This is a genomic window from Nitrospirillum amazonense (assembly GCF_007828035.1).
In the GTDB taxonomy this organism is placed as follows: Bacteria; Pseudomonadota; Alphaproteobacteria; order Azospirillales; family Azospirillaceae; genus Nitrospirillum; species Nitrospirillum amazonense.
In genome coordinates, this window is sequence record NZ_VITV01000001.1 from 170,081 (window position 1) to 396,866 (window position 226,786).

202 protein-coding genes, 5 tRNA genes, 1 pseudogene and 1 riboswitch (1 of these 209 only partly in view) are annotated in these 226,786 nt (G+C 67.2%); of the genes and pseudogenes, 79 read left to right on the plus strand and 129 right to left on the minus strand.

The window, feature by feature from the left end; genetic code table 11:
• Window positions 1-83: 83 nt before the first annotated feature.
• Complete coding sequence (locus tag FBZ87_RS00735; protein ID WP_040849967.1) at window positions 84-293, plus strand: cold-shock protein; 210 nt, start codon at window positions 84-86, stop codon at window positions 291-293.
• Between the two features lie 194 nt (window positions 294-487).
• Window positions 488-1,066, plus strand: coding sequence for a MarR family winged helix-turn-helix transcriptional regulator (locus FBZ87_RS00740; protein ID WP_157999595.1), 579 nt, complete (start codon window positions 488-490; stop codon window positions 1,064-1,066).
• A gap of 91 nt (window positions 1,067-1,157) precedes the next feature.
• On the opposite strand, the gene FBZ87_RS29015 is transcribed toward FBZ87_RS00740, so the two are convergent.
• On the minus strand, window positions 1,158-2,828 hold the full coding sequence (locus tag FBZ87_RS29015) for a tetratricopeptide repeat-containing glycosyltransferase family protein (protein WP_186454497.1): 1,671 nt from the start codon (window positions 2,826-2,828) through the stop codon (window positions 1,158-1,160).
• Window positions 2,829-3,283: 455 nt separating this feature from the next.
• On the opposite strand from FBZ87_RS29015, the gene FBZ87_RS00750 reads away from it, so the two are divergent.
• From FBZ87_RS00750 to FBZ87_RS00845, 20 genes are all read left to right on the plus strand, one after another.
• A complete protein-coding gene (locus FBZ87_RS00750) occupies window positions 3,284-3,949 on the plus strand; it encodes a flagellar hook assembly protein FlgD (protein WP_145608379.1) in 666 nt (221 codons plus the stop codon).
• Between the two features lie 64 nt (window positions 3,950-4,013).
• Window positions 4,014-5,285 carry a flagellar hook protein FlgE gene (flgE, locus tag FBZ87_RS00755; RefSeq protein ID WP_145608380.1) on the plus strand — a complete coding sequence of 424 codons (1,272 nt, stop codon included), beginning with the start codon at window positions 4,014-4,016 and terminating at the stop codon, window positions 5,283-5,285.
• A 12-nt stretch (window positions 5,286-5,297) separates the two neighbouring features.
• On the plus strand, window positions 5,298-5,660 hold the full coding sequence (locus FBZ87_RS00760; protein WP_145608382.1) for a hypothetical protein: 363 nt from the start codon (window positions 5,298-5,300) through the stop codon (window positions 5,658-5,660).
• The gene (locus tag FBZ87_RS00765; protein ID WP_145608383.1) at window positions 5,657-6,184 is read left to right on the plus strand and encodes a hypothetical protein; all 528 of its coding nucleotides are present in this window, start codon (window positions 5,657-5,659) and stop codon (window positions 6,182-6,184) included. Before FBZ87_RS00760 ends, FBZ87_RS00765 begins: the two co-directional genes overlap by 4 nt.
• 14 nt (window positions 6,185-6,198) lie before the next feature.
• Window positions 6,199-7,935, plus strand: coding sequence for a flagellar hook-associated protein FlgK (gene flgK, locus FBZ87_RS00770; RefSeq protein ID WP_145608385.1), 1,737 nt, complete (start codon window positions 6,199-6,201; stop codon window positions 7,933-7,935).
• Window positions 7,936-7,945: 10 nt separating this feature from the next.
• Entirely contained in the window at window positions 7,946-8,860 is a 915-nt protein-coding gene (locus FBZ87_RS00775) for a flagellin (protein WP_186454498.1), read from the plus strand.
• Between the two features lie 141 nt (window positions 8,861-9,001).
• Complete coding sequence (locus FBZ87_RS00780) at window positions 9,002-9,829, plus strand: flagellin (RefSeq protein WP_004273368.1); 828 nt, start codon at window positions 9,002-9,004, stop codon at window positions 9,827-9,829.
• A 73-nt stretch (window positions 9,830-9,902) separates the two neighbouring features.
• Window positions 9,903-11,612, plus strand: a complete 1,710-nt coding sequence (fliD, locus tag FBZ87_RS00785) for a flagellar filament capping protein FliD (protein WP_145608388.1) — start codon at window positions 9,903-9,905, stop codon at window positions 11,610-11,612.
• Between the two features lie 81 nt (window positions 11,613-11,693).
• Window positions 11,694-12,074: a flagellar export chaperone FliS gene (locus FBZ87_RS00790; RefSeq protein WP_145608390.1), complete on the plus strand. Its 381-nt coding sequence runs from the start codon at window positions 11,694-11,696 to the stop codon at window positions 12,072-12,074.
• A gap of 216 nt (window positions 12,075-12,290) precedes the next feature.
• Window positions 12,291-12,986, plus strand: a complete 696-nt coding sequence (locus FBZ87_RS00795; protein ID WP_186454499.1) for a sigma-70 family RNA polymerase sigma factor — start codon at window positions 12,291-12,293, stop codon at window positions 12,984-12,986.
• The gene (locus tag FBZ87_RS00800; RefSeq protein WP_186454500.1) at window positions 12,976-13,386 is read left to right on the plus strand and encodes a hypothetical protein; all 411 of its coding nucleotides are present in this window, start codon (window positions 12,976-12,978) and stop codon (window positions 13,384-13,386) included. The genes FBZ87_RS00795 and FBZ87_RS00800 overlap by 11 nt, the downstream gene beginning before the upstream one ends.
• 366 nt (window positions 13,387-13,752) lie before the next feature.
• Complete coding sequence (locus FBZ87_RS00805) at window positions 13,753-15,054, plus strand: Xaa-Pro dipeptidase (RefSeq protein WP_145608395.1); 1,302 nt, start codon at window positions 13,753-13,755, stop codon at window positions 15,052-15,054.
• 201 nt (window positions 15,055-15,255) lie between these two features.
• Window positions 15,256-15,687 carry a protein tyrosine phosphatase family protein gene (locus FBZ87_RS00810; RefSeq protein WP_211106799.1) on the plus strand — a complete coding sequence of 144 codons (432 nt, stop codon included), beginning with the start codon at window positions 15,256-15,258 and terminating at the stop codon, window positions 15,685-15,687.
• 49 nt (window positions 15,688-15,736) lie between these two features.
• Window positions 15,737-16,045, plus strand: a complete 309-nt coding sequence (locus tag FBZ87_RS00815; RefSeq protein WP_145608397.1) for a hypothetical protein — start codon at window positions 15,737-15,739, stop codon at window positions 16,043-16,045.
• A gap of 168 nt (window positions 16,046-16,213) precedes the next feature.
• Window positions 16,214-17,428 carry a molybdopterin-dependent oxidoreductase gene (locus FBZ87_RS00820; protein ID WP_145608398.1) on the plus strand — a complete coding sequence of 405 codons (1,215 nt, stop codon included), beginning with the start codon at window positions 16,214-16,216 and terminating at the stop codon, window positions 17,426-17,428.
• A gap of 16 nt (window positions 17,429-17,444) precedes the next feature.
• Window positions 17,445-17,780, plus strand: a complete 336-nt coding sequence (locus FBZ87_RS00825) for a cytochrome c (protein WP_145608400.1) — start codon at window positions 17,445-17,447, stop codon at window positions 17,778-17,780.
• 101 nt (window positions 17,781-17,881) lie between these two features.
• The gene (locus FBZ87_RS00830) at window positions 17,882-19,210 is read left to right on the plus strand and encodes a lysozyme inhibitor LprI family protein (RefSeq protein WP_145608402.1); all 1,329 of its coding nucleotides are present in this window, start codon (window positions 17,882-17,884) and stop codon (window positions 19,208-19,210) included.
• Window positions 19,211-19,291: 81 nt separating this feature from the next.
• Complete coding sequence (locus FBZ87_RS00835) at window positions 19,292-20,650, plus strand: lysozyme inhibitor LprI family protein (protein WP_246134172.1); 1,359 nt, start codon at window positions 19,292-19,294, stop codon at window positions 20,648-20,650.
• Between the two features lie 98 nt (window positions 20,651-20,748).
• Window positions 20,749-20,859: riboswitch (TPP riboswitch) on the plus strand.
• Between the two features lie 168 nt (window positions 20,860-21,027).
• Complete coding sequence (gene thiC, locus FBZ87_RS00840) at window positions 21,028-22,896, plus strand: phosphomethylpyrimidine synthase ThiC (RefSeq protein WP_246134173.1); 1,869 nt, start codon at window positions 21,028-21,030, stop codon at window positions 22,894-22,896.
• A gap of 149 nt (window positions 22,897-23,045) precedes the next feature.
• Window positions 23,046-23,690, plus strand: a complete 645-nt coding sequence (locus tag FBZ87_RS00845; protein WP_145608406.1) for a glutathione S-transferase family protein — start codon at window positions 23,046-23,048, stop codon at window positions 23,688-23,690.
• Window positions 23,691-23,720: 30 nt separating this feature from the next.
• Here the strand turns inward: FBZ87_RS00845 and FBZ87_RS00850 are convergent, their stop codons facing one another.
• Window positions 23,721-24,422: a TetR/AcrR family transcriptional regulator C-terminal domain-containing protein gene (locus tag FBZ87_RS00850; RefSeq protein WP_145608408.1), complete on the minus strand. Its 702-nt coding sequence runs from the start codon at window positions 24,420-24,422 to the stop codon at window positions 23,721-23,723.
• A gap of 80 nt (window positions 24,423-24,502) precedes the next feature.
• Between FBZ87_RS00850 and FBZ87_RS00855 the strand changes: the two genes are divergently transcribed.
• Window positions 24,503-25,651 (plus strand): FAD-dependent oxidoreductase, encoded by a 1,149-nt coding sequence (locus tag FBZ87_RS00855; protein ID WP_145608410.1) that lies wholly within the window; start codon window positions 24,503-24,505, stop codon window positions 25,649-25,651.
• Here FBZ87_RS00855 and FBZ87_RS00860 read toward each other — a convergent pair.
• The 3 genes from FBZ87_RS00860 to FBZ87_RS00870 are packed head-to-tail and all read right to left on the minus strand — an operon-like array spanning window position 25,637 to window position 29,811.
• A complete protein-coding gene (locus tag FBZ87_RS00860) occupies window positions 25,637-26,788 on the minus strand; it encodes a glycoside hydrolase family 99-like domain-containing protein (protein ID WP_145608412.1) in 1,152 nt (383 codons plus the stop codon). The two genes, FBZ87_RS00855 and FBZ87_RS00860, sit on opposite strands and share 15 nt — an antisense overlap.
• Window positions 26,785-28,266: a glycosyltransferase family 9 protein gene (locus FBZ87_RS00865; protein WP_145608414.1), complete on the minus strand. Its 1,482-nt coding sequence runs from the start codon at window positions 28,264-28,266 to the stop codon at window positions 26,785-26,787. Before FBZ87_RS00865 ends, FBZ87_RS00860 begins: the two co-directional genes overlap by 4 nt.
• Before the next feature lie 15 nt (window positions 28,267-28,281).
• Window positions 28,282-29,811, minus strand: a complete 1,530-nt coding sequence (locus FBZ87_RS00870; protein ID WP_145608416.1) for a glycosyltransferase family 9 protein — start codon at window positions 29,809-29,811, stop codon at window positions 28,282-28,284.
• 204 nt (window positions 29,812-30,015) lie between these two features.
• Here FBZ87_RS00870 and FBZ87_RS00875 point away from each other — a divergent pair, with 204 nt between their 5' ends.
• Window positions 30,016-31,902 carry a tetratricopeptide repeat protein gene (locus tag FBZ87_RS00875; RefSeq protein WP_186454501.1) on the plus strand — a complete coding sequence of 629 codons (1,887 nt, stop codon included), beginning with the start codon at window positions 30,016-30,018 and terminating at the stop codon, window positions 31,900-31,902.
• A 139-nt stretch (window positions 31,903-32,041) separates the two neighbouring features.
• Here FBZ87_RS00875 and FBZ87_RS00880 read toward each other — a convergent pair whose 3' ends face one another.
• On the minus strand, window positions 32,042-32,548 hold the full coding sequence (locus FBZ87_RS00880; RefSeq protein ID WP_145608419.1) for a TIGR00645 family protein: 507 nt from the start codon (window positions 32,546-32,548) through the stop codon (window positions 32,042-32,044).
• Window positions 32,549-32,662: 114 nt separating this feature from the next.
• Complete coding sequence (locus FBZ87_RS00885) at window positions 32,663-33,448, minus strand: EF-hand domain-containing protein (protein WP_186454502.1); 786 nt, start codon at window positions 33,446-33,448, stop codon at window positions 32,663-32,665.
• Window positions 33,449-33,885: 437 nt separating this feature from the next.
• Between FBZ87_RS00885 and FBZ87_RS00890 the strand changes: the two genes are divergently transcribed.
• On the plus strand, window positions 33,886-34,818 hold the full coding sequence (locus FBZ87_RS00890) for an MlaA family lipoprotein (RefSeq protein ID WP_246134174.1): 933 nt from the start codon (window positions 33,886-33,888) through the stop codon (window positions 34,816-34,818).
• 205 nt (window positions 34,819-35,023) lie between these two features.
• Entirely contained in the window at window positions 35,024-35,584 is a 561-nt protein-coding gene (locus tag FBZ87_RS00895; protein WP_145608422.1) for a MarR family winged helix-turn-helix transcriptional regulator, read from the plus strand.
• A 20-nt stretch (window positions 35,585-35,604) separates the two neighbouring features.
• Here FBZ87_RS00895 and FBZ87_RS00900 read toward each other — a convergent pair whose 3' ends face one another.
• Window positions 35,605-36,924: an acetyl-CoA hydrolase/transferase family protein gene (locus FBZ87_RS00900; protein ID WP_145608424.1), complete on the minus strand. Its 1,320-nt coding sequence runs from the start codon at window positions 36,922-36,924 to the stop codon at window positions 35,605-35,607.
• A gap of 359 nt (window positions 36,925-37,283) precedes the next feature.
• On the opposite strand from FBZ87_RS00900, the gene FBZ87_RS00905 reads away from it, so the two are divergent.
• Window positions 37,284-37,865, plus strand: a complete 582-nt coding sequence (locus tag FBZ87_RS00905) for a hypothetical protein (protein WP_145608426.1) — start codon at window positions 37,284-37,286, stop codon at window positions 37,863-37,865.
• A 249-nt stretch (window positions 37,866-38,114) separates the two neighbouring features.
• Here FBZ87_RS00905 and dnaE read toward each other — a convergent pair whose 3' ends face one another.
• From dnaE to FBZ87_RS00935, 6 genes are all read right to left on the minus strand, one after another.
• A complete protein-coding gene (gene dnaE / locus FBZ87_RS00910) occupies window positions 38,115-41,609 on the minus strand; it encodes a DNA polymerase III subunit alpha (RefSeq protein WP_145608428.1) in 3,495 nt (1,164 codons plus the stop codon).
• Between the two features lie 175 nt (window positions 41,610-41,784).
• On the minus strand, window positions 41,785-43,347 hold the full coding sequence (ahpF, locus tag FBZ87_RS00915; protein ID WP_145608430.1) for an alkyl hydroperoxide reductase subunit F: 1,563 nt from the start codon (window positions 43,345-43,347) through the stop codon (window positions 41,785-41,787).
• Between the two features lie 257 nt (window positions 43,348-43,604).
• A complete protein-coding gene (gene ahpC / locus FBZ87_RS00920) occupies window positions 43,605-44,168 on the minus strand; it encodes an alkyl hydroperoxide reductase subunit C (RefSeq protein ID WP_145608432.1) in 564 nt (187 codons plus the stop codon).
• A 319-nt stretch (window positions 44,169-44,487) separates the two neighbouring features.
• A complete protein-coding gene (locus tag FBZ87_RS00925) occupies window positions 44,488-45,012 on the minus strand; it encodes a DUF2059 domain-containing protein (protein ID WP_145608434.1) in 525 nt (174 codons plus the stop codon).
• Between the two features lie 132 nt (window positions 45,013-45,144).
• A complete protein-coding gene (locus FBZ87_RS00930; RefSeq protein ID WP_211106800.1) occupies window positions 45,145-45,675 on the minus strand; it encodes a DUF2059 domain-containing protein in 531 nt (176 codons plus the stop codon).
• 163 nt (window positions 45,676-45,838) lie between these two features.
• Window positions 45,839-46,846, minus strand: a complete 1,008-nt coding sequence (locus FBZ87_RS00935) for a sulfate ABC transporter substrate-binding protein (protein WP_211106801.1) — start codon at window positions 46,844-46,846, stop codon at window positions 45,839-45,841.
• Between the two features lie 538 nt (window positions 46,847-47,384).
• Here FBZ87_RS00935 and cysG point away from each other — a divergent pair.
• Genes cysG through FBZ87_RS00960 form a run of 5 tightly spaced genes read left to right on the plus strand, consistent with a single transcriptional unit; the run spans window position 47,385 to window position 52,173 of the window.
• On the plus strand, window positions 47,385-48,869 hold the full coding sequence (gene cysG / locus FBZ87_RS00940) for a siroheme synthase CysG (protein WP_145608436.1): 1,485 nt from the start codon (window positions 47,385-47,387) through the stop codon (window positions 48,867-48,869).
• 13 nt (window positions 48,870-48,882) lie between these two features.
• Window positions 48,883-49,185, plus strand: a complete 303-nt coding sequence (locus tag FBZ87_RS00945; protein ID WP_145608438.1) for a DUF2849 domain-containing protein — start codon at window positions 48,883-48,885, stop codon at window positions 49,183-49,185.
• Between the two features lie 24 nt (window positions 49,186-49,209).
• Window positions 49,210-50,961: a nitrite/sulfite reductase gene (locus tag FBZ87_RS00950; protein WP_425465721.1), complete on the plus strand. Its 1,752-nt coding sequence runs from the start codon at window positions 49,210-49,212 to the stop codon at window positions 50,959-50,961.
• Window positions 50,948-51,460 (plus strand): DUF934 domain-containing protein, encoded by a 513-nt coding sequence (locus FBZ87_RS00955; RefSeq protein ID WP_145608440.1) that lies wholly within the window; start codon window positions 50,948-50,950, stop codon window positions 51,458-51,460. The genes FBZ87_RS00950 and FBZ87_RS00955 overlap by 14 nt, the downstream gene beginning before the upstream one ends.
• Complete coding sequence (locus FBZ87_RS00960; RefSeq protein ID WP_145608442.1) at window positions 51,457-52,173, plus strand: phosphoadenylyl-sulfate reductase; 717 nt, start codon at window positions 51,457-51,459, stop codon at window positions 52,171-52,173. Before FBZ87_RS00955 ends, FBZ87_RS00960 begins: the two co-directional genes overlap by 4 nt.
• A gap of 7 nt (window positions 52,174-52,180) precedes the next feature.
• Here the strand turns inward: FBZ87_RS00960 and FBZ87_RS00965 are convergent, their stop codons facing one another.
• Window positions 52,181-53,359 (minus strand): hypothetical protein, encoded by a 1,179-nt coding sequence (locus tag FBZ87_RS00965; protein WP_145608444.1) that lies wholly within the window; start codon window positions 53,357-53,359, stop codon window positions 52,181-52,183.
• Window positions 53,360-53,567: 208 nt separating this feature from the next.
• On the opposite strand from FBZ87_RS00965, the gene sugE reads away from it, so the two are divergent.
• Window positions 53,568-53,885 (plus strand): quaternary ammonium compound efflux SMR transporter SugE, encoded by a 318-nt coding sequence (gene sugE / locus FBZ87_RS00970; protein WP_145608446.1) that lies wholly within the window; start codon window positions 53,568-53,570, stop codon window positions 53,883-53,885.
• 3 nt (window positions 53,886-53,888) lie between these two features.
• On the opposite strand, the gene FBZ87_RS00975 is transcribed toward sugE, so the two are convergent.
• The 4 genes from FBZ87_RS00975 to FBZ87_RS00990 all read right to left on the minus strand — a co-directional run bounded on the left by FBZ87_RS00975 (window position 53,889) and on the right by FBZ87_RS00990 (window position 62,960).
• Entirely contained in the window at window positions 53,889-55,103 is a 1,215-nt protein-coding gene (locus tag FBZ87_RS00975; RefSeq protein ID WP_246134175.1) for an NRAMP family divalent metal transporter, read from the minus strand.
• Between the two features lie 262 nt (window positions 55,104-55,365).
• Window positions 55,366-58,341 carry a patatin-like phospholipase family protein gene (locus FBZ87_RS00980; protein ID WP_145608448.1) on the minus strand — a complete coding sequence of 992 codons (2,976 nt, stop codon included), beginning with the start codon at window positions 58,339-58,341 and terminating at the stop codon, window positions 55,366-55,368.
• A gap of 20 nt (window positions 58,342-58,361) precedes the next feature.
• Window positions 58,362-60,338, minus strand: coding sequence for a GMC family oxidoreductase (locus FBZ87_RS00985; RefSeq protein WP_145608450.1), 1,977 nt, complete (start codon window positions 60,336-60,338; stop codon window positions 58,362-58,364).
• Window positions 60,339-60,428: 90 nt separating this feature from the next.
• Window positions 60,429-62,960, minus strand: a complete 2,532-nt coding sequence (locus FBZ87_RS00990; protein WP_145608451.1) for a cytochrome c family protein — start codon at window positions 62,958-62,960, stop codon at window positions 60,429-60,431.
• 283 nt (window positions 62,961-63,243) lie between these two features.
• Between FBZ87_RS00990 and FBZ87_RS00995 the strand changes: the two genes are divergently transcribed.
• From FBZ87_RS00995 to FBZ87_RS01035, 9 genes are all read left to right on the plus strand, one after another.
• Entirely contained in the window at window positions 63,244-64,434 is a 1,191-nt protein-coding gene (locus FBZ87_RS00995) for a DUF4331 domain-containing protein (RefSeq protein ID WP_145608453.1), read from the plus strand.
• Window positions 64,434-65,249 (plus strand): DUF4198 domain-containing protein, encoded by an 816-nt coding sequence (locus tag FBZ87_RS01000; RefSeq protein ID WP_145608455.1) that lies wholly within the window; start codon window positions 64,434-64,436, stop codon window positions 65,247-65,249. The genes FBZ87_RS00995 and FBZ87_RS01000 overlap by 1 nt, the downstream gene beginning before the upstream one ends.
• Entirely contained in the window at window positions 65,246-66,355 is a 1,110-nt protein-coding gene (locus tag FBZ87_RS29545) for a HupE/UreJ family protein (protein WP_246134176.1), read from the plus strand. The genes FBZ87_RS01000 and FBZ87_RS29545 overlap by 4 nt, the downstream gene beginning before the upstream one ends.
• Window positions 66,356-66,492: 137 nt before the next feature.
• Window positions 66,493-67,335: a transcriptional regulator HexR gene (gene hexR / locus FBZ87_RS01010; protein WP_088873663.1), complete on the plus strand. Its 843-nt coding sequence runs from the start codon at window positions 66,493-66,495 to the stop codon at window positions 67,333-67,335.
• A gap of 2 nt (window positions 67,336-67,337) precedes the next feature.
• Window positions 67,338-68,036: a YbhB/YbcL family Raf kinase inhibitor-like protein gene (locus FBZ87_RS01015; RefSeq protein ID WP_145608457.1), complete on the plus strand. Its 699-nt coding sequence runs from the start codon at window positions 67,338-67,340 to the stop codon at window positions 68,034-68,036.
• 76 nt (window positions 68,037-68,112) lie between these two features.
• The gene (gene mobA / locus FBZ87_RS01020; protein WP_246134177.1) at window positions 68,113-68,760 is read left to right on the plus strand and encodes a molybdenum cofactor guanylyltransferase MobA; all 648 of its coding nucleotides are present in this window, start codon (window positions 68,113-68,115) and stop codon (window positions 68,758-68,760) included.
• A gap of 82 nt (window positions 68,761-68,842) precedes the next feature.
• Window positions 68,843-69,886: a M4 family metallopeptidase gene (locus FBZ87_RS01025; protein WP_211106803.1), complete on the plus strand. Its 1,044-nt coding sequence runs from the start codon at window positions 68,843-68,845 to the stop codon at window positions 69,884-69,886.
• Window positions 69,883-70,239 carry a protealysin inhibitor emfourin gene (locus tag FBZ87_RS01030; RefSeq protein ID WP_145608461.1) on the plus strand — a complete coding sequence of 119 codons (357 nt, stop codon included), beginning with the start codon at window positions 69,883-69,885 and terminating at the stop codon, window positions 70,237-70,239. Before FBZ87_RS01025 ends, FBZ87_RS01030 begins: the two co-directional genes overlap by 4 nt.
• Before the next feature lie 127 nt (window positions 70,240-70,366).
• Window positions 70,367-71,635 (plus strand): hypothetical protein, encoded by a 1,269-nt coding sequence (locus FBZ87_RS01035; RefSeq protein WP_145608463.1) that lies wholly within the window; start codon window positions 70,367-70,369, stop codon window positions 71,633-71,635.
• 173 nt (window positions 71,636-71,808) lie between these two features.
• Here the strand turns inward: FBZ87_RS01035 and FBZ87_RS01040 are convergent, their stop codons facing one another.
• The 6 genes from FBZ87_RS01040 to FBZ87_RS01065 all read right to left on the minus strand — a co-directional run bounded on the left by FBZ87_RS01040 (window position 71,809) and on the right by FBZ87_RS01065 (window position 79,274).
• Window positions 71,809-72,903, minus strand: coding sequence for an alpha/beta hydrolase (locus FBZ87_RS01040; protein WP_145608465.1), 1,095 nt, complete (start codon window positions 72,901-72,903; stop codon window positions 71,809-71,811).
• Window positions 72,904-72,979: 76 nt separating this feature from the next.
• Window positions 72,980-74,230, minus strand: coding sequence for a molybdopterin molybdotransferase MoeA (locus tag FBZ87_RS01045; RefSeq protein WP_186454504.1), 1,251 nt, complete (start codon window positions 74,228-74,230; stop codon window positions 72,980-72,982).
• A gap of 16 nt (window positions 74,231-74,246) precedes the next feature.
• Window positions 74,247-74,780, minus strand: coding sequence for a molybdopterin-guanine dinucleotide biosynthesis protein B (gene mobB / locus FBZ87_RS01050; protein ID WP_145608468.1), 534 nt, complete (start codon window positions 74,778-74,780; stop codon window positions 74,247-74,249).
• 99 nt (window positions 74,781-74,879) lie between these two features.
• On the minus strand, window positions 74,880-76,562 hold the full coding sequence (locus tag FBZ87_RS01055) for a hypothetical protein (protein ID WP_145608470.1): 1,683 nt from the start codon (window positions 76,560-76,562) through the stop codon (window positions 74,880-74,882).
• A 95-nt stretch (window positions 76,563-76,657) separates the two neighbouring features.
• On the minus strand, window positions 76,658-77,698 hold the full coding sequence (locus FBZ87_RS01060) for a glycosyltransferase family 2 protein (protein WP_246134178.1): 1,041 nt from the start codon (window positions 77,696-77,698) through the stop codon (window positions 76,658-76,660).
• An 811-nt stretch (window positions 77,699-78,509) separates the two neighbouring features.
• Entirely contained in the window at window positions 78,510-79,274 is a 765-nt protein-coding gene (locus FBZ87_RS01065) for an RluA family pseudouridine synthase (RefSeq protein WP_246134179.1), read from the minus strand.
• Window positions 79,275-79,500: 226 nt separating this feature from the next.
• Between FBZ87_RS01065 and FBZ87_RS01070 the strand changes: the two genes are divergently transcribed.
• The 4 genes from FBZ87_RS01070 to FBZ87_RS01085 all read left to right on the plus strand — a co-directional run bounded on the left by FBZ87_RS01070 (window position 79,501) and on the right by FBZ87_RS01085 (window position 84,125).
• Window positions 79,501-80,286, plus strand: a complete 786-nt coding sequence (locus FBZ87_RS01070) for a DUF2076 domain-containing protein (protein ID WP_145608474.1) — start codon at window positions 79,501-79,503, stop codon at window positions 80,284-80,286.
• A gap of 144 nt (window positions 80,287-80,430) precedes the next feature.
• A complete protein-coding gene (locus FBZ87_RS01075; protein WP_145608476.1) occupies window positions 80,431-81,927 on the plus strand; it encodes a Do family serine endopeptidase in 1,497 nt (498 codons plus the stop codon).
• 105 nt (window positions 81,928-82,032) lie between these two features.
• The gene (locus tag FBZ87_RS01080) at window positions 82,033-82,707 is read left to right on the plus strand and encodes a response regulator transcription factor (RefSeq protein ID WP_145608478.1); all 675 of its coding nucleotides are present in this window, start codon (window positions 82,033-82,035) and stop codon (window positions 82,705-82,707) included.
• Complete coding sequence (locus tag FBZ87_RS01085) at window positions 82,692-84,125, plus strand: sensor histidine kinase (protein ID WP_246134180.1); 1,434 nt, start codon at window positions 82,692-82,694, stop codon at window positions 84,123-84,125. Before FBZ87_RS01080 ends, FBZ87_RS01085 begins: the two co-directional genes overlap by 16 nt.
• Window positions 84,126-84,152: 27 nt before the next feature.
• Here FBZ87_RS01085 and FBZ87_RS01090 read toward each other — a convergent pair whose 3' ends face one another.
• Window positions 84,153-86,864: a glycoside hydrolase family 38 N-terminal domain-containing protein gene (locus FBZ87_RS01090; RefSeq protein WP_145608480.1), complete on the minus strand. Its 2,712-nt coding sequence runs from the start codon at window positions 86,862-86,864 to the stop codon at window positions 84,153-84,155.
• 190 nt (window positions 86,865-87,054) lie between these two features.
• Here FBZ87_RS01090 and FBZ87_RS01095 point away from each other — a divergent pair, with 190 nt between their 5' ends.
• Window positions 87,055-87,666, plus strand: a complete 612-nt coding sequence (locus FBZ87_RS01095) for a class I SAM-dependent methyltransferase (protein ID WP_145608482.1) — start codon at window positions 87,055-87,057, stop codon at window positions 87,664-87,666.
• Between the two features lie 10 nt (window positions 87,667-87,676).
• Here FBZ87_RS01095 and tcuC read toward each other — a convergent pair whose 3' ends face one another.
• The 8 genes from tcuC to proS form a co-directional block, all read right to left on the minus strand.
• Window positions 87,677-88,969, minus strand: a complete 1,293-nt coding sequence (tcuC, locus tag FBZ87_RS01100; RefSeq protein ID WP_145608483.1) for an MFS transporter — start codon at window positions 88,967-88,969, stop codon at window positions 87,677-87,679.
• Window positions 88,970-89,193: 224 nt separating this feature from the next.
• On the minus strand, window positions 89,194-90,123 hold the full coding sequence (locus tag FBZ87_RS01105; RefSeq protein WP_186454505.1) for an aspartyl protease family protein: 930 nt from the start codon (window positions 90,121-90,123) through the stop codon (window positions 89,194-89,196).
• A 163-nt stretch (window positions 90,124-90,286) separates the two neighbouring features.
• Window positions 90,287-91,246: a retropepsin-like aspartic protease gene (locus FBZ87_RS01110; RefSeq protein ID WP_145608486.1), complete on the minus strand. Its 960-nt coding sequence runs from the start codon at window positions 91,244-91,246 to the stop codon at window positions 90,287-90,289.
• Between the two features lie 37 nt (window positions 91,247-91,283).
• Window positions 91,284-92,276, minus strand: a complete 993-nt coding sequence (locus FBZ87_RS01115; RefSeq protein ID WP_211106804.1) for a pepsin/retropepsin-like aspartic protease family protein — start codon at window positions 92,274-92,276, stop codon at window positions 91,284-91,286.
• A gap of 148 nt (window positions 92,277-92,424) precedes the next feature.
• Window positions 92,425-93,339 carry a DNA-3-methyladenine glycosylase family protein gene (locus FBZ87_RS01120; protein WP_145608489.1) on the minus strand — a complete coding sequence of 305 codons (915 nt, stop codon included), beginning with the start codon at window positions 93,337-93,339 and terminating at the stop codon, window positions 92,425-92,427.
• A complete protein-coding gene (locus FBZ87_RS01125; RefSeq protein WP_246134181.1) occupies window positions 93,336-94,073 on the minus strand; it encodes an ABC transporter ATP-binding protein in 738 nt (245 codons plus the stop codon). The genes FBZ87_RS01120 and FBZ87_RS01125 overlap by 4 nt, the downstream gene beginning before the upstream one ends.
• Entirely contained in the window at window positions 94,066-95,346 is a 1,281-nt protein-coding gene (locus tag FBZ87_RS01130; RefSeq protein WP_145608490.1) for a lipoprotein-releasing ABC transporter permease subunit, read from the minus strand. The genes FBZ87_RS01125 and FBZ87_RS01130 overlap by 8 nt, the downstream gene beginning before the upstream one ends.
• A 118-nt stretch (window positions 95,347-95,464) precedes the next feature.
• The gene (gene proS / locus FBZ87_RS01135; protein ID WP_004273351.1) at window positions 95,465-96,781 is read right to left on the minus strand and encodes a proline--tRNA ligase; all 1,317 of its coding nucleotides are present in this window, start codon (window positions 96,779-96,781) and stop codon (window positions 95,465-95,467) included.
• A gap of 451 nt (window positions 96,782-97,232) precedes the next feature.
• Here proS and FBZ87_RS29995 point away from each other — a divergent pair, with 451 nt between their 5' ends.
• Window positions 97,233-98,924 (plus strand): methyl-accepting chemotaxis protein, encoded by a 1,692-nt coding sequence (locus tag FBZ87_RS29995; RefSeq protein WP_145608491.1) that lies wholly within the window; start codon window positions 97,233-97,235, stop codon window positions 98,922-98,924.
• Window positions 98,925-99,009: 85 nt separating this feature from the next.
• Here the strand turns inward: FBZ87_RS29995 and FBZ87_RS01145 are convergent, their stop codons facing one another.
• From FBZ87_RS01145 to FBZ87_RS01155, 3 genes are all read right to left on the minus strand, one after another.
• Window positions 99,010-100,827 carry a DUF885 domain-containing protein gene (locus tag FBZ87_RS01145; RefSeq protein WP_145608493.1) on the minus strand — a complete coding sequence of 606 codons (1,818 nt, stop codon included), beginning with the start codon at window positions 100,825-100,827 and terminating at the stop codon, window positions 99,010-99,012.
• 135 nt (window positions 100,828-100,962) lie between these two features.
• Complete coding sequence (locus tag FBZ87_RS01150) at window positions 100,963-101,508, minus strand: hemerythrin domain-containing protein (protein ID WP_186454506.1); 546 nt, start codon at window positions 101,506-101,508, stop codon at window positions 100,963-100,965.
• A gap of 86 nt (window positions 101,509-101,594) precedes the next feature.
• Complete coding sequence (locus FBZ87_RS01155) at window positions 101,595-102,065, minus strand: hypothetical protein (protein WP_145608495.1); 471 nt, start codon at window positions 102,063-102,065, stop codon at window positions 101,595-101,597.
• Window positions 102,066-102,140: 75 nt separating this feature from the next.
• On the opposite strand from FBZ87_RS01155, the gene FBZ87_RS01160 reads away from it, so the two are divergent.
• Complete coding sequence (locus FBZ87_RS01160) at window positions 102,141-103,433, plus strand: NCS2 family permease (RefSeq protein WP_277908345.1); 1,293 nt, start codon at window positions 102,141-102,143, stop codon at window positions 103,431-103,433.
• Window positions 103,434-104,186: 753 nt separating this feature from the next.
• The gene (locus tag FBZ87_RS01165) at window positions 104,187-105,086 is read left to right on the plus strand and encodes a LysR family transcriptional regulator (RefSeq protein ID WP_145608498.1); all 900 of its coding nucleotides are present in this window, start codon (window positions 104,187-104,189) and stop codon (window positions 105,084-105,086) included.
• On the opposite strand, the gene FBZ87_RS01170 is transcribed toward FBZ87_RS01165, so the two are convergent.
• Window positions 105,087-105,644, minus strand: a complete 558-nt coding sequence (locus tag FBZ87_RS01170) for a DNA-3-methyladenine glycosylase I (RefSeq protein WP_145608500.1) — start codon at window positions 105,642-105,644, stop codon at window positions 105,087-105,089.
• 79 nt (window positions 105,645-105,723) lie between these two features.
• Here FBZ87_RS01170 and FBZ87_RS01175 point away from each other — a divergent pair, with 79 nt between their 5' ends.
• From FBZ87_RS01175 to FBZ87_RS01185, 3 genes are all read left to right on the plus strand, one after another.
• A complete protein-coding gene (locus tag FBZ87_RS01175; RefSeq protein ID WP_145608502.1) occupies window positions 105,724-106,920 on the plus strand; it encodes an iron-containing alcohol dehydrogenase in 1,197 nt (398 codons plus the stop codon).
• 29 nt (window positions 106,921-106,949) lie between these two features.
• Window positions 106,950-107,288: a hypothetical protein gene (locus FBZ87_RS01180; protein ID WP_145608504.1), complete on the plus strand. Its 339-nt coding sequence runs from the start codon at window positions 106,950-106,952 to the stop codon at window positions 107,286-107,288.
• Between the two features lie 266 nt (window positions 107,289-107,554).
• Window positions 107,555-107,899 (plus strand): YXWGXW repeat-containing protein, encoded by a 345-nt coding sequence (locus tag FBZ87_RS01185; protein ID WP_211106805.1) that lies wholly within the window; start codon window positions 107,555-107,557, stop codon window positions 107,897-107,899.
• A gap of 111 nt (window positions 107,900-108,010) precedes the next feature.
• Here the strand turns inward: FBZ87_RS01185 and FBZ87_RS01190 are convergent, their stop codons facing one another.
• From FBZ87_RS01190 to FBZ87_RS01340, 32 genes are all read right to left on the minus strand, one after another.
• Window positions 108,011-108,544 carry a hypothetical protein gene (locus FBZ87_RS01190; protein ID WP_145608507.1) on the minus strand — a complete coding sequence of 178 codons (534 nt, stop codon included), beginning with the start codon at window positions 108,542-108,544 and terminating at the stop codon, window positions 108,011-108,013.
• Window positions 108,544-109,050, minus strand: coding sequence for a hypothetical protein (locus tag FBZ87_RS01195; protein WP_145608509.1), 507 nt, complete (start codon window positions 109,048-109,050; stop codon window positions 108,544-108,546). The genes FBZ87_RS01190 and FBZ87_RS01195 overlap by 1 nt, the downstream gene beginning before the upstream one ends.
• 61 nt (window positions 109,051-109,111) lie before the next feature.
• Window positions 109,112-109,375 carry a DUF1467 family protein gene (locus FBZ87_RS01200; RefSeq protein ID WP_040846278.1) on the minus strand — a complete coding sequence of 88 codons (264 nt, stop codon included), beginning with the start codon at window positions 109,373-109,375 and terminating at the stop codon, window positions 109,112-109,114.
• A 96-nt stretch (window positions 109,376-109,471) separates the two neighbouring features.
• On the minus strand, window positions 109,472-111,136 hold the full coding sequence (locus tag FBZ87_RS01205) for a ribonuclease J (RefSeq protein WP_186454507.1): 1,665 nt from the start codon (window positions 111,134-111,136) through the stop codon (window positions 109,472-109,474).
• 44 nt (window positions 111,137-111,180) lie between these two features.
• A complete protein-coding gene (locus FBZ87_RS01210) occupies window positions 111,181-111,972 on the minus strand; it encodes a type III pantothenate kinase (RefSeq protein WP_145608512.1) in 792 nt (263 codons plus the stop codon).
• A 17-nt stretch (window positions 111,973-111,989) separates the two neighbouring features.
• Window positions 111,990-112,712: a biotin--[acetyl-CoA-carboxylase] ligase gene (locus tag FBZ87_RS01215; RefSeq protein ID WP_246134182.1), complete on the minus strand. Its 723-nt coding sequence runs from the start codon at window positions 112,710-112,712 to the stop codon at window positions 111,990-111,992.
• A gap of 62 nt (window positions 112,713-112,774) precedes the next feature.
• Window positions 112,775-114,214: an NADH-quinone oxidoreductase subunit NuoN gene (gene nuoN / locus FBZ87_RS01220; protein WP_145608514.1), complete on the minus strand. Its 1,440-nt coding sequence runs from the start codon at window positions 114,212-114,214 to the stop codon at window positions 112,775-112,777.
• Window positions 114,215-114,232: 18 nt separating this feature from the next.
• A complete protein-coding gene (locus FBZ87_RS01225) occupies window positions 114,233-115,918 on the minus strand; it encodes an NADH-quinone oxidoreductase subunit M (RefSeq protein ID WP_145608516.1) in 1,686 nt (561 codons plus the stop codon).
• Window positions 115,919-115,937: 19 nt separating this feature from the next.
• A complete protein-coding gene (gene nuoL, locus FBZ87_RS01230; RefSeq protein ID WP_145608518.1) occupies window positions 115,938-117,899 on the minus strand; it encodes an NADH-quinone oxidoreductase subunit L in 1,962 nt (653 codons plus the stop codon).
• Window positions 117,900-117,904: 5 nt separating this feature from the next.
• Window positions 117,905-118,213: an NADH-quinone oxidoreductase subunit NuoK gene (nuoK, locus tag FBZ87_RS01235; protein ID WP_044559312.1), complete on the minus strand. Its 309-nt coding sequence runs from the start codon at window positions 118,211-118,213 to the stop codon at window positions 117,905-117,907.
• 15 nt (window positions 118,214-118,228) lie between these two features.
• Window positions 118,229-118,837 (minus strand): NADH-quinone oxidoreductase subunit J, encoded by a 609-nt coding sequence (locus FBZ87_RS01240; RefSeq protein WP_145608520.1) that lies wholly within the window; start codon window positions 118,835-118,837, stop codon window positions 118,229-118,231.
• A 167-nt stretch (window positions 118,838-119,004) separates the two neighbouring features.
• A complete protein-coding gene (gene nuoI / locus FBZ87_RS01245; protein ID WP_040846283.1) occupies window positions 119,005-119,493 on the minus strand; it encodes an NADH-quinone oxidoreductase subunit NuoI in 489 nt (162 codons plus the stop codon).
• A gap of 90 nt (window positions 119,494-119,583) precedes the next feature.
• Window positions 119,584-120,603, minus strand: coding sequence for an NADH-quinone oxidoreductase subunit NuoH (gene nuoH / locus FBZ87_RS01250; RefSeq protein WP_145608522.1), 1,020 nt, complete (start codon window positions 120,601-120,603; stop codon window positions 119,584-119,586).
• A complete protein-coding gene (gene nuoG / locus FBZ87_RS01255; protein WP_145608524.1) occupies window positions 120,596-122,662 on the minus strand; it encodes an NADH-quinone oxidoreductase subunit NuoG in 2,067 nt (688 codons plus the stop codon). The genes nuoH and nuoG overlap by 8 nt, the downstream gene beginning before the upstream one ends.
• 20 nt (window positions 122,663-122,682) lie before the next feature.
• Entirely contained in the window at window positions 122,683-123,963 is a 1,281-nt protein-coding gene (nuoF, locus tag FBZ87_RS01260; protein WP_145608526.1) for an NADH-quinone oxidoreductase subunit NuoF, read from the minus strand.
• A 5-nt stretch (window positions 123,964-123,968) separates the two neighbouring features.
• Window positions 123,969-124,601 (minus strand): NADH-quinone oxidoreductase subunit NuoE, encoded by a 633-nt coding sequence (gene nuoE, locus FBZ87_RS01265; protein WP_145608528.1) that lies wholly within the window; start codon window positions 124,599-124,601, stop codon window positions 123,969-123,971.
• Window positions 124,598-125,791, minus strand: coding sequence for an NADH-quinone oxidoreductase subunit D (locus tag FBZ87_RS01270; RefSeq protein WP_145608530.1), 1,194 nt, complete (start codon window positions 125,789-125,791; stop codon window positions 124,598-124,600). Before FBZ87_RS01270 ends, nuoE begins: the two co-directional genes overlap by 4 nt.
• 8 nt (window positions 125,792-125,799) lie before the next feature.
• Entirely contained in the window at window positions 125,800-126,447 is a 648-nt protein-coding gene (locus tag FBZ87_RS01275; RefSeq protein ID WP_145608531.1) for an NADH-quinone oxidoreductase subunit C, read from the minus strand.
• Window positions 126,448-126,468: 21 nt separating this feature from the next.
• Complete coding sequence (locus FBZ87_RS01280; RefSeq protein WP_040849827.1) at window positions 126,469-127,041, minus strand: NuoB/complex I 20 kDa subunit family protein; 573 nt, start codon at window positions 127,039-127,041, stop codon at window positions 126,469-126,471.
• A 79-nt stretch (window positions 127,042-127,120) separates the two neighbouring features.
• On the minus strand, window positions 127,121-127,489 hold the full coding sequence (locus tag FBZ87_RS01285) for an NADH-quinone oxidoreductase subunit A (RefSeq protein WP_040849814.1): 369 nt from the start codon (window positions 127,487-127,489) through the stop codon (window positions 127,121-127,123).
• A gap of 446 nt (window positions 127,490-127,935) precedes the next feature.
• A tRNA-Asp gene (locus tag FBZ87_RS01290) sits at window positions 127,936-128,012 on the minus strand.
• 175 nt (window positions 128,013-128,187) lie between these two features.
• Entirely contained in the window at window positions 128,188-128,412 is a 225-nt protein-coding gene (locus FBZ87_RS01295) for a hypothetical protein (protein ID WP_145608533.1), read from the minus strand.
• Between the two features lie 188 nt (window positions 128,413-128,600).
• Entirely contained in the window at window positions 128,601-130,286 is a 1,686-nt protein-coding gene (locus tag FBZ87_RS01300; protein ID WP_145608534.1) for a Na+/H+ antiporter, read from the minus strand.
• 64 nt (window positions 130,287-130,350) lie between these two features.
• Window positions 130,351-130,509: a hypothetical protein gene (locus FBZ87_RS29020; RefSeq protein WP_186454508.1), complete on the minus strand. Its 159-nt coding sequence runs from the start codon at window positions 130,507-130,509 to the stop codon at window positions 130,351-130,353.
• Between the two features lie 53 nt (window positions 130,510-130,562).
• Window positions 130,563-131,414 carry a hypothetical protein gene (locus tag FBZ87_RS01305; protein WP_145608536.1) on the minus strand — a complete coding sequence of 284 codons (852 nt, stop codon included), beginning with the start codon at window positions 131,412-131,414 and terminating at the stop codon, window positions 130,563-130,565.
• Between the two features lie 325 nt (window positions 131,415-131,739).
• A tRNA-Val gene (locus FBZ87_RS01310) sits at window positions 131,740-131,814 on the minus strand.
• A 321-nt stretch (window positions 131,815-132,135) separates the two neighbouring features.
• Complete coding sequence (locus FBZ87_RS01315) at window positions 132,136-132,408, minus strand: HU family DNA-binding protein (protein WP_004274300.1); 273 nt, start codon at window positions 132,406-132,408, stop codon at window positions 132,136-132,138.
• A gap of 160 nt (window positions 132,409-132,568) precedes the next feature.
• Entirely contained in the window at window positions 132,569-134,977 is a 2,409-nt protein-coding gene (gene lon / locus FBZ87_RS01320) for an endopeptidase La (RefSeq protein WP_145608538.1), read from the minus strand.
• A 360-nt stretch (window positions 134,978-135,337) separates the two neighbouring features.
• Window positions 135,338-136,603: an ATP-dependent Clp protease ATP-binding subunit ClpX gene (gene clpX / locus FBZ87_RS01325; protein WP_040849805.1), complete on the minus strand. Its 1,266-nt coding sequence runs from the start codon at window positions 136,601-136,603 to the stop codon at window positions 135,338-135,340.
• 265 nt (window positions 136,604-136,868) lie between these two features.
• A complete protein-coding gene (gene clpP, locus FBZ87_RS01330; protein ID WP_145608540.1) occupies window positions 136,869-137,504 on the minus strand; it encodes an ATP-dependent Clp endopeptidase proteolytic subunit ClpP in 636 nt (211 codons plus the stop codon).
• Window positions 137,505-137,635: 131 nt separating this feature from the next.
• Window positions 137,636-138,973: a trigger factor gene (gene tig, locus FBZ87_RS01335; RefSeq protein ID WP_145608542.1), complete on the minus strand. Its 1,338-nt coding sequence runs from the start codon at window positions 138,971-138,973 to the stop codon at window positions 137,636-137,638.
• 108 nt (window positions 138,974-139,081) lie between these two features.
• Window positions 139,082-139,166: transfer RNA gene (locus FBZ87_RS01340), tRNA-Leu, on the minus strand.
• Between the two features lie 363 nt (window positions 139,167-139,529).
• Here FBZ87_RS01340 and FBZ87_RS01345 point away from each other — a divergent pair.
• Complete coding sequence (locus FBZ87_RS01345; protein ID WP_145608544.1) at window positions 139,530-140,231, plus strand: GNAT family N-acetyltransferase; 702 nt, start codon at window positions 139,530-139,532, stop codon at window positions 140,229-140,231.
• Window positions 140,232-140,307: 76 nt separating this feature from the next.
• On the opposite strand, the gene FBZ87_RS01350 is transcribed toward FBZ87_RS01345, so the two are convergent.
• From FBZ87_RS01350 to FBZ87_RS01365, 4 genes are all read right to left on the minus strand, one after another.
• On the minus strand, window positions 140,308-142,656 hold the full coding sequence (locus FBZ87_RS01350; RefSeq protein ID WP_211106806.1) for a transketolase: 2,349 nt from the start codon (window positions 142,654-142,656) through the stop codon (window positions 140,308-140,310).
• 161 nt (window positions 142,657-142,817) lie between these two features.
• On the minus strand, window positions 142,818-144,638 hold the full coding sequence (locus tag FBZ87_RS01355; RefSeq protein WP_211106807.1) for a hybrid sensor histidine kinase/response regulator: 1,821 nt from the start codon (window positions 144,636-144,638) through the stop codon (window positions 142,818-142,820).
• 467 nt (window positions 144,639-145,105) lie between these two features.
• Window positions 145,106-145,357, minus strand: a complete 252-nt coding sequence (locus tag FBZ87_RS01360) for a hypothetical protein (RefSeq protein ID WP_138918590.1) — start codon at window positions 145,355-145,357, stop codon at window positions 145,106-145,108.
• Between the two features lie 486 nt (window positions 145,358-145,843).
• Window positions 145,844-147,415, minus strand: a complete 1,572-nt coding sequence (locus FBZ87_RS01365; RefSeq protein ID WP_145608548.1) for an NAD(P)H-hydrate dehydratase — start codon at window positions 147,413-147,415, stop codon at window positions 145,844-145,846.
• Between the two features lie 125 nt (window positions 147,416-147,540).
• Here FBZ87_RS01365 and FBZ87_RS01370 point away from each other — a divergent pair, with 125 nt between their 5' ends.
• The gene (locus FBZ87_RS01370; RefSeq protein ID WP_211106808.1) at window positions 147,541-148,197 is read left to right on the plus strand and encodes a glycine-rich domain-containing protein; all 657 of its coding nucleotides are present in this window, start codon (window positions 147,541-147,543) and stop codon (window positions 148,195-148,197) included.
• An 18-nt stretch (window positions 148,198-148,215) separates the two neighbouring features.
• Here the strand turns inward: FBZ87_RS01370 and FBZ87_RS01375 are convergent, their stop codons facing one another.
• Both FBZ87_RS01375 and FBZ87_RS01380 read right to left on the minus strand, forming a co-directional pair.
• Window positions 148,216-148,581 carry an MmcQ/YjbR family DNA-binding protein gene (locus FBZ87_RS01375; RefSeq protein WP_145608552.1) on the minus strand — a complete coding sequence of 122 codons (366 nt, stop codon included), beginning with the start codon at window positions 148,579-148,581 and terminating at the stop codon, window positions 148,216-148,218.
• 124 nt (window positions 148,582-148,705) lie between these two features.
• Window positions 148,706-148,781 (minus strand) — tRNA-His (locus FBZ87_RS01380).
• A gap of 486 nt (window positions 148,782-149,267) precedes the next feature.
• Here FBZ87_RS01380 and FBZ87_RS01385 point away from each other — a divergent pair.
• The 4 genes from FBZ87_RS01385 to FBZ87_RS01400 all read left to right on the plus strand — a co-directional run bounded on the left by FBZ87_RS01385 (window position 149,268) and on the right by FBZ87_RS01400 (window position 155,603).
• A complete protein-coding gene (locus FBZ87_RS01385; protein WP_004274165.1) occupies window positions 149,268-149,606 on the plus strand; it encodes a P-II family nitrogen regulator in 339 nt (112 codons plus the stop codon).
• Between the two features lie 236 nt (window positions 149,607-149,842).
• Entirely contained in the window at window positions 149,843-151,252 is a 1,410-nt protein-coding gene (glnA, locus tag FBZ87_RS01390) for a type I glutamate--ammonia ligase (RefSeq protein ID WP_145608554.1), read from the plus strand.
• A 344-nt stretch (window positions 151,253-151,596) separates the two neighbouring features.
• Window positions 151,597-153,357, plus strand: a complete 1,761-nt coding sequence (locus FBZ87_RS30185) for an ATP-binding protein (protein ID WP_186454509.1) — start codon at window positions 151,597-151,599, stop codon at window positions 153,355-153,357.
• Window positions 153,357-155,603 (plus strand): EAL domain-containing response regulator, encoded by a 2,247-nt coding sequence (locus FBZ87_RS01400; RefSeq protein WP_145608557.1) that lies wholly within the window; start codon window positions 153,357-153,359, stop codon window positions 155,601-155,603. Before FBZ87_RS30185 ends, FBZ87_RS01400 begins: the two co-directional genes overlap by 1 nt.
• Here FBZ87_RS01400 and FBZ87_RS01405 read toward each other — a convergent pair.
• Window positions 155,593-155,973 carry an MmcQ/YjbR family DNA-binding protein gene (locus FBZ87_RS01405; RefSeq protein WP_145608559.1) on the minus strand — a complete coding sequence of 127 codons (381 nt, stop codon included), beginning with the start codon at window positions 155,971-155,973 and terminating at the stop codon, window positions 155,593-155,595. The two genes, FBZ87_RS01400 and FBZ87_RS01405, sit on opposite strands and share 11 nt — an antisense overlap.
• Window positions 155,974-156,064: 91 nt before the next feature.
• Here FBZ87_RS01405 and FBZ87_RS01410 point away from each other — a divergent pair, with 91 nt between their 5' ends.
• The gene (locus FBZ87_RS01410; RefSeq protein WP_145608561.1) at window positions 156,065-156,607 is read left to right on the plus strand and encodes a GNAT family N-acetyltransferase; all 543 of its coding nucleotides are present in this window, start codon (window positions 156,065-156,067) and stop codon (window positions 156,605-156,607) included.
• On the opposite strand, the gene pdxR is transcribed toward FBZ87_RS01410, so the two are convergent.
• Complete coding sequence (pdxR, locus tag FBZ87_RS01415) at window positions 156,604-158,028, minus strand: MocR-like pyridoxine biosynthesis transcription factor PdxR (RefSeq protein ID WP_145608563.1); 1,425 nt, start codon at window positions 158,026-158,028, stop codon at window positions 156,604-156,606. The genes FBZ87_RS01410 and pdxR overlap by 4 nt on opposite strands.
• A gap of 129 nt (window positions 158,029-158,157) precedes the next feature.
• Here pdxR and FBZ87_RS01420 point away from each other — a divergent pair, with 129 nt between their 5' ends.
• On the plus strand, window positions 158,158-158,796 hold the full coding sequence (locus FBZ87_RS01420) for an FMN-binding negative transcriptional regulator (protein ID WP_145608565.1): 639 nt from the start codon (window positions 158,158-158,160) through the stop codon (window positions 158,794-158,796).
• Between the two features lie 107 nt (window positions 158,797-158,903).
• Here FBZ87_RS01420 and FBZ87_RS01425 read toward each other — a convergent pair whose 3' ends face one another.
• The gene (locus FBZ87_RS01425) at window positions 158,904-159,818 is read right to left on the minus strand and encodes a protein phosphatase CheZ (RefSeq protein WP_145608567.1); all 915 of its coding nucleotides are present in this window, start codon (window positions 159,816-159,818) and stop codon (window positions 158,904-158,906) included.
• 389 nt (window positions 159,819-160,207) lie between these two features.
• On the opposite strand from FBZ87_RS01425, the gene FBZ87_RS01430 reads away from it, so the two are divergent.
• Window positions 160,208-160,492 (plus strand): hypothetical protein, encoded by a 285-nt coding sequence (locus FBZ87_RS01430; RefSeq protein WP_145608569.1) that lies wholly within the window; start codon window positions 160,208-160,210, stop codon window positions 160,490-160,492.
• 13 nt (window positions 160,493-160,505) lie between these two features.
• Window positions 160,506-161,459 carry a DUF1028 domain-containing protein gene (locus tag FBZ87_RS01435; RefSeq protein WP_211106809.1) on the plus strand — a complete coding sequence of 318 codons (954 nt, stop codon included), beginning with the start codon at window positions 160,506-160,508 and terminating at the stop codon, window positions 161,457-161,459.
• On the opposite strand, the gene FBZ87_RS01440 is transcribed toward FBZ87_RS01435, so the two are convergent.
• Both FBZ87_RS01440 and FBZ87_RS01445 read right to left on the minus strand, forming a co-directional pair.
• The gene (locus FBZ87_RS01440; RefSeq protein WP_145608574.1) at window positions 161,434-162,240 is read right to left on the minus strand and encodes an enoyl-CoA hydratase-related protein; all 807 of its coding nucleotides are present in this window, start codon (window positions 162,238-162,240) and stop codon (window positions 161,434-161,436) included. The genes FBZ87_RS01435 and FBZ87_RS01440 overlap by 26 nt on opposite strands.
• Window positions 162,241-162,307: 67 nt before the next feature.
• Entirely contained in the window at window positions 162,308-163,156 is an 849-nt protein-coding gene (locus tag FBZ87_RS01445; protein WP_145608576.1) for a hypothetical protein, read from the minus strand.
• A 480-nt stretch (window positions 163,157-163,636) separates the two neighbouring features.
• Between FBZ87_RS01445 and FBZ87_RS01450 the strand changes: the two genes are divergently transcribed.
• From FBZ87_RS01450 to FBZ87_RS01465, 4 genes are all read left to right on the plus strand, one after another.
• Window positions 163,637-164,287: an RNA polymerase sigma factor gene (locus FBZ87_RS01450; RefSeq protein WP_145608578.1), complete on the plus strand. Its 651-nt coding sequence runs from the start codon at window positions 163,637-163,639 to the stop codon at window positions 164,285-164,287.
• On the plus strand, window positions 164,284-164,805 hold the full coding sequence (locus FBZ87_RS01455; protein WP_145608580.1) for a hypothetical protein: 522 nt from the start codon (window positions 164,284-164,286) through the stop codon (window positions 164,803-164,805). The genes FBZ87_RS01450 and FBZ87_RS01455 overlap by 4 nt, the downstream gene beginning before the upstream one ends.
• A 50-nt stretch (window positions 164,806-164,855) precedes the next feature.
• Window positions 164,856-165,314, plus strand: coding sequence for a periplasmic heavy metal sensor (locus FBZ87_RS01460; RefSeq protein ID WP_145608582.1), 459 nt, complete (start codon window positions 164,856-164,858; stop codon window positions 165,312-165,314).
• Window positions 165,315-165,419: 105 nt separating this feature from the next.
• A complete protein-coding gene (locus tag FBZ87_RS01465; protein ID WP_145608584.1) occupies window positions 165,420-166,610 on the plus strand; it encodes a beta/alpha barrel domain-containing protein in 1,191 nt (396 codons plus the stop codon).
• A gap of 84 nt (window positions 166,611-166,694) precedes the next feature.
• On the opposite strand, the gene FBZ87_RS01470 is transcribed toward FBZ87_RS01465, so the two are convergent.
• From FBZ87_RS01470 to FBZ87_RS01520, 11 genes are all read right to left on the minus strand, one after another.
• A complete protein-coding gene (locus FBZ87_RS01470; protein WP_145608586.1) occupies window positions 166,695-167,114 on the minus strand; it encodes a 3TM-type holin in 420 nt (139 codons plus the stop codon).
• A gap of 23 nt (window positions 167,115-167,137) precedes the next feature.
• Window positions 167,138-167,554 (minus strand): glycoside hydrolase family protein, encoded by a 417-nt coding sequence (locus tag FBZ87_RS01475; RefSeq protein WP_145608588.1) that lies wholly within the window; start codon window positions 167,552-167,554, stop codon window positions 167,138-167,140.
• A 46-nt stretch (window positions 167,555-167,600) separates the two neighbouring features.
• Entirely contained in the window at window positions 167,601-167,996 is a 396-nt protein-coding gene (locus FBZ87_RS01480; protein ID WP_145608589.1) for a hypothetical protein, read from the minus strand.
• A 67-nt stretch (window positions 167,997-168,063) separates the two neighbouring features.
• Window positions 168,064-168,858: a hypothetical protein gene (locus FBZ87_RS01485; RefSeq protein ID WP_145608591.1), complete on the minus strand. Its 795-nt coding sequence runs from the start codon at window positions 168,856-168,858 to the stop codon at window positions 168,064-168,066.
• A 14-nt stretch (window positions 168,859-168,872) separates the two neighbouring features.
• The gene (locus tag FBZ87_RS01490) at window positions 168,873-171,788 is read right to left on the minus strand and encodes a LamG domain-containing protein (RefSeq protein ID WP_145608593.1); all 2,916 of its coding nucleotides are present in this window, start codon (window positions 171,786-171,788) and stop codon (window positions 168,873-168,875) included.
• A gap of 9 nt (window positions 171,789-171,797) precedes the next feature.
• A complete protein-coding gene (locus tag FBZ87_RS01495; RefSeq protein WP_145608595.1) occupies window positions 171,798-172,343 on the minus strand; it encodes a hypothetical protein in 546 nt (181 codons plus the stop codon).
• 7 nt (window positions 172,344-172,350) lie between these two features.
• A complete protein-coding gene (locus FBZ87_RS29455) occupies window positions 172,351-172,794 on the minus strand; it encodes a phage tail assembly chaperone (protein WP_211106810.1) in 444 nt (147 codons plus the stop codon).
• Window positions 172,791-177,977 carry a phage tail protein gene (locus tag FBZ87_RS01505; protein WP_145608597.1) on the minus strand — a complete coding sequence of 1,729 codons (5,187 nt, stop codon included), beginning with the start codon at window positions 177,975-177,977 and terminating at the stop codon, window positions 172,791-172,793. Before FBZ87_RS01505 ends, FBZ87_RS29455 begins: the two co-directional genes overlap by 4 nt.
• 4 nt (window positions 177,978-177,981) lie before the next feature.
• Window positions 177,982-178,446, minus strand: a complete 465-nt coding sequence (locus tag FBZ87_RS01510) for a C40 family peptidase (protein ID WP_145608598.1) — start codon at window positions 178,444-178,446, stop codon at window positions 177,982-177,984.
• Between the two features lie 21 nt (window positions 178,447-178,467).
• A complete protein-coding gene (locus FBZ87_RS01515; RefSeq protein WP_145608600.1) occupies window positions 178,468-179,385 on the minus strand; it encodes a DUF2163 domain-containing protein in 918 nt (305 codons plus the stop codon).
• A gap of 4 nt (window positions 179,386-179,389) precedes the next feature.
• Complete coding sequence (locus FBZ87_RS01520; RefSeq protein WP_145608602.1) at window positions 179,390-179,977, minus strand: DUF2460 domain-containing protein; 588 nt, start codon at window positions 179,975-179,977, stop codon at window positions 179,390-179,392.
• A 244-nt stretch (window positions 179,978-180,221) separates the two neighbouring features.
• Between FBZ87_RS01520 and FBZ87_RS01525 the strand changes: the two are divergent.
• A pseudogene (locus FBZ87_RS01525) lies at window positions 180,222-181,259 on the plus strand (integrase core domain-containing protein).
• Window positions 181,260-182,110: 851 nt separating this feature from the next.
• Here the strand turns inward: FBZ87_RS01525 and FBZ87_RS01530 are convergent.
• The 25 genes from FBZ87_RS01530 to FBZ87_RS29025 all read right to left on the minus strand — a co-directional run bounded on the left by FBZ87_RS01530 (window position 182,111) and on the right by FBZ87_RS29025 (window position 203,457).
• Window positions 182,111-182,830 carry a hypothetical protein gene (locus tag FBZ87_RS01530; protein ID WP_145608604.1) on the minus strand — a complete coding sequence of 240 codons (720 nt, stop codon included), beginning with the start codon at window positions 182,828-182,830 and terminating at the stop codon, window positions 182,111-182,113.
• A gap of 220 nt (window positions 182,831-183,050) precedes the next feature.
• Window positions 183,051-185,732 (minus strand): hypothetical protein, encoded by a 2,682-nt coding sequence (locus FBZ87_RS01535; protein ID WP_145608607.1) that lies wholly within the window; start codon window positions 185,730-185,732, stop codon window positions 183,051-183,053.
• 129 nt (window positions 185,733-185,861) lie between these two features.
• Window positions 185,862-186,374, minus strand: a complete 513-nt coding sequence (locus FBZ87_RS01540; protein ID WP_145608609.1) for a hypothetical protein — start codon at window positions 186,372-186,374, stop codon at window positions 185,862-185,864.
• A 69-nt stretch (window positions 186,375-186,443) separates the two neighbouring features.
• Window positions 186,444-186,653 (minus strand): hypothetical protein, encoded by a 210-nt coding sequence (locus FBZ87_RS01545; RefSeq protein ID WP_145608611.1) that lies wholly within the window; start codon window positions 186,651-186,653, stop codon window positions 186,444-186,446.
• An 11-nt stretch (window positions 186,654-186,664) separates the two neighbouring features.
• A complete protein-coding gene (locus tag FBZ87_RS01550) occupies window positions 186,665-186,991 on the minus strand; it encodes a hypothetical protein (protein ID WP_145608613.1) in 327 nt (108 codons plus the stop codon).
• 4 nt (window positions 186,992-186,995) lie between these two features.
• Complete coding sequence (locus FBZ87_RS01555) at window positions 186,996-187,733, minus strand: hypothetical protein (RefSeq protein ID WP_145608615.1); 738 nt, start codon at window positions 187,731-187,733, stop codon at window positions 186,996-186,998.
• A gap of 3 nt (window positions 187,734-187,736) precedes the next feature.
• The gene (locus FBZ87_RS01560) at window positions 187,737-187,958 is read right to left on the minus strand and encodes a hypothetical protein (RefSeq protein WP_145608617.1); all 222 of its coding nucleotides are present in this window, start codon (window positions 187,956-187,958) and stop codon (window positions 187,737-187,739) included.
• 21 nt (window positions 187,959-187,979) lie between these two features.
• Window positions 187,980-188,402: a hypothetical protein gene (locus FBZ87_RS01565; RefSeq protein ID WP_145608619.1), complete on the minus strand. Its 423-nt coding sequence runs from the start codon at window positions 188,400-188,402 to the stop codon at window positions 187,980-187,982.
• A gap of 14 nt (window positions 188,403-188,416) precedes the next feature.
• On the minus strand, window positions 188,417-188,923 hold the full coding sequence (locus FBZ87_RS01570) for a hypothetical protein (RefSeq protein ID WP_145608621.1): 507 nt from the start codon (window positions 188,921-188,923) through the stop codon (window positions 188,417-188,419).
• Window positions 188,920-189,504 (minus strand): hypothetical protein, encoded by a 585-nt coding sequence (locus FBZ87_RS01575; protein ID WP_145608623.1) that lies wholly within the window; start codon window positions 189,502-189,504, stop codon window positions 188,920-188,922. Before FBZ87_RS01575 ends, FBZ87_RS01570 begins: the two co-directional genes overlap by 4 nt.
• Window positions 189,505-189,561: 57 nt before the next feature.
• Window positions 189,562-191,079, minus strand: a complete 1,518-nt coding sequence (locus FBZ87_RS01580) for a hypothetical protein (RefSeq protein WP_145608625.1) — start codon at window positions 191,077-191,079, stop codon at window positions 189,562-189,564.
• A gap of 102 nt (window positions 191,080-191,181) precedes the next feature.
• Window positions 191,182-192,117 (minus strand): HK97 family phage prohead protease, encoded by a 936-nt coding sequence (locus FBZ87_RS01585; protein WP_145608626.1) that lies wholly within the window; start codon window positions 192,115-192,117, stop codon window positions 191,182-191,184.
• Between the two features lie 4 nt (window positions 192,118-192,121).
• On the minus strand, window positions 192,122-193,564 hold the full coding sequence (locus FBZ87_RS01590; protein ID WP_145608628.1) for a phage portal protein: 1,443 nt from the start codon (window positions 193,562-193,564) through the stop codon (window positions 192,122-192,124).
• Between the two features lie 139 nt (window positions 193,565-193,703).
• Complete coding sequence (locus FBZ87_RS01595) at window positions 193,704-194,084, minus strand: hypothetical protein (RefSeq protein ID WP_145608630.1); 381 nt, start codon at window positions 194,082-194,084, stop codon at window positions 193,704-193,706.
• A gap of 215 nt (window positions 194,085-194,299) precedes the next feature.
• Window positions 194,300-194,698 (minus strand): hypothetical protein, encoded by a 399-nt coding sequence (locus FBZ87_RS01600; protein ID WP_145608632.1) that lies wholly within the window; start codon window positions 194,696-194,698, stop codon window positions 194,300-194,302.
• A 20-nt stretch (window positions 194,699-194,718) separates the two neighbouring features.
• Window positions 194,719-195,744 (minus strand): hypothetical protein, encoded by a 1,026-nt coding sequence (locus FBZ87_RS01605; protein ID WP_145608633.1) that lies wholly within the window; start codon window positions 195,742-195,744, stop codon window positions 194,719-194,721.
• Window positions 195,745-195,755: 11 nt separating this feature from the next.
• Window positions 195,756-197,342, minus strand: coding sequence for a terminase family protein (locus FBZ87_RS01610; RefSeq protein ID WP_145608635.1), 1,587 nt, complete (start codon window positions 197,340-197,342; stop codon window positions 195,756-195,758).
• Window positions 197,260-197,820: a helix-turn-helix domain-containing protein gene (locus FBZ87_RS01615; protein WP_145608637.1), complete on the minus strand. Its 561-nt coding sequence runs from the start codon at window positions 197,818-197,820 to the stop codon at window positions 197,260-197,262. The genes FBZ87_RS01610 and FBZ87_RS01615 overlap by 83 nt, the downstream gene beginning before the upstream one ends.
• A gap of 351 nt (window positions 197,821-198,171) precedes the next feature.
• Complete coding sequence (locus FBZ87_RS01620) at window positions 198,172-198,612, minus strand: PepSY domain-containing protein (protein ID WP_145608639.1); 441 nt, start codon at window positions 198,610-198,612, stop codon at window positions 198,172-198,174.
• Window positions 198,613-198,615: 3 nt separating this feature from the next.
• Window positions 198,616-199,680 carry a glucosaminidase domain-containing protein gene (locus FBZ87_RS01625; protein ID WP_145608640.1) on the minus strand — a complete coding sequence of 355 codons (1,065 nt, stop codon included), beginning with the start codon at window positions 199,678-199,680 and terminating at the stop codon, window positions 198,616-198,618.
• A 342-nt stretch (window positions 199,681-200,022) separates the two neighbouring features.
• Window positions 200,023-200,601, minus strand: coding sequence for a hypothetical protein (locus FBZ87_RS01630; RefSeq protein ID WP_145608641.1), 579 nt, complete (start codon window positions 200,599-200,601; stop codon window positions 200,023-200,025).
• Window positions 200,598-201,299 carry a hypothetical protein gene (locus tag FBZ87_RS01635; protein ID WP_145608642.1) on the minus strand — a complete coding sequence of 234 codons (702 nt, stop codon included), beginning with the start codon at window positions 201,297-201,299 and terminating at the stop codon, window positions 200,598-200,600. The genes FBZ87_RS01630 and FBZ87_RS01635 overlap by 4 nt, the downstream gene beginning before the upstream one ends.
• Window positions 201,289-202,539 (minus strand): hypothetical protein, encoded by a 1,251-nt coding sequence (locus FBZ87_RS01640; RefSeq protein ID WP_145608643.1) that lies wholly within the window; start codon window positions 202,537-202,539, stop codon window positions 201,289-201,291. The genes FBZ87_RS01635 and FBZ87_RS01640 overlap by 11 nt, the downstream gene beginning before the upstream one ends.
• A 22-nt stretch (window positions 202,540-202,561) precedes the next feature.
• Window positions 202,562-203,188, minus strand: a complete 627-nt coding sequence (locus FBZ87_RS01645) for a hypothetical protein (protein ID WP_145608644.1) — start codon at window positions 203,186-203,188, stop codon at window positions 202,562-202,564.
• Window positions 203,185-203,457, minus strand: coding sequence for a hypothetical protein (locus tag FBZ87_RS29025; protein WP_186454510.1), 273 nt, complete (start codon window positions 203,455-203,457; stop codon window positions 203,185-203,187). Before FBZ87_RS29025 ends, FBZ87_RS01645 begins: the two co-directional genes overlap by 4 nt.
• A 145-nt stretch (window positions 203,458-203,602) precedes the next feature.
• On the opposite strand from FBZ87_RS29025, the gene FBZ87_RS29030 reads away from it, so the two are divergent.
• The gene (locus FBZ87_RS29030) at window positions 203,603-204,076 is read left to right on the plus strand and encodes a helix-turn-helix domain-containing protein (protein WP_186454511.1); all 474 of its coding nucleotides are present in this window, start codon (window positions 203,603-203,605) and stop codon (window positions 204,074-204,076) included.
• 32 nt (window positions 204,077-204,108) lie between these two features.
• Here the strand turns inward: FBZ87_RS29030 and FBZ87_RS01655 are convergent, their stop codons facing one another.
• Window positions 204,109-204,513: a hypothetical protein gene (locus tag FBZ87_RS01655; protein WP_145608646.1), complete on the minus strand. Its 405-nt coding sequence runs from the start codon at window positions 204,511-204,513 to the stop codon at window positions 204,109-204,111.
• Window positions 204,514-205,015: 502 nt separating this feature from the next.
• Here FBZ87_RS01655 and FBZ87_RS01660 point away from each other — a divergent pair.
• A complete protein-coding gene (locus tag FBZ87_RS01660; RefSeq protein ID WP_145608647.1) occupies window positions 205,016-205,555 on the plus strand; it encodes a hypothetical protein in 540 nt (179 codons plus the stop codon).
• An 18-nt stretch (window positions 205,556-205,573) separates the two neighbouring features.
• Here FBZ87_RS01660 and FBZ87_RS01665 read toward each other — a convergent pair whose 3' ends face one another.
• From FBZ87_RS01665 to FBZ87_RS01675, 3 genes are all read right to left on the minus strand, one after another.
• On the minus strand, window positions 205,574-205,837 hold the full coding sequence (locus tag FBZ87_RS01665) for a hypothetical protein (protein WP_145608648.1): 264 nt from the start codon (window positions 205,835-205,837) through the stop codon (window positions 205,574-205,576).
• A gap of 200 nt (window positions 205,838-206,037) precedes the next feature.
• Window positions 206,038-206,991 (minus strand): NIPSNAP family protein, encoded by a 954-nt coding sequence (locus tag FBZ87_RS01670; protein WP_145608649.1) that lies wholly within the window; start codon window positions 206,989-206,991, stop codon window positions 206,038-206,040.
• Between the two features lie 75 nt (window positions 206,992-207,066).
• Window positions 207,067-207,708, minus strand: coding sequence for a hypothetical protein (locus tag FBZ87_RS01675; protein WP_145608650.1), 642 nt, complete (start codon window positions 207,706-207,708; stop codon window positions 207,067-207,069).
• A 108-nt stretch (window positions 207,709-207,816) separates the two neighbouring features.
• On the opposite strand from FBZ87_RS01675, the gene FBZ87_RS01680 reads away from it, so the two are divergent.
• Window positions 207,817-208,821 carry a helix-turn-helix transcriptional regulator gene (locus FBZ87_RS01680; protein WP_145608651.1) on the plus strand — a complete coding sequence of 335 codons (1,005 nt, stop codon included), beginning with the start codon at window positions 207,817-207,819 and terminating at the stop codon, window positions 208,819-208,821.
• A 57-nt stretch (window positions 208,822-208,878) separates the two neighbouring features.
• Here the strand turns inward: FBZ87_RS01680 and FBZ87_RS01685 are convergent, their stop codons facing one another.
• From FBZ87_RS01685 to FBZ87_RS01695, 3 genes are all read right to left on the minus strand, one after another.
• Window positions 208,879-211,287 (minus strand): TonB-dependent receptor, encoded by a 2,409-nt coding sequence (locus FBZ87_RS01685; protein WP_145608652.1) that lies wholly within the window; start codon window positions 211,285-211,287, stop codon window positions 208,879-208,881.
• A 312-nt stretch (window positions 211,288-211,599) separates the two neighbouring features.
• Window positions 211,600-213,006 (minus strand): DUF2252 domain-containing protein, encoded by a 1,407-nt coding sequence (locus FBZ87_RS01690; protein WP_145608653.1) that lies wholly within the window; start codon window positions 213,004-213,006, stop codon window positions 211,600-211,602.
• Window positions 213,007-213,254: 248 nt separating this feature from the next.
• A tRNA-Thr gene (locus tag FBZ87_RS01695) sits at window positions 213,255-213,329 on the minus strand.
• 223 nt (window positions 213,330-213,552) lie between these two features.
• Here FBZ87_RS01695 and FBZ87_RS29035 point away from each other — a divergent pair.
• From FBZ87_RS29035 to gcvA, 4 genes are all read left to right on the plus strand, one after another.
• A complete protein-coding gene (locus FBZ87_RS29035; protein WP_186454512.1) occupies window positions 213,553-213,708 on the plus strand; it encodes a hypothetical protein in 156 nt (51 codons plus the stop codon).
• A gap of 169 nt (window positions 213,709-213,877) precedes the next feature.
• Complete coding sequence (dcd, locus tag FBZ87_RS01700) at window positions 213,878-214,432, plus strand: dCTP deaminase (protein WP_088873773.1); 555 nt, start codon at window positions 213,878-213,880, stop codon at window positions 214,430-214,432.
• 143 nt (window positions 214,433-214,575) lie between these two features.
• Window positions 214,576-215,859 carry a UDP-N-acetylglucosamine 1-carboxyvinyltransferase gene (murA, locus tag FBZ87_RS01705; protein WP_145608654.1) on the plus strand — a complete coding sequence of 428 codons (1,284 nt, stop codon included), beginning with the start codon at window positions 214,576-214,578 and terminating at the stop codon, window positions 215,857-215,859.
• An 81-nt stretch (window positions 215,860-215,940) separates the two neighbouring features.
• Window positions 215,941-216,846 (plus strand): transcriptional regulator GcvA, encoded by a 906-nt coding sequence (gene gcvA, locus FBZ87_RS01710; protein ID WP_145608655.1) that lies wholly within the window; start codon window positions 215,941-215,943, stop codon window positions 216,844-216,846.
• Window positions 216,847-217,010: 164 nt separating this feature from the next.
• On the opposite strand, the gene FBZ87_RS01715 is transcribed toward gcvA, so the two are convergent.
• From FBZ87_RS01715 to FBZ87_RS01735, 5 genes are all read right to left on the minus strand, one after another.
• A complete protein-coding gene (locus tag FBZ87_RS01715) occupies window positions 217,011-217,808 on the minus strand; it encodes a crotonase/enoyl-CoA hydratase family protein (protein ID WP_145608656.1) in 798 nt (265 codons plus the stop codon).
• A 106-nt stretch (window positions 217,809-217,914) separates the two neighbouring features.
• Window positions 217,915-218,763 (minus strand): substrate-binding periplasmic protein, encoded by an 849-nt coding sequence (locus FBZ87_RS01720; protein WP_186454513.1) that lies wholly within the window; start codon window positions 218,761-218,763, stop codon window positions 217,915-217,917.
• 68 nt (window positions 218,764-218,831) lie between these two features.
• Window positions 218,832-221,954: a ligand-binding sensor domain-containing diguanylate cyclase gene (locus tag FBZ87_RS01725; protein WP_211106811.1), complete on the minus strand. Its 3,123-nt coding sequence runs from the start codon at window positions 221,952-221,954 to the stop codon at window positions 218,832-218,834.
• Between the two features lie 201 nt (window positions 221,955-222,155).
• Window positions 222,156-222,713 (minus strand): FKBP-type peptidyl-prolyl cis-trans isomerase, encoded by a 558-nt coding sequence (locus FBZ87_RS01730; RefSeq protein ID WP_145608659.1) that lies wholly within the window; start codon window positions 222,711-222,713, stop codon window positions 222,156-222,158.
• A gap of 145 nt (window positions 222,714-222,858) precedes the next feature.
• A complete protein-coding gene (locus tag FBZ87_RS01735; RefSeq protein WP_145608660.1) occupies window positions 222,859-223,542 on the minus strand; it encodes a hypothetical protein in 684 nt (227 codons plus the stop codon).
• Between the two features lie 162 nt (window positions 223,543-223,704).
• Between FBZ87_RS01735 and FBZ87_RS01740 the strand changes: the two genes are divergently transcribed.
• From FBZ87_RS01740 to FBZ87_RS01755, 4 genes are all read left to right on the plus strand, one after another.
• The gene (locus tag FBZ87_RS01740; RefSeq protein ID WP_186454514.1) at window positions 223,705-224,973 is read left to right on the plus strand and encodes a glycosyltransferase; all 1,269 of its coding nucleotides are present in this window, start codon (window positions 223,705-223,707) and stop codon (window positions 224,971-224,973) included.
• Window positions 224,974-225,256: 283 nt separating this feature from the next.
• Window positions 225,257-225,640, plus strand: coding sequence for a response regulator (locus FBZ87_RS01745; RefSeq protein WP_004271341.1), 384 nt, complete (start codon window positions 225,257-225,259; stop codon window positions 225,638-225,640).
• Window positions 225,640-226,515, plus strand: a complete 876-nt coding sequence (locus FBZ87_RS01750) for a protein phosphatase CheZ (protein WP_145608662.1) — start codon at window positions 225,640-225,642, stop codon at window positions 226,513-226,515. Before FBZ87_RS01745 ends, FBZ87_RS01750 begins: the two co-directional genes overlap by 1 nt.
• A gap of 218 nt (window positions 226,516-226,733) precedes the next feature.
• Window positions 226,734-226,786, plus strand: the start of a protein-coding gene (locus tag FBZ87_RS01755) for a substrate-binding periplasmic protein (RefSeq protein WP_145608663.1). Its footprint extends 691 nt past the window's final position; only the first 53 of its 744 coding nucleotides appear in the window; its start codon is at window positions 226,734-226,736; its stop codon lies beyond the right edge, outside the window.

A 226,786-nucleotide genomic window follows, 5' to 3' on the forward strand; every position in this document is an offset into this window, starting at 1 on the left:
TCCCGTCATGATTTGATGCCCGCCGTCGCATACCCGCGGCCGGGCGACATTTGGACCGGGAACTACCCGTCTAAGGAGACACCATGTCTATCGGCACCGTTAAGTGGTTCAACAGCACCAAGGGTTACGGCTTCATTCAGCCGGAGGATGGCACCGCCGACGTGTTCGTGCACATCAGCGCCGTCGAACAGGCGGGCCTGCGCTCGCTGAACGAGGGCCAGAAGGTCAGCTTCGACCTGCAGCACGACCCCCGCAAGGGGAAGTCGGCCGCCGGTAACCTGCGCACGCTGTGATCCCCGGGGGGACCTTCGGGCTCCCCTGTCACGGTTGGTTTGAGAACGGGCGGCCGCCCCCGGGATGGCCGCCCGTTTCGTTTTGAACCCCTCCCTTCGGATAAGGCGGCGCGTGATTGATCCTGGTCAATGCCGGGGTGGGTCGGAGGGATCATGGTGGGGGCGTGAAAACAGTTATGTGGGGGTTCCATTCCATGCCCGACGCCCTTGCCCATTTCCGCGCCGAAGACGCTATCGCGCTGTGCGTCATCGACGTGGCCAACGCCCTGGTCCGCCACAGCGAGCCCCTGCTGGAAGAGGCCGGACTGACGGCGCCGCAGTGGACCGTGCTGATGAACGTGGCGGGTGACCGCAACTTCAACGACGGCCCCACCCAGCCGGCCAACGACCCGCATGCCGACGCCTACGCCGGCGCCGACCTGGGCCGCGCGGGCTGCATCTTCTCGTCCGAGATCGCCGCCGCCCGCGGCCTGTCCCGTCCGCACATCAGCGCCACGGTGACGGAGCTGCTGCGCAAGGGCCTGATCCGGCAGGAGGACGATCCCAGCGACCGCCGCCGGAAACTCTTGTCCGCCACGCCGGAAGGCTTGGCCGTGCTGCGCCGGCTGCAGCCGCTGCGCCAGTCGGTGAACGATCTGCTGCTGGCCGACCTGGATAGCCACCAGCGCCGCACCCTGCTGGAGGCCCTGCGCATCATCCGCGACCGGTCCCGCCGGGCGGAGCATGTGCGCCCCTACGCCGACCGGCCGCACGCCCTGCGCCACGCCTCCTGAGCACGCGCCGCCAAAACACGCCCCCGCCGATGGCCGGGGCGTGTTTTGATGTGGCCTCATGCGGCGGGCGCCGCCATCCGGCGGTCGCGTCCTAAAGCGGCCCGAAAGTCATGCCGCTGGCCACCTGGTTTGCCATGTCGCGGATCACATCCCGCCGGTCGCGCACGCCGGTGCGGAAGACGCGCATGCTGGGAAACCAGGGCCGCGCGCCCGTGCCCAGGCAGGTCACGTCCAGTTCCCCCGCCAGGCGCCAGACCGGCACCCCCAGGGCGCCGGCAAGCTCACCCGTGGCGGTGGGCGCGGTAATCACCAGGTCGAGGCAGGAGAGCAGGGCGGCCAGCCCCTCCAGGTCGTCGCGCTGGTCCAGGTCCGGAAAATGGCGCGGCGCCAGGGCGCCCAGGGCCGCCCGCTCCGCTTCCGTGTCGCCATACATCAGTGTGAGGACGGCAACCCCCGGCAGGGCCAGCAGGGGCGTCCAGTCCGCCAGATCCGACTGCCGTCCGGCGCGGCTTTCGATCGCCAGGCCGCTGCGCCAGCACAGGCCCACCTTCAGGGTGCGCGGCCCATCCCCATCCAGGTCCGCCAGGCGCCGCCGCCAGCGGGCCACCAGATCATCCCGCGCCCGCAGGTAGCCCGCCGGCCCCGTGAAATCGGCCAGGCGCCCACGCAGCAGGCCGGGCAGGGAGCCCGCCGCCGCCTGGGCCACGGCCCGGCCTTCCGCCGGATCGGGCGCCGCCCCCTCCCGCGCCTCCGCCACCACCTGGGCGCCGGGAAAGGCCCGGCCGAATAGGCCCGCCAGGCGGGGATCGCAGCGCACCACCGCCGATCCGGCCGCCGCGATGGCGGCGGCATAGCAGGTCGCGAACATCAGCTCATCCCCCAGGCCCTGTTCCCGCCAGATCAGCAGGGAGCCGTCCAGCCGCTGGCCCCGCCAGGCCGGCAGGGCGGGAGCGGCACGGAAGCGCTGCGGCTCCGCCGCCAGGCGGGCGTCGTAGCCTACCCATCCGGCGGCCAGATCCCCCCGTGCCAGGTCCAGGTTGGCCCGGCCGAACACCAGGCGGGCATCGGTGGGATGGGCGCGCACGCCGGCGGCCCAGGCCTCGGCGGCACCCCTGAGGTCGCCCAGCGCCTGCAAGGCCGCAGCCTGGGTGTACAGCGCCTCCGCCTGCGCCGGCTCGGCCGCCAGGGCCCGGCGGCTGGCGGCCAGCGCCAGGCCGGGGCGGCCCTGGGCCATGAGGATGGACGCCAGGTTGACATGGCCGTTGACCAGGCCGGGGTCCAGGGCCAGTGCGGCGCGGGCGGCATCCTCCGCCTCCGCCAGCCGGTCCAGCGCGCGCAGCACTGCCGCCAGGTTGCTGTGGCATACGGCGTCCCCGGGCGACAGGCGCAGGGCCATGCGCAGCACAGGTTCCGCCTGGGGCACGCGGCCCAGGCGGCGCAGCGCCACGCCCCACAGGGTGAACAGGCCCAGGTCCGCCGCCTCATCCGGGCGCGCCGTGGCGGCGGCCAAGGCCAGCACGGGCTCCGCCTCTGCCGGCCGGTCCAGCGCCAGCAACACGCGGCCGGCCAGCGCCAGCCAGCCGGGCGTGCGCGCGCCCGCCGCCAACGCCGGACGGCACAGCACCCAGGCCGCGTCCGCCCGCCCCGCCGCCAGCAGGGACGCCGCCGCGGCCAGGGACGGGTCGCCCCCCGCCGCCTCACCCGTCGGAGGGGTGCCGCCGCCCCGCTCATCGCGGCGCGGTCGTGTCAGGTTTTCAGGCATGCCGCCCCTCATCATTCATGCCCTTTCCCCTCACGCGCGGCGGCGGGCAAACCGTCGCCGCATCTGGAAACCGGGCGGCCCCGGCACCGATGGGCAAAATCTGCCGGGCGCCCCAGCGAAGGCCGGGCCCGGAAACCCCAGGATTCCCGCCATTTTTGCGAATGTCCGCCGTGAGGACGACAGGCACGCTAGGAAGAAACTGCCGATCGGCAATACATGACCAGTAAAATTCTGCCTACTTAAATACTCAATGTCCTCGCATCCGAGATTAACCAAACGCATTGAAAGCATATAAGCCGAGCGAGGACTTCGTGGCCCGGAACTTTTTTTTGGAACCGTCAAAAAAAATGCGCCCGCTTCTGTGAAGGCCGGCGTTGAACCGATCGAAAGCCAATTCCGGCCCGAGGTCCCATTCCAGGATCCGGGGAAGCGGCGGAGGACGGAGAGGTCGGATCATGACGACGGTCAGCAGCACCAGTTCCAGCAGCAGCACCAGCACAACGAGCACCACCGCCTCCTCCTCGTCCACCAGCTCGCTGGGCGACTTCACCACCATGCTGACCCTGCTGCTGAAAGAGCTGCAGACGCAGGACCCGACCAGTCCCATGGACACCAGCACCTTCACGACCCAGCTGGTGCAGATGTCCAGCCTGGAGGCGCAGCAGGCGTCCAACACCCTGCTGGAAGGCATCAGCAGCTCGCTCAGCAGCTTCACCGGCAGCTATCCGGCCTATAGCTACCTGGGCCAGACGGTATCCACCGACAGCGACGAGGCGCCCTTGCAGGATGGCTCCGCCATCTGGAGCTACACCCTGCCGTCCGACGCCGACAGCGTCAGCTACACGGTCAGCGACAGCAGCGGCAACGTCGTCTACTCCGGCACCGGCAGCACCAGCGCCGGCACCAACTACATCACCTGGAAGGGCACCGAGACGGATGGCGGCACCGCCACCTCGGGCACCTACACCCTGTCCATCACCGCCACCACCGATAACGCCGCCAGCAGCGTCAGCGCCTACGGCGTCGGCAAGGTCACGGGCGTCGACACCTCCACCGGCACGGCCAAGCTGACGCTGGGAAGTTACGAGATCGCCATGGACGACGTGACGTCAATCCTCTGATCCACAACGACTTTCCCAGCTTCCGGCCGCACCGCCGCCCGCCCGCCCGCAAGGAAACACGGCAATGAGCATCTTCAGCGCCCTGAACACCGCCACCTCGGCCCTGTACGCCCAGTCCAAGGCGTTCACCTCCATCTCCAGCAACATCTCCAACTCGTCCAGCACGGGCTACAAGGCGACCGACACCTCGTTCACCGCCCTGCTGACCGACAGCCAGACCAGCTCCGCCGACTATGGCGGGGTCATCGCCGGCACGACGCAGACGGTCAGCAGCCAGGGCGACATCACCTCTACCGATGTCACCACCAACCTGGCGCTGGATGGCGACGGCATGTTCGTGGTGAACGACGGCAGCAGCACCCAGGCCTACTACACCCGCGACGGCAGCTTCAGCGAGGACAACAGCGGCTATCTGGTGAACACCGAAGGCTTCTACCTGGAAGGCTGGGCCACGGACGACAGCGGCAACATCCTGGCCACCAACCGCAGCGACACGGCCAGCCTGGAAAAGATCAACCTGGACGACATCTCCGGTTCGCCCAAGGCGACGACCAAGGTGACCAGCAGCCTGAACCTGCCTTCCGACGCCACGGTGGGCAGCAGCTACACCACCGATACCGAGGTGTACGACAGCCTGGGCAACAGCAGCACGGTCACCATGACCTGGACCAAGACCGGCACCAACACCTGGGAGCTGGATGCCTCAAACCCGGTGTCGGCCACCGACGGGTCCACGGTCACCGGTACCACCAGCGGCACGCCCGTCAGCCTGGTGTTCAACAGCGACGGCTCGCTGGCCTCGCCCACCACCGACATCCAGCTGGGCATCACGGGGTGGAGCAGCGGCGCCACCGACAGCACCATCACCCTGGACTATGGCGAGAACGGCGGCAGCGGGTCCATCACCCAGTACGCCAGCGGGTCCTCCACCCCCAGCGTCACCACCACCGGCACGCCCAAGCAGGACGGCTACGCCAAGGGCACGCTGACCAGCGTGGACATCAACACCGACGGCAGCGTCGTCGCCAATTTCGACAACGGCCAGTCCAAGACGGTCTACAAGATCCCGGTGGCCACTTTCGCCAACGCCGACGGCCTGACGGCCGTATCCGGCCAGACCTACGCCCAATCCACGGCGTCGGGCACCTACTCCCTGAAGGAGGCGGGCAGCGACGGCGCCGGCACCATCGAGTCCAAGTCGCTGGAAAGCTCCAACGTCGACGTGTCGGACGAGCTGAGCCGCATGATCTACGCGCAGCAGGCCTACTCGGCCGCCGCCAAGGTGGTCTCCACCGCGCAGGACATGATGGACACCCTGCTCCAAGCCAAGCGGTAAGGGGACGGCGCCATGAACCCGTACGTCCCCCTCCTCGCCCAGTCGATCCAGCAGCCGGCGGCCGACGGCCCCGCCCCCGGCTCTTCCACCTTCGATCCCACGCGCCTGGACCGCCTGCTGCGCGAGGGCAAGCGGCTGAACGCCGCCGTGCGCTCCGCCCTCATGCCCGGCGTGCGGGTGGGCGGCCATATCCGCCGCGCCGCCCAGCTGGCCCTGATCGACGACTTGACCCGCTACCAGGAACGGCTGGAGCGGGCCCTGGCCGAGCTGCGCCCCCTGATCGAGGTGCAGCAACAGCGGGCCCGCGCCCTGACGCTTTATTCGCGGGCGCTCAACAACGCCTACCTGCCCTCCTACCGCCGGGGTGCGCGATGACCAGCTTCCTGTCCCGCCTGTTCGCCACGCCGGCGCCTGAGCCCGCCATCACCGCGGTGGAAGTGGTGCCGGAGACGGCCCCCGTCCTGCCGGCCCCGCCGCCCGGTGGCACCCAGTTCCCGGTGGCGCTGGTGGAGGCCTTCGCCGCCTTCCAGGCCGCGGCAAGCCAGCCCGAGGCCAGCCTGCAGCGGCGGCGCGCCATGTACGATGCCCTGAAGCACTTGCGCGAGGCGGAGGCCGTGGCCCGTGTGACCCTGTCCCAGGTGGCGGCCCAGAAGGGCGGCCAGGGCCGCGCCGCCACCGGCCGGCACTGGGCGCCGCAGCTGCAGGGACTGATGGCGGAAATGGCGGCGCTGCAGGCCGGCATGGCGGCGGAGCTGAAGGGCCGGCGCTCACGCCTGCAGGGCCTGCTGCATGTGACGCGGGAACGGGCGCAGGACGTGCGCGGCTACTATCCCGGGCGCGGCCGACAGGTTCGCATCGATGCCTACCAGGCGCGCCACTGCGTGCAGTTCACCGCCTGAAAGGAAGCCATCCCATGTCGCTCCGTACCGCTGGATCCATCGCCCAATCCGCCCTGACGGCGACGCAGACGGCCATCACCGTCACCAGCGCCAATACCGCCAACGTCAGCACCGACGGCTACACCAAGAAGACGGCCAACCAGACGGCCGTCACCGTCAACGGCCAGGCGTCCGGGGTCAGCGTCAGCAGCGTGACGCGCGATGTGGACCAGTACCTGCTGCGGCAGGTGGTGTCCGCCACCTCGGCCGACAGCCAGGCCAGCACGCTCAGCAGCTACATGGCCGATGTGGACAGCGCCTACGGCACCGTGTCGGGCAGCACCTCCATCGCCGATGTCATCGACAGCGTGACCAGCGACCTGTCCACGCTGGCATCCGGCAACGGCACCGACACGGACAAGGCGTCCACCGTCACGGCGTTGGAGACCATGGCCAGCACCATTTCCGAGGCGTCCAGCACGGTGCAGGGGTTGCGCGCCCAGGCGGACGGCGACATCGCCAGCGACGTGGATTCGGCCAACACCGCCATCACCACCATCGCCAGCCTGAACAAGGAGATTGTCGCCGCCAAGGCCGCCGGCCAGTCCACCGCCGATCTGGAGGATGAGCGCGACACCCAGCTGAAGACCCTGTCCAGCTACCTGGGCGTCAGCTATTCGGTGGACGACACCGGCGCCATGCAGGTGTCGACATCCTCCGGCCAAGTGCTGGTGGGCAGCACGGCCCACACCCTGAGCTACACCGCCGCCGCCAGCGTCGACGCCGGCACGACCTATCCCACGGGCTTCAGCGCGCTGAGCGTGGACGGCACCGACATCACCGGCAGTGTGAAATCCGGCGCCATCGGCGCCCTGATCACCCTGCGCGACGACACGCTGGTGGACCAGCAAACCCGCCTGGACAACCTGGCCAGCACCCTCATCACCACGGTCAACACCGTGTCCAACCAGGGTACCAGCTATCCGGCCGCAACATCGCTGACCGGCACGGCGACCGTCAGCGCCAGCGACAGCCTGTCGGGCACCGGCACCCTGCGCCTGGTGGCGGTGGACAGCAGCGACGACGCGGCCGCCGTGCTGGACGTCGACCTCAGCGGGGTGTCCACGGTGCAGGACCTGGTGGACACCATCAACGCCAGCGGCAATTTCACCGCCAGCATCACCAGCGACGGCCACCTGACCATCGCCGCCGCCGACAGCAGCGACGGCATCGCCGTGAACGAGATGGACAGCAGCGTGGGCACCGGCAAAGAGGGCGCCTCGCTCTATTTCGGACTGAACGACGTGCTGACCGGCACCGGCGCCAGCGACATCGCCGTGAACAGCGCCATCGCCGCCGACAGCTCGCTGCTGCCCACCGGCACCCTGTCGGACAGCAGCAGCCTGGCGGTGGGCGACAGCGCCATCACCTCGGGCGACGTCAGCACCGTCACGGCGCTGGAGGACGCCTTCACCGGCACGCAGAGCTTCAGCAGCGCCGGCGGCTTGGCCAAGGCCACCACCACCCTGTCGGGCTACGCCTCCACCATCATCAGCAGTGCGGCCACCGCCGCGTCCACCGCCAGCACCAAGGCCGACACCGCCAGCTCCACCCTCGACGACGCGACCACGGCGCTGAGTTCCCAGTCCGGCGTCAGCCTGGATGAGGAGACGGCCATGGTCTCGACCCTGGAGCAGGCCTACCAGGCCGCCGCCAAGATCATGTCGACGCTGCAGGAAATGTTCACCGCCACCATCGAGATGGTCAACTGAGGGCCCACCGATGAACCGGATATCGACCGCCGGCGCGCACAGCGCCCTGGTCCAATACATGCTGAAGAACGAATCCGCGCTGAACAGCGCGGAGGTGCAGGAGGCCACCAGCGCCAAGTCCACCACTTACGCCGGCCTGTCCACCGCCGGGGGCAACGTCAAGCTGCTGGTCAACCTGGAAAGCGAGGTCAGCTATTCCAGCACCCTGATCACCAACGCCGACAACGCCGTCACCAAGATCGACGCCATCGCGTCCGACATCACCAGCATCTCCAGCATCGCCACCAGCCTGAAGACGGCCATCAGCGAGGCCATGTCCGCCGACCAGACCAGCCGGTCGACCTATCAGGAGGAGGCGTCGGGCTGGCTGACCGACGTGGCGTCCATCCTGAACGACACCTATGGCGGGCAGTACCTGTTCGGCGGCAGCGACACCAACCACGCGCCGGTATCGGTGGACAGCTCGACCTACCCCGCCCAGACCTCATCCAGCAGCGCCGACACCAGCTATTACAGCGGCAACGACACCCTGGCGACCGTGCGCCTGTCGTCCACCCAGAGCGTCAGCTACGGCGTCACCGCCAGCGACCCATCCATCGAGAAGCTGATGCGGGCCATGAGCATGATCAGCAACACCGACCCGCTGGACGACACCACCCTCACCAACGCCCTGGATCTGGTGAACGACGCGTCGGACGGCTTGAGCGACATCAGCCAGACATTGTCCGACACATCTTCCAGAATACAGAAGGCGTCGAGCCATCTGTCCGATATAAATTCCTTCGCCACGACGCAAAGCAGTGACTTGAAAAGTGTCGATCTGGCGGAGGTGTCAACAACGGTGACGACACTACAGACGTCATTAGAGGCGACGATGCAGGCTATTGCCGCCTCACAGAAAATGAGTCTCGCGAACTACCTGTGATGACTCAAAACTTTTCGCAAAATAGCGAAAAAAAGTGCGCCCGCTTTCATCTGACCTGCCGTTGAACCGTGCGAGGGGGAGTACGGCCCGGCCGCAAAAGGCGACCGTCCCACGAACCTCTCGCCAACCACATGGAGGTCCATGATGCCTGTCGTCACCACCAACACAGCGGCGAATTCCGCCCTGCGCTACCTGAACACCAATTCCGAGGCGGAATCGTCCTCGGTTTCCAAGATCGCGTCCGGTTCCCGCATCACCAAGGCGTCGGACGACGCCGCCGGCCTAGCGGTCGGCACCAAGATCCAGTCCGACGTCACCATGCTGAACCAGGCGTCGACCAACGCCTCGAACGGCGAGTCCATCCTGCAGGCGGCGGACGGCGGCATGGCCCGCATCTCCGACATCCTGCAGCGCATGGAATCGCTGGCCACCGAATCCGTCTCGGGCACCGTGACGGACACGGAGCGCGGCTACATCGACGCCGAATACCAGCAGCTGACGGACGAAGTGGACAGCATCTCCACGGGCACCCGCTTCAACAGCCAGAGCCTGCTGGACGGCACCGGCTCCTGGTCCTCGGGCGTCACCTTCCTGGTGGGCACGGCGACCACGGACACGATCACCATCACCCTGACCACGGTGGACAGCAGCGCCCTGGGCCTCACCGGCTCCAGCGTCTCGACCTCCGACGGCGCCACCTCGGCCATCACCACCATCAAGTCGGCGATCAGCGCGCTGTCGACCGCCCGCGCCAAGGTGGGCGCCCAGATCTCCCGCTTCGAATACCAGGGCGAGATGATCTCCACCTCGATCGAGAACCAGGAGGCGGCCCAGTCCGCCATCATGGACGTCGACGTGGCGTCGGAACAGACCAAGCTGTCCAACGAGGACACCCTGGTCCAGGCCGGCATCAACGCGCTGGCCAAGGCCAACCAGCTGCCGTCCGAGCTGCTGAAGCTGCTGCAGTAAGGACTGAACGGGGGCGCCCTCGCCGGGCGTCCCCCGTTTCCCAAGGGGTGAAAGGAAGGCCAGGGGGCAAGTCATGACATCGGTGTCCACCATCGGCAGCAGCACGTCGAGTTCGTCGACGGCCAGCACGTCCTCATCCGCGTCGTCCGTCACCGGGCTGGACTATTCGGCCCTGGTGGCCGCGGCGGTGGCCGCCAAGGAAACCCGAGCCGACACCATCGATAGCGAGATCTCGGACAACGAGTCCAAGATCTCGGCCTATGAGAATTTCCAGACGCTGCTGAACACCCTGGCGACGGCGGCGGAGGCCCTGTCCAACCCGGTGGACAGTTCCAGCACCAACCTGTTTTCCGAACGCACGGCCTATCTGTCAGGCGGCAGTTCCAGCGTCTCCGCCGACGACATGCTGGGCGTGTCGGTGGACGACGGCACCGCCACCGGCACCCACACCATCGTCATCAAGCAACTGGCGACGGCGGAAAAACTGGGCAGCAGCACCCAGACCAGCCAGACGGGCGCGCTGAACCTGTCCGGCACCTTCACCCTGGGCCTGGCCGATGGATCCACCGCCACCATCAGCGTGGCCAGCACCGACAGCCTCAAGGACATCGCCGCCGCCATCAACAAGCAGACCAGCAGCACTGACGTCTCCGCCAGCATCATCCAGGTGTCCGACGGTGCCTATGAACTGGTGCTGACCGCCAACGACACCGGCAAGGCCATCGAGTTCACCAACGACAGCAGCGGCATCATGACCTCGCTGGGCGTCACCAACAGCGACGGCAGCTACGCCGACGAGCTGACGGCGGCGCAGGGATCGGAAATCGAGGTCGACGGCATCGACATCCAGCGCACCAGCAACGTCATCAGCGACGTGCTGTCGGGCGTGACGCTGGACCTTTATTCCAGCGACTACGACAGCAGCACGGGCACCGGCTCCACCATCACCATGGAGCTGACGGCCAATCTCAGCGCCATCAAGAGCGGCATTTCCACCTTCGTCACAGCCTACAACGCCGTGCGCAACTTCATCTCCACCCAACAGGCCACGGCCACCGATGGCAGCCCGGCCAGTTCCGCCGTGCTGTTCGCCGACAGCCAGGTGCGGTCCATCTCCACCGCGTTGCAGAACGCCCTGAACCTGACCGACGGTACCTATTCCATCTCGTCCCTGGGGCTTTCCTTCAACAGCGACAACACCTTGGCCATCGACAGCACCACGCTGGACAGCGCGCTCAGCGACAACCTCGACGATCTGGAGACCCTGCTGGGCTTCAACTACTCCACCTCCTCGACCGAGCTGTCGATGCTGCGTTCCCCCGACAGCACCGACAGCCTGAACTTCAATCTGGACATCACCATGAACGACGACGGCAGCATCGCGTCCGCCGGCGTCGGGGGCGACACCTCCCTGTTCACCATCAGCGGCTCCCGCATCATCGGCAACGATGGCACGGCATATGCAGGGATGACGCTGGTCTACCTGGGCTCCCAAAGCCAGACGATCAGCGTCAGCACCAGCAGCGGGCTGGCCGACCTGATCTACACCACTTCAGACAACGCGGGGGACACCGACAGCGGCACCCTACAGAACCAGATCGACACCCTGACGGACTACGACACGGATCTGACCAGCAAGGCCGACGACATCCGCAGCCAGGCGGAGGCCTACGGCACCCAGCTGGCCACCTACTACGCCCAGCTGGAAGCCCAGGCGCAGACGGCGGCCACCTTGCTGAAGACCCTGAAGGCGTATTCCGACGCAAGCAACAGCAGCAGTTGACGCGCCGGCGGTTCCCGCCGGCGCCGGCCGGAGGGACATCCCAGCACCCACCCTTCCCACCAGAGAGTGAAAAGAGCGGCCATGAACCACACCGCGTACCAGCGTGCCTCCAGCGCCTACGGATCGGCCAAGCAGACCCTGCCCCCCCACAAGCTGGTGGAGGCGCTGCAGGACCGCGCGCTGCAGCTGTGCACCTCCGCCGAGCGCCACGCCACCGCCGGCCAGTTCGACCGCTTCCATGCCGACATCGTGCATGCGATCCGCATCTACACCGGCCTGCAGGTGGTCATGACCAACCAGGTGGGCGGCCCCAGCGGCAAGGCGCTGAGCCAGCTCTATGGCGCCTTTATCCTGGCGCTGGGCCGGGCGGCCGGCGGTCGCGACGTGCCCGGCCGCGTGCGCCGCATTCAGGAACGCCTGGCGCTGCACCGGCGGCTGTGGGCGAAGCCGCCCAAGAATTGAGGATTATGCGACCAGGGTATGCCGTTTCGGGGAACAACCGACGGGCTTCCGCCCCGTTTAACGTACACCATCCGTAAATCCGCGCGAGGCGCGCGGATTTACGGATGGGCCCGGGAACATGGGGACCGCCTTCGGGCAAGGCGTGTTGAGCAATGGAAACCCGGGAGCGGCGGCAGCGGCTCCCGGGGGGGCCAAAAAGAAGAGATGGCGGTGACGATGACAAGCTCCCCTTACTCGCGCGGCGGCCCTGCCGGCGCGGCCCTGAACCCCGGGGCGCTGGACGCAAGGGGCCGGGACGCGGGCGCCCTGGCCGTACTGACGCCCGTCCTGGACGGCAACGATCTGGCCAACGCCACGGACGAAACGCTGATGGCCCTGTTGAAGACAGGGAACGTCGATGCCTATCGCCTGCTGATCCGCCGATACTTCCGCCGCCTGTACGCCGTGGCCCGTCGTATCCTGCCCAACGACAGCGACGCCGAGGACGTGGTGCAGGACGCCTTCCTGCAGGTGTGGAACCATCGCGAAACCTGGCAGCCCATCAGCGCGAAATTCACCACCTGGATCCACCGCATCGTCATCAACCGCTGTATCGACTACCGGCGGCGACCAGCGGAAAATACGCTGGAATTGACCGAAGACATCATGGACGACAGTCAAAGCTTTGACGAAATCGTCCTTGAAAAGGAATTGGCCACAGTTCTGCACACAGCGCGGCAACGACTTCCAGCTAGTCAGCAGGTGGCGCTGGCCCTATATTACGACCAATCGATGTCCGCCGCCGAAGTGGCGGCGGCCATGAACACCACCGTCGTGGCGGCGGAAGCCCTGCTGAAGCGCGCGCGCCAGCGCCTTCGCACCGCCTTCCGCAAGACCGCCATACGGCCCCGGGATGCTTTTGATGACGCCTGAGGAACTCGACGACCTGCTGTGCCAGTACGGGGCCCAGCTTCGCGCTTGGCCGGTCGAGCACCAGCGGGCCGTCACGGCCCTGCTGCGCACCTCCCCCCAGGCCAGGGCGCGCGTGCGCGAGATGCGCCGCCTGGAGGCGATGATCGCCGACGACGCACCGGCGCTGGAACCGCCGCCCGGCATGCTGGAGCGGGTGGAGCGGACGCTGATGGGTGCCGCACTCAAGGACTGGAAGCCAGCTGCCTCGGCATCGGCCCGGGGCGCGTCCGCGTCCGTTTTTTTTGGGTCTTCCGGGGCAGCACCCGCCCAACCGCCATCGTCCGCCGCCGCCAACAGCGACACGGATCAGATCCCACCCGCCCGAGGGCGGCGGCAGGTCCCCGAACCTCATCGCGACTGACCCTGGCGCCCCGGGGCGCCACCCGCCCGGCCCTCTCGCCACTGGCCGGTCGGTGGAATGCCCCGTAGCGCCCGGTCGCGCCGTAACGGCATCCGGACGGATATGGAACCCCAATTTGGGAGGAGGAAGGTGAGCCCGCGCCTTTGGCGCCGGGCTTTGCCATGTGGTCGTTTTTGAACGCCACGACCCTTGCACGCGCGGACGTTGGCAACCTGTCGCCGCTTCCTGACATTTTTTTAATGCGACGGTTTCATCAGACCCCCGGGACGCCGTCCCCTTGATTGTCACGTTGACGTGGGACTGCGGCATGGGCACCTTCCGGCCCAACGCTTTATCCAAAATCCAAAGAATGGGGGCTTCGAAACCATGTCCAAGCGCGCAACCGCCCTGGCCCGCCGTCTGCTGGCCGGCCTCAGCTTCGGCGTCCTGATGGCGGCGGGAGCCGCCCAGGCCGACACCGTGCTGGTGACGGCCGACCATCTGGTCGACGTGCTGGCCGGCAAGGTGGTGGACCGGCCGGCGGTGCTGATCGTCGACGGCCGCATCACGGCGGTGGGCGCACAGGGGACGGTGACGGCGCCGGCCGACGCCCGCACGGTGGCCCTGCCCGGCCTGACGCTGCTGCCCGGCCTGATCGACATGCACACCCACATGACCAGCCAGCCCACCTGGAACGGCTATGAATCGCTGGGCGTGACCACCGCCGACAAGGCCATCGCCGGTGTCGCCAACGCCAAGGTCACGCTGATGGCCGGCTTCACCGCCGTGCGCAACGTGGGCGCCGACGCCTTCACCGACGTGGCCCTGCGCAACGCCATCGACAGCGGCCTGGTGCCCGGCCCCCGCATGAAGGTCTCCGGCCCCCTGCTGGGCGCCACCGGCGGCCATTGTGATGAAAACCTGCTGCCCGCCGACTATGGCCGCGTGGGCGAGGGTGTGGCCGACAGCCCCTGGGGCATGGTGCAGAAGGTGCGCTGGGTGAAGAAGTTCGGCGCCGACCTGGTGAAGGTCTGCGCCACCGGCGGCGTGCTGTCCAAGGGCGACAGCCCCGGCGCGCAGCAGCTGTCGCAGGAGGAGCTGGACGCCATCGCCAAGGAGGCCCACGCCCTGGGCATGAAGGTGGCCGCCCACGCCCACGGCACCGACGGCATCAAGGCCGCCATCCGCGCCGGCATCGACACCATCGAGCATGCCAGCCTGATCGATGACGAGGGCATCGAGATGGCCAAGAAGCGCGGCACCTGGCTGGGCATGGACATCTACAACGACGACTACATCCTGGCGGAGGGCGCCAAGGTCGGCATGCTGCCGGAAAGCCTGGAGAAGGAGCGCAAGATCGGCCGTGTGCAGCGCGAGAACTTCGCCAAGGCGGTGAAGGCCGGCGCCAAGATGATCTACAGCACCGACGCCGGCGTCTATCCGCACGGCGACAACGGCAAGCAGTTCGCCAAGATGGTGCAGTGGGGCATGACCCCGCTGGAGGCCATCCGCGCCGCCACCCGCAACGCCGCCGAGGCCATGGGCACGGACAAGGACATCGGCGCCGTGGCCGTGGGCCGCTACGGCGACCTAGTGGCGGTAAAGGGCGACCCGCTGGCCGACGTCACCCTGCTGGAGCACATCCCTGTGGTGATCAAGGGCGGCGACGTAGTTAAGGACCAGCGCTGAGTTTTTTGGCTCCCTCAATCGCCGGGCGCCCGCATCCGCGGGCTTGGCTATCCTCGCTGCGCCCTACGGTGCTCGCTGCAGTGCCGGCGGTCGCCGGCCTTGCCGTTCGAGAAGCCATTGACGTAAGCCGACACTGGAACCGGGCGGGCGAATGGGGGTAGCTTCTCCCCCGACCCCCGCCCGCTTATCCGGAGCTCACCCATGCTGACCCCCCGTCCCCTGACCGACAGCCTCAGCGTCGCCCCGCAGATCGAGGAGGCGGACTTCGCCCAGGCCAAGGCGCTGGGCTTCCGCACCATCATCAACAACCGCCCCGACGGGGAAGAGCCGGGGCAGCTGACCTCCGCCCGGGGGGCCGAGCTGGCCAAGGAGGCCGGCCTGGAGTACGTGTACCTGCCGGTCAACCAGTCGAACCTGGGCCCGCAGACGGCGGCCGCCTTCGCCGAAGCCCTGGCCAAGCTGCCGGGCCCGGTGCTGGCCCACTGCCGCTCCGGCACGCGCAGCACCATCCTCTGGTCGCTGGGCGCCGCCTCGAACGGGACGCCGGTGAACGAGATCATCGAGGCCGCCGGCCGCCAGGGCTATGACCTGAGCCCCTATGCCGGCGCCCTGGAAAGCCTGGCGCGCGGCTGAGCTTGATTTCATTCACCGATTAATCGTCAACATTGATCAACATAGACACATGATCCGCCGCATTCCCCTGGCGCTGGCCACCCTGCTGGCCGCCACCCCGATTGTCGCCACCGCCCTCCCCGCGGCGGCGCAAGGTCCCGCCTGCACCCGCCCCGACCGCCCCAAGCTGCCCCCCGGCAAGAAGTCCAAGGGACCGGAGATGGAGGCGGCGGAGAAGAAGGTGAGCGACTACACCACCAAGATGACCGCCTACCTGAAGTGCCTGGACAAGGCCAAGACCGACGCCATGACCGAGCACAAAGGCGTGATCGAGGAATGGAACGGCGTCATCGACGCCTACAAAAAGAACCCCGGCTGAGCGTGGCGCCCCGCCCCCGGCCAAGCCACGATCGTTCCCATAGACCGAACGGTACAATGCTGACAAAGCATTGGATAGATCGGTCGCCCTGCTTCTCAATAGGCCGGACAACCATGCCGGGGCAAACGGTCCCGGCCACGGCGCCATCCATTGAGGAGAGTCGGGACCATGGACCAAGGCCATCGGGTTCCCATGATCGGCAGGCGGGGGTTCATCGCGGGTGCCGCCGCCCTGGGCGCGCTGCAACGTCCCACCGGGGCGCTGGGCGTCATGATGCGCGACGGGGACGAGGCCGTGTTCACCACGGCCTTCCCGCAAAAGGGCCGGATGATCCTGCAGCGGACTCGCCCGCCCCTGCTGGAAACGCCGTTCGAGGTGTTCGACCAGGGCGTCTTCACCCCCAACGACCGGTTCTTTGTGCGGTGGCACTGGGCGGACATTCCCGAACAGGTGGATGTGGCCACCTTCACGCTGAAGGTGCACGGCCATGTGGACCGGCCCCTGACCCTGGGCCTGGGTGATCTGCTGGCCATGCCGCGCATCGAATACGCGGCGGTCAACCAATGCTCCGGCAACTCCCGCAGCCTGTTCAGCCCCCGCGTCGGCGGGGCCCAGTGGCGGCACGGGGCCATGGGCAACGCCCGCTGGCTGGGCGTCCCGCTGAAGGCCGTGCTGGACCGGGCCGGCGTCAAGGCCGGCACCGTGGCCATCCGCGCCCGGGGCCTGGACGAGCCCGTCGTGCCCGACGCCCCCGCCTTCGCCAAATCCCTGGCCATCGACCACGCCCGGGATGGCGAGGTCATGATCGCCTTCCAGATGAATGGCGAGCAATTGCCCCTGCTGAACGGCTTCCCCCTGCGGCTGGTGGTGCCGGGCTGGTATTCCACCTACTGGGTCAAGATGCTGAGCGATATCGAGGTGCTGGCGGCGGCCGACGACCAGTACTGGACCAAAATGGCGTACCGCATCCCGGACACACCGCACGCGTCGGTGGCGCCGGGGCAGGCCGGCTATGCCCAGGTTCCCATCAACCGCATGGTGCCGCGTTCCTTCATCACCAACCTGGTGGACGGCGCGCAGGTGGCGGCGGGCAAGCCCCTGGCCCTGCGCGGCCTGGCCTTCGGCGGCGACCAGGGGGTGGCGAAGGTGGAGGTGTCCGCCGATGGTGGCGGGACCTGGAGGCAGGCCCAGCTGGCCCAGGACGAGGGACGCTACAGCTTCCGCCAATGGCACCTCGCCGCCCCCGGCCCCGCCGCAGGCCCGGTGCGGTTGATGGCCCGTTGCACCAACACCGCCGGGGAGACCCAGCCCCTGGAGGCCAATTGGAACCCCAGCGGCTTCATGCGCAACGTGGTCGAGACGACCACGCTGACGGCCGCCTGACGGAGGAAGTCGCACGATGAATCGCACCTGGATTCTAGCCATCGCCGCCACCGGCCTTGCCGCGCCCGCCTTCGCCGCGTCCGACGCCACCACCGTCACGGGGCCCGGGGGCGTCACCCTGCGGTCCGTAACCGTGGACCTGCCCCAGTCGGACCGGGAGTTCCCCGGCACCGACGCGGCGGCCATCAACAACAACTGCCTGACCTGCCATTCGGCCGGCATGGTGTTGAGGCAGCCCCCCTTCCCCCGGGAGAAATGGGCGGAGATCGTGAACAAGATGATCCAGACCTACAAGGCACCCATCGACGCCGGCGACGTCCCTGCCATCGTCGACTATCTGGCGAAGCGGTAGGACGCCGGGGGCCACGATCCTGTGGCAATCGCGGGCGTGATGCCTGATCTTGTCGGCCCCGCCGCCGACCCAGGTTGCCCAGTCCCGTGATCAGACGCCCCGTGATTCGACACCGTGTTCTGCCCGCCATCGCCGCCGCCCTCCTGCTGGCGCCGCCGGCCTTGTCGGCCGCCCCCTGCGCCACGGCGGGCACGCGCACGGAACGGATGATTTGCGCCAACCCGGCGCTGCGGGCGGAAGGTGCCGAAATCGCGCGCCTGTACAGGCAGGCCGTCGCCAAGGCGGGTGCGCACACGGCCGCCGTGATCGCCGAGCAGGCGCGCTGGCTGGCGACGCGCGACCGGCTGTGCGGCGACCTGGCACCGGCGGATGACGAACGGGCGCGAACCTGCCTGGCGCGCGCCCTGCCCCTGCGCCGCGCCGCCCTAGCGGTGCAGGCGGCCAAGCCGGGTCAGCCCTTCTGCGACCGCGCCGCCGCCACCCTGGCCGCCGCGCGCGGGCTGGACGGTGGCCCGCCCGTGGGCGACCTGGATGAGCAGCTCATCGGTGCCGGCCTGCTGACCCCGGCGCCGGAGCAGGAACTGACCCAGGCGTGGCGCGACCGGCTGCCGCCGGAGGCAACGCAGGACGCCGGCGACCAGATGGCCGTTGTGCCCTTCGGCCGCGCCCATGTGGCGGTGACGGCGCTGGACGACGCCGCGTCGTGCACCAGCTTCAGCGTCCATTGGCTGGACACGGCCGGCAACGGCGGCCCCGCCCTGCCGCCGCCCGAGGCCCGCCCGGCGGACAAGCCGGCCTATTGCTGGTCGGAAAGCGCCGGCTTCGGCCAGGACGCCACCGGCGCCGCGGTCTTCTTCGCCCAGGATTCCGGCCCCAGCCGGCCTATGGCCCGCCCCATTCATGTCGAGGTCCGCATCCATCCCGTGCATCGCGACCACTGGGGGGCGGCCTGCCGCATCGAGGCGACCTACCAGACCGAGTTCCGCCTGGGCGACGGCCGCTGCGCCGCTGACGCCGCGACCTGCAAGGCCCTGGCCGAGGCCACCCCGCGCTGGGCCACCGCCCTGGCCGCCAGCCTCTGGTCCATCGGTGCCGACCACCCGCCCGGCCGCCCCGACTATCCCGCCCTGGACGGCCTGGCGCCCTACACCGGCCCCTTCGTGCCCGCCTTCCTGACCATCCCCAGCGTGAAAGGCTGGACCTACACCGGCCTGCCCAACTTCGAGGAGGAGGCGCCCCTGCTGCACTGGCAGAGCCCTGGCGGGCCGCTGATCCTGCGCCTGTCGCCCGGCATGCTGAACTGGCGCCCCGGCCCCATGATCCTGGGCGCCTGGCGGCGGGAGGGCGACACCCTGACCCCGGTGGCGGCCTACACCATCAACCAGGTGCGGGTGGGCGTGCAGGCGGTGACGATGGCGGCCCGGCCCTGAGGCCCGCCGTCAGCACCTATGGCGTTCCTGGCAAAGATGTTTAATTCTGTCGGCAACCTCCACCACCGGTTGCCTACCGCCGTGAACCGCCTTCCCGCCCTGATCACCGCCGCGCTGTTTCTTTCCGGCACCGCCCTTGCCGCCGGCCCCAGCTTTGACTGCGCCGCCGCCAAGACGCCGACCGAGCGGGCGATTTGCGCTGATCCGAAGCTGGCGGACCAGGATAGGGAGGTCGCGCGGCTTTACAGCCAAGCGTTGACCCAGGCCGGCACGGACGTGGCGGCACTGGCCGGCGAACAGCGCCGCTGGCTGGCCACACGGGACCGCCTGTGCCAAGGGCCCGCCAAGCCGACGTCGCCCCTGACAGTCGGGTGGCCGACAGAGGCGGAATGCCTGTCCCAAACGATGATCCTGCGCCAGGCGGCGCTGACGGCCCTGAGCAAAGGGGAAGGTGACCCGTCGTTTTGCCCTCGCGCTTCGATGACGCTGACCCTGGCCCGCACCGCTGACGATGCGCCGCTTCAAATTCCCCTGGATCGGCAGATGATCGCCGCCGGGCTCGTGGTTCCGGCGCCTGAGGAAAAGCTAAGCCCCGCTTGGCGTCATCGGCTGTCGGCGGCGGCAATCAATCGGCGGGGCGACGCCATAGCCATCGTTCCCTTCGGGTCCTCGCATGTGGCGGTGACGGCAACGGGGGGCACGGCCGATTGCGTCAGCGTCACCGCCTTTCCCTTGGACGCCAGCGGGAAAGCCGGTCCCGCCCTGCCGCCGCCGGAAAACCACGCCCAGCCCTATTGCTGGACGGAAACCGTCGGCTTCGGCACGGACGGCAGCGGACAGCCGCTGTTCTTCACCCAGAACGCGGACAGTATCCGGGCCAAGGCCGGACCTGAGCGCTCAACCCTGTTCATCCACCTGGCCAGGAAAGACCGCTGGGGCGATTCCTGCAACCTCGAGGTGACCTATCAGGCTGCCTACCGTCTGGGCGAAGGCACCTGCAATGCCAGCGCGCCCGTCTGCCAAGCCCTGCGGCAAGCGGCCCCCGGTTGGGCGGCCACGGTGGGCGCCAGCCCATGGGTAGAGGCGGGTCCTTTTCATCCGGCTGGTGGGCCCGCTTACCCCACCTTGCCAGACCTGACCCCACAGGAGATGGATGAACCATTGGACGCGACCTTTCGAATGCCGAACTTTCCCGGTTGGCATTATCGCGGCTTCTCGGCGTTCGAGATGTCGTCGCCATTGATGACCTGGCAAAGCCCGGACGGACCGCTGACCGTGCGCATCGCACCCGGCACCGTGGGCTGGCGGGTGGGCGCCATGATCTTGGGCGTCTGGCGGGGGCAAGGCGACACACTGACGCCCGTGGCCGGCTACGTCATCGACCATGTGCGCGTCGGTCACCCCAGCATCAAGACCGTCTCCTCCGTCCAAGTCGACTGAGGCGAGCCCGTCGGCAGAACTGATTCCCGCCAACCATTCCCCCACCACCCCATTTCCCTCCCCATTGACACCTGCGCCCTCAGGCGCGCACAGTGCGGCCTTCGTTCCAGGGGTGCGCCGGAGGGCGCTGAGATCCGCGGAGAGACGCGGGGACCCTTTGAACCTGATCCGGATCGTACCGGCGTAGGGATGGGAACAGGGGCCTTCGCGTATCTACCCGCCAACGGGATCACACGCGCATCCGCCCTGTAGGCCGCGACTGCAGCGGCCAACTCCTCCTCCCCATCGTCGTTGCCCCGGGTTGGCGACATGTGACGTGCCGGACGCATCAGCGGCCAGAGAGCCAAGGGCGCCGGACTACGGAGGAGCACGACCCTATGCCCGATACCCTGACCCCGGCCGCGATTCCGGCGAACGACGGCTTCACCGTCACCACCGGGCCCCTGCCCGCCTCCCGCAAGGTCCACATCCCGGGCACCCTGCACCCCGACCTGCGCGTGGCCATGCGCGAGATCGACCTGAGCCCCAGCGCCAATGAGCCGCCGGTGCGCGTCTACGACCCGTCCGGCCCCTACACCGACCCGGCCGTGACCACGGACATCCGCCTGGGCCTGGCGGAGCTGCGCCGCCCCTGGATCGAGGGCCGGGGCGATGTGGAGCGTTATGAGGGCCGCGCCGTCAAGGCGGTGGACAACGGCCTGAAGGAGGGCGAGAGCAGCCCCGTGCCGGTGTTCGACCGCGCCGGCCGCCTGCCCCTGCGCGCCAAGGATGGCCCCGGGGGTGTTGTCAGGGCGGTGACGCAGCTGGCCTACGCCCGCGCCGGCATCGTGACGCCGGAGATGGAATACGTCGCCATCCGCGAGAACCTGGGCCGCCAGGCGCTGAAGGAACAGCTGGAGCGCGACGGCGAAAGCTTCGGGGCATCCATCCCGGACTTCGTGACGCCGGAGTTCGTGCGGGATGAGATCGCGCGCGGCCGCGCCATCATCCCCAACAACATCAACCACCCGGAATCGGAGCCGATGGCCATCGGCCGCAACTTCCTGGTCAAGATCAACGCCAACATCGGCAATTCCGCCGTCACCTCCAGCGTCGCGGAAGAAGTGGACAAGCTGGTGTGGGCCATCCGCTGGGGGGCCGACACGGTCATGGACCTGTCCACCGGCCGCAACATCCACACCATCCGCGAATGGATCATTCGCAACAGCCCCGTGCCCATCGGCACCGTTCCCATCTACCAGGCGCTGGAGAAGGTGAACGGCAAGGCCGAGGACCTGACGTGGGAGGTGTTCCGCGACACCCTGATCGAGCAGTGCGAGCAGGGCGTGGACTATTTCACCATCCATGCCGGCGTGCGCCTGGCCCACATCCCCCTGACGGCCAAGCGCGTCACCGGCATCGTCTCGCGCGGCGGGTCCATCATGGCCAAGTGGTGCCTGGCGCACCACAAGGAGAACTTCCTCTACACCCGCTTCGAGGAAATCTGCGAGATCATGAAGGCCTATGACGTGGCCTTCTCGCTGGGCGACGGCCTGCGCCCCGGCAGCATCGCGGATGCCAACGACGCCGCCCAGTTCGCCGAGCTGAAGACACTGGGTGAGCTGACGCAGATCGCCTGGAAGCACGACGTGCAGGTGATGATCGAGGGCCCGGGCCATGTGCCCATGCACAAGATCAAGGAGAACATGGACCTGCAGCTGCAGTGGTGCGGCGAGGCGCCGTTCTACACGCTGGGGCCGCTCACCACCGACATCGCGCCCGGCTACGACCACATCACCAGCGCCATCGGCGCCGCCCAGATCGGCTGGTTCGGCACCGCCATGCTCTGCTACGTGACGCCCAAGGAGCATCTGGGCCTGCCCGACCGCGACGACGTGAAGGTGGGTGTCGTCACCTACAAGGTGGCGGCGCACGCGGCGGATCTCGCCAAGGGCCACCCCGCCGCCCGCCTGCGCGACGACGCGCTCAGCCGCGCCCGGTTCGAGTTCCGCTGGCGCGACCAGTTCAACCTGTCGCTGGACCCGGAAACGGCGGAAAAGTTCCACGACCAGACCCTGCCCGCCGACGGCGCCAAGCTGGCGCACTTCTGCAGCATGTGCGGGCCGAAGTTCTGCTCCATGAAGATCAGCCAGGAGGTGCGCGACCTGGCCGGCGTGGAGGGCAGCTTCGTCGAAGCCGAGAAGGGCATGGCCGAGATGTCGGAGGCCTTCCTGGCGCAGGGGGCGGAGATTTATCACACGCCCTGAGGCACACATCCCGGGTTCAACATCCCGAAGTCCGTTCAGTCCCCACCGGTACCCCGCCGGTGGGGATTGTCCTTTGTGCCGGGCCCGTGTCCTGATGCGCGGGCCACGGGTTCAGACAGGCACGGGTTCAGACAGGGAGGATCGTGGACATGATCACCGTCTTCGGCGAAGGAAGGGGCTTCCGCGTCGTCTGGCTGCTGGAGGAAATGGGGCTGCCCTATCGGCTGAGACCGGTGGATCTGCTCGCCGGCGTCGAGAACGATCCGGAGTATCTGGCCATCAACCCGGCCGGCTTCATCCCGGCGCTCCAGGACGGCGATGCCACCCTGGTCGAGTCCATCGCAATCATGGAATATCTGATCGCGCGGTACGGGCCCACGCCGCTGGCGCCGGCCGCGCAGGATGCCGCCTTCCCCGCCTATCAGCAATTCCTGCACCTGGGCGAAGCCGGCCTGGCCGCGTCGATGTACTTCGTCGTCGTCAGCCGCAACCTGGCGCCCGAGGCGGAGCGCCGGAACTGGGGCGCCCTCAAGGCGCTGGAGGTGTTCGAGAGCCGGCTGCGGCTGGTGACGCGCCAGCTGGCGCGCGCGCCCTACATGGCCGGCGCGACGTTCACGGCGGCCGACATTTCCGTGACCTACGCGCTTGAGTTCGCCCAGCGGGCCGGCGGCTACACCCTCAACGAGGCGCAGCGCGCCTACATCGCCCGCACCAGCGGCCGCGACGCCTATCGACGGGCCATGGACACCTGCCAGGCCACCAAGGCCTGGGCCGCCGCCGCGACGGCGTCGTGATCCTCCGCCGCGGAGCCGCCGGGGAACCGCCTATCGCACCGTCCCGATGCCGGCGAGGATGAGGTCGACGCCGGCCAGGAACTGGTCACGGTCATCGTGCGCGGCCAGCTGCGGCGCCACCCGACGCAGGAAGGGATAGTCGGCCGGATCCAGCCGCGCCCATCCCCCGGCGATGTCCGCCAGCGCCGCCGACCGATCCGTCCCCGGCGCCTGCAGGCGCGCGTTCGCCGCGTTCTGCCCGGCGGCGCCGAAGATATAGGTCACCAGCGCCGACCAGGCGTTGAACCACGCCCCCTCCGGCACGCCCAGTTGCCACAGCCGGCCGCCTATGGCCTCAAACACCCGCAGCATCGCCGGCTGCCACGGCGCGCGGGAGAACTGGGCGCCCACCCAAGGGTGCGCGTCGATGGCGTCGAACATGGCCAGGGCGATGACCCGGATGGCCTCGCGCGGGTCCGCCCCGCCGGCCCCGGTCTCGGATATGGCCCCGGATATCGCCCCGGATATCGCCCCTGCCATGGCCCGCGTGACGACGTGGTCGGTGGCCGCCGCCAACAGCGCGTCCTTGTCGGCGACATGCCAGTAGATGGCCCCGCTGCCTGTCGCCAGGCGGGCCGCCAGCGCGCGGAAGGTCAAGGCGCCTTCGCCGCCTGCATCGAGGATGGCGATCGCCGCCCCCACGATCCTTTCCCTGGAAAGCGCGTCCGCGCGCCGGTCGGTCCGTTTCGTCATGGGATCATCTTGACATTCATGGAACGCCGTTCCAATTAAATATCTATGGAACATCGTTCCAATCCCTTTGAGGAAGCAAGATGACACCCGTCACCATCGTCGGCGCCGGCCTGGGCGGTCTCACCCTCGCCCGCGTGCTGCATGTCCACGGCCTCCCCGCGATCGTCTATGAGGCGGAGGCGTCGGCCGGTGCCCGCACGCAGGGCGGCATGCTGGACATCCATGAGCGGGACGGGCAGCTGGCGCTGAAGGCCGCCGGCCTGTTCGACCCGTTTCGCGCCCTGATCCATGCCGGTGGGGAGGCGTCGCGGGTGCTGGACCCCCAGGGCGCCGTGCTGATGGACCAGCCGGACGACGGCACGGGCGGCCGGCCCGAAGTGTTGCGGGGGGAGCTGCGGCGCCTGCTGTTGGACAGCCTGCCGGCGGGAACCGTCCAGTGGGGCCGGAAGCTGGCGCGCGTGGCGGCGCTGGGCGACGGGCAGCATGAACTGACCTTCACGGATGGGGCCAGCGTGACCACCGGCCTGCTGGTCGGGGCCGATGGCGCCTGGTCCAAGGTGCGGCCGCTGCTGTCAGACGCCACGCCCGCCTATGCCGGCGCCACCTTCATCGATACCTACCTGTTCGATGCCGACGCGCGATATCCGGCGACGGCCCAGGCGGTGGGCGGCGGTGGGATGTTCGCCATGACGCCCGGCCGGGGCATCTTCGCCCACCGTGAGCCCGGCGGCACGCTGCACGCCTATATCGGGCTGCGGCGGCCGGCGGAATGGATCGCCGCCATCGACTTCGGCGACGCGGCCGCCGCCAAGGCCCGCATCGCGGCCGAGTTCGACGGCTGGGCCCCGGCCCTGACCACGCTGATCACCCACAGCGACACGCCGCCCGTGCCGCGCCTGCTCCACACCCTGCCCATCGGCCACCGCTGGAGCCGGGTGCCGGGCGTGACGCTGCTGGGGGACGCCGCCCACCTCGCGCCGCCGGCCGGCGAAGGCGCCAACCTGGCCATGCTGGATGGTGCTGAGCTGGCGCAGGCCATCGCGGCCCACCCCGGCGATATCGAGGCGGCGCTGGCCGTCTATGAGTCCGTGATGTTCCCGCGCGGCGCGGTGGCGGCCGCCGGCGCGCACCGCATCCTGGACCTCTGCCTGGGCGACAGCGCGCCCTTCGGCTTGCTCGACTTCTTCGCCGGCGCCTTCGCACGCCGGGATGCCTCAGGGGAAGGCTGACAGTTCCTCCTCGATCTCGCGGCACAGGGCGGCGATGGCGTCGTAATCCACACCGGGCGAGCGGCCGGGGGTGGGTTGGCCCACACGGGTCAGGGCGACGTAGCCGCCCTGGCGGATGCCGTTGGCGGTCTCATCCAGCACGGTGCTGCCGAACTGGGTGGTGGGCTCGATCTGGCTGCGCTGGCGCCAATGGTTCCAGCTGTCGATGAAGACCAGCCGCTCCGCTTCCGGGAAATGCTGGGCGACATGGACCATGGCCCCAGCCAGGAAGCGGCGGTAGAGCACGGAGCTGGTGCTGGCCAGCAGCGTCGCGCCGCCCTGGGGATGGTCGGGCCAGTCGGCGAAGTCCAGCATCACGCGGGGGAAGACCTTGCCCCGGCTGGGGCGGTCGACCATGCGGCTGTTCACGAACTGGGCATAGCTCATGATAGTGTCGTCGAACATGCCGCCGTCGGCATGCCCCGCCTCCGCCTGCAGGAAGGTATAGCCGTTCAGCAGCTCCGCCGGCTTGCAGGAGCGCCACTGCGCCGGGCTTGGGTCCAGCAAGGCGTCGAAGCCAGCATCCAGCAGGCCGCCGCGCACCTCCGCCGCCGTGGCGATAAGGTAGAGGCCGCTCAGGCCGGCCGCGGCGGCCGCCTGGCGCAGCAGGGCCACCGTGCCCGCCGGGTCGGGCATCGTGTAGGGCTCATTCACCACCAGCACCTGGCGGCCGTCGGCCAACAAAGGGCTGAAACCGGCAATGGCCGCCATCAGGGCGGCTGCGTCGGAGGCCGGGTCGTCCACCGGCGCCGGCGTCCAGCGGAAGGCCAGGCCGAAATCGTCATCACACCAGGCGTCCAGGCACTCCGCCCCCGTGAGGTAACCGCCCTCAAGCCGGTGGCAATCCAGGACGAAACCACCGATGCCGGTGGCGCGCGCCACCGCCACCACCCGGCCGGCGCCGGCCGCGTCCGCCAGATCGTAGCGGCCCAGCGCCTTGCCCGGTTGCAGCAGGGGGCTGTGGTGGCGCCGGGCGGGGTAGGCGTCCAGCGCCCGCGCCCAGGGATCACCGCCGCCCAGCGCCTGCCGCAGCGGGCCGGACGACTGGAACCGGGCGTCGAAGAACGCCAGGACACGCAGGTTCAGGGGCGGGATCATGCCGCGTCTCCTCTTTCACGGACGGGGGTGCCATAGGCCTCCGCCGCCACCTCCAGGATGGCGGCCACCAGGTCGGCGGGCGCCGGGTGGTTCCGGCATCCCGGCCCCTCATCCAGCGGGCAGGCCTTATAGCCGCCGCAGGGGGCGCAGGGCAGCGCCGGCGTGGGCAGGCGATAGCCCGCGCGCCGGGGCGCGTCGGAATTGCCGGGAAAGGTGGGGCCGAACACCGCCACGGTGGGATGGCCCAGGATCTGGCTGGCGAAATGCAGGGGAAAGCTGTCGACGCTGACCATGACGTGATGGTCGCGGATCAGGGCCGCCAGCCGGCCGGTGCTGCCGGCGCTGGCCGGGGTGGCGCCGTCCGCGGCCAGCCCCGGCGCGTCCAGCACCGTGACGGCGCAGCCCAGGCGGACCAGGGCCCGGATCAGCACCCGGGCTTGAGCGCTGGGATAGGCCTTCAGGGGCCAGCCGCCCGACAACTGCATCAGCACCCGCAAGGGCGCCGGCGGCAGGGTGCAGCGGCCGGCCTTCACGGGCGCGCGGCGGTAGAGCGTATCCTCCAGCGTCGCCACCGGATCGCCCAGGGCGAAGCGCGCCTGGTCCACCAGGTTGAAGGGCGTGCGGGAATAGGATTTGGAGAAGCGGCAATAGACCATGAAGGTCCCGGCCCGTACCCCGGGGTCAATGTGCGCCAGGCTGTCCAGATAATAGCGGCCGTCGGACACCTCCCCCGTGCGGCTGACGGCCGGGATGTCCAGCACGATGGGCTCCAGCCGGTTGCCGCAATCCTGGAAGATGTCGAGATAGTCGCGACAGACCACCTGGCGCTGGAAGGCCAGTTGCCCCGCCGGCACCAGCCGGGAGGCCAGGCTGAAGAACAGCACGTCGCCGGCATGGCCCGGGTGGTGGGCGGCGAAGGGCAGCCGGCGCCAGTCCGCCCGCGTGCGGATCAGCCGCACGGCATCGGCGCATTGCGCCTGCCAGGCCGCCAGATTGTCGCCCAGGATATAGCCTTGAGCGGTGATCTTGGGCAGCGGCGCCAGCGGCTTCAGCGGCGTCTGGCGCCGAGGCACGATCTGGCCGGTCAGTTGCGACAGCAGCTGCGCGTCGGTCGCCGCCCGGTTGGCGGACAGCAGGCACAGGAAGCGGCCCAGGCCCTGGTCGAACAGGGCGCGAGGCAGGACATAGGCGACGGGAAAAGTCTCCGCATCCGTCAGCACACAGGGGCAGCGCAGGGTGTCGCCACCGCGCAGCAAGTCGGCCAGCCGGGCACCGCGCGAGGCCAGCAGCGGGTTGCCGGTCACCACCGCGTCGGCCCCGGGCACGCGCGCCAGGGTACGGCGCGCCACCTCCCACACATAACGGCCGGGGGGTGAGGTGGCGCTGTCCAGCAGTTCCCCCCGCGATAGCTCGCCCATGGAGTAGCGGAAGTCGAACGCCTCCATCCGCCCACCGGTAATCGCGACACCGCCCAGCATGGTCCCTGCCCCTTCCTACGCCGCGTTGTCTTGGGCCGCGTTGTCTTGGGCCGCGTCGCCCAGGCCCAGGACGGAGGCCGGGCCGGCGCCGTAGACCTCGGCCGCCACCTCCAGGATGGCGGCCACCAGCTGGGCCGGGCGCGGCTGGTTGGCGCAGTCGCGGGTCATCAGCAGGGGGCAATAGTCCAGGCAGCCGCAGGGGCCGCAGGGCAAGGCGGGGGCCGGCAGGCGGTAGCCCGGACGCCGGGGTGCATCGGAATTGCCGGGGGCGGTGCAGCCGAAGATGGCGACGGTGGGATGGCCCAGGATCTGGCTGGCGAAATGCAGGGGGAAGCTGTCGACGCTGAGGAAGACGTGATGGTCGTCCAGCAGGGCCTTCAATGCGCCGGTACTGCCGGCCGTCACCACGGTGGCGCCGTCGGCCGCGGCGTCGGGCAGGTCGATGACGCTGACGACGCACCCCAGGCCGACTAGGGCACGGATCAGCACGCGGCGGTCCTTGGCCGGATAGGTCTTGAGTTCCCAGCCGCCGGTCAGCTGCATCAGCACCCGCATGGGGCCGCCGGGCGGCAGGGATGCCGGGTGGTGCTGGACGGTGGGCGCGCGGGCATAGAGCGTGTCGGCGAAGGTGGCCACCGGGTCGCCCAGGCTGAACCGCGCATGGTCGATCAGGTTGAAGGGTGACTTGGCGTAGGCCTTGGAATAGCGGGAGAAGACGATGAAGGTTTCCTCATCCACCCCCGGCGGCAGGTGGGCCAAGCTGTCGATGAAATAGCGGCCGTCGCCCACGTCGGTGTTGCGCGGCGCCGGCGGGATGTCCAGCACGATGGGCGCCAGCCGGTTGCCGCAGTCCTGGAAGATGTCCAGGTAGGCCCGGCACACCACCTGGGACTGGAAGGCCAGGTGTTCGTCCGGCACCAGGCGGGAGGCCAAGCTGAAGAACAGCACGTCGCCGGCATGGCCCGGGTGATGGGCGGCGAAGGGCAGGTCGCGCCAGTCGTCGCGCGCCCGCATCAGCTTCACGGCGTTGACGCATTGGACCAGCCAGGCCTCCAGGTTGTCGGCCAGGATGAAGCCCTGGGGCGTGCTTTCCGGCAGGGACCCGATGGCGCGCAAGGTGGTGGGCCGGCGCGGCACGAAGCCGCCGCCCGTCAGGCGCGACAGCAACTGGGCGTCGGCGGCGGAGCGGCTGACCGACAGCAGACAGAGGAAGCGGCCCAGGCCCTCATCCAGCAGTCGGCGCGGCAAGATGTAGGCGATGGGGAAAGTGCCCTCGTCCGTCACCACGGCCGGGGCGGGCAGCGGCCCGCCCGCCAGCACCAGCTTCGCCAAGCGGCTGGCGCGGATGGGCAAGATGGGGTTGGCGACGACCACGGCGTCGGCGGTGGGACAGGCGGCCAGCGTGCGGCGCGCCACCTCCCACACGTAGCGGCCGGGGGGCGTGGTGGCGCTGTCCAGGATGTCGTTGGGCGTAAGCGCGCCGACGGAAAAGCGGAAGTCGAAGGATTCCACCCCGCCGGCCGTTATCGCCAGACTGCTCAGCATCGCCGCCCCCACGGATGAGCCGGCGCCCCGCTCCCGGATTCTGCCCCCCGGGTGGCACCGGCAAAAATAGATTCAATTTTAGCTACACGGATGGGGCCGCCAAAACAGGCGCGGTATTTGCGCAAGGGGCGGTCGCCGCCCCGCCGGTGGTGGGCCGCCCGACTTGCCGCCACAGTGGTAGGATGGGGAAGCGGGGGCGGCGACATGACGGCGGTATCCAAGGAACGGTTGATGGTGTCGCCGGAGCTGGCGGCCCTGTTCGGGCAGGCGCAGCACCATGACCGCGCCGGGCGCCTGGATGAGGCGGAAAGGCTGTGCCGCCTTATCCTGCGCCGCCTGCCCAACGAGACGGCCGTGCTGCACCTGCTGGGCGTCATCCTCTGCCGCACCCGGCGCCTGGTGGAGGGGGCGGAGATGCTGGCCGGCGTGGCGGCGGCCCAGCCCGGCAACGTCCCCGCCCTGCGCGCCCTGGGCGACGCCTTCCACGCCCTGGGCCACCTGGCCGACAGCGTCATCGCCTACCAGCGCATCCTGTTCCTGCAGCCGGGCGATGCCGACGCGCACCTGCGCCTGGGACTGTCGCGCCAGGCCCTGGGCCAGCTGCCCGGCGCCATCGCCGCTTTCCGCATGGCCGCCGCCCTGAAGCCCGCCGACGCCGACATCCGCGTCACCCTGGGCATGGCGCTGGAGGCGGCGGGCGACACGGCCGCCGCCCTGGCCGCCTATGCCGACGCCATCCGCTGTGACGCCGACAACGCCCCGGCCTTCCTGGGCCTGGGCAACGTGCTGGCCGACCAGGGCCGCGCGGCGGAGGCCATCGCCGCCTACGCCCGCGCCCTGCACCTGGCGCCCGATTGGCCGGACGCCCTGACCAACCTGGGCCTGGCCCTGCAGGCCGACGGCCAGCTGGACCAGGCGCTGGCCCTGCACCGCCGCGCCGTCCAACTGGCCCCCGACACCGCCAACGTGCACGTCAACCTGGGCACCGCCCTGCAACTGGCGGGACAGGGTGCAGCCGCGGTGGACAGCTATCGCCGCGCCGTGGCCCTGGCGCCGGAGGACGCGACCTGCATGTCCAACCTGGGCCAGGCTTTGGCGGAACAGGGCGACGTCGTGGAGGCGCTGGCCGTCCACACCCGGGCGGCCACCCTGGCCCCCGACAACGGCGTGGTGCGCTTCAACCAGGCGCTGGCCTGGCTGCTGGCCGGCGACGACGCGCGGGGCTGGCCGGCCTACGCCTGGCGCTGGCGCGGCGGGGTGGAGGAGTTGGCGGACCGGGGCTTTGCCGTACCCGAATGGCGGGGGGAGGACCTCGGCGGTCGCACCCTGCTGGTGCACGCCGAGCAGGGCCTGGGCGACACCCTGCAATTCGTGCGCTTCCTCAACCGCCTGCCCGGCGATGGCCGCATCGTGCTGGAGGTGCAGCCGCCCCTGCTGGCCCTGTTGCGCGGCAGCTTGGCGCACAGAGATGTGGACGTGGTGGCACGGGGATGCCCCCTGCCCGCCTTCGATTTGCATGTGCCGCTGATGAGCCTGCCGGCAGCACTGGGCATACAGGAGGCCGCCGGGCTGGCGATGCCGGCGCCCTACCTCAAGGCCGAGGCCGATCGCGTCCGCGCCTGGGCAGGACGGCTGGGTACGGACGCCCTCAATGTAGGCCTCGCCTGGTCCGGCAACCCCAGGCACCGGGCCGACCGGCTGCGCAGCATGCCCCTGGCCGACCTGGCCGGCCCCCTGGCGGCCTTGCCCGGCGTGACGCTGTGGCCGGTGCAGGCCGACCGCCGGCGGGGCGATGAGGAGGTGCTGGCGGCCCTGGGCGTGACCGACGTGGCGCTGGACGGCTTCACCGACACCGCAGCATTGCTGACCGGGCTGGACCTGGTGATCACCGTGGACACGGCGGTGGCGCACCTGGCCGGGGCGCTGGGCCGGCCCGTGTGGCTACTGCTGCCCTATGCCCCTGACTGGCGCTGGCGCCTGAACAGCCAGGACACCCCCTGGTACCCGGCCACGCGCTTGTTCCGGCAAGACCGGCAGGGCGACTGGGCCCCCGTCATCCGCCAGGTGGTGGCTGCCCTGAAGGCGCACTGACCCACCACCAGCGGCATGAAACATGCCGCTGTAGGCCCCGACCGGGGCCGCCGGAGATTTCTGGGGAGCCGAAGGCGGACTGGAAATCGAGGATCAGCCAAAGCCGCGGATGCGGCTGCCGGCGCGTGAGGAACCCGTATTACTGTCCCAGCTTGTGAGCCTTTTCCGTCAGGTAGTCCATGAGGGCCAGCAGCACGCCGGACGCGACGAACACCACGTGGATGACGGTGGACCACATCAGGTCGCGGTCGCTGTAGTCGCTGACGCTCATGAAGGCGCGCAGCAGCTGGATGCCGGAGATGGCGACGATGGAGGCGATGAGGCGCAGCTTCAGCCCACCGAAATCCACCTCGCCCATCCATTCCAGGCGGTCGTGGTGGCTGGCCACGCTGATCTTGGAAACGAAGTTCTCATAGCCGGCGAAGATCACCATCAGCACCAGGTTGGCGATCAGCGACAGGTCGATGAGCGACAGCAGGCCCAGGATGATTTCATGCGAGGTGGCGCTGGCCAGATGGTTGATCAGCTCCCACAGCTCATGGACGAAGCCCGCCAGCGGCAGCAGCAGGGCCACCACCAGGCCAAGGTAAAGGGGGGCGAGCAGCCAGCGGCTGGCGAACAGCACGCTTTCGATCCACCGGTCCATGGGCGTCCTTCCGAAGGGCGACCGCCGGGCGGGCGGCCAAATGCTTGATCGGCGACGACATTACCCGATTCCGGCGGCCGATTTCGACCGCCTTCGTCGGGAGAGTGCGGGGACTTACATCCCGCCGGGACCGCCCCCGCCCATGCCGCCGCGACCGCCGCCATGCCGGCCGCCACCGCCCATGCCACCCCCGCCGCCCCGGCCGCCGCCGCCCGGTTCCTGGGTGCTGAGGTCGACCTTCTCGATCTCCTCGATGGTCAGCTGGCCATCGTGGTTGGCGTCGATGACCTCGAACAAGGCGCGGGCGTAGGCGCGAAACTCATCGCGCGTCACGCGGAAATCCAGGTTGGTGTCGGCCGCCATGATGGGATCGACCCCACCCCGGCCGCCGCCGCCCATACCGCCGCCCATGCCCCCACCCATCCCGCCGGGACCGCGACCACCGCCGGAAGGACCATCAGGCGATGCACCCTCGGGACCGGCGCCCGGCGCGTCGCCGGGTCCCCCGTCGGGGCCATCCTGGGGGGGACCGCCATGGGGGCCGCCCTCGGGGGCACCATGCCCCATCAGGGCCATGCGATCCGCCCGTCGCACTTTCTCCAGCTCGGTCACGTTCAGGGCGCCGTCGCCGTTCAGGTCGTAGTGCGCGAAAACGGCGTCGGCCTCGGCCTGGAATTCCTCCCGCGACAGCTTGCCGTCCTGATTGGTGTCCACGCGGTTGAACCAGGCGCGCAGCGACACCTTGGCCGCGTCCTCCGACGTGGTGCGACCCAGCGTCTGCCCAAGGGGCGTGGTGACGGTGTAGAAGGTCTTGTGGCTGGAGCACGCCGCCGTCAGCGCCAACGCGCCCAGCAGGGCCGGGCGAATCAGGGTGCGGCGACGTGCTGGGGGGCGATGCATCGGGTGTTCCTTTATGTTGCGCGGGATGCGCTGTCGTGAAACCGTCCCCGGGGCCGTCGCCGGCCCGGGCGGCACGGGGACGCCCGCACCGGACCGGCGCTGGTAACCGGCCCTTGCACGCTTGAGACCCCGCAAACTGTCGGGCTCCGCGCGGCAATGCAGGCCATCCGCAGCATGATTTGGCCTGCCCCGTTGGTAAACAACGCTTTTACAACGCCCCCTAAATGGCAAAGCCGCCATGCGCGCGCGGCAACAGGGGCCCTGATTTTCTCATTTTTGCCGGGCGGGCTCACCGTTATGGTTAAGTCGGTGGCGGCGAGACAGGATCGCGCCGTCCCATCCGCATGGAGCGGGGCCCGCATGCCCCGTCCAGTCGGCATCCCATCCCTCCGGCCGGTTCCGGCCGTTCCTATCCCGCTGCTGGAGGCATCCCCCCGATGCTGCGTCCCGGTTTCCCCGTCGCTTCCACCACCGTTCCCGCCCGGTCCCGCCGGCGCCTGGGCCTGACGGCCGCCGCCCTGCTGGGCATGCTGGCGCTGCCCATGCCGCTGTCCGCCGGCGCCCATGCCCAGGAGACCCAGCCGCAGCCGCCGCAGGCGGCGGTTACGCCTGACGCCCCGGCGCCCGACGGCGATGGCGCCCGCACCGAGGTGGCCGAGGCCAAGACGGCAGAGGCGCGCGCCGCCATCGCCGCCTCCCAGGAAGAGGACGCCAACGATCCGCTAGAGGGCATGAACCGCGCCATCTTCTGGTTCAACGAGGGCGTGGACACGGTGTTGCTGCGCCCGGCCGCCAAGGTCTACCGCACGGTGATGCCGGACTTCGCCCAGACGGGCATCCGCAACGTGCTATGGAACCTGCGCTCCCCCCTGACCCTGGCCAACAAGCTGTTGCAGGGTGACTGGGACGGCGCCGAGGTCGCCACCGAGCGCTTCCTCATCAATTCCACCATCGGCCTGGGCGGCCTGATCGACGTGGCGGGCGACCACGGCCTGACCTACGAGTATGAGAGCTTCGACCAGACGCTGGCGGTCTGGGGCGTGCCCGAAGGCTTCTATCTGGTGCTGCCTGTCCTGGGCCCCTCCACCCTGCGTGACGCCGTGGGCTTTGGTGTCGAGGCCTATGGCGACCCCGTGTCGCGCTATCTCAGCAATACCCACGACGATTGGGCCAGCTACACCCGCGCCGGCGTCTACGCCGTCGATCTGCGCGCCCAGTACCTGGACGTGCTGGACGACATGAAGCGCAACAGCGTGGACTATTACGCCACCATGCGCTCGCTGTACCGCCAGCGGCAGAACAACTACATCCGCAACGGCAAGGTGGACCCGGACCAGTTCCCGTCCATCCCGGACTATGACAGCAAGTAAGCCCTCCCGTTCGGATTAGAAGCCTCATCCTCAAGGCCTGGTGCACGGTTCGCCCCGCGCACCAGGCCTTGTGCATTTGGGCCCGTGGTGCCAAGGTCATTGTGATCACAAGCTTGGGACAGGGGCGCGGCCAGCGCCCCTGCCCTGGCTTCGTGGGAACAAGACCCCCCGAAGACGGGGTCACGCACGAGGAACAGGACCCACCATGCCCCTTCCCCGCCCGCAGCCGATGGCGCTGCCGGTCAGCGACCTGACCCTGGATATGGGCCCCAAACTGGACATGGAGCGCTATGTCCCGGCCTTCCTGAATTCCATCGCCAACAAGCTGTCCAGCGGCGCCTCGCGCCTGTACTTCAAGCACTTCGGCATCGGGGTGGTGGAGTGGCGCATCATCGTCCACCTGGTGGCGGAGCCATGGTGCACCGCCGCCCGCATCTGCCAGCTCATCGGCATGGACAAGGCCGCCGTCAGCCGCAGCTATGCCCTCATGGAGGATCGCGGCCTGATCCAGTTCCGCCCGGCGGAGCCGAGGGGCCGCGAGGCCGCCCTGACGGTGGCCGGCCGCGACCTGCACGACCGCATCCTGGTCATGGCGCTGGAGCGGGAGCGGCGCCTGCTGGCCGACCTCAGCCCGCGCGAGGTCGATACCCTGATCAACCTGCTGGGCCGCCTGCAGGCCCGCATCCCCCACGTCAACGCCTACGACCCCACGCCGGAGGAGATCGGCCTGCCGGCGGGGGCCGGGGGGCCGGCCAAAGCCTCCTGAGGCCTTTCGGCACCCCGGGATCAGCACCCCCGGGCGGCGGCGTACGCCGCCCGTTCCAGCCCCTCGCGGAAGTCGGGATGGGCAATGCCGATCAGCGCCCGCGCGCGCTCCGCCAGCGTCAGGCCGCGCAGGTTCACAACCCCGAATTCGGTGGCGACGTACTGGACATCGTTGCGCGGCGTCGTCACCGGCCCGGTCAGGCGCGGGACGATGCGCGAGGCGGTGCCGCCGGCGGCGGTGGAATGGCAGGCGATGATGGACTTGCCGCCCGTCGAGGCCGAGGCGCCGCGCACGAAATCCAGTTGCCCGCCCGCGGCGCTGTATTGCCAGCCGGCAAGGCATTCGGAATTGCAGGCGCCCTGCAGGTCGACCTCCAGCGTGGCGTTGACGGAGACCACGGTGTCATTCCGGGCGATCACCGCCGGGTTGTTCACATAGTCCACCGGCTGCGCCTCGCAGTCCGGGTTGCCGTCGAGGAAGTCGTACAGCGCCCGGTCCCCCATGGCGAAGGTGAATACCGTCCGTCCTGTGTGGATGGCCTTGCGGCTGTTGTCGACCGCACCCCGGCGCATCAGCTCCGCCAGGCCGGGGGTCATCAGTTCGGTGTGGATGCCCATGTGCCGGCGGTCGTGCAGGGCGGCGCACACGGCGTCGGGCAGGGCGCCGATGCCCATCTGCAGGCAGGCGCCATCCTCCACCAGGTCCGCGATCAGGCGGCCGATCGTCCTGTCGTTGTCCCTGATCCTGGCGGGCGGCACCTCCAGCAGGGGCACCGGGTTTTCCACAAGAGCGGTCACACGATCCAGGGGAATGCGGCAATTGCCCAGGGTGCGCGGCATGGCCGGGTTCACCTCCAGGATCACCTGGCGGGCGCTCTGCGACACGGCCAGGGCGTAGTCGGTGTTGGTGCCTAGGCTGAAACAGCCGTCCGCATCCATGGGCGCCACGGTCGTCAGCAGCACATCCACGTCCACCTGGCGGCTGAGGACGTGCGGCGCCTGGCTGAAGGCGGTGGGGATGAAATCCACTATCGGCAGGCCGTGCGACCCCGCCTCCTTGTCCAACGCGCGTTCCAGCCCGCCGTGGAACAGGCTGACCGGCCGGACCCGATGGCGCAGGTCGGACCGCAGCAGGGGGGCCGCGTTGGCGAAGGCCAGCAGGTAGTAGAGCGAGAGGTCGCCCACCTGCCCCGCCTCGGCCCGCCGGGCCAGCGCGCGCAGCAGGGCCGGCGGCTGCGACACGCCCAGGCCCATGGCAATGCGGGAACCGGAGGGAATCAGGTCCACGGCCGCCTCCGCCGCCATGCGGCGTGCGGCATAGGCCTCGGCGTATGGTCCCATGTCATCCTCCCGTCCGGCTTGTTCGGATCATCCTGGCATGAAGCCCGACCGGCGCCATCCGGTTTTCGCCGCCCCGCCACCCGGCAGGGCGCTGTAACAAACAAGCCCCATCACCATCCAGATTCGGCCCAATCGCGGACACAATCCGGCGGCACAAGTAACCGCAGGGCAAACTTGAGTATTATCCACGCCCGCGTATCGAACCACTAAGTTTCACCGAGACCGGACCCTGATCCCGGTTGATGGCGCCGCCTTCCCGCCGCCCTGGGCATTGCGGGAACCTTCCCCTGGTCTTTGGGGTTAGGCACACGCGGCGCGCCCCATGCGGGTCCGGCTGATCGAAGACGAAGGAGATGGACATGCGGATGCATTTGCTTGCGGCCACGCTGTTGGCCACCGGTCTGATCGGCGGCACGGCCCTGGCCCAGACCGCCGATACCCCGGCCACCGGCCCGAACGACACGATTTCCCCGCCCGAGGCCAATTCCCCGCCGCCCGCCCCCATGGGTGACGAGGGCATGATCGGCCCGGCGACCACCACCACGACCTCTTCCCAGTCCTACAGCACCGAGAGCCACACCTACATCGTGCGGCCCAAGGGCATGATCTCGACCGGCACCGGCAAGGTGAACACCGCCATGAAGCCGGGCGACACCGTGCCCAAGCCCACCTGCCTGGAGGGCACGGAGCCGCGCGTGTGGACCGCCCCGGTGGTGTTCGGCATGCCGCAGGGCAAGGGCCGGGTGGAAGGCATCGATACCTGGGTCGAGAACCAGGGCGGCCAGTGGGTGATCAAGTCGGCCATGCGCGCCGGCGAAGGCGACGCCCCGGTCAGCGACAAGGGCCAGGGCGGCTGGGTCGAGGTCAGCACCATGTGCGCCCTGCCCGGCGTGACCGACAGCCAGCGTGACGCCGGCGCCATGCAGGGCGCCATGAACTAAGCGTGGCCCATGTCTGACGCGTCTGACGCGTGAAGGGCGGTTCCCAGCCGGGGGCCGCCCTTCTCATTTGTGGGATCATACCAGCGGCACGAGATAGCGGCTCGTGCCGCTGTAGCCCGCGACTGCGGGTGCCGGAGATTTCTGGGGAGCCGAAGGCGGACTGGAAATCCAGGACAAGCCGAGGCCACGGATGTGGCCGCCCGGCGCCTGAGGGGGCATTTGAGCGGTCACGATCAAATGCCGCGCGTATCAAATGTCCTGGACGTCGATGACGCCGGGGATGGAGCGCAGGGCGGACCGGCTGGCGCTGCTGATCTGATAGGCCTGGGGCAGCACCAGCTCCACCTCCAGCCGGTCGATCTCCACCATCAGATGGATCTTGCCCCGGCCGGCGGGCAGGCGCTTCAGCACCGTCTGCAGGCCTTCCACCGGCGCTTGGTCCTTCAGCGTGACCCGCAGGCCGGACGCGACCTTGGCGACCTCATCCTCCAGCAGCTGCACGCCGCTGCCGGTCAGGCGCAGCTCCTCCCCGTTCTGCTGCACATCCACCGTCATCAGCACGGCCTTGCCTGGCTCCAGATGCTCGCGCGCCGGGGCCAGCGCCTCGGAGAACAGCGTCACCTCGTAGACGCCGGAGGCGTCCGACATGCCGATGAAGGCGAAGCGGTTGCCGCTCTTGGCCGTCCGCTCCTGCCGGGCGACGACGATGCCGGCCATGCGGAAGCGGGTGGACCCACCGCCGCGCGCCACGATGCCCGGCAGGTCGGCGAAACGCACCACCTTCAGCTTGGCCAGGGGAGCCGCGAAGGCGTCCAGCGGGTGGGCCGACAGGTAGAAGCCGATGGCTTCGAACTCGTGCCGCAGCTTTTCCAGCGGTTCCCAATCCACCACGCGCGGCAGTTCCGGCGCCTTCAGCGGGGCGGACGCGCCGAACAGGCTGTTCATGCCGCTCTCGCGCTCCGCCGCCTCGGCCTGGGCGTAGCGCAGCATGATTTCGATAGCGGAATGAACTTGGTGGCGGTTGGGCACCAGGCTGTCGAAGGCGCCGGCGGCGGCCAGGTTTTCCAGCTGGCGCTTGTTGATGACCTTGTTGTCCAGACGGCGGGCGAAGTCGAACAGGTCGCGATAGGGGCCATTGGCGTCCCGCTCCGCCACCACCGCCGCCATGGCCGGCCCGCCCACGCCCTTGACCGCCGCCAGGGCGTAGCGCACGGCGCGGTCGCCGTTGGGCAGGATCTCCACGCGGAAGATGTCGCCAGAATGGTTGATGTCCGGCGGCAGCAACTTGATCTTCAGCCGGTCCAGTTCCTGCCGGAACTGGTTCAGCTTGTCGGTGTTGCCCAGATCCAGCGTCATGGACGCGGCCATGAACTCCACCGGGTAGTTGGCCTTGAGGTAGGCCGTCTGGTAGGCGACCAGGGCGTAGGCGGCGGCGTGCGACTTGTTGAAGCCGTAGCCGGCGAACTTGTTCACCTGGTCGAAAATCAGGCCCGCCTGTTCCGCGTCCACCCCGCGCGCCGTGGCGCCGTCGATGAACTTGGAGCGTTCCTTCTCCATCTCCTCCTTGATCTTCTTGCCCATGGCGCGGCGCAGCAGGTCGGCGCCGCCCAGGCTGTACCCGGCCAGCACCTGGGCGATCTGCATCACCTGTTCCTGGTACACCATGATCCCGAAGGTCTCCTTCAGGATGGGCTCCAGCGAGGGATGCATGTAGTCGGGCTCCTCCTGCCCGTCCTTCACCTTGATGTACTTGGGGATGTTGTCCATCGGGCCCGGCCGGTACAGCGAGACCAGGGCGATGATGTCCTCGATGCGGTTGGGCTTCATGCGGCGCAGCACGTCGCGCATGCCCGAGCTTTCCAGCTGGAACACGCCCGACGCCTCGGCCCGGCCCAGCAGCTTGTAGGTCTTCTCGTCGTAGAGGTCGAGGTTCAGCAGGTCCAGGTCCGGATAGCGCGGCCGGATCAGCTCCACCGCCTTCTGCAGCACGGTCAGGGTCTTCAGGCCCAGGAAGTCGAACTTCACCAGGCCGGCCAGTTCCACATACTTCATGTTGAACTGGGTGACCGGCATGTCCGACCGGGGATCGCGGTACAGCGGCACCAGCTGGTCCAGCGGGCGGTCGCCGATCACCACGCCGGCGGCGTGGGTGGAGGCGTGGCGGTAGAGGCCTTCCAGCTTCAGCGCCACGCCGATCAGGCGGTCCACCGTCTCATCCTGGCGGCGCATCTCCTGCAACAGCGGCTCGCCGTCCAGCGCCTCCTGCAGGGTGACGGGGTTGGCCGGGTTGTTGGGCACCATCTTGCAGATGCGGTCGACCTGGCCGTAGGGCATCTGCAGCACGCGCCCCACATCGCGCAGCACGGCGCGGGCCTGCAGCTTACCGAAGGTGATGATCTGGGCCACGCGGTCATGGCCGTACTTGGCCTGGACATAGCGGATGACCTCGTCCCGGCGATCCTGGCAGAAGTCCACGTCGAAGTCGGGCATGGACACGCGTTCGGGGTTCAGGAAACGCTCGAACAGCAGGCCGAAACGGATGGGATCCAGGTCGGTGATCAGCAGCGACCAGGCGACCAGCGAGCCGGCGCCCGAGCCGCGGCCCGGCCCCACGGGGATGCCGTTGTCCTTGGCCCACTTGATGAAGTCCGACACGATGAGGAAGTAGCCGGGGAACTTCATCCGCTCGATGACGGACAGTTCGTAATCCAGGCGCTCGCGGTAGCGCTTCTCCGTGTCCGCCTTATCGTCCTCCCCCATCTCGGGCGTGAAGACGTAGCGGGTCAGGCGGAAGGTCAGGCCGTCATGGGCCTGGGCGCGCAGTTCCTCCGCCTCCGTCCGGCCTTCCTCGGTGGGGAAGTTGGGCAGAATGGGGTTGATCTTGCGCGGCATGTAGGCGCAGCGCTGGGCGATAACCACCGTATTGTCCACCGCCTCCGGCAGGTCGGCGAACAGCGCCCGCATCTCCTGGGCACTCTTGAAATAGTGGTCGGGGGTCAGGCGGCGGCGGTCGTCCTGCATGATGAAGGCGCCATCGGCGATGCACAGCAGGGCGTCGTGCGCCTCGTACATGTCGGCGGTGGCGAAGTAGCAGTCGTTGGTGGCGACCAGCGGCAGATCGTGGGCGTAGGCCAGATCGACCAGCGCGCCCTCGATGCGCTGTTCCGCCCGGCCGATGGCGGTGTCCTTGTCATGCCGCATCAGCTCGACATAGAGGCGCCCGGGGAATAGGCGCTTCAGTTCCAGCAGCAGCTCGGCCGCGGCCGGTGCCTGGCCTTCCAGCAGCAGGCGCCCCACCCCGCCGTGGATGCCGCCGGTCAGCGCGATCAGGCCATCGCTGTGCCCGTCCAGCGCCGCCATGGACACCTGGGGCTCCAGCCCCGGCTCCGTCTCCATGTACGCCTTGCTGATCAGCTCCATCAGGTTGGCGTAGCCCGCGGCGTTCTGCGCCAGCAGCACCAGCTGGTCGGCGCCGAAGGTGCCGGGGCGCTGCGGCCCGCGCGTGGTCGCCACCGGGCCCCAGCGGCCGATCCACATCTGGCAGCCGACGATGGGCTGCACGCCCGCGTCCGACGCCGCCATGGCGAATTCCAGGCTGCCGAACAGGTTGCCGGTGTCCGTCACCGCCACCGCCGGCATGGCGTTCTTGGTGCACAGCTTCACCAGCTCCTTCACCTTGATCGCCCCCTCGGACAGCGAGTAGGCGGAATGAGTGCGCAGGTGGATGAAGCCGGGATGGGACATGGGGGCGGGACGGTCCGGGACAGGGGTGGGACAGGCAGTTTACGAAGGCCGCGAAGGCCGCGTCACCTGTCCTCTCGGCAACCCCGATTCCCCCAATGAAAACGCCCACCTGGAGAGGGCGCCGGTGTTGCCCGGCACCACCCCAGGTGGGCGCTGTACTCTACGCCGTCGCGACTCAGGCGGCCTGAACCGACGAGCGAATCAGGTGGTCGAAGGCGCCCAGGGAGGCCTTGGCCCCTTCGCCCATGGCGATGATGATCTGCTTGTAGGGCACCGTGGTGACGTCGCCGGCAGCGAAGATGCCGGGGACGGAGGTCTCACCATGGTGGCCGACGATCACCTCGCCGCGCTGGGTCAGTTCCACCGTGCCGCGCAGCCAGTCGGTGTTGGGCAGCAGACCGATCTGCACGAAGATGCCCTCCAGCGCCAGGCGATGCGTCTCGCCCGTGGCGCGGTCTTTGTAGACCAGGCCGTTCACCTTGTTGCCGTCGCCCGTGACCTCGGTGGTCTGGGCCTGGGTCAGGATGGTGACGTTGGCCAGGCTTTTCAGCTTGGTCACCAGCACCGCGTCGGCGCGCAGCTGACTGTCAAATTCCAGCAGCGTGACGTGGGAGACGATGCCGGCCAGGTCGATGGCCGCCTCGACGCCGGAGTTGCCGCCGCCGATCACCGCCACGCGCTTGCCCTTGAACAGGGGGCCGTCGCAGTGCGGGCAGAAGGCCACACCCTTGGTCTTGTACTGTTCCTCGCCCGGCACCTTCATCTCGCGCCAGCGGGCGCCGGTGGCCAGGATCAGGGCCTTGGCCTTCAGCTTGGCGCCGCTTTCCAGCGTCACCTCGTGCAGGCCGTCGACCGTGGCCAGGGCCTTGGCACGCTGCTGGTTCATGATGTCCACCTCATAGGTGCGAACATGCTCTTCCAGGCTGCGGACCAGCTTGGGCCCTTCCGTCGCGGTGACGGAGATGAAGTTCTCGATGCCCAGCGTGTCCATGACCTGGCCGCCAAACCGCTCCGCCACGATGCCGGTGCGGATGCCCTTGCGGGCGGCGTAAATGGCGGCCGCGGCGCCGGCGGGGCCACCGCCCACCACCAGCACGTCGAACGGGTCCTTGGCGTCGATCTTGGCGGCCTCGCGGGCGACGGAGCTGCTGTCCAGCTTCGCCAGGATCTCCTCCAGCTCCATGCGGCCCTGGCCGAAGGGTTCGCCGTTCAGGAAGACGGCCGGCACGCCCATGATCTGGCGCCGCGTCACCTCGTCCTGGAAGACGCCGCCGTCGATCATCTCATGGCGGATGCGGGGGTTCAGCACCGCCATCAGGTTCAGGGCCTGCACCACGTCCGGGCAGTTGTGGCAGGTCAGCGAGATGAAGGTCTCGAAGTGGTAATCGCCCTCGATGGCCTTGATCTGCGCGATGACCTCGTCGCTGACCTTGGGCGGATAGCCGCCGGCCTGCAGCAGCGCCAGCACCAGCGAGGTGAACTCGTGGCCCATGGGCAGGCCGCTGAAGCGGATGCCGATGTCGCCCGCCGGCCGGTTGACGGTGAAGGACGGGCGGCGGCCGGCGCCGTCCACGTTCTCGTTGATGTTCACCAGGGCGGAGGCTTCGGCGATATCGGCCAGCAGCTCCATCATCTGGCGGGAGGTGGCGCTATCGTCCGGGTAAGCAACAATCTCGATCGGCTGCTTCACCCGTTCCAGATAGGCCTTCAATTGGGTCTTGAGATTGGCGTCCAACATCGGGGCGGGCTTTCTGGCGGAGATTGAGGGAAAGGGCGGGCAAAGAGGGGGCGGTCACCGGCGCCAGGGAAGGCGGCCAGATGCGCATTTTGAAACGTAATGTCACAGGCGGACTGTTCAAGCGGGCGCGCCACCGAAGGCGTCGCGGCCCGGACCTAAGCCTCCGAGGGCGTGGGCCGGGAGGCGTCCAGGGGCCCGAGGGCCCCCGGACAGGAACCGGGACGTCGCCGTCCCGGTCCGGCATCAACCAACGCGGATCAGATCTTGCCGACCAGATCCAGCGACGGCTTCAGGGTCTCGGCACCCTCGGTCCACTTGGCCGGGCACACTTCGCCGGGGTGGCTGGCCACGTACTGGGCGGCCTTCACCTTGCGCAGCAGCTCCGACGCGTCACGGCCGATACCGTTGTCGTGGATCTCGCACAGCTTGATCTGGCCTTCGGGATTGATCACGAAGGTGCCGCGCAGGGCCAGGCCCTCTTCCTCGATCAGGACGTCGAAGTTGCGGGCCAGCGTGGCGGTCGGGTCGCCGACCAGCGGGTACTGCACCTTGGCGATGGTGTCGGAGGTGTCGTGCCAGGCCTTGTGGGTGAAATGGGTGTCGGTCGACACGCCATAGATCTCCACGCCCAGCTTCTGGAACTCGGCGTAGTTGTCAGCCAGGTCGCCCAGCTCGGTCGGGCACACGAAGGTGAAGTCGGCCGGGTAGAACACCACCACGGACCACTTGCCCTTCAGGTCGGCTTCGGTCACGGGCACGAACTTGCCGTTGTGGTAAGCGGTCGCCTTGAAGGGCTTCACTTCGGTATTGATGAGGGACATCGTTAATTCCTTGGCTGTTGAATTAATGAATAGCGGTCGGTTTCGGCGGGGCGCCCCGGCCGCGATCCCCATCAGGGGCCCTGCGGCGTTCGCCCTACCGACGAACAGGACCATACCGACATCTTAGAATAATTCCAATTATAAAAATTGAGAGCCGTTTGCAGTCGCAGCATGCCAGCGTCGCGATGCGCGATGGAGGCGCCCCCTTGGCATCGGCGACAGGCGGGGCCAACAGAGAGGCGATGGTCCCGACCGACCGGTGGGGCCGGCCGGGTGCCATCTTAAAAGCAGCGGCGGTGAAGCGCCACCGCTAAGCCCTTCAGCCCTGCGGGATGGTCAAGCCCTCGCCCTTACAGGTGGCGACGAAGTCATTCAACACCTTGCCGATCACCTGCGGCACCATGGTCTTGGACTTGGCCATGGTCTGCTGCATCACCTGAGGCATCTGGGTGATCAGCTTGGCCCCCGCCGGCGTGTCATAGAACGCCAGCACCTGCTCCAGCTCCGCCTCCGTGAACAGCTCCGCATAGGTGGTGGCGATGGCGTCGGTCACGGGGGCCAGGGCCCTTTTGAAATCGGGCAGCAGCCGCTTGTCGACCAGGCCCTGCACGTCCGCCTCCCGCCCGGGGTTGGCGATCTTCAGCTTCTGCACCAGGGGATCGATGGCCATGGGCAGTATCTGCTGCATCAGGTCGCCGGCGTGCGTCTTCTCAATCAGCTTGTGCGCCAGCTCCAGCGATTTCGGCGATGGCGTGCCGGCATTCTGGGCGCCGGCGTTTTGAGCGAAGGCCGGAGCGGCCACCATGACCCACGCGCCGACCAAGCCGGCGGCAATTCCCTTCAACAAAGCGCTTTCCCCTTCTGGTGTTGCTGAATTCAGCACCACCAGCCTAACCCGCCGCCCCGCGCGGCGCGATGGCCAACCGCCACTTATGGCTGAATGTCGCAGGGCGGATTACATCCGTAGGACGCCCTCTCACCCCTGGGGCACGACCAGGCCCTTGCCCTTGCACGCGGTGACGAAGTTCCCCAGCACGGGCCCTAGGGCCTGGGGCAGGACGGCCTGCGCGCGGGCGCGGCCCCGCTGCTGCACGCCCGGCATCTCCTTCAGCATCTTGGCCCCTGCCGGCGAATCGTAGAAGGCCAGGATGGCCGCCAGCTCCGCCTCCGTGAAGCGCGCGGCGTAGGCCTGGGCATAGCCGTCGATGACCGGCGCCATGGCCTTGCGGAAATCCGGCAGCAGCGTGTGCTCGAACAACGCGTCGACATCGGCCTCGCGCCCCGGGTTGGCGGCCTTCAGGTTGAAGGTCAGCGGCTGGACCGTGGCGCCCAGGACCTGCTGCATCAGGTCATCGGCGTCGACCCTGTCCGCCAGCGCCCGGGCCAGTTCCAGGGCTTTGGGCGTTGGGGCGGCCATGGGGGTGGGGGATTGGGCGAGGCCCGATCCAGCCCACATCATGACGACCATACACAGGCCGGCCATGCCAGCGGCGGTTCCCTTGCGCACTCCCATCCCTCCCTTGCCGTGCCCTGCGGGGCTTTATGCCCGCGAGCTTAGCGCCAGGGGTGCGGGATCCGGAAGATGGGGGCCGCCGTCTACATCTAAATGTCAAACGCCGCCGCCCGGCATCCCGGACGGCGGCGTTGCGGTCTTTGCGGCGATGCAGGCCTCAGCCCGGCTGGTACAGCTGGTCGAAGCTGCCGCCGTCGGCAAAGTGGGCTTTGTGGGCGTCGTGCCAGCCACCGAAGGTGGTGATGTCGAACAGCTCCACCTTGGCGAACTTGTTCACCACCTCCTGCAGCACCACCGGGTCGCGCGGGCGGTAGAAGTGCTTGGTGGCCAGAATCTGCGCCGGCTGGGTGTACAGCGTCTGCAGGTAGGCCTCCGCCACCCGGCGGGTGCCGTGGCGGTCCACCACCTTGTCCACCACCGCCACCGGCGGTTCCGCCAGGACGGAGACGGACGGGGTCACCAGCTCGAACTCGCCCGGGCCCAGTTCCTGTATGGCCAGGTAGGCCTCGTTTTCCCAGGCCAGCAGCACGTCGCCCAGGCCACGCTGCACGAAGGTGGTGGTGGCGCCGCGCGCGCCGGTGTCCAGCACCGGCACCTTCTTGAACAGCGCCTTGATGAAGTCGCGGGCCGCCGCGTCGCCGCCCTTGGCACGGGCGTAGCCCCAGGCCGCCAGGTAGTTCCAGCGGGCGCCGCCGGACGTCTTGGGATTGGGGGTGATGACCTCCACCCCCGGCTTCAGCAGGTCCGGCCAGTCCTTGATGCCCTTGGGGTTGCCCTTGCGCACCAGGAACACGATGGTGCTGGTGTAGGGCGTGGAATTGAAGGGCAGGCGCTTCTGCCAATCCTTGTCGATCAGGCCGCCATTCTCGACGATGGCGTCGATATCGTAGGCCAGCGCCAGCGTGACCACGTCGGCCTCCAGCCCGTCGATGACGGCGCGGGCCTGCTTGCCCGACCCGCCGTGCGAGGTGTTGACGCTGACCTGGTCACCGCCCGAGGCCTTGGCCCATTCCTTGGCGAACAGGTCGGCATATTCCTTGTAGAACTCGCGCGTCGGGTCATAGGAGACGTTCAGCAGCTGCGAGGCGGAGCGCGCACGCACCGACCCCAGCAGGGCCACGCCGGCGGCACCCGCCATGGCGGTCAACAGTGTTCTGCGATGCATTCGGATTCCCCCTAGGTAGTGCGAGCCCCGGCCCGGAGTCCGATGTCCTGACCCCGGGGCCCCGGCGAAGGAGGGCGCATCCCCTGTGACAGGACACCGCACCCCATCCGCGCTGTTGACGCCCATGACAAACGACACCGCAATCTGTGTCAACCGAAACATTAATAACAGATAATTGATGTTATTATGAGGTGCGCCGATTTCCTAGCGGCCATTATCCCGCCAAGCCAAAGCTTTGCCCGGATCCGCGCCGATTAACCAAAATGAGTCTGTGGAATTGGAAGCGGATCACACCATGTCGGCGCATGGCAGTGTTGCGGCCCACCCCCCGTTCCGGGCGCCATCACCATCACCTTTCCCGCAATTTTGTCACAGAAGCTTGAAGGAAAATGGTTTTCCATAACGTGAGACCGTCATCGCGACCATGGCGCGGGGCTTGGGACTATCCGAATGCCAGGACGCTGGAACCTCGACAAACATGCCGTTTACGAACACATTATGAGGGAACATTGACGCTTTCACAGGAATGTTCCGTACAATGCCCGCCGCCTTCCCCCTGTTCCTGACACTGACCGGCCAGACGGTGCTGATCGTCGGCGGGGGGGAATTGGCCCTGCGCAAGGCGCGCCTGGTGGCGGGCGCCAGCGGCGACGGCCGGGGCGCGCGCCTGGTGGTGGTGGCGCCAGATGTGCACCCGGATCTGGCCGCGCTAGCCGCGGAGGTGCGCCGCCGCCCCTTCGCCGCCCATGATTTGGACGGGGTCACCCTGGTGTTCGCCGCCGGCGAGGATGAGGATGAGGCGGCCCTGGTGGCCGACTTGGCCCGCGCCCGGGGCCTGCTGGTGAATGTGCCGGACCGCCCCGCCCTGTCCACCTTCATCATGCCCGCCATCGTCGACCGGGGCCCTATCACCGTCGCCATTTCCACCGGCGGCACCTCACCCGTCCTGGCCCGCCGCCTGCGCGCCCGCATCGAGGCGGCGCTGGAACCGGGCCTGGGGCGCTTGGCCACCTTCCTCGACGGCTTCCGCGCCGCCGTCCGCGCCGTGAAATCCGACGAGACCGCGCGCCGCCGCTTCTGGGAACGGGTGATCGATGGCCCCATCGCCCAGCGCTTCCTGGCCGGCGACGAGGCTGGCGCGCATGAGCAACTGGTGAAGGTGCTGAACGCCGCCGAAAGCGCGGAGGGCGGCTCCGTCGCCTTGGTGGGCGCCGGCCCCGGCGACCCGGATCTGCTGACCCTGCGTGCCCTGCGCGTGCTGCAGAACGCCGACGTGGTGGTGCACGACAAGCTGGTTGACGACCGCATCCTGGATTACGTCCGCCGCGACGCCCGCCGCGTCTATGTCGGCAAGTCCAAGTCCTGCCACACCGTCAGCCAGGATGAGATCAACGCCCTGCTGGTGCGCGAGGCCCAGGCCGGCCACCGTGTCGTCCGGCTGAAGGGCGGCGACCCCTTCGTCTTCGGCCGGGGTGGCGAGGAGATGGCCGTGCTGCGCGCCGCCGGCGTGGCGGTGGAACTGGTGCCCGGCATCACCGCCGCCGTGGGCTGCGCCGCCGCCACCGGCATTCCCCTGACCCATCGCGGCCTGGCCCAGGGCATCACCCTGGTGACCGCGCATGGCGCCGCCGCCGAGGGCGGCTCGGCCGAGCCCGCCATCGACTGGACGGCCCTGGCCCGCCTGGACCACACGCTGGCCGTCTATATGGGCCTGAGCAAAGCCGGCCTGGTGGCCGAGCGCCTGATCGCCGCCGGCAAGGCGCCCGGCACCCCGGCCGCCGTGGTGCAGAACGGCACGCGTCCGGACCAGACCCTGGTCGTGGGCCGGCTGGCCGACCTGGGCGCGCTGGCCGCAGGCCTGACTGGCCCCGCCCTGATCCTGGTGGGGGAGGTCGTGACCCTGGCCGACCCCGCAAAAATCGCCGCCTCCGACATCATCACCGACATTTTCACCACCCTCAGCTCCACTCCGGGCCGCCTCGGCGACACGACCCCGGAAAATGGGCTGAAAGCCGCCGTCTGAAGAGGATAGTCCCATGGCCCGCGTTACCGACGCCCCCAAGGTCGTCACCGCCAACCGCCTGCAGGACGGCGCCGTCGTCTGGCTGACCGCCGCCGGTACGTGGTCCACCCGCGTGGCCGATGCCCAAGTGCAAACCGAGGCGCCAGAGGCGGAGACGGCCCTGGGCATCGCCCGCGCGTCCGCCGCCCGGCAGGAGGTGGTGGAGCCCTATGCCGTGGACGTGGCGGTGGAAGCCACCGGCCCCCGCCCCCTGAAGACGCGGGAGTGGATCCGTGCCGCGGGCCCCAGCATCGACGCCATCCCCACGGCGGCGTGACGTCGGCGCCCCCAAAATTCCCGCATGAATGAAGACCACATCGAGCTTGCCGTCATGAGCCCCTCCGCCGCCGCCCGTCAGATCGACCCTCCCGCCAACGGCCTGCCCAGCCACGCCGGCATCTACCACTACGACCAGGTGGACCGGGATTTCCTGAAGGAGCGGGTGGAGCAGTTCCGCCGCCAGGTGGCCCGCCGCCTGGCCGGGGAGCTGACGGAGGACGAGTTCAAGCCGCTGCGCCTGATGAACGGCCTGTACCTGCAGCTGCACGCCTACATGCTGCGCATCGCGGTACCGTACGGCATCCTGACCAGCCGCCAGGTGCGCCAGTTCGGCCGCATCGCCCGGCAGTACGACAAGGGCTTCGGCCATTTCACCACCCGCCAGAACCTGCAGTTCAACTGGATCAAGCTGGTGGATGTGCCGGCCATCCTGGACCTGCTGGCCGAGGTGGACATGCACGCCATCCAGACCAGCGGCAACTGCATCCGCAACGTGACCTCGGACCAGTTCGCCGGTGTCGCCAGCGATGAGGTGGTGGACCCCCGCCACTATGCCGAGGTGCTGCGCCAGTGGTCGACCCTGCACCCGGAATTCTCGTTTCTGCCGCGCAAGTTCAAGATCGCCATCACCGGCAGCAGCGCCGACCGCGCCGCCATCTGCATCCACGACGTGGGCCTGATCGCCAAGCGCGACGCCGAGGGTGCCGTCGGGTTCGAGGTCTATGTCGGCGGCGGCCTGGGCCGCACGCCCTTCATTGCCAAGAAGCTGCGCGACTTCCTGCCCGAGGATGAGCTGATCGCCTATCTGGAGGCGGTCTTGCGCGTGTACAACGCCTATGGCCGGCGCGACAACATCTACAAGGCGCGCATCAAGATCCTGGTGCACGAGCTGGGCATCGACGCCTTCCGCGACGAGGTGGAGGCCGAGTTCGCCCGCATGCCGGTGGCCCAGTACCGGCTGGAGCCGGCCATCCTGGACGGCATCCGCGCCCGCTTCGCCGGCCAGCCCTATGAGGCGCTGGAGCCCATCTCCGGCGTCCTGGCCCGCGCGCGGCTGGAGGACCAGGCCTTCAACCGCTGGGTCCGCACCAACGTCGCCGCCCACCGCCAGCCGGGCTACGCCATCGCCACCATCACCCTGAAGCCGGCGGGCGGCATCCCGGGCGACGTCTCGGCGGATCAGATGGACGCCATCGCCGACCTGGCCGACCGCTACAGCTTCGGCGAGATCCGGGTGACGCATGAGCAGAACCTGGTGCTGGCCCATGTGCGTCAGGATGACCTGCCCGCCCTATGGACGGCGCTGGCCGACATCGGCTTCGGCGAGGCCAATTCCGGCCTGATCACCGACATCATCGCCTGCCCCGGCCTGGACTACTGCGCCCTGGCCAACGCCCGTTCCATCCCCCTGGCCCAGCGCATTTCCGAGCGCTTCGCCGACCTGGACCGCCAGCACGACATCGGTGAGCTGAAGATCAAGATCAGCGGCTGCATCAACGCCTGCGGCCATCACCATGTCGGCCACATCGGCATCCTGGGCGTCGACAAGAAGGGGGTCGAAGCCTACCAGCTGACGCTGGGCGGCTCGGCCGCCGAGGTGGGCGCCATCGGCGACATCCTGGGCCCGGCCCTATCGGCCGATGAGACGCTGGACGCCATCGATGCCGTGGTCGGCATCTATCTGGACCGGCGCCAGGACGGGGAACGCTTCCTCGACACCCTGGCCCGCATCGGTCACACCCCGTTCAAGGACAAGGTCTATGCCGCTCATTGACTCCGGAAAGCTGGTCGACGACGCCTGGGTGCGCCTGGGCGATGACGACGCCCTGCCGGCGGCGGACGTGCCCGTCATCGTCAGCCTGTCCCGCTTCCAGAAGGACCGCGCAACCCTGGTGGGCCGCAACGGCGGCCTGGGCGTCTGGCTCGCCAGCAACCAGCACCCCAAGGACATCGCCGACCACCTGGCGGATTTCGCCCTGGTAGCGCTGGACTTCCCCAAGTTCCGCGACGGCCGCGGCTTCACCATCGCCCGCGAGCTGCGCGAGCACCTGGGCTATCGCGGCGTCATCCGCGCCACCGGCCACACCCTGCCCGACCAATATCTGGCCCTGGTCCGCTGCGGCGTCAGCCAGGTGGAGATTCCGGAAGGCCGCGATCCGGCGCTGTGGGCCCACGCCCTGACCGAGATCAGCACCGCCTACCAGGTGTCGGTGGCGGGCCCCCTGTCCATGGCGCGGCTGTCGCGCCACAAGAAGACGGAGCATGCAGCGTGACGGCGACAGGCGACCGGGCGGCCAATCTGGCCCGGACCTACGCCGGCCTGACGGGCCTGGCACTGCTGGAACCGCTGCTGACGCGGGAGCTGAAGGGCGAGATTGCCCTGGTCTCCTCCTTCGGGGCGGAATCCGCCGTGCTGCTGCACATGGTGGCGGAGATCGACCCGGCCACACCGGTCATCTTCCTGAACACCGGCAAGCTGTTCGGCGAAACCCTGCGCTATCGCCGTGAGCTGGTGGCGCGCCTGGGCCTGACCGACGCGCGGGAGATCAAGCCGCTGCCCGAGGACGTGGCGGCGCGCGACGCCGACGGCCTGCTGTGGCGCACGAACCCGGACGCCTGCTGCCGCTTCCGCAAGGTGGAGCCGCTGAACCGCGCGCTGGAGGGCTTCGGTGCCTGGATCACCGGGCGCAAGCGCTTCCAGGCCAGCACCCGCGCCGACCTGGTGACCATTGAGGCGGCCGAGGGGCGGCTGAAGGTCAACCCGCTGGCCGACTGGGACCGTGACGATCTCGTGGCCTATCTGGACCGCCATGACCTGCCGCGGCACCCGCTGGAGGCCGACGGCTATCTCTCCATCGGCTGCATGCCCTGCACCGACCGCGTCGCCCCGGGCGATGATCTGCGGTCCGGCCGCTGGGCCGGCATGGGCAAGACGGAATGTGGCATCCATCTGCCGCTGTCCGCCGTGGCGGCGCCCTCCAGCTAAGCCCGCCTCAGCCCTGGGCCTCTTTCGGCACGGCCTGCGGGCCGGCGGCGGGCCCAAGGGCGGTGGAGCGCGAGGCGGCGTCGCGCGGCTTGAACACCTCGCGCAGCTTGTCCACCGCGGCATCGAACATGGCGAACACCGCCTCTACGCTGTAGCCAGCCAGGAAGGCCGCGCCCAGCAGTGAGATCTGGGCGGAGGCCGTGGGTTCGATGGTGGCGACCACGCTCTTGTAGAACAGCCCGGTGGACAGCCCCAGCGTCAGGCCCAGCGCCCGGCGCAGCACCATGCGGAAGCCCAGTTGCGGCATGAAGGAGGCATTGATCACCGCCTCCGTCAGCACCCGCGCGATATAGGCGCAGGCACCCAGCAGCCCGAAAATCGCCGGCAGGACGTACAGCGTCAGCGCCGTGCCGGCGCTCCACGCCAATTCCACCGTGTGCAGCAGGACCGTGTCGGCATCCTCCCCCGAGGGGGCGGCCGGCGCCCCGGCGTCCCGCCGCTGGCAGAAGCCGTGTGCATCGAAGCTGAGGGTCACGACACGGGAAAGCGGGTGGCAGATCCAGGGGGCGAGCAGCTTCGCCGCCGCCTGCCGCCGCAGTTGGACCAGCGGCTCCTGAGCCGCCGTCAGGGCGGAGGCTCCCGGGCTGGCGTTGGCGTCCGCGGCCCCCTCCCCCATGGGGCGCTGCGCCGCCGCCCCTTCGATGAACAACAGCTGGCGCACCCCGGTCTGGGCCAACAGGTTGGTGCCGTTGGCGGCGTGGATCTGCACGATGGCCGTGACCAGCGCCACGCCCACCAGCCACACGACGCCACTGCGTATGGTCCTCTGCACCAGCCCCGCCCGGGTCAGGGAGCGCCACCAGCCCGCCAGGCCCAATTCGCGCCGAAACTCGCGGATATGGCGCAGGCTGCCGCTGGTGGCCGGGGCGATGACCACCGACAGCGCCTGGTACACCACCCACAACGCCTGCTTATCCTCCAGGCTCAGCCGCTCCGGCGGGCTGGCGGTGACGCGCACCGCCGCGTCGATCACCGCCCGTTCCAAGGCCAGGCCCCGGCCGGCGGCGTAACCCAGCATGATGCGCACGTCATCCTGCCATTCGTCCCAGCGCTGGTGGTCGCGCGCATCCGTCCCGCCCGCGGCCGGCGCCGCGGCGATCCCGTCTCCGTTCGTTCCATCGGTCATGGCCTGCCCCTCCCCGCCGCAAGATCTCAATTAAAGAGATATGCGACAGCAAAGTCTTTCTCTTTTTTTAAGACATTGGCATTCCGGCGGTTCGCCGCCATGCTTCGCCCGCCGGGGACGACCCCGGCCCAGCCATCCGCCATCCCCGGTGGCCGGCGTCCCTTCGGCGGGGACGGCCCCGCCCCTTCACACACACCGGAGAACCGCCATGGCCTGGCTATGGTTGCTGCTGGCCGGCCTGTCCGAAGTGGGCTGGGCCGTGGGCCTGAAATACACCGACGGCTTCACCCGCCTGGTGCCGTCCGTCCTCACCATCGCCGCCATGGGCATCAGCCTCGGCATGCTGGGCCTGGCCTTGCGCACCCTGCCGCTGGGCACGGCCTACGCGGTGTGGACCGGCATCGGCACGCTGGGCACCGTCGTCGCCGGCATCCTCCTGTTCAACGAGCCGGCGACGGCCCTGCGCCTGGCCTGCATCGGCCTGATCGTGGCCGGCATCGCGGGCCTGAAGCTGGCGCACGGGTAAACCTCAGATTACCCAGGTGACCACCATGGCGGTGTCCACCACCGCCATGGCGGCCATGCAGACCCAGCCCAGGACGCGCAGGACCGGTGGCAGGACGAAGTCGCCCATGATCTCGCGCTTGGTCGCCATGCGCATCATCATGACGATGACCGGCACGGCCACCAGGCCGTTGACCACCGCGCTCCAGAACAGGGCTTTCACCGGGTCCATGTCGATGACGTTCATGACCGAGCCCACGGCCATGGCCAGCAGGATGGCGCCGTAGAAGGCCTTGGCCTTGTCCCAGGGCCGCGCCAGGCCCACCGGCCAGCGCCGCGCCTCGCCCAGCGCATAGGCCGCCGACCCCGCCAGCACCGGCAGGGCCAGGAGGCCGGTGCCGATGATGCCCAGGGCGAAGACGGCGAAGGCGAAGGTGCCGGCGATGGGGCGCAACGCTTCCGCCGCCTGGCTTGAGGTCTGGATGTCGGTGACGCCGTGGACATGCAGGGTGGCGGCGGTGGTGATGATGATGAACAGCGCCACGCCATTGGACAGCAGCATGCCGATGTAGGTGTCCAGGCGGATGCGCCGCAGTTCCTCCGGCGCCTGTTCCGGCGCCTTTTTCAGGGGCTGGGCCTCGGGGTCGCCCTTTTCCTCCTCCACCTCCTGGTCCGCCTGCCAGAAGAACAGGTAAGGGCTGATGGTCGTGCCGAAGACGGCGACGACGGCCACCAGATACTCCGATTTCAGCGAGACGGGCGGGTGGATCACGGCATGGCCCAGCTCGGCCCAGGGAATGGGCACCACCAGTACGGTGGCGACATAGGCGAACAGCGACAGCGTCAGCCATTTCAGGATAGAGACGTAGCGGCAGTAGGGCACCAGGATCTGCAGGGCGGCCGAGGCGCCGCCGAACAGCAGGACGTACAGCCATTGCGGGCCGCCGATCAGCAGGCCCAGCGCCGCCCCCATGGCCCCCAGGTCGGCCCCGATGTTGATGACGTTGGCCGCCACCAGCAGGAAGACGATGGCGTTGATGGTCAGCGGGGGATAGTGGCGGCGCAGGTTGCCGGCGATGCCATGGCCCGTCACCCGGCCGATGCGGGCGCTGATTTCCTGGATCGCCGCCATCAGCGGGTAGGTCAGGATCAGGGTCCAGGCCAGGCCGTAGCCGAACTGCGCCCCCGCCTGGGAATATGTCGCGATGCCGCTGGGGTCGTCGTCGGACGCTCCGGTCACCAAGCCTGGGCCCAGGCATTGCCAGATGGTGCGGGGCTTTTTCGGCCCCCCTTCGCCGGTTTTGGAATCCCGCCCCGCCGGGGCGGGCGTGGGCACGGCTGTCGTTTCGGATGGCGCCGATCCCGGCTCCAGGGTGTCCAAGGCTAGCCTCCCCGCTGTCCCTTTGAAAGGCGGGCGAGCCGCACCCCGCGTGCGCGCTCGCCCCACCCTTTAAAGATGCGGACGGGATGCCTTGTTCCTTCCCGCTTCCAGGCTAGGCCGGTCAGGCGCCTTGCAGGACCGGCGGGTCGCACTCCTCACACTCTTCCTTCAGCGCCGGTTCCGCCAGGCGGTCCAGGATCTGCTTCAGGGTGGCGAGATCGGTGGCGCAGCCCTGGGCCTCTGCCAGGATGCTGTCCATGATCTGGAAGCCCAGCGACCGGTAGCTCTCGAACTGGCTTTCGGAGAACCACTGGTCTGTGGTGGATTCGTGCGGGAAGGTGGGGTGGGCGTTGGCGTAGGCCTTCACCCCCGCCCCTTCATCGCAATTATGGAAGCTGGCCTTGACGTACAGGATGATGCCCGGCTTGGCCGCCGGCCCGTCGGCCATGGCGTAGTCGATGACGCCCATGGCGTGATAGGGCACATCGGTCAGCGTCACCCCCGGCGCCGGCCGCGGCTGCATCTTCTGCAGTTCGTGGAAGCGGATGGGAATGCCGAAGTCGATGCCGATCTTGCGCACGGCCATGCCCAGATCGGAGTAGGTGAAGGTGGGGTCCTCACCGGCGTCGCTGACCACAATGTAGCGGCAGCGGCGGCGGACCATCTCATAAAGGCCCAGATCCTCGAAATGGCCGCCGTCCGACAGGGCGACATAAGGCTGGTCGTCCGTCGTCAGGCCGAAGGCGTCCTTCACCAGGGGTGCCGCCGCCGTCGGCGGGCCGTTGCGGTACCAGGACTTCTCCCCCACCGGCGCCGGATTGCCCAGCCACCAGCCCAGCCGCATGTTCAGCAGGGTCAGCAGCAGGGACACGGTGGGTGAGGAGTGATAGCCGGCGTTGGGGTCCACCGCGGCCCCGGAGATGGCCATGGCCGTGCCCAGCGAGATGCCCGGGTTGGTGGGGTCATCCTCCGGACGGGGCGGGCATTTCGGCTGGCGCGCGAACGGCCACAGGCGGAACCGGCGGCCGCTGTGCGACGAGCCACCGTATTTCGAGGACGGCCGGAAGGCACCGCGATAGGCCACCAGGGTGCCGCCCGGCTGGTCCAGCAGGGGGCACAGCGACGCCGCCCCGCTGTGCAGCGGCGTGATGGTGAAGGACATGCCCTTGCGCTGCTGCCACGCCAGATTACGGGTGGAGATGACGTTCAGGGTCGTGTTCAGGACATGGAAGGGCCGCCAGTTGTCGCCCGTCCGGTCCTCACGCTTCGCCGGCCACAGCGACTGCATGGTCGGGTTGTCGTCCATGTCGAAACCGGTGAAGCGGTCCGGCTTGCGACCGATGTGCGACGCCCCCAGGAAGGCCCGGACCAGGCGGTTGCGATAGAGGCCGTGCAGGGAAAAGCGGTTGATGTTGATGTACTTGGACGCGAAGAAGGCGATGATGCCCAGGATCACCCCCGCGATCACCAGCAGCGGCACCACCATGCTGCGCTCCTGCGCCTCCACCATGCCGCTCTGGAACAGCACCGACCCGGCGCTGTCCGGCAGGATGAGGTAGTTGCCGTAGGAGATCAGGTAGGCGAACAGGGAGTCGCGCAGCACCACCAGGTCGATGACGGCCGACCCCAGCACCAGCAGCAGGGCGAAGAACAGGGGCGCCGACAGGCTGGCCGCCACGTTGTAGGCAATGGCGACAGGGCTGCGGTTGGGGGCCTGGTTGGACGGCTGGGCCGAGGTGCGGCCGCTGCCGCCCGTCAGCCAGCCGACCATGGCGGTGGCGCCGCCGCCGGCCACCAGCCAGTCGAACAGGGCCTGCGTGCCCAGTTCCACCTGCCCGGCCGTCCACGACCCCAGGAGCGCCAGGGCCACGCCGGCGATCCAGGCGATGCAGGTCGCCAGGTACCAGCCGGCCGACCGCGCGAACCACTCGCGCTGCTCATCCGAGCGGGGGGTGTTGCTGGTCAGCGCCACATAGCAGGTCTCGGCCATCAGCTGCGACACCAGCAGCCACGGCGGCGCGAACAGCAGCAACAGCAGCAGGCGCACGGCCGGATCACCGCCGGAGCCGATGACATGGGCGCCGAAGCCCAGGAAGGCGCCGTAGGCGATGCCCGCCACCAGCCAGCCCCAGGTGGTGCGGTGCTTCAGCCGCGCCCAGCGCTTGAGGTCCAGCAGCGCCGTGAACAGCTCCCCCGTCGTCAGCAGGGTGATGAGCTGGGCCGCCCCGTAGACGACGAAGCCGAGGATGCCGCCGAAGACCAGCAGGTCGGCCAGCGGCGTGACGATCAGCAGCTGATAGCCGATGGTGGTGTCCAGGGCCCCGGTCCAGGCGACGCCGCCCAGGAACATGGGCAGCAGGTTGCCCTTGAGGAATTGTCCCTGTGTTGGGCTGGCCGTGCCGCTGAGCCTCATGGCGCGCAGCGTGAACCTTAGTCCTATGAGCACCAGAGCCAGGGAGATGACGGCCAGGATGACCAGGGCCAGGCCGTACTTCTGGTCGCCGAAGGGATGAGACAGCCAGGCCACGCCCACGGCGGCCAGCTTCACCACCACCAGGCTCAACAGGAACAGCGGGATCAGCAGCACCCAGTTCAGCAGCAGGTTGCGCAGGATCATCGCCGCCGCCGCCCAGGTATCGGCCGAGACCAGACCCACCTTGGGCGTGAGGTAGTTGCTGTCGCGGCGCAGGTCGCCGATGGCCGTGGGCTCGACGGCGCTGACCTCATGGCCGCGGGTGTTCAGCTGCGGCAGCACCTCGGCATAGGGCTGGCGCGACAGCCATGCCGACAGCCAGCTGCCGATATAGCCGCCGCCGGAGACGGTGGAGAGATAGTTGAACTGGCCCAACAGGGCCTTGTCCGGCGGCGGCAGGCGGAAATCCTTGCAGGGCCGCGGCCGGGCGGCCAGCGCCTGGATGATGCCCAGGCCGAAGGTGGCGCTGCGGATGCCGCCGCCCGACAGGCAGAGGGCGGTGGATTCCAGGGTGTTGAGCGCCAGGGTCAGGTCCTCGTCCTGCACCCCGTCGAGTACGTGGTCACCATGGATGCTCTTGGCCTCGGCCCGCAGAACCTCGATGGTGCTAAGCGGATTGGTCATTGGTCTAGCCCCCCTGAGTCTCACGCCCGCGCCTGATGGCGGCGGTTCTGCTGGCAACGGGTCTGCTCGATGATCACCTCGGCCGCCTTCTCCCCGATCATGTAGACGGCGCTGACGATGAAGTAGCCGGGGATGCGCGGGAAAACGGAGGCATCCACCACCCGCAAGCCCTTGACCCCATGGACGCGGAAATCACTGGACAGCACGCCACCCCCCGTGGCGCTGCCGATGGCGCAGGTGCAGGAGGCGTGATGCCCCCAGGCATGGGTGCGCACGAAGTGCTTCAGCTCCTCATCCGTCTGCACGGCGGGCCCCGGCAGCAGTTCCTGCTTAGCGATGCCCTGGTCGTACAGCTTCTTGGTGACGGCGCGCACGAAGCGGATGCCCTCGACCACGCTGTCCAGGTCCTGCCCCGACTTGTCGGTGCCTTCTTCGAAGTAATGGAAGTTGATGTAGGGGGTGTCGCGCGGGTCGGCCGACCGCAGGGTCACCTCGCCGCCGCGGTTCAGCGTATGCGCCTTCAGCACCGCCCAGGTCAGCATGTTCAGATGCTCCGGGAACAGGCTGGAATAACCGGGGTAGTAGCCGCGGAACTCACCCAGCAGGCCGAAGCAGAACAGGTCGGGCATGGGCCGCTCGGGCGCCGAGCGCTTGGTGACGGCCAGCACGGCGCCGTTGGTGGTGTAGACGCCCTCGCGCTTCTCCTTCCATTGCTGGTACTGCGGATCGCCGGCGGCGAACTTGGCGCCTTTCAGCACCTCCCAGTCCGTGGTCATCTCGTTGACGACGCCGACCTCGTAGCGGTCCTGCAGGTTGCGCCCCACGCCGGGGCTGTCGACCCGTACCGGGATGTTGAATTTCTCCAGCGTTTCCCGGGGGCCGATGCCTGACAGCATCAGCAGCTGCGGCGTGTTGAAGGCGCCGCCGGACAGGATGACCTCATGCTTGGCGTAGACGGCGCGCTTTTCCCCGCCCGTGCCCTGGGCGAAAGAGGCGGAATACAGCTTCTCACCTTTCTCGTATTCCACGCCGATGGCGCGCGGCTCGCCCCCCAGCGGCCCGTCCTGCGGCGCGGACTCGTCGAACAGGACGCGGGTGACCAGGGCGTCCAGTTCGATGTGCAGGCGATCGGGATGCTTCTCCGCCACCTCCAGCAGGCGCTCGCGCGTGCCGGTGCGGGCATGGTTGCGGTTGGACAGGGGGACGTAGCGCAGGCCGAACGCGTCCGCATCCACCAGCCGCACGTCGTTGGGATCGCCCTCCCCCTCCAGCAGCCATTCGAAGCCCTGGTCGGGGTTGGGATCGCGCAGCAGCACGGCCTTGGCGCAATCCAGCAGTCCCTGGATCAGGGGCTTGTCGCCCAGCGCCTGCAGCGGGATGGCCTTCTGGGTGTGCAGCCAGCCGCGGAAGCCGTGGCCCGACGGGTTGATCAAGCCCAGGCTCAGCCAATACAGCAGGCGATAGAACCAGCGGTAATGGCAGTTCTCCAGCTTGCGGAACAGCCGGCGCATGGCCTCCGGCTTCCAGCTGATGTCGCCGGTCAGGTCGGCGATGAACTGCCAGTCCTCGTTGTTGGGATAGACGACGATCTGGGCGTTATGCGCCGTGCAGCCGCCCAGGGTGCCGGCGCGGGGATAGAGGATGCCGTCGACCGGCCGCCCGTTGGGCGGTGGATACACCGGCACATACTTGGGGTCGGAGGTCTGCACCGCCTGGTCGCTGTAGTGGCGCACGAAGAAGTCCCAGCGCATGCCCGTGTTTTCCGAGGCGAAGGCGTGGAGGACCGGCACGTCGTAATCGTCCGGCAAACGGTTCTCGTTCGGATAATAGGGATCGCCCCCATGGGACTTGCGCGGGTCCCCCCCCGCCTCCAGCACCAGGACGGTATACCCGGCCTCCGCCAGGCGGGCCGCCACCGTGCCGCCCCCGGCGCCGGAGCCGACGACGATGAAATCATACTGCGCGGATTGAACGGATGCGTCGTTTACATCTGCCATAGCCTGTCCCCCATGCCTGGCCCGTGGGAATGCCGCCCCAACCGCCGGCCGCGGAGCACGCGGCCGGACGGGGTTTGAAGGGCGGGGTGGTCAGAAGGTCTTCAGGAACTCGATCAGCGCTTCCTTGTCCTCATTGCTGAGCGCCGTCGTCTCGGACGTGAAGCTGGTCCCGAAGTAGTGGCCGCGGTTGACCTCGAAATCCGGGCACTTGCTGAAGTCCAGCAGCGGCTTCCGGAGGTTGGCGAACACCTTGCGCGCCTCCTCGTCTGTCGCGTTCTTGGGCAGCTGCGCCAAGTCGTGGGTCGCTTTTTTCAGCAGCTGCAGCAGTTGGACATAGCGGGGCAGGTTCTCCGCCAGGGTGGCGTCGTCCTTGTACAGCTCGGTGTTGGAGATGAGGTTGACCGGCGTGTCCTTCGGGATGGGCCCCACCATCAGGTCGCCGTCGCCGAAGATGCTGGGCAGCCAGCGGTGCAGCGGGCTGAGCAGCGGCTTCAGGAAGGCGGGCAGGAAGCCGCCGGGCACCTTCAGATAGCTGCCGACACTGGTGCGGTCGATGAGGAACACCCCCTTGTCGCCCAGCAGCTTGTCGTGGGGGCGCGTCTCGGGCGACAGCATCTGCCGGATCGAGACCTCGAAGGTCTTCACGCGCTCCTCGACCGACGGATTCAGCGGGTCAAACGGGTAGTAAGGCTTTTGGTCGGGCGGCGGCGACGGCAGCGGCGGCTGCGCGTAGAATGACCCGCCGGGCCAGCCCACCGTGTTGTTCACCAGGTAAGGCGCTGTCGACCACAGGGCCACCAGCGAGGGCACGCGGGTGTAGCCGCGGCCGCCGGCCGGCATGACGTAGTCCTTCTCCTCACCCGTGAAGGGATCGTGGATCTTGATGGTGCCGACGGACGGCAGCTGCTTGTAGGAGGTGGAGGAGAAGTTGTCCCAGATGTTGCCGGCGATGGCGTTGGTGGCCAGCGGGCTGCAGGCGTTGGTCTGCAACAGGGTCACGGGCACCCGCATGTCGGTTGACAGGTAGTTGTCCGTCAGGAAGTCCGGCGCCTTCACCATCTCCTTCATCTGCGCCTTGAAGGCGTCCGATTTCACCCAGGCCCAATACTCGTTCCAGCAATTCAGGTAGTCGGGGCCGTTGCACGTGCTGAAGTCGATTTCCTTGGGCAGCGGCGGCTGCTTGCTGGAATGGCAGCCGGCGCAGGTCTCGGCGAACACCTCCTTGCCCCGCTCCAGCTTGGCCAGGTCGGTCGTCATATGGGCCTTGCCGCCCGGCGCATCGGCCAGCTTGTGGCCCTTCTGGATATCCGTGTTCAGGAAATACTCGGCGAGAAAGCCCGTCTGTGCTTCCGTCGCCTGCCAATAGCTGGAGTTCTTGCGGCCCACCTCGATCTGGATGGCCGTGTTGGGCACGCCGCCGAACAGCGGGTTGAAGTGGCGCAGCCATTCCTCGCTGAACAGGCCGATGTTGATGAAGACGCGGTTCAGCGCCCCCTGCACCCCGACGCTGTCGGAACCGTCCTTCAGCACGTGCGGCGTGATCACCCGCTTGCCGTCGAGGCTGCCCTTGAGGAATTCGTTGTTCAGCTCGGGCCCGCTCAAGGTCTCAATCCCGCGCTGCATGGCCACGTTCATGCGGGCGCCAAGGCCATAGACCGCGTTCATGGTGCGGGGATTGTTGATGTAGTCGGTGGAAACCAGCGAGGTATCCAGCGCGCCGGGGCGTGAGGTGTGCACCAGCTGGATCAGGTAGTTCTGCTCGCTCGCCTTGCGCTCCGGCGAGCCCGGCTTGCCGTAGTTCCAGCCGAAGATGCGGTCGATCCAGAAATACTGGGCGCCGACCACCGCGCTCATGTTCTCCCACTTCGGGTTTTCCGGGTCGGCCGGCGGGTTGGTCGGGCTGGGCCCCACATGGCAGAAGCCGCAGGACATGCCCACGCGGTAGGGGCGGACCAGGTTCTTGTCGTTGTAGTAGGACGGATCCTCGTAATACTTCTTCGCGTCCCAGTGCTTCTTCGCCTTTTCGTCGAAGGCGGGATTGGGGAACAGGCGCAGGCCGACGATGCCCGTGGGATAGCCGTAGTAGGAGCCCACCGGGAACTCGACGCCGTCCAGCTTGGTGCCGCGCGCGCCGATCTTGACTCCGGGGTACTTCTTCTCATTGGCGAAGGGGTCCTCGGGACAGTTGGGATCATCCTTCACCCGCTGATCCAGCCACAGGCCGAACCGGTCCTCCGAGGGGCCTGTGGGCGCCACGAAGCACGGCTCATTCATCAGACCCAGTTCCCTGAACCGGGTACCACGGCCATAGGCCAGCGACGGATGGCTGGAGATGGTCTTCAGCAGGTCGAAGTTGCCGAAGGCGCTGTCCGTGATGAGGTCCCAGAAGCGGTCGTTGCCGCCAGTCCACACGATCCAGTTGTTGCGGCCCTTGACCTCATCCGAGGTCAGCTTCACACCGCCGTCCATGTCCTTGAAATAGTCCTCGTCGGCGGCCGGGAAGGTGTCGGCGGCCCGTTCGGCCCGCATCGCCTCATCCTTCACCTGCTTGTCACCGCAGCCAGACAGCAGCAGCACCGCCGCCACCAGGGTCGCAAAGACCCCAAGACCGATCCGCGCCATGCCCCACCTCGCGCCCTGAAAAGTTGTTCGTTGGTCTGGACATTATATCCGGAGCGAACTAGTCTCAAGCCAAAGATACAACTTACAGGAAATATAGTTCCTGTTGTTACGCCGTTTATCTCGAATTTGATATCCGGCTTCCACCCCTAAAGTGTAATGCCACCCTTCAAAACGACATAACCCTTCCGACGGGGTGCGGGTGGCTGAGCAGGCTTGAATACCATTGAAAATCAATGTGATACGGCGCATTGCGCGAACCTGGCGGGACTGACGGAGGAAGACGATGGGGCGCATCTTCAACAGGACCAGGGGCCTGAACATCCTGGGAAAAGCGCTGCGGCGGCTGCGGCTGCCGGGGCTCGCGCTGGTTGCATGCCTTGGCCTGGCGAGCCCACAACCTGCACGCGCGTCGGACCATGCCGACCCGACCAACCTGACCGACCCGACGGCCAACATCACGGATCTGTTCTTCTACCCGGACGGGGACGACATGATCCTGATCTTCGACGTCAACCGTGCCCTGCTGGCGCCCAAGCCCTACAACCTGGCGCCCTATGACTATGAGATCCACATGGACCTCACCACGCCGGTGTCCTTCCAGGATCCGGTCATCCGCGCCCGGTACGGCGGCACCGTGCTGGTGCCCGACCAAATCCATCCCGACGTCACCATCAAGGTGAAGCTGCAGGACGACGTGACGGTGAACACCATCACCTACACGGGCCTGAAGGATACCGACAAGATCAAGACCTACTTCGGCGTGCGCGACGACCCCTTCGTGTTCCCGCGCTTCTTCAAGAAGAACGTCATCGCCATGGTGATGCGCATCCCCAAGAGCGCGTTTCCGGCGGACCAGCACGACTTCATCCTGTGGGGCACCACCGCCAAGGATGGGACGGAGGTCGACCATGTCGGGCGGTCCATCCGCACCCAGTTGCCGCGCTTCGGCTTCATCAACACGATGCCGCCCAAGGACCAGCTGAAGGCGCTGATGGCGCGCAAGGCCAAGCTGGACAACATCTACAACTACCTGCACAGCGCCAAGGAATGGTGGGCGATAGCAGCAGCCGACTTCCTGCAGTTCACCCTGCAGCTGCGGCCCTATGACCTGCAGCCCGACGTCATGGTCTACACCGACCGCTTCCCCGTCGGTTACCCCAACGGCCGCCTGCTGACCGACGACGTGGTGGCCCAGACCTGCGCCTTTGGCGACTGCCTGCTGCAGGAAATCTCCTTCATCGAGGGGCCCTATCCGCGCGCCACGGTGAACGACAAGCCCTTCAGTGCCGAATGGCCCTACCTGGCGCCGCAATGGCCGGACCAGACGCCGGCGCCATCCAACGCCCACAGCGTCCTGCCCTGGGTCATCCTGGGCGTGATCGTGCTGCTGCTGGTCAGCTGGGGGATCGTGGAGATCATCCGCAGCCTGGTCCGGCACCTGCTGCGCTGGTGGTGGCGCCGGATTGACGCCTGATGGGGACGGGACGCGCCTGCCTGACCGCGCTGGCGGTAGCCTTCTGGACCGCCGGCGCCCTGGCGCATGATTTCTGGATCGAGCCGTCCACCTTCCGTCCCGGCCCCGGCACCGCCGTGGCGGTGGGCCTGAGGGTGGGGGAGAATTTCATCGGCGATCCCGTGCCCCGCACCGCCAGCCTGATCGACCGCTTCTTCGTCCGCCAGGCGGGGGAGGAGCAGGCGGTGGGCGGCGCCGACAACATCGACCCGGCCGGCTTCCTGCGCGTCGACGGCCGGGCCACCGCCCTGGTCGGCTATACCGGCGGCGGCAGCTATATCGAACTGCCGGCCGAGCGCTTCACCGCCTATCTGCGTCAATACGGCCTGGACGGCATCGTGGCGGAGCGGGAACGGCTGGGGGAAAGCGGCCAGCCGGGCCGCGAATGCTTCTACCGCTACGCCAAGTCCCTGCTGGCCGGCACCATGGCCGACCCGGCGGTGACCCGGCCCCAGGGTTTCACCTATGAGATCGTGCCCGACGCCGACCCCACGGTGGCCGGCACCGCTCCGGTGCGCGGCCATGTGCTGTTCCTGGGCCAACCGGTGGCGGGGGCGGTCGTCACCGCGCACCTGCAAGGCCAACCGGCCGTGCGCCTGGCCACGCGCAGCGACGCCCAGGGCGCCTTCGCCTTTCCCCTGCCCCAGGGTGGTGTCTGGCTGATCCGGTCGGTGCACATGGTGCGGGCGGGCACGCTGGCCCACTGGCTGCATCACCGGGACTGGGAAAGCCACTGGGCCTCACTGACCTTCGACTGGCCGGGAGCCCCGTCATGAAGGGCTGGCTCTGGGCCTTGCTGCTGGCGCTGTGCCTGGCGGGAGGCACCCAGGCGCATGAGATCGGCACCACGCAGGTGCAGCTGACGGTGGGGCCGGGCGACGCCTGGTCCGCCACCATCACCACCGCCCCCACCGCCTTGGTGAACAAGCTGGAGGCGGCGGCCGGCCAGCCGCTGAGCCGCGACCTGACGGCGGAGCGGGTGCGGGCCATCCTGCCCGCCTACGCCGCCGCCATCGCCGCCCAGGTGGATCTCAGGGCCGACGGCGCCGCCCAACCCGCCACGGTGGCGGTGGAACAGGTGGAGATGCCCAGCGACATCACCCTGCCGGCCTTCGTCGTGCTGCGCGCCGGCGGCCCCCTGCCGCCCGGAGCGCATGCCGTCACCTGGCGTTACGGCCTGGTCTACAGCACCTATGGCGTCGTCTTCACCGACGCCACCGGCGGCACCCCGCAAACCCAGTGGCTGGAGGGCGACGCCGCCAGCCAGCTCTTCGCCCTGGCGGCCAACGCCGCCCCCCTTTCCCTGCCCCGGCTGGCGGCCCAGTACCTGGAACTGGGCTTCCTGCACATCCTGCCCGAGGGGCTGGACCACATCCTGTTCGTGTTGGGCATCTTCCTGCTGACCACCCGCCTGCGCTCCATCCTGGTGCAGGTCACGGCCTTCACTCTGGCCCATTCCGTCACCCTGGGCCTGACCATGTACGGCGTGATCAGCCTGCCGTCGCGCGTCGTGGAACCGCTGATCGCCCTGTCGGTCGCCTATGTGGCGGTGGAGAACATCGTGACAGCACGCCTGACGCCCTGGCGCCCCCTGGTGGTGTTCGCCTTCGGCCTGCTGCACGGCATGGGCTTCGCCGGGGCCCTGGCCGACCTGCACCTGGCCCGGCGCGACGTCATCCCCGCCCTGGTCAGCTTCAATGTCGGTATCGAGCTGGCGCAGTTGTCCATCATCGCCGCGGCCTATGCCGCCGTGGCCCTCGTGTGCGTTTCAGGTCGGCAACGGGACAAGCCCTGGTACCGCCGCCGCGTGGTCATCCCCGCCTCGTCCCTCATCGCCGCCACCGGCCTGTTCTGGACGGTGCAGCGCGTCGCGGGCCTTTAACCCTTATGGGGCCGCTGCCACGGCGCGCGTGACATGGCCGCATAACTTCCGGTAATTTCACTACAAACAGGAAGGAACGCCGCAGCAGCGCGCCTGGTTCCTTCGTGAAGTCATCGGCAGGGTCGGGGGTTAGCTTCATGCTGGGTCGCATACGCGGGATGATGGACAGTCTGCGTCCGTCGGAACGCAAGATCGCGGAAATCGTCCTGAAGCGGCCGCACGCCGTCGTCACCGCCTCGGTGGCGGAAGTGGCGCGTGAGGCCGACGTCAGCCAGCCCACGGTGGTGCGCTTCTGCCGATCCATCGGCTGCAGCGGCTATCAGGACTTCAAGCTGCGCCTGGCGCAGGACCTGGCCACGGGCACGCCCTTCGTCGATGCCGACCTGATGCCCGACGACCCGGTGGCGGAGGTGGCGGCCAAGGTCATCGGCCGGGCCATCAGCGCCTTTTCCCGCATGCGCAACCAGCTGAACGCGGAAAACCTGAGCCGGGCCGTGGACATCCTGGCCGCCGCGCGGCGCATCGAGATCTACGGCTTCGGCGCCTCCGGCATCGTGGCGCAGGACGCGCAGAACAAGTTCTTCCGCCTGGGCGTGCCCGTCATCGCCCACAGCGACGTGCACGTGCAGGCCATGGCCGCCAGCATCCTGGGGTCGGACGGCGCCGTCATCGCCATTTCCCACACCGGCCGCACGCGCGAGCTGCTGCGTTCCGTCGACCTCGCCTTGGACGGCGGCGCGCCGGTGGTGGCCATCACCTCGGGCGGGTCGCCGCTGGCGGAGCGCGCCACCGTGCCCCTGCTGGTGGACGTGGATGAGGACACCAGCATCTACACCCCGCGCACCTCGCGCCTGTCGCATCTGGCCGTCATCGACGTGCTGCAGGTGGCCGTGGCCCTGCGCCAAGGCACGGCCCTGGGCGAAAACCTGGCCCGGGTGAAGCGCCCCTTGCGCGAACGGCGCATGACGGAACGGGTGTGAGCATGAGGCGCCGGCTGGTCCTGGGCACCACCCTGGCCGTAGGCTTGGCCAGCGGGCTGGCAGCGGGGCAAGCGCACGCCGGCCTGTGGCTGAGCAGTCCTGATTTGGCGGCCGACGGCACGCTGACCGCGCCCCAGGCCTGGGATCGTGACGGCTGCGGCGGCAAAAACCTCTCCCCCGCCCTGCGCTGGGGCGGGGAGGCGCCGACGACCAAGAGCTTCGCCCTGATCATCATGGACGCGGACGTCAAGAAGGGCTTCCGCCACTGGATGGTGTTCAACATCCCGGCCGGCGTGCACAGCCTGGCCGCCGGGGCCGGGGCGGCCGACGGCAAGGCCCTGCCCAAGGGGGCGGTGCAGGCGCTGAACGACTTCGGGCCCAAGGGCTACGGCGGCCCCTGCCCGCCGCCGGGCCAGACCCACCGCTATGTCTTCACCCTCTACGCCCTGAACAAGGACACGCTGGACCTGAACCCGGACCAGCCGGCGGGCGCCCTGGAATCGCTGGTGCTGACCCACGCGCTGGACAAGGGCCGCCTGCTGGCCAAGTCCCCCCGCTTCGAGAGCGCACCGGAAAAGACGGCGGAGAAGGCCAAGCCGACGGATGAGAAACCGGCGCCCAAGGCGGAACCGGCGACGTCAGCGCCCAAGCCCGCGCCAGGGAAGACACCAACGCCGGCGGCGGGAGACACCCCGAAATGACCCGGTCCCTGGGCGACCTGGCGGCGACGGCCCCCACCCGCACCACCGCCGACGACATCCTGGCGTTGTACATTCCGTGAGCGGAACGATCCATATTCTGGGTCTGATCCTGGCCGGTGGCCTGGCCCGCCGCTTTGGCGGTGATGAGGTACACGCGGTTGACAAGGCGCGCCTGATCCTGGCCGGCCGGCCCCTGCTGGCCCATGTGCGCGGGCGCCTGGCCCCCCAGGTGTCGGCCCTGGCCTTGAACGCCAACGGTGACCCCGACCGCTACCGCGACCAGGGCCTGCCCATCCTGGCAGACACCGTGCCGGGATATCCCGGGCCGCTGGCCGGCGTGCTGGCGGGGCTGGAATACGCCCGCACCCAGGGCGGCCATACCCACGTGCTGAGCGTGCCGGCTGACTGCCCTTTCCTGCCCCAGGATTTGGCCGCACGCCTGGCGGGCGCAGCGGCCCCGGGCGGCGTGGCCTGCGCCACCTCGGGCGGGCAGCGGCATCCGGTGGTGGCGTTGTGGCCCGTGGACCTGGCCGACCGCCTGCGCCAGGCTCTGGTTGAAGAGGACGTGCGCAAGGTCGGCGTCTTCCTAGCGGGTCAACCCCTGGCCCTGGTGGACTTCGCCGTCGAGGCCATCGACCCCTTCTTCAACATCAATACCCCGGATGATCTGGATGCGGCCGCAGCCTTCCTCTCCAAGGGATTAGCCCCGGCGATACAGGCGTAGCTATGTCCTAGGCGGCTATTCCGGCACCCAACGCGCGGTGCCACGCTGGGTGCCCCGATCCAGCGCTGAAAGGCCCGCCCCCATGTGCCAGCACGCCGGCTGTCCCCCGCACGTCTGCTTCATCATCCCGCCGCACATGATCGAGCATGTGGCGACCAACGCCAGCGACCCGACCCTGCGCAAGCGCGCCCTGCGCAACCTTTATCAGCAGGGCCTGTTGCGGGGCATGCGCGACAGCATGAACCAGTTCGCCTTCGCAGGCCTGGGCACGGGCACCAAGCAACGCAGCGTCTATGACGCCCAGCATGGCGGCGATCTGCCCGGCACCCTGGTGCGGTCGGAGGGGCAGCCGGACGGCCAGGACGTGGCCGTGAACGAGGCCTACGCCTACGCCGGCCAGACCTATGATTTCTATCTGGAGGTGATGAAGCGCAACTCCGTGGACGACAAGGGCATGCGCCTGGACTCCACGGTGCACTACAGCACCGACTACGACAACGCCTTCTGGAATGGCCAGCAGATGGTCTATGGCGACGGGGACGGGGAGATATTCGACCGGTTCACCAAATGCCTGGATGTCATCGGGCATGAACTGACCCACGGCGTCACCCAGTTCACCGCCGGCCTGACCTATTCCAGCCAGTCGGGCGCCCTGAATGAATCCTTCTCCGACGTCTTCGGCTCGCTGATCAAACAGTACGCCGCCGGCGACACGGCCGACCAGGCCGACTGGCTGATCGGGGAGGGCTTGCTGATCCCCAAGGCGGGCACCAACCGCACGGCGCTGCGGTCGATGAAGGCGCCCGGCACCGCCTATGACGACCCTACCCTGGGCAAGGATCCGCAACCCGCGACCATGAAGGACTATTACAGCGGGTCGGACGACAATTACGGCGTCCATATCAATTCCGGCATCCCCAACCATGCCTTCTATCTGGCGGCCACCGCCATCGGCGGCAAGGCGTGGGAGGTGGCGGGCCTGATCTGGTACGAGACGCTGACCACCCGCCTGCAGCTGTGGTCGGAATTCAAGGACGCCGCCGCCGCCACGCGCGACGTGGCGCGGAAATACGGTGACGCCGCCACCAAGGCGGTGGACGACGCCTGGACGGCCGTGGGCCTTTGACCCATGCTGCCGCCATGAGTGCCGACCCGCCCCCACCTGCCCCGCCCCTGCCTGTCGTCATCGAGTGCCAGCGCCAGGGCGGCATCGCCTTCCCCCTGCGCCGGCCAACGGTCAGCGTGGAGGTGGCGGGGCTGGACGAAGCGGAACGCCAAGCCCTGTCGCGCTTGCTGCAAGCCGCCGACATGGCGGACCAGCCACCCGCCTTTCCCGGCCCAGGCCACCCCGACGCCCTGGAAACCCAGCTGACCGTGGCCTGGCCCGGCCACAGCGCCACCGTACGCTTCCGCGACGGCGACGGGCACCCCGCGCCGCTGGATGAGTTGGCCGGCTGGGTGCTGCGACATAAGCGCTGACCTTAGGAGAACAAGCTGGCGCGACACACGCGATAGGTTGCGCCCTGTCCTGCGCATTGGCATCCTGATTCCGCTGCCGGTAAAGGAGGCGGAGATGGGTCGGTCCAGGGCGAGTTTGTTTGCCGCGATGTTGATGCTGGCTGTGCCGGCGGCAGCGCAGGAGGGCGCGCAACCCACCCCCGTACCGCCGGGCGCCCATCTGCCCTTCCAACGCTCCGAACGCCTTTCGGCGGGGGACTTCGTCGGGGAAATCCACGCCTACGGCGCGGTGGGCCCAGACTTGGCTCAAGCCCTCGCCACGCAATATGCGCGCCTGGGGCGCCCAGACCTGGCCTGGGCCGCAGGCCGCCTGCATGGAAAACCCGGATGCGACGTGGTCGCGCAGGAGGGGATATCCACCGACCCGTTGGATCTGTTGTCACGCCTGGCACAGGACCGCCGCGTGGTGATGATCAACGAGAACCATTTCGCCCCTACCTCCCGCGCCTTCTGGCTGGCGGTCCTGCCCCGCCTGCGCCAGATGGGCTTCACCCATGTGGCGCTGGAGGCCCTGTCGCCGCGCGGCGATGACTGGACCGATGGGGAGGTGCGCGAATCCATCGCTGGAGGCAAGGGCTTCGCCCCTTACCTCGGCGAACCGACCTTCGCCGCCGTCATCCGCCGGGCGATGGCCCTGGGCTTCACCCTGGTTCCCTATGACGAAGCCGACCTCGCCAGCCCGGGTGCTGACAGGGAAGAGCGTATTGCCTCGCGGGAGCGGGTAGAGGCGGCGCGTCTGGCGGACACGCTGACGCACATGCCAACGGACGGGAAATTGCTGGTCCTGGCCGGCTGGAGCCATGTCAACAAGGGACTGAGCGGCCCGGCGCATCTTCATTGGATGGCGGAGGTTTTCAAGGAGCGCACCGGCATCGATCCACTGACCGTGGATACCACCAGCTGCCAGCTCACCGGCCCCAAAGACTCCGCCGTCACCTATACGGCCCCCGACGGTGCCCCGAAAGTTATTCCCGCCGCCGTAGGCCATGTCGATATGCAGGTCTATATGCCCCTTCCCGGTGGCGATGACCTGATCGCCGCCGCCGGCGTCTCCCGCCATTGGCTGGGCCGGCCCGTGGCGATCCCAGCGGCCTTGCTGCCCAAGGGCGGCGATGGGGTGGTGGAGGCACGCAAGCCCGGCCAGTCCGCCGACACCGCGCCCTATGATCGCCTGTTCCTGCGGCCGGGCGAGGTCCTGCCGCTCTACCTGCCGCCAGGCCGCTATGTCCTGACCCTGCGCGGCGAGGGCGGCGGCATCCAGGCCAGCACCTCCCTCACCGTGGCCGCCCCGCCGCACGGCAAAACGCCAGGCACCGAATTGTCACAGGCAACCAACAGGGTAGCGCCGTCGCGGTAGGTTGCCGTCGCCGCCATTCACCGGCATGCTCAGCCCCATCACCAAGGGTGGTGGGCAAGGCCATACCACTTACCCGTAGGGTGCGCGCCGGACGAAAGGCACCCCCCGCGATGCTGCGCAAGACGCTGTTCCTGCTGCTGGCCCTGCTGGCCCTGGTCGCCTGACCTCGGGTCTTACGGACGGCCCAGTTCCCGCGTGAAGAAGCGGGCCATGACGTCGTAGGCGGCCCGCGCCTCCGGCGATTCCGGGTCGGAGAAGAAGGAATGGACCATGCCGTCCCAGATGTGCAGTTCCGTCCGCGCCCCGGCCTGTTCCAGCAGATCCTGGCTGCGCAGCGTGTCGCTCATCATGAAGTCGCGCGTGCCGGTGATCAGCAGGGTGGGCGGGAACTTGGCCAGCACCTCCGGCGACACGCCCGGCAGCACCAGCGGGTCCTGAGCGTTGGCGCCCTGGAAATAGGGCAGGTCGATCAGGCGCAGGCCGGGGCCCGGCAGCTGGCCGCCGTAGAGGGCCGACCAGGCCTGGGAATCGCCGCCACCATCCAGCACACCCGCGCAGAAGATGCCGATGGCGCCCGGCCGGGGCAGGCCGTGGGTCTGGAACCAGGCCACCGCCTCCGCCGTCAGGATGCCGCCGGCGGAACAGCCGTAGATACCGATGTTCTGCGGCTTGTAGGTCTTCAGCAATTCCTTGTAGACAGCGGCCACATCCTCGCTGGCGGCGGGGAAGCGGTGCTCCGGCCCTTGGCGGTAATCCACCGTCACCACCTTGATCCGGGACAGGGCCGCCACCGGCACCGCCTCCACCAGCCCGCCGGCCCCCGCCCCCCAGAGGAAGGCGCCGCCGTGCAGGTTGATCAGCACCCGGTCCGCCACCTGGGGACCCTTGGCCGGCGTCACCACCTGGGTGGGCACGCCGCCCATGGTCTGGTCGGTCACGGTGACAGGATAGAGCGCCCGCAGCCGGTTGGCGCGGTCCGTGTTCATGCGGTCGTAGAAGGCGCGGCTGGCCGGCACGTCCGTGATGGGCGGGGCGTGCACGTCGGCATAATGCTTGAACCAGTCCCGCGCCTCCGGCGAAGCGTAGGAGGAGAAGGGCAGGACCAGGCTGCCCGGCGCCAGCGGCAGGGTGACGCTGCCATCCGCGCCCACGGCTGAGGGCGGGGCATCGGTCTTCTGGTCGGCCGCCTGGGCCACCCCGGTGAACATCAGCGCCGTCGCCATAAGGCCGGCGCATGCGATGGCATGGATGGATGTCGTCCTGGTCATGTTCCCTCCCTGGGCTTTGTTTTGCCCCAGGATACGGGAAATGACATCGATACCATAGCGCTTACTTGGCGCCGCCTTAGAACAGCCCGTGCAGGGGAATGACGGTCAGCGGATCGCCGGGCCGCAGGCTGTCGCGAACCTCCTCCACCTCCGCCACGGCGTCGGCCACGGCCAGGGAGGACAGGGCGGCACTGCCACCGGCGCCGGCGAGATGGGCCACGGTGTCGGCGCCTTCCTGCCGCAGGACCACGCGCAGGTATTCACGCTTGCCCGGGGCGCGGCCGTGGGTGAAGCCACAGCGCACGGTGACGCGGGGCGGGTCGGCGATGGTTTCGCCCGACAGGCGCTGCACCAACGGCCGGCCCAACGCCAGAAAGGCGGCGAAGGCGGCGAACGGGTTGCCGGGCAGGCCCAGGAAGGGCGTGTTCCCGACATGCCCCCCTTTGATATGGCCGAACGCCAGCGGCTTGCCCGGCTTGAGGGCCAGGCGCCAGAAGTCGATGCCGCCCAGGGCCGCCACCGCCGTCTTCACATGATCCTCCTCCCCGGCGGAGACGCCGCCGCTGCTGAGGATCAGGTCAGCCCTGAGGCTGGACAGGGTGGCCGTCAGGGCGGCGGGATCGTCACCAACGATGCCGGCCGGCACCACGCGGCAGCCCAGGCGGCGCAGCAGGGCGGTCAGCAGGGGGCCGTTGGCGTCATGGACGGCGCCGGGGGGCAAGGGCGCGCCGGCCGGCCGCACCTCATTCCCGGTGGACAGCAAGGCCACGGTCAGGGGCGCCCGCACCACCAGGGTTCGCTCGCCCAAGGCGGCGGCCAGCGCCACCGCCGCCGGGAACAGGCGGCGCCCCGCCGGCAGCGCCACCGCGCCCACCGCGATATCCTCCCCCACCGCGCGGCAATGGCGACCGGGGGCAAGGCTGGGCGGGGCCAGCAGCACGTCGCCGTCCAGCTCCGCATCCTCCTGCATCAGCACGGTGTCGGCGCCATCAGGCAGGGGCGCGCCGGTGAAGATGCGTACGGCGGTGCCGGGCACCAGGGGATGGGGCGCGTTCCCCGCCGCCACCCGGCCCGACAGGGGCAGGCGCACCGGCCCCGCCGCCCCGGCGACATCGCGGTGGTCCAGGGCGTAGCCGTCCATGGCGGCCTGGGCGAAGGGCGGCAAACTCAGCGCCGCCACCACATTCTGGGCCAGGACGCGGCCGTCGGCCGCATCCAACGTCACGCTCTCGATGCCTGCGACGGGGGTGACCGCGCGCAGCAGGCGCTCCCGCGCCTGGTCGACGCTGAGCAAGGTATCGGGGTAGCAGTCGGCGGCGCCTGGCATGGGACTCGGCCGCCTTTCAGTCAGCGCGGGGCGGCAGGCCGTCATGGGACAAGCCGACATGGGCCAGGATGAAGGTGGCGATGTCCGCCACCGCGTCCAGGGGGAAACGCCGCAGGCCGGCCGGCACCTCCACCGGCAGCGGATCGTCCGCCGCCAGCGCCACGACGCTGGGGTCGCCGGGGAACAGTGGCGCCTTGCCGTTTTCCGCCCGCCAGATCTCCAGCTTGGGAATGGGGTCGTGCTTGAAACCTTCCACCAGCACCAGGTCCACGGGCGACAGCTTGGCCACCAGGTCGGCCAGCGTCGGCTCGGCCGCGCCGCGCAGCTCATGCATCAGGGCCCAGCGCCGGGACGAGGCCACCAGCACCTCGGTGGCGCCGGCGGTGCGGTGGCGGTGGCTGTCCTTGCCTGGCTGGTCCACGTCGAAATCATGGTGGGCGTGCTTCAGGGTGGAGACGCCGTAGCCCCGCCCCGTCAGTTCCGGGATCAGCCGGACCATCAAGGTGGTCTTGCCCGAACCGCTCCACCCCGCAAGGCCGAACAGCTTCATCTGGCGATCCTCTCCCTTTCACACGCGCCGGCATTTGATCCTGATCGGTCAAATGCCCCCTCAGGGCCGGCGGTCGCCGGCCTTTGGGGCCGCCTTGGCTTACTGCGGCGGCTCCCGCAAGTCACGCACATAGGCCAGCACCTCGCCATCGCGCTCAATGCGCACGATGTCCTGGCCCGCCGGGATTTCCTTGCAGGCCCAGCGGGTGAAGGCAAGGTAGAAATCGACCGGGCCGGTATTGCGGCGCGTCGGCTTCCAGGCCGGCGGCAGGTAGTGGAACACCGACGTGGGCGGGCCGCAAACGCGGATGCGGTAGGGCTGGGTCAAGGCCTGCGGACCTTCCAGCTTCACCATGGTGTCGGTCAGGCGCTTGGCCGCCTCGGACAGGGAACTGCCCCAGTAGTCCAGCTCGAACTTCGGCCCGGCGCCGCGCACGCCGCCCACGAAACGGTTGAACCAGATCGTCTCATAGGGGTGCAGGTGGGCCATGAACCCGACCTGCACGGCGGCGCAGGCCACCAGCAGCGCGGCCATGAAGGGGTTCAGCCAGAAATTGCGCGGCCAGCGCAGGGGCAGGCGCGTCAGCAGGCCGTTCAGGCCCAGGCCGGCGGCCGTGGCCAGGGGCGGCATCAGGAACAGCATGTGGCGGATGCCGTCGTACAGCACGGCGTCCGTCGCTACCACGGCGGCCGGGGGCAGCAGCACCGCGGTGGTCAGCGCCACTCCATCCAGGCGCACGCCCGCCGGGAAGGGCCGGCGCAGGGCGGCCACGGCGCCGAAGGCCGCGATCGCAGCCAGGCCCAGCAGTTCCACCTCCGGCAACTTCACGCCGAAGCCCACGGGCAGGTACCACCAAGGCAGGTTGGTGGTGCGCACCTGCACGCCGGCGAAGGTGAAGGTGAAATCCATGGGGAACTTGGAGAACTCGGCCAGCGCCTCCATGGGATGGCGCAGCGGGTTCACCTGGGCCCACGGCCAGGCAGCCACCATGACGATATAGGCGATGGGCACGGCGATCCACATCCGGCGCACCAGGCGCCAGGCCGTGGCGCCCGTCTGCCGCGCGTCGTCACCGGCGAGCACGCCCTTGGCCAGGTGGGCCAGCAGCGTCAGCATGATGGGACCGGCCAGCAGCACGCCGCCCACGCGGATGCCCAGCGCCATGCCGAAGCACAGGCCCAGCATGGCGACGGAGCCCAGGGACGGTCCCTTGGCGTCGGTGTCCAGGCCACGCCCCACCCGCACCAGCCAGGACAGGGTCCAGGCGGCAGCCACGGCGAAGGGCACGTCCTTGGGGTTGGCGAAGGAATGGCCCCACCAATCCGGGATCAGCAGCAGGCACAGGCCGGCGATCAGCCCGGCGCGCGATCCCGTCTCCTCACCCGCCATATCCCGGGCGATCCGGCGTACCGCCAGCACGCCCAACAGGCCGGTCAGCCCGCCCACCAGGCGGCGGGTGGCGTAGACGTCCAGCGGCAGCAGGTTTTCGAACAGCGCCTCGGCCGTATCGAACAGGGCGCCATAGAGGTACAGGTTCTGGAATTCCAGGACCGCGCGGTCCTTGCCCAGAGAGGAATACCATTCCAGCGCCCGCTGGCCGTATTCCACGTGCAGCGGCTCGTCAAACGTGATGCCGAAGTCGGGGAAGGTGCAGGACACCACCGCGACCGCCACCGCCATGACCAGCCAGAAGGCAATGTCCCATGGCGACAACCGGCGCCACAAGGGCGAGCCCAGGCGCGCGCCGGCCGGCACCATGCGTCCGGCGCCGATGGTTCCCACGCCGATGCTCCGAGCACCGATAGACGGCGCTGCAGGGGCGGTGTGCGGGCGGGCGGGGGCCGACGCGTCAGGGGTACGGAGGAGGGACATGGGGGTCAGGGATGCCCCCCGGCACCGCCGGCGATCACCGCGGCGGGGGCCGACGCGTCATCGAAGCCCACCTTCTCGTTCACCAGGTACATCGGGCGGCCCTTCACTTCGGTGAAGACGCGGCCAAGATAGTCGCCCAGGACGCCTAGGCCGATGAGCTGCACGCCTCCCAGGAACAGGACCGCCACCATGAGCGAGGCGTAGCCGGGCGTGTCACGGCCGAACATGATGGTCTTGGTGATGATGACCAAGCCATAGAAGAAGGAAGGCACCGACAGGGCGATGCCCAGCCAGGACCAGACACGCAGGGGCACGTTGCTGAAGGAGGCGACGCCGTCCAGGCCGAAGCGCAACAGGCGCCAGAAGTTGAAGGAGGTGGCGCCGGCATGGCGCTGCGCCACCTCGAACGGCACGGCGACCTGGCGGAAACCCACCCAGCTGAACAGGCCCTTCATGAAGCGGTTGCGCTCGGGCATGGCGTTCAGCGCATCGACCACGCTGCGGTCCAGCAGGCGGAAGTCGCCGGCGCCGCGCGGCAGCGTCACCTCGGACAGGTTGTCCAGCAGGCGGTAATAGATCTTGGTCAGGAAGCGGCGCAGCCACGGGTCGGTCAGCCGGCTGGCGCGCACGCCATAGACCATCTGCATGCCCTGGCGCCACTGCTCCACGAAGATGGCGATGGTTTCGGGGGGGTGCTGCAGGTCGCCGTCCATCAGCACGACGGCGTCGCCGATGGCGTGGCACAGGCCGGCGGACATCGCCGCCTCCTTCCCGAAGTTGCGCGACAGGCGCAGCAGCTTGATCCGGGGTTCACGCGCCTGATGGTCCCTGAGGGCGGCGAAGGTGCCGTCGCGCGAGCCGTCATCCACGCAAATGATCTCAAACGGCAGGCCGATACCCTCCAGCACCGGCACCAGGCGCTGGAACAGGGCGGCCAGGTTGCCTTCCTCATTATGCATGGGAATGACGATGGACAGGCGCTTGGCCGCAGGTGCCGCCGCCTGCTGCGCTTTGGAACCGGACGCGGCCGAGAGGGAGGTCAACATGGGAGCGGTATCTGACTCGAGTTCTGACAACGTGATCATGCAGCGGCGTCCGCCTCACGAAACTCTATCGCATCATCCGCGGCGATGCGGAAGGGTTCCGGACGCAAACGGCGCCAAACGGCACCCCAAATAGCCAAGCCGCGGGCGCCCAAGGCGTTCCCCGCGTCACCAACCCTATCCCAGGAAGGTTAACGCCCCGTCTACAGTCAAGCGGGGCGCCCCTCGTAAGGCGGCGGAGTCGGAATCGGCGGGAGCGGCAGGGTGCCAGCGGGGCACGGGCAAAGGGCTTATGGCACGCCCGCAGGGCAAAAATGTGACGGCGCCCGGAAATCGTTATGCCCGGCATCCTTGTCAGGATGCGGTCAGCTTGGCGTGGCACTGTCCCCTTGTCGCCAGCCGATGGAGACGGCGACAGCCGCGGGCGGGAGCCCCAACCCCCCGCCCGCGGCGCCGTCTCCTTGGCTGGTGGCACCGGCGCCCGCTCGTCCTAGACCGCGAGCGACTTCCCGTCCCTTCTGCCCCAACCGAGAGGGCGGGAACGGCGCCGGCAAGTACCCGGGCTGGGGTTCTAGACCACCCTGCCCGGCGGACGTTCCCCGTACCTGCGGAGATCGGGCCGGCGTCCTGGCCTGTCCGGTCGCGTAGTGGATCTACCTCAAGCCAAGGCGGTCTGCTGCCGTCCTGTCTTGAATTCCTTCCAAGCCTACTGGGTCGGTGGTGTCATGCCACCGACCTTTTCTCTTTTGTGCGCCCGGCGCGGCTGGCGACAGTCCTTATACGCCGGCCCCGCGCCAACCCGTCGTCGCTTGAGTCAGCTGGTTTCGACGATGAAACCCAGGCGCTGGAAGGTGGCGGCCAGATGCGGCGACAGGGGGGCCGTGGCTTCCAGCGGCGGCTCGGACGGGGCCCACCACGGCAGGGCCACCCAGCGGGCGTGCAGGTGCAGCGGAATGGCCGGCGCCGGGTCGCGGCCCCCCTCCACCCGCCAGTCTCGGCCGTAGATGGGGTCACCCAGCATGGGCCAGCCCATGGCCTCGCAATGCACCCGCAGCTGGTGCATGCGCCCGGTGCGCGGCGTCAGCTCCAGCCATGACAGGACCTGCCCGTCCGAATCGATGCCGGTGGCCATGAGCCGCCATTCGGTCAGGGCGTGCTTGCCCTCCTCATGATCCACCATCATGCGGGAACATCCCGGCACCGGACGCTTGATCAGCGGCAGATCGATGCGGCCCTCCGCCGTCTCCGGCCGGCCCTTGACCACCGCCCAGTAGCGCTTGCCCACGCGGCCCGCCAGGAACAGCTTTCCCAGGCGGGTGGACGCCACCTCGTTCAGGCCCAGCACCAGGCAGCCGGTGGTGTCCTTGTCCAGGCGGTGGGCCAGGCGCGGCGCCGGCGCGCCCTCGGCCACCAGCCAGGGCAGGTAGCGTTCCAGATGGTCGGTGGACTTGGTGCCGTAATGCACCGGCAGGCCGTAAGGCTTGTCCACGATCAGAACGTCGGCGTCCTGGTACAGGACGCGGGCGCGCATCTCGTCAGGCGTATAGGCGGGCGGCGCCAGGGGGAGCATGATGGCCATGGGCAGACGGCGTGCCCCAGGAAGGCACCCTCGACAAGTCAAAAAGGACGGGGTGTTCCTATCGCTTTAGGCCCGTCGCCGCATGAAAAAAACTTAATCCTGCTGCCACGGGCTGGAAAGTCTGTCCCGACCATGATCATCCTCGTTGCGGCGGGCGATGATCGCCCCATGTTAGTTGGGCCGCCGTGTTAAGACGGTAACAAAGGAAAGCAGTCGAGGAACCATCATGACCCCGAAGGACCGCGAAGATTTGACAGCCCTGCTGGCGCGTGTGTCCCGACTGGACGGCATGCCCCGCGACCCTGAATCGGACCGACTGGTGGGTGAGGCGCTGTCGCGCCAGCCCGCCCTGCCCTACATCATGGCCCAGGCCCTGCTGGCCCAGCAGGAGGCGCTGGTGGATGCGCAGCGCCGGCTGGCCGACCTGCAGCAGAACGCCGCCAGCCGGCCGCAGGGCGGGCCCCCGCCCTTCACCGGCCAATCCAGCGGCCAGTCGTTCAACCAAGCTCCGGGGCAGCCTTCCGGCCCCTGGGGCCAGTCTTCCTACCCGGCGCAGCAGCAGCCCCAGCCGCCCTACGGCCAGGCCTACGCCGCGCCGCAGCCGGCATACGGCCAGCCCACCTACGGCGCGCCTCCGGCCTATGCCCAGCCCCGCAGCTTCATGCGCGGCATGTTCGAGACCATGGCCGGCGTCGCCGGCGGCGTGCTGGCGGCCGACGCGGTGGAATCCCTGTTCCGGGGCGGCCATGGCGGCGGCTTCGGCGGTGGTTCCCCCTGGGGCGCCGGTTATGGCGGCGACCGGGTGGAGGAGACGGTGATCAACAACACCACCGTCAACGAGACCATCGTGAACGAGAATGGCGTGAACGAGAATGGCGACCGGTATGACAGCGGCCACCAGGACGCCAACTACCGCGACCACGCCTATCGCGACGACAACAGCGGATACCAGGACGCCAGCTACGACAGCGCCGACGACGGCGGTTTCGACGATGGCTCCATCGATACCTGAGCCCCTGATATCTCAGCACCGGCGGCCGGTCCGCAATCCGGCCGCAATTCCCTGACCTCATCCTGCGGAACCCGGCCCGCGCCGGGCAGGTTCCGGATGCTCTAAAGACCAAGAAATACCATTCGTGAAAGCGAGCTTGAGACCATGACCTCCCTGCCCACCGTTCGCACCGCCAAGAAGCGCTTTCCCCGTCTGGCCGTCACCGCGCTGGCCATCGGTCTGATGACCGGCACCGCCCTGGTGGCGCCGCCGGCCGCCACCACCGCCCACGCCGCCAGCCCGGCGTCGCTGCCCAGCTTCGCCGACCTGGTGGAGAAGGTGACGCCGGCGGTGGTGACCATCACCGCCGCGCACAAGGTGACGACGCCGCAGGTGCCGCAGGAACTGCAGGAGATGATGCGCCACTTCGGCCTGCCGGACGAGGCGCTGCCCGGCGGCCGCGGCGGCGGTGGCCGCCCCCGCATCGAATCGGCCCTGGGCTCGGGCTTCGTCATTGACCCCTCCGGCTACATCGTCACCAACCGCCACGTCATCGAGGGCGCCGACGAGGTGAAGGTGCACTTCCAGGACCAGACCGACGACGTGCCGGCCAAGATCGTGGGCCAGGACGAGCGGTCGGACCTGGCGCTGCTGAAGGTCGAGCCCAAGAAGCCGCTGCAGGCCCTGGCCTTCGGCGACAGCGACAAGATGCGCCCGGGTGACTGGGTGATCGCCGTGGGCAACCCCTTCGGCCTGGGCGGCACCGTCACCGCCGGCATCGTCTCGGCCCGCGGCCGTGACATCGACGCCGCCAACCTGAACGACTTCCTGCAGATCGACGCCTCGATCAACAAGGGCAATTCCGGCGGCCCGACCTTCAACGCCAATGGCGAGGTCATCGGCATCAACACCGCCATCTTCTCGCCCACCGGCGGCTCGGTCGGCATCGGCTTCGCCATTCCGTCCAACGTGGCCAAGCCGGTGATCGAGAAGCTGAAGACCACCGGCCATGTGCAGCGCGGCTACCTGGGCGTGACCCTGCAGGCCGTAACGCCGGAGATCGCCGACAGCCTGGGCCTGAAGGAGCCGAAGGGCGCCATCATCAACGCCGTCTCGCCCAAGAGCCCGGCGGAGAAGGGCGGCCTGAAGCAGGGCGACGTGGTGCAGAGCATCAACGGCAAGTCCATCGACAACCAGCGCGACCTGGCCCGCAACGTGGCCGGCATCGACCCGGGCAAGACCGTGGACCTGGGCGTGCTGCGCGGCGGCAAGGCCATCACCGTCTCCGTGAAGCTGGGCGAGGCGCCCAACAGCGGCGACAAGGACAACGGCCCCGGCGGCTCCACCTCGCCGGACGGCAAGGGTGACAACGCCTCCGTGGCCGGCCTGAAGCTGGGCAAGCTGGACGACCGCACGCGGGAGCGCATGGGCTTGGACAACGACGCCCAGGGCGTCGTCATCGTCGACCCCGGCAAGGATGAGTTGGGCCTGCGCCCCGGCGACATCATCGCCAGCGTGAACAATGAGAGCGTGAAGGCGCCGGCGGACGTGAACAGCCAGGTGGAAAAGGCCAAGAAGGACGGCCGCAAGTCCGTCCTGCTGCTGGTCCGCCGCGGTGACCAGCAGATGTTCCTGCCCCTGCCCGTGACGCCCAAGGGCTGATGCCTCTCCGGGATAGTGAATCCCAGCGATTGAAGACTTGACGGGGCCGGGCGGAACTCCACCGCCCGGCCCTTTGTCTGGTGTCCCCCAACCCAGGTTGCCCCCATGAAGATCCTAGTCATCGAGGACGACGCCCAGGCCGCCGCCTACATGCTGAAAGGCCTGAAGGAGGCGGGGCACGCCGTGGACCATGCGCCCGACGGCACCCAGGGGCTGTACCTGGCGGGGGCGGAGCATTACGACGCCCTGGTGGTGGACCGCATGCTGCCCGGCCGCGACGGCCTGTCGCTGGTCAGCCTGCTGCGCGCCGCTGGCAACGACACGCCCGTGCTGGTGCTGAGCGCCCTGGGCAGCGTGGAGGACAGGGTGACCGGCCTGCGCGCCGGGGGTGACGACTACCTGACCAAGCCCTACGCCTTTTCCGAACTGCTGGCCCGGCTGGAAAGCCTGGGACGCCGACGGGCGGCGCCGCAGGCCCAGGCCACCAAGCTGGTGGTGAGCGATCTGGAGATGGATTTGCTGGCCCGCACGGTGAAGCGGGGCGGCAAGGTCATCGACCTGCTGCCGCGTGAATTCCAGCTGCTGGAATGCCTGATGCGCAACGCCGGCAGCGTGGTGACCCGCACCATGCTGCTGGAGCAGGTGTGGGACTATCACTTCGACCCGCAAACCAACGTCATCGACGTGCACATCGCGCGCCTGCGCCAGAAGGTGGACAAGGGCTTCGACCAGCCCCTGATCCAGACCGTGCGGGGGGCCGGGTATTGCTTACGTCCCTGAAGCGCCCGGCCGCGGAGGCGGCGGGCGCCGACCTGCCGTCCGACCGGCACCGCCATCTGGGCCGGCTGCTGCGCACCACCACCTTCCGCTTCGCCCTGATTTATCTCGGGCTGTTCATCGGCTCCGTCCTGCTGGTGCTGTGGCTGATCTACTGGTCCACGGCGGGATTCCTGGCGGGCCAGGCCGACACCGGCATCCGCGAGGACATGCAGGCCCTGGCCGACCGCTACCGCACCGGCGGCATGGCCAGCCTGGCGGAGGCGGTGAACGAGCGTGGCATGGGCAACGCCTCCTCCATCTACATCCTGTCGGCGGGCTCTGGCGCCACCCTGGCCGGCAACCAGTTCTGGCCCAAGGGCGTGGATGAGGCCGGCTGGGCCAACCTGCCGGTGAAGGATCCCAGCACCGGCCAGGTGCGGCCCGGCGACGTGCGCGCCCTGATCGCGGTCCTGCCCGGCGGCTATCGCGTGCTGGTGGGCCGCGACCTGGGCGAGGTGCGGGTACTGCGCGAGCGGCTGGAGCGCGTCATTGGCTGGAGCATGGGCCTGGCCCTGGTGCTGGGCCTGGTGGGCGGCCTGGCCATGAGCCGTGTCTGGCTGCGACGCCTGGACGGCGTGACCCGCACGGCGGAAGCCATCCGCGAGGGCATGCTGGTCAGCCGCGTGCCCCTGACGGGCAGCGGTGACGAGTTCGACCAGCTGGCCCACACGCTGAACGCCATGCTGGACCGCATCGAGGCGCTGGTGGCCGGCATCCGCCATGTCAGCCAAGGCATCGCCCACGACCTGCGCACCCCCCTCACCCGCCTGCGCACGCGCCTGGAACTGGCCCTGATGCACGACACGGTGGAGAACCCGCGCGAGGTGCTGGAGGCCGCGATCGAGGAGGTGGACCACCTGCTGGCCACCTTCCGCGCCCTGCTGGCCATCGCGGAGGTGGAATCTGGCGGCAGCCTGCCCATCGCCCCCGTGCCGCTGGACGCCCTGGCGCTCAGCACCGGTGAACTGTACGACGCGGTGGCGGAGGACCAGGGCATCACCTTCACCATGGCGGTGGAAGCGACCGGCCCGGCCGCCACGGTCCAGGGCAACCGCCAGCTGCTGGGCCAGGCCCTGGCCAACCTGCTGGACAACGCCCTGAAATATACGCCCGAGGGCGGCCACGTCAGCCTGACCGTCGCCGCCGACGGTCCATCCCGCGTGAAGGTGACCGTGGCCGACAACGGCCCCGGCATCCCGGCGGAGGACCGCGAGCGGGTGCGCGAGCGCTTCTTCCGCCTGGACCGCGACCAGGCCCGCCCCGGCAGCGGCCTGGGCCTCAGCCTGGTGGACGCGGTGGCCCAGCGCCACGGCGGCACCCTGGTGCTGGAGGATAACGGCCCGGGACTGAAGGCCCAGCTGCTGCTGCCGGTGGGATGAGCTGCCCCTCCCGGAAAACCGGCGGCCTCAGGTGAGCTGCAGGGTGGCCAGGGCGTTGGTCATCGTCAGGGTGACGGTCCCCCCGCTGAGGGTCACCCCCTGGTCCGGCCCTGGCCATGGCCCCTCCGCCGCCGTGACCGCCACCGCCTGCGACGGCGCCAGGCCGGCACCCAGCGTGACGGCCACGTCCTGGGCCTGGTTGGCCGGGGAGTAGAGCCGCAGCACGACGCTGTCCGAATTGGTGGCGAAGCTGCCGGGTTTGGCGGCGGTCAGGATGGCGGCGCCGGTGGTGACGGCGGCGATGCTGTCCTGCTGGGGCAGGCCGTTGGTGACACCTGTCTGGCTGGGCAGCAAGACGCCTTGCAGCGGGGTGTTGTAGGACAGCGCCTCCTGCAAGGGCGCGCCGCTGTCCGGCGTACCCAGCCCCCCGGGTACACGCAGGGCGTACGCCAGGGTATGGGGTCCGGTATCCGTCCCGCTGGCGCCGTGGCCGCCGCTGGTGGGCGTGTTGCGCATCAGGCAGCCGATCAGCGCGCCATCCGCGTCATAGGCCCAGGCCGGAATGCCACCGTGATAGAGGGCCGCCAGGGTGGCGCCGTCCTGGTCCTGGGGCAGCACGAAGTTATGGGTGGCCTGGAAGGTGGGCGGCCCCCAGAAGGGCTGGCCGGCACCGGTGCGCAGGGGCTGTTGCGTGGTCCAGTGATAGGGCGTGCCGTGCACCAAGCCGGTCACCGCCGACGACAGCGGGAAGCGGGCCATGACGGAATAGCCGGACGGCGCCTGGCCCGTGGTCACCATGCGCAGGAACGGCTCCCCCGCCACCAGCTCATAGTCGCGGGTGTAGCGGACCGTTGTCCCATTCACCGCGTACGCCACGACGGTGCGCAGCCGGACCCGCACGGGCCCCGTCTCCAGCACCACGGCACCCAAGCAAGCGCCGGTGGTGGTGGCGGTGACGCCCGTATCGGGGTGGAAGGAGTAGGACCCGTCGACATATTCGTTGCCGAACTGGTAGAGCCCGCCCTGGTCGACATAGAAGGTCATGTCGTTGCCGGTGCCCGAGAGGATGTCGGTGCTGGTCGATTGGTCGACCAGCGATTCGACACCCCAGTTGGCGGCGGGCGAGATGGTGGCGATCAGATAATCGTTCTGCAGCACGTAACCGCCGCCGCCGGTGGCCGGGGTGATGCTGACGGGGGGCGAGCCCTTCGTCCCAGCCCCGCTGGAGACGCCGGCGGACAGGCTGCCGCTGGCGTCATAGCCCAGGCTGTCGACCGTGGCGATGAACAGCATCTCCCCCTCCGAGGAAATCTGGGCCGCGCTCTGCTTGCCATCAAAGGTGACCTGGTCCAGGCCAGGCACGGCCACATCGGATATGGCGACCAGGCCCGTGCGGGCGAAACCCAGGGAATTGGCCACCAGCACGGGATATTTATCCTCGCTGGGCGCCATCATGGAGGCCAGGGCGTTCAGGGCCGTGGCCCGCAGACCAGCCGCCGTGCCCGCCACGCCACACAGCAGGGGCAACTGCTCGGTGGCGTAAACGGCATCGTTGGCGGTGCCGCAGACGTAATCATGATGCGTGCTGGGCAGGAAGGCCATCCAGGCCGCCGCCAGATCATCCCAGAAACCGGTGGGCAGGGCATTGTTGTAGGTGGTGTCGTTGGGCCGGGTCAGCAGCCCGAACACCTCGGCGGCCACCAGCGCGCGCAGCGCCCGGTTGTGCAGCGTCTTCAACGCCATGCGGCTGGCGTAATAGCCGGTCCAGTACGGTGTGCCGTTGTAGGGCGCCAGCAGGGGCAGGGGATATTCGGCCTGGTTCTGCTGCAACTGGGTGATGAAGGTGTCGAAGGTCCCCAGCGTCACCTGCGTGTTGGTCGCCTGGGCGCCACCGCCGAACACCTTGTTGTCGTTCCACTGGGTGACGGCCGCCTGCAGCCCCGTCAGCGGCATGCTGAAATCATTGTCGATGGGGATGTAGAGATAAGGGGTGGCCGCGGCGCCGTACTGGACCGGGTCGCTGTCCTGGGTCGGCAGGTAGGCGTTGGTGAACAGCGAGATTTGGGTGGCCTCAGCGGGACTGCCCAATTGGTTGCCGAAGGCGTAACTGTCGGGCATCCAATGCGTGATGGCGACCGACCCGTCAGAAGCCTGCCAGGTGAAGTCGAAATGGGTGGCCGACCAGTCCTGGCCAGCGGGCGACTGGGTCGGATCGGGCACTAGGCAGCTGCTGTTGCTTCCCGGCAGGCGGGAGAAGCCGATACCGGTGAAGCCCAGCGCCTGGGTCAGCACGGGCAGCTCCGGATCCTGGCCGAAATCGTCCGGAATCCAGCAGTGCGGCTTCGGCGTGATGAAGGGCAGCGCCTGTGACAACCACACATGGCCCACGAGGTAGTTGCGCAGAAAGGCTTCGCCCGCGCAGACCAGGCAATCCGGCGAGGTGATGCCGCCGCCCAGTACCTGGAAGGTGTCGCCGTTCTCCAGCACCTGCTGCAGCGCGCTGACCTGGTCGGGCGAAACGTCGATGTAGCGCTTGAAATACCCCATCTCGCAGATGGTGTAATAATAGGTGATGCCATCGACGGTGGGGGCGGACACATTCGTGATGGCCTGGTCCAGGATGGCCTTCACCCCCTGGCCATACTTGTAGTACCAGAAGTTCTGCTCGAAGGTGTAAAGCCAGTCCCAGTCCAGGTGGGCGGACTGGTCGAGATACAGGGTGTAGGGCGAAATCGACATGGGGGCCTCCACCGCCAAAACGGCGCCCTCTCCGGGGCGCCTGATCCTGATCAGCAGACCACAACCCAGAGTCGATATTCTGTTAAATTATTGCAGCTCTACCTTCAGGGTATCCAGCGTCGCCGCACCGAACCGCCTCCTGCCCGGCCGGTGTACCCAATAAACGCTACCCCGTTCCCGGACCGAAATCATGAGCGACGCCGACCGCATCATCGACCTGTACCGGCGCCACGGCCTGGCGTGGGAGGCCGACCGCCAGGCCGCCCAGCGCCGCCGCCCGAACATGGAAGGCCCCTGGCTGGACCGCTTCCTGGCCCTGGCGCCGCCGGGACCGATATTGGACCTGGGGTGCGGCGGCGGCGACCCCATGGCCAGCTACCTGGTGGCACGGGGCCGCGCCGTCACCGGCGTGGACAGCGCCCCCGCGCTGCTGGACCTCGCCATCAGCCGCATGCCGGACCAGGACTGGCGGCTGGCCGACATGCGCGGGCTGGATCTGGGCAAGCGTTACGCCGGCATCCTGGCCTGGAACAGCTTCTTCCATCTGGATTTCGATGATCAGCGCGCCCTGTTCGCCGTGTTCCAACGCCACGCCCTGCCCGGCGCGGCCCTGATGTTCACCAGCGGCCCCCGCCACGGCGTGGCCATGGGGCACTACGCCGGGGAGCCGCTGTACCACGCCAGCCTGGACCCGGCCGAATACCGCGTCCTGCTGGACACACACGGCTTCGACGTCGTGGAGTTTCGCGCCGAGGACCCGGATTGCGGCCGCCACACCGTGTGGCTGGCGCGGGGAAGGTAACGCCGCCCCCTCACCCTTCCGCATGCCGCTTGGCGAACCGGGCGCTGACCGGCACGGCGACCAGGCCGCAGAACGCCGCCGCCGACAGCCATAGGCCCGGCATGGCGGCGTTGCCGCCGTGCTTCACCAGGTAAGTGCTGACGAAGGGGGTGAAGCCGCCGGCGGCCGTGGCCAGGCTGTAGGCGAGCGAAAAGCCCGCCGTGCGCACGGCGGCGGGCACGATCTCGGTCAGGTAGACGACCATGGCGCCGTTGTAGCAGGCGTAGAGGAAGGACAGCCACAGCTCCACGCCCAGCAGGCGGCCGAAACTGGGCGCGTCGGCCAGCCAGCTCAGCGCCGGATAGGCGGTGGCCAGCGCCAGCACGGTGCAGGCCACCAGGATGGGCCGGCGGCCGATACGGTCGGACAGCGCGCCCGACAGGGGCAGCCAAGCCAAGTTGCTGGCGCCCACGGCCAGGGTGACCAGCAGGGCGTCCATGTCACTGAGGTGCAGGGCATCGCGGCCGAAGGTGGGGGTGTAGGCGGTGATGAAATAGAAGGACACGGTGGTCATCAGCACCAGGCCCACGCCGGTCAGCACCACCCCCCAGTTGGCCGCCAGCGAGGCCAGGATTTCACCCACCGTGGGCCGGTGCTTGCGCGCCAGGAAGACCTCCGTCTCGGTCAGGGACCGGCGGATTTGGAACAGGAAGGGCACGATCAGGCACCCCACCACCAGGGGAATGCGCCAGCCCCAGGCCTGCATGGTGTCGGGCGTCAGGGTGAAGGTCAGCGTCACGCCGATCAGCGCCGCCACCATGACGGCCACCTGCTGGCTGGCCGACTGCCAGCTGACGTAGAAGCCCTTGCGGCCCGGCGTCGCGATCTCCGACAGGTAGACGGAGACGCCGCCCAGCTCCACCCCCGCCGAAAGGCCTTGCACCAGGCGGCCCAGCAGCACCAGCAGGGGTGACAACAGGCCGATGGTGGCGTAGCCCGGCATGAGCGCGATGGTGATGGTACCCACCGACATCAGGCCCAGGGTCAGCAGCAGGCCGTCGCGCCGCCCCTTGCGGTCGATATAGGCGCCCAGCGCCAGGGCGCCGATGGGCCGCATCAGGAAACCGGCGCCGAAGGTGGCGAAGGTCAGCAGCAGGCCGGCGGTGTCGCTGCCCTTGGGGAAATAGGCGCGGCTGATGGCGCCGGCGAAATAGCCGAACACCATGAAGTCGTACATTTCCAGGAAGTTGCCGCTGGCGACCCGCACCACCGTCATCACTTGGGACCACCGGTCCCGGCCCGCACCCGCCGGCGTCACGCCCATTTCACACCACCAACCATTTCCTCACCACCCCACCCTGCCACGCGAAACCCGGCCCCGCCAAGGCGCGCGTGTCGCGGCGGGCGGGCGTCTATTTCCGCACACTGTCCGCGCGCGGATGGCGCCCCTTGCGGTGGTGGCTCGACGGCTACGCCTATCGGGTCGACGTTGACCCGCTAGGCGTAGCGGCCGGTGCGGTATGAATAGGCGGTGTCGTCCCCCGAGTTTCAATCCTCGGCCGGCTTACCGGTCTCCGGCGCCTTGGCCGCCGTTTCGGGGGTCTTGGGCAGGGGCGTGAAGATGGGATGCCCGACGTTGGTGAAAAAGATTTTGTCCTGGCTGTTGGCGACAAAAATGCGGTGCGTCTTGATGAAATCGGCGCCTAACAGCATGTCGTGCGCGCCATCACGCTCCGGATCCGCGCCGGCTGAATAGTCGCCGAACCGCAGCCGCACATTGTGAACCGTCTCATCCCCCACGACGAAGGTCGCAAAGGTGCCGATCCACGTGGGAATGCTGCGCTTACCCACGCCGTGGCTGGCCGCTCCGGCGATAACACCGGGGTCGTCCTCATGCACGCCGGCGCGGTGGGCGGCCCGCAACTGCACGCTGCTGCTACTGGCGCCGGTATCCAGGATCGCCCAGAATTCATGGTCGTTCAACGCCACCCGTACCATGTTGGACGTACGGCGCCCCGCCACCGGCTTCATCCGCGCCTCGGCATAGGTCTCCGCCCAATAGGCCAGGGGAACATCCTCACAGCCCGTCGGCTGGAAAAAGCGGATCGCTCCACCGACAAAATCCAGTTCAACATCACTCTGACCGAAGATGTCCTGGCCCAGGATAAGTTCGATTCCGGGCCCGACATCGGCGGTGTCCAAAACCTCCAGCTTCAGGTCACGGGTGTGCCAATTCCCCACGGACAGTTCCGCGACGGGGGCGGACCCGATGGCCGCCTGGCCGCCCACCCCCACGGCGACACCCGCGGCGGCATGCAGAGTGACATCCAGGCCCAAACGCTCGGCCGCGCCCCGTGTCATGGTGGTGCGGTAGGCGCCCGTGTCGACTAGGACATGGATAGGTTTGCCGTTCACCATCCCATCCGCCAGCGGCTGATTATGCTCCACCTTGATGGGCAGCTCCGCGATTTTGTTCACTTTGCAATCCGAAGCCCCAGCCCAAGCGACACCGATGGGTGCGACCATCAAAATAGCGTTGATGGCCGTTAAGAACACCGCACCACGCATTTTCCCGAGACGCATCGCAACTCCCCGATATTGGCAAATGCGGCCGCCCGGCAACCCGGCCCCGCATCCACGCTTACGCCCCCGGCGGACCGAACACCGGCTTGGCCACGTTGGTGAAGTAGATCTTGTCCTGGCTGTTGGCGATGAAGATGCGGTGCGACCGGATGAAGTCCATGCCCAGCACCATGGCCAGGCTGCCGTCGCGCTCCACGCCCAGATTGTAGTAGTCGCCCACCGACAGGCGGGCGTTGCGGATGGTCTCATCCCCCACAGCCAGGGTGTCGAAGGTGCCGATCCAGGTGGACACCGGCGTGCGGCCGATGTCGTGCCGCTCCGGCCCCGGCGCCGAACCGGGGCTGTCCTCACGCACGTTCACGCGGTGGGCCAGGCGGGTCAGCACCGTGCTGGTGCGCACGCCGGTATCCAGCCGCGCCCAGAATTCCAGCCCGTTCAGCTGCACCACCACCCGGCTGACGGAATAGCTGCCGAACCCGTGGGAGCGCAGCGTGGCCTGGGAGTAGGTCTGGGCCCAATAGGCCAGGGGCGTGTCATCACAGTCCGCCGGGCGGAAGAAGCGGATGACGTTGTGCGCCATGTCCAGCTCGACATCGGACTGCACGAACAAATCCTGGCCCAGCACCATGTCGACATTGGCGCCGAAATCGCCGGCGTCCACCAGTTGCAGGCGATAGCCGCTGCCCTGCCAGGGGCCGAAGCTGAGCGTGTCGGCCTTCATGGTGCCCGCCTTGCGCCAATCCCCCTGCCCCAGGTTCACACCGCGCACGGTGCGCTCCTGAAAGTCCAGGCCCAGCCGCCGGGCCGCCTGTACCGACACCAGGTGGCGGGTGGTGCCGGTATCGACCAGCGCCCGCACCGGCTTGCCGTCCAGCAGGCCCTCGGCGATGGGCAGGCCGTTCTCCAGATGGATGGGCAGTTCCCCCACCGGGTTCAGGCGGCAATCGGCCGTGCCCGCCAGGGCCGGGGCGGCGGCCAGCGTGAGGGCGGCAACGAGGGAAGCGAGACGATGGCGCATGGGGACGATCCTCGCAAGCAGGGACGGGACGGCTGGCTCAGCGCTCAGGCGTCACTTCGGCATCGGGCGTCTGCGTGTCAAAAATGGGCCTGGAAACGTTGGTAAAATAGATCTTGTCCTGGCTATTAGCGATAAAGATGCGATGCGACTTAATGAAGTCCATGCCCAGGATCAGACCCCACGTATGCCGCCCCAGGTCGGAGCGAAAGTCGGGATTGAACCGGGTGAACCGCAGCTTGACGTTGTTCAGCGTTTCATCACCGATGGCCAAGCTGTTGAAGGTGCCGACCGACAGGGGGTACTTCTCGCCGTCCGGGGGGCCGACCATGGCTAGTTGGGTGACACCGGGGCCCCCCTCATAAACGCCCTGCTGGTGGGCGATGGTGTCGCTCAGCGTGCTGTAGCGCGTACCGGTGGACAAGCGGGCCAGGAATTCGTGCCCATTGAGCCGCACCCAGATGCGATTGCTGAAACGGCGGCGTGGATCCTGGGCGTACTGCATGCCCGCTTCGGCGTAGGTGTCGGCCCAATAGGCCAGGGGCACGCCATCGCATCCCTGCGGTTGAAAGAAGCGGACCGCGTTGTGGGCGAAATCCAGTTCCACATCGGCCTGGGAAAAGACGTCTTGTCCCAGGACAAGGTCGATATCCCCCGCGCCGGCGGCGACCACCATAAGGCTCAGATGATCCGCCTGCCAGCCACCGACCGTCAAGCTTTCCACCGACGCGGCCCCGATCTCCCGAACGCCACGGCCAGGCGTCAGCACCCCATGGGCCATGGGCAGGCGTGTCACTTCCAGCCCTAGGCGTTGGGCCGCCGCTTCCGTCAGCGTGGTCTTCGAACTGCCCGTGGACAGGGCGACGCGGATGGTGTGGCCGTTCAGCGTGCCATCCACCTCCGGCCGCCCCCCATCCAGCCGCACCCCCAATTCGGCAACCTTCTGAAGGTGGCAATCCTCAGCCCCGGCCAAGGCCGACCCCGGCATCAGCAGAAGGGAAAGAGCCAGGACGGCAAGGGGGCGGCGGAGCATCGCAGGCGATTCCAGAAATTGAATTTCGCCCCTATATTGCAAACTTGCCCGCAACCAACAAGTGCGGCACGGAACATCCAATACCAGCGACTCCACAGGACCACCCGACCGCGACATCCCGCCGCAGTCGACGGTCATGCCGACGGCCTCAGGCCAGGCTGGCCCACAGATGGGCGGTGGCCAGGCTGCGCCAAGGGGCGTGGGGCCGCATCAGCGTCGCCTGCTCCTCCGCCGTGGGGCGGCGATCCATGGCGTGGAAGCGCTGCAGGGCCGCCGCCAGGCCGGCGTCGCCCACCGGCACCCGGTCGGGCAGGCCGCAGCCGCGCATCAGGACGTAGTTGGTGGTCCACGGCCCGATGCCGCGCAGGGCCAGCAGCGCCGCCTCGGCAGCCGCCTCACCGGCTGGGTCGGTATCCAGCCGTTCCAGCGCGGCCAAGTCCAGCCGGCCCTCCACCGCCGCCTGGGCGGCATCGATGAGGTAGCGTGCCTTGGAGCGGGAGAAGCGGCGGGCGATCAGCAGCTCCGGATCCAGGGCCGCCACCGCCGCCGCATCCGGATGCGCGATCATGCCCGAGGGGTGCGGGCGGCCGGCCAGCAGGATCAGGTGGCGGCGCAGGTCGGCGGCGAAGGTGAGGTTGATCTGCTGGCCGATGATGGCCCAGGCCAGCGCCTCGAACACGGTGGCCGCCAGGGGTGGACGATAGCCCCGGCGGTTCCCCACCAGCCGCGCCGTCGTCGCGTCGTGGTCCGCCCGCGCCTCCAGCCCAGCGGCGGCATCGGCCAGCGCCGGCGTCAGGCCCAGCATGCGCAGGGCCACCCGCTGGGCGCGCGCCAGGATCAGGGGATCGTCGCTGTCCATACCCATCACCAGGGTCCCGCCGCCGGCGGGTGCCGTGAGGGTCAGCAGGTAGGCCCGGCCGTCGAACTCCAGTGCCTTGGTCAGCGCAGGGCCTGCCACCCGTTCCGCCGGGGCGTCGCGGTCGCGGTACCAATCGCGGCCGTGATAGCGCCAGGCGGCGTCGGGGTCGAAGCCCGGCGGCAGGTCCAGGGTCAGCTGGCTCAAGACTCCACCAGCACGCCGTCCCGCAGTTCCACCACCCGGTCCATACGCGCCGCCAGGTCCAGGTTGTGGGTGGCGACCAGGGCGCCGAAGCCGTCTTTACCCGTACCGCTACCCCGCACCAGGCGGGTCAGCAGGGCGAACACGTCGTCGGAGGTATGGTGGTCCAGATTGCCCGTGGGCTCATCCGCGATCAGCAGGCTGGGCCGGTTGGCCAGCGCGCGGGCGATGGCCACGCGCTGCTGCTCGCCGCCCGACAGGCGGGCCGGACGGTGGCTGCCCCGCGCGGCCAGGCCCACCTGGGCCAGCAGCTCCTTGGCCCGTTCCCGCGCCACCGTCTTGGACACGCCGGCGATCATCTGCGGCAGGATGATGTTCTCCTCCGCGCTGAATTCCGGCAGCAGGTGGTGGAACTGGTAGACGAAGCCGATGGTCTGCCGCCGCAGCGCGGTGCGGCCGGCGTCGTCCAGCGTGGCGGCGTCGCGGCCGTCGATGCGGATGACACCGCCGTCGGCATGCTCCAGCAATCCCGCGATGTGCAGCAGGGTGGACTTACCGGCGCCGCTGGGCCCCACCAGGGCCACGATCTCCCCCCGGCGCACCGAACAGGCGGCACCGCGCAGCACCTCCAGCACCGCACCCGCCTGCTGGAAGCGGCGCACGACGCCGGACAGTTCCAGCACGGCATCGCCCGTGGCCGGGATGATGGGCTGTTCCATGACGGACACGTCACTCATAGCGCAGGGCCTCCACCGGATCGAGGCGGGCGGCCCGCCAGGAGGGGTAGACGGTGGCGGCGAAAGACAGGAACAGGGCCATGACGCCCACCTGCGTCACCTCCATCCAGTCCAGCTTGGCCGGGATCTGGGTGAAGAAATAGATCTCGGCGTTGAACAGGTCGCGACCGATGATGGCCTGCAGGAACTGGCGGATGGCCTCGATGTTCTTGGTGAACAGCACGCCCAGCACCATGCCGAAGACGGTGCCGACTACGCCGATGCTGGCGCCCGTCAGGAAGAAGATGCGCAACACCATGCCCCGGCTGGCGCCCATGGTGCGCAGGATGGCGATGTCCCGCCCCTTGTCCTTGACCAGCATGATCATGCTGCTGATGACGTTGAACGCCGCCACCAGGATGATCAGCGACAGGATCAGGAACATGACGTTGCGCTCCACGTCGATGGCGCTGACGAAGGCGGCGCTGCGCTGGCGCCAGTCATAGACGCGGTACTCCTGCCCCGCCGCGCGGGTGGCGGCGGCCAGGTAGGGGTCGATGTGGGTGGGGTCCTGCACGAACACCTCGATGGAGGTGTAGCCGTTGGCCACGCCGAAGAAGGTCTGCGCCGCCGCCAGGGGCATGAAGATCAGGCTGTTGTCCACGTCGTACATGCCGACGTCGAAGATGGCGGCCACGGGATAGGTGCGGGCGCGCGGGATGGAGCCGAAGGCCGTCTGGTTGAAGCGCGGACTGACCAGGCGCAGCTGGTCACCCACATGCAGGTTCAAACGCTTGGCCATGCGGCTGCCGATGGCGATGCCGTCGCCCAGGTTGGCCTCGTCCCCCGTGGCGCCGGTGGCGGCGCCGAAGGCCTCGGCCGCCCCCTCGACCAGATGGGTGGAGACGATGGGCCGGCGACGGAAATCCTCCGGCGTGATGCCGTGGACATAAGCCGCGCTGGCCGTCCCGTCCTGGGTGATCAGGGCCTGGCCCTCCACCGTCGGCATGACGGCGGTGACGCCGGGCACGGTCAGCAGGCGCTGGGTGACCGCGTCGTTCTCCGGCATCGGGCCCAGCAGGGACTGCACCTCCAGATGGCTGTACAGGCCCAGCACACGGCCCAGCAACTCGGTGCGGAAGCCGTTCATCACCGACATGACGATGATGAGGGTGGCGACGCCCAGGCCGATGCCCAGCAGGGAGAAACCGGCGATGACGGAGATGAACCCCTCCTGCCGGCGCGCCCGGAGGTAGCGCATCGCGACCATGCGTTCAAAGGCGGAAAAGATCATGAAGGCCCGGCCGTCGAGGTGGGAAGTGATGAGGCAATGCGCGTGATTCTGGGCGGAAAAAAGGCGCCCGCTCCCTATCATGCGCGACAGGAGCGGGCGTCCCGTTTCTTGCCCCTGGTCAGGCTTTGATCAGCTCGGCCAGGGCGGCCTCGACCGGCAGCTCACGCTTTTCACCAGTGGCGCGGCGCTTCAGCTCCACCACCCCGGCCTTCAGGCCGCGCGGGCCCACGGTCAGCTGCCAGGGCAGGCCGATCAGGTCCATGTCGGCGAACTTGGCGCCCGGGCGCTCGTTGCGATCGTCGTACAGCGTCTCGACCCCGGCGGCGTTCAGCTTGGCGTACAGGTCGTCGCACAGGCTGGCACACGCCGCGTCGTCGGCCTTCAGGTTGATCAGGCCGACCTGGAAGGGGGCGACGGCGTCCGGCCAGATAATGCCGTTCTCGTCATGGCTGGACTCAATGATGGCGCCCATCAGGCGGGACACGCCGATGCCGTAGCTGCCCATCTCCACCGCCACCGGCTCCCCGTCCGGGCCGGCCACGACGGCGCCCATGGGCTTGGAATACTTGGTGCCGAAATAGAAGATGTGGCCGACCTCAATGCCGCGGGCGGAGACCAGCTGGTCTTCCGGCACCTCGCAGGTGGCGGGGTCGTGCTTCTCGTCCGTGGCCGCGTAGATGCTGGTGTACTTGGCGAAGAAGTCCTTCAGGTCGCTGCCGGCCTCGGGCGGGTTCTGCAGCACGTCCAGGTTCAGCCAATCCTTGTGGCAGAACACGCCGCTCTCACCCGTTTCGGCCAGGATGATGAATTCATGGCTGAGGTCGCCGCCGATGGGACCGGTGTCGGCGCGCATGGGGATGGCCTTCAGCCCCATGCGGGCGAAGGTGCGCAGATAGGCCAGGAACATCTTGCGGTAGGACAGCTTGGCCCCTTCGGCGTCCAGGTCGAAGGAGTAATTGTCCTTCATCAGGAACTCACGGCCGCGCATGACGCCGAAGCGGGGGCGGATCTCGTCCCGGAACTTCCACTGGATGTGGTACAGGTTCTTGGGCAGGTCCTTGTAGCTGCGCACGAACGTCTTGAAGATGTCGGTGATCATCTCCTCGTTCGTGGGGCCGTACAGCAATTCACGGTCGTGACGGTCGGTGATGCGCAGCATCTCCTTGCCGTAATCGTCATAACGGCCCGACTGGCGCCACAGCTCCGCCGACTGGATGGTGGGCATCAGCAGTTCCTGGGCGCCGGCGGCGTCCTGCTCCTCCCGCACGATCTGCGAAATCTTGCGCAGGACCTTCCAGCCCAGCGGCAACCAGGCGTAGATGCCGGCGCTGGTCTGCCGGATCATGCCGGCGCGCAGCATCAGCCGGTGCGAGGCGATCTGCGCCTCCGCCGGGGTTTCCTTCAGGGTGGGCAGGAAAAACTGGGAGGAGCGCATCGCGGGAACCCGTCGCCTTCGTGAACTTGGATTACGGAAATGGAGCCGCGACTTTAGGCAATGACGTCCCCCCTGTCCATGGCGGCGGGAAAGGCGCCTTTGGCCGCGCCGCCCCACCCAAAAGATGCTCCGTGTCTACGCATGACGGGCACAACCATCCGATTTATGCAAGATAGCCATGCGCTTTGGAGTCGAACGTAAAATCCTGCGCCTATTACGGCAGTAATAATGATTGAATCACCAAATCTTGCGTCGATTGGAACGAAACACTCCACTTTATGGGAAACAATATATTAACGGCAATTTAAGAAAATTTCTAATATGTAAATGTTATCGCAATATCAGATGGAAGCCATGCATTGACCTTGAAATCCGGCTTGTGGTTTTTACCGGCCCTTAACCAATCGCTGCTATCACGCCGGGAAAGCCCGCCGCCGCAAGGACCGCAATCATGTTGGCCAATGCCAAAATTCTGACAAAGATTAACCTGGTCATCCTCGTCATGGCGCTTTCCGCCGTCGCCATCGGTATCGCCGGCTACATCGGCATGTCGACGCTGTCGGTGGCGACGCACCGCCTGGACGTCATGGGGACCAACCTGCACCAGGCGGCGCAGCTGAACGCCAACGTGATCTACATGAACCGCGGTGAATACCGCATGGCCGCCGATCCCAAGGATACCGAGGACGTCGCCAAGAACGTCGCCGGCCGGGTCGATGAGTTCACCAAGAACATGACCCTGCTGGACCAGCAGGTGGAGGCCAAGTACCGGCCCATGCTGGCGGAGATCAAGACCGCCTTCGCCGCCTACAAGAAGGAATTCGACGGCACGATGGCGGCCAGCCGCAAGCATGCCGACCTGAAGAACGAGGCCGCCCGCCAGGAAATCCTGGACGAGGTCGCGCAGTCCCGCACCGCCTCCACCGCGCTCAGCAACAAGATCAAGGCGCTGCAGGAGTCCCTGGACGAGGACGGCACCGCCGTGGCGCAGGACGCCCAGACCGTCGCCCGCGACCTGACCATCATGATCGTCGCGGTCGCCGTCATCGGCATCGCCGTGGGCATCGTCGTCGGCATGCTGATCGCCCGCCGCGGTCTGGTCACCCCCATCACCCACATCGTGCGCAATCTGCAGGACCTGGCCCACGGCCGCCTGACCATCGAGATCTTCGGCACCGAGCGCGGCGACGAGGTGGGCGACATCGCCAAGACCGCCCTGGTCTTCCGTGACAACGCCCGCGAGGCGGAACGCCTGCGCGCCGAGCAGGAAAAGGAACAGGCCGCCCGCGTCGCCCGTGCCGCCGCCCTGGAAAACCTGACCCGCACCTTCGACGTGCAGGCCGGCGACGTCATCGGCGCTGTCGCCTCCGCCGCCACGCAGATGCAGGCCACCGCCAGCTCGCTGTCCGCCTCGGCCGAGCAGACCACCCGCCAGTCCGCCACCGTGGCCGCCGGCGCGGTGGAGGCCTCGGCCAACGTCCAGACCGTCGCCGCCGCCGCCGAGGAACTCAGCTCCTCCATCCAGGAGATCAGCCGCCAGGTGGCGCAGTCGACCACGGTCGCCGGCGACGCCGTGCGCCAGGCCACCCACACCGGCACCATCGTCGCCGGCCTGGAACAGACCGCCCAGCGCATCGGCGACGTGGTGAAGCTGATCACCGACATCGCCAGCCAGACCAACCTGCTGGCCCTGAACGCCACCATCGAGGCGGCGCGCGCCGGTGAAGCGGGCAAGGGCTTCGCCGTCGTGGCCAGCGAGGTGAAGAGCCTGGCCAACCAGACCTCGAAGGCCACGGAGGAGATCAGCACTCAGATCGCCCAGGTCCAGGAGGCGACGCGCGAGGCGGTGACCGCCATCGGCGCCATCTCCGGCACCATTGAGAACATCAACAGCATCGCCACCACCATCGCCTCGGCGGTGGAGGAGCAAGGGGCGGCGACGCAGGAAATTGCCCGCAACGTGCAGCAGGCGGCCGCCGGTGCCGACAGCGTCACCCAGAACATCCAGGGTGTGTCGCAGGCCGCGGATGAGACGGGCCATTCCGCCCATGACGTGCTGACGGCCGCCACCTCCATGGCGCGGGAGGCGGAGAAGATGCGGGGCCTGGTGGAACAGTTCCTGGTGGACGCCAAGGCCGCCTGAGGCGGATGACCTTGTCCTGAACGCCAAACGGCCCGGCAATCGCTCCCCGGGCCGTTTTCTTTGCCACCGTCCTTGGCGCGGCGGTTCAGCCCCGCCGCACGCGGGCGATATAGTCCCCCACCATGGTCTGCAGCACGTCCAACGGCACGGCGCCGGAGTTCAGGCCCACCTGGTGGAAGTCCCTGATGTCGAACTTGTCGCCCAGCGCGGTCTTGGCCTGGTCGCGCAGGCGGTTCCAGAGCGTGTGGCCGATCTTGTAGCTGCAGGCCTGGCCCGGCCAGGCGCAGTAGCGGTCGGTCTCCCGCGTCATGGCGCTTTCGGTGTCGCCCGTCAGGTCCACCATGTACTTCACCGCCTGCTCGCGGCTCCACCGCTTGTGGTGCATGCCGGTGTCGATGACGCAACGGCCGGCGCGGAACAGCAGGAACTTCAGGAAGCCGATGCGGCCCAGCGGATCGGCGTCGTACATGCCCAGCTCATCGGCCAGCTGCTCGGCATATAGGGCCCAGCCCTCGCCGTAGCCGGAGAAGAACATGTTGGCCCGGTAAAGCGGGATGCCCTTGGTTTCCTGCGCGATGCATCCCTGCAGGTGATGGCCGGGGATGCCCTCATGGTAGACGGTGGTGGGTAGCGACCATTTGGGCCATTCGGCCGTGTCGTGCAGGTTGAAGTAGATGGTGCCCACCCGGTCGCCTTCCAGCGGCGGGGATTCGTAGTAGGCCAGCGGCGCGCCGGCCTCGATGGCCGCCGGTACCCGCTGCACCCGCGCCTTGGCCTTGGGGATGTCGCGGAACATGCGCGGCAGGCGCGACGCCATGTCGTCCAGCTTCACCTGCAAATCGGCCACCAGCTGGGCCTTGCCCTCGTCGGTGTTGGGATAGGTGCTCTCGGGCCGGGCGCGCAGGGCCTTGATGCGCTCCGCCACCGTGCCTTGGGTCAGGCCCTGGGCCGCCAGCAGCGATTCCAGCCGCGCGCCGATCTCCTTGGCCTGGTCCAGGCCGATCTGGTGCACCTCGTCCGGGGACAGGGTGGTGGTGGTGCTGGACTTCAGGCCCTGGGCGTACCAGGCCTCGCCATCCTTGATGTGCCAGACGCCGGCGTCGTGCGTGGCCGTCTTGCGGGCAGCCTCCACCGCCGCGATCTGGCGGTCCAGCGCCGGGCCGACCTTGTCGGTGTAGATCTTGGCCGCCTGGGCGCCGTAGGTGTCGCCCAGGCCCTTTTCCTTGGCGCGTTTGGCGACGGAGGAAACCAGGCCCGACGCAACCGCGTCCACCCGCAGGGCGCGCAGCTGGGTCAGGGTCGTGTCCAGCATGAAGTCGGCGGCCAGGATGCCCTGGGCGGCGTCATGCTTGAACTGCGCCGTCTCGGTGTCCAGCGCACCCGCGAAGGCCTCCAGACGCGCCAGATACGCATCCGCGTCGGCCTTGGCTTCGATGGGGTGGTGCACGTCCAGGAAGTTGGGAATGGACTGGTAGGAACCCTGCAGCTGGCACAGCTCATAGGGCGATCCGCCGGAGCCGAAGGGGAATTTGCGGTTGCTCTCCACCGCCTCGGCCAGCACGTACTCCACGCTGTCGTAGTTCACGGCGTCGATGCCGGTCAGCGCCTTGCGGTCGATGGCCTTGAGGCGGCGCAGCTGTCCTTCCGTCACCGCGTTGTCGGCCTTGCGCCCGGCGGGGCTGCGGTCGTCCAGCTTGGCACGCAGGCCGGCCAGCTTGCCCGTGTCCATGCCGGCCATGGTGGCGCCTTCGGGGCTGCGCCGCAGATCTTCCTGGAAGAAGGTGTCCAGCAGGTGGTTAAGGTCGGCGGCGGGCTTTGAGGCATCGGCGGCGAAGCCGGGACGGACCGTGGCCAGGGCGACCGAGGCGGCGCTGGCGGCCAGGAAGGCGCGACGATTGAACATGAAGTCCCCATTATAATTCGATGGGCGAGACTACCGCCCCCGGGGACCGGGAAAAAGGCCGGGCCTGTAACGGAACGGTTACAGGCGGTGCCCGCGCCCCCCCGGTGAGGAAGGGGCCGCGGGCGTCACGCGTCATCAGGAGTAGGCCTGGCCCCACTCCGCCATCAGTTCCTGCTTGCGGGCCTTGAGGCGCTCGCCCATCTCGTTCAGGTCCTCATCGCCGCGCTTGGCCTGCGAGAACAGGCCGCCGGGCTGCTCCTCCTCCTTGACGTGGTGCTTGATGTACTCACCCAGCACCTTGACCTTGGCGTCATAGAACTCGTCACCCGGCTTCATGGCCTCGATCTCGGCGATGAGTTTCTTGGCGCCGTCATGCTCGACATAGGCCTCGTCCAGCATGTCGTCCTCCACCTCTCCCCGTTCCTCGGGATAGAAGATTTCCTCTTCGATGGCGGTGTGGACCTTCAGGGCCAGGGCGATCTTGTTGAACAGCGCCAGCTTCTCATCATCGCTGTCCAGCTGCTCGTACTCGTCGAACCAGCCTTCGACCTCGCGGTGGTCCTTCTTCAGCAGGCTGACCGCCAGCGGATCACGCGTGGCGGTGCGGCGCGTGCGGCGCGGCGTCGTGCGGGTCTTGGCCTTGGTATGGCTGCTGTGGGCGGTCTTGTGGGCCGTGGCCATGGGTGCGCTCCTTCTGCGGATGGTTGGCGCCGTTGTCGGGCCCCTGAAACCCTCCGCGCACGCCCAAGGTTCCGCTTCGGTGCGCCTCAGCGGCCCGACAGCCCTTGCTGGCGGCAGAGCGCCGCCAGTTCATCCGCCGCCGGATCGGTCAGGGGCTGACCGTCGAACAGCACCTGGTCACCCACCACCGTCAGCAGGCCCAAGTAGGCGTCGGGCCTGCTTCGGGCCGTGCCGGGGGCCTGCGGCAGCGCGCGGGCCAGGCGCGCCGTCAGCGGGATCTCGATGCGCTGGGGTGCGGGCAGGCGGACGCCGCCGTCCAGATCGGCCGGCGCCACCGGGTTACCGTCCACATCCACGCCCGGCTGATAGGCGACATCGGGCGCCGGCTCATGCCGCACCGCCCATTGGCAGGCGGCGGGGTCGACGGCGATGGTCGGACCTTTCGACGTGCCCTTCTGCGCCCCCTCCTGGGACGCCCCTTGGGGCACCCCCTGCCCCCAGGCCGTACCGGCAGCCAGCACCAGCAGGCCGGTCATCACAGCGGCGATCCGCGGCATTGGCTTTGTCCTTGCTTGGCGAGGGCGTCCGCGCCGACCATGGGCGCGATCCTTAGAATAACGCGGGGGCATCACGTGCTTGATCGTTTTTTCGGGCTGACGCCCCATGGCACCACCGTGCGTACGGAAATCCTGGCCGGGGTCACCACCTTCCTGACCATGGCCTACATCATCTTCGTGAACCCCCAGGTGCTGGGCAAGGCCGGCATGGACCCAGGGGCGGTGTTCGTGGCCACCTGCCTGGCCTCCGCCCTGGGCTGCTTCATCATGGGGCTGTACGCCAACTATCCCATCGCGCTGGCGCCGGGCATGGGGCTGAACGCCTACTTCGCCTATTCGGTGGTGGGCGGCATGGGCTATCCCTGGCCGGTGGCGCTGGGCGCCGTCTTCCTGTCGGGCGTGGGCTTCACAATCTTGAGCCTGCTGCCGGTGCGCGAGGCCATCGTCAACGCCATCCCGACGGGGCTGAAGCATGCCATCTCCGCCGGCATCGGCCTGTTCCTGGGCCTCATCGCCCTGCAGAACGCCGGGATCGTCGCGGCCCATCCCGCCACCATGGTGACCCTGGGGCCCCTGGGCAAGCCGCAGGCCCTGCTGGCCTGCGCCGGCTTTCTGGCGCTGGTGGTGCTGGTGGCGCGCGGGGTCACCGGCGCCGTGGTCATCGCCATCATCGGCACGGCGCTGGCCGGCATGGCGCTGGGCGTCACGCCCCTGATCGCCAGCCCCGTCTCCCTGCCGCCCAACCCGGCGCCCACGCTGTTGCGGATGGATGTGGTCGGCGCCTTCAACATGGGCCTGACCGCCATCATCTTCGCCTTCCTGTTCGTCGACCTTTTCGACACCGCCGGCACGCTGGTGGGCGTATCCCACCGCGCGGGGCTGCTGGACGCCCAAGGCCGCCTGCCCCGGCTGAAGCGGGCCCTGCTGGCCGACAGCCTGGCCACCACCGCCGGCGCGGCTTTGGGCACCTCCACCGTCACCGCCTATATCGAGAGTGCCGCCGGCACCTTCGCCGGCGGGCGCACCGGCCTGACCGCCGTGGTGGTCGGCCTGCTGTTCCTGGCTGCCCTGTTCCTATCGCCGCTGGCGGCCGCCATTCCAGGCTACGCCACCGCTCCGGCGCTGTTCTACGTCGCCTGCCTGATGGTGCGCGGCCTGGCGGAAATCGATTGGGACGACGTGACCGACTCGGTCCCGGCGGTGATCACGGCCCTGGCCATGCCCTTCACCTTCTCCATCGCCGACGGCATCGCCTTCGGCCTGATCGCCCACTGCGCCATCAAGCTGCTGACCGGCAAGGGGCGGGAGTTGGGTTTGGCCCTGCCCATTCTGGCAGCACTCTTCACGCTGCGCTTCGCCCTGGCTTAAACGCCAGGGCATTGATCCAAATAGGGAATTCCCTGGCTTTCGTTGAGTGAAATTTATGATTGGCCGCTGTTTTTGACCGAAAAGGCCGCCTTTCGGGCATCGTGCCTTGAAAATGATCAAAAAACAGATGACGGAATGATTTCGTCTCCCTATACTCCGCCCTCGTAAACACAAGGGCATAAAAAAGACCGCGCTCGCGATAGCGCGGCGCGGCCTTGAGTTTAGGGAGGAATCGCCACCAAGCGACTCAATGTCAGAGGGGGATGTACCCTCCAACGCTTGGATAATGCTACGCCGAGTTTTCGAAAGGCAAGCCCTAACGGAGGGCTGGCCTTTCTTTTTGTGCTTTTTCTGTGCTTTTGCATAATGATTGGTCAATTGCCCCGTTTATGGGCTGGTAATTGCTCAATATATAAGCTGGCGCTACCCGGCGACGCTTCGGAAGCGCTCCGCAGCGCAACAGAATCACCTCCGAATCATCCCCTTTTCATGTTGCGCCGCCGAAGCCCGCGCCGCCGTCTATCCGAAATGGCGGAGGTCACCCCTGCCGGACGACCGCGCCAACCGATCGCGCCTAGCACCGTCGGCCGAGGCGAAATGCCCAGGGCGACAGCAAAGCCCCCATGGTTGCGGTATCAGCCTGAATAATAGGCAATCGGCTACACACCGGGGCACCAGACGGCCGCCACATGGACGGCCGCTAGGATTTCCGTTTAAAATCCCCAGACCCTTTATTCATTGTCGTTCGTGATCATGACGACCACCGCCACCACCGCTTCCTTCCGGCCCCTGGACCTGGACGCCGTGCACGCCTTCGTGTTGGTGGCCACGCTGCGCAGCTTCACCCGCGCGGCGGAGGCGCTGGGCACCACCCAGTCGGCCATCAGCCTGAAGCTGAAACGCCTGGAGGACAGGCTGGGCCAGCGGCTGCTGGAGCGCACGCCACGCCAGGTGCGGCTGTCGTCGCAGGGGGCCGCCTTCCTGGAACCGGCCCGCCGGCTGCTGGCGGCGCATGACCAGGCGCTGGCCGGGCTGGAAGAGGCGCCGCACCGCCTGGTCATCGGCATCAGCGACCACGTCGCCGGCCGCGACCTGCCTGGCCTGCTGGCCCGCCTGCAAGGCCGCGACCCCACCTTGGTGATGGAGGTGCGCATCGCCGCCTCCCGCGACCTGGGCGCCCTGCTGGAACGGGGGGAATTGGACGCCGCCATCCTGCGGCTGGAACCACCCCTGGACGGACGCCCAACGGAACTGGCGACTGAGGCCGGGGAGCCGCTATTCATCGACCCCCTGTGCTGGTTCGCTGCCCCGGGCTGGGAGCCGCCCCCGGCCGCCCCGCTGCCCATCGCCACCTTGTCCGCCCCGTGCGGCGTGCGCGGCCATGCCGTGCGGGCGCTGGACGCCGCCGGCATTCCCTGGACCGAGGTGTTCGTGGGCGGTGGCGTCGCTGCGGTCGGTGCCGCCGTGTTGGCGGGGCTGGGCGTCGCGGCCCTGGCGCCACGCGCGGCCCCCCTGGGTGCCGTCGAGGTGGGCGGGCGCTTTGGCCTGCCGCCCCTGCCCAGCGCCCCGGTCGTGCTGCGCTCCGCCGTCAGCGACCGGCGCAGCCGCGCCGCGCTGGCCACGCTTGTGGCGGCGTTCCGCGCCGCCGGCTAGCTAATAGACAAACCCGTCGGCCACAGCCTTGCGCCACGGCTGGCCCAGCGCGGCCAGCTCATGATCCACGGGGCAGTCCTCGGCATGGGCCAGCGGCAGATAGCCGATGCTCATCAGGAATTCGCCCACGATCTCGCCGCCGGTAAAGCGGAAGGTGCGGCGGAACAACTTCACCCACTCCGCCTTGGTCAGGGGATGGTGCGCGGCGATCCAGGCGGCGAAGCCGCCGTGGCTGGCGCGCAGGGCCTGGATGACCCGGGCGTTGTGGATGGCGGCCTCGATCTTCAGACGGTTGCGCACGATGCCGGCGTCCTGCATCAGGCGCTCCACGTCATCCGGCCCCAGGGCGGCCACCTTGTCCACGTCGAAGCCATGGAAGGCGGCGTTGAAGGCGTCGCGTTTGCGCAGCACCACCAGCCAGGACAGGCCGGCCTGGTTGACCTCCAGCATCAGGCGTTCGAACAGCACCGCCTCATCCGTCGTCGGGAAACCATGTTCCCGCTCATGATAAGGCCCGTGGAAGGGATGGCCCGGGGCGATGGCGCAGTATCCCGACATGGGCTTAAATCCTGTGGTGAAGGGTAGGAGGACGAGGCGGGCGGATGCTAGAAGGGGACGCGGCAGGAGGAAACCCCAAATGACCCCAACGAACATCAATACCCATGTTGGCGACATCCATCACAGCGACTTCACGTTCGAGACCACGCCCCGCATCCTGGCCCAGGTGGGTGGGGCCGCGCGGCTGGGTGAGCTGGCGCGCGACCTGGGGGTGGGGCGCGTCTTCGTGGTCACCGATCCCGGCCTGGTAAAGGCCGGGGTGGTGGAGCCGGCCTTGGCCGGCCTGCGTGCCGCCGGCATCGAGACCGTGCTGTATACCGAGGTGCAGGCCGACCCGCCGGAGGCAGTGGTGCTGCACGCCGTGGCCGCAGCCCGCGCATCCCAGGCGGATGCCGTCATCGGCCTGGGCGGCGGCAGTTCCCTGGACACGGCCAAGCTGGTGGCCCTGCTGGCCGGCCATCCGCAAAACCTGCCCGACATCTATGGCATCAACCTGGCGCGCGGCCCCCGGCTGAAGCTGATCCAGGTGCCGACCACGGCGGGCACGGGCTCGGAGGTGACGGCCATCGCCATCGTCACCACGCCCAGCCATGAGAAGAAGGGCGTGGTCAGCCCCCTGCTCTATCCCGACGCCGCCGTGCTGGACGCGACGCTGACCCTGGGCCTGCCCCCGGCGGTGACGGCCATGACCGGCATAGACGCCATGGTGCACGCCATCGAGGCCTACACCAGCCGGCTGAAGAAGAACCCCCTGTCCGACAGCCTGGCCACCCGGGCGCTGATGCTGCTGTATGCCAACCTGCCCCGGGTGCTGGCCGACGGCCGCGACGTGACGGCCCGCGCCGCCATGCTGCAGGGTTCGCTACTGGCCGGCATGGCGTTCGCCAATGCGCCGGTGGCGGCGGTGCACGCCCTTGCCTATCCCCTGGGCGGCCATTTCCATGTGCCGCACGGCCACAGCAACGCCCTGGTGCTGGCCCCCGTCCTGGCGTTCAACCGCAGCCATGCGGAACAGGCCTATGCCGAGCTGGGCCGATTGATCGACCCGGCGTTGAGCGGCGCCGACGACCCCGCCGCCTCTCACGGTTTCGTGGACGCCATGACCCGCCTGGTCGGCGCCATGCCCTTCGGCCGGCGCCTGGCGGACGTGGGCGTCACCGCCGGTCACATCCCCCTGCTGGCGGCGGACGCGATGAAGGTGCAGCGCCTGCTGGTCAACAACCCCCGACCCGTCACCCTGGACGACGCCGTGGCCCTGTACAGCGCCGTCCTCTGATCCCTTGAAAAAGAGCGTTCCCTTCGCCCATGACACCGACCCTGTCGCCCGCCGCCCGTCGCCGCTTGTTCCGCAACGTGCTGGCCTTTTTCATCACCCTGGTCGCCGTCTGCGTGGCGGCGGGGCTTATCGGCGGCACCATGGCCGTGGTGCTGGTGCTGCGCCTGGTGTTCGGCATCGGCGCCCTGTGTTCCGGCGTATGGATGTTCTTTCTGCTGGCACGCCAAATGATCCGCAACGGCCGCCCGCCCCATCCCTTCTTCTATGGCGGCTACGCCATCATCCTGGGCTGCCTGGGCGGCGTGGCGGTGCTGGGCGTCCTGATGCTGCTTCAGGTGGCGCAGCAGTTTTCCGGGGGCACGCCCTGATCTATCCCCAAGGCGGCAAATCGCCTCAGCCGGACCGGATAGCCAGGATGATCTAGTTGCCGGTGGGCATATGAACATTTTCCAGTAGAGCGGACAAAATGTGGAGCCGGTGGCGACACCATTTTGCCATCAATCCTTGGCCTCATTGGCGGCGATGGCCGAGTGATTGGCGATTACCTGCGTTATGTATGACGGGAACTTGCCGTCTTCTTCGTAACAAGGGTGGCGCCAATGATATCGGCCCCGTCAAACCAAGAGGTGACCCCATGAAGTCCGTCATGAAGTCCGCCCGTGCCACCGTCAGCGCCGCCGCCCTGGCCGTGGCCCTGGCCGGTGGCCTGTTCATCGCCGGCGCCGGCACAGCCAACGCCCAGGTGGGCGTGGACCTGTGGGTGCGCGAGGCCCCGCCGCCGCCGCGCCATGAGGTGATTCCCCCGCCGCCGGAACCCGGCCATGTCTGGGTGGGCGGCCACTGGGCCTGGCATGACCGCTGGGATTGGGAGGAAGGCCATTACGCCGCCCCGCCCCATCCTCACGCCCATTGGGTGCCCGGCCACTGGCGGACCCGCCCCGACGGCCGCCACATGTGGGTCGAGGGCCACTGGCGCTGACCTGTGCGCCAGTCCTTTGACTGGCACCACGGCTGAATGAGAAAGGGCGGCATCCGGTTGACCGGTGCCGCCCTTTTCCCATGCCCTCTTTTCCAGGCCCTCGGCCAAGCCTCAGCGGCGGCGGAAAGCGACGGCACCCAAGACCCGGTACCCCATGGAGGCGCTGAAGCGCTGGGTGGCGCGCTTGGTCGCCTCCTCCGCCGTGTCGGCCCCCACCAGATAAACGCGGCCGGATACCCAATCGTCGACATAATCCGACGGCGCCATGCGGGCGGTCGCCGTCTCGCCGAAATCGGGGTTGGAGATGGTCAGTTCCCAGAAGTGCTGCGCGTTCAGGGTCTGACGGTCCAGCAGGACCAGGGGCTGCAGCCGCCGCTCGCGCAGGGCCTTGCGCTCCTTGTCCAGGTTGTCCAGTTCTTCGCGCAGTTCCTCCAACGTGGCGGTCACCGTGTCCATGGTGTTGGTGATCTGCTCCAGCTCACCGGAGGTGCCGTCGATCTCCTGCCGGAACTGGGCCACCAGGGCCTCGCGCTTCTCCAGTTGGCGGCTCAGTTCCAGCCGGCGCACCGTCAGTTCGCGCCACTGGCGGAACAGCAGCGCCGCCAGCAGGCCGATCATCAACAGCATCAGCCAACCCAGTTCCATCACGCCCCCCGACGGAAGCCGGTGGGGCGCAAGGGGCCCTTTTCCGGGAAGTGCATTTCAATCTGGCGCCGGGCGGCGGCTTCCGATTCAGCCCAGATGCTGCCGCGGTGGTCGACACCGCGCAGAGCGGGCGGCAGCTCGCGTCCTGGTTCCACCGTGGCCGACGGCATGAGGTTGCAGGCATACTCCTCCTTGTCCTTGGAGGGCTCGCCGATTTGGTGCAGGACGTAGAAGTCGCGGGCGCGCATCTCGTTGTTGTCGACGCGCAGCTGGGAAATGGCCATGCGCATCTTGGCGGCATCCGCCCGCTTGGAGCCGAGCGCCATGCGCTGCTGTTCCAGGAAGGACAGAACCTGCGTCTTCTCGTTGGAGACGGCGCGCATCTTGTCGGTGGAGGAGCCCAGCGACTTGCGCAGGCGCAATTCCACGGTCTGCCGCCACAGCCACAGCAGAATGGCGGCCAGCAGTAGCAGGGCGGAAAACCCCATCAGGATTTGGATCAGCATTCCCCAGACGACCAAACCGGCCCGTGCCAACCGCCGACCGGCCGCGCCAACCCCACCCGCCTCAAGAAGGGGCGTTCCCCGGGGGATCGAACAGCTGATCGTAGTTAATGAGGCCAAAATGAAAAACAGCCCAGACGAGCCCGAGAATTACCGCTGAAATCAGGCTCGTCCATATGAATTTGCGCTTGAGATCGGGAAATACCGGGGCGCCGGGATCGTTGCCCTTTTGCGGGCTGTCATCGCGCCGCACGCCAATGGGCAGCACCGCGAACAGAACCACCCACCACAGCGTGAAATAGACCGCGACCAGCGTGACCAGGCTCATGACGCTTCCCATCCCGTGGGCCCGTGATCAGCGCAAAGAAACGCGCGCACGGGCCGTTTTGGCGGCGTCCCAGGGGCGCCGCTTCCCCTGTCCGGCCTACACCCGCACCAGGTGTACCTCGGTCACCGGCTTTCGGCCTTGCGCCGCATGGAAGGTGCGGCGCACCGCCAGCCGCGCGGCCTCGGTCACGGCCACATCGTCACGCCGCTCCGCCTCGGCCAGCTTATCGACCGCTTGGCCGATGCCTTTGACCAGCCCCTCGATGAACAGCGCGTCCTCTTCCCCGTCCAGCAGGCCGATGACCGACAGCTTCGGGTCCGCCAGCAGCTCGGTATCGTCCATCACCAGCGTGACGACCGCCGCGCCGTTGAAGACCATGCGGTTGCGGGTACGCAGCAGATTTCCGCCCAGGGGCACGAGGCGGCGACCGTCCAGGCACAACTTGCCCGAGGGCACGGTGCCGATGATCTCCGGCTCGCCCGGACCGATGCGGATGACGACGCCATTCTCGGGCACCAGGGCGCGCGGCACCTGGCATTCCAGCGCCAGGTCGGCATGGGCCTTCAGGTGGCGCTGCTCGCCATGCACCGGCACGGCGAGGAAGGGGCGCACCCACTGGTACATCTGCGCCAGCTCATCCCGCGCCGGATGGCCGGAGACATGGACGTCGGCGTCGCTGGCCGTCACCACCTCGATGCCACGGCGGATCAGGCCGTTCTGCACCTTGGCGATGGCCTTCTCGTTGCCGGGGATCTCGCGGGAGGAAAAGACGACGACGTCGCCCGGCTCCAGGTCGATCTCCGGATGGTCGCCGTCGGCGATGCGGGCCAGGGCGGCGCGCGGCTCCCCCTGGCTGCCGGTGCAGATCAGCACCTGGGCCTCGCGCGGCAGATAGCCCACGTCATGCTCGGTGACGAAGGGCGGTAGGTCCTTGAGATAGCCGGTGGCGCGCGCCGCCTCGTTGATGCGGCGCAGGCTGCGGCCCACCAGGGCCACCTGGCGATCGTGCGCGGCGGCGGCCTTGGCGATGGAATGCAGGCGGGCGACGTTGGTGGCGAAGCAGGCCACGGCCACACGGCGACCGGGGTAGCGGCCAATCAGCTCCTCCAGTCCCACGGCGACCGTGCCCTCTGAACCCGAGGTGCCGGGCACGGTGGCGTTGGTGCTGTCGCAGACCAAGGCGGTGACCCCCTGGTGGCCCAGGGCGATCAGCGCCGCCTCGTCCACCGGCGCGCCCACGCGGGGATCGGGGTCCAGCTTCCAGTCTCCGGTGTGCAGGACCGTGCCGCCGGCGGTGCGGATGACCAGGGCGTTCGGCTCGGGGATGGAATGGGTGAGGCTGATCAGCTCGATATCGAAGGGGCCGACCTGGAAGCGGCCGGACAGCGGCACCTCGATGATCTGCACCAGGCCGCTGAACTCCGTCTCGCGCAGCTTGGCGCGTAGCACGGCCGCGGTGAAAGGGGTGGCGTAGACGGGGCAGCGCAGCTCCGTCCACAGGTACTGCACGGCACCCAGGTGGTCTTCATGCGCGTGGGTCAGCACCAGGCCCGCCAGATCCTCCCGCCGCTCGGCGATGAACTCGGGGTCCGGCATGACCACGTCCACGCCCGGCGCGGCATCATCGCCGAAGCTGACGCCCAGGTCGACCATCAGCCATTTACCGGCATGATGGTAGAGGTTGAGGTTCATACCGATTTCGCCGGACCCACCCAACGGCAGGAAATACAGGGCGTCGGGGGACAGCAAATCGTCGATCATGGAAACCTGGAAAACGGGAAACGGCGGGACGGGCGAACGGGGCGTCAGCCCCCTGATTTGGCGTTGCGGCGATGGATGAGCAAGAGCCCGCGTAAGGTCAGGTCGCTGTCGATGTGGTCGACCATGCCCGTCTCCTCCGCGAACACCCGCACCATGCCGCCGGTGCCGATGACGGTGACGGGGGGCGTGCCGGTGGGCGACAGCTCCGCCTTGATACGGCGCAGCAAGCCCTCGATCATCGCGGTGTAACCCCAATACATACCGGACTGCATGGCACCCACCGTGCCGCGGCCGATGACGCGATCCGGCTTGGCGATGTCCACCTTGGGCAATTGGGCGGCCACGCGGTGCAGGGCGTCCAGCGACAGGGTGGGACCGGGGGCGATGATGCCGCCGGCGAAGGCGCCATCGGCATCGACCACGTCGAAGGTGGTGCCGGTGCCGATATCCAGGACCACCAGCGGCGCCTTATATCGTTCCGTTGCCGCAACGGCGTTGACCAGACGATCGGCGCCGGCCTCGCGCGGGTTGTCGATGCGGATCTCAATGCCGACATCCACCGCCGGGTCACCGATGCGCATAGGCACGCAACCGAAATGATCCTTGCATAGCCGGATGAGGTCTGGTGTGGCCGCCGGCACGACGGAGGATAGGATGGCGGCGTTGACATCCCGGGCCACGAGGCCCTTCAGCGCCATGGCCGAGGTCAGCCACACCGCGTACTCGTCGGAGGTGCGGCGGCTGTCGGTGGAGATGCGCCAGCGGCCCCGGGGCGTGTCGCCGTCATAGATGGCGAAAACCACGTTGGTGTTGCCGGCGTCGATGGCGAGCAGCATGGGGCGGGCTCCCTGTCTCAGGCGGTCTGCCGGGCAGCATGGGGGAAAAAGACGTCCCCGGCTGTGACTTTCACCAGCCCCTGGGGCGTTTCCACCAGCAGCGCGCCATCAGCGTCCAGATCGACCAGGCGGCCCTCGAAGCTGCGGTCGTGCAGGCGGACGGTGACGGGGCCGCCGATGCCCTGGGCAGCGTTCAGCCAGGCGGCGCGCACGGGCGCGAAGCCATAGTCCTGCCAGCGGCGGTACCAGCGGTCAAAGGTGCAAGCGTAGGCCGCCATGACCAGATCCGGCTCCACATCCGCGCCCTGGGCCAGCAGCGAGGTTGTGGCGTAGCCCGGGGTGTCCGGATGGTGTCGAACATTCATGCCCATGCCGACCGCCACCCAGGCGACGCCGCCGTCCGTCTCGGCCTCGGATTCCAGCAGGATCCCGGCGATCTTGGCGCCATCGACCAGGACATCATTGGGCCATTTCAGCTTGGGTGCCGCGGCGACCAGGCCATCCACCGCCTCCCCCGCCGCCAGGGCGGTGACGAAGGACAGCTCGGCCGCCCGCTGTGGCGTGCCGCCGGGCCGCAGCAACAAGGTGCAATAGAGATTGCCGGGCTCGGAAGTCCAGGACCGGCCGCGCCGGCCCCGGCCCGCCTCTTGACGAACGGCCCGCACCAGCGTGCCTTCCGGCGCGCCAGAACGGGCCATGTCCTTGACGATGTCGTTGGTGCTGCCGCAACGCTCCAGCACCGTCGGCCGGATCCACTCCGGCAGACGGTGGGGCGGGGCGCTGGGGGTCAGCGCCCGCCCGCTCAATGGAACAGGCTGGCGGCGGCGGCGGCGGCGCTGTTCAGCACCGGGGTGCCGATCACCAGGGCCACCGGGAACACCACCAGGGCGGTGGCGGTGACGACCCAGGACAGGCCGGCCGTGGGGCGATCCAGCGGCTCCTTCACGTCGTCGAACCAGGAGACCTTACAGATCTTCAGGTAGTAGTAGAGGCTGATGCCGCTGGTCAGCGCCATGATGATGGACAGCGGGTACAGCCCGGCCTTCCACGCGGCCATGAACACCAGCAGCTTGCCGAAGAAACCGGCCGCCGGCGGCACGCCCGCCATGGAGAACATGAAGACGGCCAGTGCCAGGGCCAGCATGGGATTGGTCTTGGAGAGGCCCGCCAAGTCGGCGATCTCTTCCACGGCCTTACCTTTCTGGCGCATGCCGATGATGATGGCGAAGGTACCGACGGTCATCACCAGGTAGATCGCCATGTAGATCAGCACGGCCTGCACGCCCTCGGCGGTGCCGGCCGCCACGCCGACCAGGGCGTAGCCGATGTTGGCGATGGAGCTGTAGGCCATCAGGCGCTTGATATTGCTCTGGCGGATGGCCGCCAGCGAGCCGACCACCATGGAGGCGACGGAGCAGAACTCGATCACCTGGCGCCACTGCGGCAGCAGGGAACCGAAGGGGCCTTCCAGCACGCGGATGAACAGGCAGATGGCGGCCACCTTGGGGGCCACGGCGAAAAAGGCCGTGACCGGGGTGGGGGCGCCCTCGTACACGTCCGGCGTCCACATGTGGAAGGGCACGGCGGAGATCTTGAAGGCCAGGCCGGCGGCCACGAACACCAGGCCGACGATGACGCCCAGGGGCGCCGGGCCAGCCTGCAAGACCTGGGCGATGGTGATGAAGTTGGTGGTGCCGGCGAAGCCATAGATCAGGCTGATGCCATACAGCAGCATGCCGGAGGACAGGGCACCCAGCACGAAGTACTTCAGGCCGGCCTCGGTGCTCTTGGCGTAATCGCGGCGGAAGGACGCGATGACGTAGAGCGACAGGCTCTGCAGCTCCAGGCCGACATAAAGGGTCAGCAGGTCGTTGGCCGACACCATCATCATCATGCCGACGGTCGCCAGCAGCATGAGCACCGGATATTCGAACCGGTCCATGTCCTCACGGGCGATGAAGTTCTGGGCGATGATGATGGACAGGCCGGTGCCCAGCAGGACCAGCAGCTTGGAGAAGACGGCGAAGCCGTCGGTGATGAACAGGCCGGAGAAGGCCACGTCGTAGCCTTCCTGGCGGACCAGCAGCACGGATGTCGCCACCAGCGCCACCACGGCCAGGCCGCTGACCAGGCGGGTGCCATTCTTGCCGCTGAACACACCCAGCATCAGCAGCGCCAGCGCCGCCACGGCCAGGAAGATCTCAGGCAGGGCCGGGATCAGATCGGTAAGGACAGGTTGCATGGATCGTTTCCCGCTGGATCAGTGGCCGGCGTCGGGGTTGGCATCCGCCTTGGGCTCGCTCTGCGCGGGCGTCTCGGCGGGTGTTTCAGTAGTGGACGGCTCAACCGCCGGCTCGGTGCCCGGCGTCTCACTCGTCGCCGGGTGGGCCGAGAGGGTCCCGGCGTTGGCGGCCGGGACGAAGGCGGAGGCCGGGTTGGCAACCGGCGGGGTCAGTCCCTCGGCGGCCAGGGCTTCGCGGTGGTGCGACAGGATATGGTCCAGCGAGGCGGCGTACACGCTGCTGAAGCTCTTCGGATAGACGCCCATCATGATGACGATGGCGACCAGCGGGGCGAAGTAGAGGATCTCCTTCCCGTTCAGGTCGGGCATGGCGATCACGTCCGGCTTCTCCAGCTTGCCGTAGAACAGCTTGCGATAGAGCAGCAGCATGTAGGCGGCGCCGAACACCAAGCCGGTGGAGGCGAACAGGCCCACCCAGGTGTTGGCCTCGTACGCGCCCAGCATGGACAGGAACTCACCCACGAAACCCGAGGTGCCGGGCAGGCCGACCGAGGCCAGCATGAACAGCATGAACACCACGGCGTACTTGGGCATGTTGTGCGCCATGCCGCCGTAGCGCGCGATTTCACGGGTGTGCAGGCGGTTGTAGACCACGCCGATGCAGAGGAAGAGCGCCGCCGACACCACGGTGTGCGACAGCATCTGGAACATGGCGCCGTCCAGGCCCTGGGCGTTGGCGGCGAAGATGCCCATGCTGACGTAGCCCATGTGAGCCACGGAGGAATAGGCGATCATCTTCTTCATGTCGGTCTGAGCCAACGCCACCAGCGAGGTGTAGATGATGGCGACGACCGACATCACGAACACCAGGTTGGTGTAGGTGGCCGAGCCGATGGGCAGCATCTGCAGGTTGGCGCGGATCAGACCGTAACCGCCCATCTTCAGCATGACGCCGGCCAGCATGACGGAGCCGGCGGTCGGCGCCTCCACGTGGGCGAAGGGCAGCCAGGTGTGGAACGGCCACATCGGGGTCTTCACCGCGAAGGCGGCGAAGAAGGCCAGCCACAGGATCTTCTGCATCGACGGATCGAAGGTGTGGTCCAGCATCACTCGCATGTCCATCGTGCCGACCTGCAGGTACATGGCGACGATGGCCAGCAGCATCAGGACGGAGCCGATGAAGGTGTAGATGAAGAACTTGTAGGCGGCGTAGATGCGGCCCGGACCACCCCACACGCCGATCATCAGGAACATCGGCAGCAGGACACCTTCGAAGAAGATGTAGAACAGGATGAAGTCCAGCGCGGTGAACATGCCGACCAGCATGGTCTCCAGCAGCAGGAGCGACATCATGAACTCCTTCACCCGCTTCTCGATGCTGTCCCAGGAGGCCAGCACGCAGACGGGGGTGAGGAAGGTCGAGGCCAGCACGAACCAGACGGACACGCCATCGATGCCGCGCAGGTACTGGATGCCCAATGCCGGGATCCAGCTGTGTTCCTCCACCAGCTGGAAGCCGGCGCTGGAGGGGTCGAACTTCACCAGGATGAACAGCGAAACGATGAAGGTGAGAAGCGAGGTCGCGAGGGCGATCGCCTTCGCGTTCCGCGCCACGGCCTGTTCTTCGCCGCGCACCAGCAGGATGAGTAGGGCGCCAATCGACGGAAGGAACGTCGTCAGCGACAGGATCGGCCAATCAGCCATCTTAGATGCCTCGTCCTGCTCAGGGCTTGAAGTAGAACCAGCCGACCAGCGCGACCACGCCGATCACCATGGCGAATGCGTAATGGTAGACGTACCCGGACTGCAAACGGCTGACGCCGGCGGCCACACCGCGGGTGGTCTTGGCGACGCCATCGGGGCCCAAGCCGTCGATGATGGCGCCGTCGCCGGCCTTCCACAGGCCGAAGCCGAGGACCTGGGCCGGCTTCACGAACAGCACGTCGTAAATCTGGTCGAAGAAGTACTTGTTGAAGACCAGCACATGCAGCGGCTTCACGATCTTGGTGAAGGTCGCCGGGATGCCGGGCACGAACATGTAGCAGACATAGGCCAGGGCGATGCCGGCCAGGCCGACCAACAGCGGCAGCAGGCCCACCCACTCCGGCCCCTCATGGGCGGCGTGGATGCTGTCATGGGCGTGCAGGACCTGGATGGCGCCGCGCCAGAATTCGGCGCGGGCGGCATGGCCGACGAACCACTCGTAGCCGCCGATACCGGCGATCAGGGCGCCGATGGCCAGCACGGTCAGCGGACCAGTCATGACCAGCGGGCTCTCATGCACGTGGTCCATGACCTCCTTGGAGGCGCGCGGCTTGCCATGGAAGGTCATGATCAGCAGGCGCCAGGAGTAGAAGGCGGTCATGAAGGCGGCGGCGATGCCCAGCCAGTAGGCAAAGTGGCCGACGGCGGTGCCGGAGCCGTAGGCGGCCTCCAGCACGATGTCCTTGGAGTAGAAGCCGGCGAAACCGAAGCCAGGGAATGCGCCAATCTTGGGGATGCCAACACCGGCCAGGGCCAGGTTGCCGATCCACATCACCGCGTAGGTGAAGGGGATCAGCCTGGCGATACCGCCCATCTTGCGCATGTCCTGCTCACCCGACATGGCGTGGATGACGGAACCGGCGCCCAGGAACAGCAGGGCCTTGAAGAAGGCGTGGGTCATCAGGTGGAAGACGGCGGCCTGGTAGGCCGACACGCCGATGGCGAAGAACATGTAGCCCAGCTGGCTCATCGTCGAATAGGCGATGACGCGCTTGATGTCGAACTGGGTCATGCCGATCGTCGCGGCGACGAAGGCGGTCAGGGCGCCCAGCACGGTCACCACGGCCAGGGCGGCGGGGGCATACTCGAACACCGGGCTCATGCGGGCCAGCATGAAGACGCCGGCGGTCACCATGGTGGCGGCATGGATGAGGGCCGACACCGGGGTCGGGCCTTCCATCGCGTCCGGCAGCCAGGTGTGCAGGCCCAGCTGGGCCGACTTGCCCATGGCGCCGACGAACAGCAGCAGGCAGGCGCAGTCCAGCGCCGACACATGCCAGCCCAGGAAGTTGAAGGTGGCGTGGGCCTTGCCGGCGGCGGCCGGGAAGATCGTGCCGAACTCGACACTGCCGAAGATGATGAAGATTGAGAAGATGCCCAGCGCGAAGCCGAAGTCACCGACGCGGTTCACCAGGAACGCCTTCATGGAGGCGTCGTTGGCGCTCTTCTTCTCGAACCAGAAGTTGATCAGCAGGTAGGAGGCGACACCGACGCCCTCCCAGCCGAAGAACATCTGCACCAGATTGTCCGACGTCACCAGCATGAGCATCATGAAGGTGAACAGGCTGAGGTAGGACATGAACCGGGGCTTGTCCGGGTCATGGCTCATGTAGCCGACGGAGTAGATGTGGACCATGGTCGACACGCCGTTGACCACGATCAGCATAACCGCCGTCAGGGTGTCGACGCGCAGGGCCCAATCGACGTGGAAGTCGCCGCTGGCAACCCAGTTGGCCAGCGGAACCACGGTGGCATGACCGTTCACGGCCACGTCGATGAACAGGATGATGGACAGGACCAGCGCGACTACCATGGCGCCGCAGGTGACGAGCTGGGAGCCCAGGTCACCGATGCGGCGGCCGAAGAAGCCGGCGATGAACGCCGCGAGGAGCGGCAGGAAGATTGCTGCGATAACGGCCATGGCCCTCAACCCTTCATCAGGTTGATGTCCTCAACCGCGATCGAGCCACGGTTGCGGAAGTAGATGACGAGGATGGCGAGGCCGATGGCGGCCTCGGCAGCCGCGACGGTCAGGATGAACAGGGCGAAGACCTGTCCCACCAGATCGTGCAGGAAGACCGAGAAGGCGACGAGGTTGATGTTGACCGCAAGCAGGATCAACTCGACCGACATCAGGATGATGATGACGTTGCGGCGGTTCAGGAAGATGCCGAACACGCCCAGGATGAACAGGATGGCCGCCACCGACAGGTAGTGGCCCAGACCGATATCCATCATGTTTTCCATGGTTTACACGCCCTCCCCGGTCCGGACCTTGACCACGGCCACCACGTCCTCGCGGCGGCGGGCCAGCTGGTCGGCGATGACCTGGCGGCGCACGCCCTTGCGCGAGCGCAGGGTCAGCACAATGGCGCCGATCATGGCGACCAGCAGCACCAGGCCAGAGGCCTCGAAGATAAAGGCGTATTGGGTGTAGAGCAGGTCGCCCAGCGCCTGGGCGTTGCCCACGCTTTCCGGCGTCGGCGCCGCGCGGACGCTGTCGGCCGGGCCGGCGTAGACCCAGCCGGAGATCACCAGCCCCAGTTCCGCCAGCAGGGCCGCCCCCACGGCGAGGCCCGCCGGCAGGTAGCGCAGGAAGCCCTTGCGCAGTTCCTGGAAGTTGATGTCCAGCATCATGACGACGAAGAGGAACAGCACCGCCACGGCGCCCACGTAGACGATGACCAGGATCATCGCCACGAATTCCGCCCCGATCAGCACGAACAGGCCGGCCGCATTGAAGAAGGCCAGGATCAGGAACAGGACGGAGTGCACCGGGTTGCGCGCCGTGATCACCAGCATGCCGGCCAGCACCAGCACGGCGGCGAACAGATAGAAGGCGAGAGCGGGCAGTATCATCGGCGGCTCTCCTTCCGGTGCGGGTTGCGGACGTTGGCGATCAAGATTTCTCTCCGGTAACCGGGCCCATCGTCTGGGTCCCTGACTCGACGTCGGGGGCGCGGGCGATCCCGCGCGCGGGTGTCACGGGGTTAGGCGTCACAAGGCGTTAAAGGCGCACTCAAGGCTCAGCGGTAGGGCGCATCCGCGGCGATGTTGGCCGCCAGCAGCGGCTCCCACCGGTCGCCGTTCGCCAGCAGCTTTTCCTTGTTGTAGAAAAGCTCCTCGCGCGTTTCGGTGGCGAACTCCAGGTTCGGCCCCTCGACGATGGCGTCCACCGGGCAGGCCTCCTGGCAGAGGCCGCAGTAGATGCACTTGGTCATGTCGATGTCGTAGCGGGTGGTCCGGCGCGAGCCGTCCTCACGGGGTTCCGCTTCGATGGTGATGGCCAGGGCCGGGCACACTGCTTCGCACAGCTTGCAGGCGATGCAGCGCTCTTCCCCGTTGGGATAGCGGCGCAGCGCGTGTTCGCCACGGAAGCGGGGGCTGAGCGGGCTGCGCTCATACGGGTAGTTGAGCGTCACCCGGGGCTTGAACATGTAGCTGAAGGTCAGGGCGAAGCCCTTCACCAGCTCGGTCATGAACAGGCCGCGCGCCGTGCGGTCGAGCCAGGCCATGTCGTCACCTCATTCCTTGATGCGGGGGGCGGCTCCCCCCGCGGTCACAAGTCAGTACCAAAGTCCCGCCCCGGGGCGGGGACGCATCGCTCAGTGCGGCAGCTTGTCGAAGTAGACAAGGAAGCCGGAGGTCAGGATCACCCAGACCAGAGAGAAGGGCAGGAAGACCTTCCAGCCCAGGCGCATCAGCTGGTCATAGCGGTAGCGGGGCAACGTGCCGCGCACCCAGATGAACACGAACATCAACAGGCAAATCTTGATGATCAGGTTCAGCGGGCCGGGGATGAAGCCCAGGAGGGGGAACGGCTGCCAGCCGCCCAGGAACAGGATGGAGGTCATCCCGCTCATCAGGAGCATGCTGATGTACTCGCCCAGGAAGAACAGGGCGAAGGTCATGGCCGAGTATTCGGTGTGGAAACCGCCCACCAGCTCGGACTCGCCTTCCGGCAGGTCGAAGGGGGCCCGGTTGGTTTCCGCGAGCGCCGAGATGAAGAACACCACGAACATGGGGAACAGCGGGATGCAGAACCACAGGTGGGTCTGCGCCCGGACGATGTCCGACAGGTTCAGCGAGCCGACGCACAGCAGCACGGTGATGATGACGAAGCCGATGGAGACCTCGTAGGACACCATCTGCGCGGCGGAGCGCAGGCCGCCCAGGAAGGCGTACTTCGAGTTGGACGCCCAGCCCGACATGATGATGCCGTAGACGCCCAGCGAGCTGATGGCGAAGAGGTAGAGCACGCCGACGTTGATGTCGGACAGCACCAGGCCCTCACCGAAGGGGATGACCGCCCAGGCCACCAGCGCCAGGATGAAGGTGATCATCGGCGCCACCAGGAACACGGCGCGGTTGGCGCCGGCCGGGATGATGGTCTCCTTGGTCATCAGCTTCAGGCCGTCGGCGAACGGCTGCAGCAGACCGAAGGGGCCGACCAGGATCGGGCCCTGGCGCAGCTGGATGGCGGCCAGCACCTTGCGTTCCATGTAGGTCATCATGGCCATCGCGATCAGCAACGGCACCGTGATCACCAGGATCTTCAGGATGATCGCCACCAGGGTCGCCCAGGTGAGGGGCAAGCCCAGGTGCAGGGCGAGGAAATCAGCCATGGGTACCGGTCCTCTCGGCAACGGCGGGCGACACGAAGGCCTCCGTGCATTCGGCCATGGTGGCCGAGGCGCGGCTGATCGCGTCGGTCATGTAGAAGTTCTCCACCGGCAGGGTGAAGGGGGCGGCGGCCACGGCACTGGCGGTACCAAAGGCACCCCAGGCGGCCGGGGTGACGCGGTCGATCTGGGCGAACACCGGGTTGGCGTCGGCCAGCCGCTTGCGCAGCTGCTGCAGGGTGTCATACGGCAGGGGCTTGCCCAGGGCGCCGGACAGCGCGCGGATGATCTTCCAATCCTCACGCGCCTCGCCCACCGGGAAGGTGGCCTGGCGGGTATGCTGGGCGCGGCCCTCGGTGTTGACGTAGGTCGCGTTCTTCTCGGTGTAGGCGGCACCCGGCAGGATGACGTCGGCGCGGTGGGCGCCCCGATCACCGTGGTGGCCCTGATAGATCACGAAGGCGCGGCCGAAGTTCTGGGCGTCGATCTCGTCGGCACCCAGCAGGTAGACCACCTCGACCTCGCCCTTGCGGGCACCGTCCAGGATGCCGGCCAGGTCGCGGCCCCCCTCGGCGGGCAGGAAGCCCAGGTCCAGGGCGCCGACGCGCGAGGCGGCGCGGTGCAGGACGTTGAAACCGTTCCAGTCCTCACGCACCAGGCCGCAAGCCTCGGCCACCGCGCGGGCGGCGGCCCAGACGGCGGCGCCGTCCGGACGGGCCAGGGCGCCGGAGCCCAGGATCAGCAGGGGCTTCTTGGCGGCCTTCAGCGTCTCGGCATAGGGGTGGCTGCCGTCGGCGATGGCGTTCAGCAGCGTGGCGTCGTTGCCCAGGTGCTCGATGGGGAAGGTCAGATCGACGCGCGGGCCCAGTACGGTGACGGTCAGGCCGCCCTGCAGGTAGCGCTTGCGGATGCGGGCGTTGACCAGCGCGCCTTCCCAGCGCGGGTTGGTGCCGATCAGGAGGATCTGGTCCGCCTGCTCGATGCCCGCGATGGTGCTGTTGAAGATGTAGCCGGCGCGGGACGCCGCGTCGATGGCGCTGCCGTCCTGGCGGCTTTCCAGGCTGGCCACACCCATGCCGCCCAGCAGGTCCTTCAAGGCCAGCAGGCTTTCGGCGTCGGCCAGGTCGCCGGCGATGGCGGCGATCTTCTCCGGTGCGGCACCCTTCAGCTTGGACGCGGTCAGGGCCAAAGCCTCTTCCCACGAGGCGGCACGCAGCTTGCCGTTCTCACGGATGTAGGGGCGGTCCAGGCGCTGGCGCTTCAGGCCGTCATGGGCGTAACGGGTCTTGTCGCTGATCCATTCCTCGTTCACCGCCTCGTTCAGGCGGGGGAGGATGCGCAGCACTTCGCCGCCGCGGGTGTCGATGCGGATGTTGGACCCGACGGCGTCCAGGACGTCCACCGATTCCGTCTTACGCAGTTCCCAGGGCCGGGCGGTGAAGGCATAGGGCTTGGAGGTCAGCGCGCCCACCGGGCACACGTCCACCAGGTTGCCCGACAGCTCGGACGAGACGGCGGCCTCGACGTAGGTGCCGATCTCCATATGCTCGCCACGGCCGGTGGCGCCCATCACGGACACGCCCGCGATCTCGTCGCTGAAGCGGATGCAGCGCGTGCAGTGGATGCAGCGCGTCATGATCGTCTTGATCAGCGGGCCCAGGTTCTTGTCCTTGACCGCGCGCTTTTCCTCGCCGTAGCGGCCACGGTCGAAACCGTAGCCCACGGCCTGATCCTGCAGGTCACACTCGCCGCCCTGGTCGCAGATGGGGCAATCCAGCGGGTGGTTGATGAGCAGGAACTCCATCACCCCCTTGCGCGCCTTGTGCACGGTGTCGGTGTCGGTCTTGATCACCATGCCTTCGCCGCAGGGCATGGCGCAGCTGGCGATGGGCTTGGGGGCCTTCTCCATCTCCACCAGGCACATGCGGCAGTTGGCCGGGACCGACAGCTTCTCGTGATAGCAGAAGCGCGGAACCTCGATGCCCAGCTGCTCGCAGGCCTGCAGCACGGAGGTGCCAGGCGCCACTTCAAGCTCGATACCGTCGATGGTCAGTTTCGGCATGTCTCAAATCCTTCCACCGATCACTCGGCAGCGATGCTCTGGCGATAATCGGCGATGCGGCGTTCCATCTCCGGACGGAAGTGCCGGATCAGGCCCTGCACGGGCCAGGCGGCGGCATCGCCCAGGGCGCAGATGGTGCGGCCTTCGATCTGCTTGGTGACGTCCTGCAGCATGTCGATCTCTTCCAGGCGGGCCTGGCCGCGAACCATGCGGTCCATGACGCGGGCCAGCCAGCCGGTGCCTTCGCGGCAGGGCGTGCATTGGCCGCAGCTCTCATGCATGTAGAACTTCGACAGGCGGGCGATGGCGCGGACGATGTCGGTGGACTTGTCCATGACGATCACGGCCGCCGTGCCCAGGCCGGACCCGACCTCACGCAGGCTGTCGAAATCCATCAGCACGGTGTCGCAGATGCTCTTGGGCATCACCGGCACGGAGGAGCCGCCGGGGATGACGGCCAGCAGGTTGTCCCAGCCGCCGCGCACGCCGCCCGCATGGCGCTCGATGAGTTCCTTCAGGGGGATGCCCATCTCCTCTTCCACGTTGCACGGCTTGTTCACGTGGCCGGAGATGCAGAACAGCTTGGTGCCCACGTTCTTGGGGCGGCCGATGCCGGCGAACCAGGCGGGACCGCGGCGCAGGATGGTGGGAACGCCCGCGATGCTCTCCACGTTGTTGACCGTGGTGGGGCGGGAATACAGGCCGGCGTTGGCGGGGAACGGCGGCTTGTTGCGCGGCTGGCCCTTCTTGCCCTCGATGGACTCGATGAGCGCGGTTTCCTCGCCGCAGATGTAGGCGCCCGCGCCCTTGTGCAGGTAGATGTCGTAGTCGTAGCCGCTGCCGCAGGCGTTCTTGCCGATCAGGCCGGCGGCGTAGGCCTCGTCGATGGCGACCTGGACGTTGGACGCCTCGTTGTAGAACTCGCCACGGATGTAGATGTAGCAGGCGGTGGCGCCGATGGCGAAACCGGCGATCAGGCAGCCTTCGATCAGCTTATGCGGATCGTGGCGCAGGATCTCGCGGTCCTTGCACGTGCCAGGCTCGCCCTCGTCGGCGTTGATCACCAGATAGACGGGGCCATCCACCTTCTTGGGCATGAAGGACCACTTCAGGCCGGTGGAGAAGCCGGCGCCGCCACGGCCGCGCATGCCCGATTCCTTCACCTGCTCGATGATGGTATCGCGGCCGCGGGCCAGGATGTCCTTGGTGCCGTCCCAGTCGCCGCGCTTGCGGGCGGCTTCCAGGCGGAAGTCCTCGTAGCCGTAGAGGTTGGTGTAGATGCGGTCTTCGTCGCGCAACATCGGCCTTACTCCTGCGACGCCGGCTTGACGCCGTTACGCTGCGCCATCTCGATCAGCGTCGTCGGACCGCCGATGGGCGCGGAATTGATGCGGCCGTTCTGCGGGCCGGGCTTGGGCGTCTCGCCCCGGATCAGGGTATCCAGCAGCGCCTCGGTGGAGGGGCCGTCCAGGTCCTCGTAATAGATGTCGTTGAGCGAGATGACGGGCGCGTTGACGCAGGCGCCGGCGCATTCCACCTCGACCACCGTGAACTGGCCGTCGGCCGTGGTCTCGCCCGGGCCGATGCCCAGCTTGCGCTTGCACGCCGCCAGCACCTCGTCCGACCCGCGCAGCCAGCACGGGGTGGTCGTGCAGACCTGCACGAAGTGCTTACCCACCGGCTTCAGGTTGTACATGGTGTAGAAGCTGGCGACCTCGTACACGCGGATGGGGGCCATGCCCAGCATGCCGGCGACGTAGTCCATGGCGGCGCGGGGCAGCCAGTTGTCGTGCTGGCGCTGGGCCAGGTCCAACAGGGGCATCACGGCGCTCGCCTGGCGGCCTTCCGGATACTTGGCGATGATCCGCTGGGCCAGGGCCAGGTTGTCGGCGGTGAATTCGAAGGTCGCCGGACCGGCAGGGGTCTCGGAAGCGCTCATCGGTCGATCTCTCCGAACACGACGTCGATGGAGCCGATGATCGCGACGGCGTCGGCGAGCATGTGGCCCCGGGACATGAAATCAACACCCTGCAGATGGGCGATGCCCGTCGGCCGGATCTTGCAGCGATAAGGACGGTTTGACCCGTCGGAGACCAGGTACACGCCGAACTCGCCCTTGGGCGATTCGGTGGCGGTGTAGGTCTCGCCGGCGGGGACGTGGTAGCCCTCGGTATACAGCTTGAAGTGATGGATCAGCGATTCCATCGAGCGCTTCATGTCGCCACGCGGCGGCGGGGCGATCTTGCGGTCGTCCACCTTCACGGCGCCGGGGGTCTGGCGCAGCTTGGCCACGGCCTGCTGCACGATCCGGTTGGACTGCCGCATCTCCTCTACGCGCACCAGGTAGCGGGCGTAGCAGTCGCCGGTCTTGCCCACGGCGACGTCGAAGTCGTACTCGGCGTAGGTGTCGTAGGGTTGGGCCTTGCGCAGGTCCCACGGAATGCCGGAGGCGCGCAGCACCGGGCCGGTGAAGCCCCAGGCCAGCGCCTCGTCACCCGAGACGATGCCGATGTCGACCAGGCGCTGCTTGAAGATGCGGTTGGCCGTCAGCAGGCCTTCCACGTCGTCGACGAACTTCTCGAACTTGGCCGCGTAGGCCTCGATGTCGTCCAGCATGCCGGCCGGCAGGTCCTGGTGGACACCGCCCACGCGGAAGTAGTTGGCATGCATGCGGGCACCCGACACCCGCTCATAGAACTCCATGAGCAGCTCGCGCTCCTCGAAGCCCCACAGGGCCGGGGTCAGCGCGCCCACGTCCATGGCGAACGTGGTGACGTTCAGCAGGTGGTTCAGGATGCGGGTCAGCTCGGCGAACAGCACGCGGATGTGCTGCGCGCGCTTGGGCGGGGTGATGCCCAGCAGCTTCTCCGCGGCCAGGACGAAGCTGTGCTCTTCCGACATGGGCGAGACATAGTCCAGCCGGTCGAAATAGGGCATCGCCTGGATGTAGGTCTTGTACTCGATGAGCTTCTCGGTGCCGCGATGCAGCAGACCGATGTGCGGGTCCGCCCGCTCCACGATCTCGCCGTCCATCTCCAGAACCAGGCGCAACACGCCGTGGGCGGCAGGATGCTGCGGCCCGAAGTTCATCGTGTAGGGTTTGATTTGGCTTTCGACAGGATTGGCCATGGCCGATCTCACTTCTTCACGCTGCCGTCGCGCAGCGACGCGCCCAGCGGGATGACCGCCTTCTCGTCGCCCGGCAGTTGCACATCGGTCATCGCCTCCCAGGGCGACATGAAATCAAAGGCCCGGAAGTCCTGCGTCAGCTTCACCGGCTCATAGACGACGCGCTTCTGCTCGTCGTCGTAGCGGACCTCGACGTAGCCCGTCAGGGGGAAGTCCTTGCGCAGGGGGTGACCTTCGAAACCGTAGTCGGTCAGGATGCGGCGCAGGTCGGGGTGGCCCGCGAAGAACACGCCGAACATGTCCCAGGTCTCGCGCTCGTACCAGCCGGCGGCCGGGAACAGCGGGACGCAGGACGGCACGGGCGTGTCCTCATCCGTGGTGACCTTCACCCGCGCGCGCAGGTTCTTGGACACCGACAGCAGCATGTAGTTGACCTCGAACCGCTCCGGCTTGGAGGGCCAGTCCACCGCGGTGATATCGACCAGCTGGGTGAAGCGGCAGCCGGCGTCGTCACGCAGCACGGTCAGGGTCTGCAGCAGGCCCTCGCGCGTGGTGCGGACCACCAGCTCGCCGTTCTGGATCTCGGTGCCGGTCACGGCACCCGGCAGGGCCGCCGCGATCTTGGCGCCCAGCGCCTGTAGGGTTTCTTCGTTCATTCCCGATCCCTCGAGGGCCGCTTAGCGCCGAACCAGGCGGTTACCGCCCTTGATCTTCTTCTGCAGCTGCAGCACGCCGTAGACCAGCGCCTCAGCCGTGGGCGGGCAGCCCGGAACGTAGATGTCCACGGGCACGATGCGGTCGCAGCCGCGCACCACGGAATAGCTGTAGTGGTAGTAACCGCCGCCGTTGGCGCAGGAACCCATGGAGATGACCCAGCGCGGCTCCGCCATCTGGTCGTAGACCTTGCGCAGGGCCGGGGCCATCTTGTTGCACAGGGTGCCGGCCACGATCATCACGTCCGATTGGCGCGGGCTGGGGCGCGGAATCACGCCGAACCGGTCCAGGTCGAAGCGGCTCATGTAAGCGTGGATCATTTCCACGGCACAGCAGGCCAGGCCGAAGGTCATGGGCCACAGCGACCCGGTGCGCGCCCATTCCTGCAGGGCGTCCAGCTTGGCGACGACGAAGCCCTTGTCCTGCAACTCCGTCGTCACGGCCTTGATATAGGCGTCCTGGGCGGGGCCCGGCGGCAGGGGCGCGCCCGCACCGGCGGGAACACCGGCGGGGGAAACGGAAGAGTGGGTTGGCAAAGACGTCACGGGTCTGGCTCCGGTGTGAACGGGCAGCGATGCGAAGAAACGAGGGAAAAGGCTCAAGCGCCGCCCAGGATTACTCCCAGTCCAGCGCGCCCTTCTTCCATTCGTAGATGAAGCCGATGGTCAGGATGCCCAGGAAGGCCATCATGGACCAGAAGCCGAACAGGCCGATGCGACCCAGCGACACGGCCCAGGGGAACAGGAAAGCCACTTCCAGGTCGAAGATGATGAACAGGATGGCGACCAGGTAGAAGCGCACGTCGAACTTGCTGCGGGCGTCGTTGAACGGCTCGAAGCCGCATTCGTACGCCGACAGCTTCTCGCTATCCGGCTTCTGCTTGGCAACCAGCATGGAGCCGAAGACCATGGCCGCCGCGATCACCCCGGCGATGGCCAGGAAGATGATGATCGGCAGATACTGGCTCAGCAGCTCGGTGGACATAACCTGACTGGACATGAGTGTGCCCCAAATTTCGTCCTGGTTGGCCCGACGGGGCTTGCGGAAGGTGCCAGCCGCAACCAAGTGCATGAAGCCCAGGCCCACACATCTGATTGTCGGTTTTTGGCCCCACCCGGCCTGCCCGCCGGTTCTGGACATAACCTCCGAACCCATGCGGGGGTCCGGACGCCTGCAACAAAAGCCCGGCTTGGGGCCGGGCGTGTTGGAATATAGGCGGGTGCCGTGCCCAAGGAAAGCAAATTACGCCATGCGTCCCGCAGGGGCCAAGGCGCTGAAAATATGGGGGAAATGTCCGGAAACGAAGTTGTTGAGAGCCACTCTCAACCGCCACTCTACCGCAGGTGCGAGAACCCGGAAAGCAAGCAAGCCGCGCTGTTGCCAGCGCGGCCTTGCTAACGCATCGGACCTTCTGTCTAGGCTCGATGAAGTGGCGCGAGTGACGGGACTTGAACCCGCGGCCTCCGGCGTGACAGGCCGGCGCTCTAACCAACTGAGCTACACCCGCGTCGTTCGCAACATCGCTTTCCGGCCTTATTTCGCCCCGTTCGTTTATCGTTCGGTGCGTTTCGCGCCGTCAGCGTCGCTGCGGTGCGCGGTTTGTAGTAAAAACGCCCACCCCTTGTCAAACAAGAAAAACGCGGCGGTGGCGATTTTTTTTGTCTTTTTATAAGTTGTTGATTTTAAGCGACTTTCTGAGCGCGACGCAGGCTGTCCAGCCGGTCAAGCGCGTCCAGCAGGCGCATCGGCACGCCGCGGTGGTCCACGGCATCGGGCCCACCGAAGGCTGTCATGCTCAGTTCCAGGGCCTGGGCCAGCGGCTCCGCCACCGTAAGGTTGCCCTGCTCCACCGCCAATTCCAGCGCGCTCAGAATCCGATCGCCCAGGCGGCGCTCATCACTCTCCATGACCGTATGCTCCGGTTCGTTGCCAGGCAGGCCGCCCGGACTCATGCGTCCGGGGATGGACCGAGGGTAGCACTTTCCAGGAAGGCGCCCGACGGGAAAACGACCACTGCTGTTGGATAGGGGCAGCCATGTGTGGGCCGGCAGCGACCCCGCCACCGCAAGTGGCGGCGGCAACACCGGGGCTGCGCCTAAAGCACGCGGGAGCGGCCGAGGGACGCTTCCATCATGTCCAGGCTGTGCATCATGCGGCGCCAGGTCTCGTCGCTGATGGCGTGGGTGCGGTGCAGACGCGCCAGCTCATCGCGCTTGGCCCGGACCGCCGCCAGCCGCAGCTCCGCCTCGATGGCCAAGCGCCGGCGGCTCAACACCCGGGCATCCACCGGCATGTCGGGGTCCTCCACCTGGCGGCGGTAGAACTCCATCAGGCGCAGCGCCGCCTCCGTATAAAGATCGGCCTCGGATGCGGCGGGAGACACGGCCTGGTGGGCCTGCTCCAGACGGCGCAGGGCAGCGCGGGCCAGGGCGGCCTCCGCCACCCTCTCCTCCTCCACCGTAAGGTCCTCTCCCGGCATGCTGAGGCCGCGCAGCAGCCAGGGCAGCATCAGGCTGGCCATGGGCAGCGACACCAGGATGACGCCGGAGGCCAGGAAAATGGCGACGTCACGACCGGGAAAAGCCACGCCCTCCCGCAGCCAGACCGGCAGGGACAGGACGCCCGCCAGGGTGACGGCGCCGCGCACGCCGGAAACGGTGGTGACGCTGACCAGGCGGAAGGTTGAGCCGGCGGCCCCCCCGGCCCGCGCGCGCCCCCGCCGCTGGGCAATGGCCCGGCTGACCAGCAGCGACAGCCAGACCCATACCAGCCGCAGGGTCAGCAGGGCGCCGACGATGGCGGCGACATGCAGGCCCAGCCAGCCGAGGCTGACCGGCATATCCATGGGCCCGGTGTGCGGGGCGCCCGCCTGCATGGCGATCATGGGCGCCTGGACCAGGATGCCGGGCAGTTGCCAGCCCAGCAGCACGAAGATGACGCCGTTGAGGGTGAACTGGATCATGTCGCCCACCGCCGTGCCCTGCAGGCGGGTGGCCACCTGCCCCGACTCCTCCAGCGGCAGCAGGTTCAGCGTCATGCCGGCGGCGACCGCCGCCAGGATGCCGGACATGTCCAGATGCTCCGCCGCCAGATAGGCGGCGAAGGGAACCAGCAGCATGGTCAGGATGGTGGCGGCGGGGGAATCGCCCCGCAGGCGTATGATCCAGCTCTGGACCAGGTGCACGGCGGCCACCACGACCACGCCCACCAGCAGGCCGCCGCCCGCCGCCCAAAGGAAGGCCACCGCCGCGCCGCCGATGGAAAAGGTGCCGGTGAGCGCCGCGGTCACGGCGAACTGCAGGCACACCAGGCCGGAGGCGTCGTTCAGCAGTGCCTCCCCCTCCAATATATGCTTCAAGCGGCGGGGCATGCCGCCGCCGGCCGCCATACCCGACACGGCCACGGCGTCGGTGGGCGACAGCACGGCCGCCAGCGCGAAGGCGGTGGACAGGGGGACGGCCGGCAGCAGCCAGTGGATGACATGGCCCGCCCCCACCACGGTGAACACCACCAGGCCCACCGCCAGGGTCACGATGATGCCGCCCAGGCGCCGCAACTCCGTCGCGGGGAATCGCCAGGCGTCCAGGAACAGCAACGGCGGAATGAACACCAACAGGAAGAGGTCGGGGTTGAGGACGATGGGCACGCCCGACGCCCAGCCCAACGCCGCCCCCAGCGCCACCTGGATCAAGGGCTGGGGCACCCGCGTCACGAACCGGCCGATGATGCCGGAAACCGCTACGGTCACCAGCAGGATGAGGACGGCGGTCATCGTTTCCATGGGGCGTCTAGTCCAGGCGCGGGGGCGGGCAGCGGGGGCGGGCAGGCGTTTCCGGGCGGGCGAATTAGCGTCCTGACCGGTCCCGGCCCGCCAGCAAGGCCGCCGCCAGGACGACGGCGCCCAGGACGATGACCAGGACGTTCATCCACGGGCCAGCGCTGCGATCATGGTTCATATCCCAGACGCGCCCGCCGATCATGGCCAAGCCCAGGATGATCAGCAAGATTCGATGCTGGCGGGTTAGCCCGCCGGCCCCGTCAGGCGGCAGGAGACCCATCACCGCCCCTGGCCGCCCGCGGCCGGCAGGACCTGGGCAGCCGTGCCGTCCTGGCTCAACGCCCGGTGCGCCCGGGCAAGGGCCACGCCCAGCAAGGCGACGCAGATGAAATTCACCACGGCCATGGCCAAGGTCCACAAGAGACTGACGACCACGTCGGTGCTGGCGGCCATCAAGTCGCCTATAAACAGTCTGTTGAAGAAGAAGCAGGGAAGCTGGAATGCCGCCTGACTGATCAGCACCACGCCAGTCAGACGCCAACCCAGGACAGACGAAGCTCTCCAGTACTTGCCGAAGGCGGGTTGCTCGCCTTGCAGAATAGCGACCAAACCAATACCCAAGCGCACGGTAACATGTAGCGCCAGCACACCCACGGCGATCGCTGCAGCGGCCCCAGCCAGCCAGACGCCAGGCCCCGCCTGATCTTCAGTTGTCGGATCCACCAGCAGGGCTTTGACGAAAAAAAGGACCATCAAGAGAATGGCCCCTGTGAAGAAGTAGAGGATCTGCCAGCCGGTGGCGGCCCACTCGTTGCGCCCGAAGCCAGGTTGCAGGAAAGTCACCGGCTCCTTGCTGGTATGAATCCAACGGCTCCAGGCAGAGAGGGAGCGCATATGTGCCCAGGTCTGGAAGACGGCGGTGATAAGAAGGAGGAAGCCGAACTCTTCCATTCGCTCGTCATTGAGCTCATGACCGACGAACTGGATGTTGCGCGTTTGAAAAAAAAGGGCAGTCGCCAGACTGAAGACGGCCGGCATACCCAGGAAACGGACGATGCGCGCCGGGTTGGCGAATACCTCGCGATAAAGATCGACCACTTCCCCCCAGATCGACTGCCCGTTCGACGCCATGCCCCCTCCAAAACCGGACGCCGTCGCCGCCGTCCTCACATGCGCAACCACCACCGTCCCCGCTGCATAAGGGTGAGGATGGGAAGGCTCCGCGCGCTTTGCCAATCACAGAAATGCCCCGTGCCGCTGGATCGCCCCTATATGGGCAACCCGGGGGGATGATTACAGGTTTGCCCCGCCGGTCAAAGTGACAATCCGGGGCCAAATGGCATAGCGACACCAGCCGCCGCCCCGGCCTTCGACCCGTTGACGCCCTGCTGCGGGTGTCTGGGCGAAAGACTGGCGGCATGCTGTCCTGGACCTGGAGCGATGGGACCTGTGGCGATGGTGGGCGGTGAGGGATTTGAACCCCCGGCCCGATGCGTGTAAAGCACCTGCTCTACCCCTGAGCTAACCGCCCATCGCGTCCGACCAGCCCCCCGCCGTCAAGCGGGTCGCCGGGACATGAGGCTTTAGCGGCCCGTGACCCGTTTGGGAACCCCTTTTGCGAAAGGGGGCCTGGAAAAATAATAATGCCGCGGAAACAAAAAAGACGGGAACACCCATTGGCGTCCCGCCTTTTATAAGCACTGGGCTCGGGACTGTAGCCGGCCATGGCCGGTGTCCCCCGAGCGCACCGCCCCATAGTTGGAGCGGCGTGCCTGAACATCCGGGCGGGGGCGGGCCGCAGGCTGCGGCGACCGGCCCCCAAGACCGGCATAAAACGGCGGTTGGGCCGTTCTTAGTTCAGCGCGTCCTTCAGGCCCTTGCCGGGCTTGAACTTCGGCTGCTTGCTGGCGGCGATGGAGATCGCCTCGCCCGTACGCGGGTTGCGGCCTTCCGAAGCGGCGCGCTCGGCAACGGCGAAGGTGCCGAAACCAACCAGGCGAACCTCATCACCCTTCTTGAGGGCTTCGGTGATGCCCTCGAACACCGCATCGACCGCCTTGTTCGCATCAGCCTTGGACAGCTCCGCACTCGCGGCGACGGCGGCAACGAGATCGTTCTTATTCACTTAAGGCCCCCCTTCTTGAAGCAGGAATCTGATCTTGGATTTCGTCCCGGTCGCGGGGCACGCGCCGGGATTGGGATTCGGTTCGGACGTACGGCCCCGGGGTTATCCGCCCCGGGGCCGTCGCGTCAGGTCTTCAATTCACACGATTTCGGTTCGTACTTCAATGCCGAATCACGTCATCCTTACCGTCTTCCGCGGCTTTCGCGGCGACGGGCTCAACGACTTCCGGCTCCGACCACTCGATCGGCACCAGCGGCTGCACCAGCGCGTTGGCCAGCACCTCGTCCGCCGTCGTCACCGGGATGATGGTCAGGCCGCGCTTGACGTTGTCGGGAATGTCAGCGAGGTCCTTCTCATTATCCTTTGGAATCAACACGGTCTTGATGCCGCCGCGCAAAGCCGCCAGCAATTTCTCCTTCAGGCCGCCGATGGGCAGGACCCGACCGCGCAGTGTGATTTCGCCGGTCATGGCGACATCCTTGCGCACGGGAATGCCCGTCAGCACCGACACGATGGAGGTTGTCATCGCAACGCCAGCGGACGGACCGTCCTTAGGCGTAGCCCCTTCGGGTACATGGACGTGAATATCCTTGCGCTCGAAAAGCGTCGGTTTGATGCCGAATTGGGCGGAGCGGGACTTCACGAAGCTCTCGGCGGCCTGCACCGATTCCTTCATGACGTCGCCCAGCTTGCCCGTGGTGGTGACGCGGCCCTTGCCGCGCAGCATCACCGCCTCGATGGTCAGCAGCTCGCCGCCCACCTCGGTCCAGGCAAGACCGGTGGTGCAGCCCACCAGATCCTCCTTCTCCGCCTCGCCATAGTGGAACCGGCGCACGCCGGCATACTTGTCGAGGTTGCGACGGGTGATCGACACCTTGTCGACCCCCTTCATCAGGATCTCCTTGATGGCCTTGCGGGCCAGGTTGGCGATCTCACGCTCCAGGCTGCGCACGCCGGCTTCCCGGGTGTAGTAGCGGATGAGGTCGCGCAACGCGTCGTCGGAGATGGTGAACTCGCCCGCCTTCAGGCCGTGCGACTTCAGCTCCTTGTCGATCAGGTGGCCGCGGGTGATCTCGATCTTCTCGTCTTCGGTGTAGCCCGACAGCCGGATCACCTCCATGCGGTCCAGCAGAGGCTGGGGCATGCGCAGGGTGTTGGCCGTGCAGACGAACATCACGTCGGAGAGGTCGTAGTCCACCTCGAGGTAGTGATCGTTGAAGGTGCCGTTCTGCTCGGGATCCAGGACCTCCAGCAGGGCGGAGGACGGGTCGCCCCGCCAATCGGCGCCCAACTTGTCGATCTCGTCCAGCAGGAACAGCGGATTCGACGACTTCGCCTTCTTCATGCCCTGGATGACCTTGCCGGGCATGGAGCCGATGTAGGTGCGGCGGTGGCCGCGCACCTCGGCCTCATCCCGCACGCCGCCTAGCGACACGCGGACGAAGTTGCGGCCCGTGGCCTTGGCGATGGACTTGCCGAGCGAGGTCTTGCCGACGCCGGGCGGGCCGACGAGGCACAGGATGGGACCCTTCACCTTGTCCATGCGCTGCTGCACGGCCAGGTACTCCAGGATACGCTCCTTGACCTTCTCCAGGCCGTAGTGATCGGCATCCAGGATGGCCTCGGCCCCCTTGATGTCCTTCTTCACCTTGGTGCGCTTCTTCCACGGAATGGACAGCATCCAATCCAGGTAGTTGCGCACGACCGTCGCCTCGGCGGACATGGGGCTCATGGTCCGCAGCTTCTTGACCTCAGCCAGCGCCTTTTCCCGGGCTTCCTTGCTGAAGCGGGTCTTGGCGATGCGTTCCTCGAGCTCGGCGACCTCGTCCTTGCCATCCTCGGACTCGCCGAGTTCCTTCTGGATGGCCTTCATCTGCTCGTTCAGATAGTACTCGCGCTGGGTCTTCTCCATCTGCCGCTTGACGCGGTTGCGGATGCGCTTTTCCACCTGCAGTACGCCGATCTCGCCTTCCATGAAGGCGTAGACCTTCTCCAGCCGCTCACCCACCGTCGCCGCTTCCAGAAGCTGCTGCTTCTCCGGAATCTTCAGCGCCAGGTGCGAAGCGATGGTGTCGGCCAGCTTGCCCGGTTCCTCAATCTGGTTGACCGAGACCAGGACCTCCGGCGGAATCTTCTTGTTCAGCTTGATGTACTGTTCGAACTGGGCCACCGCGGCGCGGGCCAAAGCCTCCGCCTCTTGCGCTTCGCCCGTCTTTTCCTCGATGGGCTCGGCATAGGCCTGGAAGAAGTCCTCATTGCGCTCGAAACTGACGATGCGCGCACGCTGCCCGCCTTCGACCAGCACCTTCACCGTCCCGTCGGGCAGCTTCAGCAACTGCAGCACGGTGCCGATGGTGCCGACGGAATAGATGTCGTCGGGCGTGGGATCGTCCTGGGCGGCGTTCTTCTGGGTGACCAGCAGGATCTGCTTGTCATCCTTCATCACGTCTTCCAGCGCGCGCACCGACTTTTCGCGCCCCACGAACAGGGGCACGATCATGTGCGGGAACACCACGATGTCGCGCAGGGGGAGGACCGGGTAAAGGGTTCCTCGGGTGGCTTCCAACATAGATCTGACCTTCCACTCAGAATCTCAGCGGCCAGCCCGTAATGGGCCTGGCCCGCCATCCACCAGCCGCCCCGTCATGGGCACGGCGTCGGGAGGTCGCCCTGGTAACGTGGCACACCGATCCCCCCCCTTCAAGGGCTTGAACCCGACGAAATCTGCGCTACGGAAGGGTCGGACGGCGGGAAACTCGCGCTTTTGCAACCATGTGGCCCGCCATTTGGGACCCTCGCGGTCCCAAGTGCCTGGATTCCGGACCAATTATGCGGCGAAGGCAAAATAAAACCCGGGAAACCCCCACGATCAGGGACTTCCCGGGTCTCAAGACTATCCAAACTGGCTATCGCCGATGCACGGGCCCCGTCAGGCGACGGGGGCGGCCTCCGCCTTGCGGTCGGCGTAGATGTACAGCGGCTGGGCGCGGCCCTCGACCACCTCGCCATTGATGACGATCTCATCCACGCCCTGCAGGCCCGGCAGATCGAACATCGACTCCAGCAGGATGGACTCCATGATGGAGCGCAGGCCACGGGCGCCGGTCTTGCGCTGAATGGCCTTGTTGGCGATGGACTTCAGAGCCTCTTCGGCGAAGGACAGCTTCACGTCCTCCATCTCGAACAGGCGCTGATACTGCTTCACCAGCGCGTTCTTGGGCTTGGTCAGGATCTCGATCAGCGCTTCCTCGTCCAGGTCGTTCAGCGTCGCCACCACGGGCAGACGGCCGACGAATTCCGGGATGAGGCCGAACTTCAGCAGATCCTCAGGCTCCACCTCGCGCAGCACGTCGCCGGTGCGGCGGTCGTCCGGGCCCTTCACATCGGCGCCGAAGCCGATGGACGTGCCCTTGCCGCGGGCGGCGATGATCTTCTCCAGGCCGGCGAAGGCGCCGCCGCAGATGAACAGGATGTTGGTCGTGTCCACCTGCAGGAATTCCTGCTGCGGATGCTTGCGCCCGCCCTGCGGCGGCACGGAGGCGACGGTGCCTTCCATGATCTTCAGCAAGGCCTGCTGCACGCCCTCGCCCGACACGTCGCGGGTGATGGACGGGTTGTCGGACTTGCGGCTGATCTTGTCGACCTCGTCGATGTAGACGATGCCACGCTGCGCCCGCTCAACATTGTAGTCCGCGGCCTGCAGCAGCTTGAGGATGATGTTCTCCACGTCCTCGCCCACGTAACCGGCTTCGGTCAGCGTGGTGGCGTCGGCCATGGTGAAGGGGACGTCAATGATGCGGGCCAGCGTCTGGGCCAACAGGGTCTTGCCACAGCCCGTAGGGCCGATCAGCAGGATGTTGGACTTCGCCAGTTCGACGTCGCTGTGCTTGGTGCCGTGTGCCAGCCGCTTGTAGTGGTTGTGCACGGCGACCGAGAGCACGCGCTTGGCGTGGCTCTGCCCGATGACGTAGTCATCCAGCACCGCGCAGATGTCGCGTGGGGTGGGAACGCCGTCGCGGGACTTCACCAGCGTCGTCTTGTTCTCTTCGCGGATGATGTCCATGCACAATTCCACGCATTCATCGCAGATGAACACCGTGGGGCCGGCAATGAGCTTCCGCACCTCGTGCTGGCTCTTCCCGCAGAAGGAGCAGTAGAGGGTATTCTTCGAATCGCTGCCGGTCGACTTGGTCATAAAAGCTCCGTACATCACCGGGACAGTCACCCGGAGCCATCACGATGACGGAACCGGGGCCCGATCCTCCCGGGATCGGCCGGCGGACAAGGGGATGAAACACCGCTCACCCGCCACTGCCTGCCCATTCAACACCACGGAACGCTGGGCTTTCAACCCCCCGTGTGTCTCTTCGTGTCCGAACACCCATACCGGGGTATCCCGGTGGGGGCGTTCCGGCGGAAGGTTAATCCCGCCGGAGCCCGGACGCTAAACCGTTGGCACCTCAGGCCGCCTGGGCGGTCCCACCGGCGCCGGGACGGGTGGCGATGACGTCGTCGATCAAGCCGAACGCCTTGGCCTCGTCCGCGGTCATGAAGTTGTCACGCTCCATCGCCCGCTCGATCTTGTCGATCGGCTGGCCGGTGTGGCGCACGTAGATCTCGTTGAGGCGATGCCGGATCTTCAGGATCTCGCGCGCCTGGATTTCGATGTCCGCCGCCTGGCCCTGGGCGCCGCCCGAGGGCTGGTGGATCATGATGCGGCTGTTGGGCAGCGAGAAGCGCCGCCCCTCGGAGCCGCCGGCCAGCAGCAGCGAGCCCATGGAGGCCGCCTGGCCGATGCACAGGGTCGCCACCGGGCAGCGGATGTACTGCATGGTGTCGTAGATCGCCAAGCCCGAGGTGACGATGCCGCCCGGCGAATTGATGTAGAAGGAGATTTCCTTCGTGGGGTTTTCCGCTTCCAGGAACAGAAGCTGGGCGCAGATCAGGCTGGACACCGCGTCGTTCACGCCACCGACGAGGAAGATGATCCGTTCCTTCAACAGGCGCGAATAGATGTCGTAGGCCCGCTCACCCCGGTTGGTCTGCTCGACCACCATGGGGACCAGCGTGTTCATCTGCGGCTCAAAGTCGATCATGCCTGCTCCAGCGCTGCGTCCGACCCGGGGGCCATCCCCGGGCCCGTTGCCGGTCCGGGGGAGGGACGATCCCTCCCCCATTCCGTTTGAATACCGAGGCCCGTCAGAAACCGAAGACGGGAGACGCGACCTTAGGCCGCCTCTTCCTCATCGGGGTCCTGCATCAGCTCTTCAGCCGACACGGGCTTCTCCGTCACCTTAACCTGTCCCAGGATGAAGTCGACAACCTTGTCTTCAAAAACCGGGGCCCGCAGGCTTTCGACCGCCTGGGGGTTGTTCTTGAAGAAGTCGAAAACCTCACGCTCCTGGCCCGGGTAGCGCCGCACCTCGGCCAGCACGGCCTGGTTCAGCTCTTCCCTCGCCACCGTTATATTGTTCTTCTGACCGATCTCGGAAAGGACCAGGCCCAAACGAACACGCCGGACGGCGATGTCGCGGTACTCCTTCCGGAGCTCCTCCTCGTCCTTGCCGGCGTCCTCGCCCGCGTCGCCGGCCTTCAGCTCGTCCTGCAGGCGCTTCCAGATCTGGTCGAATTCGATATCGACCATGCCCTGCGGCACCTCGAAGCTGTGCAGCTCCGCCAGCTGGTCCAGCAGGGCGCGCTTGGCGCGCAGGCGGCTCATGACGGTGTAGTCGCCGCCCAGGCGATCCCGGATCACGGTCTTCAGCACGGCCAGGTCGTCGAAGCCCAGGCCCTTGGCGAACTCGTCGTCGATGGTCGCCTCGACCGCCTGCTTCACTTCCTTCACGTCCACCTCGAACACGGCGGCCTTACCGGCCAGCTCGGCGGCGTGGTAGCCCTCGGGGAAGGTGACGTTGACGGTGCGGTGGTCACCAGCGCGCGTACCCTCCAGCTGCTCCTCGAAGGTGTCGATGAAGCTGCCGGAGCCCAGCTCCAGCTCATGGCCCTCGCCCTTCATGCCGGGGCGCTTCTCACCGTCGACCGAACCGTCGAAGTCGATGACGACGATGTCGCCCTTGGCGGCCGGACGGTCCTCGGTCAGCGGCGCGGAGGTCTTGCGGCCGGCGGCGATGCGGCCCACGGCCTCGTCCACCTGTTCATCGGTGATCTCGACCACCGGCTTCTCGATGGCGACGCCGCTGAGGTCGGCGGGCTCGAATTCCGGCAGCACCTCGTAGGCCAGCTTGAACTCCAGGTCGCTGGCGCTCTCGACCTCGAACTTCACGATCTCGACCTTGGGCTGCAGGGCGGGACGCAGGCTGTGCTGCTCGACCACCTTGGCGGCGCTGTCGGACATGGCCTTGTCCAGCACTTCACCCATCACCGACTGCCCATAGCGCTGCTTCAGCACCGACATCGGCACCTTGCCCGGGCGGAAGCCCGGCATGCGCACGGTCTTGCCAATTTCCTTCAGCTGGGCGTCCACGCGGCCGGCCACGTCGGCGGCGGGGATGACGACCGTGTATTCGCGGCGCAGGCCTTCGGTGCTGGTCTCGGTGATGTTCATGGGACTATTCGAACCTGTCTCTTTGATCGGCCCCGGATGCCGGCGTTCCCGGCCCCTGGGTGCCCGGGGCCGGACGGACCACGGGCGGTTGGGTTGATATCTCGTGCTTGGTGCGGGCGAAGGGACTCGAACCCCCACGACTTTCGTCACCGGAACCTAAATCCGGCGCGTCTACCAGTTCCGCCACGCCCGCGGCCAAACCCGGTTCTAGGATCGCTTGGGCGCCCCGTTCCCAGAAGCCCGCCCCCGCCGACGCCGGCGGCGCCAATGGGGAATAGGCATGGAAATAGCGCCCGGACCCTTCCAGGCGCCGTCCGATCTATAGCACCCGCGCACCCGCGTAAATAGGAATCTAGGCCAGGGGTGGGGCCTATCAAAGGGCCGAGCGCCGCCCGTCCCACCCCACCGGTCAGCCCCGCCGGCCAGACCGAAAGTGGCGGCCATTGCGAAGCCCATCGACGAATCACCCCATGAAGCCGGCTATCGGCGGCAACGAAGTGCTTGTTATGCTGTATTTCCCCAAGGACCGCCCGCGCCAACCGAGGTTCCCCGCCGCATGACCGCCGCCGCCATGACCGCCCCATCGCCGCCCCTCATTCCCGACCTGCCCCGCCCGGCCCTGACCGCCGACCGGCTGCCCGGCCGCACGGTGGATCTGGAACGGATCGACTTGGACCGCCATGCCCCTGGCCTGTGGCTGGCGATCGGCCAGCACGCCAACCTGTGGGACCACATTCCCGGCGGCCCCTTCGCGGACCAGGCGGCCTTTACCCAATGGCTGCGCGACCGCCTGCCCCGGCCGGGGCAGACCATGTACGCGGTGATGGACAAGACGGGCGGCGCGCCGGCGGCCGCCGGCCTGCTGCTGCTGCTGAACGCCAACCCCGACATGGGAACGGTGGAGATGGGCCTGGTCTACGGCCCCCTCCTCAGCCGCAAGGTGACCGGGACGGAGGGCGTGTTCCTGCTGATCGACTATGCGCTGGGCCAAGGGGCGGGCCAGGGGGGCTATCGCCGCCTGGAATGGCGCTGCGGCCCGCCCAACGTCGCCTCCATCAAGGCGGCGCTGCGCTACGGCTTCACCCATGAGGGGTTGCTGCGCCAGACCTTGTGGCTGAAGGGCCGCAACTGGGACAGCAACGTCTTTTCCATTCTGGATGCGGAATGGCCGGCGCGCCGCCAGCGCCTGGCGGCTTGGCTGGCGCCGGAGAACTTCACGGCCCACGGCACCCAGATCAGGGCATTGGGAGAGTTCTGAGGGTCTGTGTCGCCCTCAAGCGGCGGCCGCGGGCCACCACCGGCATGGGGGCTCATGCCGGTGGCTTGGTCGCATATCAGCCCAAAAGCACCTTGGCGCACGCGTCCACGATGGCGTCGGCATCCAGGCCCTGGACCCGATACAGGTCGGGGATGTCGGCGGACTGGCCGAACGTCTCAACCCCCAGGGCCGCCACGGTCTGGCCGCGCACGGAGCCCAGCCAGGACAGGGTGGCGGGATGGCCGTCGATGACGGTCACCAGCTTGGCACCGGCCGGCAGGGCCGACAGCAAGCGGTGGACATGGGCGTCGCCGCCCCTGCCCTGCCGTTGCGCCGCCGTCCACCCGGCGTGCAGCCGATCCGGCGAGGTCACCGCCAGCAGGCCGGCGCCGGGGCAGTCCTCCAGCACCTGGGCATGGGCCTCCAGCGCCTCGGGCGCCAGGGCGCCGCAATAGACGATGGCGAACTCCGCATCCGGCGCCGGCGGGCGCAGCCAATACCCGCCGGCGATGACGGCGTCGCGGTCCAGGCCCCGGTCGCGCTTGGGCTGGTCCACTTGGCGGGTGGTCAGGCGCAGGTAGAGGGAGCCGCCGTCCGGCCGCTGCATATGGTCGAACCCCCAGGCCATGATGGCCGCCAGTTCATCGACATAGGCGGGCTCATAGCTGGACACGTTGGGCAGGCCCATGCCGATCAGCGGCGTGGCGATGGACTGATGCGCCCCACCCTCCGGCGCCAGGGTGACGCCCGAGGGGGTGGCCACCACCATGAAGCGGGCGTCCTGGTAGGCGGCGTAGTTCATGGCGTCCAGGCCGCGCTTGATGAAGGGGTCGTAAAGGGTGCCGATGGGCAGCAGCCGGGCGCCGAACAGGTCATGGCTGAGGCCCAGGGCCGCCAGCATGAGGAACAGGTTGTGCTCGGCGATGCCCAGCTCGATGTGCTGGCCGCCGGGGGCCCCTTGCCAGCGCTGGGCGGAAACCACCTTCTGTTCGCGGAAGACGTCCTGCGTCTCGGTACGCGCGAACAGGCCGCGCCGGTTCACCCAGGGGCCTAGGTTGGTGGACACGGTGACGTCGGGGGAGGTGGTGACGATGCGCGCGGCCAGGTCGTCGTCGCCCTTGGCGATCTCACCCAGGATTTTGCCGAATCCCTCCTGCGTCGACATGCGGGCGCCCAGATCGACCGCCAGGGCGGGCGGCACCGGGATCGCGGCGGCCTTCAGGCGGCGGCTCGCCTTACCCGGACCGGTACCCTGGGCGAAAGGCACGTCCGCCAGGAAGGCGTCCAGCGCCGCCGGATCGACGTCCAGGCCCGCATACCGGTCCCATTCCTGGCCGTCCTTCAGCCGGCAGGCGGCCTTGAAGGCGGCCATCTGGTCCGGGTTCATCAGGCCGGAATGGTTGTCCTTGTGTCCCTGGAAGGGCAAGCCCCGGCCCTTGACCGTGTAGGCGATGAAGCAAGCCGGGCGGTCGTCGGTCGTACCGTGAAAGGTCTCCAGCAGCGTGGGTAGGTCATGGCCCGCCAGGTTGGTCATGAGGGTGCCCAGGGCCGCGTCGTCATGGGCGTCCAGGATGTGGCGGATGCCGCGCGTGTCGCCCAAGTCGTGGGTCAGCGCCTCGCGCCAGGCGGCCCCGCCCTTGAAGGTCAGGGCGGAATACAGCTGGTTGGGGCAGGTGTCGATCCACTGGCGCAGGGCGTCGCCCCCCTCTTGCGCGAACGCGGCCTCCAGCTTCTTGCCGTACTTCAGGATCTGCACGTTCCAGTCCAGCGAGCGGAACATGCCCTCAATGGGCACCCACAGCCGGTCCGACACCACGCTGTCCAGGCTCTGGCGGTTATAGTCGATGATCCACCAGGTGTTGCGCAGATCGTGCTTCCAGCCTTCCAGCATGGCTTCGAAGACGTTGCCCTCGTCCATCTCGGCATCGCCCACCAGGGCGACCATGCGTCCCTCCGGCTGGTCCGACAGGCCCTTCAGGCGCACATAGTCCTGCACCAGGGAAGCGAAGGCGGTGACGGCGACGCCCAAGCCGACCGAGCCGGTCGAGAAGTCCACATCGTCGGTGTCCTTGGTGCGCGAGGGGTAGCTCTGGGCCCCGCCCAAAGCGCGGAAACGCTCCAGCTTCTCCTGGGTCTGGCGGCCCAGCATGTATTGGATGGCATGGAAGACGGGGCTGGCGTGCGGTTTCACCGCCACCCGGTCCTGCGGCCGCAGCACGTCGAAATAAAGCGCCGTCATGATGCTGGCCAGCGAGGCGCTGGAGGCCTGGTGGCCGCCCACCTTCAACCCGTCGCGCGACGGGCGGATGTGGTTGGCGTTGTGGATGGTCCAGGCCGACAGCCAGAGCACCTTGCGCTCCAGCGCCTCCAGCAGGCGGATCTTGTCGGCGGGGGCGGCCATAACGGTCGAGGCGGCGTCGGGCATACCGTAGATCTTCCCTAAGGGTGGGGCGCGTGCCACCGCGAGGGGAGGCGGCGCCCGATCGTTGCCCAGGGTTATAGACCCGGCCGCGCCGGGCCTGAAGCCCGGTATTTAAAAATTTGCCCCTTGAAAGTTTTGATGCCGTTTCGCCGCAGGCTGGTCCCTCAGGCGTCCAACGCCCCCGCCTGGTCATCCCTCCGGCCTCCGCCCTCGTCCTCCCCGCGCATCGCCTCCTCAATGGCGGCGCGCAGGACCTCGGGCAGGTAGGGCTTGTGGATCAGGACGCAGCCGGTGGCCGACGCCTCCTGGATGCGGGCGGGGTCGGTGTCGCCGGTGACGATGATGCCGGGCAGATGGCGCCGCACCTCGTTGCCCAGGCGGGCCACCAGCTGCACGCCGTTGAGGGGACCGGGCAGGCGGAAGTCGCTGATCACCAGGCCCGGCAGGCGCACGGCGTCGCGCATGGCAGCCAGGGCGTCGTCGGACCCGGCGGCGGTGATGACGCGATAGCCCCAGCTCTCGATGATGGCGCCCAGCGCCATGCGCTGCAGAGCGTCGTCCTCCACCGCCAGGATGGTGCGCGGGTCGCTCTCCCGCTGGGCCGGGCGCTGGCCGTCGCGGGGAAAGGCCCGCAGGCTGTCCCTGGTGGCCGGGGCCCCCACAGCCGGCGCCGTCGGCACGCAAGGCACCAGGACCGAGAAGACCGAGCCACGGCCGGGAACCGAGCGCACGGTGACGGTGGTGCCCAGCAGGCGGGCCATGCGGCGGACGATGCCCAGCCCCAGTCCCAGTCCCTTGGTCCGGTCACGTTCCGGATTGCTCAGCTGGACGAAATCTTCGAACACCGTGTCCAGCTGATCGGCGGAAATGCCCACGCCCGTATCCCACACCTGGACCAGCATGGACCGGCCCCGGCGGCGGGTGGAAACCAGGACGCGCCCGCCGCGGCCGGTGTAGCGGATGGCGTTGGTCAGCAGGTTGCGCAGGATGCATTTCAGCAGGACGGGGTCGGTGTCCGCCTCCTCCAGGGCCGCCTGCGGGCCGGCCTTGGCGGCGGCGCGCAGGCGGATCTCCACCCCCGCCTTCTCGGCGTCGCCCCGTACGGCGCTGACCAGGCCGGCCACCATCGCCTCCAGACCGAAGCGCTGCGGATTCGCCGTCACCGTGCCGGCGTCCAGCACCGACACGTCCAGCAGGGCGCGCAACAGCTCCTCCCCCGCCGATAGCGCTTCCCCCATGCCCGCGATCAGCTTGCGGTCAAGAGCGTTGGCCAACCCGTTGGCGGATGCAGGGCGGAAAACGGCGCCACCGGCAGCCGCCGGGGCAACAGCGGCGCGGCCGTTGGCCGCCCGCTCACTCAGCATATTGTGGTAAAGCCGCATGGTCTGCAGCGGTTGGCGCAGATCATGGCTGATCGCGGCCAGGAAGACGGACTTGGCGCGATTGGCCCTTTCCGCCTCCTCCGCCCGCGCCTGGCTTTCGGCGACGGCGGCGCGTAGCGACTCATAAAGCTGGACATTGGTCAGGGCCACGGCGGTGGAATGGGCAACAGCCTGCAGCAATGCCACCTCCTCGGCCTTGGGCATGCGCACCGTCGCCCAATAGGCGCCGATGGCGGCCACCGGCTCATCCGTGCGGACCGGCACCATCACCAGGCTTTTCACAAAGGTGGGGCGGTAGGCGTCATGGGGGATGCGATCATCCTGATAGATGTCGGGAATGACCGCCGGCTGCCGGTTCAGCATGACCCAGCCGGATATGCAGGTGGACAAGGGAAAGCGCCGGCCCTTCCACAGGGGGCCGATGGCATCCTCATCCGCGTAGTGGCACAGCTCGCCATCCCGCAGGACGAAGGTGACGCCGTCGGCACCGCTCAGCACCCTGGCCGCCATGCGCACCACAGCCATGACGCTGGGCACGTCGCGGCAGAAGGACAAGGCCTGGACCAGATCCACCAGGTCACCCACAGGGCCGGTGAAAGTCACGGGAGGGAACGGAGCCGGGACGGAAGGCGCAGGCGGGATGGGCGCCGACCACGCCGGGGCCTCAGAGGACATCGCGTCTTTCCATCCCATACCGACCGTCCCTAGCACGCCTTCCGGGGCATACCGGCATGGCGGAATGCCTGCCGGCATAGCCACCAGCGAGAGTGGCCCAGGTGGACGATATGGGCAATTCCACCAACTATTCCAGGCCGTTCCGGGGACTACCACCTCCGGCGAGGGACACGCGGCCGGTTCGGCGGGGCGGTTCCGATCCCGTCCACCGCCTGGTCATGATCTGTAGGAAACGCCGCCGGCGTTGCAGCCATGCGGCGGATGCGATGGCCCTCACCCGCGCACCCTCAGGAAAACGCGCAGTCACCCTGGGTGGAGACGGGCTGCCGGGTGGGGTCGGGTTGGAAAGGGTGGTTGCGCAGAAGATGTATGAGCGCACCGAGTAGGGGGTCCCGTCAGCTGGCGACCCGCTCGTTGAACAGGCGGCTGAAGCTTTCAGCCGACAGCGTGCGCTGGTCCGGGGCGCAACTGCCTTCGGGCAGGTTGTTGCGCACCATGAAACGCACGTGTGGGATGTGGAAACTGTCTGTGGTGATGGTCAAGACCTCTGCCGTTTCCGTCACGCTGCCGGAAACGACCCGACGATACTGCGCGCCAACCTGCAACGGATCGTCCAGGCGCGACCGGCGGAAAAGAGAGAAGCCCACACTTGCCCCCCTAATAAAGCAGGCCCGGCACTCCACCCAATGAACAGGGCGTTTATTGGCGCCGACACCAGACGTTCGGGATAAAGGCCCCGTCGCCTTGCCCCGCCCGCGATACCTCGACATGGGTCGGCGCCACCCCCACAGTTCCCAATACTTCGGGAAGCCGACCCTTCCCAGGCCCGGACCAGATACGCGTGCCGGAAGCCCAGTGGGGGTGGAAATGGTTATTGTGCCGGCCAGTCACGCCCCTGGTCGGGGGCAAATGCCGCGAAGCAGTTTCAATCTATATCAAGAGTATCTCATTGTTTTAGTGCGGGCAATGCTTTTGGCATATGGCAAATATGGCATTTTAAATATTCCTGCCGCGACAGGCTGTGGGGGTTGGTCTGCGCCAAAGGGGAGGGCTTAGTCGCCGACGTGGATGTCAGCGGGCTTATCTACAATTTTATAGGATTTTTATTTGGCATCTCGCCGCCCGCCTTGCCGTCACGTTGCCGCCAAGTCCGCCAACAGGGTCGGCACCTGTTCTGGCAAGTCCTCGGCCACCAGGCCGGGACCGAAGCGCAGGGCGGCCCGGGCATGCAGCCAGGCGGCGGCCAGGGCGGCATGCCAGGCGTCCATGCCGCCGGCCAGCAGGCCCAGGCACAGGCCCGCCAGGACGTCACCCGACCCTGCGGTGGCGAGCGTGGGCGGGCCGCCGGCCTCGATGGCGGCACGGCCATCAGGGTGGGCGATGACCGTGTCCGGCCCCTTCAGCAGGATGACCGCACCCAGATGGCGGGCGGCGGCCTGGGCGCGCGTCAGCTTGTCCCCCGCCAGTACGGCGTGCCCCGGCCCGAACAGGCGGGCGAACTCGCCTTCGTGCGGGGTCAGCACCACCCGGCCCGCCAGATGAGCCCCCAGCGCGTCCGCCTGGCCGGCGAAGGCGGTGAAAATGTCGGCGTCCAGCACAAGGCCGAAGCCGGCACCCCCGGAGCCGGCATCCACTTGGCCGCCCGCGCGCCGGCGGGCAGCGGCGACCAGGGCGCGCAGCAGCGCCTGGCCATCGTCGTCCGTACCGGCGCCCGGACCCAGCACGGCTGCCGTGATGCGCGGGTCGGCCAGGATCGCCTCGGCGGCGTGCAGGTCCGCCATGGGGCGCACAATCTGGCTGGGGCTGGAAAGGCGATAGATCAGCTCCGCCGCGGGTGGGCTGGCCACCGTCACCAGGCCCGCGCCGGCGCGCTGCGCGGCGCGCGCCGCCAGACGCGCCGCCCCGGTCATGACCGCCCCGCCCAGCACCAGGGCATGGCCCCGCCTATATTTATGGTCATCGACGCGGGGGCGCGGCAGGTGGCCGGTGAACAAGGCCGGCCCGTTCTCCCAAACGTCCGTGGCCACCGCCGGGTCCGCCAGCACGACATCGGGAATGCCGATGTCGGCCACGATGGTGGCGCCGCAGGCCACACGGCCGGGCAACAGCAGATGCCCCGGCTTTTTGCGGAAGAAGGTGACGGTGACGTCGGCCCGGACCATGACGTCGCCCACCGGCGCGCCGGTGTCGGCGTCCAGGCCGCTGGGCACGTCCACCGCCAGCACGACGGCCCCGCCCCGGCGCGCATCCGCGATGGCGGCCACCACCTCCGCCGCCCTGCCGCCCAGGGGGCGCGACAGCCCCACGCCGAACAGCGCGTCGATCACCACCGTCGCCCCGGCCAGCACGGCGGGTACGGCCTCCAGCACCGAGTCCCGCCCCCAGATCTCCACCCAATCGGCCGCCGCCAGGGCCGCATCACCCGTCAAGCGCTCCAGATCCCCCAGCGTGGCCAAGCGCACGGGCCAGCCGGCGGCGGCCAGATGACGGGCCGCCACGAATCCGTCACCGCCGTTGTTGCCCGGCCCGCACAGCACCGTCACCGGACCCAGGCCGAAGCGCGCCATCACGACGCCCGCCACCGCGCGGCCCGCATGCTCCATCAAGGTGATGCCCGGCACTCCCCCCGCAATGGCGGCGGCATCGGCGGCCCGCATGTGGGCCACGGACAGCAGGGCGAGGGCGGAAGCGGCGGTCGGGGCCATGGGCGGACACTCGGGCGATTGAACGACCAGGGGTTGATGCCGGCGGCGGCAAGACAACGCCACGCTGGCGGCGGCGGGATTCCCCAGGTATAATGGAGTCGTCCGTAACCACCCGTCGAGGGCTTATGTCCGCCATTTGGGGACCGGGTACGTTGATCCTGGCCAGTTGGGCCACCATAGCCGCCTGGGGCGGCCACCTTCTCAACAAACGTCAAAAACGCCTGCGGGCCGTGTTCGTCCACGACCTCTCGCTCGCGACGGAGCGCTTCCGCAAGCGGTATGACCTGGACGCCGCCGGCGCCGCTTTCTGGGAACAGGAGTTCCGGCGTTATTTCGGCCTGATGGCCGCCCCGCAGGGATGGGCGGCAAAACAGCCCTTGGGCGCACCCGACAGCCTGGTCGATGACTATTGGCACGAACTGGTGCTGTGTACCGCCCTGTATGCCGCCTACTGTCAGGCCGTGGCCGGCCGCTTCATCCATCATCATGTCGGCGCCGGTAGCGCGGAGGCTTATGCCCGCACCTGGATCGCCTACAAGGAGTGCTACGGGGCGCCCGACCCGTTGGCATGGCCGGCGCCCAGCCCCCTGGCCGTGGCCTGGGTGAGCAAGACGCGGAGTCACGGCGGCGGTGCGACCGACTCATTCTCCACCAGCGGGGATGGCGGCGGCCAAGGCCACCATCACGGCGGCGGCGGGGATGGGCATGGCCATTGCGGCGGCGGGCACGGCGGATGTGGCGGCCATGGCGGATGCGGGGGCAGTAGCTGCGGCGGCCACTGACGTTCGCCGCAGATCCGACTATGCCGAACCGGCCACGTCGAACCGCCGGACCAGGGTCTTGGGCGCCACCGCGCGCCATTGGCGGTGTAGCAGGCCCATCACCTTGTCCAAAGAGCTCTGGCTGGAGATGGCGGACAAGCGCGCCAACACGATGGGCCAGCCCACATAATGGTCGGTCAGATGATAGACGGCGGGTTCGATAGCCATCAGCAGGGCGCGCTCGTCCGTGTCCACGCCGGTAACAACCAGGGTGTCGCCGTCCTCGCGCAGGCGGGCCAGGAGCTTGCCGCGCACCTTCAGCGCTGGCGTGCCATAGGAGGTGCCCTCCTCTACTCCCGGCCAAGCCAGGGCCCGGGCGCAGATGTCGCCGAAGGTGAAGGTCATGGTGCCGCCCGGCTTGCCTGTCGGGAAGTCAGTCTAGCGCCGCCGCATGGTGAAAGGACCCAGAAAAGCAAAAAGGCGCCCGGTGAGGGCGCCTTTGCTGTCCTTATACATAGTACAAGGAGGATGGGGCGATGGATGGGACTCGAACCCACGACCGCTCGGACCACAACCGAGAGCTCTACCAGCTGAGCTACCACCGCCGCCGTGAGGCGGGTTTCTGCACCACCTGCCCCCACCCCGTCAAGCATTCTGATAAAATAATCTTCACATGCCGGGGTCGCGCCCCGCGATAGGCTGCAATCGAGGCATTGGCATCCCCGCAAATCAGCCACACCGACACCTCAAAGGACAAAATACAGGCTGTTGATTAATTTTTGTGCTGTTGTTTGCATAAGAAGTGCGCATACGTTGGGGGCGGAGGGGCCGGAGGGCCGGGCTCGCCCCGTCGGCCGGGTTGGCATGGGGCGTGCTATCCTGTTGCCCCGGTCCGGCCGGGCCACATGGGGGGCGGCGACGCCTGTTGCGGGATGCGCCCCACCCGTGTTGTCTATGGGCCAGATACCGAATTGAAAATCGTGGGGGGTTTCCGGCATCAGTTCCCAGGCATGCGGCCCCGTTGGGCCCCGCAGTCCCGGCACTGGTGCCGACCATCTCCCGCCCTTGAAGCGAAGGCGTGGCCGTAAGCGATGAAAAAGATCGAAGCCATCATCAAACCGTTCAAGCTGGACGAGGTGAAGGAAGCGCTGCACGAAGTCGGCATCAAGGGCATCACCGTGACCGAGGCCAAGGGCTTCGGCCGGCAGAAGGGCCATACCGAGCTGTATCGCGGCGCGGAGTATGTCGTGGACTTCCTGCCCAAGGTGAAGATCGAGATCGTGATGGACGATCAGTTGGTCGATCGCGCCATTGAGGCTATTCAACAGGCGGCGCATACCGGCCGTATCGGCGACGGCAAAATTTTCGTGACCCCGGTGGAGGATGTCATCCGCATCCGCACCGGTGAACGGGGGCCGGACGCCGTCTGACGCCGGTTCGCCGGATGCCACGCCGGGTGGCATAGACGGAAACGGCCGGGCGCGTTGCCGTCCGGGATATCAATGGTCATCGATCATTGATCATACATTTGGGGCTGGCGGCCCGGGATGGGAGTAACCCAGGGCGCCGGAACATTATGGGATGGGGGGCGCAGCGATGTTCCCGCCCATGCACGCAAAGTCAGTAGTCACCCAACATCTCCCAGAACTTTAGGGAACCCATCAAGATGTCCGATATCGCGAAGTTCTTCGACCTGGTTAAGGAGCACGACGTCAAGTACGTCGACTTCCGTTTCACCGATCCGCGCGGCAAGCTGCAGCACACCGCCCAGCACATCAGCACCGTGAACGAGGAGATGTTCACCGACGGCGTGATGTTCGACGGGTCGTCGATCGCCGGTTGGAAGGCCATCAACGAGTCGGACATGATCCTGATGCCCGACCCCGCCACCGCCATCCTGGACCCGTTCGCCGCCCAGCCGCTGCTGACCGTGTTCTGCGACGTGCTGGAGCCCTCCACCGGCCAGCCCTACAAGCGCGACCCGCGCTCCATCGCCAAGGCCGCTGAGAACTACATGGCCAGCGCCGGCATCGGCGACACCGCCTACTTCGGCCCCGAGGCCGAGTTCTTCGTGTTCGACGACGTGAAGTTCGACGTCTCGATGAACCGCGTCATGTACGAGTTCGACAGCGAGGAAGGCCCCTACACCTCCGCCAAGGCCTATCCAGAGGGCAACCTGGCCCACCGTCCGGCCGTCAAGGGCGGTTACTTCCCGGTGGCCCCGGTCGACGCCGGCCAGGACCTTCGCGCCGAGATGGTGACCGTGCTGGCCGACATGGGCGTCGAGGTCGAGAAGCACCACCACGAGGTGGCCGCGTCCCAGCACGAACTGGGCATCAAGTTCGGCACCCTGGTCCGCATGGCCGACACCATGCAGCTGTACAAGTACGTGGTGCACAACGTCGCCCACGCCTACGGCAAGACCGCCACGTTCATGCCGAAGCCGGTGTTCGGCGACAACGGTTCGGGCATGCACTGCCACCAGTCCATCTGGAAGGAAGGCAAGCCCCTGTTCGCGGGTTCCGGCTACGCCGACCTGTCCGAGACCGCCCTGTACTACATCGGCGGCATCATCAAGCACGCCCGCGCCCTGAACGCCTTCACCAACCCGCTGACCAACAGCTACAAGCGCCTGGTCCCGGGCTACGAGGCGCCGGTGCTGCTGGCCTACTCCTCGCGCAACCGGTCGGCCTCCTGCCGCATCCCGTTCGTGAACAGCCCGAAGGGCAAGCGCGTCGAGGTCCGCTTCCCGGACCCGGGTGCGAACCCCTACCTGGCTTTCGCCGCCATGCTGATGGCCGGCCTGGATGGCATCCAGAACAAGATCCACCCCGGCGACGCGATGGACAAGAACCTGTACGACCTGCCGCCGGAAGAGCTGAAGGAAGTGCCGACCGTCTGCCGTTCGCTGCGTGAGGCCCTGGAGTCCCTTGCGGCCGACAACGCCTTCCTGAAGAAGGGCGATGTCTTCACCGAGGACTTCATCAACAGCTACATCGACCTCAAGATGGAAGAAGTGCTGGCGTTCGAAACCTCGCCGCACCCCATCGAATACAAGATGTACTACTCCGTCTGATTGGATCAGCTTCCTTCAGGGAAGCCTCCTGTTGGGGAAGGGCCGTCCAGCCGGGCGGCCCTTTTCTTTTGCGCTGAGCGTGCCTCCGCCCCCTCTTTCGCACCCTTGCCCGCCGCCGTCCTGTACCGGAGGATAGAGCCAGGCCCCTGTCCGCCGCCGATGGCAGACGTTAAGCTAAGGGGATAACGTGTCTTTTCCCGGCCGGGGCACCGCCTGGGCAGCGGTTGCCGCCCGGACATGCGAGGCCCAGATGCCGGGATCGGCCCGACGGCGGATCGCAAGCGGAAGCATGGCTCATGGCACAGTCCTCCGGCCCCCGGTCGCTTGAAATGGGAGCGGCGGAAATGGTCGCCACCACCCCGCTCCGGCCCCCGGCCGACTTGTCCAACCGGATCGCGCGCACCGCCGGCGGATTGACCTTGCGGCTGCGCCTTCTGCTGGCCTTTGGCCTGCTAACCTTGGGCATGGCGTTGGTGGGCGGGCTGGCCATGGAGCGGCTGGGCGCGCTCAACGACAAGGCGGCCGTGATCCGGGACAACTGGCTGCCCAGCACGGCCGTGAACGGGCAGATGATCTCGGCCATCAAGAGCCACCGCCTGGCGGAGGCGCGGCTGTTGTTCGCCCCCGAGGCCGACCTGGAGCGCAACCTGCAGGCGCTGGACCAACGCAGCCAGGATGTCGAGATCGCGCGCCGCGACTATCAGCAATATATCGTGATGAACACGGAGGATGAGCAGCGCCTACACGCCTTCGACCAGGCCTGGGCCGCTGGACAGCAGTACCAGATGCGTTTGCGCGACCTGGTGCGGGAGCATAACCGGGACCAGGCTATCGCCCTTTACAACGGGCCGCTGCGCGACGCCGATACCCAGGCGACCGACGCCATCCTGCGCGATCTGGCCTTCAACGTGAACCAGGGTCGGGCCACGGCCCGCGAAGGCAACACCATCTACGCCGCCACGCGCCTGCTGCTGTGGTCCGCCATCGGCCTGGCGGTGGTTGCGGGCACCGCCCTGGCCTGGCTGGCCATCCGTACCATCGCAGCCCCCATCCAGGCCATGACCCTGGCCACGGAGGCCTTCGCCCAGGGCCATTACGACCATCCCCTGCCCTGCACCGACCGGCGGGACGAGATCGCCGGCCTGGCGGCGGCCCTGGCCGTGCTGCGTGACAAAAGCGCGGAGCGCGACCGGTTGATCGCCGCCCGCACCAATGAGGCGCAGTCCCTGTCCGCCGCCAAGACGGAGGCGGAGACCAACCTGGCCACGCTGCGCCAGTTGCAGGACCAGTTGGTGGAATCGGAGAAGCTGGCCGCGCTGGGATCCCTGGTTGCCGGGGTGGCGCACGAGGTGAACTCCCCCCTGGGCGTGGCCGTCAGCGCCAGTAGCACCCTGGCGTTGGAGACCAAGCGCTTTCTGGCGGCCATCGAGGCCGGGCAGCTGCGGCAGAGCACGGTGGACCGCTTCGCCCGCGTGGCGCGTGACAGCACCGACCTGCTGGAGCGCAATCTGGACCGCGCGACCACCCTTGTGCAGCACTTTAAGCAGGTGGCGGTGGACCGCGCCAGTTCCCAGCGCCGCCGCTTCAACCTGGGCGAAATGGTTTCCGACACCCTGACCACACTGGGCCCCATGCTGCGGCGCGCCTCTTTCAGGGTGGAGACCACCATCCCGGACGGCATCGACCTGGACAGCTACCCCGGTCCGCTGGGCCAGGTGTTGACCAACCTGATCCAAAACGCGGAACTCCACGCCTTCGACACGGCACTGCCGGCGCGGGAACGCCAGACCACCGGACAGCTGCTGCGCATAGAGGCCAGCCGCAGCGCGCGGGATGTAACCCTGCGCGTGCAGGACAACGGCGCCGGGATGGGCGAGGATGTGCGGCGGCGCTTGTTCGAACCGTTTTTCACAACCAAGATGGGCCAGGGGGGATCGGGCCTGGGCATGCATATCGTCTACAACATCGTCACGGGCATCCTGGGCGGGGCCATCGCCGTGGCCTCCACGCCCGGTCAGGGGACGACCGTGACGCTGACGGTACCCCTGATGGCGCCACACACCGCCGACGACGCGCCGTCGTCCTCACCGGGAGAACCCGGCTGATGGCGAACCCGGCTGAAGCCCTGATCCATATCGAGGATGACCGGGGAACCGCCCGACAAAGCGGGCCGGGCTGGCGCATCCTGGTTGTCGACGATGACGAGCAGGTGCACCTGGCCACCCGCCTGGCCCTGGAGGGTATGGATTTTCGCGGCCGGCCGCTGACGCTGGACAGCTGCTATACTGCCTGGGAGGCGTTCGAGTATCTGGCCGGCACGCCCGACATCGCCGTCGTGTTGCTGGACGTGGTGATGGAGGATGAACGCGCCGGCCTGGATCTGGTGCGCCGTATCCGGGAGGAATTGCGCAACGACCAGGTGCGCATTGTGCTGCGCACGGGCCAGCCGGGCTATGCCCCCGAGCTGGAGGTCATCCGCCAATACGACATCAACGATTACAAGGCCAAGACCGAGCTGACGGTCACCCGCCTGGCCTCCAGCATCATCACCGCCCTCAGGTCTTATGAGCAGATCGTGGCCTTGGACCGGCACCGCCGGGGGCTGGAGCAGGTGATCAAGGCCTCCGCCGACCTATTCAGCGAGCGCAGCCTGAACGAGTTTAGCGCCGGCGTCCTGATCCAGCTGGCCGCCCAGATGGGCATGGAGCCTGAGGGCCTGTTGTGCGCCCAGGGCACGGTGGACGGCCCTGTCATCGTGGCCGCCGCCGGCCGTTTCGCCGGCCACATCCGCAAGCCCCTGTCCAGCCTGGGCAATATGGAGATCGAGGCCGCCTTGCTGGAGGCGTTCTCCCGCCGCGAAGGGTTCAAGAGCCGGGGTGGTGACATCCTGTACCTGCAATCGGGCAGCGCCCACCCGGCGGCCATCTACATGTCCACCCCCACGCCAGTGGACGAGCAGAAGCGCGACCTCGTGCGCCTGTTCACCATCAACGTGGCGCTGGGCTTTGAAACGGCGACCCTGTTCGAGCACCTGCGATCTGTCGCCTTCACCGACCCCCTGACCGCCCTGCCCAACCGGGCCGGCTTCATCGCGGCGTTGGACCGGGCGGCGTCCGGCCAGAACCTGGTGGTCATCCTGCTGGACCTGGACCAGTTCCACTTCATCAACGCGCGCCTGGGCTTTCAGGTGGCGGACGCTTTGCTGCGCGCCGTTGGGCACCGTCTGGTGGCCAATTTCCCCGAGGCTGTGGCCATCAGCCGCTTCGGCGGTGACCGCTTCGCCCTGGCCCTGCCGGCCCCGGCGCAGGCGGAACTGTCGCTGGCCCTGCTGGAAAGCCGGCTGGAGGTGGCGTTCGAGACCGGATTCGATGTCGCCGGCCGCCACGCCAGCCTGTCGGCCACCAGCGGCTGCACGTTCACCGTCACCGGCACGACCGGTGGCGATGACGGCCAGCCGGCCGGCGACCTGCTGGTGCAGCAGGCGTCGCTGGCCCTGAAGGATGCGAAGTTGCGCGCCCGTGGCCGGCTGATCGCCTTCAATCTGGAGCTGGAGCGGCGCAACCATGCCGGCCTGGCACTGCTGGCCGAATTCCGTGCCGCCCTGCGCAACCGCGAACTGGTGCTGCACTACCAGCCCAAGCTGGACCTGACAACCGGGCGGCCGGTAGGGGTGGAGGCGCTGGTGCGCTGGCAATCCCCCCGGCATGGCCTGCTGATGCCGGCCCAGTTCCTGGATCTGGCGGAGGCCAGCGGCCTGGTGCTGCCCATGGGGCTGCAGGTGTTGGAGATGGCCATACGCCAGCGCCGCGCCTGGCGGACGGAGGGATTGGACATCCCGGTTGCCGTCAACGTCTGTGCCTTGCAAGTGCAACAGGCGGATTTCCTGCAAGGCATCGACGGCGTGCTGATGGCGCAGGAGGCCACGGCCGAGGGCATCGAGATGGAGATCACCGAGTCCGTCTTCGTCGGCGATGACGCGCGCACGTTCGATCATATCCAGGGTTTGCGGGACCGTGGCTTCGGCGTGGCCCTGGACGATTTCGGCACCGGCTATTCATCGCTGAGCTACTTGAACCGCTTGCCGGCCACGACGGTGAAGATAGACCGGCGTTTCGTCCAAGACATGAACCGGGACGCCAAATCGGACATGCTGGTGCGCGCCATCATCCAGGTGGCGGCAGTCATTGACGCCAAGGTGGTGGCCGAGGGTGTGGAGACGGTGGACCAGGCGGAGCGGTTGCGCGCCCTGGGCGTGCCCGTGGCTCAAGGCTTCCTCTACAGCCCCGGCCTACCGGCCGACGAACTGGCCATCTGGTGGCTGAAGCAGGATGCGCCAGGGGTTAAGGACTAAGCCGTTTTCCTGCGCCAACTACCCTTTTTCGAGGCCGCGTCGGCCCCTGGGCCACCGCCAGACGCCAGGCAGCCGTCAAAGCGCCGGTCAGCATGGCCTCATCCGCTGCCGCTAAGGCCACGTGGGTGGCGCCACCCCACCCCCAGCCGCCGGGAACCGGCTGGAAGACGGCCGGAGCCGCTGCCACCCTCATCTCTTGCTCCTCCACCGCCAGCTTGACCATGCCGCGCCCGAGACCAGGGTCCCCCGCGTCTTGATCAAGCGTGGCGAAGATGCGGTTACCCACGCGAAAATCGGCATGGCCCATGTGCGCGCCTTCCTCCACCCCGGCCAGCGAGCGCGCGATGCGGCGGAAATCGTCTGGCGTCATGGCGGCAATTCCCCAAAGCGACGGGACAGGCGGTGATACCAGTGTATCATCAACAGCTTAAGGCATGGATCGAAGATGGGAGAGGGACACCGTGGCCTACACCTTGCGCAAGGCGACATTGGCGGACAAGCCGGCGTTGCAGGCCTTGATCCAAGCCTCTGCCCGGGGCCTGAGCGGGGACCACTACACGCCCGAGGTGGTGGAGGGCGCGCTTGCCGGCGCCTTCGGCGTGGACAGCGACCTGATCCATGACCAGACCTATTTCGTGGCGGAGGAGGCGGACGGCCTTTTCGTCGGCTGCGGCGGGTGGAGCCGGCGCATGACCCTGTTCGGCGGAGATGCCCGACCGGATCGTAGCCCGCAGATGCTGGACCCGGCCCGCGACCCCGCCCGCATCCGCGCCTTTTTTGTCCATCCCCAGCGCGCGCGCCAGGGCATTGGCCGCGCCCTGCTGGAGGCCTGCGAGGCGGAAGCGCGGGCGGCGGGCTTTCAGGCGCTGGAACTGATGGGAACCCTGCCCGGCGTCCCGCTCTACCGCGCCCTAGGCTTCCACCCCACGGGCGAGGTGCTCCACCCCCTGCCCAACGGGCAGACCATCGCGTTCGTGCCCATGCGCAAGGAGTTGGGGGCTTAACCCTGGCGGATCGCCGCCGACAAGATGCGCGCGGCGGGAGCCATCGCCGCCTCCGCCGTGCCAGCGAAGCCCAGAACGAAGCCACCGGCGGGTGCGGAACCGAGGTAATAGGAGGAAAGGGCCGCCGCCTTGACGCCCCGCGCCAGGACGGCCTCCGCGATGGCCGCGTCGTCGCCCGGCACCCGCAGCCGGGCCACCAGATGCAGGCCGGCCTCGGGATTGCCGTCAGCATCCAGCACATCGGCGGCATGCTCGGCCAGGGCCGCCATCAGGGCCTGGCGCCGGGCGCGATAGAGGGGGCGCATGCGCCGCACATGGGCGGCAAGGCGACCCTGGGTGATGAAGCGCGCCAAGGTCTGTTGCGTCAGACCCGGCGCCCCCCGGTCCTGCATCCACTTCGCATTGGCGAACCGGTCCGCCAGGGCCGGCGGCACGATGAGATAACCCAAGCGCAGGCCCGGGGCCAAAACCTTGCTGAAGGTCCCCAGGTAGAGGACCCGCCGGCCGCCGTCCAGGGTGTGCAGCGGCGTCAGCGGCCGGCCGCCATAGCGGTATTCCCCATCGTAATCGTCCTCCAGCACCCAAGCATCGGCCACCTCGGCCCAATCAAGCAGCGCCAGGCGGCGCCCCAGGCTGAGCGTCGCGCCCAAGGGATATTGATGGGTTGGGGCCACCAGGGCCAGGCGGGCGCCGGGCCGGGCGGCCAAGCCGGCGGCCACGTCCATGCCGTCGCCATCCACCGGCACCGGCACGATTTCCAGCCCCGCCGCCGCCAGGGCGCACCGGCCGGCGACATAGCCAGGCTCCTCGAACCAGACGGCGTCGCCAGGAGACAGCAGGGTGCGGGCCACGAGATCGATGCCCTGCTGGGCGCCGCTGACGATGATGACTTGACCGGGGGTGCATGCGATGCCGCGGGCCACGGCAACATAGTCGGCGATGGCGGCACGCAGCTCCACCGTGCCGCAGGGGTCGCCATAGGCCAGCAGGTGCGCCGGACGCCCGCGCTGGGCCGCCATCCCCGCCTTGGCCCAATCGGCCCAGGGGAACTGGTCCAGCGCGGGGATGCCGACGGCCAGGGGCATGGGGGGCGCCGTCAGCGCTGTGGGGTTGGCGGATACGGGGGCGCCGGGCACGGCGCGGGGTGCCGTCGTGGCCACGCCCTCGGCCACGTACATTCCGGCCCCGACACGGCCTAGCACATAACCCTCGGCCACCAATCGATCATACGCCTGGACGACGGTGATGCGGGCCAGCCCCTGGTCGCGCGCCAGTTCCCGGCTGGACGGCAGCCGCGTACCGGCAGGCAGGCGGCCGGACAGGGCGGCATCGCGGAAATAGGCGACGATCTGGTCCTGCAGCGATGTGGACGCCTGCCGGTCCAGCATCAGGCTATTCCAGAGGGGCGCGATGGCGGACATGGACGGCGCAATCCCTCATACCGGAACGGGCCTACTGGACTTATCAGAACGCGATAATTGGCGCTATGAGGCAATCCAGTTTCGCAGGAAGCTGCGCGCCATCATCCGCAGCATGGAAAGCCTGCCGCCATGTACCGCCCGATCCATTTCAAGGAAGACCGCTTACCCGTGCTGCACCAGGCCATGGCGGCCATTGGCTTGGCCAATCTGGTGACGGTGGGGGCGGACGGCGTACCCCAGGCCAGTCCCCTACCCCTGCTGCTGCGGGCGGATGAGGGACCTTACGGCACGCTCTATGGACACTTTGCCAGAGCCAATCCGCAATGGCGGGAGACGCCGGCGGGCAGCCCGGCGCTGGCCATCTTCATGGGACCCGACGCCTATATTAGCCCGTCCTGGTACGCCACCAAGGCGGAAACCGGCAAGGTGGTGCCCACCTGGAACTACGCCACCATCCATGCCCGGGGGCCGATCACCTTCTTCGAAGATGCAGACGCCCTGCTGAACCTGGTGGGCGGCCTGACCGATCGGCATGAGGAGGGCCGCGCGGCCCCCTGGAGGGTCGCTGACGCGCCCGACGATTTCATCCAGGCGCAACTGCGCGGCATCGTCGGCTTCCGCCTGATGCTCACAAGCGTGGAAGGCAAGTGGAAGATGAGCCAGAACCGCCCCGCCGCCGACCGCACCAGCACCGTGAGCGGACTGGCTCGGGATGGGGCCGCCAGCGTCGCCGCCCTGGTGCGGGCGGGTGGTGCATCGGTGCCCTGACTATTGGGGAAAATGCTCCACATGCCGGCGCACCCGGCGGCCTTCGCCCCCCTGCAGAAGGCCGTATCAACATATTCGCGCGCGAACCAAGGCGGGCCTACATGGCTTCAGTGCGCCGCCTCGAACAACGCGTCGATTTCCTGCTGGGTGCGCAGCGCATCGGCCGACAGGCCGGTGGTGCTGGGGATGACCATGTCCTTCACCGGCGCGGCTGGCTTCGCCGCCACCGGTTGCGCGGGCGAAACGGCACTGAACAGGGCATCGATGGTGGTCTGCGACGGCGCCTGTAGGGCGGGCCCATGCAGAAGATGGGCATCGGGCCGGGCGTCGTCATGCTTGTACGGCAGCAGCACCTCGCGCGGGGCATCCGCCGGCGGCATGGCGGGGGCGGTCGAGGCCTGCGGCAGGGTGCGCCAAAGGCCGGTGATCACGCCCACCCGTTCCTCGATATAGCTCAAGGTGTTCACCACCTTGGCGGTGCGCTGACCGCAGATGTCCTGGAAGGAGCAGGCCATCATCACGTCCATGCAGGCGTTCTCCAGCGCCGTCAGCAACTGACCGTCGACCATGCGGCCCGGGCGCAGACGACGCAGGGCGCCGGTCATGCGTTCCACCGTGGTCAGGATGCGATTGGTCGCCTCCTCCGTCGCGGTAACGATAGCGTCCAGCTCCGAGGTGGCGGCGCTGATGCGGTCGGCCTTGGGATCGCTGGGCTTGATGGCCGCGATTTCACGTTTCACCAGGCGGATGGTGTTGGCCATGGCCTCCACCTCTGCCTTGAGGAAGGCGATTTCAGGGTTGCCCAGTTGACCACCGGCCGGGGCCGGCGCAGGGTCATTGCGGGAGGCCGCGATCAATCGCTGGATGCTGGCGATGGTACGCCGAAGCTCATCGGTTTCCACCGACCGTGCGCGCCGCTGAACCTCATAGAAAAAGTCCCGGCCCTTGGCCGTGGCCAGCAGGGATTCCTCCATCTGCCTGTATTCGTCCAGCGTCAGGCCGGAACTCCGGGTCGTCTGCATGCCCATAACGCCCTCTCACAAATACGCCACGCGGCCGGCCTGCCCCGGCTTACGGTGCTCAAGCCTAACTTCCTCATGAGTATGAGTTTTCCGTCAATATAGGCTTCCTCCGTAGACGTATGTATTTCAGATGAGTTTTACCTTACGCAATGTGGGTAGTTCTCATCACATTTGTGATAAAAGCCGGCACGTCTGGCTCTGTACCTACCTCTAACTAAATAAAGAAACCCGTTCCCTTTTCACATAAGAACAACCATAGATGGTGCCGTGCCCACTCCGCCTACCCCCGTGACCGTGCCCATCCGGCAATGGTACGATTGCTCCATTACAGGATGCCCAACCCTGGAACGGGCCATTCCTAAGACACCCATTTCTAAGACAAGCGAAAGATGCGGACCTTGCGCCACATATTTCCCCATTGTGCGACGCGGCTGGTCGTCCTGTTGCTGGCCGGCGCAGTGATGGGGACCACCCATGGCGCGCTGGCGGCGGAAGCGGAGGCGGAAGCCAAATCGGTGGCGCTGGAGGCCAGTTGCAAGCCCAACAAAGTGGAGGCGGTGCAGCGCTTCGTCGGCAACAATCCCGACATCGTCTACAAGATCACCTGTCAGAACGGGAAGGACTTGGCGGTTTATGTCCGCTGCCAGGGCCGCACCTGCTTCCTGGTGCGCTGATGCCCATGCGGTGGTGGTTGGCCCCCTCGCCCTGGCCGGCCTGCTGGCCGCGACGGCACCGGCGGGTGCCACCTTCTCCATTATCGCCTGCGACCAAGACCGCTGCGGCGTGGCCGTCGCCACCAACAACCTGGCGGTGGGGGCCAGCGTGGACTACGCCCAGGCCGGCGTCGGCGCCGTCGTCACACAGTTCGAAACCAACCCGGCCATGGGTCCCAAGGCCCTGGCCCTGATGGCCGCCGGTCATACCCCAGCCGAGGCCCTCGCCACCCTGTTGCGGGAGGATGGTGACTTCGATGGCGAGGGAATGGAAGCGCGCCAAGTGGCCTTGGTCGACGCTCAAGGACGCACTGCCGTCTTTACCGGACGCGACGCTATGGCGTCCGCTTACGCTGGTGATAGGCGCGGGCCGGGCTATGCCGTGCAGGGCAACGGCCTGGCGGGCCCCGCCGTGCTGACGGCCATGGAGGATGCCTACAAGGCCGCGCGGGGTGGGTTGGAGGATAGACTGCTGGCGGCGCTGGAGGCTGGCCAAGCAGCGGGTGGGCAGAGTATCGGCAAGCTGTCCGCCGCCTTGGTGGCGCGCACGCCCGATGGCTTCCCCCTGGATTTGGACTATCGGGTGGACGCCAGCGCCCAGCCCTTGCCCGATCTGCGCGCCCTGGTGGAGCGCCACCATGCCTGGCAGGCGGTGATCCGCGCCGACAGGGCCGCCCGCAAGGGTGACACGGCCGCGGCGCGGGCGGCCCTCGCTGAAGCCGCTCAACTGGCCCATGGCTGGGATCGGGTGTGGCGTCGCGCCGCCCGGGTGGCACTGATGCTGGGCGATACCGTCGCCGTACGCGATTACTTGGCGCGCATGGCCGCGGCCAATCCGGTTTGGGGCCTGCAAGAGGCCGCCGATCCCGTATACCGGGGACTTGCCTCCCCGGTTGACGCGGCTAGCGCCCCCAACCCCGCCAGGTGAAGATGGGCCGGCGCTTGGCCAGGAAGGCCTGGCGCCCCTCTTCGAAATCCACGTTGCGGGCGGCCTCTTCCAGGAAAGTGGCGGCGCCGGCATCGGTGGTGGCTGTGGCGCCATCCTGGACGGCCTGAATGATGCGCTTGGCCGCCTGTATTGAGAATTGCGATAGGCCGCACAGGGTCGTTGCATACTCGCGCGCCGCGTTCGCCAGCGCGGCGTCTTCCACCACCCGGTCCACCAGGCCGATGGCCAGCGCCTCCTCCGCCCGGATCAGCCGGCCACTGAACAAAAGATCTTTGGCGCGGGCGGGCCCGACATGATCGACCAGGCGCCTCGTGTCCTCGAACGGGTAGACGAACCCCAGCTTGGCCGGGGTGATACCGAAGCGGGCGCCGGCCCCGGCAAAGCGCAGATCGCAATGCAACGCTAAGCCGCAGCCGCCCCCCACGCATAACCCCTGCACCATGGCGATGGTGGGCTTCGGGCAGCGCTCCAGCGCCAGGTTGGCGGATCTCACCGCGGCGTTGAAACGGGCAGTGCCCTCCGCCGTGGCGAACAGCTCGGCGAATTCGGTGATGTCGGCCCCGGCGGAGAACGCGGTACCACCGGCACCGGTCAGTATGACCACCCGTACATCGGCATCGATCCCCAGCCCGTGCATAAGGCCGGGCAGGGCCAGCCACATCTCCAGCGACAGCGCGTTGTGCTTGTCCGGGCGGTCCACCGTCAGGGTGGCCACGCCCTCCTGCACCGACAGGCTAAAGCCCGGAACCGCCTCATCCATCCCGTCCACCGGTGTTGCACCAACCGCCGTGGCATAGTGGCCGGGTTCGACCGCCCCCGGCAATGCCTTAGCCCCTTAAGGGACGGAAATAGCGCAAGACGGACTGCAACTCCGTACGCAGGCCGGAATCCTCACGCAACCGCGCCTGCAGTGCATTGTCGCGCTTGGCTAGATAGACCACGTGGTCCTTGGGTGGAAGGGAGCGGTAGGAGGGCTTGGCGGCCAGCGTGCCATCATCCTGCACCGTCGACAGAAAAAAAGAAGACCGCATGAATTTGGAAAACAGTTTGTTCGCCCCCTCCGCCGGCTCCCGCGAAATGATCGAGCATATATAGAATAGTCGAAAGTAATAGTAATTATTATAGATGCGCTGAACGACAAAGAATTGCTCACTTGGGGCAGAAACCTTTGAGATCAGCTGCTGATCTTTGAATCCTGCATAGAAGTAATTTGACGCCTCGCGAGCGAACAGTAGCGGCTTCTCCCGTTCCTGGCTGATGCGCTTGCGATAATCGATTAGCGCGCGCCCCACCAGGGTCTGGATCATACGCCGTTCCACATCCAGATCCGGCGGCAAGCCCATCAAGAATTCCATCGCGGGCAGCAACTGCACGGGGTGCGTGATGGCGACGCGCTTGGCCCGCCCCTTGCCCAGCAGAGAAGCCTGCAGCCACTCGATGGTGTCATGCGCCTGCCAACGCAGCCGGGTCATCATGGGGATGGTGGACAGGCCGCTGGCCTGCAGAAACAGACGTACCTGATCCCGCCAGGATTTCTGCGGCAGCGTGAAATATTCCACATCGGTCAGGCGAAGGGGCGAGGCGACGCTTTCCCCCGCCACCGGTTCCGGCCGGTGGTTGAGGCTGCGTCCGAAGATGACGCCCTTAGTCTTCCGTTCCCGCTCCGCCAAGCTCATGACAGCAGTCCGCCCGCCCGCACCGCACCTGTCCGCTCTCCGCCTCACCCGTCCGCGACGCTTCGCGCGGTAATCTTCATGTGCGGGAAAGGTATCATATTTGATCACATTGATTAACTAATAGCGCGCACCACTTTCGCGAGTAGGCATATAAAGTGACATTGACCGCCGCCTGTCCGTTCTGTCGCACCCCTAGATAGCGCAGGGTTGCGCGACAGCCTCACGTACCATAGCCAAGTTTGTGTCACAGGCGTAGGCGGCTTTTCAGGTGGCGCCGCCATTTGCCCTTCCCCCTACCGCCCGTAGATACACAACCTAACCAGGCAAAATCCGCAAGGGATGCCGTCGCCCATGTCCCCGTCCTTTCCTTCCCTCAGTTCAACTGTCACGGCCACGCCCTCGTCCGGCGGGGAGGGCTACGCCTATGGCCTCTCTGGCGCAAAGGCAGCGATTGGTCTAACTACGCGGGTGGGCGGCCTAATGGGGCTGCCCTTCACCCGGGACGGCAAAGGCGACCCTGTGCAGCGGAGCGATGGCCAAAACCTGGCCACCAGCAGTGATGAATACCTGGTCGGCCGGGTTGCCCAGGGCGACGCGCAAGCCTTTCGGGTGCTGACGGATCGGCATTTGGACCGGACGGTCACGCTGGCGCGCCGCGTCCTGGGTGGGGCGGCCGAGGCAGAGGACGTGGCGCAGGAAGCTTTCCTGCGCTTGTGGCAACATGCTGAGCGTTTCCGCCCGGCCGAGGCCCGCTTTTCCACGTGGTTTTACCGAATCACCGTAAACCTGTGCCTAGATCGCAGACGCCGGCCAGTGCACGACACGCTCGAAAACGTGCCTGAACCGGTGGATCCATCCCTTGACGCCGTCGCCCTGGTGGAACGCTCGGAACTCGGGCGGTTGGTGGCGCGGGCAGTTGATGATCTGCCCGAACGGCAACGGGCGGCCATTTCCTTGTGCTATGATGCGGGCCTGAGCAACGCGGAGGCCGCGGCCGCCATGGAAGTAAGCGTCGGCGCGCTTGAAACCCTGCTGGTTCGGGCCCGGCGCGCCTTGCGGGCGACGTTGGCGCCCCTGGCGCCATCCGATGCCCAAGACGGTCGACGCTCACGGACGGGAGGGCCGCGATGATGGACGGGATGATGACGATCGCGGAATTCGAGGATCTGGTGGATCTGCACGGCCCGGACCCAGAGTTGTGGCCGGTGGCGGACCGCCCCCGGGCAGCTGGTCTGCTAGCCCAATCGGATGCGGCGCGGGTCGTGCTGACCCAGGCTGGCTTGACCGAACAGGCGCTGACGGCTATGCCCCTTGACCGGGCCAGCGCCGAACTACGCCGCGCCATTTTGGCCATCCCCAACGCCGCGACCGGGGGGCGAGCCGCCACGCGCATCACTGACCGTAGGTTGCCTACCCCGCGAACGGGACTGCCCGGCCGAGCCCCAGCCTTCGCCGGCGGGAGCCGCGCGGTCTGGGCGGGCGGTATTCCCGCTGCCCTGGTATCTGGACTGGCGGCGGCCGTGGTCGGCATCGTATTGGGGGTACATGGCGTTTCTCCCCTGGCTCTGCCCTCCAATGACTCGCGAACCTCCGCGACGACCGAATACATGAAGGCTATGACTGAAATCGACACGGAGATTGGACAGTGACCGAGGGGCGTGCGCATTCCGACCCGGGCACTTCCCCTGGGAGCCCCACGTTGTCCAAGCTGGTGATCGTCCTGCTGGCCATTTCCGTCTCGATCAATCTGCTGGTCGCGGGCATGGTCGTGGGTCAGCGCCTGGATGGCGTCCGCCCGCCGGGCCGGGTGAATGTTGCCCGTGGTGACGCCAACCCCAATAACAACACCCGCCCAGGCCCCTATGACCTGTTCGTGAAGAACGCGCCGGAGCAAGTGCTGCCGTTCCTGAAGGATGCCATCACGGCTCACCAGGATCTGTCGCAGATCCAACTGCAACAACTGCGGGATGCCCGCCGCGAGGCGGTGCAGCAGTTGAAAGCGCAACCCTTCGACGCCGCGGCCGCCAATGCGGCCTTCGCCCGGGTGCGCGGCTTGATTGCAGAAATTCAGCAGAATGTGCACGAGACCGCACTGGGCGCTTATGCCCGCGCCTACGGCCAAACGCCACCTTCCGCCAACCCCGACAAGCCGCAGTAAGGGCGCGCGGTTCCACGTACACCTACAACGCGGCTTGCCCAAGCCCACGGGCCATCGTCTATGATCCTCCAGCGCATGTCCTGAGGACGACGGAAGGATGGCCACATGGCCGAGGATAATAAGCAAGTGATGGCGCCCAGCGCCGGCATCTCAACGCCCCCCGGAGAGACCGCTCAGGCCTGGCCTCCGGCAGACGTTGTCGGTCAATGGACCGACGTCTATTTCAAGCGCACCCGTACCATCGTGGAACGGCACGGCGACGTTCCCGTCACCTACGCCGTTTTCATGCGGCGGCCCGTGGTGTTCGCCCCCAGGCTAGCGCTGGACTGGCTTAAATCGGTGGCGGCGGCCCGGGGCTTCACGCCGGAAATCGAGGTCCGCTACCACGAGGGACAGTGGGTGGGTGCTGGCGAACCCATGATGTGGATCACGGGGCCCTTCTCACAGCTCGCGGAGCTGGAGACCTTATTCCTGATGAAGCTGGGGCCCGCTTGTGTGGCTGCTCATAACGCCTTCGTAATGAGCGCGGGCCTCCCCAAATCCGCCTTCCTGGCCATGGACGCCCGCCATTGCGCCGGTACTGAAATGGCCGACCTGATGGCCTATGCCGCCAGCGTCGGCTCCCAACGGGCCAAGCGCAAGGTCGGCGCCATTGGCTTCATCGGCAACGCCACAGATGCCACCGCCCACTATTTCGGCCAAACCCACGGCTTCGGCACCATGCCGCACGCTCTGATCGGCTACGCCGGCTCCACCGTCAAGGCGGCCGAGCTTTACCACGATACCTTCCCCGGCGAAGCGATGACCGTGCTGGTGGATTATTTCGGCCGTGAGGTCAGCGACACCCTCGCGGTATGCCGGCGCTTCCCTGAGCTGGCCGCCGCAGGCAGCCTGTCGGTACGCCTGGACACACCCGGCGGACGCTTCGTCGAGGGTTTGGATCCTCCGCAAAGCTATGCGGTGTTGGAGCGCCGCGCGCCGGACAGCATCCGGGGATACCGCGATGAAACCGAGCTGCGCTATCTGATTGGCGCCGGCGTTTCCGCCGCAGGTCTGCACTGGGTACGTGAGAACCTGGACCAAGCGGGTTTCACCAAGGTGCGCATCGTCGCCTCAAGCGGTTTCAGCCCCGCCAAGTGCCGGGTCATGGCCGATGCCCAGGCGCCCATCGACGTGGTGGGCACCGGCAGCTTCCTGCCCGAACATTGGGGGGAAACCTATGCCACGGCCGACATTGTCGCCTATGATGGCGTGGCCCGCGTGAAGATGGGACGCGAGTTCTTACTGAAACGCTAATTCCCAAAGCAGGAAAGCCCCAGGCGGCCTTTCCGCCATTCGGGAAAGGCCGCCTGGGGGCGTTCGCGACATGATGCGGGGACGTTACTTAACGCCTTTGACTTTTTCCAAGGTGCGCAGGCCGCCAAGGCCAAGCATACCGAGCAAAATTGTTGTCAACTGATCATCAAGCTTGGGGGGCTGGATCACGGCATGGCCAGCGACCAACCCGGCCACCCAGACGAGCAGCGGCATGGCGATGTACTGATAGGCCAGCGCGGTGCCACACACCCAACCGATGAAAGGACGCCACCCCGCAACGAAGACGCTGTTGTTGCCAGCTTCGGCACGATTGACGTCCAACTGGGCCAGATCCAATTGCTGGATCCGATCGGCGGCCTCTTTGTAAGCGGCGGCCTCGGCTTGTGCACGGGCGGCCGGGTCCGGAATGAAGTCCAGTAGCTTGGTCACAACCGGACCGATCACGCCTGTGGCCGGTGATAGGATGTCCTGTAAAATACCCATTGGCGAAACTCCCGTGACGTAACTCAGCCGGCCTTGAGCAGCGCCGCGATACGGTTGGCCCTGGCGCCGACTTGGCTGGCCCAACGAGAGGCGAGGGCGGATTCCGCCGCCGCGTCGAACCGACCTGCCTGGAGATGGCCCAGGGTGATGTGAAAAGTAAGTAAGGTTGGAACGCCCATGTTGAACGCCATATTGGCCAGGGCGCGCTGCCGCGCCTCGGAAAGGGTGCGCCACCAGGGTAAAGCGTGGTCTAGTTCCGCTATAACGCGGGCTATGTCGTTTGCCAGCAGGGCATCGACTTCACCGCCCGACAAGCCGACATCGCTCAGGTTGCGGCCGACACCAATAGTCAGCTTTCCAACGGTGTCAGTGTAAGGTTTGAGGCGAACACCTTCGTCACGGCGCAGGTCGGCAGCCAGCGCCATCGAATCCAAAGTCATCGATGTCATCCTATCGTTTGGATGTTTGAAAGGGCATAACCTCGCGTCAGACCACCCCTTGCGCAAATTGGTTGGCGGCCAAGCGGTGCAAGTCGTCGATGCGCTCGTGTGCGCGGGTCAGGTTCTGGCTTTGCCTGTCCAGCTTGGTGCCCAAGGCCTCAATCTGGGTGGCCAGCGCCGCCAGTTGGACAACGACAGCTTTCATTTCGCCCTGAGCCGCAGCGAAGGCCTGTCGTCCCTGCTTGTCATTGGCAATATCACGCTCCGCCCGTTCCAGACGGCTTGCCAAGACCGCTACCCGTTCCGCCAAGCCAACGTCCTCGTCATCTTCGGCCCGCCGGCGGCGGGAGCTACGATGCGCCAGGGCGGAAACGGCGATGGCCAATGTAGAGCCCAGGGTGGCGCTGATCGCCAGGGGGGTTTCTCCTGCCACGATGTCCATGTGTTCACCGATCCTTGTCAGAATAAAAACGCCAAAGGCAGGCAGACAGCGGATGGATAACCAATTCTCAAGCCCGGCGCTCACCCGCCAGGATGGCCTTCGCCCGCTCGGATGAGAGCAGCCCCGCCATCTGAAACACCTGGAGCGCGGCCGCGGTGGCCGGATTGTCGAGATCAACTGTATTGGCGCCCAGCGCCGCCTGCCGCGTGGCCCGCACCTCGGGATCGCTGCTGGTGGAGATAGCCAGCCACTCGGCCGGGGTCAGCAGATAGGCGATGGCGTCCCGGGGCGTCATGACCCGGGGCCAACGGACCAGCATCAGAGCGCGACAGGCGGTGGCTTCCTCCGCCGTAAGGGGCCGAACGTCGGACCAGGCGCCGGCAACCAGGTCAACCGTTTCGGTGGCGGGGTCGAAGGTGGGGAGCGGCGGCGGCACCAGCTCGAACGGCGCCTCGGCCAGCAAGCCGGTGGCGGGGTCCGTCTCCAGCGCATCGTCCCGCGTGCGGATCAGGTGCAGCAGCTCGGCCGGGGCGTTGGCCAGCAGCGCGCCGGCGGCAGCCCAGGCGGCATGGGCCGGGTTGGGCTGATCGCCGACGTGGGCGCCAGCGTCGTCGAACAACGGCACGGTGGCGTCCGGCTCCGGCCGGCTGGCCAGCAGAACCGCATCGTCATAGGCGTCAACTTGTGCTTGGAGGGCGCGGATGGCGCGGTTGATGGCCAGCTGGCCGGCGATGTCCGCCAGCGACGCGGTGGCGACGTCGGCCGGATGGTCGGCACAGCGCGGCCGGCCGTCCACCAGGCTCCAGCGGTAGACCAGGCTGTCGCCCTTGTAGGCGTCGATCATGTCGGTGGCACGGATCATCGTGGCGCCCTCCTTCAGGCGGCGTAGCGGGTGGCGCCGCTGCGGTTGATGTGGACGAGGGTGGCCCAGGCCAGGCGTTTGCCGGCCACGCCGGTCGCCTGGACGCACACCGTCTGCGAGGCGGTCTCGGCCACCACGGTGACGTCGCAGGTGGTGGTGGCGCTCTCATAGTCGGTGGCCAGCGTCTGGACGGCCGCCACCGTGACGTTGCCATTGGGCAGGCGGTAGACACGGGCCCGGCGCTGATAGCCCATGCGCTCCGTCGGCGTGGCACCATACTCGGTGGCCTCGACATCGACGAACAGCTGCAGCTCATCGCCCTCGGCCACCGGCAGGCGGGCGATCACCGTGGGTGTGGCGTCGGTGGTGGCGACGACGGGGAAGACGACGCGGTTGGCGTCGATGGGCGCCACCGGCACCCGATCCGCCAGGATGCGGTCGCGGAAGGTGATGGCCGGCTGGCTGGCGACGGCCTGGTTGGCCGTGGCGATGACATAGCCGCCCTGGCGCGCGGCGACCGCGCTGTGGTTATCGCTGTTGCTGGTGGTCGCGAGGCCGGTCAGGTGGGCCGTGCGCACCAACCCCTGGAACACCGACGTGCCGTCGCTCTTGGCAGCGTAGAGCGCGCCCGTGTCCGGGTCATGCGCGAGGCCCTGTACGGCGGCGGAGGTACCGCCCAGCACACACTTGGCGCCCGGCTGGAACAGGGGCCGCTCATCCGCGTACATGCGGGCGATCTGTTCAGGCGTGGGCGCCGTGGCGCTGATGCGGATCAGCGCCATGGACATGCCGATGCCGGGATAACTGCCGTCGATCGCGTTACCCACCACCAGGGTGGCCGCCGTATTGGTTACACTCCCCACAGTGCTGGCATTCGCCGCCTCCAGCACGCTGTTGACCCGTAGCTCCAGCGTGCCGGCGCGCCGCACCAGGGTATACAACGTCCAGGGCATGCTGGCGCCCCAGGCATCAGACACGGACGTGACGCTCGCGGTATTGGTGCCATCGCCGACGACAAACACCATCTTGCCGCCGCTGACGATCGCGCGGATCAGCGGGGAGCCGCTGCCGGTATTGCTCTCCCGTCGCAGGAACGAACCGGTATTGCTGACATTCTTGGCCCAGAACGCGACGCTGAAGTCACCGGTGCCAAAATCGAGTGCCGGGTTGTAGGGCTGCAGCAGGTAGTTGCTGGTCGAAAATCCGCCGATGGCCGATAGGTCGGCCGCGGTCGCCACCAGCGCCTTGGTCAGCGTGCCCACCACCCGAAGGCCAATGGCCTTCGCGCTGCGGTCGGGTTCGGCAAGCTGCACGCTACAATTCTTGAATGAGACGGTGTGGCCCGAGACGTTGTCGCAGACCAGGTTGACATAGCTGGTGGTGGTCTTGGCGGTGAATTGCAGCGTGATCCCGGTGGCCGAGGAGGTGGCCACAACTTGCCCCAGGTCGTTGCTGTTGACGGCCGACCCCGCACTGACGATGGCCACGGTCGAGGTTCCCCCGACGCCGTCCACCGTTACCAGGTATGTCTGGCCGGCAACCGTGGCGATGACTTGATATGCAATTCCATTCGATGCCGCGCCATTGGTGATGGTCAGGGTGTTGTTGGCCGCAGCCAACGTCGCGCCCTGATAGGCGATCCAACCGGAAGTCGACGCGAAGGTGCCGTTGGTGACCAACTCGCCGCTCGCCACCACGCTGGCAGTGCTGGTCGACGACAGCGCCAGGCGGCAATCACCCACCATCCACCCCGTATTGAACGCGCCGCCGCCGGCGTAGGGGCCGCCGCTGGCGGTGATCATCGCCAGCATGCCAGCCGCTGGATTTACCGGGTCCTCGTGGTACCGCCAGAGCGCACCGAGGTTGCGCAGCCCACCGTCAATGACACCACCTATACCGGTCGTCTCCGGCCGTTGAATGGCTCCGCCGCCGGACGGCGTGCCCGCCGAGTACTGCAGCCAGGCGGACCGGGCGATGTTCGCATAGGGGATGGGACCATAGTCCACGATGGTGCTATTCGCCGCCAGGATAGCCGCCAGGCGCAGTCCGTCGATGATGGCGCAGGCAAGATATCCACCGCCCGCGGTGATATTGGCCACCTGGCCACTGGGGTGGATGACGCTGATGCCGTTGATGTGGGCGATAACGATGGTTGGCTTGGGCAGGCCGGTTGTCCGGTCGATTGGAGCGCCCGGCACCACGGTCACAGCAACGCTGTTGCATTGCGATGCTCCGATGGCGGGGCCGATTTGAGCGGCGGACGTAGCAGCCGAATTGCGGTCAACAATGCGGGGGTTGGACGGACGGAACTTATAGGCGCTATGTACACCCCAACTGTCATCACGGATGAAGTCGAGGGTGTAGACATCGCCATCCGTGCCGGTGTTGTCACTGCGGTAGAGGCAGCCGTCCCGCGCGGTGACGCTGGTGACGGCGCCATAGCCGTGAAGATAGATACCGAGGTTGAACACCATCCACATGATGGGCGTCGCCTGATCCGCGTCATAGATGGTCATGGTGCTGCCCACCACGACGATCAGCGCCTGCCCCGGGAAGCTCGCCCGGCTGCCCCGAGTGCTGCTGGCGGCTTCGGTCACCCAGCTCTGCCAAGTGCAACGCTTCCGCCAAGCGCCACCATCGCTGTCGCGCGTCGTGTCGTACCAGAACACCGCCGTCGGCGCCCCGGCCTGGATCTGGCCCAGGAAGCTGTTGAGGTTGCTGAGCCCGCTGACCGCCACAGCCGCCGCCTGAGCGGCCTGGGCGGCGGTGGCCGACGACGCGGCGGTGGTCACCGCCGCCTGCGCCGTGGTGGCGCTGGCACCGGCGGCGCTGACGGAAGCGTCCAGCGTGGCCTTGGCCACGTTCACGGCACTGGTCAGCGCGTTGACGCTGGTGGTGAGGCCAGCGACTTGGGTGGCGAGATCGGTCATGGGGGCCCCTTACTTGAAGGCGATGGCGGTGACGTAGCGGGTCTGGCTGTCGGTGAAGGCTGTGGCCATGCTCACCAGCAGCCCGTCGATGCTGTCGGCGGTGGATTGGGCGGCGGTGGCGCTGCCGGCAGCGGCTGTGGCCTGGGTCGCGGCGATGCCCGCCTGCGTGGTGGCCGTTGCAGCGGCGGCCTGGGCCGCCTGGACGTTGACGTAGGCGTTCACCGCCGTGGCCGTCTGCTTGCCCAGCGCCAGGATGGCGCGGTTCACCACCACGTTGGTGTTGCGCAGGCCGTGCGACAGCAAGGGCGCCCCGGTGGAGGGGTCGAAGTCCCGCACGGCCTCATAGGCCGTGTTGGTGTAGGACGCGCCGGGCCAGGGCGTCTCCAGCGTCAGACTGCCGTCCGCCGTCACGGCGACGACGACGCCCACGGGATCGTCCTCGCTGACGGTCAGCAGGGTGCCGGGAGCAAGGTTGGCCAGCCACGCCGTGCCCGTGCCGGTGACCATGGCGCTGCCGTTGGTGAGGGTGATGGTGCCGGTGGTGTATTGGGTCATGGCGGCCTCAGCTGGGGGGCACCGGCCACGCCGGCACGGTGGGGTCGGTGGTGTTCGCGGGCAGGTCGCGCAGCGCCTGGCGATAGGCTGTCCAGGCCGCGCGCTGCGCGTCGGTCATGGCGGCCCAGCGGTCGGGCAGCACCCGGATGTCGCTGGCGGACAGCATCAGGTCGCGCTGGTCTCGCAGTTCCGCCACAGCGCGGGCCCAGGCTGCCGCCGCCAGGTCGGCCTCCTCCCGGGGCGCCAGCGCGCCGTCCACCACCCGGCAGGACCAGATGCCCTCGGCCTCACCGTCGGCGATCTTCAGCCGGCCGATACCATCGGGACCCACCCCCTCCACCAGCAGGCTGTACGGGTTGCGGTGGTGCAGGGCCAGGATGCGGCCAGTGGCGGGATCGTAGTCGACATAGAGATGCACGGCCGCGTCGGCCGGTGCCGGGGCGTCGGTCATCGGAACCACCTCACTTGCACATAGACGTTCCAATACTGGGTTCCGGCGTAGGTGGTGGTCACGCCGTCGGCGCTCGTGTCGGCGGGTCGCCAGCCCTGCAGGGTGTAGGTATAGGTATCCAGGCTGGGGTCGCTGAACGCGTCCATGGTGAACACCCACTGATAGGGTGCGCTGGTCAGCGTGGCGCCAACCGTGGCGGTATCACCGGTGCGCGTGTTGCTGCGCACAACCTGGATCTTCGGACTGCTGGCCGCACCCGCCGTGCCCGGCGTGGCACTGAAACTCACCTTGATGTCACACGGGTTGCCGCGCACCTGGAAAGCGGGAACGGTGGTGATGGTGGTCCACGCGCCCTTGTTTGCCATCGTGATGCTGGAACCATCCTGATAGGCAGACACCGATGCCGTGCCGCTGGCCACGCCGACGCCCAGGTCGTTGCTGTTGAACAGCTCCCGCCCGTTCTGGTCCCAGCTCCAGATGCCGTAATCGCCGCCACGGTAGCCGATCTGCACGCGGTCAGTGCTGCCGTTGGCACTGACATTGATGGATGGGCCGCCACCCAGGTTGCCGTGCAGATCAATGTAGCCGCCCGATCCGGCCCAGACCCTGATGTCCTTGCTGACGATATTTCCACTCGTCAGTTGCCCCACGCCGATGGTCCCGGCGTAGACGATGCCAGCTCCAATAGTGCCGCTGGTCAGGACGTTGGCCGACAGGTTCTGGATGAAGGCGTTGTTGATCACCACCTGGCCGCCGGAGGTGACGAAGAATGGAGACTGCGTCGTGGTGCTGTTGGGTGGCACCAGGGCCAGGGTGTCCGCGCGGATGATAAAGGTGCTGCTGCTGCCGCTGTTGGCCAGCCCGATCCCGGCCACATAGCCGTTGATGTCGGTCTTGAGCACCCATTGGGCGTTCAGACCGTTGACACTGGACTGCAGGGTGGTGATCGACGCGGTGTTGCCGTTCACCGTCGTGGACAGGCTGGTGATGGAGGTGGCGTTGGCGCTGTCTCCATTGGCCCGGGCCGTCATCTCGCTTTGAAGGTCCGCCCGGGTCTTGGGCAGGCCGGTGGCGCTGTCATTCACCTGGGCCGACAGGCTGCTGATGGAGGCCGACAGGGCGTTGTCGGCATTCGCCCGGGCCGTCTGCTCCGTCTGGATGGCGGCAGACGTGGCCAGGGCCTGGCCTTCCTGGGTGTAGACCGTGGCGACGGCGCCGCTTTCCACCTTCACCTGCCGGAAGGCGATGGACGTGCAGTTGCTCAGGCCTTCGGCCACGAACCGGGCCACCATCTGGGTGGTGCCGGTGGGCGCCGTGGCGGTGACGGCATGGGCCGGCCGCGTGCCGGGCGCGCCCAGGCCATGGCTGGTGCCGATGGGTTTTTGCGGACCGTCCAGCAGGACGTTACCGGCCGCATCCTTGAAAACCAGGTCAAAGTAGACTTGGCCAGCCCCGCCCGCGTTCAGGATCATGTGGCTGTCGCCGGTGATGGTGTAAGTCGCGCCAGGCGTGCTGGGCATGGGTGGGCTGCTGGCGGCCACCACCCCCGATGGGTTGGCCAAGTAGCCGATCAAGCCCGCAACGGCCTCCGTCACAGCCGCCATGACGCCCAGCGTCCAACTCCCGATGTCGGGACACAGGTTGGGGTTGGGTCCGACATAGGCCGTCAGGCTGGCGAGCGACGTCGACAAGGCGCTATCGGCGTTGGCCCGGGTGGTCTGCTCCGCCGCCAGGTCCGCGCGCGTCTTCGCCAAGCCGGTGCTGCTGTCGTTCACCTGGGCGGCCAGGGCGCTGGTCGCACTGGCGTTGGCGCTGTCGGCGGTGGCGCGGGTGCTGGCCTCGTTGCTGATGGCGGAGAAGGCCGCCGCCAGGCCGGTGGTGGGGTTGTGCACCTCGCTGGCCAGGGTGGTGATGGACTGGGCGTTGGCGCTGTCGCCGCTGGCCCGGGCGGTCTGCTCCGCCTGGATGGCGGCGCCGTTGCCGTTGATCGCCGCCGTCAGGGTAGTGGTGGTGGTCGCCAGGCTGTTGGCGGTGGTCTGCTGCGCCTGGCTGACGGTGTCGATGTGCGCCTGCAACTGGCTGGCGCTGTCCAGGATGGACTGCGCCCGCGTGGCTGCTTCCAGCTGGATGGCCTGGGCGCGGACCGCCGCCTCGGCCGCCACCTGGGCCGCGACGCTGCCGGCCACGTCGGTACCGCCGGTGACCAGGCCCAGCGTGTTCACCAGGTCCGTCACCAGCTTGTCCTTGCCGATGGTGTTGGCGGCGATCTGGGCCGATGTCACATAGGGCACCAGGAACTGCAAAGGCGCGCTGATGGGGCAACCGGCCGTGCCGAAAGTGTCGAAGGTCTGGCACACGGCGTAATAGGTCTGCCCCGCCGTCAGGCCGGCCACCATTAAGGGCGCGGTGCTGCCGCTGGCCGCCGGTGCCCCGCTGGTATCAACGGTCGCGGTGGCCCCCACCCAGACATTGACCCCGGCGAAGTCCAGCGCGTCCGCACCCGTGGGGGCGATGAAACCGAACAGGGTGCCGGCCGTGGTGGGGAGTGCCGTCAGCTGCACCTGCGCCGGCACGGGGTTGTTGACCGTGAGGGTGGCGGCCTTGCTCTCCCCGCCCAGCTTGTCGCGGATGGTGACGCTGAAGGTCAGGCGGCGGTGCGGGCCGCCGGCGTCCTTCGCGTTCATGCTGTCGAAGAGGTAGAAGTACTCCTCCGTGGTCACCAGGTCGGCGCGCAGCACGGCACCGCTGTCCGGTTCTATGACCGTGACGGCGTAGGCCTGGAAGTAGGGGTTCACGTAGCCGGAGCCGGCGCCATAGGGCTGGTTGCCCAGGCTGGCGCTGGTGGCGGGGAAGTTGCCCTGCCACACCAGATGGATGTCCCGGCCCACGAACTCGGTATCCAGGCCCTGGCCGTACAGCTCCAGGTGGGTGACGCTGGCGCCGCCCAGCACACCGCCCACCGCGATGCTGACGGCGGGCCCCCAGGTGGAGCGCACGTCGGTGCCGATGCTGCTGGCCGCCTGCACCGTGTAGGTCACCGCCTGGGTCACGGGCATCAGCAGGGTGTCGGTCGATCCGGCCGGCACCTTGACCTGCTGCCAGTCGGTGACGCCGCCACTAACCGCCACGCCCCAGCGCAGCACGGTGTCGGTCGCCATGCCGGCATTGGCCGGCGTCCAACGGGCGCGGATGCCCAGCTGCACCGTGCCGTCGGCCAGGAAGGCGTTCTCCACCGCCAGGGTCAGGCCCGTGGGGGCCGGCAGCACGCCCACCGCGCCAACCGGGTTGTAGAGATACGCATTCGCCTCCGCCAGGCTGCGCTCCGCCGCCTGGAAGATGTTGAAGCTGGTCAGCTTGATGTACAGCGTCTGGCCGATGTAGGCGGCGGGCAGGTCATACTTGAACACGGCCTCGTCCAGCCGCAGGAAGGGCGTGCCGGCCGGGTAGTCAACGGCTACGGTGCCATAAAGGCCACGGTTCAGGTCACAGAGATGGTAGGCGGCACTACCGGTCAGCGTGGCCGGGCCGTAGGCAAGCATCTCCGCCCCCACCAGGCTGAGCGTGCGCCCGGCGGCGGCATCGTCGGCGCTGCCACCCGCCAGCTTCAGGCGATTGGTGGCCAGGCTGATGTAGGCATCCGCCGCCCCCGCCGTCAGGGCCTGGCCCAGGGTGCCCAGCCGCGCCGGCGCCGTGATCTGGCCCACCCGCTGATAGGTCAGGTCGTCGACCGACACCCAGACGGAGCAGCCACCCCAGTTGGGCGACAGGCCACAGGCACCGATCCACACCTGCTGCACGCCGCCGGATAGGCCAGGCGATGGTTCGAAGATCACCGGGTCGGCCAGGTCGCCGGGATCGACGCCAGTGTTCAGCGGCGTGTTGCTGGTCACCGGCGTGGGGTACAGCGTGGCCGTGCCGATGCCGGCCGGCAGCTCCTCCACCGTGAAGGTCAACAGGCCCTCCTCATCCTCATCGATCTGGATGATGCGGACGGGGAACTTGGCCAGGCCCAGGGCGGTGTCGGTCAGGGTGACGATGTCGCCCGGCTCCAGCAGGGCGAAGGTCCAAGCCAGCTTGAACTGGTAGGTGTTGCGGACGTAGAGCTGGCGCTGAAGAATCAGGGTGGCGATGGCAGACGCGGTGGTGGCATCGCAGATCTCATGGGCCTGCACGGGGTCACCAGTGCGCAGGCCATAGGCGTCGATGGCCGCCAGGTCGCGCACCTCCGCCGTGGCCGTCTGGTAGGAGTTGGCGCGGTCCTTGAACTCCAGCTTGGCGGTGTTGGTGGCGTCGGCCGGGTCGGTGCGGCTGAGCGTCACCGGGTCATCGCCCGTACCGGCGATGAAGTCGTCATCGGTCAGGTCATAGACGGGCGTCAGGTCGGGCGTGAAGGTGACACCGTTGCCGGTCAGCGGCTGGTCGCCCAGGGGCAGCGCCCGCACCTGGTCGCCGGACCAATAGATCAGGGTGTTGGTCAGCTGGGCCCAGCGGTTGACGACGTCACTGGCGGCCTCCTGCTGCGCCAGCAAGGGTGACATCAGCAGGCCGGCGGCGGCGCAATAGCTGCGCCAGGCGCCGAGGTCACCGATGCGGTCGGCGGGCAGGCCCACGCCATAGCGCTCATTAGTCAGGAAATCGACCAGGATGTCGGCGGGGTTGGCGTCGAAGGCGCTGGGGCCGGTGCGGGGCACGGCATTCGACTGCACTTCGAAATTATGGTTGGGCAGGCTGGCGCTGCTGCCCAGGTCATAGGAGGGTGAGGCCACATAGGCGGTATGCGGGTAGGACAGCGCCTGGTCCGTATGATTGGTGTACAGCGAGGCGAAGGGCGCCTGGTCGGCGGCGCCGGTGAACAGGGTCAGGTTCAGCTTGGCGAGGCTGGTGTCGGTCTTGTCCGCCCACACGCGGCCGATGGTGTTGACCACGCCCTCGCACAGGCCCATGGCCACGGCGCAGCTGTAGACCTGGGTGGTGGACTGCGCCCCGCCGCCCTTGCCGCCGCCAGTGTCGCTGGCCACGGCCTTGGAGGTGAAGTCGTTGTACCAGAACAGGTTGGGGGCGGCGCGCTGGGTGCCCCACAGCAGGGGAATGGGTAGGCCGGCGGCGCTGGTCTGCACCTGCAGCCCGGTGTAACTGGGTTTGGTGTCGGCATTGGTCTTGCCGCCGCCGAATAAGCCGGACATGGCATCAACCCCACAGGCTGTAGAAGATCAGGGGACGGTCGAGGAAAGGCAGTTGGCGCAGGTCGCCCACCACGCAGCGGCCGTCACGGGCATAGGCGTGGACCAGCTCGAAGCGTCCCGTCATGATGGCGCCGTGGCTGAAGCACCGGCCGAAGCGGGCCAGCACCACGTCGCCCGCCTGGGGCAGTCGCACCGCCGGATCGAAGGGCCGGCCGAAGCGCCCGGTCCAATCGACATAGCGCTCGTCCGAGCGGTGCAGATGCCAGTCGGGCGGATAGGGGCGCGGATCGAAGGGTGGCAGCACGCCCGTGTCCACGAACACGCGGACCAGCAGCATGGAGCAATCGACACCCGCCCCCTTCATGTCGGCCAGTTGGTGATAGGGCGTGCCCACCCAGGTCAGGGCCTCCCCCGCGACCGAAGCGCGCGCGGCCACCTCCCCAGCGACGCGGCTTGCGTCGTCGATCATGGTCATCTCCGGGAAATGGGATCAGGCTGCGGTTTCGGCGGCCGGGATGTAGGGGAAGGCGCGAAGGTTGGCCAGGTTGTTGAACCGGGCCTTGCAGGTGGTGGCGGTATGGTCGCAGCCATAGGTGATGGTGAACGGATCGCCCACGGCCGGCGCATGCGGCAGGGGATAGGCCAGCCCCATGTTGCCGCCGCTGACCACCTTGATGGCCCGCACCACCCCGGCGTTGAGGCCACCGGTGAAGCTGATGGCGCCCTGGACGAAGCCCTGGGGATCGACCGCAGCACCGACCCCGTCGGGGGCCAGGGCGGAAAGCGGCGTCGCTGGCACGATGGTGCCGACAATCGACCCCTGGCCCACGCTGTTGCTCCAGCTATAGCGGGAGCGCAGCAGGGAGCAGCCGCTGTCGTACAGGGTGTGCAGACAGTTGGCCTGGTAGAGGTTGCGCGGCATCTGCTGGTCCAGCAGCACCAGGTCGCCCTTAACCGTCAGCGTCGCACGCGCCCGGCCGGCTTGGGCGGTGGACACACGGCCCTCGAACAGCAGGATGGTGCCGAAGGCGGCGGTGCTGGCGCTGGGCATCAGCGCCCGCTCCAGCCGGATGCGGGCGCCGTCGAAGCCGCCGTTGTTGACGAAGGCGTTGACCGGCACGTCGCCCAGCAGCTCACTGGCGGCGCTGTCGATGGTGATCTCCATCTGCGGCACCTCCAGCTGGGCCTTGGCCGACCAGGTGGTCCGGGCGATGCGGGGGCCGGTGGCCAGCCAGGTGTTGCTGCCGTAGCTGACGGCCCGGTCGGTGCTGGTCCAGCGCCAGACCGTGCCGGTGGGGGCGCTGGGGTTGCCGACCTGGGCCGTCAGGGTGACGGTGAACAGGTCAGCCGACCACAGGTTGGGCGTGGTGCGCAGCCATTGGATGAAGGCGGTGTCGGTGGAGCGCATGGCGTCAGGCCCTCACGCTGATCAGGTTGACCTGCTTCGCCTGCCACAGCTGGGCGGCGAACTTCTCGAACTCCAGGCCGTCATCCTTGAAGCGGCACAGGAACGCGTATTGGAAGTCGGCGGAGATAACCGTGCCGGCGCCGGGTGCGCTGGCGAAGGTCAGGACGTTGCCGGCGACGCTGTAGCCGGAGGTCTGGCGGGCGCCGTTGACATAGACCGTCACGCCGCCGATGACGCCGCCCACGGGCTCGACATAGCCGCCGAAGGTGCGGACCAGGGTGAAGCTGGCGGCGGCACCGTCCCCCACGGCGATGGTCTGAGCCGTTGCTTGGCCGTCATCCGGATCCTGGAACAGGAACGGCATGAATGCGCCCTGCATCTGCAAATAGAAGCCCAGCAGCTGCTTCAGCTCGTTGGCCGCCGCCGTGTCCCGCAAGAAGTCATAGCTGAGCTGGAATTCCCAGAGGGGCGCCGACCACATGGCCATGCGGGTCTCACGGCCAGACGCCGCTGTGGCAATCTTGGTGGAAAGCGTCGGTTTCTTGGTGACGGAATAGCCCAGGCCCGCCAGGGTCGGATAGATCGCGGTCATGGCACAGCCTCGTTCAATATTTTCGATCTTAGATCGCTCGCAGAAACCTGAATTGCCAGGTTCGGAATGATTTTCTGTGCTGAGAGAGTAATGACCTGACAGTTCCGGCCACACCGGCCCCCCGCGGGGGCCGGTGTGGCCATGCCACCTCTGGTGGGTTTGATGGAGTTGCGAGCAACATCACCCCAGGAACCGGAGAGCGACATGACCTACGGCACAGAAGGTAGAACGCCGTAAGCAGAGCCTGCTTGAACTTGCGTCCGACCTCGGCAACGTCAGCAAGGCCTGCAAGGTAATGGGCTACAGCCGACAGTAATTTTATGAGATCCGCCGGAACTACCAGACCTTTGGCGCCGACGGCCTGATCGACCGTCCGCCCGGCCCGCGCGGCCCCCATCCCAACCGCGTGTCGGCGGAGGTGGAAACGGCGGTGCTGGACCATGCCCTGGCCCATCCCTGCCACGGCCCCCTGCGGGTCGCCCAGGAACTGGCGATGCGGAACATCCAGGTATCATCCGGCGGCGTGCGTGGCGTGTGGCAGCGCCACAACCTGCTGACCAAGCACGACCGCTTGCTGCACCTTGAGAAGAGCACGGCGGAGCGCAAGCTGACCCTGTAGGACGAGCAAATCCGCCTGCTGGAACGCTTCAGCCCGGAGTTCCGGGAACGGCACATCGAGGCGCCCCACACCGGCGCCCTGGTGGCCGTGGACACCTTCTTCGTCGGCGTCCTCAAGGGTGTGGGCAAGGTCTACCTGCAGACCGCCATCGACTGCCACAGCCGTCATACCTGGGCCAGGCTCTACGCCAACAAATTGCCGTTGATCGCCGTCCAGACCCTGAACGACGACGTGCTGCCCACCTTCGAGGCCGAAGGCGCCACCGTCGAGGCTGTGCTGAACGACAACGGCCGAGAGTTCTGTGGCCGCGAGGATCAGCACCCCTATGAACTGTTCCTCCAGTTGGAACGCATCGAGCACAAGCGGACCAAGTCAAACGCCGGCAATCCAACGGCATTGTCGAGCGACTGCACCGCACGCTGCTCGACGAGCACTTCCGCGTCGAAGGCCGCCGCACCTGGTTCGACACCATCGAAGACCCGAAGGGCAGCGCGGAGCAGCAAGATGCAGGTCGTGCTCGACCAGTACCTGATCATCTACAATACCAAGCGGCCCCACCAGGGACGCGGCATGAAGGGCACAACACCCCTCCAGGCCTTCCGCGACGGCATCCCCAAACCACAGAACGAGGCGCCCGAAGCCAACCTCAAACCCGCCGCCTGATGACCTCACCCGAAGTGGCGACTGTCAGGGGATAACCGTCTCTGTACAGATCTTCTCTATTTTACAAATGTATTTGTTTATAAATGACCGCCAGTTTCCTATATATAAAACCCTGCGCCGTTATTTCGACGTTTTATATATTCTGCCTAATAATCTTCATTTATTACAAATTTATCATCCTCAAATTTAATGCTTGCCCCGCATATCTTTTGCGAAGCGCCATAATTAGCATAATTCTTAAGTATATTGTAGTATACGAACTTATTAAATTCGATATCTGACAAATTTGGGCACGCCGTTATGAAGACTGGATAAAATATCCTATACAAGCGATAATTTCCAATTTGATCTGGAGAGCTAACGCCTTTAAGAAAGGTCGTAAGATTTCTAAGATCAATAATGACACTATCAACGTATCTATATTCGGAATCATCCGTAGCCAGCGTAACACCAAAAGTATCAAGATATGGTCTGTCGTTCACAGACGCATTTATGTAAATGGTGGTCTTAGGCCGTATTCTGGTACCGCGGGCGACAGGATCATCGCCTAAGAGGGACTGGCCTTGCGATCGCGTAAATGTCAAATCTATAAACATCGTCGTGCCAAGACTGGCTATGCATTGTACAGCTGGCAAATTTATACAACCTGGCCGTTCCCTGCCAGTGCGTATTGCGTCTTGATGCTGGAGCAGAGCAAGCCTTTGCGGGTCTCTAGTTAAGGCTGATTCGGCAAGAACATCTCCAGAACCGGAGGGCTGCATTATAGCGGAGGATTGTTCCGACCGAGCTGGCGCGAAAAAGGCAGCCGAAATCAACAAAGTTATTATGAAAATAACTTTCTTTATTCTCATTTACTTATTCCCCGCTCGTTTTATTACTATATACTCATCGACCTCAGAAAGTGGACGTCGGTGTTTCTCGGCCCAATATCTTTCCTCCCGGTTCATTTTTATTTTGCGCACATCAACTTCTTTGTGCACCTCATATCCGCAAAAACCCCCATGGACATGATCTGCAGAGCGATTTGTACTAGAACCTACATTATACGAATCAAATGCATCCAAGTATAAAAACTCATAAAGCTTTTTGCGATCAAGGCCAGGACAGGCTCGAGCAAAAATCAACCGAAAAAGGTCATAAATCTGATAACGATCGAATTCCTCTTCCGTCCTCGCCCCAAACAGCCGCACCTGAGCGTCAATCATCATGATTCTTATACTTTGGACATTCCGTTCTGCCCCCCCATCGACAACGAGGGAAACTCCATAATTTGTGCCCTTGGCGGGTCCACTGTGCGTTGAGAAACCGTTGGTGAGAACGTCCATCTCAATCGACGATGCCAAACCCGGCCGCCCCGTCAAGTCAGGCGGGGTGTCCCCAAACAGGGTTTGCTCCGGTCGGGGGAACATTCGGACACGCGCAACCGTCGCCAAACTTGCTAGGCAACGTGCCGCCGGCACGTCCATACAGGCCATCATCTCTTGACCCGACCGGATCAACCCTTGATGACGACGGACCTCCGACAACTGGGCGTCCTGGGGCTTGATCTCCTCAGGCTCGGCATAGACCATCTGCGCATCCCGCAGCTGCAAGCCGGTCGGAGCCTGGCGCGGGGGCGCGAGGGAGACAACCGCGTCCGCCCTTGGCGGAGGGGGTAGCGTAAATGGTGGTGGGGGCGGAGGTGAACCACACCCGGCCAATGCGGCCAAGCTCAACCCCACCACGGTCATCCTATATCGCACCTGACTACCTCCCCTCGCTGATACCGCCGACCATGGCTCTGGCGCAGTATTAGAAGGAAAAATTTCGCTTTTGCCCACGCAGCGCCGATACCAGCTTGTCGCCATGGCGATTGAAGAAGCTGGCCACGTCGCGGCTGTCCATGGCCTGGACAGTGAAGGTCACATTGGCGCCACCACCGGTGCCGGAAACAGCATTCGTGTTGGCGACACCGCGGCCCGGCAGGTTCAGGTTGGCGGCGGCGTAGGCCGGCACGGCCAGGTTGGGCAGTGTCTGGGCCGCCAGCGCCGACCGGAGGGGCGAGGCGATGCTGGCCGGCAGCACCATCTCGTCCTTGTGCAACTCCGTCAGCATGCCATCGGCCGGCACCCGCCCCCAGCCGCCGGCAGCACTGGACAGGCTGCTGGTCAGGCCGGAGATCGCCAGTTGCACAGCGGCGGAAATAGCCGGCGCGACCCACCACGCCGGCCCGGCGCTGGCGGAGGCGTAGGCATTGGCGGCGCCGGTGGCCGCCGCATCTTTAATCTGGGCGGTCGCGGTCTCCACCGACTGCGCCATGGCCTTGGTGGCCGTGTCCTGGTCGGAATCCTGCCTGATCAGGTTGCTCATGATCCAGGCGTTGGCCTGCTTCTCGGCCATGCCCACCAGTTCAGACAGGGCGGATTTCGCCATGTCGCTGACCGCCTGGCGCACCGTCTTGGTGCCGGTGACCAGCCCCTGCACCATGGTGCCCATGGATTTGGTGATGCCGCTGACCGTCTGCTGGTATTCCTTCTGCTTGTCATGCTCCAGTTGGTGCGTGATGTCACGATCCTGCTGTTCAGCGGCCCGCCTGATCTTTGCTATCTTCTCGTCGTAGTCCTTCGCGACGCTGGCTTCTTCCCCGGATGCGGCGGCTGCAGCCAACGCCTGCTGCCTGTAACCTTCGAGAATGGCCACTGTAGCGTCATTCTGCGCCTTGACCTCGGCTCGCTTGGCGGTGGCAACTTCCGCCAGGGACATATTCTGGAGCTGGCGTTTCTGCTCCTGATCCTTCGCGTATCGCTGCCAATCCTCGTTACTCTGGTCAATGTCCTCTTTCGCCTTGTCGTCGAGGTATTTGCGCACGGTGGCCAGGTCCGTCTCCTGAGCTTTCCTTAAAGCATCGGAACCTTTGCCGTAACGCTCTTGTTCTTTTGCCGAAAGCTTGGCGAGAATGTTATTGTGGTCATCCATGTTCCGGAGGCTGTCCTGCAGTTGTTTGCGCAGGTCCGCTGTCTCCTCATCCAAAGTTGCCTTACGGGCGGCGGTAATCTCCTTTTCGACCCGTCGTGCCTCGGCTGACCGCGCGCCATAGTTGGCCTTGACGAAATCCAACTCCCCAGCCAACGCTGCTTCCCGCTCAACTGAGCCTTCGCGGGTGGCGGCCACGCCATCGCGGATGTTTGCCAATTGGTCGCCCAGCGCCTCACGAGCCCGCCGGCGCCGCTCCGTGGTGGCGGCCTCTTCCTGAGCTTGACGAGCGCGGGCGGCCGCGTCGGCCTGCGCCTTTTCCTCAGCCGCAATGCGCGCCACTTCGGCGGCCCGTGCCCGCTCCGCCTCCGCCGCCCTTCCATCGGCCTCCTTAGCCTTCTGGTCCGGACCAGGGGTTTTCTTTAACGAGTCGACACGGTTTCTGGCGACTTCGACATCCTGGTCTGCCTGATGACGCTCCTGAGAAAGGCCGCTCCAGCCGTTGTCCTCCTCGAAAAAGCCCCTCCCAAGAGCCTCTCGCTTACGTATCGCCTCTGCCAGATCGTGTTCCGCTTGGACCAGGGGGTCGTATCTCTGGCTAAGGGCGTGCATCAGTATCGCGCGCTCGGCCAGCAGATCGTTGTTCTGCTTGGCGGCGCGCAGCGCCTGTTGATCGCTGACCGTCAGGAAGTTCAGGGCCTTGTCCAGCTCCAGAATGGCATCCGCCCCGCCCTTATAGGCGCCGGCAAGCGCCTGGGCGACCTTGTCCGCCCCACCCAAAGCCGGCGCCAGGCTCGCCAGCATACCGGTATAGCCCTGCAGCTTGTCCTTCTCTTCCACCGACGCCACACCGATGGACCGGATGGCATCCACGACGGCCGCGGCGTCCTTTTGAGAAAGGCCAAAATCCTCATGCAAAGAATTAATCCAGGCCTCAACCTGTTCCGCCGAACCGGTGGCGCCCAGGCCCACCGCCGTCAGGTGGCCGGAGATGTCCTTCGACAACTGCTTGAGCTCAACGAAGTCACCGATCACCACATAGGCGGCGGTCCCCAGCGCCGTCAGCCCGAGGCTGACAGCAACCCCCACCGGTCCGAATTCCGCCAGAGCACCAACCACCGCAGGCGCTTGCTCGACAATGGCCAGCAAGGGATTGGTCCCATCCCGGATTTCCTTGCCCATGGACAGGGACGCGCCACCCAGGTCCTTGAAGGCACCCGCGACCTTCTTGAAACTGCCTTCCGTCTTCTCCTGTGCCTCGGCATCCTTGCGGCTAGCCTCGGCGTGTGCGCTCGCCTGGGCGGTGGCCTCCGTCAAGGCCGAGGATGCCGCGGATAGCTGCCGGGACGTTTCCGCCATATTGGCGGACAGGCGGGAGGCGACCTCCTTAAGGGCCTGGACGTTGTTCTGTAGTGTGACAGCGGCATCGGTGGCCTGATCCATGGCCTGACCGCCCTGGGTGGCCGCCTTGGCCAGCCCACTAGCGTCGCCGTCAATTTGGACAGTCACTTTATCGGCCATGGCATCCCCGCAAAAACGCCACCCCATGCGGGGTATGGCATTCTTTCGTTCTAGTGGATATCAAAATCTATTTAAGACAATATTATTCATGTCAGGAAATTTAAGATGATTAAACATCGTCTATTTTTATTAATTGTTCCGCATTTTCATCAATTCCTCCAAAGCCGGTACATATCTTATTGTGGATTCGCACCACGAACCATTAGTTGTAATCTTTATTTTTGATATAGAGCCTGACCAAAAATAGGAATGATACCCTTCCTTCACAGATTCCTTCATTGGCTTGCCATATTTATTCATATATACATCGAGCAAATTGCCGCAATTCGAGCGTGACAAGTACATACCTACGAAATTCCCTTTATATGCAAGCAAGCGAACGTCATCGCCGCGCCCGTCAACAGGGAGTTTCTCATTATTCGGCTCATACGAAGTTATGCCGACTTTTCCCTCTGGCGAGTTGGAGTTATCCTTCTTCTCCAATCCCAGGCGTTGAATGTGGTCCGCGAGAGGGCTTCCAAACGCGATGCCATCAAAACCCGTCGGCTCATTTGGGAAATGCTTGCCATAGAGAAAATAGGCCCCCGCGCCCGCCATGAACACAACAGCCGCCGCCGCACCTGTCAGATACTTCTTATTCATTTTCGCCCCCTGTTGCCGAAGTGGCAATATTCAACAAACCGAACAAAATAGCAACAACTTCCACAACTTTCAGCCGATATTCCCCTCGCCGAACATCGCCAACAAGTCCGCCAGCCCCATTTCATCAGCTGGTGGCGGCCCTCCAGATTTGATGCCCAGATAGGCCGCCACCATCAGGTGAACCGGCGGATGGTGGCGCCAATAGCGCCACAGCGCCTGGTAGCGCGGTAGGGTGAACTGCCGCTCCACCTCGTCCCAGGCGCCACAGCCTGACGCCACCAGCTCCGCAGTCAGGTCGTCGATGTCGTCGACGATCCCGCCTGCGGTATCGGCTCCCCCGTCGGAATCAGTCCCGACTCGCGCAGGATGCCCACCACCGCCGACACCAGGGCCGGGAACTCGGTGGCGGCCAGTTTCTGCTCAATGGCCTCAGCCGTCAGGTCGGGCGCGGTACTTTTCAGGGCGGCCGCCACGATGCGGATGCCGGCGGATGCCTGGTCCACCGGGTCGGTCAGCAGGGGTAGCCCCTTGATGTCGGCCCACGCCGCCTTGAGGGCGGCGAAGTTCATGGGCGGCACGGGATAGTCCGTGCCCCCGATCACCACGTTGGCGCCCATGGTCTTAACCCTGGACGCTGAGCTTGCCCACCGTGCCCGAGGGATCGGCGAAGGCCATGAAGTCCAGCTCCGGCTGCATATAGTCGCCCTGCTTGGTCGCCAGCTGCAGCTTGCTGGAGGTGCAGGCGTTCAGGCTGAGCACAAAGTTCTGGCCACCGAAGGGCGTGGTCAGCACGCAGGAGAAGGTCGGGGCGACACCCTGCAGCTGGTTGCTGATCGTGGTGACGGTGCCGCCGGTGGCGCTGGTGTAGCTGTAGCTGATCAGCAGGCCGGCGCCGGTGTCGGCGGCAGCAAAGGTGTAGGTGCCGCCCGACTGGCTGTACTGGCCGGTCGTCGGCGCGCTGGCCACCTTGGCCAGCGGCACGCCGGTGGCGGCGAACACCACGCCCTGGTCGGCCTGGAAGCCGGTGCTGTTGGCCACCGTGACGGTGTAGGGGTTGGTGGCCGGCACGCTGGCCGCTTCATTCAGGGCCACCAGCTGCTGCCCCGTGGACTGGCTGCCGCCGAAGAACAGGCTGTTGAACAGGGCGCCCTGGATCTGGCCGGTCTTGGCCTTGCCCTGGATTTTGGCCTGGCCGCGGGCAACGGACACGGGGAACTGGTTCTGGCCGTACAGCTCCTTGAGCGTGAAGTCGATATCGACGGAGACGGACTGAAGGGTGCCGAACTGAATGGGGGTCGCGTTCGCCACACCGATGGGCGTGCCGAACAGGGAACCGGCGCCGAAGGAATATTGGGGCATGGATCAGATCTCCTGCAGGATGCGGGCCTTCAGCCCATCCAGGGTGGTGACAAGGTGGTTGTAGGCGTCGGTCACCCGCGCCACGGGCGAGTTGTGGATTTCCTCCGCCAGCCAGGCGGCCACCGCCCGTTCCAGCCGTTCCGGCCAGTCACAGGGGGCCGGAACGGAAACGGGCAAGGGTTCAGCGGCGGCGGCCGTATCGGCCGCCGCATCGACATCGGTCATGGCAAGCATCCTTGATAACGATTAGGGAATGAGCAGGTGCAACGGCACGATGGCCACGGCCTGGGAGCCCAAGGCCCCCTCATCCGTGGTCACCTGGCCCTCGATCCAGCAGTCGTAGACCAGCCCGCCCAGGGTCTGCTTGTCCTGGCCGGGCGGAGGCCGGAGGGCGGCCTCCACCGCGTCCAGCAGGGGGTTCAGCACAACGGCGCCGGCGGTGTCGTCGTCCGGCGCCTGGGCGTAGAGCAGAATGTCCACCCGCAGCACGCGGTGGGCCGGGAGAGTGTCGCGGCGCGTCACCTCCTCCCCCCGGCTCATCAGGAACAGGGCGGGCTGCTGTGCCGGTGACAGGTCGTTCCACAGCCGCACGCGGCGGCTGGCGGTGGCGAAGGGCGCCGCCGCTGTCAGCCGGGCGAACAGGGCGGCATGGATGTCCTCACGGGCCATGATGGGTCCTGGTTTCAAGAATTGAGCTGATTGGCGGCGGCCGTGCCGATGGCGTCGGCCAAGGCGGCGCGGATGCGGTCGGCGTTGTCGGCCAGGGCAGATGTCAGGAAGGGATGGCCGGCATAGTCGACGCGCCGGTCATAAGCCTGGACCGGGACGCTGACCGGGGCGATGGACCGGCCGAAGGCTTGGGTGATGGTGCGCAGATGCGCCCGAACAGATTCCGTGCCGTGAAAGCCGTATTCCTGGAAGGCCGCATAGGCGGCGGCAGGCGAGGAGTCGTCCACCGTCACCCCCGCCGTCGCCGCCAGGCCGTTGACCGTCAGCGTGGGAATGAGGGCCCGGCTGAGCGTGCCAGACCCGCCCTTGACCTGACTGTCCAGGCGGGCACCAGCGGCGTTGGCCAAGGCTTGCGCCTGAATCCCCATCACCTCGGCCAGCGCGGCGCCAATCACCGTCGGAAGGGCCGTCAGGCGGTCTTGCAGTTGGACAAGACCGACGACATCGACGCCGCCGCTCACAGCGGCGCCACCCGGCGATAGGGTGCCAAGGCGGCCGCCAGGCTGTCCGGCATTTCCTTTTGCAGGTAGCTGGTGGTCTCCCCGCCATGGGCCTTGGAAACCAGGCCAACGCGGTCGCGCTCGCGATATCGCAGGGCCACCAGTTCCACGCACGCCTGTTCCAGGATGGCCGGCAGGGGGTCGTAACCGGCCGTCCAGGTGACAGTCACCCGGCGGCGGCCTTTGGGAAATACGCCGCCGGTCAGCACCAGAGACAGGCCATCGTGGGCGTAGCCGTAGGCCAGGGGCTGATCCGCCGCCTGGGTGGGCACGGGCGTGCCGTCCACCGCCACCGCCATCACATCCATCACGGGATAGTAGGGCAGCGGCAGCACGGCGTTACCCGTGCCATCCAGGGTTTGGGTGTAGGTGGCCAATGACGGGTCCCGGCCCAGCCAAGCGCGAATGAAGCCGCTTTCCGCCTGGATCAAGCGCGTCAGCAGGGCGTCATCCGCCGTGCTGGTCAAGGGTGGGCTGAACCACGCCTTGACCGTGGCCACGTCGGCCAGGGGTGGAGGAGTGAGCGGCGTGGTGTCGTCCATGGGCAGCAACCTCCGAAGAGGCGGGGCATGGGACAGGCCAGCCCCGCCCGGCCCGCGTCAGCCGTTGGCGATATTGGTGATGACGCCGAAAGCCGGCGGGAAGTAGTTCTGCAGCACGCCGTCGCAGTAGACGCCGTACTCGTACCGCCGGGTGCGCAGCGGCCATTCGATCTGGTAGTAGTCGCGCCGCATGCGCATCTGCGTCACGTTGGTGACGTTGGCCAGGGGATAGGGCAGGCGCGTGGTGCGGAACAGGATGGTGCCCGCCGGCATGTTGGGATGCACCTTGATGTCCAGCGTCTGGCCGCCCACCATGCTGTAGCGGTTGAGGTAGGTGCGCACCATGACACCGCCGCCCAGCAGGGCCTGGTCGGTGTTGAAGACGAAGCGCTGGGCGGAGTTGGCGTTGCCGGTCAGGATCTTGCGGCTGATGGTCTGCGCCTCCTGGCTGCTGACCCAGATTTCCTGGGGCGACAGGCGGTAGTTGTCCCAGAAGGCTTTCAGCGCCGTCTCGATCTCCACGATGCCGCCGGCGCCGTCGGCGGTCAGCGGAGTGCCGGTACCGGCCGTGCCCGTGGGCATGACCTGGACATAGGCGTTGGAGCCGCCCTTGAACGCCTGGTACAGCAGGCCGTCGAAGGACAGGCTGTTCTGGCTGTTGTCACCGCCACCCAGACTGGCGGCCGTTTGGGTGCCCACCGCCAGGTCGGTGATGACGACAGAATTGATGGTGGTGATGGCGCCCAGCTTCTCCGCCCCGGCGGCACCCCAGAACCAGGCATAGGCGACGGCACCCGCCAGCGGCGCCACGGTGGCCGCCAGGCTGCCGGCCGAACCGGTGGTGGTGCCGGTGGCGGCGGTGGACGGCTTGGCGGCACCGCCGCCGAACTGGTCGCTGGAACCATCGGCGTTGGTACGGGTCATCTGGCCCTGGATGCCGCCGGTGACCGAGCCGTTGAGATAGCCCTCCAGCGTCAGGCCCACGGCGATGACGGACCAGGTGCCGGCCGCCAGCGCGCCGCCGCTGTTGGACGCCGTGACCACGGGGGTGGCGGTGGTGCCCAGCGCCACCGAGGCGTTGCCGCCCAGGATCATCTGTTCTTCCTGGATCATCAGGCTTTCCAGCAGGTTCTGCACCGCCAGCGCCCGCACATCGTCCAGGCCTTCGGCGGCATAGTCCGCCTCGAAGTCCACGCTGGCTTCCAGGCCCAGGCCCCGATAGACGGCGTTCATGTCCTGGGTGCGGACGGCGATGACGCCGCCGCGGTTGCCGCCGGACACGCCGGCGCGCACGCCGGTGGTGTTGACGCCGGTGATGGCCTTCCAGTTGGCCTGGATGCCGCCCCGGCCGGAGACACGGGGAATGCTGTTGCGCAGCGGCGTCAGCACCGGATAGAGCAGCTTGGCCCCGGGTTCCAGGTCATAGAAGGTCAGGCCCGAGGTGGGGCTGCCGGACTGGGTGAAGGTGGACTTGGCGAGGTCGTCGCCAGCCAGGCGCTGGCCCTGCGCAGCCTTGAAGGCCGCCAAGGTGTCCCCGGTGACGGTGGGGGGGACGGCGGTGGGAATGCCGGTCATCGATGTCTCCAACAGGGTGAAAAAGGCATGCGGCAGCCCACGCCGCCGTCAGGTGACGGGGCGGGCGAACAGCCGGGAAGGGATCAGGTCGGAAGGAAGGGTTTAGAAGGCCGGCGTCATGTGCGCCGGGTGGCGCTGCGCCTTCTTGATGGCATCCAGCGCGGTGGCCGGATCGTCCAGGGTGGTCTTGGTCGCGGCGGTGCCGGCCACGGCGGCTTTCAGCACATAGTCTTCGGCACGGGGCTGCGCCTCCAGCGCCTTAACACGCGCGGCCAGGGCGTCGCGCTGACGCAGCAGGCCGGCGCGATCAGCCCGGGCACGGTCCAGGGCCTTGCGCAGATCGCCGATCCCCAGGGCGGCGGTCTTGTCGTCCGGCGCTTCATCCTCCTCCGCGTCGGCATCATCGTCCGGCGCCTCATCGGTGTTGGCGGCCTCCAGGGCGGAGAGCAGCTCTTTCATGTCCTCGGCCGACAAGCCGGCCACGGCGGCGCTCAGCGCCTTCAGGATGGTGGCCAGCGCTGTGCAGTCGGCCAGGGCATCACAGTCCCCGCCGCCGTCCGTCTTCTTGGACGACGCGTCGGTATCGGTCATGTCGGTATCCTCCAGCTTGACCAGGGTGATGACGGCATCGGGGTTGGCCGGGCGGTCCACCAGGCTGATTTCCGTCAGGCGCAGGGCGGTGATGGTGTTGCGGTCGTCCGGGTCACGGGCGACGACCTTGCCGCCGATGGAAAAGCCCTTGTAGACGCCGGCCTTGACCTTGCGGATGGCCACAGGGTCCACTACCGTAGCGGTGATGCGGGTGCGGCGGTCGGCGCCCACCGCGGCCGCGTCCACCCGGCCGGCGGCCAGGGGCTGATGCATCTCGCGCAGGGGCCCCGAGCCCAAGCGTAGGAAGTCGGGCAAGGCCGCCTTGACGGCATCGGCCTCAACCACCTCGCCGTCGCCGTCCACGGTTTCGGTGGTGGCGATGCCTTCCACCATCAGGGTGCCGTCGGCCCCCTCCTCCACCTTGGTGAAATTGCCGAACAAGCGCATGGCGTCAGGTCTCCTCTTCAGGGCCAGTGGGGGCGGGGTTGGGGTCGGAAGTGGGTTCAGGGCGCACGTCGGGCTCCTGCCCTGGCAGGCCTTGCGTCGCCTGCTCCAACGGCACGGCCCCGCCACCGGTGTAGATCAGCGGCCGGTCGCCGCCGGGCACGGGGGGATAGCCGATGTCCGCCCGCACCTCGTTCAGGGTCTTGATGCCGGCGCGCACATGGATATTGGCGATGGTGGCGGCCTTGACCGGATCGACCTCGCGGGTGTCGTTCCAGGCGAATTCCAGGTCGGCGGCATCGAACTCGCGGTCCAGCACGTCGTCGATCAGTTCCTTGACCCACAACATGGTGGGCCCCAGCCCCTCCTCGTGCGCAGCGTCGTGGGCGGTCTGGGCGGTGGCGCGGTTCATCTGCGCCACGAAGGCCTGTGGACTGACGGAGAAGGCGAAGCACGCCACCCGCGCCAGCCACTCGTCAAACACACCCTTCAACTCCGGTTCCTTGATGGGGATGAAGGTGCGGGCGACGCCGCCGGGCACGAATTTGGCGTGGCGGCGGCTGGCGGTGTCCCCCTCATGCAGCGCGTCCCAATAGGTCTGGAACTGGCGGATCTGGTCGGGCGTCCAGGCATCGGGCACGCCGATCAGCGCCTCGGGGATGTTGCCTTCGGTGTAATATTGCAGCTGCCATATCTGCCGGCGCAGCGCGATGTTGACCGTGGTCTCGATCTGCTCCACCGGGCTCAGCCCATAGACACGGTGCGGCCGCGGGTTGCGCGGGGCGTAGATCAAATCGTCGGTGGTGTAGTCCACCGCCGGTAAGCCCTTCAGCTCTTGCTGATACGCCACCGCCGGCGGCAGGGGGGTGCGGCCGAAGGGGTCGATCACCCGCTTGATGGTGGCGCCGTCCATGACCTGCAGCGCCCGCGCCCGGCCGCCCAGGGTGCGCGCCACATAGAGCGTGGGCGCGTCGATGACCAGCAGATCCTCCAGCAGCAGGCGCAGCCAGCGCGACCAGGAATGCACACCGTCCGGCCGGCGCAGAAAGGCGGTCAGCGCCGCGATGCGGGCGTCGGGCCGCGCGTCGGCGGCGTTGGTGGTTGGCGCCGCCCCACGCACCCGGATGGTCCAGGTCAGGCCCGCCATCTGATCCTTGCGGGTTTCGATAAGCAGGCGCAGCAGGTCCCAGCTGTCGGCGAGCGCCCGCAGCGCCTCGAACCGCGTGCCCTCATAGGCCTTGGGCCGTTGCAGCAGGTTGTAGCCAGAGGGGAAGTCGAACTGCCGCCCCGCCACCTCTGGCGCCGAAGGCGGCAACGGGTCCAAGGGCCCGAACCAGGAGGAGGCGTCACCTGTCACCGTGTAGGAGACGGCCGCCCCCAGGGCGCGGCTGGCGCGGGCAAGAATCCCCGGCGCTACCGCGCGCCCCTTGCTGTCGCGGTTGCTTGACATGAGTTTCGTCTTTCGTGATGGAGGCGGGCAAGCGGAATTACGCCGTAGCATTTTCGCAGCGGAGTGTTTGACCTGAGGTGGAAGGATAGGGCGTGGTTAATGAACGACGCTTGAGGCGCGCGCCGGCTCCACCAGCTGCTTAGCCAAGGGCAAGGGCACCGCGATCGACAGCAAACCCGCCCGGCATCTCTTCAAAAGCGCTCCCACCATAGCCAGCGAGAGCCTCCCTGATCGCAGGGGTCGCCTGGCACCCAAATACACTCAATCGGCGCCACATGGGATGATGCTGGTCAATCGTATCCAGAAGGGAGATGAACGCGTTCTCCAGTGACGTCTTATCCGCCCTGGTGAAGACCGTGACCTGGTGAGCATGACCACCCTTGGCCCACAGCCGCTCGGCGGCTTCCCTGTTCGCGGGTGATTGACATAGCCAAACAGGATGCAGTCCAACGAATGCGTTGAGCCGCTCACCGAAATGGGGGTCGAAGGCCAGGACAACATCGTCGTCTAAGAATGGCATCTGCTCAGTCCCCTTTCCAAGGCGCCTCTTTCCGTCCTTATCGCATCAAAACAGATCGTCCGCTGCCCACGCCTTCACCTGGACCAAGGCTTGCGCCCTACTCAAGCCCCAATCCCGGCCCCCAGCGCCGATGAGATTCTGAACGGAATCCTGATCCAGGGCATGGAGAGCGGCGACATGTTGGAAACTGAGCCCGACTATACTATGCGTTGCCATCAAAGAACTTCGAATTCCCGCGCCGCCACCACCACGTCGCAACCCCAGGAGGGATTGAGAACGCACAACAGGATTTCGCTCTTTCTTATTTTACTGACGTAATCATTGATTGTTTCTGTTTCGGAAAACTCCGCACCATCCGACAACGTCAGCATCCACTTGATGAAGTGGGTTAAATTCTCAGCCACCTCGTCCTGGCCGGAAAAAATCTTAACATCGTGCACGACATTCTGATTGATGAAGTCAACGAGACGAAACTCCACAACACCAGAGAATCTTATCGCCTTCTTCTCTTTTCGCCCTTCGCGCATGAATTCAAGAATTAGGGTCGCATCGACCGGATCCCAACCGACACCTATCAATTCCGCGTCATGAAAACCTGACAAATTACGCATCATTACCCCCGTGAAAAGAGTTTTTATTCTTTCCCTGTCTCTTCTTTCGGCGGCCTAGGGTCGTCGTCCCTCAGCTTACGTCCATCCTGCCGTTTCGTTCGCTTGCTGCCAGGGATCGGCAGCCAGTCATGAGCGTGCGGCACTCCCCAATGATCATGATCATAATCTATATCGAGTATGGGATAGCCGTCAGGGCCATAAAGTCGTTGCTGGCCGCTGCCAGGGTTGATTGCCCAGGTTCCAGGCTCTCCTTCGTTAGGCGTTTTCGTCTTCTGCGAGAAAACCCTGTCGCCACCCGCCAGCGCAGCGATAACTCCCGGAGCCATCGCCAGACCATCGGGGCCTGCCTGTGCAAACGGGACACCATCGGGGGTTCGATATTGTCCATTAAGATCACCGCTGCCATCGTAGATCAGGCGCGTGTGCCCGTCGCCGTCCTTGACCGTCAAAGTCAATTGGCCTTCCGCGTAGCCGTAGTCCACGCCGGTACCTGGAACCTGACCGCTGCGTGTCTGGCCGATATTGCCGGGGATGAGGATGGCGCCCACAAGCGTGGCGCGGCCCGCTATCGTCCGCGCCACCGCCAGGGCGGCGTCCAGGGCCGCTGTTCCACCGGCACCGATGGAAGTCCAGGTCCCGGGCTTCGCATCCAGCGCACCAGCGGGAATCCGGGGCTGGGTCAGATAATTGGCGGTTGCCTGCTTGGCCAAACCATTCTCGTTCGCGCTCACAGCAACCACCCGTTCCGGCAACGGTGGTAGGCGGACATGCAACAGGGCGATGTGGGCACGGACCACGTCGCCCTCGGTCAAGGCTCTCGCGACCGCCGCGAGCGCAGGCATGCGGCCGACCAAGTTCACAGGCTCGCCGTAGTGACGCGACAGCGTGCTTTCCAACACCGCACGGTCGCGGGGCCGCCAGACGCCGGACGGCGACCGATCCAGCAGCGGCAGGTCGCCCAGACGGGCACCGGTATCGCCATCCATGGACGCACGCCGTCCATCACCGCCCGGCGGCGCCAGGTGGTATTCGGTGATCCAGGGATGCATAGGGACTTTCCTCAGGCCGGGGCGTGGGTTGCTGGGGCGGGGGGAACAAGCCCCGCCGCCATCTCCGCGTAGACGGCCAGCAGGCCGGTGCCGTCGCCGGCGGGTTGGGCGTGGGCCAGCACCAGGGCGTCGCCCTTGTCGGGGCTGCGGCCGATGCGGGCCTTGATGTCGTCCTTGGCCTCGATCTGGATGCCGCGCGCCGTCATTTTCCAGCGCGGCGCCACCAGATCGGCCAGCAGTTCGCGATCCGGTGGCAGGGCGAGGTCGGCACCCAATTCGGGCTCCAGCGCCTCGCGCAGGCTCCAATACCATTCGGCGCGGCGGTTGACGAAGCCCAGGCGGCCGCCCCGGTCGCGGGCGCCGCTGGCCGCCGCGGCATTCATCGCCACCATGCGCAGGCCGTGTAGGACGCCCAGATCCTGCACGGAGGCGCCGACGCCGATGGCGTCCACCTGCACCGCGACGCCGCCGGGCGTCTCCACGGCCGTGGCACCCGCCAGGCGCCGCAGGACGAGGCCTACAACGGCGGCGCCATCGGGTGTTTCGCGGCCCGGCACCACGTCCAGCGGGGCGAACCAGACCCCGTGCCGGGCGGCCAGCACGGTTCGGTCCCGCCCGCCCCGCGCCACATCCACGCCCAGCGCCACCAAAGGCGGGGTGGCCTCACCAGAAGGTTGCCAGCGGGCCATCGCGGCCTCCACCCAGGCGGTGGGGATGACCTGCCAGGGATGATCCTCCTGCCCCGCGCCGAAGTCGCCGCGCAGCATCTTACTGCGCAGCGGTTCCGGCAGAGACTGCAGGGTGGCGATATAGCCGGCCCGCATCATCACCGGGTTGTCCTCCACCCGCGCCGGGATGAAGGTGCGGGACTTCGGCGTCAGCACGTCGCCATCACCCAAGGTCACAGGTTCTGGTCCCGGGACCTCACGATCCTGGCCCTGACCGTCGGTGACGAACCAGCGCAGTTCGCCCGGTGCGGCGGGATTGGGATACGTCGGGTCCAGCCAGGGCGCCCAAAAGCGGATGACCCAGGCGCCCTCGGCATCAGTGGGCGGGTTACCGGCGCCGATGACGCGGCATCGCTGGGCCGGGTCCACGCCCGGGCCCGGGCGGTTCCAGCCCACCAGGAAGCGGAACTGCGCCTCGGTGAAGTGCGGCAGTTCATCGAAGGCGATCAGGTCGTGGGGGCGGCCCTGGTATTTATGTACATCATCGGCGTGCTGCACGGCGCCGAACTCGATGACCCGGCCGTCATCCAGGCGCCAGGTCCAATCGGACTTGGACCAACGCCCCCGGCCACGGAACAGCTGCTGCGCCCGGTCGGTGACGCCCTTCAGCTGGGGAAATTCGCGACGAAAAATGATGGACAGGCGGTGGCGGGTATGGGCGGCGCCCAGCAGCAGGTCGGTCTTGCCGCCGCCGGCGGCCCCACCGTAGTAAAGAAAGTCGGCAGCACTGGTTAGCGCCTGGGTCTGCGGCCCGGGAAAGGGCGCCCAGCGGGTGTGCGCCCGCCGCTCAATTTCCGCCCGAACCACCGTCAGGGCCCGGGTCAAGACCCGCCGCTTCCAGGCGGCGGAGAAGGGCTTCGAGTTGGGCATCGTTCAGGCTTTCCAAGGCCATGGGATCGATGGGCGGCGACGTGGCGCCACCAGCACGGGGGGACGGGCAATAGCCCTCACCCTCGCCTTCCAGCGGACCACCATCATCGACTTCACCCGGCTTGCCGCCCCAGCCCAGGCGCACCCGGCACCAGAAGATGAGCGAGGGGGCGTGGCCTTCCAGCGCCTTGGCGTACAAGGTTTCCACGATGCGGGCGTGGGCGCGGGCGGCGCCCATCTCTAGCTCCCGCCCGAAATGACGGCGCAGCGTGCGTGGGCTGATGCCCAGCATGCGGGCGATGACACCGCGGGGAACCCCTTTGCCGGCCAAGTCCGCCACCTCCGCCCGGCGACCATCGCTGATCACCAGGCGGGCGCGGGTGGCGCGGACGGAGGTGGGGGCGGGCAACACCGGAATGTCGGTTGGGGGATGAGAGGATAAGGTTTCAGGGCCCGCCCCCTGGACAAGGGACGGCATGGGCGGCGTCTTGCGCATCGGCACGGCGGCGCACCTCTCGAAGGCTGTGAGAATGAGAGAAAGCCACTCAGGCCAGCGGCACATTCAATCGCCCAGGCCCGAAAACGAAGCACCCGGCAAGGCGTTCAGCCTTTCGGGCGCAAATCGGCATCTCATATTTCGATATATAATGGAGCTGCGAAGTGAGGTCAAGCGTCTTTTACATGCACGTCACTTTTTTGTTGGTCCGCCCCTGGCAGCCACGATACCCATGATGCGCGCGACCTCCGGCCATACATGGCTGCATCACCGATAGTCATTTATCGCACTCGGATTTCGTTGGCGCTGACATCTCATGCAATCTTATACATATTACCAATCTTTCAGACATATAGGCCGCCGCATGCTCAGGTTGGCATACAGGAGATCTTCCCTTTCAGAAAAGTTTATCTCCTTGAGTGTTTTCTGAGCAGCCTGCAATTCCGGCTTCTTAATCTTCTTGCACTTCCAAACGTCCCATACGTCGCCTGTCCAGGGATTCACCGCCACTTCGGCATAATGACCATTACCATGGACAGCATAAGCCCAGTAGCCATAGAAGCGCCCATCGTCATCGAGCCCACCTTCGAGCCAAGCCCCATCATCAACCATTTTCAATGCAATATTTGCCAATGCCTCCGCTTGGTCCAAATTCACCTTGTAAGGCAGAACATCACTCCGCTGATCCGCACCAAGGGCGCGACCAGGTGACCATGAAAGGGCCGCCGCGAAAATCAAGACCACAGAACTGGGCCAGCTTTTTAATATTCCCATTATTCATTCCCCCGCATGCTCAGCGATAATAGGCCGCAATTTCCTGATAGTCCCCGCCACGTTCCCAACGTAGTCCACTACAGGTTCTCCATTTTCCAATATGCCGAATCGACGAGAGTCCTGCAATTTTCGCGCGCGCTCCTCTGGAGCTCGCACCCTACGAATCAAATCGCCATGGCTTTCCGCGAAGGATCGGAAGGAATCTTCCGGTGTAGCGAACGTCGACATTTCAACGTTCCCCTTTTTGTTGAACATCGTTCCATTCTCATATTTAGAATGAGCGTGTTGGCCAAAGTAATTGTTTCCATCTTTGGCAAACCTTGAATCCGGGTTTTGACCGCCCCATCCCGATTCCAGTGCTGACAGCCCTAAAATATTCTCCACCGGAACGTTGAGCTTCGCAGCAATCTCGCGGGCAACGCCAATAGTGCGCTGCACGAACCGCCGCTTCTTTTCCACGGTATCATTCTGAATCGGCCTAGCCGCGCCATGCCCTCTATTCATCACCGAAGACGGCGTACCGCCTCCGGCATCCGAAGGGGAGTAGAATTGACCGCCGCCTGGGCCAGAAGGCCGATGATTCTCATTATACTTTAAGACGGCCTGATCATCGCCATAGCCAGCAACTTTCCTTAACGTTTCCGGATTCATCCCCTGGTCCAGCAGTGTTTCCGCCAGGAACAGACGGCGGGCGGCATTGTCCGCGTCAGGCAGGACGCCTAGGCCGGCATGGGCCAAGTGGATGGCCGCCTGCACCGGTTCATCCGCCGCCAGGGCGCGACCGGCGGCCTGGACCTTGGCCAGGATGCGCCGCGCCTGCTCCGCCGTGTGGGGGCGGTCATAGGCGATGGCGAGCAAGGTCAGCAGGCGGCCGGCATCGACATCCAAGGCCTGCGGCGCCCAGGCATCTTTCGATCGCTTGGCCAGCAGGGTGCCAGTCCCCAGCACCAGGCCGGCCGGGGTCAGGACGGGATATGCGCTCAAGCCCCCGCGCCGGCGGTCCCGCCAAGCGGCGGCCAGGGCGGTATGATCGGCACCCGTATCGTCACGGGAAGGAAGCACGGTCATGGTCGGTTCTTTCCGGCGAGGGTCAATCGCGGGGCATGCGGTAATGGTCGGCCAGGGCGTCCAAGGCCGTGGTCAGCACCGCCCAGCAAACCAGGAGGCGGGCTGCGGCCATAAGGGCCAAGAACAGCATTTAGACATATCGCGCATCGGCACGGAGGTACGTTCCTGGCACGCTGAAAGGAATGAGAACGGCTATTTCACATAGGAAGCAGCGAGGCCCGCGTGGGCGTCGAAAAACAAAACGCCCGGCAAGGCATTCAGCCTTCCGGGCGCAAATCGGCATTTCATATTTCAATATATGGCGGCATCGGGAATTGGCGTCAAGTCGCTTTTACATGCGATTCAGTTTTTTCCGGAAGGCGATGAGAGCCGTGTAAACGCTTCCACCGTCAGGGGCTCATAGCGATAGGCCTTACCCGTCCATGACATCATCTCGTAATGCCTGGGATAATCCCCGCCCTCATCTGGCCGATCAGCGTTGCTGTCGATATAGACATGGATGAAGCGCCGATAACCGTTGTCCGTACGATCCAAAACAACCAAATCACCCGCATCCGTCCACAGCGGCGTCAGAAAAGTCCAGATGTCGCCTTGTTTTTGATACACAAAGACCGTACATCCCGACGTGCCACAATAATAGGCATCCGCGACAGCCAGAAGTATTTCTGGAACGCCATCTCCATTCAAATCGACTTCGGCGTAGCGCACAATTTTTTTCGGATCGGCAATATGCCCAAAATCATCGGCGCCGGCGGGTGTATTGATGGCGAGTAATTGGCGAGCCAATTTAATTTTGGCTCCCGACAATTCGGAGAATACTACTAGATGTCCAGGTGCTGGTTTCGGCGATTGCGCACCAACCGGAGCGGGACAGGTGGCCAGCAGCATAAAGCTCAAGAACAATCCCAATCGCCGTTTCATTTCTTTTTTCCTGTTTTTTGGTCCGCGCCGTCTTGGTTGTAAGGTGTATCCTTGAAATCAACGAGACGGACTTCCACTTGGCGGAAACGGGAGGGCATCTGGTCCGCTTTCCCTACGGTATCGTGCGCGTCGTAAGTTTGGAAATAGGCGATCACGCAATGGACGCCGACCCGATGGGCGGCACCGATCAACGCGGACTGGTTAATTGTCGCTGTTTTTCCGTCAGCCGTCTTGAAGGTGCGCCCATCGTAGCGCTTAAGCAGCGGCGCCATGGCTTCAACTTGGTAGGCGATCAACGTTTCAGCCGCACCGTCCTGCGCCGCTGGATTGTGAAGATAATCCTCGTCACTTTTGATATGGAACGCCTTCGCGTATTCCGTCCGCCCCCAGCCATCGCTCCCCCATCCGTGCTTCAATCCCAAACCGATGAGGACACTGCTGCGCAGCATGTAGCGCCCCAATCGTGGATCATCAAAACGGGATTCATCCGGGTCGACGGAACTGGGCGTCTTGGGAGCTGCAGCCCAAGCACCAACCGGGCTGGAGGTAAAAAAGCCGACCAAAACCACGCAAGCCAATCCCAAAGCGCGGTGCATATCACGCCCCCGAAGTTGATATTTCGGCATCATACCACCCGCGTTAGGGGGGATCTCGGCAAAAATCGCCTGTCGGTGGGGGAGTCGCAGATCAATTTTCATCGTTATAGGGCACATCCTGGAACTCGCGCAGTCTCGTTTCCACCTTGGCATCCAGTCGCCCCTTCGCGTGTTTGTTGTCGGCGTCGGCCAGAATTTTATTGCGATAAGGCTTGGTATCCCGCCCGTCATATCGGGCGAAATATGCCCGGACCGCCGCCCCTCCCACCCGGTGGAAGGCGCCGATAAGTCCAGCTTGCGTCACCTTGATGGCTTCACCTTTTATTCCAATGAATGTCCGACCTCCGTATTTTTTGTACAATGGCGCACTTTCTTTAACGATCTTGTTGATCAGATTTATACCCTGCTCATCCTGGGCCTCTTCGCTATTCAGAAAATCATCATCGGTCTTAATGTTATATTTCCTGCCGAACTCTGTGTCCCATGCGTCCTTCCCTTTGCCGCTCTTGGCGCCCAGAGCAATCAGCGTTGTTTCCTTTATTTGATAGCGCCCATACGCAGGGTCCGGATGTTTACCAGTTCCTGGATAGAAGGCGTCGTATCCATAGCTTTCCGCATGACCATTCGCCGACTGCTCGCTACCCGCGAGCTTATCGAGCAGTCCCGGTTGCGGCGTCTTTAGCCAGTGTTGCTGCCACTGTTTGCCCGGGGCAGCCGCCGTCGCGACAGCGCCCCTGACTGCCAAGGTACGGGATAAGCCTCCATCCTCGGGATCCGGGCTTACAAGGAAACGCGGCCCCGAACCGGCGGATGAATCGCCACCTGCGTCAGCCGCCGTCCACCGACCGTGGTTGTCCCTGGGCTGATCAGGACTGTATTTTACCATCGGAAAGCCGGCCGCCTTCATCAACGCGTCCGGAGTCATCCCCTGGTCCAGCAGCATCTCCGCCAGCAACAGACGGCGGGCGGCATTGTCCGCATCGGGCAGGACGCCCAGGCCGGCATGGGCCAAGTGGATGGCCGCCTGCACGGGTTCACCCACCGCCAGGGCGCGGCCGGCGGCCTGGACCTTGGCCAGGATGCGCCGCGCCTGCTCCGCCGTGTAGGGGCGGTCATAGGCGATGGCGAGCAAGGCCAGCAGGCGGTCGGCATCGAAATCCAAGGCCTGCGGCGCCCAGGCATCTTTCAGGCGCTTGGCCAGCAGGGTGCCAGTCCCCAGCACCAGGCCGGCCGGGGTCAGGACGGGATAGGAGCTCAGGCCCCCGCGCCGGCGGTCCCGCCAAGCGGCGGCCAAGGCGGGATGATCGGCACCCGTATCGTCGCGAGAGGGAAGCACGGTCATGGTCGGTCCTTTCCAACAACGGTCAGTCGCGGGGTAGGCGGTAATGATCGGCCAAGGCGTCCAGCGCCGTGGTCAATGCCGCCCAGCCCTGGGGCCAGTCGCCGGCCCAGGTGGCCTCGAACCGGCGGGGCATGATTTCATCCGCGCACACCCCTTCCACCAAAGTCAGGGCCAGCAGGCCATGGGGCCCGCTGGCCCGGATCAGCACGCGGGCCTGGGCAAGGCGATCATCGGTGCGGGCCCAGCGGTTGGGATCCACATCCACCCGCACGACACCACTGCCGGACTCCGGCACGTAGGCATGAGGCTTGGGCGCCTCGGCCAAGGACAGCCAAGCGCGCCATAGGCCGCCCACGGCCTGGCCGGCATCGTGCTGCCGTTGGGTCAGGCGACCGCGCAGCAGCAGCTGCCCCAGGGGCTGCCCCGCCCGCTGGTCCAGCAATTGAGCCACCGGCAGCGAGGCCGGGGCACCCAGCAGGTCGGCCCGGCGTTCCAGCGCCTGCGGCAGGATGGCGGCGGCGTCGGCCTGCACTAGTTGGCCGCAGGCATGGCGGGCACCGGCCTTACGCGGACGACCGGCCCGGCGGCGGGGCGGCGCCTTGTGGATGGTGGCGGATGACGGGCCGAAAGCGGTTGTGGGCGTGGTCATTCCGAAGGCGTCCTTTTGCCGTAGAGGGAGGTGGCGATGGCTTCCACCGCCAGGCGATCAAATTCGTTAGGCAGATCCTCCAGCCGGATCATGGCCACGCCGCGCTTATGCCAAGCAGCGATGGCCATGGAGCGCAGGTCGTCGGGCGTCGAGGGCGTGCGGCCCAGCCGGCCCTGCAAGCTGGTGGTGACGGACGCGCCGACGGCGTGCGATGCCGCCGCGCCGGCCGAGCATGGACGGGGGGCGGCGCCCCGGGAACTGGGGGACATGGACTTCCTTTCCTATTTCGGGCTTCAGAACCAGCGGGCTGCATTAGCCCCTGGTCATATCGCCAAGGATAGGGTAAATTTCTCCCGATTTCTAGGGTATAATTCCCCCGCGACGCCGCTTTCGCCTCAGGGTAAATTTCCCCACATGACCACCGCCGCCAAAGTCATCCCGAACGCCCCCGCGCCCAGCCCATTGGCTGAGCGGCTGGGCCGTCGCCTGTCGGCGCTGAACCTGGGCTATGCGGAATTCGAACGAGCAGCCGGCCTGAACGAAGGCACCATCAAAGGCATCATGTACGGCAAGTCCGCCTCCCCCCGCGCCGACACCATCTACAAGATCGCGCGCGGCCTGGGCTGCCGAATCGAGGACCTGATCGGTGAGAGCCGGCTGGGCGACGACTCGAGGGACGAGGTTGGCCATCTCGCCACTCCGCATCCCATCCCTTATGCCGTGCAGGAACCGCCGCCGTTGCCCGAACATGCGGTGCTGGACGCCGTACTGGACAAGGTGCGGGCTGCCTACCGCCAGGGCGACCTGGACCTGGCCGCTCAGTTGGTGCGCCTGTTCCAGTTGGACCTGGAAAAGCTGAAAATCGAACGCGAGATCGCCCGGCGCTGAGGCGCCGCCGACGCCAGCCCTCTTATCAGTCATCAGCATGACGCCCATCCCAGGCAGGCGGCCAGATCGCGGCTGAGCAACATGTCGGCTGGGCCGTCGTTCTCCCCCACCGTTGCTGTCGAATCAGCCGGCAGGGCATCCACCAGATAGAGGCGCACGCGCAGGCCGCTCGGGACTGCAGCCGTATCCAACGCAACCCAGGCGTCGGCGGCGATAGCCGCACCCCCGGCCACCTGGTGCAAGGACGGCACCATGTCCACCTGCCGGTGCCGGGTCAGCGACAACAGAGTCCATGGCCAAGCATCGCTGACCAACGCCACGACCGGCACGCCGCCCACGATGACCCGCAGGCGCCGCCCGGCGGGCGGCGCCTCGGGCGTGCCGGGATAAACCTCCCCAGCCAGGGGCAAACGCCGCTGCGACACGCGACCGGACATTCCACTCCTCTATCCCGCAATGGCCCCGATCCTGTTCCGGGATGCCGTTCCTGGTACCGGCCCGGCCCAGATCTGCCCCAATGGGACAGCCCCAAGCGCCAAGCCCTGTAAATCCGTACGTCCTCGATAAATCTTTGGCCGAAACTCCCGGTTAACGTGCGCCCCAGGGCATAGAACGCCTTTCGGCACGCCTGCCATATGTTCTCTATACGTTCTCATTTTGACGCGAGGCGGTCAAGCGGCGGCCGATGCGCCACTGACGGAACGAGCCGGAGAGCGTCACCCAGCAGGGGGATTATTCCCCGAATTTGCTTGACGGGGTATTTTTCTCCTGCCAGGGTAATCCTCACCGGCCGGCGCTTCCCCATCGGCGCCGCCCGGCGATGGCGACCCGCCCCCTGCCCCTCCCCGGGTGGGTCGCCCCCTCCCCGGGGTGGGCAGGCGCCGAACGGCTGCCGCCGCCCCGGGGTTCCTTTTGACAGTCAAAAACGGAGCCCGCCCCATGTCGTCCGCGTCACCCGCGCCGCCTGTTCCCATTGCCGCCGCCCTGCCCGCGCGCGTCTCGGCCATGCAGCCCTTGGCGGTCCAAATTCCAACCCTGGCGCGCCATGTGGCGCACGCGGCGCTCAGCGTCCGCCTGGCCAGCCGGCGGCTGGATCAGGGACACGGCCAAGCAGCCTGTGACGAGTTGTTGGAAAACGCGGCGCCTGCGCTGGAGCAGGCGCTGGAGGGCATGGGCCGGCTGGAAGCGGCACTGGAGGCCCACGGCCAGGTAAGGGAAGCGGACCTGCGCCCGGCCGCCACCTTGCGCGTGCGCATGGAGGCAGCGGCGAGCCTGCTGAAACAGGCGGACGTGCTGGCCCGGGCTGGCTTGGCCGAGGAAGCGGGCGACAGCCGCGAAGCGGCGCTATGGACGCTGGAGCGAGGCCTGGCCCTGGTGCCGCCCTTCAGCCCGGCGCCCTCGCCGGCGGCGGAAATTCCCATTCGCGCCCTGCCGCCCCGCTACCCGGCAACTCCCCCCATCGGATTGGCGCCGCCCTGAGGCGTACCGGACAGGATCTCAGCGGCGCACCACGGTGGTGCCGCCGCTGCCCCAGGCGCTGACGCCCAGTAGGAAGCCGAAATCGTACCAGCGGCCGGGGTTGGGATAGGCGTAGACCCGCGTATCGGAAATCAAGCTGTAGAGGAAACTGAAAGGCGCGATCAATCCGTGCAGCAAGCCGTAGAGGAAGCCGGGCAACTCACGGCCCGCCATGGGCGGCGGCTGGGTGGCGCACGCGCTGAGCAGCAGCCCCGCGCCCAGGATGCCGGCTCCCACCAACATGGGTTTCAGCCAACGGCGGCGGCGCAGTCCGGTCGGAATGGGCGCGGTCGCGGGGGATGACACGGACTGAACTGTAGACTGTTCCATCTTGGCCTCCCGGCAAGGACTTGGTCCCGCCACTGTCCGGAAGCCGGGGCCCGAGGCCAAGGCCCCCAAAAGGCGGCCCGGGGCCCTAGACATTGGTCAGCCCTAGACATTGGTTAGAAGGACCCTTGCCACCGGGATCCGGAAGTCGGGGCCAAACGGCGAACCTCCGGCGCGCCTTTCAGCACATGCCCGCGCCACCAGGGCGTCACGACATGGGCGCGATAGCGGTCGTAGGCCGCCGCGTCAGCGAATGCCTGGAAGGTGACGAAGACAACCTCCCCCTCCCGCACCGGCAGGCGGGGAAAATTGTTGGGTTCAGGATTGGTGACGAAGGCCGCCAGAATGGGACCGCCGGCCGCCGCCAAAGCCGGCGCCCCGTCACGCGCGAAGGCGTCAGCCAAATCCAGCGCCGCAGCGGCGTCATGGGCTGGGAAGGGGTAATAGAGGGTGGCGACCAACATGCCATGCCCTGCCGGCGGCGCGCCGGGAGGCGCGGGCGACAGGGGCGCAGGCGGCAGAGGCGCAGGGCTGGGCGTCACCGGCGGCGGCAACGGCGCGGCACCGGCAAAGCCTGAAGCCGCGCTTGCCGGCCGCAGCAGCAGGACATTATCGGAGTCCAGCATGGTGCCGTTCGCGGCTTCACGGTGCGCCTGCCATACTGGTCCGCCATAGAAGGCCGCCAGGCTGGCGGCGCGTGCCGGCATGTCAGGGAAACCCCGCAGCCAGACGAAGCGGTCGGGGTCATCCAAGTCGCGGAACTGGCCCACCACGCGCACACCCACCGCCTCCTGCCCTGTCAGGAAATAGCGGTCGAACAGGTCGATCAACGCGTCCCGCTGGCCTGGCTTCAGGGTGTACTGACGCAGCTCCAAGACAGCGCAGCAGGCGGCGGGGCTCGTGACCGGCGAAACCTTGACCTTAGGCGTCGGCGCCTCCGCCCGCAGCGCCACCTTCAGGGGCAAGGCGTCGGCCGGCATCAGGTCGGGCGGCCAAGCCAGCGCCCGGTCGGCCATGCCGGCGCCCACCAGCAGGGTCAGGGCCAGCAATATGGCGGTCTGCAGTCTCATGGTGGTTTTCCTTGTTCTTGTCGTTTGAGCTGTGGGTCACGCTAAGACCTCAAGCAAAGTTGAGGTCAAGCCTCTTCAAACCCGGGTGAAGGCCAGGGTCCAATTGGTTTCCCAGCTGCGGCCCTCATCGGCCGACCACGCCTGCTCCCATAGGGCGGAGGTGGTGGTGATGCGTGACCAGATCACCCGCGCCTGAACCGGCCGACCCAACAGCGGATCGAAATCCTGACCGCGAAAGTCACCCCGCCGGCCGGCGAACAGGCCACCGGTGAAACGCCCGGTCAGGGGGGCCTGCAAGGTGCCGGTGCGCCCGTCCACCCGGTGGAGTGCCCAATGCCGGGCCGCCGGGTCGTACAGGCGGAAGGTAACGGCGGCGCTGGGCTGGTCCGCCAGGGCCGGCAGCTCCAACTCATCCAGGCAGGCCAGGCCGCCCAGCATGACTTGGCCGTGGGCGCTGGCCCGCGCCTCGTCCCAGCGGTCATCGCCCACCCAGCGGTTCAGCCGTCGGCGGCTCAGCGCCGACCAGCGTCCGGCCAAGAAGTCGAAGTCGCCTGCCCCCGGGCCGCCCGTGAGCAGATCGGGCTGGTGCGGATCGGTCGGGAGGCGATCGACGGCGGGCAAGTGCTCCGCCTGAGCCGGGACGGCGGCGAAGGCCATGAGACCGGCGCCTAACAGGGCGGCGCGGCGGGTAGGGGTATGGGTGCTGGTGGCATGCATGGAAACGGTCCTCCGCGATGGGAAAACCGGGCGTTTTGTCCGGTGAGCGCACTTTACCGGACAAAACCTGACATCCTTTGTCAGGTATAATCTGTTAGTTTGAAAATCATGCGCGCCAGCCGTCTTCTTTCCCTGCTCATGCTGCTTCAGACCCGAGGTCGCCAGACCGCGCAGGCCCTGGCCGATGAGCTTGAGGTCACTGTCCGCACCATCTATCGGGACATCGACGACCTGAGTGCCGCCGGCGTCCCCGTCTACGGCGATCGGGGACGCGCCGGGGGATTCCAGCTGCTGGATGGCTACCGCACCCGTCTGACCGGCATGACGGCGCAGGAGGCGGAGAGCCTGTTCCTGGCGGGCCTGCCGGGGCCGGCGGCGGAACTGGGCCTGGGCGACACCCTGGCCGCCGCCCAGCTGAAGCTGCTGGCGGCCCTGCCCGAACAGGGGCGCCAGACGGCCTCGCGTCTGAACGCCCGCATCCACCTGGATCCGGTGGGCTGGTTCCAGGAACCGGGCAAGGTCGACATCCTGCCCGACATCGCCCGGGCAGTGTGGAACGAGCAGGTCATCCGCATGCGCTATGAACGCTGGGCCGGCATCGTGGAGCGCACGGTGGAACCGCTGGGGCTGGTTCTGAAAGGGGGCGTCTGGTACCTGGTGGCCCAGTCCCATGTGGAGAGGCCGCAGACGAAGGCCGGCAAGCCGACCAGCAGCCCGCGCACCTACCGCGTTTCCAACATCCTGGCCCACACCGTGCTGGACCGGCGCTTCACCCGGCCGGCGGATTTCAACCTGCCGGCCCACTGGCAGGAATCGCTGCAAAGCTTCGAGGCCGGTCTGTACACCGGCACCGCCCGGGTGAAGGCCACAGCGGCCGGCCTGAAATCCCTGCGCAATTTGGGCCCGGCCTTCAACGAACGCATCACCGCCACCCTGCAGGCGGCCGACACCGACGGCTGGGCGGAAGCCGACATTCCCCTGGAGGCGGTGGAATGGACGGCCCGCCAGTTGCTGGGCCTGGGCCTGACGGTGGAGGTCCTGGGCCCCCCGGCATTGCGCGCCCACATGGGGGAAATGGCGGCGGAGCTGCACCGCCGCTACGCCGCGCCCTGAAAGGAAAAGGGCACCGGCGTCGCCACCGGTGCCCCTTCCAGACTTATGCGGCCACGATCAGTAGGTGACCGTCATCTTGGCGGAGATGAAGCGCGGCGGCGCCGGCTGATAGCTGGGCAGGTTGGCCGCGACGCCGTTGTAGGGCTGGGCGTTGTTGCCGAAATTGATGCCGCCCAGGTAGCGCTTGTCGAACAGGTTGGTGACCGACAGCACCAGCTTGGTCGCGAACCGTCCGGTCAGCGCTTCCGGCAGGGTGTACCCGGCCGCGACGTCGAAGGTGTAGAAGGACGGCACCTCTTCATCATTGGTCAGGGTGCTGAAGCGATGGGCCGTGTACTTGCCCTGGATCTGGGCGAAGTAGCTGTCCCGCTCATACCGCAGCAGACCAGAAACCAGCCATTCCGGCGTGTCCGTCAGCTGCTTGCCCGCCGTGGGCAGGGGCACCGTCGAGCCGTTGGCCAGACCGACGTACAGATCGTTCTTCAGGTGGCTCTGGGTATAAGCGGTGGACATATAGGCGGAGAAGCCGTCAATGGGCTTGGTGCCGACCTCGGCCTCCAGACCCTTGATGATGACGCCGCCGATGTTCTTCGACACCGTGGTGTTGGCGGTGACATCGAACAGAGACTGCTGCCGGTTGGTGTAATTGGTGTTGAAGACGGTGACGGAGCTAATGAACCATTCACCGGCGTAGCGGTAGCCCGCCTCCAGATCCACGGTGGTTTCCGGCTGGATGGTGGAGAGGTTCACGCCCGGCGTGTACAGGGCGGAATTGTCGGTGGCGCGGAAGGTCTGCGTGGCCGACGCGAAGATCTGGTTGCTGTCGTCGATGTGGTAGACCGCACCGGCGCTGGGCACGAATTTGCCCTGGTCCAGTTCCGGATGGGTCGGCGCGATGGCGTTGGCGTTCGCGGTGCGCAGGCTGAGCGGCAGATAGTTGATGCCGCTGCGGTTGATTTGCGAATGCTGCAAACCGACGCTGAGCGCCAGCTTGTCATCGAACAGGTTCAGGGTGTCGACCACGAAGGGGCGCACCACTTCCGTCGTCGTCTTCTGGTCCTGGGTACGGACGACGCTGCCGTCGGCGCGGAACACATGCTCGTTGTAGAGGTCGGGCCACAGGCTGACGGGATTGCCGTTGGCGTCGACCGACAGCAGCGGCTTCCATTCGCGCAGCTTGCCAGTTTCGTACTGGAAGCCCACCACCAGCTCATTGTGGCCATAGGTCCACTTGCCACGGGTGACGAAACCCGGGCGCATCTGCTGCTGGGCGAAGAGGTTGTAGAACAGCTTGTTGTCCAGCGTGTCGTGGTCGCCGTTCAGGTCGATGCCCTTGAACGCCTGGCCCGGAACGCCGAACTGCGCCGCGTTGGTTTCGGAGAAATAGCCGGCGGTGCCGCCGCCGCCGAAGCCGTACCAGAGGTAGGGCTGGACATCGAGGCGCAGGTTGTCGGTCAGGGCGAAGTTGCCCTTCACCGACACCACCAGGTTTTCGAACGGGTTGGTCGCCAGCTTGTAGTAGTTGGAGCGCTGGGTCAGCAGCGGGCCGTTGTTGTCGTTCTGCACCGTGCCGGTCGCCGCCGGGGCGGTGGGGGCGAAGAGGGTGGCGAAGTTGAAGTCATAGCCGTACTGGGCGATCTGTGCCTTGGTCAGCGCCTGATAGGAATAGGTTTCGGCCGTGTTGTAGAAGGCGCTGAGCGCGATGCGGCTGCTGTCGCCGATGTCGTGCGCGATGGAGGCGTCGACATGCTGGCGTTTGGTCGTGCCCTCGCCGCGCCAGACGTCCACCTCGGCATTGGAGTAGGAGATGAAGGCCTTGGTGCGGAAGCCCAGGTCGCCCGTATCCACGCGCACAAACTCGCGGCGCAGGTTGTTGTCGCCCAGCGCCTGCTGCAGCGTCACATGGAAATCGTCGGACGGCTTCTGGATGACCATGCCGATGTTGCCGCCCGTCTCACCCACGTTGGGCGTGTCGGCATCGCCGGCACCCTGCATGATGTAGACCTGGGACAGGTTCTCGGCGTCGATGTATTCCTGCGGGTAGACGTTAAAGGTGCCGCTGTCGTTGACCGGCACGCCGTCCAGGATGAGACCGATCTGGTTGGATTGGAAGCCGCGGACGGAGATGGCGCCACGGCCGGTGCCGGTGGCGTCACGGCCGTTGGAGTTTACGCCCGGCGCCAGGTTGATCAGCTGGAAGGGGTTGGCCGCCGCGGGCTGATCCTGGATGAACTTCTGCGTGACGGCGGAGGCGGACTTCGGCGCCTCCTGCATCGTGATCTGGCCGGTGGCGCTCACGGGGCGGCCGCCGGTGATCAGGATGGTTTCCACGTCGCCGGCCGACGAGGCCTCCTGCGCCATGGCGGCCCCGCACACCATCACGTTGAGGGCGGCACCCGCTAGCAGGATGCGGCGCAAGCGCAAACGTTCGCGGGCGGCGACGCCGCCCGGCGTGAAAGTCGTCATGAGAATCCCCCGATCTTTTCCTACCGGCGCCCTGCTTCCCAAGAGGTCGCCAACCAATGTTTGTGCACCTGCACTAACATTGGGGTGTTGCAGTTTCAAGGCGTTGGGAGAAAAGGTCGGTTGCAGTATGTCCTTTGCGCTTCGCAGCGGCGAATTCGCCCAGAACTTGATCAAATGGTCAGGTTTTGTGACTGTTTTCTGACCGCCTGGTCAGGCAAATTGACGCACCCCAACCCAGCCCCACCGCACGGAAAAGGCGAATCGGGACAAAAACGCGATGGTTGCCGAATTGGAGGCGACGGGCGCCGGTCATCACCCCTTTTTGCCCTTGGCCTTCCGCGGCAGATCCGCCACCTCCAGCCGGCCATCGGCCACGGCCTGTTTCAACGCCCCATGGTCAGCGGCGCTGACCTCGGCATAGCCGGCGGCAAAGTCCGCCACCGCGTCGTCGAAGGTCCCGGAATTGCCAAGGTAGCCCGCGATCAACGCCGCGTCACCGGAGCGGGCGTGGGCGCGCGCCAGCGTGGCGCCGCACAGGGTGGCGTAGAAATCCAGCCGGTCGTCCTCCATCAGCGTGCTGGCCGACGCCAGCCGCCGGTCCTTCAACTGGCGGATATAGAAATGACGTCCGGCCTCATCCGCCGCCCACCCCAGGAAGCCGTCGCTAACCGTCTGCAATGTCCGCTGACCCACCACCACCCGCTGGCCCTGGTTGGCGTAAGGCGACGGGCCGGCATAAGGCGCCAGCACCGACGCGGTCGCTTCCTTCACCTGCAGGAACAAGGGGTGTCCGTCTGGGTCGACGAACAGGCCGATGGCGCAGAAGGTGCCGACGGAGCCCACGCCTACCACCTTGAAGGCCACGTCGGTCAACTGGTAACGGTCGATGAGGAAGCGGCGTTCCTCCGGCAAGGTGTCCCGGTAACGGGTGAACAGCGCGCGGGCGCGCAGGGCTGCCTGGCCCTGGCGGTCCGTCCCTTCGTCAAAATGATAGATCAACGGTGGGGCATCACGGATGCGGGCCTGGCTTCCATCGCCCTGGGCCAGGCGGGGAAAGTCGTCGCCGGCGGACGGGGTAGCAGCCGCCTTGGCCAACAGGTCCATCTCTTTGGCGCGCGTGGCCTCATCGTTGATGCCCTGGACCATGGCGGCGATGTCCACCCTGCTGGACCAGGCGGTCAGCGGGTCCAGCGCCGCCAGTTCCCCCATGCGCAGGCGATAGGCGGTGACGGCGGCGCGCGCCATGTCCTTCGCCCCCCCGGGCGCATGTCCCGCGTCCTGTGCTGCCAGCACCAGCGAAGCGGCGAGCCGCTTCACATCCCATTCAAAGGGCGCCGACAGCGTCTCGTCAAAGTCATTGAGGTCGAAGACGGGCCGGCCTTCGGGGCTGGCGTAGATGCCGAAGTTCATCAGATGACAGTCGCCGGAGGCCTGGACGCGAATGCCGCTGACGGGCAACTGGGCCAGGTCGCGGGCCATGACCGCCGCCGCCCCGCGCAGGAAGGTGAAGGGGCTGGCCACCATGCGGGCCCAGCGCACGGGCAGCAGCGACTGGATGCGCGTGGCGGAGGTCGCAACCAGCAGCGCGATAGGATCGCCCCGGCCCTTCAGCGGCGGCAGGGCCGCGTTGCCGGAGCGGGGGGCGGCGTCGCGCAGGGCCTTGCCGGCCTCCTTACGCTTGTCGGCGGGCAGGGCGCGCAGGGCGGCGAGATCGGGCATGGATGTCTCCGGGCTGATGAAGGCTCGGGAAAGCGGCAGCTACCGCCGAGGAACGTCCGAAGTGTCGGAAGCGATTATGGCACCGATGTGAAGTCCCAACGCCATGGCCAGGGACTCAACCGGCGTACGGATTTTCCACCAGGATACCGGTGCCGTTCCACGATTGTTCATGGGAAACGACGATTGGCCGCACCTTCGCCCCGGCAGGCGACGCGGACTTAAGTATCTGATTTTAAGGAGGGTTCGGATGGTGCTGCCAGAGAGGATTGAACTCTCGACCTCTCCCTTACCAAGGGAGTGCTCTACCACTGAGCTACGGCAGCGCCCGTCCGGTGGGCGGGGTAATTGCCACAGGGGCGGAGGGGATGCAAGCCTTTTGAGCGAAGAAAATGAAAGAATTTTGATCGGCAGGTGCCAGGCCCTGACGGTCCACGGGGTCGAAGCCCTTGGCGTGCCGCCATTCTGCGCCTATTTTCGGGACCCCGCGATAGGGCAAAGGCCAGGGCATCCACCTCCAGCCCGGCCCCTTAGGAGTAACACCGCCCCATGACCGACAAGCCGCCCGCGAAATCCGGCGCCGATAAGACCATGACCCGGGAGGAACGCCTGGCCGCCGCCCTGCGCGAAAACCTGCGCCGCCGCAAGGTGCAGTCGCGCGAGCGGGGGGACGCCACCGACGCCCCGGCGGCCGAGACCGAGTGACCCCCCAAGATGTGGTGGGTACGGCCGCAAGCCCGCGCCCATTCCTGGTGCATACACCCACCAGCCAAGACGTCAGAGTCACCTTGAGCGGCGGACGGGGAGGGTCTAAGAAGGGAAAGCGCACCGTTAGTGCACATCCCACCGACCCCCGACCGCAGGAGCGACGCCCATGGCCATCATGCCCGACACCTGGATCCGCGACATGGCGCAGAACCGGGGCATGATCGAACCGTTCGTTGAGGCGCAGAAGCGCGAGGGCGTCATCTCCTACGGCCTGTCCTCTTACGGCTATGACGCACGGGTGGCGGACGAGTTCAAGATTTTCACCAACGTCGACAGCGCCATCGTCGATCCCAAGCGGTTCGACGACGCCAGCTTCGTGGACCGCAAGACCGACGTCTGCGTCATCCCGCCCAACAGCTTCGCGCTCGCGCGCACGGTGGAATATTTCCGGGTGCCCCGCGACGTGCTGGTGATCTGCCTGGGCAAGAGCACCTACGCCCGCTGCGGCCTGATCGTGAACGTCACGCCGCTGGAGCCGGAGTGGGAGGGCCACGTGACGCTGGAGATCAGCAACACCACGCCGCTGCCCGCCAAGGTCTACGCCAATGAGGGCCTGTGCCAGTTCCTGTTCCTGAAGGGCGACACCATCTGCGAGACGTCCTATGCCGACCGCTCGGGCAAATACATGGGCCAGCGCGGCGTGACCCTGCCGCGCCTGTGAGCCGCGACCCACATTGATTTTCCAGGCGGCGGACCGCCGCCGCCCCAATTCCGCCATACCCCTCCGCCATCACCCTTTCAGCCGGCGCCGCCCCCAAGATGGGGGCTCAAGACCGGCACGTTCGAACCGATCGGCCCTTTCCCATGGACAAGTTACGCATACGCGGCGGCACGCCGCTGAACGGCAGCATCCGCATCAGCGGCGCCAAGAACGCGGCCCTGCCGCTGATGGCCGCCTGTCTCCTGACCGAGGGGACGCTGACGCTGGACAACCTGCCCCACCTGGCCGACATCACCACCATGGCCAACCTGCTGGCTCAGCACGGTGTGGACATGGTGTACGAGGGGGGCGCCACCTCCTGCGCCCAGCGCGCGGTGAACCTGACCGCGGCCACCATCACCTCCACCGAGGCGCCCTACGACCTGGTGCGCAAGATGCGCGCCAGCGTGCTGGTGCTGGGGCCCCTGGTAGCCCGCTTCGGCCAGGCCAAGGTGTCGCTGCCCGGCGGCTGCGCCATCGGCACCCGCCCCGTCGACCTGCACATCAAAGGGCTGCAGGCCATGGGCGCCAAGATCGAGCTTGAGGCCGGCTATATCCACGCCTCCGCCCCCGAAGGGCTGCGGGGGGCGGAGTTCGTCTTCCCCCAGGTGTCGGTGGGCGCCACCGAGAACCTGCTGATGGCCGCCTGCCTGGCCAAGGGCGAGACCGTCCTGATCAATGCCGCGCGTGAGCCGGAGATCACCGACCTGGCCCACTGCCTGGTGGCCATGGGCGCCGAAATCAGCGGCATCGGCACCGACCGCCTGCACATCGTGGGCAAGCCGTCGCTGCACGGCGCCCGCCATCGCATCGTGTCCGACCGCATCGAGACCGGCACCTATGTCATGGCGGCCGCCATCACCGGCGGCGAGCTGGAACTGGTGGGTGGCGAGTTGGAACACATCCAGGCCGTGGCCACGGCCTTGACCGCCGCGGAGGTGGTCTTCACCCCCACCGACACCGGTTTCAAGGTGCGCCGCGCCAATGGCGAGGTATTGGGCGTGGACGTGATGACGGAGCCCTTCCCCGGCTTCCCCACCGACCTGCAGGCGCAGATGATGGCGCTGATGTGCACGGCCAAAGGCGCCTCGATGATTACCGAGACCATCTTCGAGAACCGCTTCATGCACGTGCCGGAACTGGCGCGCATGGGTGCCAACATCACGGTCCACGGTTCGTCCGCCCTGGTGCGTGGCGTGCCGCGCCTGACCGGGGCGCCGGTGATGGCGACGGACCTGCGCGCCTCGGTCTCGCTGGTGCTCGCCGGGCTGGCCGCCCAGGGCGAAACCACGGTCAACCGCATCTATCACCTGGATCGCGGGTATGAGCGTATCGAGGACAAGCTGAACGCCTGCGGCGCCCAGATGGAGCGTCTGAAGGGCGATTGAGCCGGCCGGGAATCCGTGGGGGCGGTGGCGGGCCACCCCTCGGATGAACTATTCTCATCCGAAAATGGATGAGCCGCCGCCATGCCCTACCACCTGCCGCCGCTAAGCACCCTGCGCCCTTTCGAGGCCGCGGGGCGCCATCTCAGCTTCAAGCAGGCGGCGGAAGAATTGAACCTCACCCCCAGCGCCATCAGCCATGCTGTGCAAGCGTTGGAGGATTGGCTGGGCACGCCGCTGTTCACGCGGGGGCACCGCAGCCTGGCCTTGACGCCGGCGGGTGTGGCCTATCTGCCCGAGGTGCGTGGCATGCTGGAACGGCTGGCCGTGGCCACATCCGCCCTGCCCGGCCGCGCGCCCAGCGGCCGGCTGGCGGTCAGCGTGGCGCCCACCTTCGGCCTGCGTTGGCTGGTGCCACGCCTGCCCCGCTTCCGCGACCAGCACCCGGACATCACCCTGACCCTGGACACGAGCCAGCGCGCAGCGGACCTGCCGCGGGACGGCGTAGACGTGGCCATTCGCATGCGCCAGGACGACTGGCGACCCGACGAGGGGACCGACCTGCACGCCGTCTGCCTGGTGCGGGAGGCGTTGATGCCCGTCTGCGCCCCCGCCCTGGCGGCGCGCGTGACCACCCCGGCCGACCTGGAGTCCCTGCCCGTGCTGCACGTCGACAGCGTGACGGAGGAGTGGGCCACGTGGGCGGTGCTGACAGGGGTGGATATCAGCGCCCTGACCGGAGGCGCCCGGTTCGACACCGTGCACATGGCGCTGGAGGCGGCGGCCAGTGGCCTAGGCGTGGCCATGGGCCGCCTGCCCCTGGTGGACACCGACTTGGCCACCGGCCGCCTGGTGGCCGTGCTGGGCCCGCCCAGGCCCATCCGCACCGGCTACTGGCTGATCACCAGCCGGGCCGGCCGCAACCGGCCGGAGGTAGCGGCCTTCCGCGCCTGGATCAAGGCGGAGCTGGCCGCGCCCCCGATCGTGTAGTCATACCAGCGGCACGAGATGGCGACTCGTGCCGCTGTAGGCCCCGACCGGGGCCACCGGAGCGAGCACCGCAGGGCGCAGCGAGGACAAGCCTAGGCGGACGGATGTCCGCCGCCCGGCGCGTGAGGGAGCATTTGAACGGTAATGTTCAAATGCCGTGCGTATCAGGTGCCGGTGTAAACGGCGGGACGGCGGGAGATCCAGGCATCCAGCCCTTCCTCCAGGTCGTGGCCGGGAACCAGGGCGGCGAAGGCGGCACTTTCGGCCGCCAGGCCCTCCGCGATGGGCATATTCACCCCGCGTGTCACGGCGGCCAGGATGGCGGCAACCGCGCCGGGCGCATGACGGATGATGCGGTGGGCGAGGTCCCGGGCGGCGGGCATGAGTTGATCATGCGGCACCACCCGGTTGACCAGCCCCAAGTCCAGCGCCCGTTCAGCGGTGAAGCTATCGCCGGTCAACAGCAGGTCCAGCGCCCGCTTGCGCCCCGCCAGACGCGGCAGTCGCTGGGTCCCGCCGAAGGTGGGCGGCATCGCCAGTTTGATCTCAGGCTTGGCGAACAGGGCGCGGTCGCTGGCCACCGCAAGGGGCGCCGCCTCCGTGATCTCGCATCCGCCGCCATAGGCCAGGCCGTTGACGGCGACGATGATGGGCTTGGAGTAGGCCTCTATACGGCTGGTCAGGGCCTGGCCCCGGCGCACGAAGTCACGAACCGCCACCGCCGCGCCCAGGCGCACGCTGCCGGCGAACTCCGGAATGTCCCCGCCGGCGGAGAAGGCGCGGTCGCCGGCACCCGTCAGGATGACGGCGCGGACCGCGTCGTCGCCCTCCATCTCCTCCAACGCCTTCAGCAGGGCGTCGACCAGGGCGTAGCTGAGGGCGTTCAGCTTTTCCGGACGATTCAGGGTCAGGGTGGCGATGCCGTCGTCATCGACGGCGCGCAAGAGGACGGGGGTAGTCATTGGGACACCTTTGCGAGGGAAGAGGCGCCCACTGTTCCCGTTTCCTTATAACCCGGACAAACGCGCCTTTCGCACCTTCACATGAGCTAAATTCACCTGAGTGAAATCAGGGCACCGGACCTGCGGGTTGGACGGCCGCGCCCAGATATCGTTCCAGGATTTGGTCGAACACTCCTTCGGCACGCAACTCGTCCGCCGCCCGTCGCAAATCCTGCGCCGCCTTGGTGGCGGCCGCGTCGCGGGAGCAGCTGAGCCATCCCTCCATGGCGCCCACCCGCCACTTACTGCCCAGCTCATCGGCCAGTCCCAGGCGGCTGATCAGCGCGTCCAGCATGACCTCCGCCCCCACCACGCCATTGACTCGACCGGCGCGCAGCATGCGCAGGGCACTCTCCAGCGAGGGGGCCGGCACCAGGGGAACGCCCAGCCGGTCCATGAGCCGGGCGACGCTGCCGCCGGTGGTGCGGGTACTGGCCACGGGGCCCAGGGCCAGCACGTCCTCCTGGCTGACCAGTCGTGTGCCGGTGCGGGCCACCACCGCCAACGGCATCTGCAGCACCGGCGCCAGGGGGACGAAGGCGATGGCGGACATCCCCTCGCGGCCCGCGCCCGGGGCTCCCCGTAATTGAGTGCCTGTCAGCCGGCTGTCGGGCGGATGATTGTCGGACAGGGCGAACACCACCGTGCCCGCCCGCATCAGCTCGTCATACAGGCGCAGCTGTGGCATTACCTCCAGGTGGCCGGGTTGGCCGGCGCGGCGCAAGATCGCCCTGGCCATGTCGGGCATGGGGCCGGTGGCGCCATCCCCCTCCCCTTCCGTCCACAGGGGCAGGGCGGACAGCAGGAAGCGCACCGGTCCCGCCTCTGCGCCCGTATCCTCGGGCATGGCCCGCGAGGCGGAGACTCGCCCGGCCAGGGCCAGCGCAGCGCCGCCCGACATGGCCCGAATAAACATGCGCCTGTCCAGGCCCATGGCGTGCCTCCCGGCTTTTCCCCCCCCCGTCCTCACGCACGGGGGGGCGGTCACGTTCCGGTCGCGTACTCCACCCGGTTACGACCTAAGTGCTTGGCCCGATACAAGGCCTGATCCGCCCGCTTGATAATTTCCGCCAGCGAGGGCACGCCCGCCGGCCCGTGGCTGGACGTCGGCCCGACGGAGATGACGCCAAAGCTGCAAGTCACCGTTACGCTCACGCCAAAGGCGTCAACATGCACGTCCGGCGTGGCGTCAGGCCACCCTTCCTCATGAGCATGGATCACGCCTGAAGGCACGTCACCCAAGGCGATGGGGGTGAGGGAAATGGCGCCATGCAGTCGGTTCAGCACGTCCCCACAGTCGTCCCGCCCCAGGCCGGGCAACAGGATCAGGAACTCCTCGCCACCGTAGCGACCAACCGCGTCGTAGCTGCGCACGGCGGCGGACAGGCGGCGCGACACCTCGACCAGCACGGCGTCGCCAGCGGGATGGCCATGGGTGTCGTTGATGCGCTTGAAGTGGTCGACGTCGGCCAGAACCACGGTCAGCGATGCGTCCTCACGCCGTCGCGCCAATTCCAACTCCAGCAAATCCAGGATGGCGCGGCGGTTCCACAGGTGGGTCAGGCTGTCGTACATGGCAAGCTGGCGCAGTTGCTCCCGCGAGGCTTCCAACTCCCGGGTCCGCGCCTCCACCAGGATTTCCAGGGTGCGCCGCCGTTGCATGTCGGCATGGGTGCGCCAGCGGTAGATGGCGACACCGATCGCGACTACGGACAGGGCGCAGCCAGCGAAGAATAACTTGGTCTGCCACCAGGGTGGCCGGATGCTGAAAGGCACCAGGATGGAGGGGGCCATGGCCTGCAACGCCGTATTGCGGGCCACGAGTTCCAGCTCGTACGTGCCTGATGGCAGGGCGGAGTAGCGGATTTCCTCGGCCGCCGTCACGTTCCAGTCGCTTTCCAGACCGTTCAGGCGATAGCGGTAGATTTGCCCGCCCCGGCTGCGGAAGCTGGGCGTGGTCAGATGGAAGGTCAGGGGGGCGGTATCCCAGGGCAGTTCGAAATTGCCGTCTGTGGGCAAGGCCACGCCGTTGCGTTCGATGCCCGTTACCCGCGTCACCAGCGCCGGCCGGTTGAACAGCAGATCCGGCCGCGTGATATGGGTCAGGCCCTTGCTGGTGCCCACCCACAGGGTTCCGTCATCATCCTCAATCAGGGCGCTCTGGTTGCAGTCGTTCCACACCAGGCCGGTATCGTGGCTGTATTGACGCAAGGCGCCAGCGTTCCACACCAGCACCCCGCTGTCGGTAGACAGCCACATCCAGCCGCGCCGGTCCTCCAGGAGGCCCAGCACCTGGCGGTCGCCCACAAGATCCTCTGTCACATCGCCCACAGGCTGTAGAACGCCGGTGCCGGCCCCCGGCGCGTTGCCTGGCGGCTCCTGCACATGGGCCAGGCGGACGGTCTCGCCGCCCAACCACAGGCTGCCGTCGCGGGCGCAGGCGATGACGTTGAAGCGGGTGACTGGGGGCACGCCGGTGATGGTCGGCGCTGTCCATTTACCCTCGCCAAAGCGCAGCACGCCGGCTTCCGTCGCAAACCACAGGGTGCCGGACGGCGCCTGGCAGGCGCTGGAAACCGAGCTGTCGGGCGGAATGGGCAGGGCAGCACCCAGGGGCGCCACGAGGGGATTCGGACCTTCCGGCTTGTCGATGACGTAAAGGCCCTTCTTGCGCGTCATGACCCACAACCGGCCCTGCGCATCGATGAAAACCTGGAAGATGAGGGGCAGGTGGGCGACGACAACGACAGGCGGCGGCGGCGCCCCGTCCTTCCCCGCATCCTGGTAGAACAGCAGGCCTGAGAAGGTGCCGCCCCACAGGCGGCCGGACTTGTCCAAGGTCAGGCTGCCGACCTGATGGTTCAGAACGGGCTGGCCGCCGGGCGCCGGAATGATGTGCGGGGGAGTATCACCCCCCTCTTCCAGCCGGGCCAAGCCACCGTCGGTGCCGATGACCAGGCGTCCGGCGCCGTCACGGTGAAAGGACCAGACCGATTCATGGATCAGCCCCTGGCGCGCCGTCCAGTTGGCCCAACTGCGATAGCCGACCCAGTGGGTCAGGCCCAAGCCGGCCGATCCCACCCAAAGATCGCCGTCGTGATCGACCAGCAGGGCGCTGACCTCCCGCGCCGGCAGGCCATTGGCGTCGCCCAGCTGCTCCCAGCGAGTTGGCGCCGGTCCATTGCCCGGGTGCGCCAGGCGCAGCAGGCCCTGGTCGCCGAAGGTGACGATGTTGCGATCCATATCCTGCAGCAGGGGCAGGAACACCCGGACGTTGGTGCGGGTCGAAGGCAGCGGCAACTGCGCCGTGAAGCGCCCACCATCGCCCTCGGCGGCGGCCGGCGCCAGCGCCAGCACCTGGTGTTCACCACGCGCCCACAACGTGCCGTCGACATCGCGCAGCACGTTGCCCCAGCGATCGGGAGCAACACCCTGGTCGGGACCCCACAACTTCAGCTGGCCTTGGCGAACCTCGCACAGCGCCTGGCCGCAGCCCAGCCATATGTCGCCGCCGCCCTGCTCGCCCACACCGAACACCCGCACGCTCTGGATTCGGTTGAGCGCCGGCTGGGCGGCCTTCTGGTCCGGCGTGAAATAAGGGCGGGCGACCCAGGCGACAGCGGTGGTGGCACCCGGCACGGCGTCGGCCCTGTGCGCCTCCACCACCAGCAGGTCCTCGCGACCCACCACCAGCAGGTGGCCCGCATCCAGCGACGCCAGCTTCTGGCCTTGCCATACGGGCACCGGCCGCCCGTCCTGGGACACGGGGGCGAAGATGCGGCCGTCCCAGCGGTACAGGCCGCCGGTCGTACCCACCCACAGCACCCCCGACGGTGTCACGTGGATCGCGCTGACGTAGGGTTCCTTCAACCCCTCACTAGGGCCGAAACGCTGGAATTTTCCACCATCGAAACGATAGAGCCCGTTTTCCGTCCCCACCCAGAGGAAGCCCATGGCATCTTGCGCCAGGGCAGTGATGGACAAGTTGGCGAGGCCATCTTCCTGGGTGTAGGAGCGGAAGGCGTATTCCTGCGCCGCCGCAGGCGGCAGCAGGGCGCCAAGCCAGCCCGGGACGCAGAGCAAGACGGCCGCCAGCCAGCGCCGCACTCGCCCCCACCCCATAGCGGTCGTCCCCACGCTCACGACGGCGACTGATCCCAAAACCTTGCCCGTGCCTGTTCCCTCGGTACCGGCGGGACTCCCCGAACGGTATACATCCCAAGATGTGACGGGGTTGGGCGCAACAACGCAAGAGTCTTTAGGCGGCGACGCCCGGTGCGCAAGCCGCCGGAACGATCGCGCCCCCGATCAGCCGGCGCCCTTGCTGCGCAGTTCGCCCGGCATGACCTCGAACAACTCGACCTTGAAGATCAGGGTGGCGCCCGCGGGGATGACACCGTCACCCGAACCCTTCTGGCCGTAGCCCATCTCCGCCGGGATGACCATTTCGATCTTGTCGCCGACATGCATGCGCGGGATCACCTCGACCCAGCCCTTCACCACCTTTTCCAGGGACATGACCGCCGTCTCATCCCGCTGGTATGAGCTGTCGAAGACGGTGCCGTCGGTCAGCCTGCCCTCGTAATGCACCCGGATGCGGTTGCTGGGATTGGGCTGCTGGCCGACGGCCGGCTCCTTCTTGCGCAGGAAACGATAGGCGACGCCGTTGGTCGACATCTCCACGCCGGGCTGCTTGGCGTAATCCAGGATGAACTGGTGCTGGGCATCGACCTGGCCGCCGATAGCGGGGCGGGCGTTCAGCGGCACCTGCGCCTGGGCGGTGCCGGCCGCGAACGGAAGGGCCTGCGTCGCCGCCAGTAGGATGGAATAGGTCAGGGTGGAATAGATAAAGCTGTGCCCGCGCATCAAACCGCTCCTGCGAAGCCGGCCGCCCCTCCCGCCGCCCTTAAGATCAAGGCCGAACGCCGGATGGTGCCGGTTGTTTTGTCCTGAACGGTGGCTTCCCCCACCCGATAGGGCCGCCCCAGGGGCCCACCCGCAGGAATAAGGATTACGGCTTGGGCGTATCCCCGCGCAAGCCTTCCGGAACGGGCGCGTCGATTGGGCCGAAGTTCATCATGGTGTAGCCCTTGGGCAACTCAAAAAGGGCCCCGTCCTGCCGGCCGCGCTTCAGGTCGGCCAGGTCCAGGCGAATGGTGACGGGGCCATTGCCGTCATTGGCCGTGCCTTCGACCCGCATGTAGATGCCGTCCGCCGTGGACCAGACCTGGCCCTCGAACCCGCCACCCTGGTCGTAGGTGCCAATGACGCGGTAGCGGACCACCGCCTCACCCCCCAGCGTGTCCCGGCCCAGCGCCTCGGCGTCCAGCTGTGATAGACGGGTCAGGTCGGGGGCTGCCTCCGGGTCCTGGGGGGATAGGGGCGCCGCCATGTGCGACTCCGGCTGCAGCACGAAGGCGGTATCGCGATCGGGACGCAGGATGAGGATGGTGCTGAGCCCCCCCTCCCTCATCTCGCGCCGTTCCCGGCCCTGGTCATGGTAGACGCGCAGGTCCTGGCGCACGCCGTTGACCGTCAGGGCCTCCGCCGCCTGGTAGTCGCCGCCCATCTTGGGCAGGCCACCTGCGGGCAGGTCGGATACCGGCTTGGACGGGGCGGGCTTTGCCGGCGCCGACTGCGCCAGGGCGGCGGGCGACAGCAGCAGCATGGCGGCGAGAAGGATGGAACGGCGCATGGGGCGGGTGGCCCTTTCAACAGGGAACTAAGATGTGGGCTGGGACCCTAGCGCCCGGACGGGGGCCAGGCAACGGCCCGCCGCCCTTACACGGCGGCGGGCGAAGAATCCGGGCGCCTTGCCACCACGCCAAGGCCAAGGTAAGTCCGGGACGTCATGTGGATGAAGGCGCCGACACCTGTGAAAATTCTGATCGTCGCCGCCGGCTCGCATGGGGACGTCCTGCCCTTCATCGCCCTGGGCGCGGAACTGCGACGGCGCGGGCATGAACCCCAGCTTTTCGCCATGGCCGTGTTCGAGCCGCTGGCGCGCCAGGCGGGAGTGCCCTTCACCGCCCTGGGCACGACGGAATTCTACGACAGCCTGCTGCGCCATCCCGACCTGAACCATCCCAGCCGGTCGCTGCGCGTCATGGCCCAAGCCATGGAGCATACGGGGGCGACGGCCTGGGCCACGCTGGACGCCGCCGTGGTGCCGGGTCAAACCCTTGTGGTGGGCAGCACGCTGGCCTTCGCCACACGGTCGCTGGCGGAGCGCCACGGCCTGCCCGCCGTCACCGTCCACCTGGCGCCCGGCGTCCTCCGCACCCTGCACGCGCTTCCGCGCCATGGGGGGCCGGTGCCGGGTGCTGGGGCGCCACGCTGGCTTAAGCAGCTGTTCTGGCGCCTGGTCGACGATTTCATGGTGGCCCCAACCCTGGGTGCGGTGCTGAACCGGCACCGCCGGGCCGTGGGCCTGGCGCCGGTGCGCCGCCCCATGGGCGACTGGTTGAACCAGGCCGACCTGGTCATCGGGCTGTTCCCCGACTGGTACGCGCCGCGCCAGCCCGACTGGCCCGCCGGCCTGGTCCTGACCGGCTTCCCCTTGTACGATGGCGCCCCCACCGCAGCGCTTCCGCCTGAGCTGGATGACTTCCTGGCGGAGGGGCCGCCGCCCGTGGCCTTCACGTCCGGCACCGCCACGGCGCGCGCGCTGGATTTCTTCACCACCTCGGCGGAGACCTGCCGCCTGTCGGGCCGGCGCGGCGTGCTGCTGACCCGCCATGCCGACCAGGTGCCGGATCCGCTGCCGCCCGGCATGATACGAGTTGACTACGCGCCCTTCAGCCGCCTGCTGCCCCGCTGCGCGGCCTTCGTCCACCATGGCGGCATCGGCACCACCAGCCAGGCGCTGGCCGCCGGCGTGCCGCAACTGATCCGGCCCATGGCCCATGACCAGTTCGACAACGCCGCCCGGGCCGTCGCCCTGGGCGTCGGCACGCAGCTGACGATGCGCCTCTACCGCCCCGCCGCCGTGGCGGCGGCGTTGGAGCGCCTGACCAGCGATCACGCCCTGAAACGCCGCTGCGCCGAGATGGCCGCCCGCCTGGTCGCCGACACTGCGATCACCGAGGCGTGCGACCGCATCCTGGCCTTGGTCCCGCGCCGCTGAGACCACCCAAGAGTTGCAAGGCGCTCAAGCCCTTGGGGTCGGCTATTGGTGATTCCGTCAAAGAGACAAGCTATCCCGGGGCGATGCTTGACAACCGTTTGGGCGCCTTCCAAAGTGCCGCGCGGCGCCGTTCAGAAGGGACGCGCCGGGAAGTGTTTTCATGTCCCGGAACGGGCAGAACGCCCACCCGGCAGGATTTCCTGACCGGCCACCGGATCGGAGGGGGCACTCTCCCGCGCCCTGTTTCCATCCTCCGCTCAACTTTTGGCACTTGGGGGTTTGCGTGTCCTTGAATATCCAGGTCCTTGTCGTCGACGACTACGCGACGATGCGGCGCATCATCAGGAACCTGCTCACGCAGATCGGCTTCACCAAGATCGACGAGGCCGCCGACGGCGCCGAGGCGTTGGCCAAGCTGCGCGCGTCCACCTTCGGCCTGGTCATCTCGGACTGGAACATGGAGCCGATGACCGGCCTTCAGCTCCTCAAGGAAGTGCGCGCGGACGTCCGCCTGAAGGGTACGCCCTTCATCATGGTGACCGCGGAATCCAAGACCGAGAACGTCGTTGCCGCCAAGGAAGCCGGCGTCAACAATTACATCGTGAAACCTTTTAACGCCGACACGCTGAAGAAAAAGATCGAGAGCGTCATCGGCGCGCTGGGGTGATGCCTGTGTCGGATTTCTTTTCCGACCTGTCTGACGAGGAATACGCCCGTATCGAGGACGCGCTGCAGTCCACGGCGCGCGGGCGTGCCTTTCTGCGCATGCGGGATCGCCGGGGCCGCGTCGTCGCCATCGACGACGTGCGCCGTCTGTTGAAGGAAGCCAAGACGGGGGGCGAGGTCGACAGCTCCGGCGCCCATATCCGCATCCTGCGGCGGGAGCTGCAGGAAATGGCGTCGCACATCGCCCAGACCCGGCGCGAGATCGCGGCCCTGAAGCCGGACGACCCCTCCGCCAACCGCATCATGCTGGCGACCGAGGAACTGGACGCCATCCTGCAGGCGACCGAGCACGCCACCACCGAGATCCTGAACGGGGCCGAGCGCATCCAGTCGGTGGCCGACCGCCTGCGCGGCGAGTCGCCGGCCGTGGCCAGCGAACTGGATAACGAGGTCATGGAGATCATGACCGCGTGCAGCTTCCAGGACATCACCGGCCAGCGCATGACCAAGGTCGTGAACACCATGCGCTATATCGAGCGCCGGGTGCACACCATGATCGAAATCTGGGGCCTGGAAACCGAAGCGGCCGAGGCCATCATGGACGATCCGCAGGACGTCCGCCCCGACAGCCATCTGATGCACGGCCCCGCCCTGCGCGGCGGCATCGACCAGAACATGGTCGATGCCCTGATGGATGGCGGTGGCTTCGCCCCGGTGGCCGCCCCCCCGCCGCCTCCACCGCCGCCGCCCGCCCCGGTCGCATCGCCGCCGCCAGTGGCACCGCCGCCCCCTCCGTCCAAGCCAGCCAAGGCACCAGAGCCGCCCGCCAGCGACGGCAAGCTGAGCCAAAGCGCCGTGGACGACATGTTCCCGTAAGACCGTAACCCCCGGATGCCCTCGCATGCGGGGGTTCGCTTTTGCGGCCGGCCACCGGTTCACGTTCGAAACGCCCATGAAAGATTGCTGACGGTGGTAGAACCCGGGCGACAGGCCTGCCATCCTTTGCCATCCTGCAAGCGAACGAATGACGCCCCCGACGGCGTGGCCGGTGGAAGGCCAGCCGGGACGGTGGGGCGAGATGGGGCAGACAAGCGATGACGGCATCCGGTGCGACGGGCACCGCCGCCGGCGTGACCACGCGACGCGG

Excerpts from the sequence above, each read along its gene's own strand:
- FBZ87_RS01145 (WP_145608493.1), bottom strand. The coding sequence starts at position 100,827 with ATGTTCAATCGTCGCGCCTTCCTGGCCGCCAGCGCCGCCTCGGTCGCC.
- FBZ87_RS01125 (WP_246134181.1), bottom strand. The coding sequence starts at position 94,073 with ATGAGTGACGTGTCCGTCATGGAACAGCCCATCATCCCGGCCACGGGC.
- FBZ87_RS01070 (WP_145608474.1), top strand. The coding sequence starts at position 79,501 with ATGACCCCGAAGGACCGCGAAGATTTGACAGCCCTGCTGGCGCGTGTG.
- FBZ87_RS01440 (WP_145608574.1), bottom strand. The coding sequence starts at position 162,240 with ATGGATGAGGCGGTTCCGGGCTTTAGCCTGTCGGTGCAGGAGGGCGTG.
- FBZ87_RS00900 (WP_145608424.1), bottom strand. The coding sequence starts at position 36,924 with ATGGGACCATACGCCGAGGCCTATGCCGCACGCCGCATGGCGGCGGAG.
- FBZ87_RS00855 (WP_145608410.1), top strand. The coding sequence starts at position 24,503 with ATGACACCCGTCACCATCGTCGGCGCCGGCCTGGGCGGTCTCACCCTC.
- FBZ87_RS01620 (WP_145608639.1), bottom strand. The coding sequence starts at position 198,612 with ATGGGAATATTAAAAAGCTGGCCCAGTTCTGTGGTCTTGATTTTCGCG.
- FBZ87_RS00825 (WP_145608400.1), top strand. The coding sequence starts at position 17,445 with ATGAATCGCACCTGGATTCTAGCCATCGCCGCCACCGGCCTTGCCGCG.
- FBZ87_RS00895 (WP_145608422.1), top strand. The coding sequence starts at position 35,024 with ATGCCCCTTCCCCGCCCGCAGCCGATGGCGCTGCCGGTCAGCGACCTG.
- FBZ87_RS01520 (WP_145608602.1), bottom strand. The coding sequence starts at position 179,977 with ATGACCGCGATCTATCCGACCCTGGCGGGCCTGGGCTATTCCGTCACC.
- FBZ87_RS01465 (WP_145608584.1), top strand. The coding sequence starts at position 165,420 with ATGGCCGAGGATAATAAGCAAGTGATGGCGCCCAGCGCCGGCATCTCA.
- FBZ87_RS01300 (WP_145608534.1), bottom strand. The coding sequence starts at position 130,286 with ATGGAAACGATGACCGCCGTCCTCATCCTGCTGGTGACCGTAGCGGTT.
- FBZ87_RS01000 (WP_145608455.1), top strand. The coding sequence starts at position 64,434 with ATGGGGACGGGACGCGCCTGCCTGACCGCGCTGGCGGTAGCCTTCTGG.
- FBZ87_RS01665 (WP_145608648.1), bottom strand. The coding sequence starts at position 205,837 with ATGTTGGTGGGAGCCGGCATCCTGGGCGCGGGGCTGCTGCTCAGCGCG.
- FBZ87_RS00850 (WP_145608408.1), bottom strand. The coding sequence starts at position 24,422 with ATGACGAAACGGACCGACCGGCGCGCGGACGCGCTTTCCAGGGAAAGG.
- nuoN (WP_145608514.1), bottom strand. The coding sequence starts at position 114,214 with ATGCAACCTGTCCTTACCGATCTGATCCCGGCCCTGCCTGAGATCTTC.
- sugE (WP_145608446.1), top strand. The coding sequence starts at position 53,568 with ATGGCCTGGCTATGGTTGCTGCTGGCCGGCCTGTCCGAAGTGGGCTGG.
- FBZ87_RS01585 (WP_145608626.1), bottom strand. The coding sequence starts at position 192,117 with ATGCGCTTGTTCGGCAATTTCACCAAGGTGGAGGAGGGGGCCGACGGC.
- FBZ87_RS01715 (WP_145608656.1), bottom strand. The coding sequence starts at position 217,808 with ATGACTACCCCCGTCCTCTTGCGCGCCGTCGATGACGACGGCATCGCC.
- FBZ87_RS01195 (WP_145608509.1), bottom strand. The coding sequence starts at position 109,050 with ATGCTGATCCAAATCCTGATGGGGTTTTCCGCCCTGCTACTGCTGGCC.
- FBZ87_RS01155 (WP_145608495.1), bottom strand. The coding sequence starts at position 102,065 with ATGCCGCGGATCGCCGCTGTGATGACCGGCCTGCTGGTGCTGGCTGCC.
- FBZ87_RS01295 (WP_145608533.1), bottom strand. The coding sequence starts at position 128,412 with ATGGAGAGTGATGAGCGCCGCCTGGGCGATCGGATTCTGAGCGCGCTG.
- FBZ87_RS01040 (WP_145608465.1), bottom strand. The coding sequence starts at position 72,903 with ATGACCAGGACGACATCCATCCATGCCATCGCATGCGCCGGCCTTATG.
- FBZ87_RS01375 (WP_145608552.1), bottom strand. The coding sequence starts at position 148,581 with ATGACCTTCACCTTCGGCGACATCTGCGCCCGGGCCCTGGCTTGGCCG.
- FBZ87_RS01590 (WP_145608628.1), bottom strand. The coding sequence starts at position 193,564 with ATGTCAAGCAACCGCGACAGCAAGGGGCGCGCGGTAGCGCCGGGGATT.
- FBZ87_RS01510 (WP_145608598.1), bottom strand. The coding sequence starts at position 178,446 with ATGATCGACGACGCAAGCCGCGTCGCTGGGGAGGTGGCCGCGCGCGCT.
- FBZ87_RS01015 (WP_145608457.1), top strand. The coding sequence starts at position 67,338 with ATGAGGCGCCGGCTGGTCCTGGGCACCACCCTGGCCGTAGGCTTGGCC.
- FBZ87_RS00965 (WP_145608444.1), bottom strand. The coding sequence starts at position 53,359 with ATGACCGATGGAACGAACGGAGACGGGATCGCCGCGGCGCCGGCCGCG.
- FBZ87_RS00820 (WP_145608398.1), top strand. The coding sequence starts at position 16,214 with ATGGACCAAGGCCATCGGGTTCCCATGATCGGCAGGCGGGGGTTCATC.
- FBZ87_RS01630 (WP_145608641.1), bottom strand. The coding sequence starts at position 200,601 with ATGAAACGGCGATTGGGATTGTTCTTGAGCTTTATGCTGCTGGCCACC.
- FBZ87_RS00945 (WP_145608438.1), top strand. The coding sequence starts at position 48,883 with ATGGCCCGCGTTACCGACGCCCCCAAGGTCGTCACCGCCAACCGCCTG.
- FBZ87_RS01640 (WP_145608643.1), bottom strand. The coding sequence starts at position 202,539 with ATGACCGTGCTTCCCTCTCGCGACGATACGGGTGCCGATCATCCCGCC.
- FBZ87_RS00735 (WP_040849967.1), top strand. The coding sequence starts at position 84 with ATGTCTATCGGCACCGTTAAGTGGTTCAACAGCACCAAGGGTTACGGC.
- FBZ87_RS01075 (WP_145608476.1), top strand. The coding sequence starts at position 80,431 with ATGACCTCCCTGCCCACCGTTCGCACCGCCAAGAAGCGCTTTCCCCGT.
- FBZ87_RS00955 (WP_145608440.1), top strand. The coding sequence starts at position 50,948 with ATGCCGCTCATTGACTCCGGAAAGCTGGTCGACGACGCCTGGGTGCGC.
- FBZ87_RS00765 (WP_145608383.1), top strand. The coding sequence starts at position 5,657 with ATGACCAGCTTCCTGTCCCGCCTGTTCGCCACGCCGGCGCCTGAGCCC.
- FBZ87_RS01275 (WP_145608531.1), bottom strand. The coding sequence starts at position 126,447 with ATGAACGAAGAAACCCTACAGGCGCTGGGCGCCAAGATCGCGGCGGCC.
- FBZ87_RS01200 (WP_040846278.1), bottom strand. The coding sequence starts at position 109,375 with ATGAGCCTGGTCACGCTGGTCGCGGTCTATTTCACGCTGTGGTGGGTG.
- FBZ87_RS29995 (WP_145608491.1), top strand. The coding sequence starts at position 97,233 with ATGTTGGCCAATGCCAAAATTCTGACAAAGATTAACCTGGTCATCCTC.
- FBZ87_RS01555 (WP_145608615.1), bottom strand. The coding sequence starts at position 187,733 with ATGCCCCAATATTCCTTCGGCGCCGGTTCCCTGTTCGGCACGCCCATC.
- clpP (WP_145608540.1), bottom strand. The coding sequence starts at position 137,504 with ATGATCGACTTTGAGCCGCAGATGAACACGCTGGTCCCCATGGTGGTC.
- FBZ87_RS01735 (WP_145608660.1), bottom strand. The coding sequence starts at position 223,542 with ATGCGCCGTTCCATCCTTCTCGCCGCCATGCTGCTGCTGTCGCCCGCC.
- dnaE (WP_145608428.1), bottom strand. The coding sequence starts at position 41,609 with ATGTCCCATCCCGGCTTCATCCACCTGCGCACTCATTCCGCCTACTCG.
- FBZ87_RS01610 (WP_145608635.1), bottom strand. The coding sequence starts at position 197,342 with ATGCCCAACTCGAAGCCCTTCTCCGCCGCCTGGAAGCGGCGGGTCTTG.
- FBZ87_RS01515 (WP_145608600.1), bottom strand. The coding sequence starts at position 179,385 with ATGCGCTCCACCGACACCGCCTTCATCCAATGGCTGCGCACCACGCCC.
- FBZ87_RS01035 (WP_145608463.1), top strand. The coding sequence starts at position 70,367 with ATGTTGATGCTGGCTGTGCCGGCGGCAGCGCAGGAGGGCGCGCAACCC.
- FBZ87_RS00990 (WP_145608451.1), bottom strand. The coding sequence starts at position 62,960 with ATGGCGCGGATCGGTCTTGGGGTCTTTGCGACCCTGGTGGCGGCGGTG.
- FBZ87_RS01090 (WP_145608480.1), bottom strand. The coding sequence starts at position 86,864 with ATGTCGATTTCGCCCTACACCCTGTATCTCGACCAGTCCGCCCACCTG.
- FBZ87_RS01430 (WP_145608569.1), top strand. The coding sequence starts at position 160,208 with ATGCGGACCTTGCGCCACATATTTCCCCATTGTGCGACGCGGCTGGTC.
- FBZ87_RS00935 (WP_211106801.1), bottom strand. The coding sequence starts at position 46,846 with ATGCATCGCAGAACACTGTTGACCGCCATGGCGGGTGCCGCCGGCGTG.
- FBZ87_RS01605 (WP_145608633.1), bottom strand. The coding sequence starts at position 195,744 with ATGCATCCCTGGATCACCGAATACCACCTGGCGCCGCCGGGCGGTGAT.
- FBZ87_RS00750 (WP_145608379.1), top strand. The coding sequence starts at position 3,284 with ATGACGACGGTCAGCAGCACCAGTTCCAGCAGCAGCACCAGCACAACG.
- dcd (WP_088873773.1), top strand. The coding sequence starts at position 213,878 with ATGGCCATCATGCCCGACACCTGGATCCGCGACATGGCGCAGAACCGG.
- FBZ87_RS01285 (WP_040849814.1), bottom strand. The coding sequence starts at position 127,489 with ATGTCCACCGAGCTGCTGAGCCAGTATCTGCCGATCATCATCTTCCTG.
- FBZ87_RS30185 (WP_186454509.1), top strand. The coding sequence starts at position 151,597 with ATGGTCGCCACCACCCCGCTCCGGCCCCCGGCCGACTTGTCCAACCGG.
- hexR (WP_088873663.1), top strand. The coding sequence starts at position 66,493 with ATGCTGGGTCGCATACGCGGGATGATGGACAGTCTGCGTCCGTCGGAA.
- FBZ87_RS01065 (WP_246134179.1), bottom strand. The coding sequence starts at position 79,274 with ATGGCCATCATGCTCCCCCTGGCGCCGCCCGCCTATACGCCTGACGAG.
- FBZ87_RS01720 (WP_186454513.1), bottom strand. The coding sequence starts at position 218,763 with ATGTTTATTCGGGCCATGTCGGGCGGCGCTGCGCTGGCCCTGGCCGGG.
- FBZ87_RS00810 (WP_211106799.1), top strand. The coding sequence starts at position 15,256 with ATGCTGACCCCCCGTCCCCTGACCGACAGCCTCAGCGTCGCCCCGCAG.
- FBZ87_RS00865 (WP_145608414.1), bottom strand. The coding sequence starts at position 28,266 with ATGCTGGGCGGTGTCGCGATTACCGGTGGGCGGATGGAGGCGTTCGAC.
- FBZ87_RS00795 (WP_186454499.1), top strand. The coding sequence starts at position 12,291 with ATGACAAGCTCCCCTTACTCGCGCGGCGGCCCTGCCGGCGCGGCCCTG.
- thiC (WP_246134173.1), top strand. The coding sequence starts at position 21,028 with ATGCCCGATACCCTGACCCCGGCCGCGATTCCGGCGAACGACGGCTTC.
- FBZ87_RS01580 (WP_145608625.1), bottom strand. The coding sequence starts at position 191,079 with ATGACCGGCATTCCCACCGCCGTCCCCCCCACCGTCACCGGGGACACC.
- ahpF (WP_145608430.1), bottom strand. The coding sequence starts at position 43,347 with ATGTTGGACGCCAATCTCAAGACCCAATTGAAGGCCTATCTGGAACGG.
- nuoG (WP_145608524.1), bottom strand. The coding sequence starts at position 122,662 with ATGCCGAAACTGACCATCGACGGTATCGAGCTTGAAGTGGCGCCTGGC.
- FBZ87_RS01730 (WP_145608659.1), bottom strand. The coding sequence starts at position 222,713 with ATGCGCGGGCACAGCTTTATCTATTCCACCCTGACCTATTCCATCCTA.
- FBZ87_RS01170 (WP_145608500.1), bottom strand. The coding sequence starts at position 105,644 with ATGTCGGGATACTGCGCCATCGCCCCGGGCCATCCCTTCCACGGGCCT.
- FBZ87_RS01655 (WP_145608646.1), bottom strand. The coding sequence starts at position 204,513 with ATGTCCGGTCGCGTGTCGCAGCGGCGTTTGCCCCTGGCTGGGGAGGTT.
- nuoK (WP_044559312.1), bottom strand. The coding sequence starts at position 118,213 with ATGGATATCGGTCTGGGCCACTACCTGTCGGTGGCGGCCATCCTGTTC.
- FBZ87_RS00905 (WP_145608426.1), top strand. The coding sequence starts at position 37,284 with ATGCGGATGCATTTGCTTGCGGCCACGCTGTTGGCCACCGGTCTGATC.
- FBZ87_RS01530 (WP_145608604.1), bottom strand. The coding sequence starts at position 182,830 with ATGGTCTATGCCGAGCCTGAGGAGATCAAGCCCCAGGACGCCCAGTTG.
- FBZ87_RS01110 (WP_145608486.1), bottom strand. The coding sequence starts at position 91,246 with ATGCGCCATCGTCTCGCTTCCCTCGTTGCCGCCCTCACGCTGGCCGCC.
- fliD (WP_145608388.1), top strand. The coding sequence starts at position 9,903 with ATGACATCGGTGTCCACCATCGGCAGCAGCACGTCGAGTTCGTCGACG.
- FBZ87_RS00860 (WP_145608412.1), bottom strand. The coding sequence starts at position 26,788 with ATGATCCCGCCCCTGAACCTGCGTGTCCTGGCGTTCTTCGACGCCCGG.
- tig (WP_145608542.1), bottom strand. The coding sequence starts at position 138,973 with ATGAACATCACCGAGACCAGCACCGAAGGCCTGCGCCGCGAATACACG.
- murA (WP_145608654.1), top strand. The coding sequence starts at position 214,576 with ATGGACAAGTTACGCATACGCGGCGGCACGCCGCTGAACGGCAGCATC.
- FBZ87_RS00740 (WP_157999595.1), top strand. The coding sequence starts at position 488 with ATGCCCGACGCCCTTGCCCATTTCCGCGCCGAAGACGCTATCGCGCTG.
- clpX (WP_040849805.1), bottom strand. The coding sequence starts at position 136,603 with ATGACCAAGTCGACCGGCAGCGATTCGAAGAATACCCTCTACTGCTCC.
- FBZ87_RS01540 (WP_145608609.1), bottom strand. The coding sequence starts at position 186,374 with ATGAATAAGAAGTATCTGACAGGTGCGGCGGCGGCTGTTGTGTTCATG.
- FBZ87_RS01505 (WP_145608597.1), bottom strand. The coding sequence starts at position 177,977 with ATGTCCGGCTTATTCGGCGGCGGCAAGACCAATGCCGACACCAAACCC.
- FBZ87_RS01045 (WP_186454504.1), bottom strand. The coding sequence starts at position 74,230 with ATGCCAGGCGCCGCCGACTGCTACCCCGATACCTTGCTCAGCGTCGAC.
- FBZ87_RS00950 (WP_425465721.1), top strand. The coding sequence starts at position 49,210 with ATGAATGAAGACCACATCGAGCTTGCCGTCATGAGCCCCTCCGCCGCC.
- FBZ87_RS00790 (WP_145608390.1), top strand. The coding sequence starts at position 11,694 with ATGAACCACACCGCGTACCAGCGTGCCTCCAGCGCCTACGGATCGGCC.
- FBZ87_RS29015 (WP_186454497.1), bottom strand. The coding sequence starts at position 2,828 with ATGCCTGAAAACCTGACACGACCGCGCCGCGATGAGCGGGGCGGCGGC.
- FBZ87_RS01675 (WP_145608650.1), bottom strand. The coding sequence starts at position 207,708 with ATGCATGCCACCAGCACCCATACCCCTACCCGCCGCGCCGCCCTGTTA.
- FBZ87_RS00845 (WP_145608406.1), top strand. The coding sequence starts at position 23,046 with ATGATCACCGTCTTCGGCGAAGGAAGGGGCTTCCGCGTCGTCTGGCTG.
- FBZ87_RS01680 (WP_145608651.1), top strand. The coding sequence starts at position 207,817 with ATGCGCGCCAGCCGTCTTCTTTCCCTGCTCATGCTGCTTCAGACCCGA.
- FBZ87_RS29030 (WP_186454511.1), top strand. The coding sequence starts at position 203,603 with ATGACCACCGCCGCCAAAGTCATCCCGAACGCCCCCGCGCCCAGCCCA.
- FBZ87_RS01150 (WP_186454506.1), bottom strand. The coding sequence starts at position 101,508 with ATGGCCACGGCCCACAAGACCGCCCACAGCAGCCATACCAAGGCCAAG.
- FBZ87_RS01095 (WP_145608482.1), top strand. The coding sequence starts at position 87,055 with ATGAGCGACGCCGACCGCATCATCGACCTGTACCGGCGCCACGGCCTG.
- FBZ87_RS01470 (WP_145608586.1), bottom strand. The coding sequence starts at position 167,114 with ATGGGTATTTTACAGGACATCCTATCACCGGCCACAGGCGTGATCGGT.
- FBZ87_RS01750 (WP_145608662.1), top strand. The coding sequence starts at position 225,640 with ATGCCTGTGTCGGATTTCTTTTCCGACCTGTCTGACGAGGAATACGCC.
- FBZ87_RS01080 (WP_145608478.1), top strand. The coding sequence starts at position 82,033 with ATGAAGATCCTAGTCATCGAGGACGACGCCCAGGCCGCCGCCTACATG.
- FBZ87_RS01600 (WP_145608632.1), bottom strand. The coding sequence starts at position 194,698 with ATGATGCGTAATTTGTCAGGTTTTCATGACGCGGAATTGATAGGTGTC.
- FBZ87_RS01370 (WP_211106808.1), top strand. The coding sequence starts at position 147,541 with ATGTCCGCCATTTGGGGACCGGGTACGTTGATCCTGGCCAGTTGGGCC.
- FBZ87_RS01455 (WP_145608580.1), top strand. The coding sequence starts at position 164,284 with ATGATGGACGGGATGATGACGATCGCGGAATTCGAGGATCTGGTGGAT.
- FBZ87_RS01625 (WP_145608640.1), bottom strand. The coding sequence starts at position 199,680 with ATGACCGTGCTTCCTTCCCGTGACGATACGGGTGCCGATCATACCGCC.
- FBZ87_RS00775 (WP_186454498.1), top strand. The coding sequence starts at position 7,946 with ATGAACCGGATATCGACCGCCGGCGCGCACAGCGCCCTGGTCCAATAC.
- FBZ87_RS00800 (WP_186454500.1), top strand. The coding sequence starts at position 12,976 with ATGACGCCTGAGGAACTCGACGACCTGCTGTGCCAGTACGGGGCCCAG.
- FBZ87_RS01225 (WP_145608516.1), bottom strand. The coding sequence starts at position 115,918 with ATGGCTGATTGGCCGATCCTGTCGCTGACGACGTTCCTTCCGTCGATT.
- nuoE (WP_145608528.1), bottom strand. The coding sequence starts at position 124,601 with ATGAGCGCTTCCGAGACCCCTGCCGGTCCGGCGACCTTCGAATTCACC.
- FBZ87_RS01475 (WP_145608588.1), bottom strand. The coding sequence starts at position 167,554 with ATGACTTTGGATTCGATGGCGCTGGCTGCCGACCTGCGCCGTGACGAA.
- FBZ87_RS29035 (WP_186454512.1), top strand. The coding sequence starts at position 213,553 with ATGACCGACAAGCCGCCCGCGAAATCCGGCGCCGATAAGACCATGACC.
- FBZ87_RS01365 (WP_145608548.1), bottom strand. The coding sequence starts at position 147,415 with ATGGCCCCGACCGCCGCTTCCGCCCTCGCCCTGCTGTCCGTGGCCCAC.
- pdxR (WP_145608563.1), bottom strand. The coding sequence starts at position 158,028 with ATGTCCGCCATCGCGCCCCTCTGGAATAGCCTGATGCTGGACCGGCAG.
- FBZ87_RS01060 (WP_246134178.1), bottom strand. The coding sequence starts at position 77,698 with ATGTTGACCTCCCTCTCGGCCGCGTCCGGTTCCAAAGCGCAGCAGGCG.
- FBZ87_RS01550 (WP_145608613.1), bottom strand. The coding sequence starts at position 186,991 with ATGGGCGCCAACGTGGTGATCGGGGGCACGGACTATCCCGTGCCGCCC.
- ahpC (WP_145608432.1), bottom strand. The coding sequence starts at position 44,168 with ATGTCCCTCATCAATACCGAAGTGAAGCCCTTCAAGGCGACCGCTTAC.
- FBZ87_RS01185 (WP_211106805.1), top strand. The coding sequence starts at position 107,555 with ATGAAGTCCGTCATGAAGTCCGCCCGTGCCACCGTCAGCGCCGCCGCC.
- FBZ87_RS01615 (WP_145608637.1), bottom strand. The coding sequence starts at position 197,820 with ATGCCGTCCCTTGTCCAGGGGGCGGGCCCTGAAACCTTATCCTCTCAT.
- FBZ87_RS01115 (WP_211106804.1), bottom strand. The coding sequence starts at position 92,276 with ATGCTCCGCCGCCCCCTTGCCGTCCTGGCTCTTTCCCTTCTGCTGATG.
- FBZ87_RS01685 (WP_145608652.1), bottom strand. The coding sequence starts at position 211,287 with ATGACGACTTTCACGCCGGGCGGCGTCGCCGCCCGCGAACGTTTGCGC.
- glnA (WP_145608554.1), top strand. The coding sequence starts at position 149,843 with ATGTCCGATATCGCGAAGTTCTTCGACCTGGTTAAGGAGCACGACGTC.
- proS (WP_004273351.1), bottom strand. The coding sequence starts at position 96,781 with ATGCGCTCCTCCCAGTTTTTCCTGCCCACCCTGAAGGAAACCCCGGCG.
- FBZ87_RS00760 (WP_145608382.1), top strand. The coding sequence starts at position 5,298 with ATGAACCCGTACGTCCCCCTCCTCGCCCAGTCGATCCAGCAGCCGGCG.
- FBZ87_RS01445 (WP_145608576.1), bottom strand. The coding sequence starts at position 163,156 with ATGAGCTTGGCGGAGCGGGAACGGAAGACTAAGGGCGTCATCTTCGGA.
- FBZ87_RS00805 (WP_145608395.1), top strand. The coding sequence starts at position 13,753 with ATGTCCAAGCGCGCAACCGCCCTGGCCCGCCGTCTGCTGGCCGGCCTC.
- FBZ87_RS01740 (WP_186454514.1), top strand. The coding sequence starts at position 223,705 with ATGAAGGCGCCGACACCTGTGAAAATTCTGATCGTCGCCGCCGGCTCG.
- FBZ87_RS01425 (WP_145608567.1), bottom strand. The coding sequence starts at position 159,818 with ATGCAGACGACCCGGAGTTCCGGCCTGACGCTGGACGAATACAGGCAG.
- FBZ87_RS29455 (WP_211106810.1), bottom strand. The coding sequence starts at position 172,794 with ATGACCGACGCCCCGGCACCGGCCGACGCGGCCGTGCATCTCTATGTC.
- FBZ87_RS01165 (WP_145608498.1), top strand. The coding sequence starts at position 104,187 with ATGACGACCACCGCCACCACCGCTTCCTTCCGGCCCCTGGACCTGGAC.
- nuoI (WP_040846283.1), bottom strand. The coding sequence starts at position 119,493 with ATGGCCTGGCTCGACCGCACGGCGCGCGGCCTGTTCATGACCGAGCTG.
- FBZ87_RS01485 (WP_145608591.1), bottom strand. The coding sequence starts at position 168,858 with ATGATCCGTGCCACCGACATGATCGACGCCTACAAGGGCGACAGCCTG.
- FBZ87_RS01190 (WP_145608507.1), bottom strand. The coding sequence starts at position 108,544 with ATGGAACTGGGTTGGCTGATGCTGTTGATGATCGGCCTGCTGGCGGCG.
- FBZ87_RS01205 (WP_186454507.1), bottom strand. The coding sequence starts at position 111,136 with ATGATCGACGATTTGCTGTCCCCCGACGCCCTGTATTTCCTGCCGTTG.
- FBZ87_RS01130 (WP_145608490.1), bottom strand. The coding sequence starts at position 95,346 with ATGATCTTTTCCGCCTTTGAACGCATGGTCGCGATGCGCTACCTCCGG.
- nuoL (WP_145608518.1), bottom strand. The coding sequence starts at position 117,899 with ATGGCCGTTATCGCAGCAATCTTCCTGCCGCTCCTCGCGGCGTTCATC.
- FBZ87_RS00985 (WP_145608450.1), bottom strand. The coding sequence starts at position 60,338 with ATGGCAGATGTAAACGACGCATCCGTTCAATCCGCGCAGTATGATTTC.
- nuoF (WP_145608526.1), bottom strand. The coding sequence starts at position 123,963 with ATGTTGCGCGACGAAGACCGCATCTACACCAACCTCTACGGCTACGAG.
- FBZ87_RS01240 (WP_145608520.1), bottom strand. The coding sequence starts at position 118,837 with ATGATACTGCCCGCTCTCGCCTTCTATCTGTTCGCCGCCGTGCTGGTG.
- FBZ87_RS00870 (WP_145608416.1), bottom strand. The coding sequence starts at position 29,811 with ATGCTGAGCAGTCTGGCGATAACGGCCGGCGGGGTGGAATCCTTCGAC.
- FBZ87_RS00815 (WP_145608397.1), top strand. The coding sequence starts at position 15,737 with ATGATCCGCCGCATTCCCCTGGCGCTGGCCACCCTGCTGGCCGCCACC.
- FBZ87_RS01490 (WP_145608593.1), bottom strand. The coding sequence starts at position 171,788 with ATGACCGATCTCGCCACCCAAGTCGCTGGCCTCACCACCAGCGTCAAC.
- FBZ87_RS01210 (WP_145608512.1), bottom strand. The coding sequence starts at position 111,972 with ATGCTGCTCGCCATCGACGCCGGCAACACCAACGTGGTTTTCGCCATC.
- lon (WP_145608538.1), bottom strand. The coding sequence starts at position 134,977 with ATGTTGGAAGCCACCCGAGGAACCCTTTACCCGGTCCTCCCCCTGCGC.
- FBZ87_RS01405 (WP_145608559.1), bottom strand. The coding sequence starts at position 155,973 with ATGACGCCAGACGATTTCCGCCGCATCGCGCGCTCGCTGGCCGGGGTG.
- FBZ87_RS01480 (WP_145608589.1), bottom strand. The coding sequence starts at position 167,996 with ATGGACATCGTGGCAGGAGAAACCCCCCTGGCGATCAGCGCCACCCTG.
- FBZ87_RS01270 (WP_145608530.1), bottom strand. The coding sequence starts at position 125,791 with ATGGCCAATCCTGTCGAAAGCCAAATCAAACCCTACACGATGAACTTC.
- FBZ87_RS01565 (WP_145608619.1), bottom strand. The coding sequence starts at position 188,402 with ATGGCCCGTGAGGACATCCATGCCGCCCTGTTCGCCCGGCTGACAGCG.
- FBZ87_RS01420 (WP_145608565.1), top strand. The coding sequence starts at position 158,158 with ATGTACCGCCCGATCCATTTCAAGGAAGACCGCTTACCCGTGCTGCAC.
- FBZ87_RS01690 (WP_145608653.1), bottom strand. The coding sequence starts at position 213,006 with ATGCCCGATCTCGCCGCCCTGCGCGCCCTGCCCGCCGACAAGCGTAAG.
- nuoH (WP_145608522.1), bottom strand. The coding sequence starts at position 120,603 with ATGGCTGATTTCCTCGCCCTGCACCTGGGCTTGCCCCTCACCTGGGCG.
- mobB (WP_145608468.1), bottom strand. The coding sequence starts at position 74,780 with ATGAAGCTGTTCGGCCTTGCGGGGTGGAGCGGTTCGGGCAAGACCACC.
- FBZ87_RS29545 (WP_246134176.1), top strand. The coding sequence starts at position 65,246 with ATGAAGGGCTGGCTCTGGGCCTTGCTGCTGGCGCTGTGCCTGGCGGGA.
- FBZ87_RS00995 (WP_145608453.1), top strand. The coding sequence starts at position 63,244 with ATGGGGCGCATCTTCAACAGGACCAGGGGCCTGAACATCCTGGGAAAA.
- gcvA (WP_145608655.1), top strand. The coding sequence starts at position 215,941 with ATGCCCTACCACCTGCCGCCGCTAAGCACCCTGCGCCCTTTCGAGGCC.
- FBZ87_RS01560 (WP_145608617.1), bottom strand. The coding sequence starts at position 187,958 with ATGACCGATGTCGATGCGGCGGCCGATACGGCCGCCGCCGCTGAACCC.
- FBZ87_RS01450 (WP_145608578.1), top strand. The coding sequence starts at position 163,637 with ATGGGGCTGCCCTTCACCCGGGACGGCAAAGGCGACCCTGTGCAGCGG.
- FBZ87_RS01385 (WP_004274165.1), top strand. The coding sequence starts at position 149,268 with ATGAAAAAGATCGAAGCCATCATCAAACCGTTCAAGCTGGACGAGGTG.
- cysG (WP_145608436.1), top strand. The coding sequence starts at position 47,385 with ATGCCCGCCGCCTTCCCCCTGTTCCTGACACTGACCGGCCAGACGGTG.
- FBZ87_RS00885 (WP_186454502.1), bottom strand. The coding sequence starts at position 33,448 with ATGCATCGCCCCCCAGCACGTCGCCGCACCCTGATTCGCCCGGCCCTG.
- FBZ87_RS01305 (WP_145608536.1), bottom strand. The coding sequence starts at position 131,414 with ATGGCGTCGAACGGGCAGTCGATCTGGGGGGAAGTGGTCGATCTTTAT.
- FBZ87_RS00875 (WP_186454501.1), top strand. The coding sequence starts at position 30,016 with ATGACGGCGGTATCCAAGGAACGGTTGATGGTGTCGCCGGAGCTGGCG.
- FBZ87_RS01595 (WP_145608630.1), bottom strand. The coding sequence starts at position 194,084 with ATGCCATTCTTAGACGACGATGTTGTCCTGGCCTTCGACCCCCATTTC.
- FBZ87_RS01180 (WP_145608504.1), top strand. The coding sequence starts at position 106,950 with ATGACACCGACCCTGTCGCCCGCCGCCCGTCGCCGCTTGTTCCGCAAC.
- FBZ87_RS29025 (WP_186454510.1), bottom strand. The coding sequence starts at position 203,457 with ATGTCCCCCAGTTCCCGGGGCGCCGCCCCCCGTCCATGCTCGGCCGGC.
- FBZ87_RS01645 (WP_145608644.1), bottom strand. The coding sequence starts at position 203,188 with ATGACCACGCCCACAACCGCTTTCGGCCCGTCATCCGCCACCATCCAC.
- FBZ87_RS01635 (WP_145608642.1), bottom strand. The coding sequence starts at position 201,299 with ATGAAAATTGATCTGCGACTCCCCCACCGACAGGCGATTTTTGCCGAG.
- FBZ87_RS01670 (WP_145608649.1), bottom strand. The coding sequence starts at position 206,991 with ATGAGACTGCAGACCGCCATATTGCTGGCCCTGACCCTGCTGGTGGGC.
- FBZ87_RS01400 (WP_145608557.1), top strand. The coding sequence starts at position 153,357 with ATGGCGAACCCGGCTGAAGCCCTGATCCATATCGAGGATGACCGGGGA.
- FBZ87_RS01345 (WP_145608544.1), top strand. The coding sequence starts at position 139,530 with ATGACCGCCGCCGCCATGACCGCCCCATCGCCGCCCCTCATTCCCGAC.
- FBZ87_RS01535 (WP_145608607.1), bottom strand. The coding sequence starts at position 185,732 with ATGGCCGATAAAGTGACTGTCCAAATTGACGGCGACGCTAGTGGGCTG.
- FBZ87_RS00890 (WP_246134174.1), top strand. The coding sequence starts at position 33,886 with ATGCTGCGTCCCGGTTTCCCCGTCGCTTCCACCACCGTTCCCGCCCGG.
- tcuC (WP_145608483.1), bottom strand. The coding sequence starts at position 88,969 with ATGGGCGTGACGCCGGCGGGTGCGGGCCGGGACCGGTGGTCCCAAGTG.
- FBZ87_RS00780 (WP_004273368.1), top strand. The coding sequence starts at position 9,002 with ATGATGCCTGTCGTCACCACCAACACAGCGGCGAATTCCGCCCTGCGC.
- FBZ87_RS01350 (WP_211106806.1), bottom strand. The coding sequence starts at position 142,656 with ATGCCCGACGCCGCCTCGACCGTTATGGCCGCCCCCGCCGACAAGATC.
- FBZ87_RS01575 (WP_145608623.1), bottom strand. The coding sequence starts at position 189,504 with ATGGACGACACCACGCCGCTCACTCCTCCACCCCTGGCCGACGTGGCC.
- flgE (WP_145608380.1), top strand. The coding sequence starts at position 4,014 with ATGAGCATCTTCAGCGCCCTGAACACCGCCACCTCGGCCCTGTACGCC.
- FBZ87_RS01660 (WP_145608647.1), top strand. The coding sequence starts at position 205,016 with ATGTCGTCCGCGTCACCCGCGCCGCCTGTTCCCATTGCCGCCGCCCTG.
- FBZ87_RS01175 (WP_145608502.1), top strand. The coding sequence starts at position 105,724 with ATGACCCCAACGAACATCAATACCCATGTTGGCGACATCCATCACAGC.
- flgK (WP_145608385.1), top strand. The coding sequence starts at position 6,199 with ATGTCGCTCCGTACCGCTGGATCCATCGCCCAATCCGCCCTGACGGCG.
- FBZ87_RS00880 (WP_145608419.1), bottom strand. The coding sequence starts at position 32,548 with ATGGACCGGTGGATCGAAAGCGTGCTGTTCGCCAGCCGCTGGCTGCTC.
- FBZ87_RS01495 (WP_145608595.1), bottom strand. The coding sequence starts at position 172,343 with ATGACCCAATACACCACCGGCACCATCACCCTCACCAACGGCAGCGCC.
- FBZ87_RS01025 (WP_211106803.1), top strand. The coding sequence starts at position 68,843 with ATGTGCCAGCACGCCGGCTGTCCCCCGCACGTCTGCTTCATCATCCCG.
- FBZ87_RS00980 (WP_145608448.1), bottom strand. The coding sequence starts at position 58,341 with ATGACCAATCCGCTTAGCACCATCGAGGTTCTGCGGGCCGAGGCCAAG.